A 230686-nucleotide genomic window follows, 5' to 3' on the forward strand; every position below is an offset into this window, starting at 1 on the left:
TGTGGCGACAGCGGCAGACCTGGGCAGGACTGGGTCTGGCTCTGCTCGCCTATGTGGTGGTGCTCTCCCCCCATTTGTACTGGTTATTCAAGAATGACTTCGCGCCGTTTCGCTATATGGACGGCTCCTTGGAGACCCACACCCGCTGGGAAGCCTACAAGGAATTACTCTCCTTCTGCCTGGATCAGCTCGGTCGGCTCAGCCCCATGCTGGTCGCCATGATTGCCCTGGGCATCTGGAATCGCCGTGATCAAAAACAGCGGAGCTCGTCTGATCCTGGCCTGCCAGGCACGCCGTCTTACGCTGTCGATATTTCCCAGCGCGACAAACAGTTTTTGCTGTGGGTAGGTCTGACACCGTTTGTCAGCACGGTTCTGGTTTCGGCCGTCCTGGGGACACGTCTGGTCGCCTCCTGGGCCACGACCTTTTTTGTCTTGTACGGTTTTTTCGCCTTGTGGTTCATGCGCGGCAAGGACAAGGTCCAATTGCGGCGGGTCGCCATTATTGTGATCGTGCTGCAGATTTTGCTGGCATCCGGCTACGCGCTGGCCCGAGGCCCGCTGGCCTGGTACAAAGGCCGGGATTCACGCTCTACCTTTCCGGGTCCTGAAATATCTGCCCAAATGCAGGCCATCTGGAACGAACATATGCCCGGCATCCCTCTGAAAGTCGTGGTTGCCGACACGTGGCTGGGCGGAAATATTGCGGTCCATGCCGGACAGGACGTAATGGTCTTCATTGATGCCGATCCCGCCGCCTCGCCCTGGCTGACCCTGCCTCGGGACATGGTGTGTGGGGCCCTCGTCGTGTACAGCCTGCAAACCCGCGGACAGCCACCGGCAGCCTTGCTCAAGCTATACGAGCAGGCCCCCATCAAAGGGCTGGCGCAACAGCGTTGGTCGTCCGAGCGCAGTCCCATGATCGACCTGAACTGGGCCATTGTGCCTGCCCAACCCAGCTGCCACTTGAGCCCCCCCAAGCGGTAAGTCTGTCAAATCTGGGGATGATGCACCGGCAGTTGCTCACCCAGGTAATCCAGGAAATGCCGTACCGCCGGGGCCATGCCCCGGCGGGAGGCAAATACGGCATGAATAATGCCCGGCAATGGCGCCCACTGGGGCAGAACCTGCACCAAACGCCCGGCCTGCAAGGCCTCGCAACACATATAGTCGGGCAAAATGCCCACGCCTATTCCCTGCTCCACCCCCTCGCGCAAGGTGAGCAAATCGGAAGCCATGTAACGGGGCCGATGCGTTATCGTCAGACTGGCGCCATCAGGACCATACAGCTCCCATTCATTCTGACCTTGCCGGGCCGACATCGCGACTGTGGGCAACTTGAGTAGATCTGTCGGCCCACGCACCGGCTCAAAAAGCGCCAGCAACGCAGGCTGAGCAACCAGAATGGAGCCGGTCTCCCCCAGACGTTTGACGATATAGCTGGCGCTGTCGCTCAAGGTGCTGCGCACCCGCAAAGCCACATCGATACCATCGGCTACCGGGTCCACCACGCGATTGCTGACCTCCACCTCCAGCTCGACCTGGGGGTAGCGAACCAGAAACTGCGCAAACACCGTCGACAGCACCGTATGTGCCAGGGTAACCGGGCAACTGATCCGCAAGAGCCCGCGTGGCTCCTGCTGCACCTGCGCGACGGCCGCATAGGCGGCTTCGGCCTCATCTCGCATGGCCTGACAATGGCGCAAGAACACCTCGCCGGCCGGGGTCAGCGACAGGCTACGAGTCGTGCGTTGCAACAAGCGCACGCCCACCTCGGCCTCCAGACGGCTCAGGCGCCGCGATACACGCGACGGGGGCATGCCCAGGTGCCGGGCAGCCGCGCTAAAGCCGCCCCGTTGCACCACTTCGGTGAACAGCACCATGTCATTTAAGTCATACATACAGGATGGTTTTCCAGGATTACAGACAAAAGTAGAATAATCTTTCTCAGAAAAGCCGGCTTATCAAAGGCAGGGTCATCCAACATAATGACAAGCATTCCTTCATCGCTTTGGATTCCAACATTATGAAACTGCTACACGTAGACTCCAGCATCACCGGCGCCCACTCCGTTTCCCGCGAACTTTCCCAATTTGTGGTGGATCAGTTGCGCCAGCAAAATGAGCAGGTAGAAGTGGAGCATGTGGATCTGGCCCTGAACCCTCCTCCTCACTTCTCGGCTGATTCACTGGGAATGCGCCTGGGCCTGGACCCTGCCACCCTGACCGAACGTCAGCGCGCCGAGAACGCGATCACCGAACAATACCTGAGCCAGTTCCTGGCCTCGGATGTGGTTGTGATTGGCGCCCCCTTCTACAACTTCACCATTCCCAGCCAGCTCAAAGCCTGGATGGATCGCCTGGCCCAGGCAGGTCGCACCTTCCGCTACACCAGCAATGGCCCAGAAGGTCTGGCGGGTAACAAAACGGTTTATCTGGTCTTGAGCCGTGGCGGCATCTACTCCGAGTCGGAGCAGGGTCAGGCCATGGAACACCAGGAAAGCTACCTGCGTGTGATGTTTGGCTTCATGGGTGTGACAGATCTGCGCATCGTGTACGCAGAAGGTCTGGGCAAGGCTCCGGAGCTGCGAGAGCAGATTATAGAAAACGCCAAAGCCAGTGTCAGCGCCTTGCTGGAAAAGAGTACGGCTTAAAAACAAACGCGGTCCAAGCCAATAGGACCGCCACAGGGCATCGACCGGAAACGGGGGCTTGTTTCACCCCCCAAAGTTCAGGCTAACCCGACCCATTGCCAGACGGCGACCCCAGTCCCGTCTGGCTTTGTTTTTATAGCGTCTGGCCTTTTGTCACAGTCCTGCTTTGTGTCTCTAGCGTCCAGCCTATTGATCCGTCTCCGGCGCACCACCCAGGTCATCGTAGGCTGGCGCCCACAAAAAAAGGGCCTGTGAAGGGCCCTTTTTCCAAGCGAGAACGTCCAGGCTGAAGCCAAAGCGCCAGCGCCCAGACTGGCACTGCGCTACTCGTCCGTTTCCAGCCAGTGGCCCAGGCGCAAGCGCTTGGTGTTCAGATAACTGGCATTAAAAGGATTGCCTTCAATTTGATGTGGCACACGCTCGACCACATCAATCCCGATTTCCTGCAGGGTTTTCACCTTGCGGGGATTATTGGTCATCAAACGTAGTTTCTGGATGCCCACATGGGACAGCATATCCTTGCAAATATCGTAGCGACGCATATCGGCCGGAAAGCCCAGTTTTTCATTGGCCTCGACCGTATCCGCCCCCTGATCCTGCAGGTTATAGGCGCGAATCTTGTTAACCAGCCCAATACCGCGCCCTTCCTGGCGCAGATACATCAAGGCGCCACGGCCTGCAGTGGCAATCCGTTCCAAAGCCAACTGCAACTGCGGCCCGCAATCACAGCGCAAGCTGAACAAGGCATCGCCCGTCAGGCATTCGGAGTGGACACGGGCCAGGACGGGTTCGCCATCGGCTACATCGCCCAGGGTTAACAAGACATGTTCTTTTTGGTTACTACGCTCAACAAACACATGAATCTGAAAAACAGCCCAAGGTGTTGGCAAACGGCTGGAACTGACATAGTCCAATAAATCGCCGGGTTTGGCCTGCGGGGCGGCAAGCGTGGAGCCCGATTCTGATACCAGTGCGGCATCCGGGATGGATTGCATAATAAGTCTCTGCTGCAACGAAGAAATGCGGCTGAACCCCATACAGGGCAACTTATCAATCATAGCCCAATTCAGCCTGTTTCTTTATGTCTTTGACTCGATGCTTTTCAGGACTAATCGAGCCTGTTTACCCAGGAGATCACAAAGCAAGACTGACCTTATGTGCCTATCCTTATAGCGAAAAGTTCTGCGATCCGGTATTCTACGCAGCATGTAAATACATAAAATGTTATGAAACTTACAAATACAGATGATCTATGGCGCTTTGTGTTGCTCGCCTAGCCCGGATCATCCTCAACCGTGATCGATCATGCCCGCCTCTACGGTCTTTATTCGCCATGTTGTGATTGGGCTGACCTTAGCCCTGCAACCGTTTGTCGCCCATAGCGCGGCAAGCCAGACCTGGCCGCAACCGCCTTCGCAATTGAGCCTGGACAGCCCCTACGGAACATTGCATGTCAGTCAAAGCGACTATATTTATGAGGCCCAGTTGCAACTGGACGCTCAGATCATCGCCCCTGAACTCAAAGGCCTGATCAATATCCCCTACGCGTTCCGACAGCCAAACGAGCAAACCGCGCTGATCTCAGTCGACAAGGGCCTGGGGGGCTGCTCCATCAACTACCACTGGGTGACCGTCTCACCCAAGGGCTACAACGTCTCGCCTGCCTTTGGTTCCTGCAGTGCGCAAATACGGGTTCGCAATCATGGTCGCACCTTGATCATGGAAACCCCCAATCAAGATACTCCCGGCGTCATCGACGAGTATCGCTACGACGGTCGCAAAATCAGCTTGCGCAAACGTCGTCAGCCCAAACCCTAAAGCAGGCGGCGGGGTCACGCAGATTTCAGAGCAACACTGACTATAATCAGGTGTCTCTGTCTCTGCGGATTTTCCCTATGCACGCTTCCTCGACTCGCCCTTTACTTATCTGGGACTTACCCACCCGTCTGTTCCACTGGCTGTTGGTAATCAGCATTGTGGGCTGCTTTGTGACCATCAAGGCTGGCGGTCTGTGGATGGACTGGCATGTACGCTTTGGTCTGCTGGCGCTGGGGCTGTTGGCCTTTCGCCTGATCTGGGGCCTGGTCGGCGGTTACTACTCCCGCTTCAGCCACTTCCTGCCCAATCCGTCCCGCAGCCTGCGCTACCTGCGTGACAAACCAAACCTCTATCCGGGCCACAATCCTGTCGGCGCCTGGTCTGTCTGGATCATGCTGATCGTCTTTGGTTTCCAGGCGGTTTCTGGATTGTTTGCCAATGACGACATCTTCACCGCCGGCCCGCTGGCTTATCTGAGCAGCGACTGGTCCAAGACACTGACAGGCCTGCACAAAGCCAACGAAGGCATCATGCTCGCCATCATTGGCTTGCATGTCCTGGCCATTTTCCTGTATCGCGTGCTGCGTGGTCAGAAATTAACCAGTGTCATGGTCAAAGGCACTATGCCTGTTCCGGCTCAAGCCCCACTGCCTGCCAGTACCGACACCTGGAAAACCCGTTTGCTCGCTCTGATCATCGCCGCACTGATCGCCGCGGGTGTGTATTGGCTGACTGGTCTGGCCCCCACAGGGGGTGGCATGGATGACTTTATGTAAGCTCGACTTATCCCCAGAAACTGTGAATAAACCTGGGGATAATGCGGGGACTGTTTGGGCTGAGCCGCATTTTTACTGGCCGTCTTTTAAACTGGGCGGTGACTAGCCGCTTGAGCACTCTATGCACAAAAGACCTGAAATCGGCGTCGGTGTTGTTTAACGCCGCTGCCAAAACCCCCATAAAACCAGAACCAGACCCAGCAAGGCGGCCAGCAGGCCTGCCCAACTGAAAATCGTCAGCCCCAGCCAGGCGGGGCCGCGCGTCACCAGCACCGGCCCCAAAATCAAGACAAAAGCAGCCGTTACTATGGCGATTGCCAAACGCGTTGCCGCCTTTTCCAGTGAAGCAGCCAGACGGGGCATCCCCTCAACTTGAATGCGCGCTGAAATCTTTCCTTGCCGAACCCGATGCATCAGCAGGCGCAGCAACTGGGGGGCGTCCATAGCCAATTGACGAGACTCCAGCAGGCTGCGTTGCAAGTCCGCATACACCCGGCCAGGCGAGTACTGTTTGCGCATCAAGGCCGAGATGACCGGTTGCGCGACTTCGACCACATCAAATTGAGGGTCCAGGCGTTTCAGTACGCCATCGGCGGTAATAAAAGCCTTGAACAGCAAGGCCAGGTCCGGCGGCAAAATCAAATGGTTTTCACGCGCCAGAGCCATGAAATCCAGCAAAGCAACCGAGATGGACAGAAGCCCTTTACTTTGTCGGGCTACATAACGCTGAGCACTCTCTTCCAGCCGACTCCAATCAAAATCTTCTGCTCCCGACCAATCCAGCAAGGTGGTGGCCACTCCCTCTGCCTGCCCATCCACAATGGCACGCAGCAAGATCAGCAGTTGTTGACGACGACGCTCTGTTAAATGACCCACCAGGCCAAAGTCAATAAAGGCGACCTTATTGCCCGGCAAAGCCATCATATTGCCGGGGTGTGGGTCGGCATGAAACAGCCCATCCTCCAGGACCATATGCAGAAAAGCCAGTGCACCACGGCGGGCCAACAAAGGACGATCCGTCTCAATGGCCTGCAACTGTGCCTCTTGAATAGGCGAGACCCCTGGCACAAACTCCTGCACCATGACGGTCGCGCTGGTCCACTCCATATAGACACGCGGAACCACAATGTCTTGGAAGGGCTGCATGTTCTCGCGCACCGCCACGGTATTGGCAGCTTCGCGCGTAAAGTCCAGTTCATCGGCAATCGCCTCCGCCAAGGCTCGCACAATATCGTAAGGACGATACTCGGGCAGCAAGCCCTGCTGCTGGACCAGGCGGGCAATCTGTTTCAACAAACGCAGGTCGGCTTGGATCAAGGGCTCCAGACCGGGGCGCTGTACCTTCACCACGACCTGTGCACCATCACGCAGGCAGGCGCGATACACCTGCGCCATGGACGCCGAAGCCAGCACCTGCCTGTCAAAACTCGCAAAGGCCTGCTCCACGGTTTGCCCCAAAGCCCGTTCCAGCTCGGGTTTCATGGTTTCCCAAGGCACGGGCGCGGCATGACCTTGTAGCTTTTCCAGCTCCTGGGTCCATTCCAGCGGCAACAAATCATTACGCGTGGCCAATATCTGACCGAGCTTGATAAAGGTAGGCCCCAGTTCCTCCAACGCACGTCGCAGGCGCTCCGGTGCCGAACGTTCAGGCATCTCCGTCGCCATCGGGGTTTTGCTGCCGGGCAACAGCTCCGATAAGCCCAGCCGATGCATCACATCGCCAATCCCATATCGAGCAATGACTGCTCCAATGGCACGGACTCGTGCATGGTCGCGCAAGGCCAATAAGGTTCCTCCCAACATACTGCGTCTCCCGTAGGTTAGGCCTGAAGAAACTAGCATACCCCAGTGTCCGCCTGAACCACTTGTCCACTTATCCACATTTTCAGTGGGCAAGCACGGGGATAGCCTTTGGACAAGTCCCATTAATCTCGGTAATTCAATAACTTGTCATCAGGGGGTAAGGAACGCCCCGCTGCTCGGAACCGATGACAAGAATCGAAAACGAGTCGGCCACAGCCTCGAAATCAGAGTACATTGACGTTTTCAAATTCAAGGAGAGCGTGATGCGTCTGGATAAGTCTCGCTCCAGCCGTAATGTCGAGGACCGCCGTGCCAATGGGCCACGCCTGAGCGGCGGCAAGATCGGCTTGGGGACCATTGTTCTGGCCCTGGTGGCCATGTACTTCGGGGTCGACCCCAGCGTGGTGCTGAACCTGGCCGAGGGCCCGACTCCTGCCCCACAATCTCAACCGGTTCCCGCCTCGGATGCGCAGGGACAGACTATTGCCAAAATCCTGGGTGAAACCGAGGATGTATGGCGCGATATTTTTGCCAAGCAGACCAATGGCAGCTACCGCGATCCTGTGCTGGTTCTGTATCGTGGATCGACTCCCACGGCTTGTGGTGCAGGCCAATCGGCAATGGGACCGTTTTACTGTCCTGCCGATCAAAAGCTCTATATTGACCTGGGCTTTTTTACCGAGATGGAACACGCGATGGGGGTCAAAGGCAACTTTGCGCCCGCTTACGTTATTGCGCACGAGGTTGGTCACCACGTTCAGAATCAACTGGGCATGATGCGTCGCGTAGATGAAGCCCGTCGCAGCGGCTCGGCCTCACAGGCTCGTCAGGCTTCCGTGCGCCTGGAACTGCAGGCCGACTGCTATGCGGGCATATGGGCCAATCACGCCGATGCCCAACGCCAGATTCTGGAGCCGGGGGACATTCGCTCCGCACTGGATGCTGCTCAAGCAGTAGGCGATGATACGCTGCAGAAGCAATCTCAAGGCTATGTGGTGCCCGATTCCTTTACCCATGGCAGTTCGCAACAGCGCATGGCCTGGTTCATGGAAGGGTATAAAACCGGTCAGTTAAAAATGTGTGACACGTTCAGTCGGCCCGATCCGAAGCTTGGATAAACGTAAAATTATGTAACCATGTCTTGTGGTGAATAATTTCCGTTCTATAATCTTTTTCTTCGCAGGAAACGGGGGTCGTTAGCTCAGTTGGTAGAGCACTGGACTCTTAATCCATTGGTCGACAGTTCGAGTCTGTCACGACCCACCAAGTATCTTGCGACTTACAGAAGATTTCTCTGTAAACGTTTGCTCCGCAAATCACACATTGCTCCGCAAACTCGTAAATTAGCCCGCCATAGAGCGGGCTTTTTTGCGTCCTCACCCTCAAAGGCCAACTTAGACCATCCAGTGTCGAGCTGCTCCAAGGTGCCCCCCCCAATCAGCCAACTCACACGCCATGTGTCAACGCTACACAGCCGGGTTATCGGGACGGAAGCCTGATCGTCTTTCTCGACACGCAGACTTGCCGTGACTTGCAACCGAAAAAAACGGGCAAGACCTTCCAGGTCGTCATAGTTGTTTACGATGTCTGCGCCAGAAATCCGATACGCTGGAAGATCACTTTAGCCAGGAGATGTTCATGCTAAATGCGATTGATCCCACCAAAGCTCCCGACACCACGCCTCCAGGCAAGACGCCCAACCCCGAACCTGATCCCAAAAAGATCCCGGGCAATGAGCCTCCGGCCCGGAAAAAACCGTAAACCTTTGCTCGAGGCCAGCTGCTTCGCCTGCGTTCGAGCCCTGCGCTCATATCCTCAACGGGTCGCATGTCATTACATTGAGATGCGGCCTGAAATGGTTGCTACATTTTCTGCAGTACAGTGAATCGTGGTGACATTTATTACAAGCCATCACTCCACGATGATTGGCCTGCCAAATTGCAAACGCTATTACATCAACCGCAAAATTATTTGAGGAGCATTGTATGGCCCAGCTAGATCGCGGCACCATGTGCATCATGTGCCAAACCCTTCCACTCTCGCAACCTAACGCCCAACGACATCCCTACCTCAAACCCATCCGACGAGTCGACGACGCCGACGAACAAAGCACGGAAAGTCTTTACCACTGCACCGTTTGTCAGACCCACTGGCTCTATCAACGTGACAAATGGGACGCCTGCCTGGGATTCAAATTATGGCAAGGAGGCCTGCAGGCATTTAACCGACGGCATGTACCACTTACCTTCCCCTCAAAGAGCACATCGGGCGCAAACAGCCCCTTGCACCCCGGCCCCGGCCTGCTTTCCTGATTCTTGCGAGTTGTAGAACTGGCCACATCCGTACCCGGGCAGCGCTTAGACGCTGGCTGCCCTGTCAACCGCCCTCTCCTGAGTCCTTGTTGCAGGCTGACCCTGCTCGCCGCGTTCACCAAGATCGTGACGCCGCGAGGCTCTCCCCCCTACAGACCAGACACTTTCGCGATACAAACAGGTTTACCGTGCCTGTTCGCGGGCGGGGCATTTTTTCAAACCGAATGTTGCAAAGTTAAGACTATTCAAAAAAAATCGGTACACAATGCGCACTTGTTGCGCCGCAACATATATTATTTTTCCATAGTCGTTGTTCCTGCGGTGGTGAGATGAGCGGAGACAGGCGTCACAGAGCGCTGCTGTTATCTCGCTGCCCACCGACTAGGCAAGACCGGGGTCACGTGCCTAGCTAGCTTACTCGCCTTGCCGGAATTGTGTTGCTCTTCAACCTACAACACAGGTCCGCTTGCCTACCACTTGCGTTCGCGCTGTCACACACCTTGCTGACAGCCGGAGAGTCGCTCAAACCGGCCATGCCCGGTTGCACTCAAGCCATCCATCAGGATTACCCATCCTGGTCGGCCCCCTCTCAACCGTCTCCTACCCCCCTTCGGTGTTCCTTTGCATTCGTCTGGCTGGCTTGCCTGTGCTTACTTCAGGAACACCTATGAAACTGATTACCGCCATCGTCAAACCCTTCAAGGTTGACGAGATACGCGAGGCCCTTTCCGATCTGGGCATACAGGGGATGACGCTGACCGAGGTTAAAGGGTTCGGTCGCCAGAAAGGCCACACCGAGCTCTACCGCGGTGCGGAATACGCGGTCGACTTTCTGCCCAAGATACGCATTGAGCTGGCCATTCCCGACGAGCAGTTACCCAGCGTGCTGGAAGCCATCCAAAGCAGTGCCCGCACCGGTCGCATCGGTGACGGCAAGATCTTTGTCCAGCCGCTGGACCATGTCATCCGCATCCGCACCGGCGAATGCGATGAGCAAGCCCTGTAACCGGAGAACCCCTCATGAACAACGCTGATCTATCGTGGATGCTGGTCTCCACGCTACTGGTACTGATGATGGCCGCGCCGGGCCTGGCCCTGTTTTACTCAGGCATGGTGCGTCAAAAAAATGCCTTGTCCATGTTGTCCCAGACCTTGCTGGTATTCAGTCTGGGCGTGGTGCTTTGGTTTATCTATGGCTATTCGCTGGCGTTTACGGCAGGCAATCCGTTTATCGGCAGTCTGGACAAGGTCTTTTTCAATGGCCTATTCAATGCCGCTGACCAACAGTTCTCCATGTCGGGTTCTTTGCCTGAGCTGCTGTTTGCGTCCTTTCAAGCCACCTTTGCCGGTTTGACTTGCGCACTGGTCGTAGGCAGTCTGGCCGAACGAGCCCGCTTGTCGGCTATTTTGGTCTTTACCGTGATCTGGTTCACACTGGCCTATCTGCCCATCTGCCATATGGTCTGGTTTGCCGACCCCCAGCACGGCGGCTTGCTCAACTCCCGTGGTGCGCTGGACTTTGCCGGCGGTACGGTCGTGCATATTAATGCCGGGATTGCGGGACTGGTGGGTGCCTGGCTGATTGGTCCGCGCCTGAATTATCGTCGTGAAGCCATGCCGCCTCACAACCTGCCACTGACCTTTATCGGCGCAGCCTTGCTGTGGGTGGGCTGGTTCGGCTTTAACGCAGGCTCGGCACTGGCGGCCAATGAAAACGCCACCCTGGCCTTCTTTAACACCATGTTGGCTGCCGCTATTGGCGTCATCGCCTGGGTACTGGGCGAATGGATCAGCAAAGGCCATCCCTCCTTACTCGGTGCGTGTTCAGGGGCAATTGCCGGTTTGGTGGGCATTACCCCGGCTGCCGGTTTTGTTGCACCTCTTGGCGCACTGGCCATTGGATTGATGACGTCCCTGGCTTGCCTGTGGGGCGTGAACGGCCTGAAACGCTGGCTGCGAGCCGACGATACGCTGGATGTCTTTGGCATTCACGGCTTGGGAGGGATTGTGGGCGCTCTGCTCACCGGCTTGTTCAACGCTCCCGTTCTGGGGGGGCCAGGTACCGCCGCCGGTAACAGTATCTGGATGCAGTTGTGGATTCAGCTCGAAGGCGTACTGCTCACTCTGGTCTGGTCGGGCCTGGCTGCCTGGATTGCCTTTAGCATTGCCAAAGCCGTTTGCGGTGGCCTGCGTGTCGACGCCGACCATGAGCGTGAAGGTCTGGATATCCGTACCCACGGCGAAACAGCTTACTAACACTGAGTACCGATCATGATTTGTGTTTATCTTGCCAGCAGGCAAACTGCCCCCTTCAAACACAGGCACAGGCCTAAAAGAAAAAGCCCTCTTTCGAGGGCTTTTTTACACGCAAACCAGCCGCTTATTTTTCTTTGCGGTAGGCATCATGGCATGTCTTACAGGACTTGCCCACATTGCCGAATGCCACACGGAAGGCATCGAAGTCACCCGAATCGGAGGCCACTTTCAACTTATCGATCGCAGTAGTGAACTCGTCGGTTGCTTGCTTGAAACCTTTAGCATCGCTCCAGGCCTCGGCTTTGGTCTCGCCGCCTTCCGTACCCGGTCCAAAAGCACTCCAAGGCAAAGCAGCCAAAACCGTCAATACTTCCACGTTCTTTGCGATCGCAGCCGCATCATACGGTGCTTCTTTTTTGGCTACAGGAGCCATGCGACCAAAGTGCGAGCCGATCAGGGCCATGCTGGCCTGACGGTAATCAATGGCTTGTTCTGGCTTGGCAAACTGGGCCGTGGCAGGCGCGACAAACGCCGCGCACATGGCGGCAGCGGCGGTCAGAAACGCAAATTTCTTCATGTGAACTCCTGTGTGATGAAACATAAAACACTTCATAAAGCACTAGCTCAAGAAAGCCGAAGGCAGCTGCCCCCCTATTTTTCAGGTACAGCCGCCTGGATTCAGATAGCCTTGGCCAACTGTACCGCCACGCCCAGATAGCTGCGTGGAGTCAGCTCAAGCAAATAGTTCTTGGCATCGGCGGGCAGCTCCAGACCACCAATAAACTCGCGCAATGCTTCCTCAGTAATACCACGGCCACGTGTCAGCGCTTTGAGCTGCTCGTAAGGCTGGGGCAGACCATAGCGGCGCATCACGGTTTGAACTGGTTCGGCCAGGATTTCCCAGCAGGCATCAATATCCGCATCCACTGCAGCGGCATTCAACTCCAGTTTGCCCAGACCACGCAGGCAGGCATCGTAGGCGACCACGCTATACCCCAGGGCCACGCCCAGGTTGCGCAGCACGGTGGAGTCGGTCAGGTCGCGCTGCCAGCGGGAGATGGGCAGTTTTTCGGACAGGTGACGCAACATGGCATTGGCCAGACCCAGATTGCCTTCCGAGTTCTCAAAATCAATCGGGTTGACCTTGTGCGGCATGGTGGACGAACCAATCTCGCCCTCTTTCAAACGCTGCTTGAAGTAGCCCAGGGAAATGTAGCCCCAGACGTCACGGTTGAAGTCCAGCAAAATGGTGTTGGCACGGGCAATGGCATCAAACAGGGCAGCCATCCAATCGTGCGGCTCAATCTGAATGGTGTAGACGTTTTGCGTCAAGCCAAGCCCACCCAGCACGCTCTTGCTAAAGGCAGGCCAGTCAATGTCGGGGTAAGCCGAGAAGTGCGCATTGTAATTGCCCGTCGCACCGTTCAATTTGGCCAGAGGCTCAACGGCGGCAATCGCCGCAATCGCGTTCTGCAAACGGGCAGCCACGTTGGCGAACTCTTTGCCCATGGTGCTGGGGCTGGCAGGCTGGCCATGCGTGCGCGAGAGCAACGGCTGTTCCGCATGCAGACGGGCCTGCGCCTTGATGGCATCGCACACTTCTTGCAACTGAGGCAGGATCACCTGCTCACGGGCACGCGTCAGCATCAAGGCATGCGACGTGTTGTTGATGTCTTCAGAGGTGCAGGAAAAGTGAATGAACTCGGCCGCCGCGGACAATTCGGCGTGATCGGCCACTTTTTCTTTAAGCCAGTATTCCACGGCTTTCACATCGTGGTTGGTAGTGCGCTCGATCGCCTTGATGCGAGCGGCATCCTCTTCCGAGAAGTTCTGCACCAGCGTCTTGAGTACCTCGCGGGCCTGGGCAGAGAAAGGCGGCAATTCGGGCAAACCTGCATCGGACAGGCCGATCAGCCAGGCCACTTCGACCTCCACGCGATGCCACATAAATGCGGCTTCGGACAACAGGCCACGCAAGGGGGCGGTACGGCTGCCATAACGCCCGTCCAATGGCGACAAGGCATTCAGAGTGCTCAGGGTATCGGCTATGTGCATCGTTCTACAGAAAAGAAGGGGGAATAAAGTCAGCCCGCATTCTAACATTGCGCACTGGCAGCCGGATGCCACGTGTTCGGCATAGGGACAGAATCCACCAGCCACCAGGCTATTTGACGAATAAACCACAGTTTTAAGACATTGTTCCACGCTATGGGGTCATGCCTTCTTAGCGAGGCGTTCGCCCGGAGGTTCCTGCTATACTTTTTGAGCCTGCAACTTTTGATAGCTTTTTATGAAACTTCTAGCTTCCCTCACAAGTCCATACGCGCGCAAAGTGCGTGTTGTCATGGCGGAAAAAAAGCTCGATTACGAGCTGATTCTGGAGGATGTGTGGGCCGATGACAGCGATATTCTGAAACACAATCCCCTGGGCAAAATCCCCTGTCTGATCATGGACGATCAGGCTAATTTGTTTGACTCCCGCGTGATCGTCGAGTATCTGGATACCCTCTCGCCCGTCGGCCGCCTGATTCCTCAAGCCGGACGTGATCGCGCTGCAGTCAAATGCTGGGAAGCCATTGCCGATGGCTTGCTGGATGCCGCCGTCGCCATCGTGGTGGAAAACCGCCGCCCCGAAGCACTGCGTCTGCCCTCGTGGATTGATCGTCAGAACAGCAAGATCACCGCCGCTCTGCAATCCATGAACAACACCCTTGGTGACCAGTCCTTTTGCATGGGAACCAGCTTTAGCCTGGCCGATATTGCCGTGGGCTGCGCACTGGGTTATCTGGACCTGCGCTTTCCGGAGCTGGACTGGCGCTCGCAGTATGGCAATTTGCAACGCCTGGATGAGAAACTCCAGACGCGCCCCTCGTTTGCCAGCACCTTGCCGCCTACGCAGTGAGCGTTGCGACAGCAAACCAGGGCCCATTCTTCTGAATGGGTTTTTTTATGTCTGCCGACTTAGCACTCGCCCAGTAAACGGTACATCCAGAAGGCCTCGTCAGTCTGTAGACGCTGGGCAAAACGGGCTGGCGAATAACCCGTAATCCGTTTGACCTCCCTACCAAAATGAGACTGGTCACTGTAGCCGGCTTGGAGCGCAAGCGCTGACCAGTCCGTCTTTTCCTGCTGCTGCAGCAAGTCAAAGGCACGCTCTACGCGCACATACAGTTGCAGTTCACGCTGACTTTGCCCAGCCCACCGCTTGATCTGTCTTTGCAATTGGCGCAAACCCGTTCCGGGGCGCGTCATTGCCGCCCTCATCGCCAAGGTTCGTAACCAATCATGTAAGTTGGCAGACCCCGCTTTGCTGCCCAGGCGCTCAGTAGGCGTGCAGCGGTAAATGGCTGCTTCCAGTTGCTCGAACAGCCTTCCCTGCCCAGGCTGCACCTGCTCCAGAATCCGACAGGCCGCAGCCGGCAAGACCTTATCCATGGGCAAGACCTGATCCATCAAGGCATGGGGCTCAATACCAAACATCTGTCTTACGGCATCGGGGTAAAGCCCAATCGAAATGGCATGCACGGGGCCCGGAGACCAACTCATGGACGGGGTGCGCGAGGGCCCAGCCAGCACCATACTGGACAAAGCCTCTGACAGAACCATCGGACCGCCCTCAGCCAGCATCCGAACCCTATGCAGCTGGCCATGAAAAATCCACGACAACACCACCAGCGGCGAGGCCGGATAACAATTCAAACGCTGCTCAGGCAGCAAATCCAGCCCGCGGGTGTCCCGCTCTACCCCCAGATGGATGCTGGCCGCGGTATGGCGGCGAGGACGATGCAGGCAGGCACGAGACAAAGTGGTCATGAGACGTCGCTTCCGTTCTATCCGGCCCGAGCAAGGCCGGCCACACTGACTGCTCTTCTTGTATCCTACTTCAGCTTCCTCTCCATGCCCAAAATCATTCTGCAAGGTTCCTGGTCCCACCGTTGCCGCAGCGTCCTTACGTTGTGGGCCACCACGGTGGATGTTCTGGCCCGACGGGCCATAGGCAGGCCACAAGTCCACGGCTGGACCATCTCCTTTGAGATCGCCACCCTGTTCTATCGAAAGCAGTTCAATCACGTCTTTCGTCTGGACAACATCGCTCAAAGCCGGGCTTACTTCGACAGTCTGTACACAATTGCAGAACCGGACCTGCCGGTACGGGTACAGGCCAGCACCGCTCAAGAGCCAAGGGGACACTGGTTTATTCCCGAGCATGCTGACAAGACCCACACTCTTTTGTACTTCCATGGCGGCGGCTATGCTTTTTATCCCGCGGTGTCACAGCACTTTATTCGTCTGCTCGCTCATCGCCTGCAAACCACGATTTTTGCCCTGGACTATCGCCTGACCCCGGAGCATCCGCATCCGGCCCAACAGGACGATGCGGTGCAAGCCTACCGTTATTTGCTCGCCCAAGGCTTGCGCCCCCAAGACATAGTCCTGGGTGGCGACTCAGCGGGCGGCCATCTGGCACTGATGACCTTGGTGAGAGTGCGCCAGGCGGGCTTGCCCCAGCCTGCGCTGGCCCTGGCCCTAAGCCCCTGGACTGATACCGGACGACGAGGGGCCAGTCAGTTTGGCCATGATCGCTACGATATGGTGCAGGGCTACCAGACACTGCGGTATGGGCAGTGGCTGAAAGGAGAGGGGCCCTGGAGCGATGCACAGCTCTCTCCCATCGCCCAGGATCTGCGTCATCTGGCCCCTCTCTATATCCAAGCAGGCGGCAAAGAAATCATGGTCGATATGATCCGCGATTTTGCCCGTGAGGCACACCGGCAGGGAGCCCAGGTACGCCTGGATGTGTGGCCGGACATGACGCACGAGTTTCATGCGTACGGCCGTACTTTGCCCCAAAGCGAGCAGGCACTTACCGCCCTACGGTCGGCGATGCGATGGACACAAGGGGAAAGTTTTGAGCCGCTAGAGGAAACCGAGCGGGATGCACTGGACTTTAGCGATGGCAAAGTCCAGTCTGAGCGCCTCATCAAGCCTGTGTAATGGCCTGCGCAATCATGTAGAGCGCCAGCACCGTCAGCATGCCGGCAAAAATGCGCTTGAGCGTCATCTGGTCAATCTTGTGGGCCAGACTGGCACCCAAGGGGGCGGTACAGATGCTGGTGGCCGAGACAATCAGCAAGGCAGGCCAGTAGATAAAACCAATCATGCCTGGATGACTGCCAAAGCTCACCTGACCGGACCAGATATAGCCCACGCTATTGGCAAGGGCGATAAAAAAGCCCAGCGCGGCGGAGGTCGCAACCGCCTGCCGAACCGGCACATTGCCGCGTAGCATAAAAGGAACGGACAGAAATGCCCCGCCAGCACCCAGCAGACCGGACACAAAACCGATCAGCGCCCCCATGGCGGCAATCCAGAAAGGAGCCGGCAAGGATCGGCCTTGCACCGGGGCCGATTTACGGGCCATTTTGGAGGCCGAATACAAGACAAACGCCGCAAACACAATAGCCAGCGCCGTGCTGTCTATCATGGCGAACACCGCACCGCCCGACAGCAGCCCTCCCACTATCAGGCCGGGCACCATCACCTTGACCACATCCCAACGGATGGCGCCGTGCTTATGGTGAGCCCGCACGCTGGACAAGGAAGTAAACAAGATGGTGGCCATCGCCGTGGCGATCGAGGCATGAACGGCCAACTCCTGCGGCACACCAAACAGGGGCAGCAGAAAGGTCAGGAATGGCACCAGAATCATGCCCCCGCCAATCCCCAGCAGACCGGCGGCCAAGCCAATACCGGCACCCAGCACCAGCAAACTGATGACTAAAATGGGTTCCATGCCCGCCTCTTACTGAATAATGCCACCGCCCAGGCAGCGCTCACCGTCATACAAGACCACGGACTGGCCTGGAGTGACGGCCCATTGTGGCTCGTCAAAATGTAAAGACAAGCTATCACCGTCGGCAGCCAGAATCGTGCAGGCCGCATCGGCCTGACGATAGCGCGTTTTGGCGTGAATCGGGCCCAACGCGGGTGGGTGACCTGCAACCCAGCTGGTCTGCTCGGCTTTCAATTCGGACTGTAACAACCAGGGATGATCATGACCCTGCACGACATACAGCGTATTCGTGGCCAGGTCCTTGCGGGCGGCATACCAGGCGTCGGCAGTCCCATCTTCGCGCTGCTTGCCCTTGACGCCACCAATGCCCAAACCCTTGCGTTGGCCATAGGTGTGGAAAGCCAGGCCCACGTGCTGGCCCAGCACCTGCCCTTCCGGTGTCTTGATCGGACCGGGCTGAGTGGGCAAGTAACGATTCAGGAACTCGCGAAAAGGACGCTCGCCGATAAAGCAAATGCCGGTTGAGTCTTTTTTAGCCGCATTGGGCAGCTTCAATTCCTCAGCAATACGGCGCACTTCCTGCTTGTTGATCTCGCCCAACGGGAACAGAGTGCGCGACAGTTGCGCCTGGTTCAGGCGGTGCAGAAAATAGCTTTGATCCTTGGAGGCATCCAGACCTTTGAGCAATTGATAGTCTGTGCCGCCCCCAGCCATGGGCACGCCACGCACACGGGCGTAATGGCCGGTGGCAATCCAGTCGGCACCCAAGGTCATGGCGTGGTCCAGAAAAGCCTTGAACTTGATTTCGGCATTGCACAGCACATCGGGATTCGGGGTACGACCTGCCGAATACTCTCGCAAGAACTCCGCAAACACGCGATCTTTATATTCCGCAGCAAAGTTGACTGCCTCGATTTCGACACCGACCAGATCAGCCACACTGGCCGCGTCCAGCCAGTCCTGGCGCGAGGAGCAAAATTCGGAGTCATCGTCGTCTTCCCAGTTCTTCATGAACAGGCCGACGACCTCATAGCCCTGCTCTTTAAGCAACCAGGCCGAAACGGAGGAGTCCACGCCGCCGGACATTCCGATAACGACGCGACCTTTTTTGGTGGAAATAGTCATTGCAGTGATGATGAGCGGGGCCACAGCCCGCAAACCCACGGACCGGCGCGCACCCGACTAACTAAAAAAAGCATTGTACGCCTGCCCTGACGCAAGTACAGGGACAGGCCGTCCCCGCACGGGGTTTCTGACAAGCTGTGCCGCCCCGGTCACAAAAGCCCAGGCTGGACAGACTGGGCTTGGTCAGGGGCAAGCGCGCGCTCAGGCCTGAGCGCGTGCGGGTAACATCTTCCCGGGATTCATGATGTTATGCGGGTCAAGCGCCCGCTTGATGCTGCCCATCACGTCGAGCGCATCTTGACCGTGTTCGGCCAGCATGAACTCCATCTTGTGCAAACCTACGCCGTGCTCGCCGGTACAGGTACCTTGCATGGCAATCGCCCGTTCCACCAGCCGGCGGTTCAGGCGCTCGGACTCGTCCCATTCCTCCTGACTATCGGCATCGAGCAACATCAGCACGTGAAAGTTGCCATCGCCCACGTGGCCCACGATGGTGTACGGAAACGGAGCCTGATCCATGTCGGCCGCGGTCTGGGCCACGCACTCTGCCAACGCAGAGATAGGGACGCACACGTCCGTGGTGCTGGAGCGGCACCCAGGGCGCAGTTGCAAGCCGGCAAAGTAGGCATTGTGTCGAGCCGTCCACAAACGGGAACGGTCCTCGGCCTTGTCGGCCCACTCAAAATCCATGCCACCATTTTCACGGGTGATTTCCTGAACTACCTGGGCCTGCTCCTGAACCCCGCTGGGGCTGCCATGGAATTCAAAAAGCAACAGGGGCGATTCTTTCAGTGTCAGTTTGCTGTAGGCATTGGTGGCACGTACGGCTGCGGTATCCATGAATTCGACACGCGCAATCGGAATACCCATTTGAATGACCTCGATCACGCTCTGCACGGCAGAGCGCAGATCGGGGAAATTACAGATGGCGGCAGAAATAGCTTCGGGCTGAGGGTACAGACGGACAGTCACTTCGGTGATGATGCCCAGCGTGCCTTCGCTACCGATGAATAGACGGGTCAGGTCGTAACCGGCCGAGGATTTCTTGGCGCGGTTAGCGGTATCGATAATGCGGCCGTCTGCCGTCACGACCTTCAGGGTCAGGACGTTTTCACGCATCGTCCCGTAGCGCACGGCATTGGTACCCGACGCACGGGTTGCCGCCATCCCGCCCAAGCTGGCATCCGCACCGGGATCGATGGGAAAAAACAAGCCCGTATCACGGATATGCTCGTTCAAGGCCATGCGCGTCACGCCAGCTTGCACCGTGGCGGTGAAGTCTTCGGCGTTGATTGCCACGATCTCGTCCATGCCGGACAAATCCAGGCTGACGCCACCTTGAATTGCCAGGAAATGTCCTTCCAGCGAGGAGCCAGCCCCGTAAGGGATCAGCGGCACATGATGCTCGTGACAATGACGGGCCACCCAGGCCACTTCTTCAGTGCTGCGGGCAAACACAACCACATCGGGCAGCATGGGTGGATAAGGCGATTCATCCCGACCATGGTGCTCACGCACGGCGTGAGACAGCGAGCAACGCTCTTGAAACTGAGCCTGCAAGGCTTCTACAAAACCTTCAGGTAAAGGGCGCCGCACGATTTCGGCATGAGCGGGAGCATTCATGAACATTCCAAAAAGGCAAAACCTTATTATGAGTGGCTAAGTGCCCCTTCTTCAAGTGCGACCCGGGCCTGACGGCGCTGACGCACGGCTTGGGCCAGGTTCTCCAGCACCGCCACCGTGTCATCCCAATCAATGCAACCGTCCGTAATGCTTTGCCCGTACGTCAGCGGCTTGCCTTCGACGACGTCCTGACGGCCGCCGACCAGATGACTTTCGATCATCACGCCACAAATGCGCATATCGCCACCCGCAATCTGACCGGCCACATCGGCCAGCACGTCAGGCTGACGACGGTAATCCTTGTTGCTATTGGCATGGCTGGCATCGATCATCACACGCGGCACCATGCCGGCCTTGATCATGGCCTGGCTGGTGGCTTCGACATGCTCAGCGTCATAGTTTGGCGCCTTGCCGCCGCGCAGAATCACATGGCAATCGTTATTGCCCACGGTGGACACAATGGCGGAGTGACCACCCTTGGTGACCGACAGGAAATGGTGAGGTTGGGAGGCCGCCTTGATGGCATCCAGCGCAATGCGGATATTGCCATCCGTGCCGTTCTTGAAACCGACCGGGCAAGACAATCCCGAGGACAGTTCTCGGTGAACCTGACTTTCTGTCGTGCGCGCACCAATCGCGCCCCACGACACCAGATCAGCAATGTACTGGGGTGTAATCATGTCCAGAAACTCGCAGCCCGCTGGCAAATCCAGCTGGTTCACAGCCAGCAGCAATTCACGAGCAGTGCGCAAACCCTGATTGATATTGAAGCTGCCATCCATGTTTGGATCGTTAATCAGGCCCTTCCAGCCCACGGTGGTACGAGGCTTTTCAAAGTACACGCGCATGACAATTTCCAGCTCGGGCGCAAAACGCTTGCGCTGTTCTGTCAGGCGGCGGGCGTAGTCCATGGCCGCTTCGGTATCGTGAATGGAACACGGGCCCACCACGACCACCAGACGATCGTCCTGTTCGTGAAGAATCTTGTGGATGCTGCGGCGCGCCTTGTGAACCGTCGTCGATACAGCAGAGGTACACGGAAACTCGCGCATCACGTGCGATGGGGGAGAGAGCTCCTTAATTTCACGAATCCGTAAATCATCAGTATTGTGCGACACGATTTAACTCCAGTTGGTTTGCCAGGTCCGGGGGCAAACGAAAAAAAAGCCGCCCGGTCTATGCTGGCGGCTTATTTCAGGATTTAGGTCTTACTTCTGTTTGGTGCAACCCGTCCTTTCCTCCACCAGCGGCATCGGAAAAGCATAAAAATAAAAGAAGAAAACGGGGTTTGCGAAAGTCATGGGAAAAATCCTAACACAGTTCCTGAGGCGCCGCCAAACAAAACCAGCAAGATTCATCCAAAAAACCGCATAACAACAAAATATTTATACCAATAACCCATGAAAAAAACCCATGAAACGAAACGTATATTTCGTTTAGTGAATTTTATTGGCCCATTTGTTTCGTGCTGACGCAAAAAAACACGATAAATCGTTTAGAACCTTGGTTTGTCTTATTTTTACATCTGAACACAATTAGGCTTATTGTCATCGGACTGTCATGCAGAAAGGGCCAGAACCCTGGCTCTGACCCTTAGCCGACTCACTTAGCAGCACGCGATACGTCCTTTACCTCCATACCGCGCCTGCTGTCGTTCGCGGAAGAACTCGGCGTATGCCATCGGCTGTTGTTCCGGATGATTTACCCGCATGTGCGTCAGATAGGTCTCGTAATCCGGTACACCGACCATCAGACGCAAGGTGGTGGCCAGGTAGCGTCCCGTCCCCCGCCCTGCCTGGGCTCCGCGCGCTATCGCTCCAGTCAATAATCCTTTCATATCACGCTCCTGCTGTTGCCTGAGCCGGCAAAGGCTCATACAGCGTCTCGGCTGAATGTGGCACGGCACTGCGGCGCGCGTTCAACACGCAACGTATGCCAAAGAACACCATGCTCACAACCACAAAAATGAACAAACCGCATAAGGTCGAGTTCACATAATCGTTGAAAATAACCTGCTGCATCTGCTCCAGCGATTTGGCAGGAGCCATGACCGTTTGTTCGGCCAGACCTTGTTGATACACCTTGGCATGCGCCAGAAAGCCGATCTTGGGATCAGGGTGAAACATCTTCTGAAAGCCGGCAAACAGCGTGCAGATCAACAGCCAGGTAGTAGGAACCACGGTCACCCAGGCGTAGCGATCTTTCTTCATCTTAAAGAGCACCACCGTCCCCAGCACCAATGCCACTGCCGCCAGCATCTGGTTGGCAATACCGAACAAAGGCCACAACGTATTGATGCCACCCAACGGATCAACCACCCCCTGATACAGGAAATAGCCCCACGCCGCCACGCACAAGGACGTGGCAATCAGGTTAGCGACCAAGGACTCGGTACGGCGCAAGCCCGGTACGAAGGTGCCCATCAGATCCTGCAGCATGAAGCGGCCGGCACGGGTGCCGGCATCCACGGCAGTCAGGATGAACAGGGCCTCGAACAGAATCGCAAAGTGATACCAGAAACTCATCATCGCCGGCCCGCCGATGACATTATGCAAGATGAAGGCCATGCCTACCGCCAGGGTAGGAGCACCACCCGCACGCGAAATAATGCTGTTTTCACCCACGTCGCTGGCCATCTGGGTCAGATCGGCCGGCGTAATCAGAAAGCCCCAGCTGGACACCACTTGCGCGGCCTGTTCAGGAGTCGTGCCAATCAGGGCAGCCGGGCTGTTCATGGCGTAGTAAATGCCAGGTTCGATCACGCAAGCAGCGACCAAAGCCATGATGGCCACAAAGGATTCCATCAGCATGCCGCCGTAACCGATATAGCGCGCCTGGGTTTCGTTTTCGATCATCTTGGGTGTGGTGCCCGAGGAAATCAAGGCGTGGAAACCGGACACGGCACCGCAAGCAATGGTGATGAACAGGAAGGGGAACAAGCTGCCGGACCAGACCGGTCCTGTGCCATCAATAAATTTGGTGGTCGCTGGCATTTTCAGATCGGGCGCCACAATTACAATACCGATGGCCAGCCCCACAATCGTGCCGATTTTCAGGAAGGTGGACAGATAGTCACGCGGAGCCAGCAGCAGCCAAACGGGCAGCACAGCGGCAATAAAGCCATAAATAATCAGTGCCCAGGTCAGCTCTTCGCCATTCAACGTGAAGAACGGCCCCCAGGTGGGGTGCGCGGCCACGTCCTGGCCGTACACAATCGCGGCCAGCAGAAAGATCAGCCCGATCACCGAGACCTCGCCAATACGGCCCGGCCGCAGGAAGCGCAGATAAATCCCCATGAAAATGGCTAGCGGAATCGTCGCTGCCACCGTAAAGGTGCCCCACGGTGAGTTGATCAGGGCCTTGACCACAATCAGCGCCAGCACGGCCAGGATGATAACCATGATCATGAAGGCGCCAAACAGCGCAATGACGCCAGGCACCGTGCCCAGTTCGGACTTGATCAGATCCCCCAGCGAGCGCCCGTCGCGGCGCATGGAGATGAACAGAACGGTAAAGTCCTGCACGGCCCCCGCAAATACCACGCCGGCCAGAATCCAGAGCATGCCGGGCAGATAACCCATTTGCGCAGCCAGCACCGGCCCGACCAAGGGGCCCGCGCCAGCAATCGCCGCGAAGTGGTGACCAAAGAGCACATGCTTATTGGTCGGTACATAGTCCAGACCATCGTTATGACGCCAGGCAGGCGTCATGCGGGTGGCGTCCAGCTCAAAGACCTTACGAGCAATGAAACGGCTGTAGTAACGATAGGCAATCAAATAGACGCAGACTGCGGCGACTACGATCCATAGAGCATTGATGCTCTCCCCCCGGCTTAGCGCCACCGTTCCCAGGGCAAAGGCCCCCAGCACCGCAACCAGCACCCAAATCAGATGCTGTTTTATAAAACCGCCCTCTTCTCTGCTCATAGAGCCTCCACGATTTTGCATTAAGTAAGTCTGTCACCAACTTTTTTTCCGGCTGTACTTCTGATCTGAAGAAGTCGCCAGCTGCCGGTACAAGAGGCGCAGCACCGCGTAGGATGAGCACTCTTGCTGGGACCGCACAGTGTTCTTGATACCGTGCATTTCCCGCACCAGCAGGGTTTGAAAGCACCGTAAAGCGCACTTTCCAAAAAGGTGTCGGCGCGCCCGAAGGCGCGCCGAACTCATTCATGAATCAATCTGGGGTAGGCACAAGCCAGGCGCTTTTGAGAGGACAAGCGCTCTTTAATCCTTGGGAGCATAGTAAAAACACGTACTCAAGACACCACGCATTTTCCCTAAGACCAAACTCTTTATTTATATATAAATTCTAATCAGTTCTTTTGGTCGATAGTTTCTATCCATTTAATTTGAGTACGAATGATTTTATGCGCTATGATTTCCCTGCAAATCTTTCGTAAAACAAATCATTCATAACGAAATGGTAAAGGCGAGAAAAGGACTCATGATGAAACTACACTCCAAGCCCCTCTGCGCGCTGGCCTTGGCCCTGCTGGGCACCGTCGCTGCCGCCTCCAGCGCCCACGCGGTCACGCTGGAACAAGTCAAAGAGCGCGGCGTGATTCGCGTCGCCGTTGCAAATGAAATTCCTTACGGTTACATGGACATGTCCGGCAAGGCTCAGGGCGCAGGTCCTGAAGTGGCGCAAGCCATCCTGGAGCGTCTGGGCATCAAGGAAATCAAATGGGAAACCGCCAACTTCGGCTCCCTGATTCCCGGCCTGCAAGCCAAGCGCTTTGATATGGTGGCCGCTGAAATGGCCATCCTGCCGCAACGCTGCAATACCGTGCTGTTCTCCGAGCCCAACAGCTCGTATGGTGAAGGCCTGCTCGTGGCCAAGGGCAATCCCAAAAACATTCACGCCTACGAGGACTTTGCCAAGACCGATCACAAGATCGCCATCATGGCCGGTGCCGATCAATTGGAAATGATGCAGGCCCTGGGCGTACCCGATGATCGCATGATCACGATTTCCAACAACGCGGATGCCATCTCTACCGTCGCCACGGGTCGTGCCGACGCCTATGCTGCCACCGGCCAGACCGTCAGTGACCTGGCATCCAAAGGGAGCGGCAAGGTGGAACTGGCCGCCGAATTCAAGGACCCCGTCATCAACGGCACTCCGGTTCGCAGCTGGGGCGGTTTTGCTTTTGCCAAGGAATCCGAAGATCTGCGCGACGCAGTGAACAAGGAGCTGGCCGAATTCAAGAAAACCGAGGAATGGAAAGCGATCCTCGACAAGCACGGCTTTACCGAGGAAGACGCCAAGCACTCGTTTGAAAAATCCACGGAACAGCTGTGTAAAGCCTGATCCTTCACCTGCGGGTAAGGCGGCCGCACGAGCCTGCGTAGCCCCTCGCAAGGGCCCATTTCGCACCGGGAGTGCCCCGCCTGCCCTTGTCCGGAATCTGATATGGATTGGTTAAGTTACAGCTCGGCCCTGATGGAAGGGGCCTGGGTCACCATACAGCTCACCCTGTACTCAACGGTCGTGGGGGCCATCGCCGCCTTCGCGCTGGGTATAGGCAGGCTATCGCGATCTGTGGTCCTGCGCTCCTTGTCCATCACCGTTATCGAGGTGTTTCGCGGCACCTCTTTGTTGGTACAGCTATTCTGGCTGTACTTTGCCTTGCCGATTCTGGGCGAGTCGCTCGGTCTGGACTGGCGGCTGGACCCGGTCGTGGCTGGAACCCTGGCATTGGGCCTGAACATTGGCGCTTATGGGGCCGAAGTGGTGCGCGGCGCTATCCAGGCCGTACCGCATTCTCAACTGGAAGCCGCCAAGGCCCTGGACTTTACAGAACGCCAAACCCTGTGGCGCATCAGCCTGCCCCAGGCCATTCCAGAGATGATGCCCAGTTTCGGAAATCTGGCCGTGCAGAACCTGAAGGATACGGCCCTGGTCTCCCTGATCAGCTTGGGGGACTTGAGCTTTAGAGCTGAACAAATACGCAACTTCACCCAAGACAGCACCACCATCTACACCCTGCTCTTGCTGATGTACTTTGGCATGGCATTGGTACTGACCGTCCTGATGAAATTGCTGGAGCGCGCAACCGGCCGCTGGCGCGCGCAAAGGAGCTGAACATGCTGTTTGGTATTGAATGGGACACCAGCAGCAATGGAGCATTTGCGCTGTCTATCCTGCCTATCCTGCTCAAAGGTTTATGGGTGACCATCCAGGCCGCCGTGCTGGGTTTTGGTGTTGCCGCCGTGTTAGGACTGATTCTGGCAGGCCTGAAAAGCGTGCGTCTGCGCCTGATCTCCTGGCCCGCCTATGTGTTGACCGAGTTCCTGCGCGACACGCCATTGCTGGTGCAATTGTTTTTCCTGTACTACGTACTGCCGGACTACGGCATCGTGCTGCCCGCCTTCCTGACCGGCGCACTGGCACTGGGTGTGCAGTACAGCGCATATCTGTCGGAAGTTTATCGGGCCGGTCTGGAATCCGTCACCCACGGGCAGACTGAAGCTGCCCGTGCGCTGGATATTTCCCCATTGCGCACCTTTATGGTCATCACCCTGCCCCAGGCCATCCCCCGCATCATTCCAGCCATGGGCAACTACTTGGTATCCATCATGAAAGACGTGCCCGTGCTTTCTGTTGTATCGGTGCTGGAAGTGCTGAATGTGGCCAAGATTATTGGTGACCGTACCTTTAACTACATCATTCCCCTGTCCATGGTGGGCGGCCTGTACCTGCTGCTGACCCTGCTGGCTTCAGCGGGGATACGAGCACTGGACCAACGTTTGCCCAAGCAAGGAATCCCTCTGCGATGATCGACACACTCTCCAAGCCCATCATTGAATTTGAGCATGTCACCAAAAAATTCGGTGACGTCACCGTGCTGGATGCCTTGAACTTTCAAGTCAGGCGGGGTGAAAAAGTCACTATTATCGGCCCCTCAGGATCGGGCAAATCAACGGTGCTACGTATCCTGATGACGCTGGAAACCATAGACGACGGCGTCATTACGGTCGCGGGCAAACCCCTGTGGCATGAACGTGTCAACGACCAGTTGGTCCCCGCCAGCCAAAAGCATTTGCGCGAAATGCGCAAGGAAATGGGAATGGTATTTCAGCAGTTCAATCTGTTCCCTCACATGACCGTAATGCGCAACGTGACCGAAGCCCCCATGCATGTACTGGGCCTGTCCAAGGAGCAAGCGCGCGAACGAGCCACCAAATACCTGGATCTGGTGGGTCTGATCGACCATGCGGACAAATTCCCCAGTCAGCTCTCGGGCGGTCAGCAACAACGTGTGGGCATTGCCCGCGCTCTGGCCATGGAGCCGAACATTTTGCTGTTCGATGAGCCCACCTCGGCACTGGACCCAGAGCTGGTCGGCGAAGTGCTGGGCGTGATTCAGAAGCTGAGCCAGGAACAGGATCTGACCATCTTGCTGGTGACCCACGAAATGCAATTTGCCAAGGAGGTGTCAGACCGCGTCTGTTTCTTTGACAAAGGCGTGATCGTGGAATCCGGTCCGCCAGAGCAAGTGTTCTGTCACCCGCAGGAAGCACGGACTCAGGCCTTTTTGAGCAATTTCATTCAAGCGGCGTAGTCAATCCCCAGTGGTGGGCCACTTCTGCCACTGAGATGCTCCTCATTTAGCGACGCTGGCGGCAAGGTGAGACTTCAAGCCGTTTACACCACGCCCCCGCTGGCACTCAAGGCTGAGGCACTCGTCCATCCCAATACCGTGGTAACCAAGGGCCTGGCGGCCCCGCACCCGTCAGGCCTGCCGTATCGTGGCGCCCTCTCGAGTGTCTGACCTGCGCTTTTCTGAGCGTCAGAACCTGAGTCTGCCACTGAAAACCTGCCCATACAAAAAAACGCCCCCCGGAAATAAATCCAGGGAGCGTTTTATCGAGCCAAGGTCTCAAAAACTACAGACCCTCCGCTTGTTCAAGACTCCAACAGCGGCCCATCCAATGGCTTAAGGACGGGGAAATGTCCACGTGTGGCTACATGTGCAGGCCGAGGGGTCAGACCCTGCTTGGGCTCACCCACACAATTTTCCACGCTATTGTAGACCGTGAACACATTGGCTCGTGGCCAAGGCGAAATATTGCTGGCTGAACCATGCAAGGTATTGCAGTCAAAAAAGATCACGGAACCGGCTTTGGCCGTAATGGCTTCGATTCCACCCTGATCGACCAGCAAACGCAAGCTGATCGGGTCAGGCACGCCATACTCCTGCTTGCGCAAGGACTCCTTGTAGTGATTGTCCGGCGTCTGCCCAGTGCAGGAAATGAACTGACGGTGTGAACCCGGCACCAGCATCAGTGGCCCGTTGCACACATTATTGTCCGTAAGCAGCACCGAACAACTCAAGGCGCGCATTTGGGGCATCCCGTCTTCAATATGCCAGGTCTCGAAGTCCGAATGCCAATAGAACTCCTTGCCGGTAAAGCCCGGCTTCAGGTTGGCACGGGACTGATGCACATAGACTTCCGAGCCCAGAATCTGGCGGGCCACATCCAGCACCCGCGGGTCCCGCACCAGGCGGGCAATCAGGTCGCTCAGCTCATGCACCCGAAAGATCGAACGCACCGCCTGGCTGCCCTTTTCAACCACGGCTTCTTCACGCGACAAAATGGCGGGGTCTGCACTCATGGCCTGGACATTACTCAGCAGCGCCTGCACTTCCTGCGCATTGAACAAGTCAGGCAACAGCAAAAAGCCATTGTCCTCATATTCGCGCAGTTGGGCCCGATTCAAGGGCTGGCTACCTACCGGGTCCGGATACACCACCGGCTCCTGACGGCTGACGATGGCCGCCGTTCGTTCTGTACGGGATGTGTACAGATCGCTCATGGTCACTGTCATCATGCTCTCCTTAAGATGTCAGTCTTCCACAATAGCGGGATAGACCCCTTTCTCATCGTGAACTTCCTGACCGGTCAAGGGCGGATTGAACACGCATATCACCCGCAATGGCTCCTTGCCACCACGCAGATAGTGCTCATCGTGCTGATCCAGGGCGTAGACCACGCCTGGCCCCAACTCGTACTTCTTGCCGTCGGCTACCGTTTCAATTTCACCGTCGCCTTCAATGCACCACACCGCCTCCAAATGATTCTGGTAGTGGATGTGCGTCTCAGTGCCCGGAAAAATAACGGTTTCGTGAAAAGAAAAGCCCATGCCGTCTTTCCTGAGCAAGACACGGCGACTGACCCAGGTGTCCGTGCGCACCTCGTCACGGGTTCCAATCACATCTTTGACGTTTTTGACCAGCATCAGCGTGCTCCTCCAATCTTCAGAATCTTGGCCTGACTGCCGCGTTTGGACAGGCACTGGGCGACACTGCGCTCAATGATGTCCAGACCTTGGCTGAGCTCCTCGTTGCTGATCGTGAGCGCCGGCAGCAGCTTCAACACCTCGTCGTGGGCCCCCGAGGTCTCAATGACCAAACCCTGCTTGAAGGCCTGGGCCGCAATTTCATTAGCCAGACCCGCACCGGGCGGCGTGACCAGACCTTGAATCAGTCCGCGTCCCCGCACACTCAAGCCCCGATCCGGGTAGCTGTGCACCAGATTTTCCAGCCAGTCGCGCACCTGTCGCTCCTTGGCCTGGATTTCCGTCTCGAAGTCCTCATTGGCCCAGTAACTTTCCAGAGCCTGGGCGGCCGTCACAAATGCCAGGTTATTGCCACGGAAGGTGCCGTTATGGGCGCTGGGCTTCCACACATCCAGCTCAGGGCGCAACAGGACCAAGGACATGGGCAAGCCAAAACCGGACAACGATTTGGACAGTGTAATGATGTCAGGGCTGATGCCGGCCTGTTCAAAGCTGAAGAAACGACCAGTACGACCACAACCGACCTGAATGTCATCGACAATCAGCAACATGTCATGTTCGCGGCACAGGCGTTGCAACTCGCGCAACCAGCGCTGTGTGGCCACGTTCACGCCTCCTTCACCTTGCACGGTTTCCACGATGACCGCGGCAGGATGGTCCAGGCCGCTGCTGGGGTCTTCCAGCAAGCGCTCCAGATAGGCCATCGTATTGACGTCCGGCCCCAGGTAACCGTCATACGGCATAAACGAGGTATTGCCCAGGGCCACACCTGCCGCACTGCGGAACTTGGAATTTGCCGTCACTGCCAGGGAACCCGTGCTGACGCCGTGGAAACCGTGCGTAAAGGAAATCACATTCTGGCGCCCCTTGACCTGTCGCGCCAGTTTTAACGCCGCCTCCACGGCATTGGTGCCCGTCGGGCCCGTAAACTGCAGGCGATAATTCCACCCGCGCGGTTTGAGCAGTATCTTGTCCACCGCTTCCAGAAAATACTTCTTGGCGCTGGTGGCCATATCCAAACCATGTACCAAGCCGTCGGTGTTCAGGTACTCAATCAGCTTTTCTTTCAAGTGGGGATTGTTATGCCCGTAATTGAGCGTACCGGCTCCACTGAAAAAATCGATGTATTGCCTGCCTGACTCGTCCTCCAAAACCGAGCCTCGGGCTTTGTTGAAAATGACCGGAAAGGACCGGACGTAGCCCCTTACTTCAGACTCCATCCGGTCGAATATTTTTAAGTCAGTCATATTTCCTCTCCTGGTTATAGAACGGCGTGTCTTGAGCCGACAAACAACAATCAGCGAACCAGACCGGCTCTACCGTTCTTTTGCGTAAAGTCCCCTTATCCTGAGTCCAAGGGGCCGATTCGTAATAGAGGTTCTGCCTCGTGTGCCTGCGCGGCAAACAAAGCAGTATCAAAAAATGCGTGTTCCTGCAGGGGTGCTCCCCAACGGCGCGCCATCGCTGCAAACAAGCCACGCGAGGCCAGGTTGCCGGGGCTGACTGTCGTTTCCAGAAAGCGCCAGTCACGGTCACTCAGACCTTGTCTTAAGTGTTCCAGCATGGCCTGTCCCAGACGCTGCCCACGGGCGCGCTCATGCACCGCCACTTGCCAGACAAAGAGCACATCGGGACGGTCGGGGAGAAAGTAGGCAGAGATGAAACCGTCTATTTGTTCCCCCCGCTGCGCAACAACGCAGGTCCGGGAAAAATGCTCGCTGAGCAGCAAATAGAGATATTCAGAATTCAGATCCAACGGTGGGCAGGCGGCAATCAGCTGATGGATGGCCGCCGCGTCACGCAGCACGGGCGCACGCAATACCAGCGCCGGAACAGCGGGGGCAGGCCCGGCAGCACCCACGCTGCCTGTCGCGCTGCCCGTATCCGGTCGGGCCGTCACACCACCAACCCGGATTCGGGGGGCACATCCCCTTCCGGGACCTCTAGAATAGGGGAAGCCGTCTCATCGGCCTCCAGCACGACATCCGGATCCGCATCAAGCAGGCGAACAATGCGCTCCAAGGACAGCGTCATGGTGGCTTGCTCCAGCTCAGGCAGCTCTTTGAGGGCGTCCGACAACTTCTTTTGCAACGGGGATGGTGTATCACGGGCCAAGGTCTTGCCTTCCGGTGTGGCACTGACAAATACAATGCGGCGGTCTTCCCGACCACGCTCACGCAACACCAGCTTCTTGTCTTCCAGACGATCCAGAATCCCCACTACGGTGCTGGGGCTGACGTGCATTTCGCGACTGATGGCCGTCGCCGTCAAGGGCCCCTTCTCAATAATGGTGCGCAGGCAGATCAACTGGGGCGCGGTGATATTGCTGTACGCCGACAGCTGCCGGGAATGCAGGGCAATCGAGCGCGTGATCTGGCGCAAAGCCCGCAAAATTCGTAAATCGTAATGTTGATCCGTAGTCATTTAATTAGCCAAACAAAATAATTCAGCACTATTAATTCGTGTTGAAATGATATGCGCAGAAAAGATTCAAGTCAAACCGATTTACACTCAAAATCATACGGAGCGTAAACAGAAGGTTCGACTCAAAACTCAAGAAAATGTAAGTATTCCAACTTGTCGCCCTCTCCAGGGGGGCAGACAAAATGGCCTGTTATCCTTGTCCTCCCGTCCTCACAAGGGGTACGAGCGCGCACCGCGCCTGCAGTACACTGCTACAAACGGTCCGCCCACACGGCCTGGATCGCTGTCAGCACCCATCCCTGGCGCTCAAGCTCTGCTTACAGACAGCCAGATCCGGATACAAAGCCGGCCCATTAACCCATAAGTGTCCCCAGCAAGTAAAGCCGCCTGCCGCCCAGGGCACGCTCGGCAGACATTGAAACCCGCATGAAACAATCTGATAAAGCCACCCTGATCGGGCTGATGGCCATCATCTTATGGAGCACGATTGTCGGCCTGATCCGCAGCGTCAGCGACTATCTGGGCCCTACCGGCGGCGCGGCCCTGATTTATACCTTGGCCTCCGTCTTTTTGCTTTTATCAGCTGGATGGGTGAGGCTGCGCGAATTTCCGCGCCTTTATCTGTTCTGGGGCAGCATCCTCTTTGTCTGCTATGAGCTCTGCCTGGCCCTATCGATTGCTTATGCGCATAACAGCCGGCAAGCCATTGAGGTGGGCATGGTCAATTATCTCTGGCCGACCTTCACCATCGTGGCGGCCATTTTATTCAAGCAACAGAAAGCCAATTGGCTGATCGTCCCGGGCCTGTTTTTGTCCATGTTGGGCATCAGCTGGATTCTCGGTGGTGAGCAAGGCTTGAATCCGAACAGCGTCTGGCTCAACGTGCAGGACAACCCCTTGAGCTATGGCCTGGCACTGAGCGGGGCCCTGATCTGGGCTGGCTACAGCACCATGACCGCACGCATCGCGCAGGGTAAAAATGGCATCACCTTATTTTTCATGCTGACCGCGGCCACCTTGTGGATGAACCATCTGTTTCAGGGAGCTCCTAGCCTGACAGTGTCGACACCGGCTCTGGTGTATTTGCTGTTGGCTGCCAGCGCGATGGGTTTTGGCTATGCAGCCTGGAATGTCGGCATTTTGCACGGCAATATCACCCTGCTCGCCGGTGCCTCCTACTTTATCCCGGTATTTTCGGCGGCCTTGTCCAGCCTGCTACTGCGCACGCCATTGGCGACAAGCTTCTGGCAAGGCTCAGCCATGGTGTGCTCGGGCGCCTTGCTATGCTGGCTGGCCATCCGGCTTCGCCAGCCCAAAGTGCTCAAGAACGCGCAACCTGCTGAAAAGTCGCGCTGCATCTCTGCCGACGCAGCGGGGCCCCCGGGGCAACAATAACAAAGTAAAAGCGATTTGTTGCGGCGCAATATAAAAACAAAAAACCGCTCCTGCTTAATTCAAGCAGAAGCGGTGCGAATAACCATTTAATTAGCTGGCAAATTAAATCAGGCGGTACCACCCACGGTCAGATTTTCCATTCGCACGGTAGGAATCCCTACCCCAACAGGGACACTTTGACCTTCTTTACCGCAGGTCCCTACCCCAGGATCGAGCTGCATATCATTGCCGATCATGCTGATTTGATTCATGGCATCCGGGCCACTGCCGATCAAGGTGGCGCCTTTGACGGGATACATCAATTTGCCGTTTTCAATGACCCAGGCCTCCGAAGCGGAAAAAACAAACTTACCGCTCGTAATATCAACCTGCCCACCACCAAAGTCCACAGCATATAAGCCTTTCTTGACCGAAGCGATGATCTCCTGAGGATCTTTATCGCCACCCAACATAAACGTGTTGGTCATGCGCGGCAAAGGCAAGCTGGCATAGGATTCACGGCGGCCATTGCCGGTAATGGCCGCACCCATCAAGCGCGCATTATGGGTATCTTGCAAATACCCTTTCAAAATACCGTCCTCGATCAGAACCGTACGTTGCGTGGCATTGCCTTCATCATCCATATTCAAGGAGCCACGACGGTTTTCCAGGGTGCCGTCGTCAATGACGGTTACCCCTTTGGACGCCACACGCTGGCCAATACGACCCGAGAACAGGCTGCTGCCGCGACGGTTGAAGTCGCCTTCCAGACCGTGGCCCACGGCTTCGTGCAGCATGACACCAGGCCAGCCTGGGCCTAGAACCACCGTCATCTGACCGGCAGGCGCAGGCTTGGCCTCCAGATTGGTCATGGCCGAGCGCACGGCCTTGTCCACATAGGCACGCAGCATGTCGTCGGAGAAGTACGACAGATCCACCCGGCCGCCACCCGCTGCCGAACCACGCTCACGACGGCCATTTTGTTCGACAATCACCGACAGGGACAAATGCACCAGGGGACGGACATCGGCGGCCAGACGACCATCACTGCCCGCAACCAGCACCACATCATATTCCGCCCCCAGGCTGGCCATAACTTGCACCACACGCGAATCGGCTGCCCGAGCCAAGGCGTCCAGACGCCCCAACAAAGCCACTTTTTCTGGCGCAGGCAAGCTGGCAATGGGGTCCGTTCCGGTATAAAGCGTCGCACGCTGCGAATCGGCCGGCACCAAAATCCCGCTTTTTCCCGAGCCCCCCTGACGGGCAATGGAACGCACCACGCGCGCCGAAGACAGCAAGGCCTCAGGACTTAAGGAGTCCGAATAGGCAAACGCGGTTTTCTCGCCGCTCAGCGCGCGCACACCCACGCCCTGCTCAATCGAGAAACTGCCGCTTTTCACAATGCCCTCGTCCAGGCTCCAGCCCTCGCTGCGGGTGTACTGAAAATATAAATCGGCATAGTCAGCCTGATGGGTGAAGATTTCACCCAGCGCACCGGACAGGTGGCTTTCATGCAAGCCCCAAGGCTCGAGCAACAGACCACGGGCGCATTCCAGGGCATTGATTGCCGGATCAACTAGCTTCATCGTTTATTCCTACTGACAGATCCCTGGCAAGCCCACGGCTGCAAGGGACGAAAATGGGTACCGACAGACGCACTGACATCCATTCGGTTTCCGTCCATCTGAGCATTAAAACAGAATGTGCCACCGTATGCGATGCCCACGTACTGAACCGGCTATTTTCGGGCTTTCCGACGCTGAATCGGGCAGCTCCCCTAATCGCGACAAAAAACTCTAATTACGACATTTTCTGATACCTAATTAAAATTATTTTATATTTTTCTTAATTAAAAATTCAGCTATATGGTTTTTGTATAAACCCATTCAAAATCATGATAACCCCTGATTAGTTTAAATAATCACGCCCCATAGAATTGACTAATGACTATAAACAATTACAGAGACTAAACAGTTTTTTTGAATTAACGTTTATTTTTTTTCAAACCACTTATATTTTCAAGGAAATCAAAGTACACTGTTTTCGCATGATAAACATGAGCTCGTGCAGGCAGGGTTTATCAGATAACTACAAACATGAAACAGGAATCCTATATGTCAGTCGAAACTTACAGCTCCGCAAAGCAGAAGATAGAAAAAGAGATTCTGCGTCTTCAAAAGCAGATGAAATCCCTTCGAGTCAAACAGCGTCGTCCTGTCATCGCATCCATCGTCAAATCCATGCAAGATAACGAGATCACGATTGAGGAAGTCGCTGAAGCTCTGGAAAACTCTGCTCGTCGTGGTGCTGGTGCTTCCACCGGCCCCAAAACCAGCCTGCCTCCCAAATACCGTCACCCCGGCACCCAGGACACCTGGACGGGCCGTGGTCGCCCCCCACGCTGGATCATTGACGCAGAAGCCAATGGCCGCAGCCGTGAAGAGTTCCTTATCAAATAAGCTCTGGAACCAAACAAAACAAAGGGACCGTTTTCCAAACGGTCCCTTTTTTATTGTTATAAATTTTTGACTTAATCCCAGACTGCTGACGACTCAATCCCGAGGCAGTGGATAGCGGATATCAATCACCTGTCCATTATTACCAGGGAAGCGATCAAATATGGCCTGGGACAAAAATGGCATCTGCTGGGCCAGGTTGTCGGAATGGCTATAAGACACGGCCGTAGCACGATACACTTCTGTGCCCGAGTTTCGATTATCTGTAATAATTACATTTAGATAATTCTTATACACGGTAACCGGAACGTTCACGACATTCGGCGAATAAAAGAACCCGCCTGCCCAACCATCATTTGGCGCATAATAGCCACGTCCCATTCCCCACCCGGTCGGGCCATAAAAACTATCGGCAAATTGCGGCACCCAGCTTTGTTCCTGAGGATTGCCATAATCCATTTTCACCACAAAGCGCGCTGACTTCAGGTTCGGGGCCTCCACCAGCCCGGTCACGCCAATCGAGGCGCGTACCGAATCGGCAAAAGACTGGTACTCCAGATTATTGCCATCGCCTGGTATAGGCTGAATGTAATAGGTCTCTCCACTGGCGTTCGCGGGCCACTGTTGATAGCGTGTCAATTTGGCAGACCAACTAGGCGCAGCGCACGCCGTGGTCAAGGCGGCAAACGCCAGACTCAGCAGACGCAGGGCGCGCCAGGAAAATACTTCAGAACGTAAGCTCATCATTTCACCCCTGCTTGTTTTCACTTACACGTTCAAGCCATTTGAGCACAGCGCCAAGGCGCCGACGAGCATTTAGTTTACTGCCTGTTTCCCCCCTCCAGTGTGGGCGTTCAAACAACATTACAATAGACCATCTTTTTCGATTGTCGGACCAGGATTACATGCGCACAGACACCTTACCCACGATCTCCCGCCACGATTACCAGCCCTACCCCTATCAGATAGATCAGGTTCGGCTGGAGTTTGACTTGGCGGCCGAGCAAACCCTGGTTCGGCTGGCTTTTCGAGCCCGCAGCCGGGACGGCCAGATTCAACCTCTGGTACTAGATGGCGAGGACATTGAACTGCTGGAAGTCAGTCTTGACGGCAACTTGGTGTCCCCTCAGGATTACCTGCTCAATGATCAGGGCCTGACCCTGTCGCCCCCAGCAGCAGAGTTTGATCTGGTCCTGGTCAGCCGTTGTCGCCCGCAAGAAAACACCATGCTGATGGGCCTGTATGTGTCGGGCAACAGCCTGTTTACCCAATGTGAAGCCCAGGGCTTTCGACGCATCACCTTCTTTCCCGATCGCCCTGATGTGATGTCCCGTTATGAAGTGGTACTGCGCGGCGATGCCACGCTCTACCCCTATTTGCTCTCCAATGGCAATTTGCTTGAAAGCACCACCTTGGACGATGGCCGTAAGCAGGCAGTATGGGAAGACCCCTTTCCCAAGCCCTCTTATTTATTTGCCCTGGTCGCCGGCGACTTTGATGTACGCGAGCGCGAAATCAAAAAAGCCAATGGCCAGCCTGCCCTGTTGCAGGTTTATTGCGATCGTGGAGACGGCGATAAAACAGAATGGGCCATGCAATGCCTGGAGCACTCAGTACGATGGGATGAGCAACGCTTTGGCCTGGCGCTGGATCTGGACCGTTTCATGATCGTGGCCGCCCGCGACTTCAATATGGGCGCCATGGAAAACAAAGGCCTGAACATCTTTAATTCCGCCTATGTGCTGGCCGATGCCGAAAGTACAACTGATGCATCCTTCCACGCCGTGGAGGCCGTCATTGGTCACGAGTATTTTCACAACTGGACCGGCAACCGCGTTACCTGCCGCGACTGGTTCCAGCTCTCCTTGAAAGAAGGCCTGACGGTTTTCCGTGACCAGGAATTTTCCGCCGACATGCTGGCTCAAGGCCTGGACGGCGCCCAAGCGGCCAGCGCCCGCGCTGTCAAACGGATTGATGATGTCAGTGTGCTGCGTGCTGCTCAGTTCCCCGAGGATGCCGGCCCGATGGCCCACCCTATCCGACCCGAGAGCTATCAGGAAATTAGCAACTTCTACACGGCCACGATTTACGAGAAAGGCGCTGAAGTCATTCGTATGCAGCACACGCTGCTGGGCGAGGACAATTTCCAGGCGGGCATTCGGGAGTACTTCAAACGCCATGATGGGCAGGCCGTCACCTGCGATGAGTTCGTGGACTGCATGGACAGCGTCTATCGTCAGGTCAAGCCAGGCCAAAGCCTGGATCAGTTCCGCCGCTGGTATCAGCAGGCAGGCACACCCCGCGTGCAGGTCAGCTTGACTCATGACGCAGCCAAACAGACTGCCACCCTGACTCTGCGCCAAAGCAATGCCCCCGCCGGGATCGAGGACAAGGCCGCGGTCAAACCGCCCTTGCACATCCCTTTTGCCCTGGGAATGCTCGATCAGCACGGCCAGCCGCTCAGCCTGCACCTGGATGGGCAAAAGGGCGAAACGCTGGTCCTGGACTTTACCGAGGCCGAGCAAAGCTGGACCTTTACGCACATCCCTGAAGCACCGGTCCTGTCCTTGCTGCGCAACTTCTCGGCTCCAGTCAAGGTGGACTATTACCGTCCGGACGCCGAACTGGCCTTGCTGGCCCGTCACGACACCGACCCCTTTGCCCGCTGGGAAGCAGCTCAGTTGCTGGCAACCCGCCTGATTCTGTCCTCAGCATCCGGACGCACTCCTTCGGCGGCACAACAGGCCACCGTGGTGCAGACCTGGCACGCTCTGGTGCAAGATCCTGCGCTGAGCCCGGCCTACAAGGCCCGCATTCTGTCCCTGCCCAGCGAGCGCGAACTGCTGGAACAGACCCAGCCCATGACCCCGCGCGCAATCGTTCAGGCCCGCCGTCAACTACAACGCGAACTGGGACTGGCCCTGACGCCCTACTGGCAAGAGCTCTATCAGTTCCTGAGCCTGGAGCAAGCTCCCTACAGCCCCGACGCGCTGCAAGCCGGTCAGCGCTCCTTGCGCAATCTTGCCTTGAATTATTTACTGGTCGCGGGAGTGAGCACTGGCCCGCAACTGGCGCGCAACCAGTACGATCAGGCGACCAACATGACTGATCGTCTGGGCGCGCTCAGCGCCCTGGTGAACTATGGCGACCCAGAAGATCGCCAGGACGGCCTGGACGACTTTTTCCAGCGCTGGCAGGACAATCCTCTGGTGTTGGATCGCTGGTTCAGCCTGCAAGCTACCGCCCCAAGCACTCAGGTCGCCCAGGTACGGGCTCTGATGTTGCATCCAGCTTTCTCGATGCGCAATCCCAACCGCGCACGCTCGCTGATTTTTCAGTTCTGCATGAATAATATGCAGGCCATACATACCCCGGAAGGCTATGCCTTCTGGGCTGAACAAGTGATTGCTCTGGATAAGCTCAACCCGGAAATCTCTGCCCGTCTGGCTCGGGTCTTTGATAACTGGGCCCGCTTTGAACCCCAAGCCCGCGACCCGCTCAAAGCAGCGCTGGAGCGCATTCAGGCTGAGCCCGGCCTGTCGGGCAATGTGGCTGAAATCGTAAATAAAGCATTAACTCTTTGACCTCGGAGTCTGTCTTGAAGAAAAACCTTACTCAGTATCTGGTAGAGCAACAACGCCAGAAAAAAACGGTCACCGCCGATGTGCGCCTGCTGCTCGAGACCGTCGCTCGCGCCTGCAAGGCCATCGGTCATGCCGTCAGCAAAGGAGCGCTGGGCGGCGTTCTGGGCTCTCTGGACTCCGAGAACGTCCAGGGCGAGGTGCAGAAGAAACTGGATGTACTGTCCAATGAAATCCTGCTGGAAGCCAATGAATGGGGCGGCAACCTGGCGGCCATGGCCTCCGAGGAAATGGACACCCTGCACCGCATTCCCGACTACTACCCCAAGGGCGAAAACCTGCTCTTGTTCGATCCGCTGGATGGCTCGTCCAACATCGACGTGAACGTCTCCATTGGCACCATTTTCTCGGTGCTGAGCGTACCGCCCGAAGCACGTGACCGCGTGATCGAAGAGCAAGACTTCCTGCAACCCGGCGTGCGTCAGGTGGCCGCCGGTTATGCTATTTACGGCCCACAAACCATGCTGGTGCTGACGGTAGGTGATGGCGTGGCCGCCTTCACGCTGGACAAGGAAATGGGCTCCTGGGTGCTGACCACCGAGCGCATCACCATCCCTGAGGACACCTCGGAATTTGCCATCAACATGTCCAATATGCGTCACTGGGAAGCCCCGGTAAAACGCTATATCGACGACTGCCTGGCGGGTCCCGAAGGCCCGCTGGGCAAGAACTACAATATGCGCTGGATTGCCTCCATGGTGGCAGACGTCCATCGTATCCTGACCCGCGGTGGCATCTTCATGTACCCACGCGATGCGCGCGCCTCCGGTCGCAAAGGCAAGCTGCGTTTGATGTACGAAGCCAATCCCATGAGCTTCCTGGTCGAGCAGGCCGGTGGCATGTCGATTGACGGCACCCAGCGCATTCTGGACGTACAGCCTACCGAACTGCACCAGCGTATTGGTGTGATTCTGGGTTCACGCAACGAAGTCGAGCGCGTGCGTCAGTATCACGAGCAAGGCTGATTCCAGACCGATGAGTATCGGCAGCCACCTCGCTGCCAGATGACAATGGCCTCCTTAGCGGAGGCCATTTTTTTTTAGCACTTCTTACACGACAAGGCTGTCGGGTTTACAGCAAGACAGGGCGGTCAAGCTGCCTTGTGCCCTCGCGGCAAGCAGAATAAAGCCGATACAAAACGAGGCTGTGCACCTGAAAACCCGGACGGCTTGTCTTAACGCGACCACGCACTACAATCCTGGCCCGCGTCAATCCAGGGTCAAGACCGTGGAACCGGTCGTGCGGCGTCCCGCCAGGGCTTCATGAGCCTGAGCCACCTGATCCAGCGGGAAGCGCTGACCAATCAATGGCTTGATCTTGCCTTGCAGTACCAGCTCGAACATCTCATCGGCAGCAGCCTGCATGGTTTCCTGTGTCGGCACATAAGCACCCAGCACAGGGCGAGTCACATACAGGGAGCCCTTGGATGCCAGCGTCGCCAGATTCACGCCTGTCACCGGGCCGGAGGCATTGCCAAAACTGACCATCAAGCCGCGTGGCTGCAAGCAGTCCAGCGAGCGCTCCCAGGTATCCTTGCCCACGCCGTCATACACAACAGGTACTTTCTGGCCATTGGTCAATTCCAGCACGCGCTGCACCACGTCTTCGTGGGAATAATCAATCACTTCCCAAGCGCCATTTTCTTTCGCCAAAGCGGCTTTCTCGGGACTGGAAACCGTACCAATCAACTTCACGCCCAAGGCACGCGCCCACTGGCAGGCGTACAAACCGACGCCACCGGCCGCCGCATGAAACAGAATCGTCTGGCCTTCGTGCACGCGATAGGTCTGGCGCAGCAAATACCAGCAGGTCAGACCTTTCAGCATCATGGCTGCAGCCTGCTCAAACGTGATTCCATCAGGAATACGCACGACTCGATCGGCAGGCACGTTACGTGCCTCGGCATACGCTCCCAAGGGGCTTTGACCGTAAGCAACACGATCGCCCACTTTCAGGTGCGTCACCCCTTCCCCGACCGCCTCAACAATGCCGGAGGCCTCAAAACCCAAGCCATGTGGCAACGGGCTGCTATAGAGACCATTACGGAAATAAATATCGATAAAATTCAAACCCACCGCCTTTTGGCGTATGGTGACTTCCTTTTCCTGCGGGGCAGGCAAGGCTACCGAAGCCCACTGCAATACTTCAGGGCCGCCATTACGTTCAATCCGTATCGCCTTGACCATCTGGGTCATTGTTTTACTCCTTTGATGAGGGGCCCTTGGCAATGTCTTAGAATAATGCCTTGCACCGATTGCCTGCCCCGCTCGCCCTATCACTGGCTGACATAAAACACCAGAATAGCCTAAATTGACTTCTTTTTTCTGGGATCGCTTTCCATGACGCATGGACGTGCCCTGGCTGCCATACATGTGGCGGCCATTCTGTTCGGACTGACCGGTATTTTTGGTGAACTGATCCAGGTCGGCGCCATGCTGATTACCGCAGGCCGAGCCAGCTTTGCGGTTCTGGCCTTGTTTATCAGCATCCGCTCGCAAGGGCGCGGTTTGGGTCAGGGCATGAAAGCAGCGGACTTTCGTACCTTGCTCCTGGCCTCCATCATGCTGGCCATTCACTGGGCCACTTTTTTTGTGGCTGTCAAAGTGGGCGGTGTGGCCATTGCCACCCTGGGCTTTGCCAGCTTCCCGGCCTTCATTACCTTGTGTGAATGGGCCGTGCTGCGCGAGCGCGTTACCGTATCGGAATGGGTCATTCTGGCCCTGGTCACCTTGGGCTTGTTATTGGTTACCCCATCTTTCGACTTCCAGGACCAATCCACTATTGGCCTGGCCTGGGCGGTTGCCTCGGGCTTTACCTTTGCCATGTTCACCTTGATTAACCGCCGTGCGGCCAAGCACCTGTCGGCACAACAAGTGGCCTGGTGGGAAAACCTGTTTGTCGCCCTGATGTGCTGGCCCTTCGCCCTGCCACTGCTGGGCGACAGTACTTGGATGGACTGGGTATGGATTGCGCTGCTGGGGGTGTTTTGTACGGCTTTGTCGCACTACCTGCTGGTCTCTGCGCTCACCGTGCTGAATGCCCGCAGCGCCGGGATTGTGATCGCCCTGGAGCCTGTCTATGCCATCGCCTTTGCGGCACTGCTTTTTGCTCAATACCCCAGCAGCCGTGCGCTGCTGGGCGGTGCCATCATGATTGGCGCCATCACTTGGGCAGGCTTGCGCCCACCCAAGTCCCGCTAATGGTCTAGGCCATCGCCTCCAGAACCTGGGCAATGGCGGCACCGACTTCTGCGGTGCTGGCCTGCCCACCCAGATCCGGCGTACGTGGGCCATTGGCCAGAACCTGCTCGATGGCTTGCACCACTTCGGCGGCTGCCTGGGGGTAGCCCAGGAAATCCAGCATCAAGGCACCACTCCAGATCTGACCGACCGGGTTGGCAATGCCTTTGCCGTAGATATCCGGTGCCGAGCCGTGTACGGGCTCAAACAAGGATGGGAACACGCGCTCGGGATTCAGGTTGGCCGACGGCGCAATGCCAATGGTGCCGGTACATGCCGGGCCCAGATCGGACAAGATGTCGCCAAACAGGTTGGAAGCCACCACCACATCAAACCAGTCCGGGTGCTGCACAAAGTGCGCACACAGAATATCGATGTGATACTTGTCCCACTTCACGTCAGGGTAGTGCTCGCCCATGGCGGCCACGCGAGAATCCCACCACGGCATGGAGATCGAAATACCGTTGGATTTGGTCGCCGCAGTAACGTGTTTACCGCGTTTTTTTGCCAGTTCAAAAGCGAACTTCAAGACACGGTCTGTACCGGTACGGGTAAACACACTTTCCTGAATCACCACCTCGCGCTGCGTGCCTTCAAACATGATGCCGCCGCTATTGGAGTACTCGCCTTCGGTATTCTCGCGCACGATAAAGAAATCAATATCGCCAGGCTCACGACCTGCCAGCGGCGAACGCACGCCGGGCATCAAGCGCACCGGGCGCAAGTTGATGTACTGGTCAAATTCACGACGGAACTTGAACAGGGACTCCCACAGGGAAACATGATCCGGCACCAGATCGGGCCACCCCATTGCGCCAAAGAAAATGGCCTCGGTATCCATTAGTTGGGCTTTCCAGTCCGAGGGCATCATGACACCATGCTTCTGGTAATAGTCCGAGCTCCAGTCCAGCACCTTCCAATCAAAATTGATGGCGTGACGACGAGCAACCACCTCCAAAATACGCAGCCCTTCTGGCATGACTTCCTTGCCGATCCCATCTCCCGCGATCACGGCAATACGATGAACGTTACTCATTCCTCTTTCCTTGTGGTTTTACATGGCCGCAACGGCCTTATTCTGACAAGATGCTGCCCCGCTCAGGAAACAGCAAGCGGCCTGCCCGCGTCCCCGGTGCTGGCAGGCTGACCGAAACTGAAAATGCTTAATACCCCAGCGTGTGATCGACTTGCCCTGAAGCAGGCTTGCCTTGCTGCAACAGCACGATACGCGAGCCGATCTGCTCCAAGGCCAGGTCACGCACGGTGATGCCCGAGATATGCGGTGTAACCATCACAGAGGCAATACCCCAGTAGGGATGATCGGCCGGCAAGGGCTCCTGGGTAAACGCATCGAGCAAGGCGCCAGACAAATGGCCACTTTGAAGTGCTTCCACCACGTCAGCATCCACCAGATGCCCACCACGAGCCACATTGATCAAAAAGCCGCCCGGCTGCAGATGCGACAGAAGATCGCGATTGATCAGACCTTCGGTTTGCGCAGTCAAAGGCAACGCATTGACCAGAATACGACTGGCCGAGACACAGTCTTTCAGCCCCTGATCACCGGCATAGCAAGGGAAATCCGCTTCATGCAGCCGACGGGACCAACCCTGTACGGGATAACCCAGACTGGCGATCACCTGGGCTATCTTGCTGCCAATCGCCCCCAATCCCAGCACCGCGACCGGCCACTGGCGGCGATCAATCGGGCGATACGCCTTCCACGTACCCTTTCGCGCTTGCTCCTCATAAGGCGTGAAACGACCCACAGCACGCAAAACACCGTACAAGGCATATTCCGCCATTTGCTCGGCCATGCCAGCATCTTCAAGGCGATATAAGGGCATGCCAGCCGGAATAGAACCGGTCACTGCGTCCACGCCCGCGCCCAGATTAAACGTAGCGCGTAAGTCGGGCTCCTGCTGAAACAGGATCGGGTCCGGTTGCCACACCACGGCGTAAGTCGCACCCGTGCTGGGCTGTCCGGGGACGAACTCATCAACCTTCCAATCGGGATAGGCGTTGCGAAACTCCTGCGCCCACCGAACGGTTTCAGTTGACCGCGCCGTAGCGATGATCAAATGAGGCTGTGACACTGGCATTAACGCTTCCCCCCGAACAAAGATCCCAACACCCCACGCAGCACTTTGGTCGCGGCCCGTTTGGTTTCCGTTTTGATCATGCTCTGCACCAAACCATCCTTTTTGCCACCTCGTGGCCCGGTTGATCCAAACAGAAAATCATTGACCACACCCATCAGCCCTGCGTCCTTGACTGCTGGGCCACCGGCTTGTGTTGCTCCAGCCGCCCCATTGGCAGCCGCATCCGCCGCCTTTTTCGCCAGCACCTCGTACGCCGATTCCCGGTCAATGGCCTGGTCATACTTCAAGCCGAGCAAGGAGGCCTGACGCACCATCTGTCGCTCAGCCTCCGTAGCCGGGCCAATCCGACTGCCCGGCGCCACCAGCCAGGCGCGCTCGGTAGGCGTGGGAATACCCTTGGCATCGAGCATGGATACCAGCGCCTCGCCCACACCCAGCTCGGTAATGGCCGCCTCAATGTCCAGGCCGGGATTGGGACGCATGGTTTGCGCCGCCGTTTTGACCGCCTTCTGATCGCGTGGGGTAAAAGCGCGCAAAGCATGTTGAACCCGATTGCCCAGTTGACCCAATACCGTGTCGGGAATATCCAGCGGGTTTTGCGTCACGAAATAAATACCTACCCCTTTGGAGCGGATCAGGCGCACCACCTGCTCGACTTTCTCCAGCAAGGCCTTTGGCGCGCCGGTAAACAATAAGTGGGCTTCATCAAAAAAGAACACCAGACGAGGCTTGTCCAGATCCCCCACCTCCGGCAGGCGCTCGTACAAATCAGCCAGCATCCAGAGCAGAAACACCGCGTACAAGCGCGGCGACTGCATCAGCTTGTCGGCAGCCAGTACATTGATCATGCCGCGCCCGGAGGCATCGGTACGAATCCAGTCCATGACATCCAGAGCAGGTTCGCCAAAGAAACGATCCGCCCCCTGGGTTTCCAGACGCAGCAAGGCGCGCTGGATGGCTCCGACACTGGCGGCGGCAATATTGCCGTACTGGCTGCGCAGTTGGGCCGCTCGATCCGACACATCCTGCAGCAAAGCCCGCAAATCTTTCAAATCCAGAATCAGCTGCCCCTCGTCGTCGGCCACACGAAACACGATATTCAGAATGCCTTCCTGGGTATCGTTCAATTCCAGAATCCGGGAGAGCAGTAACGGCCCCATGTCGGAGATCGTGGCGCGAACCGGATGGCCCTGCTCGCCAAAGATGTCCCAGAAGGTGACCGGGTTTGCCCCCCAGACCGGCTCTGGCAGGCCCAGCCGCTGCAGGCGCTCCTGCAGTTTGGGGTTGGCTTGTGCTGCCTGGGATATGCCGCTCAGGTCGCCTTTGGCATCGGCCAGGAAAACGGGCGTTCCCAGCCGGGAGAAGGCTTCGGCCAACACTTGCAAGGTGACGGTCTTGCCGGTCCCGGTGGCGCCCGTAATGCAACCGTGACGGTTGGCCAGCGCAGGCAGCAGATAGACGGGAGTATGGCTGTTTTGAGCAAGCAAAATCGGATCGGCCATGATTGTTTGTTCTCTTCCAGATAGAATGCCAAGTGCCTAGATTCTAGCGACTTTCACCCAAGCTCGGGCCTTGTCGCCCAGACAGGTTAAAATAGATCTGTTTTTCTTTGAACGTAGTCTACTGAATTGGTAATACTTTATGGCCGGACATAGTAAATGGGCGAATATTCAGCACCGTAAGGGTCGTCAGGACGCAAAACGGGGCAAACTTTGGACCAAGATCATTCGTGAGGTCACCGTGGCCGCACGTACCGGCGGCCCTGACCCCGAGTCCAACCCACGTTTGCGCATGGCCTGGGACAAGGCAACCGCAGCCAATATGCCCAAAGACAATATCCTGCGTGCCATCCAGCGCGGCGCAGGCGGCGCGGATGATGCCAACTACGAAGAAATTCGCTACGAGGGCTATGGCATTAACGGTGCTGCCGTGATCGTGGACTGCATGACCGACAATCGTCAGCGCACCGTCTCGGATGTGCGTCACGCCTTTACCAAAAATGGCGGCAATCTGGGTCTGGACGGCTCGGTGGTGTTTCAATTCCGCCACTGCGGCCAGTTCCTGTTCGCCCCGGGCACCTCGGAGGACACCATCATGGAAATCGGCCTGGAGGCCGGTGCCGACGATATCGTCACGGACGAAGAGGGCCTGATTGAAGTGCTGTGCGCTCCCTCGGACTACCCGGCTGTGCAGGCTGCCTTTCAGGCCGCAGGCCTGACGCCTGAGGTCGAAGGCGTGGTCATGAAGGCGCTGAATGAAACCGAACTGAGCGGCGAGGACGCCGCCAAAATGCAAAAACTTCTGGACGCACTGGAAGGCCTGGACGATGTTCAAGAGGTCTACACCACCGCCGTCATGGACGAAGCCGAATAAGCCATTTCTGTAACCTCCTCTTTGCGGGCCCTGCCCGACTCATCACTATGAAGCTACTTGTTGTCGGCAGCGGCGGCCGTGAACACGCCTTGGCATGGCGCCTGGCCCAATCTGCACGTGTGCAGACTGTCTACGTTGCCCCTGGCAATGGCGGCACTGCGCGTGCCGAACGTATTGAAAACCTGGCCATCACCGATATCCAGGAACTGATTGCCTTTGTGAAGCAAGAGAAAATTGCCTTCACCGTCGTCGGCCCGGAGGCCCCGCTGGCAGCCGGTATCGTGGACGCTTTCCGGGCGGCCGGCCTGAAGATCTTCGGCCCCACCCAGGCAGCAGCCCAGTTGGAAAGTTCCAAAGACTACGCCAAGGCCTTTATGGTGCGTCACAACATTCCAACGGCGGCCTACGCCACCTTTACCGACCCCGAGGCGGCCAAGGATTACATCCGCCAGCAAGGCGCTCCGATTGTGGTCAAGGCCGATGGCCTGGCCGCCGGCAAGGGCGTAATCGTGGCCACCACGCTGGAAGAAGCACTGGGTGCGATTGACGACATCCTCGGTGATGGCCGCTTTGGTGCTGCCGGTGCCCGCGTCGTGGTGGAAGAATGCCTGACCGGCGAGGAAGCCAGCTTCATCGTGATGTGTGACGGCAAAAATGTGCTGCCCATGGCGACCAGCCAGGACCACAAGCGTTTGAAAGATGGCGACCAAGGCCCCAACACCGGCGGGATGGGCGCGTACTCGCCTGCGCCTATCGTCAGCCCCACGCTGCACAACCGCATCATGCGCGAAGTCATTCACCCCACCATGCAGGGAATGGCCAAGGAAGGCCTGCCCTACTCCGGCTTCCTGTATGCCGGCGTCATGATTGGCGATGGCCCGGATGCCACCCGTCCCATCAAGGTACTGGAATTCAACTGCCGCATGGGCGATCCTGAAACCCAGCCCATCATGATGCGCATCAAGAGCGATCTGACCGAAACCTTCGAGCTGGCTCTGGCCGGCAAACTGGACGAAGCCACGATTGAATGGGATCGTCGTACTGCTATTGGTGTGGTTCTGGCCGCGGCCAACTACCCCGAAGAACCCCGCACGGGCGATGTCATCACCCAGTTTGCCAACGATACCGACGAGTGCATCACCTTCCACGCTGGCACCCAGATGAAGGACGGCGTCGTGGTGACCACGGGCGGCCGTGTGCTCTGCGTGACCGCAATGGCCGATTCCATCCGTCGTGCCCAGGAAGCAGCCTACCAGGCCATTTCCCAGACTCATTTTGACGGCAAACAATTTCGCACCGATATTGGCTGGCGCGCCCTGCCCAGCAGCGAAACCTGATTCACGCAGCAAGGTCTTTCCATGTCTTTACCCATTGATACCGTCCAGGCTTATTTCCGTCAGTTGCAAAGCCACATCGTGGACACCCTAGAGCAATTGGACGGCACGCCCTTCGAGTCGGACCAATGGGATCGTCCAGAAGGCGGGGGCGGCTTGTCCCGCCTGCTGGAGAACGGCCCCGTGTTCGAACGGGCAGCCGTTTTGTTCAGCCACGTCAAGGGGCATACCCTGCCCCCCTCGGCCAGTGCTCACCGTCCAGAGCTGGCCGGTCGCCCCTGGGAGGCCATGGGGGTATCGCTGGTGATTCACCCGCGCAACCCCTTTGTGCCCACCACGCACATGAACGTGCGTATGTTTGTGGCTCAGGCCCAGACAGCGGACCAGGCCGATGTGTTCTGGTTTGGCGGCGGTATGGACTTGACGCCCTACTACCTGAACGAGGACGATGCCCGTCATTTCCATCAGGTCTGCCACGACGCCCTGGCCCCACATGGTGAGGATTACTATCCGCGCTACAAGCGCTGGTGCGACGAGTATTTCTATCTGAAGCATCGCAACGAAACCCGCGGTATTGGCGGCATTTTCTACGATGACCTGAACGAGCCCGGCTTTGAGGCCAGCTTCGCACTGACGCGCTCGGTAGGCAATGCCTTTACCGACGCCTACGTACCCATAGTGCGTGCCCGCATGGATCACGCCTATACACCAGCGCACCGGGACTTCCAGGCCATACGCCGTGGGCGCTACGTCGAGTTCAATCTGGTGTTTGACCGGGGCACCCTCTTTGGTCTGCAGTCGGGAGGACGTACTGAATCCATCCTGCTGTCCATGCCTCCTCAAGCAAACTGGCGCTACAACTGGTCGCCCGAACCGGGCACGCCGGAAGCGGCCCTGGCGCAATATCTGGTGCCGCGCGAATGGATTTAAAGCGTGTAGGGCTTCTGGGAGGCAGTTTTGATCCCATCCACAAGGCTCACGTCGCGCTGGCGCTCGCCGCGCTTGAGCAATTGCAGCTGGATCAGGTACAGCTTCTGCCTGCCGCCCAGCCCTGGCAACGCGATGCGCTGGGCGCCAGCGCCCAGGATCGTCTGGCCATGGCGGAACTGGCGGCGCAAGGCCACTCCGGCTTGCGGGTGAACCCGGTAGAGATCGAACGCGGCGGCCCCACCTACACCATAGACACCGTGCGCCAGTTGCCTGCCGGAACACGGTTTTTCTGGATTTTAGGCAGCGATCAGTTGCATAATTTTTGCAGCTGGAACGACTGGCAGGAAATTCTCGAGCACGTCGAACTGGCTGTTGCCCAGCGCCCTGGCAGCCCCTTGGAAACGCCCGCGGCCTTGCAGCAGGAACTGAGCCGGCTTCAACGCCGTTTACATCAGATCGACTTTCTTCCCATGGATGTCTCGGCGACCCAGATTCGGGAGCGAGTGCAGCGTGGTGACAACATCACAGCCCTGGTCCCGGAAAAAGTCGCTCAATACATTGACAAAAAACGGCTCTATCTTTCCCACCCACAGGCGCGCCCTGTATAGTTCTTTTTATGAATATAGAAACACTTCAACGACTCGTCATCGATGCCCTCGAGGACGTCAAAGCTCAAGACATCAAGGTCTTTAGCACAACCCACATGACCGGCCTGTTCGATCGTGTGGTCATCGCCAGTGGTACGTCCAACCGGCAAACTCGCGCTCTGGCCCAGAGCGTTTCTGATAAAGCACGTCAAAACAAAGTCGAAGTCCTGGCGCATGAAGGCGAGGACACCGGTGAATGGGTGCTGCTGGACTTGGGTGACATCGTGGTGCATTGCATGCAGCCCGCCATCCGCCAGTACTACAACCTGGAAGAACTGTGGGGCGAGCGCCCCGTCGAAGTGGAGCTGCTGCCGCAATCGCGTCAGGTCCCACCGGCTGGTTTCTTCGCCAGCGCTGCCGACGACGAAGACTAAGCACCCCCTCCGCCCTTTCCCGGCGGTACTCAGGCCGCAACCAAGCTTGCGGCCTTTTTATTGCCGGGCCGCTCCCAAAGCTCGGCGCCTGCGGTAAAAAATGTCCCCTGGCGAATCCAAGCGGCTTGCTGGCCGCGAGGTGGAGCGCAAACCGAAGGCGCAGCGTGAGGGCTTTTTACCGCCGGGCCGCCCCAAGGTAACAAGCGCCCCGTCGGGAGAAGCAAGCCGAAGGCGTAGCGTGGGGGCCCTTTTTTCCTTCATTTCTTTTTTGTTTCTTCTGACGACGTTTCATGAAACTCATTGTCATCGCGGTAGGTCAGCGTATGCCCGACTGGGTGGAACAGGGCTGGCAGGAATATGCACGCCGCATGCCCCAGGACTGCGCCATAGAACTCCGTGAAATCAAGGCCGAACCCCGTACCAGCGGCAAAACGCCTGCCCAGATGATGCAGGCCGAGGCAAAACGTATTGAAGCGGCCATTCCCGCCCAGGCGATGCGCATTGCCCTGGACGAACGCGGCAAGGATCTGACCACCGTCAAACTGGCCCAGGAGCTGGAGCGTTGGCGCAATAGTGGTCAGGACATTGCGATTCTGGTGGGCGGCCCGGATGGCCTGGATTCGACCTTAAAGCAGAGCTGCCATGGCATGTTGCGTCTGTCCTCGCTAACGCTCCCCCATCCGCTGGTCCGCATCTTTCTGGCCGAACAACTGTATCGCGCCTGGTCCGTGATGACCGGGCACCCTTATCATCGCGCCTAAACCTATTTTTACTTCTGGTTCCTATGCCTTTTCAGCCCATCTACCTGGCTTCAGCCAGTCCTCGCCGCCACGACCTGCTCAACAGCATACAGATCACGCATGAGGTTCTGGCTGTTCCCAGCCCTCCCGGCGAGGACGAACCCCGTCTGGCACAAGAAACCGTACTGGAGTACGTACGTCGCACGGCTCGTGACAAGCTACAGCGGGCCCTGCAGTGGCGCGCGCAAAACAGCCAGCTGGATCAGGAGCGCGCCATTTTGAGCGCCGACACCACCGTGAGCATGGGCGAGGACATTTTTGGCAAACCCGCCGATCCGAGCGATGCGGCGCGTATCCTGCGCGAACTCTCGGGCCGCCGCCACAAAGTGACGACGGCCTTGTCACTGGGCGTAGGTGGAGTGGAATTTGAAAGCATCAGCATCAGTGAAGTCAGTTTCAAAACCTTGAGTGAGCAGGAAATCCAGGAATATTGCGCGGGCGGGGAACCGATGGGCAAGGCGGGTGCCTATGGTATTCAGGGTCTGGGCGGAGCGTTTGTCAGCCACCTGAGTGGCAGCTATACCGGTGTCATGGGACTGCCCGTCCATGAAACCTACCGCCTGCTGGAGCTGGCCAACCTGAAGCTGCGTACTTAAGTCCAGACCACAGCGGAAATACAGCCCGCTCGGAACACGAATGGGGAACTATCCCTGCGCGACCTAGTCCCATTCTTTTATTCCATTTGGCTCTTAGTATATGTTTTCTGGATATATACATTCACCGACTGTTTTGCAGGATTAACACCATGCCGCTTTCCTCTTTTTCGATTCGTCTGGCTCTGGCCAGCCTACTGTACGCCGGCACCGCCGCTTACGCGGCTGAGCTTCCGGCTGCCTTGAAAGCCCTGGAAGAACAGGGGCTGTCTGTTGTGGGTGAATTTGACGCCCCGGGCGGGCTGAAAGCCTGGGGGGCCTACAGTGGTAATCAGGCGCTGGCCATTTACAAGCTGCCCGATGGACAACACATGATGGTGGGCACCATGATCGATGCCAAGGGCGAGGAAGTACGCCCGGCGGGTCTGGACAAGCTGGTGCAGCCGGTCATTGCCAAGGACATGCTGGGCAAGCTGGAAAAATCCCGCTGGATCAAGGATGGCGAAGACACAGCACCTCGCATAGTCTATGTCTTCACCGATCCCAACTGCCCTTACTGCATGCAGTTCTGGCAAATGGCCCGCCCCTGGGTCGAGTCCGGAAAAGTGCAGTTGCGCCATGTGATGGTGGGTATTCTGGCTCCCAGCAGCAGTCTGAAGTCGGCTGCCATTCTCGCCGCCGACAATCCCACCCAGGCCTTGAACGAGCATTCCCTGGCCATGCTGAAAGACCGCAGCGCCGGTATCAAAGGCCTGGACAGCGTGCCCAGCGACATTGAGGCCGACCTGACCCGCAACGAAGATTTGATGATGGGATGGGATCTGCGCGCCACGCCCGCCATGATCTGGCAAGATGAGCAGGGCCGTATCCAAATGCAGACCGGAGCCTCACCCGACATCAGCGAACGGGTTTTCGGCCCTCGCTAATTCACCAGGAAAACCGACTCATGACAAGCCGTGTACTCTTGCATGCCCCCACCCCCGACGCCCTGGAGCGGGCCCGCAGCAATGCGCGTAACCTGCTCAAGGACATGCCCGAGGCCCAGATTCGCATCATTGCCAACGCACAGGCCGTTCAGGCTTGTGTCCAGGGCATGGAACACGATCTGGACACCGTGACCTTCCTGTGCCCGAATACGCTGCGCAATCAGTCGCTCCGCGCACCTGAACGCTTTCAGGTTCTGGCGCAGGGAGCCATCACGACGCTGGTGCAATTACAGGCTGAAAACTGGATTTATATTCGCGCCTGAGGGCATGTAGGGTCAGAACAACAGACCATACAGACCGGTCATGATTTTGTCGCCGCTGCCCCAAACCTTGATACGATAACGAGGCCCGCCACAAGCGGGCCTGTTTTTACCCGTATCACAAGGAAATCTGCCATGCCCACTCTCATTCGTTCTGCACTGCGTCCCTGCCTTTTAGCCATTCTGTGTACCGTAGGAACCAGTCAGGCACTGGCGCAGCAAACCACGGTGGGCGTGGGTGTCGGTTTTGCACCCAAGTATGAAGGGGCTGACAGCTACGGCGGCCGCTTCTATCCCTTGCTGTCACACCGCAATGGGCACTTCTTTCTGGCCCCCAAAGCTGGCATGCCTGCCCTGGGCCTGCAAACCAATCTGACCGACAACTGGACCATCGGCACCTATGCATCTTTGGCCCGTGCCCGTAAATCGGGTGATGCTGACCGCCTGCACGGCACGGACGATATTGACCGTCACGGCAACCTAGGGGTGTTTACGGCCTACCGTCTGGGCAATGCCAAAATCGAGGGCAGTTACTATCAGGCGCTGAAAAGCGGCTACGGTGCCACAGCCGTTCTGGACTTGAGCTACCGCCTGTGGAATGACCAGGACAGCAGTTTCTCGATGGGTGCCGAACTGAAATGGTCCAATGAAAAAGCCATGCGTACCTACTTCGGGGTGAAATCGCATGAGGCCGCCGCCAGCAATGGTCAGTTGCAACGCTACCGCCCCGATGCTGGCCTGCGCTCCTATGCGCTGTACGGCCAGTACACCCACAAGCTCAGCGAAAGCTGGTCCCTGCAAGGACTGGTGGGCGTAAACACCTTGGGGGAAGAGGCCAAAGACAGCCCCTTGGTGGAGAAAAAAAGCAGCGTCTTTGGCGGAGTAGGCCTGGGTTACAGCTTCTAATTGGCTCTCAGGGTCTGCCTACCCGTTTGACCGTCAAGCCCTTTTCTTCCAGGCGCGCCTGCACAAGGGCTCGATGGTCTCCCTGAATTTCCAGACCTGCCTCTTTCAGTGTCCCGCCTGCCCCGCAGGCGTTTTTCAGCTCCTTGACCAAGGCCTTGAGCTGCTCCTCAGGCATCACCAGTCCTGTGACCACGGTCACGCCTTTTCCTTTGCGCCCTTTGGTCTCCAGACTCAAACGCACTGGCCCCTGCTCCTGGGCCAGCTTTTCCTGACGGCGCTTCTCCTCGCAACAGCACTGGTTTTTCGGCTGTTCACAGTCCGGGCATACGCGCCCCTGGTCCGTGCTGTAGACCAATCTGGACAACTGATCCGCTAAGCTGGCCATTAAATCCGCTCCGTTTTAAACACAAGAAACAAAAAAGGCCACATCCACGGTTTGCAGCCCCACACTAAAAAGCCCACCGGACTCCGGTGGGCTTTGCACTGGACCAGGTCCAGACCAATTACATCATGCCCATCAGGACCAGGCCCAACAACTGCTCGGACGTAAAGCGCTGACCGTTGATGTCGAACACACGATCCTGACCGTTGTACTTGATCGTGGTCGAAATGCTGTTCTCATCATTGTTGAGCATCTTGGACTCGGCATAAGGAGCCACGGCGGCATCCAGAACCATATCCAGCATGGCGGCATTGCCCTCCTCGGCGGACAGGCCCTCTGCCTTGTCCATCTCAGCGGCCAGACCACGCAGCATAGGCTTGGAGATCAGGACATCCAGCTGGGCAGCAGGAATTGCCTCAACCCACAGCTCGGGGCTTTCCAGCAATTCTTGTTGCGTCGCATTGGGCTTTTGGAACTCCATGCGCAGATTGGCCTTGGATTCACCAGCCTCTGTGTACCAACGCAGGGGTTCGATACGCAGCACAGGCTTGTGCTCCAGCGCTTGCAGCGCCAGCTCCATCACCTTCTGGGCGGTAGGCCCGTCAACCGCCTCCAGATCGTCTTGCACCTTGGTGTCAGAAATCAGTTTGGAGATGGCGGAGATAGCCGGCGCATACACGCGATCAAAACCCATGACCAGCTCAACTGAGCCCAGCTTGACCTTGTCCTCAAACACCAGGTCGGTCAACAGGTAGCTCACCTTGGTATCGCTGATGGAGTCTTTGGTGACGGCATCCGAATTGACAGCGATCTGCTTGAAGGTAATACCCTCGGTCTCGGCCGACTGCATCTTGACGTCATCTACGCTCAGCTTGCCGACCTGGTTACCATTGACATTGATGTCACCGGTCTGCTTGAAGTCCATGATGAAGTTGGAGGCTTCCAGCTTCAAGGGCTCTTCGCTGATGTCATCGACAAACAGCTTGGGGAAGCTGCCGGTCACAACAATATCCTTGCTCTTGCCACCGGCTTTGGTACGCAACTGGCCGCCGCTGAACTCGACCTTGATCTCATCGCCTTGATGCTTGATGGCTTCAAAGTGAACATTGGAGTCCACCGCGCCGTCAAAGCCCACCAGACTGTCGGCCCACAAGGGAGTCTTGTCGCCCGTCAGCTTGAACCAGCCTTCCGTATCTTTGGTCTTGACCAGGGTGCTGTGCGACAAGGCCGCAACAGGGGTGAAGTTGCCCATTGCCAAGGCGGACATGGGCAGCGGACCGTGGCTGATCTTGTCGTCGAAAGTCAACTCCAAGGGTTGCTCTTGTGCATCGGCTGGCGTGAGTGTGAGGGTGTAACGAGCGGTAGAGGAAAACACGCCACGCTGGTAGTCGACTACATTCATGACGACCGTCTCGTTCATTCCCATTTGCTGCATTTGCTCGGCAGCCAGGGTGTTGAACTGGGCCACTTTCTCGCCCACGAGCGCTTCTGTTTTCTTGCCGGTGTACCAAGTCGAACCGCCATATGCGGCCGCTAGCACGACAACCAGTGTGACCAGCCCTGTACTTTTCTTCATGACTTCCCTTTTGTAGACCTACAGTCCCAACTTCAAATAGCCGACATAATACCGAAACTAAGTTTGACTGATGGTAGTTTATTCCCCGTAATTGTAACTATTCACCTGCGTAATGCGAGCGACATCTTCCTTACCCAGTCCCATCCGGTGGGCGTTACGGTACGTTTGTTGGGCAGCATGGGCCACCGGCATGCTCGTATGACTGACACTGGCCAACTGCGCCACCGTGTTCAAATCCTTCAGCATGGTGTCCACCGATGCCTTGACCTGCGTGTCCGGACGGGTCATGCGGGGCACGAACAATTGCAGCAAAACCGAATCGGCCCAGCCGCCCCCCAGCGCCTCGCTGATTCGGGAAGCGTCCACGCCATTGTCATTGGCCAGGCTCAACGCCTCGGCAATCGCCGTCAAAGTTGTGGCCACAATGGTCTGATTGCATAATTTTGTTACCTGACCAGCGCCCACCGCGCCCATCAGGGTCACGCGCTGTGAATAAGCGGCCAGCACAGGACGAACCCGCTCCAATGCCGCTGCCTGTCCTCCGACCATAATGGCCAGCGTACCTTGTTCGGCGCCACCGACACCGCCTGACACGGGGGCGTCCAGCCAGTGCGCGCCACAACGTTGCTGCAACTGGGCTGCCATGTCACGGCTTGCCTGCGGTGAAATCGAGGAATGGTCCACTACGATGCGCAACGCGCCCTGGACGCTGGCCAGCCCCTGTTCACCCAGAACGGTATCGTATACCGCCTGCGCATCAAAAACGCACAGAAACACGGCCTCACATTGCTCGGCCATCTGTGCCGGCGTATCGCAACAAATGGCACCAGCCTCTACCAAGGGGAGCACCTTGTCCCGGGAACGATTCCAAACCCGAACCTGATAACCCGCCTGTAACAGACGCCTCACCATAGGCTGGCCCATCCGGCCCAGCCCACAAAAACCAATCATCATGTTTCGTCCTTTACGCCCTCCTGCCAGGAAGCTCCCAGCAAGAAGTCAAGAAAAACCCGCCTGACAGGCGGGTAACGTCCGGTCGGCCCCCGACCGGATCACCGTCACACCGCGCGTTCAAGCAGCATCGGGTTGACGGTCGGGAGCTGCTTCCTGAAAGGCAGACAGTTCCAGGCATTTCTCTTCTATGGCCAACAAGCGGGGGAAGGCGGTCAGATCGATGTCAAAGCGACGGGCATTAAACATTTGCGGAATCAGACAAATCTCGGCGATGCTGGGGAGATCACCAAAAATGAAGGCCTGACCCTTTTTGCCATGCCGCAGCACCAGGGCCTCCAGCCCTTCCAGGCCAACGCTGACCCAGTGGCGATACCACTGGTTGCGCGCATCCTCCTGAACATGTAAATCATTTTTCAGGTACTGCAATACGCGCAGATTGTTCAGGGGGTGAATATCGCAGGCTACCGTCTGAGCCATGGATCGCGCCCAGGCCCGATCTGCCGAGGCCTTGGGCAACAAAGGCAGCTCGGGATAACGCTCGTCCAGATACTCCAGAATGGCCAGAGATTGCGTAATGATCAGACCGTCATCATCCAGGGCGGGCAACAGTTGAACAGGGTTGACCTGCACATAATCGGGCTGATGCTGCTGTCCCCCATCTTTGAGCAGATGAACCGGCCTGATCTGGTAATCCAGACCTTTGAGATTCAGACCGATCCGCACCCGGTACGCGGCGGAACTGCGAAAGTAGCTATATAGAATCATCTTGTCTCCTGTCCACCCTGCAAAATTCGTTTTTTTATTTGTTCAGGCTTTCAATCTTGCGCGACAGCTCTCGGGGCAGCGGGAAGGCAATATTTTCTTCCACCCCATCCAGGGCCCGCACTTTGCCTACGCCCAATTCCTGCAAGCGCTGAATCACCTGATTGACCAGAACTTCCGGTGCCGATGCGCCCGCTGTCACGCCCACGCGCTTTTTACCCACCAGCCAGGCCGGATCAATCATCTCCGGCTTATCCAGCAGATAAGCTTCCGCGCCCTTGCGCTCGGCTACCTCACGCAAACGATTGGAGTTCGAGCTATTGGTACTGCCGACCACCAGAACCAGATCACACTGCGGCGCCATGATCTTGACCGCATCCTGGCGGTTCTGGGTGGCGTAACAGATATCGCTTTTCTTGGGCTCGACAATGGTGGGGAAACGTTCGCGCAAGGCTTGGGCCACGACCGCCGCATCATCCACCGACAAGGTGGTTTGCGTCACAAAGGCCAGTTTGTCGGGGTCGGCCACATTCAGCTTGGCTACATCTTCCGGCGTCTCGACCAAGTACATCCCTCCGTCGGCTTGACCCAATGTGCCTTCGACCTCGGGATGGCCCACATGACCAATCATGATGATCTCGCGACCTTCGGCCCGCATACGGGACACTTCAATATGCACCTTGGTCACCAGCGGGCAGGTGGCATCGAACACTTTCAGGCCACGCCGCTCGGCCTCGTCACGCACCTGACGCGACACGCCATGCGCTGAAAAGATGACGATCGCACCGGCCGGGGCCTCGTCCAGCTCTTTAATGAAGATGGCCCCCTTGCTGCGCAGATCTTCCACCACATACCGGTTGTGAACAATTTCGTGGCGCACGTAGATAGGCGCGCCGTGCAACTCCAAAGCACGCTCGACAATATCAATCGCACGGTCAACCCCCGCACAGAATCCGCGGGGTTGGGCCAGAACAACCTCAGCGTTCTGAACAGGAGCAACTTGACTCATTACAGAATCCCCAAAATATGAACATCCAGACGCAAGGCCACACCGGCCAAGGGATGGTTGAAATCGAACAAGGCAGTCTTGTCGTCAATTTCCTTGAGCACGCCCGAGTAGCGGCTGCCATTAGGGGCAGCAAACTCGACCATATCACCGGGCACGAACTCCACGCCTTCAGCGGCGTTGCTGGCCAGCATTTCGCGGGTGATACGCTGCAAAAGGTCAGGATTACGGGCGCCGTACGCCTCCTCAGGGGCGATGTCGAGCTGAAAACGCTCATCTTCACGGTGCCCCAGCAACTTCTCTTCCATACCGGGGGCCCACTGACCGTTGCCCATCTGCAAGGTCGCCGGACGGCCCGTAAAAGTATCCGCAAACACAGAGCCTGCTGCCGGGCCGCTGGCCAGCTCTATACGATAGTGCAAAGTCAGGTAGGAATCCTGACGGACAATTCCAAGCTCGGAACTAGCAGAGTTACTCACGATCGCTCACTATAGAAAATCATTCAATTACCGCATTTTAGCGTTTCTTATGGCCACATCCACTTTACGCCGCCAAGGGCCCCGTGAGCGCATGTTGGCGCACGGCCCCACCTGTCTGACGACCGCTGAACTGCTGGGTATTGTGCTGCGCACCGGGACACGCGAGCGCAACGCTGTCGAGCTGGGCCAGATGTTGCTGGACCATTTTAACGGACTCAAAGGATTATTATCGGCCGATGCTTCAGCCCTGCGCCAACTGGATGGAATCGGCCCAGCCAAATGCACGGAACTATTGGTCATCCGCGAGCTGCAACGCCGCTGCGCCCTGGAATCCCTAAACGGCCTGCCAGTGCTGAACCATGCCGACAAAGTGCGCGAATACTGTCTGGCCCATCTGGGTCATTTGCCAGTGGAACACTGTCTGGCCCTGTTCCTGGACAACCAGCTTCGCTTGATCTGTGCGGAAGAGATCGCCCGGGGGACGATAAATCAAGCATCGGTCTACCCTCGGGAAATTGTGCGCTCAGCCCTGCGCCATCACAGCTGCGCCTTGATTCTGGCCCACAACCATCCCTCGGGCGCTGCGCACCCCAGCGCCTCCGATATCCGTCTGACCCGCCATATTCGTCAGGCCTTGGCCTTGGTGGATATCCGCTTGCTGGACCATATTATTGTCACCCCCAGTCAGACCGTCTCCATGGCCGAACGCGGAGATCTGTAGCCTGCTGCCCGACGGCGCATATCAGTTTTTGCCACCGTTTGACACGCTTGCCCGTAAAATCCAGAACACACCAACGCTGAGTACGGAACCTTATGTCTGATACCGCCGTGAAGTCCTTTGTCGGACGCATACGTGACATTCTTCACGATCTCTCCCCATCTGAACGACGCCTGGCGGAATTTGCCCTGGACTTTCCGGGGGATCTGGCGGGCTACACGGCCTCCGAACTGGCGTCCCTGGCCCATGTATCCAATGCGACTGTCACCCGCTTCATCCGGCGACTGGGTTATCGCAATTATGAAGCGGCCCGCAAACAAGTCCGATCTGAAAAAAAAGCGGGTTCTCCTCTGCTGCTGGCAGCCACCGAAACGGAAGCCGAACGATCACTGACGACGCATTTGCAGCAAAGTCAGAACAATCTGGCCTCCACATACCGACGCCTGCCCGAATCGCTGCTCAAGGAGGTGGCTCAGTCCATTCTGGATGCGCGCAAGGTATGGGTGCTGGGATTTCGCTCCAGCCAGGCCCTGGCCAGCTACTTTCGCTGGCAATTGCTCCAAATCGTCCCCGAGGCTCAACTGATTCCTGGCCCGGGTGAGACCATGGGCGAACATCTGGCAGGCATACATGCCGACGACGTGGTGGTCATTTTTGCCCTGCGCCGTCGGGTGCGCAATATGGACCAGCTTATTGAACAGATGGCGCAGCTGAACCCGAATGTGCTGCACATCACTGACCAGCTCAGCGCAGAGAAAAGCGCCTGTCGCTGGACCCTGCGCTGTGACGTCCAATCGCCCGGTGTGCTGGATAACCATGTGGCCGTGATCGGCCTTTGCCATTTGATCCTGAGCCAGGTCATGGATCAAGCCGGTCCTGCCGGACGTCGTCATTTAGGCCTGGTAGAGGCTTTCCACGACAGCTTTCTGGAGCTGTAGCTTACCGCCCTCGCCTCACAGGCACTTATCCAGCACGCCCACCCAGGCAGGTGTGGCCGCCCCCGGCGATGTCATGGCAGGAATCGTATAAGGATCATACGCAAATTGCGATGATCCTTTTTTTATTAAAAATCCTTTTATATCAACATCCCGCCCTAGACTTACGCAAGATTTGCAAAAACTTTCTCGTTTACCCTAGTTTTGAAAATATTTTTTCATTTTCATAATGAGTGAAAAAATGATGTTGGGCCATACGCGTCCTGAAACGAGGAGAAACCATGTCTAGCAAGCAGCAAACCTTGCCAGCCGACACCGGGCCGGCACCGGCCAGTTCTACGGCCAGCGATCACCCTACGGTTCAGCAGCAACTGGAAAACTCGCTGGAAACCATAGGCGTCACCCATTCGCACCGCAAAGTGCTGGCCCTGATTTTGCTGGGCGTGCTCTTTGATGTGCTGGAGCAAAATGCCGTGGGCCTGGTCGGCCCGCTGCTGCAGGAACACTGGGGGCTGACACCGCGTGACGTCGGCTTTCTGAACACCCTGACCTTCGCCGCTGCTGCCCTAGGGCGCTTGCTCTCGGGCTATATCGCCGACCACTATGGTCGACGCGTCATGCTGACCATCAATCTGGCGCTGTTTACGCTGGGAGCCCTGATCTGCGCCCTGGCCCCCAGCTACTGGGTGTTAGGGCTGGGCCGGGTCATTGTGGGCTTTGGTCTAGGCGGCGAAATCTCGATTGCCGTCACCATGCTGGCCGAGTTCTGCTCCTCGCGCTTTCGCGGAACCGCCGTGGGCACCATCAACGTGGCAGGCGGCGGCCTGGGCAATATGCTCGCCCCCGCTTTCGGCCTGCTGGTCTTCACCCTGTTCCCCGGCCCTGAAAGCTGGCGCTGAGTATTTGGCCTGCTGGTCATGCCCGCTTTTATGGTGCTGTTCTATCGTCGCTACATACCTGAAACGCCGCGTTTTCTGGTGTCGCAAGGCCGGATCGAAGAGGCCAATCAGGTTTTGAACATTCTGGCTTCGGGCAAGCTGGGCCGCCCTGTTGCCCAGCCCTACCCTTATCTGCACAGCGGTCCGCAAGGGCAAAAAGTCGAACGTGTGCGCTTGGGCGAGATTTTCCAAGGCCCTCTGGCCATGCGTACACTGGTCACCGGCATCGCCGTGTGCATGACCTACGGGGCACAACTGACGGTTCTGACGCTGATGCCCACCTTGCTGGTCGAACAAGGCTACTCGCTGGTGAAAAGCTACACCTTTACGATCCTGATGCAATCAGGCAGTCTGCTGGGTGCCTTGACCGCCTCCTGGCTGGGGTCGCGTCTGCCCCGCAAACGTGTCTTTACCACGGGAGCCTTGCTGGCCTGCGCCAGTGGCCTGGCCTTCGGATTTCTAAGTACCAATATTTATCTGGTGCTGCTGTTTGGCGCAGCTTTCCAGTTTTGCGTCCTGCTGCTGAACACCACCATCTGGATTTTCGCCCCCGAGCTTTATCCCACCCGTGTGCGAGCCTTTGGAACCGCATTCATTCTGGCCCTGGGTACCCTGGCGGGCGCTTTCATCCCGACGCTGAGCGGCTGGGTACTGGAAGCTCATGGCGTAGCCGGCATGTTCTCCCTGATGGCGGGGATGTACATCACCTTTGCCGCGGTTCTGCAATTGGCACCCGAAACCTTTGGTCGCCCCCTCGATACCTGATTTCAATTGGATAAGCCGTGTTGCTGCGGCCCTCGTATTTATGTCTCATACCGTACTGCTCATCAATCCCAACACCTCCCGCCCCACGACGGACATGATGGTGGCGCTCGCCCAGGCGTGCTTCCAAAGCCTGCAGCGAAGCGATATCCAGGTCCGGGGGCTAAGCGCTCCCCAAGGCCCAGGCATGCTAACCACCCAGGAGGAGTTGGAGCAGGCTGCCGCCATGGCGGAACACCCGCTGGTACTGGCTCAGGTCAGGAACGCGGACGGTGTCATCATCGGCGCTTTTGGTGACCCTGGCCTGCAGCCCCTGAGCCAGAGCGTGAGCATACCGGTGATCGGTATAGGACAGGCTGCCATGCAGCAAGCCGTGCAGGTAGGCTCCCCTTTTGGCATCGCCACCACCACGCCACAGCTGGAGCAATCGATTCTGAATCAGGTCAGACGCTATGGCTGGATCGAACAATTCTCGGGCCTGCGCCTGACCCCCACCGCTCCGCTGGATCTGGCCCAGGCGCCGCAGCGTCAGTATCAGGAATTGGCCGACAGCGTCGCGGCATGTATTGAGCTAGACGGCGCGCGGGCCGTCATCATCGGCGGCGGGCCCCTGGCACAAAGCGCACAGGCGCTGCAAAACAAGCTGGCCGTCCCCGTCATCAACCCCATCGTTGCTGCCTGCGAGCTGATGGCCCAGCGCCTGCCCCCCACTTAGCCTTAACACGCGGTACCCACCTCAGGAGACTTCAATGACGAGCAGCACCCTCGTGGACGGCGCGCGCGCCTTGTCCGCTGATAAACAAGAACTGGACCAGATCTACAAGAAGGTCATGTGGCGGATCTTGCCCTTTATTTTTCTGCTGTGGATGCTGGCCTGGATAGACAGGCTCAATATTGGTTTTGCCAAACTGCAAATGCAGCCCGAACTCGGGTTCTCCGAAACGGTGTACGGCATAGGCGCGGGGATCTTCTTTCTGGGATATTTCTTTTTTGAAGTACCCAGCAACTGGTTGCTGCTGCGCATTGGTGCGCGCAAGACCTTGGCCCGTATCGCCTTTGGCTGGGGGCTGATCTGTGTGCTGATGATGTTTACCAAAACAGCTGCCTACTTTTATGTGATGCGCTTTTTGCTGGGTGCGTTCGAGGCCGGCTTTCAGCCTGGCGTGCTGCTGTTCCTGACGTTCTGGTTCCCGGCTCATCGGCGAGCCAAAGCCTTCGCGGTCTTCATCTCGGCCTCGGCGGTGGCCTCGGTCGTAGGCGCGCCCCTGGCGGGCCTGATCATGACCCGCCTGGACGGGGTCAACGACTGGTCTGGCTGGCAATGGTTGTTCCTGCTTGAAGGGCTGCCCACAATTTTTGCTGGCATTCTGGCCGTGATGTTCATCGTCGACAGCCCCGAAAAAGCCAGTTGGCTCAGTCAACGGGAAAAAGATCTGATCAAGCAAGAACTGGCTCTGGACGCCAAGGCCGCAGGACCACGCGAACACAGCTTCAAAAAAGCCTTGGGCAACCCCGACCTGTGGACCTTGACCCTGATGTTTTTTGGCATTGTGGCTGCCAACTCCACCTTGGCCTTTTTCGCGCCCACCCTGGTTCGCTCACTGGGCCCCAGCGATCCTTTGCAGGTTGGCCTGCTGGTCGGACTGGTCTATGTCTTTGGAGCGGTCTTTCAACTGGCGCTGGGCTTTAGTGCCGACCGTCATCGCGAAGCCCGTCTGCACACCGGCGTCCCTGTCATCATCGGAGCAATCGGTCTGGCGGGGGTAGGACTGTTCCTGGGCAATAACACTGCCCTGGCCTTTATCAGCCTGATTATTGCCGTGTCCGGCACCATGGGATGCATTCCTGTTTACTGGCAATTGCCCAACGCGGTCCTGGCGGGCTCGGCGGCAGCTATCGGGGTGGCCTTCATTAACTCTGTCGCCAATCTGGCCGGCTTTGGCGCGCCCTTTATGTTGGGCGCCCTCAAAGACTCCAGCGGCAGCTTCCAAAGTGGCTTGTGGATTATCGCGGCTCTGGAGCTGGCCGTGGGCTTATGGATTCTGTCCTTTCGCAAGCGGCAGCATAAAGGCTGAAACAGTGTGCCCGCCTTGAGCGGGACGCAGCCCGAAACGCAACCGTGACACGGATTTCGGGCTGCTTTTTTACAGCGCACAATGGTGGCACCCCGTGCAGTGAGACTGGGTAATGCGCTGATTTCGATGCCCAATACAGGACCTTGTCACGTTGTCGCCCGGATCAGGCTAGAGCCAAGCGCACCGCCACGCCGATGGGCCGGGAATCCTCTACACTGACTCTTACTTCTTTTAGCAGCAGCGAGCACAGCATGCGTACGATCTGGGACATTTCCCCGCCTGTCAGTGATCGATCGCCGGTTTTCCCCGGTGACACCGCCTACCAGCAACGCTGGACAGCCACCCTGGACACCCACTGCCCGGTCAATGTGGCGGAAATCCGCTTGTCTACCCATCTGGGGGCGCATGCCGACGCCCCCCTGCACTACGACCCTCACGGCCCAAGTGCCGGCCACATGGCGCTGGAGCCATTTCTGGGACCCTGCCGCGTCATCCACGCCCGTCATGGCCGCCCACTGATCGAGCCAGCCGATCTGCTGCCTCATTTGAGCAATTGCCCGCCGCGCATCCTGGTCAGTACCACCGCCAAGGCCAAGTACGATGCCTGGAGCGATCATTTCACAGCCTTCGCCCCTTCAAGTTTGCAATTATTAGCCGACCAGGGCATACAACTGGTGGGCATCGACACGCCCAGCGTCGATCCGGCCAGCAGCAAGACACTGGAAAGTCATCAGGTCCTACGTCATCATGCTATGCGCGTGCTCGAAAATCTGGTGTTGGACGAAATTGCTCCGGGCGACTACGAGCTCATCGCTTTGCCTCTGGCCCTGATTCAGGCAGATGCGAGTCCGGTTCGTGCCATTCTCCGCTCTCTGGACTGACAGCAGGACGCGAACTGCCAACCATCCACTGACCTTCTCGACTCGACCTCGTCCGCACGATAGGAAGCACCCGCCACCAGCACTAGGCATCCCGTGTTCGAACACATAGAGCTGCCACTTCTCTGCGGCACGGCCAGGCACGGTTTTGCGTGCTTTCCAGGCAGACACGGGGCGGTTCAATCCACGCCTTGTTGCACTTGTGCCGCGCTTTTGCCGAGTTTTCTTTGAAAAGCGCCTGCTCAATGCTAAAATTTCAGGCTTTATCGGATACGTGGCAAAAAGTCTTTAGGCATTATTCAATCGGGCGCTTTACAAACCCGGTTAAAAAAACAGTCCTCTAGCTTTTTAGTGCCGGTATTTACAGGACGAGGACGTGAGCCCTGCTTTACGCCATTTTTTGTAGATACGTGCCTTGCTGGCGGTCCTAACTTGTCAAAACAGGAATCATCATGAAAGAAGGCATTCACCCAGAATACCGTGACGTGGTGTTTCTGGACCTGCAAACGGGCAACTCCTTTATCACCCGTTCCACCGTCCAGACTCGCGAAACCACCGAAAAAGACGGCAAGACCTACCCGCTGTTCAAGTGTGACGTGACGTCCGAGTCGCACCCCTTCTACACGGGCGCTCAAACCCGTATCGTGGAAACTGGCCGCGTTGAAAAATTCCGCGCCCGTTTTGCCCGTACGGCTGGTACCGTCAAGAAAGGCGAATAAGCTCTCTTTCTCGGCATACCGCGTTCAGCGCAAAAAGGCAGCTTTGGCTGCCTTTTTTTATCCGCCGGGCCGCCCCAAGGTCAATAGCCCCCTCGGGGATGAGTCCGGATACACAACAGCTCATTGCGAACTGCTGTGTGCCTGGCGAATCCAAGCCGCATTCAGGCCGCGAGGTGGAGCGCAAGCCCAAGGCGCTGCGTGGGGGTCCTTTTTTACCGCAAATTTCGCGGCCAAGGCGCCCCCTTTGCATTAAGATAGGGCGAATCAACAGACTGTTTTACCCTAGACGTGTCATCCAGCCTCATACCCACCTCCACCCCTGCCCGCCTGACCGCCACCGCTGCCGTCAAACTCCCCCGCCTGGTTCTTCTTGTTGTTGGGACCATCTATATTCTTGCGGGCCTGTTTTTTCGTGACCCCTGGAAAGCAGACGATGTCATCGGGCTGGCGACCATGTTGACCGCTTTGTCTGACCCCAGCGGTCAGGCCCTGTTGTTGCCCCAGGTAGGAGATCTGGCCCATGCCCAGGACGGCCCACTGAGCACCTGGCTGGGTGCCCTGTTCATCACGCTCTTTGCCCCCCTGCTCAAACTCTTCACCTCCGAGCTGAATGCCAACATCGTGGCATCCCGCCTGCCCAATCTGCTGTGGTTCGGCATGCTGGCGGCCTCGGTCTGGCACAGTGCATACTGGCTGGCCCGCCGCCCAGAGGCTCAACCGCTGCGTCTGCCCTTCGGAGGCGAGCCGTCCTCCACCGCATATGGACGCATGATTGCCGATGCCACCTTGCTGCTGACCGTTGCAACCGTGGGCATCATCTGGCGCATGCACGAAACCTCGGAAGTGCCGGCCATCATCGCTTTGCAGGCACTGGCTTTATACAGCCTGGTGCGCATGTTCGACCGCCCGGCATCGGGGGCGATCATGCTGGGCCTGTCCCTGGGCGCCTGCTTCCTGACCCGTGGCTGGCTGGGAGCCGGCCCCATCATGCTGGCAACCGTTTTGTGCTTTATTCCCCGGGGCCCCTTGCGCCAGCATAGCCAATGGCTGGCCCTCAGTGCCGTCCTGACGCTGGCAATCATCATGGCATGGTGGATACCCGCCAAACGGGTCAGCGTGTATTGGACCGAGCAATGGCGTCTTTGGCATCTGGCCGCCTGGGGGTGGGCCGGCTTCAAGGAGCAGTTGAACAACCTGCGCGATCTGCTGTGGTTCCTCTGGCCGATCTGGCCTTTGGCCTTGCTGGCGCTGTGGCAATGGCGCAGTTGGCTCAAGGCGCCCCACATTTATGTGCCCGCCATCAGCTTTCTGGTCCCCTTGCTCAGCCTGCTCTTCATGCGCGATGCTTTCGAGCCAGAATATGCCTTGCTGGTGGTTCCCTGCGCCATTCTGGCTGCCTTCTCGCTGCCCACCTTGCGTCGGGGGGTCATCAACACCCTGGACTGGTTTGCCATCATGTGTTTCTCACTGACGGCAGCCACGGTCTGGCTGGGCTGGATCGCCCAGCAAACGGGCTGGCCACGGCAGATTTCACACAATATTGCCCGCCAGACCCAGGGATACGACACGTTCATCTCCTGGCCGGTCATGATCATTGCCGTGCTCGGCACGCTTGCCTGGATTGCGCTGGTGCGCTGGCGCCTGTCAAGCAATCCGCCTGGCTTGCTGCGCGGTACCGTCTTGTCGGCGGGTGGCCTGATTACGACCTGGCTCCTGCTGGTCACGCTGTGGATGCCTTCGTTAGACTACGTACGTAGTTACCGCGAAGTGTCTGGCGAATTGTCCGCGGCTTTGCGTGAACACAAGCAGCCCGGCGAATGCCTGCGCTCCTGGGGACTGGGCTCGGGACAACGGGCCTCCTTCCTGGTGTTTGACAACATCAACATCAACTTCGACAATCGCTGCTCCCTGGTACTGGAACAGTTCTCCTTGCGCGATCTGCAGGACGGCAAGGCCCCTATTCCGGACAATGCCGTCCAGCTCTGGCAAGGCAAACGCGGGCCAGATCGTCACGAAGCATTTCGTCTGCTGCGCATACAGGCTCACTAAGTTTTCATCATGTCCTCCGTGTTTCATCACAACTGGAAGGGTCAGGCAGGCCAGATCCTGCGCCAGGCCTGGCCCGTGCTGGTCGGCTCCTGGGCAGGTATCGCTTTTGGCGTTCTGGATACGGTGATGGTTGGCCACAGCAGCGCCATAGACCTGCAGGCCATGGGCCTGGGCGTTTCCATTTACATCACCGTTTTTATCGGTTTAATGGGGGTCATCCACGCCCTGATCCCGATCATTGCCCAGCAATTTGGCGCACGCCGCCTTACAGAAGTGGGCCGCTGGTGGGGGCAAGGAGTATGGCTGGCTCTTTTGCTCACCCTGATCGGCACCTTGGGGCTGGCGTTTCCGGATATATGGCTGCGCTGGTCAGGTGACCTGAGCCCTGAGGTTCATGAGCGGGTCACCTGGTATCTGCGCAGCCTGATACTGGCCTTGCCTGCCGCTCTGGTATTCAGGACAATTTACTGCCTGGGGACGGCAACCTCGCATCCCAAGGCGGTCATGTTGATCAACCTGTTCAGCGTGGCCTTCAAGGCTCTATTCAACTGGGTGCTGATTTTTGGCAAACTGGGTTTGCCGGCAATGGGTGCCGTAGGCTCAGGTCTGGCGACCACGGTCGTGTCCTGGCTGATGCTGGCCGCCGGCCTATGGCTGCTACGTGCCGACCGCTATTACCAACCCTTTAGCCTCAAACTGGGCCTGCCCACCTGGGCAGCACAGAAAGAACTGCTGCGCCTGGGTCTGCCCATGGGCGGCTCTTACCTGATTGAAATCTGCGCCTTCAGCTTCATGGCCTTGCTCGTCGCGCGTGAAGGTGTATTTGCGTCTGGCGCTCACCAGATCATGGCCAATCTGGCCGCCGTCTGCTTTATGGTGCCTATGGCAGTGGGCGTAGCAGCCGCCTCAGTCAGCGCACAGGCGATTGGCGCGGGACAGTTTCATCGTGCCCGCCATGTGGGCATGTTAAGCCTGGCCATCGTACTGGCCGGGGTTGCCCTTACCATTACCTTGCTGGTGCTGCTGCGACCCAGCCTGGCCAATGCCTACACCGACGATCCCGATGTCGCCCTGCTGGCCCTGCTCTTGCTGCAGCTACTGCCTTTCTTCCACTTTTGCGATGCGTTCCAGTGCCTGATCTCCTATCTGCTGCGCGCTTACAAAGTGGCTTTTGTACCCATGCTGCTGCAGTTTTTCGCCTTGAGCGTGCTGGGGCTGGGTGGAGGCTGGTGGTTTGGTTTTGGCCCAGGCGCCGGAGCATTGGACAGTATCATTCAATGGCTGGCACCAGGCGCTCCCCTAGGCGCCGCAAGCCTGTGGACCATGGCCAGTCTGGGATTGGGAGCCTCCGCCTTGCTGCTGCTGTTCTGGTACAGCCACATATTGCGTCTCTACAATCCCGCGCGGCGCAAGACTTGCACCCATCAATAGGCAAGAGGCTGCCGCTTAGCGCCTTGAGCTCGCCGCACTTATAAAAGGGCGGGTAAAGGCGCTCCTGAGTTGGGAGGAACAGGCACCCCTACCAGTGGGGGCCGACAAACCCATCCGGTACTGCCTGCAGCACGAAGAACCCAGCAAGAAAAGGGCCTGTTAGGAAACAGGCCCTTTTCTTGTTTGCTGCGAGCACAACAACACGTTCGTCAACGCACTTGGCTGCCCTCAATGGCCTCCAGAACTGCCGCAGTATCGTCTTTGACGGTGTTGGGTGATGCCTCGACCGCATCAATGAGTGGGCTAACCAGATCCACTACCTTGCTGCGCGAGAGCAAACCCAGAAACTCGTCGTTCTCACCGGTAACCGCCAAGGGCTCGCTGCTACGCAACAATTGACCGAGAATCTCATCCAGTCCCATGGTGGCGGGTACCGAACTCATCTCATCTACGAACGCGGAAATATCCCGCGCACCTTGCTGCACAGCTTCCTGCGCCCGCGAACGCATCAGCACGCCCGCCAAGCGTTTGCCATCGAGCACCGGTGCATAACGCACGCCGCGCTCGCTCAAACGCTCAAGCGCATGAACCGCCCGGGTACGCATGGTAAAGGTCAGGGTCTTGCTGGAATCGCGCACGGCATGGGCGGCATTGAGCACTTTGCTGCGGTTCACGTCCTGCAGGAACGCCTGAACATAATCGCTGGCCGGTGACAGAAGGATGTCCTCGGGAGACCCTTCCTGAATCAGCTCGCCATCTTTCAGAATGGCTATCCGGTTCCCCAATCGCAGGGCCTCGTCAAGATCATGCGTAATGAACACAATGGTCTTGTTCAAACGAGCCTGCAGCTCCAGCAACTGATCCTGCATTTCGCGCCGAATCAAGGGGTCCAAAGCCGAGAAGGCCTCATCCATCAAAAGGATGTCGGCATCGGTTGCCAGGGCACGAGCCAGACCCACACGCTGCTGCATACCGCCAGACAACTGGTGCGGATACTGCCTTTCAAAGCCCTGCAACCCAACCTGCTCAAGCCAATACGTGGCTTTTTCTTCGCGAGCCGCGCGCCCCATGCCTTGTACCTGCAGGCCATAGGCCGCATTTTCCAGCACGGTGCGATGCGGAAACAGGCCAAAGCGCTGAAAGACCATGCTGATCTTTTGCTGACGGAACTGCATCAGTGCCTTGCCGTCCAGACTCATCACATCCACATCGTCCACCAGAATCTGCCCGGCAGTTGGCTCAATCAACCGGTTGAAGTGGCGGATCAAGGTGGACTTGCCCGAACCGGACAAGCCCATAATGACGTAAATGCTGCCGTGCTCAATAGACAGGCTGATGTCACGCAAGCCCAGGGTATGGCCGCTTTTTGCCAGCAGTTCGTCCTTGCGCACACCTTTGCGAGCCTCATCGAGCCAGCGCTCGGGTTGAGAGCCGAAGATCTTGTAAATATTGCGCACTTCAATCTTGCTCATGAGGCCTCCCGAGTCTGAAAGCGACGGCCGAACTCTTGCGTAATCCGGTCAAACAGGATGGCCAGCAGCACAATACCCAGGCCAGCCATCAGGCCACGGCCCACTTGCAGGCGGTTAATGCCTTGCAGCACTTCGTAGCCCAGCCCGCGCACACCAATCATGGAGGCGATCACCACCATGGCCAGGGCCATCATGGTTGTCTGGTTGATGCCGGCCATGATGTTGGGCATGGCTAGAGGCAATTGCACGCCATAGAGCTGCTGCCAACGATTGGAGCCGAAAGAGCGAGAGGCTTCCAGCACTTCGCTGTCGACCAGGCGTATACCCAGATCGGTCAGGCGAATGACGGGAGCAATGGCATAAATAATCGTGGCAATCAGTGCGGCGATCTTGCCCAGATTGAACAACATCACCACGGGGATCAAATACACAAAGCTGGGCATGGTTTGCATCACATCCAGCACCGGCATCATGATACGACGCAGCCAATTGAAGCTGGCCATCAGCAAACCCAGCGGTATGCCTATCAGCACAGACAGAAAAACGGCCACAATCATGAGCGCCAGGGTCTGCATGGCCGCATCCCACAGGCCAATCAGGCCGATCACAAACAACATGGCCCCCATGGCCACGGAGAACAGCACACGGCGGCTGGCCAGCCAACCGAGCAGAACCACCACCAGCACCACGGCCCACCAAGGGCTGCTGCGCAGGACCGACTCCATGAAAACCAGCATATCCAGCAGGGGCTGGGTCATGGCCCGCAGGGTACTGGAATAATTGGCCACCAGATCGCCAACGAACTGATCGATGGGCAAACGTAAGGCGCGCGGATCAATCAACTCAGGAAACATAAAAAACACTCCGTAAAACTCGTGCTTGCAGCGCGGGCTTGTGGCCCGGCCATGATCCTGCCGACCCAGGACGGGCCAGGCAGAAAAGCGAGGTACGGCTCGGTTCCTGCACCCAGACAGGATGCAGCCACCAAGGCCGGCCTCGCCCTACACCATCACGAATACTAAAGAGCGGCTTTTACGCGCTGAGCCACTTCCATAGGCACCCACTTGGACCAGGTGTCCTCGTGTTCTTTCAAGAACCAGTGCGCCACATCTTCGGGTTCACCTTCGGTTTTTTCCATGTGCGCCATGGTTTCGTTCATCAGCTCCAGGGGCATGCTGACATTGGCCAGGAAAGCCGTCAGTTCGGGAGCCTGCTTGGAGAATTCCGTATTCACGGCCGTGAATACCGGGTTTTCGGGGTAGTCACTAGGCTCTGGATTGGCACAATTGGGGTCGGTCAGACACCCATGCTTTTTCTCGTCGTAAGCCGGCAGTTCCAGCTTGACCAGATCCATGGAGCCCACCAGTGGCGTGGGGTACCAGTAGTAGAACACCACGTTTTCCTTGCGCTGATACGCAGAAGTCAGCGCAGCCTTCTGGGTGGCACCGGTACCGGGCGAGAACAAGGTGTAGGTATCCCCCAACTTCAGGGCATTGAACAAATTGCCACTGACCACTTCACATCCCCAGCCTGCCGGGCAGCCATAAAAACGGCCTTTACCAGGCTCTTCCGGGTCCTTGAACTCATCCTTGAATTTGGGCAGGTCGGCTGCCGACTTCAGTTCGGGCAGGCGCTCAGCGGTATAGCGTGGGATGAACCAGGCTTCGCCGCCCATATAGATGTCGCCAATACGTTTTACATTTCCCTTGGCCTCGGCCTGTTTCCAGGGGTCAGCCACACTGTTGAGCCAGATTTCCGAGTTGACATCCAGGTCGCCTCGCTCCAGTGCAGCCAAGGCCGGGAGCGTCTCGACCGAGACGACCTCGGTCTTGCAGCCATAACCTTTGTCAGCGATAAAACGCTCAACTTCAGTCAGGACCAGATTCGATTCCCAATTCATGCCACCAAAGCGGACTGCGCGGTCCAGCTCGCAGGCTGCCGGACTTGCCGCCTGCGCGGCAGAGGACAGCCCCAGCAGAAGGCTGGTCAGCACAGAGGCTTGAATCAGGGGAAAACGGTGCAAGCGCGACTTGGCACCGGCGTGAGGGAAGTATGAAGACATGATGCTCCTCCTTGAGTTACTGTGGACGCGTCCTGCATGATCAGTCGGCGCCAAGGCTAAAGGGGTGTGCGGAAGACGATGCTCTTATCGCCAATACATACCTACGTAAAGAGCGAGTGCCAGGCACTCACGAAAAACCCGGAACGGTCAGGGGGTCAAGCCCCTTTTTCCTACCGCTCCCTGCCTTGACCGAAACAACACGGCTGGGCCGGGGTTACACCGCGCGGGGCGATGATTGCTGCGAACAAAACACGCTGTTCGGGCGGTTCTGAATCGAATTGATGAATCTGATAAGGAGGCCATTCTACGGCCCTTTGCAATCAAAAACAAATTCTTACCGTATAAAAACCTAAAAAACAGCGAATATGTCAATGGTAAAAACACAACAAAACCCTTGTTTGACGTGGTTTTAGCCATTTTATGAATTTTTTTTTGTTACTTATTAATTCAAAATCTCAGGAACGAAGCGCTGCCAGGGTCGTTACGTGCACGAGAAAAACAAATGACAAGGCATCAAACCTTGCCATTTGCCATTTAAAACAAGAGGTTAGCGCTGGTACATATAATCCCGGCGCCATGGGTACATCAAGTTCGGCGCGTAATCCAGCTCCTGCGCCCTGACAGCGCTTTGTGCCTGAGCCAAAACCTGATGAAGCGCAATCCAGCCGTGCTCAAACCCCATCGCGCAGCCGGCCAAGTACACCCGGTAGGCACGCAGGGACTTTTCCCCCTGCTCGGAATTAAGGGTTGCCCTGGCTTTATCCAACTGTTTCTCCAAGGCGTCGCTCCAGGCCCATAAGGTACGGGCATAGTGAGGGCGCAAATTCTCAATATCCAGCCCCTCCAAACCTCCCTCGGCCAAGTGACGCAAGACGTGACTGATATGGGTCAGCTCTCCACCGGGAAAAATATATTTCTCGATAAAGTCGCCCATTCCCGCTCCCAGCTGGCTATTGTCAACCCCACCGGCGGTAATGCCATGATTGAGAATCAGCCCCCCTGGCTTTACCAAACGCCGCAGCTTGTCAAAATAAGCGCTGAGCTGAGCGCGGCCCACATGCTCGAACATCCCCACCGACGCCAGTTTGTCATACGGTTTGAGTTCATCCAGCTCGCGATAATCGAGCAACATCATGCGGGCCCGGCCCGACAGGCCTTTTTGCTCGATCAGCCCGTTCACATAGGCATGCTGGTTACGAGACAGGGTGATGCCTGTTACATCCACATCGTAGTTTTCGGCGGCCCACATCAACAATCCACCCCATCCGGCCCCTACATCCAGAAAGCGCTCGCCGGGCTGCAAACGCAGCTTGCGGCAAATGAGATCCAGCTTTGCTTCCTGAGCCTGCGCCAGTGTCATGTCCGGTTCACGATAATAAGCGCAGGAATAGACCCGGCGAGGGTCCAGCCACAAGGCATAGAAGTCGTCCGACAAATCATAATGAAACTGAATCTGCCTGGCGTCCTTTTCCTGAGTGTGACGCCACACGGAGGTCAAGTGCTTGATGATCGAAGTCAGCCAGCCTGCTTGGGCTGCATCAACAGGCGAACCGGGCAAAATATCGGCGGCCAGTTGCATCAGATCCCGCATGGAGCCTTCAAAATCCATGCGCCCTTCCACATAGGCCTCGCCCAACTGACCCGATTGTCCGGCAGCCAACTGCGCCAGCGTCGCATTGTCCTTGATGCTCAGATGCACTGACGCATTGGCATCGCCCACCTGCTCCCCGCTAGGCAGGGTCAGCCGAACCGGAATGCTGAGCTGATCGAGTTTGGCCTGGACCATTGATGAAATTGAACTCAACTTCGCCTCCTTGTATGTAAACAAACAAAGATGACGATGTGTCATCTGTGTCGACACACCGCCCGTAAGCCGTCAATCCTGTAGCCTAATACATCTTGACCCTAAATCCGTTGCACCAAAGTCACGGACCGTGTACTTCAAACCTAAAGCACTTACGCCGAAATTGATCGTCCCCCATGCTAAACTGCCTGCCTTTGACCCTTTGCATCGGCTTGTATTGATGCGCGGCAGACGGTAGTGGGTTCAGGCTCTCGGCCAGGATCTGCCTCACCTTAATACTTGGCCCGATGACACGCAACCACTCTCCTGCATTTCCTCCCTGGCTCGTTTTGATGGGGCTGCTCACTGCCCTGGGCCCCCTGGCCATTGATATGTACCTGCCCGCCTTCCCGGCGATGGCCCAGGGCCTGAATACCTCGGCGGGCATGGTAGAGCGCACGCTGGCCGGTTTTCTGCTGGGCGTGGGCCTGGCGCAACTGGTCTATGGCCCCATGGCAGACCGCTTCGGGCGTAAGCGGCCGCTGCTGCTTGGCGTCCTGCTCTTTACATTGGCCTCTTTTTTCTGTGCTCGCGCCAGCACGATTGATGAGCTTACTGTCTGGCGCATTATCCAGGCCTTTGGGGGCGCGGCCGGTATGGCGATCCCACGCGCGGTCATCCGCGATCGCTTTGAAACCCGGGAAGCCGCCCGCGCCTTGTCCATGCTAATGCTTATCATGGGAGTGATGCCTATTCTGGCGCCTCTGATCGGCGGCCAGATCCTGCTGTTCAGTGACTGGCGAGGCATTTTCTTCTTCATGACCGGCAGTGGCATCTTGCTCTGGCTGCTGACTTTTTTCACCATGAAAGAGTCGCTCGCTCCCGAGCGTGTGCTGCCATTGCAACCTAAATTGATCGCTCATAATTACAGCGCCTTGCTGCGCGACCGGCCCTTCATGTTTTATTCCCTGGCTGCCGGTTTCAGTTCTGCGGGCATGTTTGCCTATATCGCCGGATCGCCCCGCGTCTTTATTGATTTATTTTCTGTCGAGCCGCGTCATTTCGGTTTTTATTTTGGCGCCAATGCCGCCTGTCTGATTGTTTTCTCTCAAATCAGCGCCCGTTTGCTCAATACGTATAGCCCACCCACTTTGTTGCGCGTGGCACAGGGACTGCAGGTGATCTTTACCCTGCTGGGTGCCATTTTGACCCTGCTAGGCATGCTGGACCTGACCTGGTTGATGGTGACCTTAATGGGCTTTATGGCGTGTCAGGGTTTTGTAAACCCCAACTCCGCCGCCCTGGCCCTGTCCGAACAGGGCCATCGCCTGGGAACCGCCTCCGCCCTGATGGGAGCCTTGCAAATGCTATGTGGCGCCCTGGCCGGTTTTGCAGTCAGCAGTTGGGCATCTCCCGATGCCCTGCCCCTGACCGCGGTCCTGGCCGGCTGTGGTGTCTTATCGTGGCTGTTTGGCCGCAATGCAGCAAGGAAAGCACGGTAAAACTTGATCTAAGTGATTTTTCCATATTAGAATAATCTTCTTTGTACCCCAGCACTGGGGTTAACACGATCCTAATTTTACAATCGCCCGCGGCTTTTTTCGTTTAGCGGAGGCTGATTTAGATCTCAAGGGGTATGACCATGGCACGCGTATGCCAAGTGACCGGAAAAGGCCCAATGTCGGGCAACAATGTTTCGCACGCCAACAATAAGACCAAGCGTCGCTTCCTGCCAAACCTGCAATCCCGTCGTTTCTGGGTTGAAAGTGAAAACCGCTGGGTTCGCCTGCGCGTTTCCGCTAACGCTATCCGCACCATCGACAAGAACGGTATCGACTCCGTTCTGGCCGAAATGCGCTCCCGCGGCGAAAAGTACTAAGCTGCGCTTCTTAAACATTTAACCAGGAGCTCATCATGGCAAAAGGTATACGCGAAAAAATCAAACTCGAATCGTCCGCCGGTACGGGTCACTTCTACACCACCACCAAAAACAAGCGCAACATGCCTGAAAAGATGGTGATCAAGAAATTTGACCCCGTCGTTCGCAAGCACGTCGAGTACAAAGAAACCAAGCTGCGTTAATTCGCGCCCGCTCCTGCAGCGGATTGGTTTTCAAAAAAGCCCCTGCCCTGCAGGGGTTTTTTTTGCCCTTCACAGGCTGCTGTGACAGGCCCGCCTCCTGTCTGCCATTACGCTCATGCACACTGCCCGCCTTGCAGCCGTCCACAGCGAGATTTGCCCCGTATAATGGCGGATACTCCTTTACTTCTGTCTAAAACGGTATTGCCACTCATGCAGGAACGTTACAACCCCAGCGAGGTCGAACAACTCGCTCAGCAAAACTGGACCGATCGGGACGCCTATCGTGCCGTCGAGAACGCCACCGCTCCGGATGGCTCGCTCAAACCCAAGTTTTACGCATGCTCCATGCTGCCCTACCCCAGTGGCAAGCTACACATGGGCCACGTGCGCAACTACACCATCAACGACATGATGGCGCGCCAGCTACGCATGCGCGGTTTTAACGTTCTCATGCCCATGGGCTGGGATGCTTTTGGCATGCCCGCCGAAAACGCCGCCATCAAGTCACAAGTGCCGCCTGCCAAGTGGACTTACGACAATATCGCCTACATGAAAAAGCAAATGCAGGCGATGGGGCTGGCAATCGACTGGTCGCGCGAAATGTGTGCCTGCGATCCCGAATACTACAAATGGAACCAGTGGCTGTTCCTGAAGATGCTGGAAAAAGGCATTGCCTACCGCAAGACCCAGACGGTGAACTGGGACCCAGTGGACCAAACCGTTCTGGCCAACGAACAGGTTATTGAAGGCCGTGGCTGGCGCTCCGGTGCGCTGGTTGAAAAGCGTGAAATCCCCGGCTACTACCTGCGCATTACCGATTACGCCGAAGAACTGCTGGATACCGTGAAAACCGGCCTGCCCGGATGGCCCGAGCGTGTACGCCTGATGCAGGAGAACTGGATCGGCAAGAGCCAGGGCGTACGCTTTGCGTTCCCTCACGACATTCGTGACGAGCAAGGCCAACTGATTCAGGACGGTCGTCTGTACGTGTTCACCACCCGCGTGGACACCATCATGGGCGTTACCTTCTGTGCGGTTGCTCCTGAGCACCCGCTGGCTGCCCTGGCTGCCCGCAACAATCCCGAGCTGACGGCCTTTATTGAAGAATGCAAGAAAGGCGGCACCACGGAAGCCGACATGGCTACCCGCGAAAAAGAAGGTCTGCCGACCGGCCTGAGCGTCAAGCACCCCCTGACGGGCGCGGACGTTCCTGTCTGGGTCGGTAACTATGTCTTGATGAGCTACGGTGACGGTGCCGTGATGGGCGTGCCTGCTCACGACGAGCGCGACTTCGCCTTCGCCCTGAAGTACCAATTGCCTATCAATCAGGTCATTGGGGTAGAAGGCAAGGAATACGACGCCACCCAATGGCAAGACTGGTACGGCGACAAGCAGCAAGGTCAAACCATCAATTCCGGCAAGTACGACGGCCTGACGCACGTCGCGGCCGTGGATGCCATTGCCGCAGACCTGAACGCCAAGGAACTGGGCGAAAAACAAACCACCTATCGTCTGCGCGACTGGGGCATTTCCCGTCAGCGTTACTGGGGCACCCCGATCCCGATCATCCACTGCGACGATTGCGGACCGGTTCCTGTTCCAGAAAAAGATCTGCCCGTGGTCTTGCCCGAAGAGCTGATTCCCGATGGCAGCGGCAACCCGCTGAACAAGCATGACGCCTTCCTGAAGTGCGCTTGCCCTTCTTGTGGCAAACCCGCACGCCGTGAAACAGATACCATGGACACCTTTGTGGACTCGTCCTGGTACTTCCTGCGCTACACCACACCCAATCTGAACGATTCCATGACCGATCCACGCACCGATTACTGGATGCCCATGGATCAGTACATCGGTGGTATCGAACACGCTGTGCTGCACTTGCTGTACGCCCGCTTCTGGACCAAAGTCATGCGCGACATGGGCCTGGTCAAGATTGACGAGCCCTTCACCCGCCTACTGTGCCAGGGCATGGTGCTGAACCACAGCTACACCCGCCGCACCCCACAAGGGGGTATCGAATACTTCTGGCCTGAAACTGTCGAAAACGTTTACGACGAAAAAGGCGCGATTATCGGTGCCCGCTTAAAGAGCGATGGTCAGCCCGTGCAGTACAACGGCATTGGCACCATGTCCAAGTCCAAGAACAACGGCGTGGACCCTCAATCCCTGATCGACACGCTGGGTGCGGACACCGCCCGCCTGTTCATCATGTTCGCCAGCCCGCCAGAACAGACGCTGGAGTGGTCTGATTCGGGTGTGGATGGCGCCAACCGCTTCCTGCGTCGCCTGTGGGCCTTCTGCTACAACCACGCCGATGCGCTGCGCGCCGGCAACGCCCAAGCTACCGATTGGAGTGATCTGGACGCCGCTGCCAAGCGCGCACGCCTGGAAATTCACTCGCTGCTCAAGCAAGCCAATTACGATTACGAGCGCATTCAATACAACACGGTTGTTTCGGCGTGCATGAAAATGCTCAACACGCTGGAACAGACGCAGTGGGAAGACACACCGGCAGCACAACGTGCGCTGGCCGAGACCACCTCCATCCTGTTGCGTGTTCTGTACCCGGTTGTCCCCCACATCACCTGGCAGTTGTGGCGTGAGCTGGGTTGGGCTGATACGCTGGGTGATCTGCTCGATGCAGCCTGGCCCGACGTTGATGAACAGGCCTTGATTGCCGACGAAATTGAACTGATGCTGCAAGTCAACGGCAAGCTGCGCGGCTCACTGGTCGTGCCTCAGGGAGCAGAAAAAGCCGCCATTGAACAAGCCGCTGCCCAACACGCCGCCGTGCTCAAGTATTTGGAAGGCCGCCCTGCCAAACGCATTATCGTCGTGCCCGGCAAACTCGTTAACGTCGTAGGTTAATCATGCACTCAGCCCGCCTGTTTTCTTCCAGCTCCATGTCTGCTCCTGCACCCAGGTTCTGGGGACTGGCGGGCCTGATCGTCCTGCTCAGCCTGGTGTTGACCGCCTGCGGTTTCCATCTGAAAGGCGTGTCTCCGCTGCCGTTTGACACGCTATACACGAACATTACGGACAACAGCGCTTTTGGCGCGAACCTGCGCCGCACTTTATCGGCCAGCTCGCCGCAGACCCGCTTTGTTGAGCGCCCGCAAGAGGCAGAGGCCCTCTTGCAACAGCTCTCGCTCAACCGTAATCAACGTGAGATCTCCATCAACGCCAAAGGTCAGGTGGAAGAGTACGAACTGCAGCTGACCTTCGTGTTTGAACTGCTGGACGCCAAGGGCCGCCCCATCCTGCCTCCCACCACCTTGAACGTGATTCGAGAGGTGCCTTATGACGCTGAAGCGGTTCAGGCCAAAGACAGCGAGATCGAGATGATTTTCCGTGACATGGAACAGTCACTGATCAACCGAATCGTGCGCCGCCTGAGCTCTCCCGATGTCGCCAGCGCCTACCACTTCCTGCGCAGTCAGCCCGAGGCCAGCTCGATGGAAGAGATGGAACTGCTGCCCGCGCGAGAACAGGCGCCGTTGTAAGTATGGGACGCAGGGCCGACCACGACACCTTGCTGCGCGAACTGGCTACGCCATCCGCCGCTTTCCAACCACTTTATGTGGTGTCTGGCGACGAGCCCCTCTTGCTGGTTGAAGCAGCCGACGCGGTACGCGCCCGTGCCCGTCAGGATGGTTTTACAGAACGCAGCAGCTTTACGCTGGATGCACGCGCAGACTGGTCCCAGCTATTTGCGGTGGCCCAGAACATCTCCTTGTTTGGCGATCAAAAGCTGGTGGATATCAACATCCCCAGTGGCAAACCCGGCAAACCGGGGGGCGACGCCCTGCAAAAACTGTGCGAACTGATTAGCGGTGGCCAGATGGACGGCACCAGCTTTCTGATCCAACTGCCCAGATTGGACAAGGCCACGCGCAACAGCAAATGGTGTCAAGCTCTGGAACAAGCGGCCTACTGGGTTGAAATTCAGCCCATCAGTCGCCACTCCCTGGCGGGCTGGATTGCCCAGCGCCTCCAGGCTCAGGACCAAAGCCTGGAGCGCAACAGCCTGGAATGGATGGCTGACAAGGTTGAGGGCAATCTGTTGGCTGCGCATCAGGAAATCCAGAAACTGGCCCTGATTTACCCACCTGGACAGCTCACCCAGCAAGAACTGGAGAGCGCGGTACTGAATGTGGCACGATACAGCGTGTTTGATCTGCGCGACGCCATGCTGGCGGGCCATAGCCAACGGGCGCTCACCATACTGGATGGCTTGCAGGCAGAAGGCGAGGCCTTGCCTCTGGTCTTGTGGGCCGTGGGTGAAGAGGTCCGCACCCTGGCGCGCCTGTCGCAAGCGCGTCAGCAAGGGATGGATTTATCCAACCTGTTTCGTCAATACCGCATTTTCGGTCCGCGTGAAAAACTGGTACGCCAGGCGCTGGATCGCATCCCGCCCCACAGCTGGCCCGCCTCGGTTCTGCACGCCCACGATATAGACCGTTTGATTAAAGGCCTGCACCCCAACGGACGTCAGCAAGACCCGTGGGAAGAAATGCGCCGCCTGACCATGCGTATCGCGGTCGCGACACAAGCGCCCCGTCGCTAAGCGTCCAATACCCCTTAATGTCTTAATTGTTGCGATAATGCTCTCTTGAACCGGAGAGTTACACGGCTATGAACGATATCACCCAGTCCTCTGCCGCCACCCAGGTCGGCGATCTGTCCTCCATGATGCAAGATTTGGGCAAGCGTGCCCAGCTTGCTGCACGCCGCATGCGCGCCGCCACCGGCAAAGCCAAGGCTGACGCCCTGCGCTACATGGCTGACGCCCTGATTGAACAAAAAGCCCAGTTGCAGGCGGCCAACGAGCTGGACCTGCAAGCGGCACGTGAACGTCAGATTGCCCCGGCCATGATCGAGCGTCTGGCCCTGTCCGACCGTGCCCTGGAGATCATGACCACAGGCCTGCGTCAGATTGCCGACATGGACGATCCGGTCGGACAGATCAGCGCCTCGCGTACTCGCCCCAACGGCATGCGCGTCGCCCAGATGCGCGTGCCATTGGGCGTGATCGGCATCATTTACGAATCGCGCCCCAACGTGACCATTGACGCCGCCGCCCTGTGCCTGAAATCGGGCAATGCCACGATTTTGCGCGGTGGCAGCGAAGCATTCCACTCCAACCAGGCTTTGGCGCAGATTATTTCCAACAGTCTGGAGCGCGCCGGATTGCCCAAAGACGCCGTGCAAGTAGTGCCCACGACCGACCGCGATGCCGTCGGCCTGCTGGTGACCATGAATGACTACGTAGACGTCATCGTGCCGCGTGGTGGCAAAAGCCTGATCCAACGCCTGAGCGCCGAAGCAACCGTGCCGCTGATCAAGCATCTGGATGGCAACTGCCACGTATACGTGGACGAGTTCGCCGATCTGGAAAAAGCCAATCGTATTGTCTTTAATGCCAAAACCTACCGCTATGGTATTTGCGGCACGATGGAGACCTTGTTGGTTCACCGCAGCATTGCACCGGCTTTCCTGCCGGAAATGGCCCGCCAACTACAGGAAAAAGGCGTGGAACTACGAGGCTGTGAGCAGACCCGTGCACTGGTCGCCAATGTCGCTCCCGCTACCGAAGAGGATTGGGAGACCGAGTTTGCCGCGGCCATACTGGCCGTACGCATTGTGGACTCCATGGATCAAGCCATGGACCATATCGCTCAGTACAGCTCCGAACACACCGAATCCATTGTGACGGAAAACCTGAGCCAGGCCGAACGTTTCCAACGTGAAGTCGATTCCAGCTCTGTCATGGTAAACCTGCCCACCTGTTTTGCCGACGGCTTCGAGTATGGCCTGGGAGCCGAAATCGGCATTTCCACCAATCGTCTTCATGCCCGTGGTCCAGTCGGCCTGGAAGGGCTGACGACTTATAAATGGGTGTTGCACGGCAACGGCCAGATGCGTGGTTAAATGATGCTTTGGCTAAAGACCTTTCACATCCTGTTTGTGACCTCCTGGTTTGCCGGGCTCTTCTACCTGCCCCGCATTTATGTCAACCTGGCCCAGGAGCACGACCCCAAAACCCATGAAACGCTGCTGGGCATGGCTCGACGCCTGTATCGCTTCATGGCGCCCCTAGCCGTCCTGACCTTGCTGACGGGCCTGGGGCTGTTTTTGTATTACGGCATAGGCAAAGGACAGGGATGGATGCACGCCAAGCTGACCCTGGTTCTGGTTCTGTTTGCCTTTCACGGTGTGTGCGGACGCTATCTGCGGCAGTTCCAGCAAGGACAGCAAAACCGCTCACACGTATTCTTCCGCTGGTTCAATGAAATTCCGGTCATCGTTCTGCTGCTGGTCCTCATCCTGGTGGTTATAAAACCCTTCTAATACCTTATTCATGTCAGACCAATCTGAACGCAAGACACTAAGCCTGAACCCAGGCGCCAAAAAGAAAGCCAGCAACGCGGAACCCCGCGTGCGTTCGGGTGCACGCGCCCGAGCAGCCAGCCTGCAGCAGGACCGCCAGGGCGGTGCCCAACGAGAGGCCCGTCCCTACGTAGAAAAGCGCGATCAGGAGCGCCGTGAACGCCCCGCATTCAACCGCGACCGCGACAGCCGCCCACAATCCGCTGAGCGTCGTGAGTTCTCCGGTGAACGCCGCGAACGCCCCGCATTTAACCGTGACCGCGACAGCCGCCCACAATCGGGTGAACGTCGTGAGTTCTCCGGTGAGCGCCGTGAACGCCCCGCATTCAACCGTGACCGCGACAGCCGCCCACAATCGGGTGAACGTCGTGAGTTCTCCGGCGAGCGCCGTGAACGCCCCGCATTTAACCGCGACCGCGACAGCCGCCCACAATCGGGTGAGCGTCGCGAGTTCTCCGGTGAGCGTCGCGAACGCCCCGCATTTAACCGTGACCGCGACAGCCGCCCACAATCGGGTGAACGTCGTGAGTTCTCCGGTGAGCGCCGTGAACGCCCCGCATTCAACCGTGACCGCGACAGCCGCCCACAATCGGGTGAACGTCGTGAGTTCTCCGGCGAGCGCCGTGAACGCCCCGCATTTAACCGCGACCGCGACAGCCGCCCACAATCGGGTGAGCGTCGCGAGTTCTCCGGTGAGCGTCGCGAACGCCCCGCATTTAACCGCGACCGCGACAGCCGCCCACAATCCGGTGAACGTCGTGAGTTCTCCGGTGAGCGCCGTGAACGCCCCGCATTCAACCGCGACCGCGACAGCCGTCCACAATCGGGTGAACGTCGTGAGTTCTCCGGTGAGCGTCGCGAACGCCCCGCATTTAACCGCGACCGCGACAGCCGCCCACAATCCGGTGAACGTCGTGAGTTCTCAGGTGAGCGCCGTGAACGCCCCGCATTTAACCGCGACCGCGACAGCCGCCCACAATCCGGTGAACGTCGTGAGTTTTCCGGTGAACGCCGTGAACGCCCCGCATTCAACCGTGACCGCGACAGCCGCCCACAATCCGGTGAACGTCGTGAGTTTTCCGGTGAACGCCGTGAACGCCCCGCATTCAACCGTGACCGCGACAGCCGTCCACAATCGGGTGAACGTCGTGAGTTCTCCGGTGAACGCCGTGAACGCCCCGCATTCAACCGCGACCGCGACAGCCGTCCACAATCCGGTGAGCGTCGTGAGTTCTCCGGTGAACGCCGTGAACGCCCCGCATTCAACCGCGACCGCGACAGCCGCCCACAATCGGGTGAACGTCGTGAGTTCTCCGGTGAACGCCGTGAACGCCCCGCATTCAACCGCGACCGCGACAGCCGTCCACAATCCGGTGAGCGTCGTGAGTTCTCCGGTGAACGCCGTGAACGCCCCGCATTCAACCGCGACCGCGACAGCCGTCCACAATCCGGTGAGCGTCGCGAGTTCTCCGGTGAACGGCGTGAACGGCCTACCTTCAAAGACAACTCCGAATCCTCAGAGCGCCCTGCGGCTGGCAATATGCCTAGCGGGCTGTTTAGTCCGGCCAGTGATTCTGACGCTTTCCCCCAGTATGTCTCCCCTATTCAGCGTGTAGACAGCCCCCAGGCCCCTAAACCCGGCCAACGCCTGCCCGATAGCAATATCGAACAAAACGAACGTGTCCAGGTCAAGGCCCTGCAAGGCGAGCGCTACCGGTTGTTTGCACCCTGCCCTCAAGGACTGGAAGAAGCACTGGCTTTGGAGCTGCAGGCTCTGGGCTATGAAAACGTTCTGGCCGGTCGTGCCGGCTGTCATTTTGATGCAGACTGGATTGGCGTCATGCGCGCTAACCTGTCCTCACGACTGGCGACGCGCATTTTGCTGGAAGTCTCGCATGCTCCTGTCACCAACGAGGAAGACATTCTGGCCTTGGCCCGTGTGACGCCGTGGGAGCGCTGGTTTGGCCCCGAACACACACTGCGTGTCGATACCTCGGCCGTACGCAGCCCGATGCAAAGCCTGCAATACTGCAATCTTCGCGCCAAAGACGGAATTTGCGACCGACTCAGGGACCTGGAAGGTGCCCGTCCCTCGATCGACACGGTGCGCCCCGACGCCAAGGTACATTTGTTCCTGGACGAGACCACGGCCACTTTCTATCTGGACACCAGCGGCGAGTCCTTGTTCAAACGCGGCTGGCGTCATGACAAGGGCGACGCCCCCTTGCGTGAAAACCTGGCAGCCGGTCTGCTGGTCCTGTCAGGATGGGACCCAAGCAAACCCTTGATCGACCCCTTCTGCGGTAGCGGCACCATTCTTATCGAAGCCGCCTGGATGGCTCTGGGGGCTCCTCCCGGCATCTGGCGTCCATTCCACTTCGAACGCCTGCGCTGCCATGATCAGCGTCTGTGGCGTGACATCAAGGACGAAGCGCGTTCCATGATCGCCCCTCGTCTGGACACCCCGCTGATTGGCTACGACATCAACCCCACCGTTCTGGATGCCGCCCGTTCCAACCTGGAGCGCTCGCACCTGACCTTGGAGACGATTCGCTTCGAACAGGGCGATGCCCTGAAGATTCGCCCCGAAACAGAAGCTGGCTGGATTGTGACCAATCCTCCTTACGGAGAGCGTCTGGAACATCAGGACGAGGACTTCTGGCCCAGCTGGGCCAGTAACCTCAAGCAGAACTTTGCCAACTGGAGCGTAAACATGATCAGCAGCGACCTGGAGCTGCCACGTCATATGCGCCTCAAACCCAAGCGCCGTTACCCCTTGTATAACGGTGCGCTGGATTGCCGCCTGTTCTGTTTTGACATGGTTCCGGCCAGTTATCGCAATAACGATGCAGCCTCGGACGCCAGCGAAGACTCGGCCAGCGCTGAATAAGCGTCAAGCAGTCTTGTAAAAGGCGACAAGGGCCAGGACCATGCAAATGGCTTGGCCCTTGTTTATGGGGACAAGCCCCCCATATCATGGTTACCGCTCACATTTTTAACGCTTCTCTCGACACCAGGCCGTGTTCCAGACCCCAGCACACCTTGCTGGTCAGCCCTGAACGGGCAGCATTCCGTTAGCAGGCGATATACGCGATAATGGAAGTCTTCCCTGCATCAAGACGCACCATGACACCCTCCTTTACTACCCCAGGCCGCTGGCGACGCTTTGCCTGCATGATGTATGAATCCATTCTGCTGTTTGGCGTCATTTTTACCACTGGCTATCTGTTCGATACCTTGACCCAAAGCCGTAGCGGCCTGGATCTGCGGCATGTGCGTCAGGTCGTTCTGTTCATTGCTCTGGGGGTGTACTTTGTGCTGTGCTGGCGCAAAGTGGGTCAAACCTTGCCCATGAAGACCTGGCATATACGCCTGGTTGACGAGCACGGCCAGATTCCTGCCCTGTGCACCCTGGTGCTGCGTTATATTCTGCTATGGCCCCTGCCCTTGCTCGGGGCATTGCTGGTTCAGCTCCTGTCTGGCTACACAGGTTTTGCCTCCACAGACCTGCTTATCGTCTTTACGCCGTTTCTGAACTTTATCTGGACCTGGTTCGACAAAGACCAGCAGTTCCTGCACGACCGTCTTAGCAAGACTCGTCTGATCAATGCGCGCCCAAGCCGGGTTAGCTCGGCTGCTGCCTGATCGGGCAAGCTGCCTCTTCATTTTTTAGTAGTACAGCAAAGTCATGACTGACATTTTAAAAAAATACCTGTTCGCCGACCAAAGCACACGCGCCCAGATTGTTCATCTTGAGCAAGCCTGGCAAATGGGTCTGGAGCATCAGCACTATCCTGCCTGCATCCGCGACCTGCTGGGTGAACTGGTTGCGGCCTCGGTGCTGCTGGCCGGCAATCTCAAGTTCGATGGCTCCTTGATTCTACAGATTCAAGGCGATGGCCCCATTGCCCTGCTGGTCGTCGAATGCACCTCGGACATGGACATCCGCGCTACCGTGTCCCTGCGCGAAAATCATCCTGTCCCCCAAACGGGCACCTTGCAAACCCTGCTGAATCCACAGGGCCAGGGCCGCTTTACCGTCGTGCTGGCGCCACGCCAAAGCAGCAAGGACTTCCGCCCTTATCAGGGCGTCGTCCCTCTGGAAGGCGAGACTGTTGCCGAGGTATTGCAAACCTATATGCGTACCTCCGAGCAACTGGATACTCACCTGTGGCTGGCTGCAGATGAAAACCGATGCGCGGGCCTTTTGTTGCAACGCATCCCGCCACAAGGTGGCCACAGCCTGGCTCAGAACCTGGACACCTGGGAGCGTGCGCTGGCGCTGGGCTCAACCGTCCAGACGCAGGAACTGCTGCAGCTGGACAGCGATACCCTTATTCACCGTCTGTTCTGGGAAGAAGACCTGCAGGTCTTTGAACCCCAATCCGTGCGTTGGCACTGCCCCTGTTCCCGTCAACGGGTCAGCAATATGCTGCGCATGCTGGGACAGGCAGAAATCGAACAGATGCTGGCAGAGCAAGACACGATCAATGTGTCCTGCAATTTTTGCGGCAAGCCCTATCAATACGACGCAATTGATTGCGCCTCTCTGTTTGTCGATAAAGGGGATACGCAGCCCGGTGATGACACCCTGCACTAAGCCCTGATCCCTACGAAGCACTACGCCGGTACAAGTGCTTCTATCAGGCTCAAGGACAATCAGCCATGATGGCAACATCATGGCTGATTTCTTTCTCTCATCCCATCGCCAATCGGGCCTGGCGGGCTCTCACATTCTGGGAGCCCTCCTAGCCATGATTCTGCTCAGCTGGCTGGTGCTGGACGTCTTGACGCTGTACTCCTTACGCGTGCGTCTGCAGCACGGCCTGCTACAAGCAGCCCGCCAAGCCAGCGTGCATCATGCCCGGCCTGACACCATTGCCGTGGCATTCAGCCAAACACTGGCCGCTGCCAAAGTGCCACTGCACGATCAGTGGCAAATCCAGATTCTGTCTCCCTCAACACAGGCTTTTATATTGCATGGCAGACCTTCCAGGCTGCATGAGGGGCGAACCAGCATTACCCAGGGCTGGCAGGCGCAACAAGCGGAACAAAGCAGCCATAGCGGCCCCAACATTTACCAGGCCAACACACTGCATTTGTATCTACTCTACGCCCATAAGCCCGGGCCCCTTTCCTTGCTTCGTCTGCTACCCAAGCTTGCCCTGAGTATGCCTAACCCCGTGGGGTCGACAGCAGTATGGCTACGCCTGGAAATCAAACACCCCATGCAATCTGATGCCGTACAGTGGAATGACCTGGCTGACGGTCGAGTCATCTATGCCCAGCAGCTTGAGAACACGCGTGTCTTGCCCGTTTCCCAAACAAGCGGGTTAGCAGAACGGGAGCCCGCGAAAACGCCCTCACCGGACGTGAATGCCCGTCTGCCGTCATGGGATGGTGCTGCCCCAGGGCCAGACACGGGTTCGCTTTCTCCAGAGCCTGCCGCCCCCACTCCAGACTCAGGAGGAACTCCAGCCTCGCCCCCACCCCCCGCCTGCTACTAATCGACGCATCAGCCAGTCTCAACAACGAAGGGCGCCAGAAAGCCCGGATCACCGATCCAAACACACAGCAGAAGAATCATCAGAAATGAACTGGCTGATCAGCCGTTCTAGCCGCACATTGCGCGCTGCTTGTTATCGCGGATTGGCATTCGTGGCCGACGAACCACCGGGAGGCACAATCTGCACAAAAATCTCGCCTTCCCGCATCATGCCAAACTCGCTGCGGGCACGCTCTTCGACAGCGTGGGTTCCCGAACGCAAATCCTGAACCTCGGCCAGCAAGGCGTTGTTGCGCGCCGTCAGGGCTTCATTGGTTTCTTTTTGCGCGACCAGCCTGGTCTGCATTTGCCGTACATCCAGCCAGCCGCCCTTGCCCCACCATAATGCGTAATGGGTGATCAGGGTCAGACATAGCAGCAGCAGAACAATAAGGCGCATGGTGATATAAGAACCGGGTCTTGCGACCCGGTTCCTCAAACAGAATTAGCGCAGATTATAGAACGCTTCGCGACCTGGGAAGGTAGCAACTTCTGCCAATTCTTCTTCAATACGCAACAACTGGTTGTACTTGGACATGCGATCGGAACGGGACAAGGAGCCTGTCTTGATCTGCATGGCGTTGGTTGCCACGGCGATGTCAGCAATAGTGGAGTCTTCGGTTTCGCCGGAACGGTGCGAAATAACAGCGGTATAACCGGCTCGCTTGGCCATCTCGATGGCGGCGAAAGTCTCGGTCAAGGTGCCGATCTGATTGATCTTGATAAGGATGGAGTTGCCAATACCCATCTCGATACCCTTTTTCAGGATCTTGGTATTGGTTACAAACAAATCATCACCCACCAACTGGATCTTGTCGCCCAGTTGCTGGCTCAGAATGCGCCAGCCATCCCAGTCGTCCTCGGCCATCCCGTCTTCGATGGAGATGATGGGGTACTTGTCGCACCAGTTAGCCAACAGATTGGCAAAGTCTTGCGAGCTTAGAGACACGCCGCCTTCGCCAGCCAGGTGGTATTTGCCGTCACGGTAAAACTCGGACGCTGCGCAGTCCAGAGCCAGTGCAATTTGCGTACCGGCTTCATAGCCTGCTTGTTCGATAGCACGCAGAATCAACTCGATAGCCGCTTCGTGGTTGGCCACGTTAGGAGCAAAACCACCCTCGTCGCCCACGGCGGTGGACATGCCTTGGTCGTGGATCAGGCCTTTGAGTGTATGGAACACTTCGGCACCCATACGCAAGGATTCGCGAAAGCTCTTGGCGCCCACGGGCATGATCATGAACTCTTGCAGGTCCAGGGTGTTGTTGGCGTGCGCACCACCGTTGATGACGTTCATCATCGGTACAGGCATGGCCATGGCACCACTGCCGCCAAAATAGCGGTACAGGGACAGGCCTGAGTCATCGGCAGCAGCACGAGCCACCGCCATACTGGCAGCCAGCATGGCGTTGGCGCCCAGGCGGCTCTTGTCTTCGGTGCCGTCCAGTTCGATCAGGGTGCGATCGATAAAGGTTTGTTCCTGCGCATCCAGACCCATCAACGCTTCGGAGATTTCTGTGTTCAGATTTTCGACAGCACGCAAGACGCCTTTACCCAGGTAACGGCTCTTGTCACCATCACGCAGCTCCAACGCTTCGCGAGCACCCGTGGATGCGCCAGACGGCACGGAGGCACGCCCCATTGCACCCGACTCGAGCAATACATCACACTCCACCGTTGGATTACCACGGGAGTCCAGAATCTCGCGGCCAATAATATCTACGATTGCACTCATGATTTTGACAGTCCTGCCTGAAGTAGCATTAAGCTAGATAAGTTAAACAATCCTGCTGCCGGGCCTACTGCGCCGGGCCAATCGGAAGATCGACTGGAAAAGGCGCCTAGCCTGGAAGTTGAAAAGATCAGCAAGCGCGACCGCTACCTTGCAATCTGCGCCCCCTGCCCTCCTGCTAAAACAGGATTGTACCTGCCCATGACACAGCCGTGCCATGTCTGGTTTCGAAAGCTGGAAAAAAGCCCGGATTCATACCGTGGCCCTTACGCAGCTGGAACCGGCACGTGTTTATTATCACCAGAAATTCCGAGACTAGGCGGCGTCTCTGTAAATACAAAAAGTACCGATGCGTCTCAAAGTAAATCTTTGTCGCCCGCTTTGAGCAAGGCGCTCTCCCAGTTGCTCAACAAGGTAATCAGCTGGTTCAAATCCTGATCGGAAAAGTCCTGCAGCATGGCTTCAACCAGGCGCCGCCGCCGGGGCAATGTGGCTTCCACCAGCTCACGCCCCGCCTGACTAAGGCGCACATTGGTGAGACGATTGTCCTGCTCATCGGTGAACCGTTCGATCAAACCCAGGGTTTCAATGCTTTTGAGCTGCCGGGTTACCGCGGCCGGATCAATGCGCAACAAGCGTACCAGTTGCTTTTGAGACAGGCAGCCATTTTCTTGATACAAGCCAATCAAAATACGCCAGCGGGGCAAGGGCATGCCCAATTGCTGGTCAAACGCGGCCATCAAACTGCGATACGTGCGCCCCAATTGTTGCGCCGCTTGAAGTTGCGGAAATTCGTTCATCATGCTCAAGACTGTTCTTGACGAGTAAATCGTATCGGTGGCACTTTACGTACCCAATAGAAACACCAGATGATCAGCAGCAAGGTCACCGCCATGCCCATATTGACGGCATGTGCCAGGGCATCGCGGGCCAAACCCAGATACATCTGCCCCTGCTCCCCCGCCTGCTCCAGAAACTGCGTCTGTTCACTCACACTCATCAGTACCTGCGGGTCTTGCAAAGCATGAGCCACCGTTTCGGGCAAGGCGGCCAACTGAGTGCGAATGGCCTCGCCGTACTGGTAATTGATCAGCGTTCCGATCACAGCGGTTCCCAACATGCCGCCCACCATGCGCATGGACTGTAGCATGGCCGTCGTTATCCCCAACATGGAGCGCTCGACAATTTCCTGCGCAAACACCGTCAGATTGGGCATGATGCAGCCCACTCCCGTACCGGCAAGCGTGGCATACAGCACGAAATGCCAATGCGGGTCGGTTTTCCTGTTAAACACCATACCCAGACACGCGATGGTGAGCAGTACCAGCCCCAGATACAACATCATGGCAGGGCGCCGCAAACGAGTAATTGTGCGGCCATTGATAATACTGCCTACCGTAATGAACACGACCAGCGGGGTAATCAAGAGGCCCGCAGTTTGCGGCCGCAACCCGTACCCGCCCTGCAACAATAAGGGGGCATAAAACAAAAGCCCGAACAGGATAAAGCCCAGGCCAGCCGATAACACCAGCAGAGACAATTGGGCGGGGCTACTAAACAACACCAAGGGCAGCAAAGGCTCAGCTACTCGACGCTCCCAGGCGACCAGCAGCGAAAATGCGACCAGACTACATAGTCCCAGCAACACCATCAGGTAACTGCCCCCATAGAGCGGCAGCAATTCCACCAGCAACTGAATGCACGCCAAGCCGATCATCAGCAACACAGCCCCGAGCCAATCCAGACGGACCTTGTCCTGACGAAAATGCCGAATCTGCGGCAGGTAGCGATAAACGAAATACAGACTGAGCAAACCCACCGGTAAATTCACATAGAACACCGAGCGCCATCCATAGTATTGGGTCAGCACCCCGCCCAGAAACGGCCCAATGCCATTGGCAATACCAAACGAGGCGCTTAGCATGACCTGCCAACGCAAGCGCACCCGTGGGTCAGGAAACAGGTCCGGGACACAGGCAAAGGCAGTGCCAACCAACATACCACCGGCCACGCCCTGCAACCCTCGGGCCAGCACCAGTTGCATCATGCTTTGCGCCATGCCACAAAGCACAGAGGCCAGCGTAAACAGCACGATGGACACCAGCACAAACCGGCGGCGTCCATAAAAATCCCCCAGGCGCCCGAAAATCGGCACGGTGATCACGGACGTGAGCAAGTAGGCGGTCGCAACCCAGGCGTACAGCTCAAAGCCATGCAGCTCCGAGACAATGGTAGGCAAAGCCGTGCCCACGACGGTCTGATCAATGGCGACCAACATCACCACAAAGCACAGCCCCATCATCGCCAGAATGGATTCGGTGACCGACAAGACACGACCTGGGTTTTTTTGTTCTGTTTCCGATACCTTTGCCATTTTATTGACCAAACAATAATTGCCTAGTCAATGATTTTACGGGACAGTTAAAAACCTGACAAGCGAGCGCTGAATCTCAGTCGACCCAATCCAACTGGTTCACAATAACGATCTGGAAGAAAACCGACTCACCGCAGAATCTGCTTACAGGAAAAGTGCATGGACATCATGATTGTGGGCGCCAGTATGGGCCTGGGGCGCGCCTTGATGGATGGTCTGGCGCAAGACGGACATACGATGCACGGCGTAGCCAGACGAGCTCCTGCTGCGGCAAGCAGCGCTTTACCCCCGGACGCCTTTTCCAAGCAGCATTGGATCAGCGCCGATCTCTCCCACGCCGACGCCGCGCCAGCGCTGGCCGCCGCCTGCCCCGATGCACTGGACGTACTGATCTATAACCTGGGTATCTGGGAAGACACGGCGTTCACCGAGCAATATGATTTCCTGTCGCAATCCGACCAGGCACTGCGTCGCCTGGTCGATGTCAACCTGACGGGTGCCTTATTGACCCTGCGCCACTTGCTGCCCTATCTGCTGCGCAGTAGCCAGCCTCGTTTGATTCTGACGGGCTCAACGTCGGGGCTGCGCCAAAGTGGTCGTCCCGAAGTAGCGTTCGGGGCCACAAAATTTGCCTTGAATGGCTTGGCAGACAGCCTGCGCGAAGGCTACCGCGATCAAGGGTTGGCGGTCACCTGCCTGCAACTGGGATACCTGAACACCACGGATGGACTGGACGTCCCCCTCCAGGCGGCAGCTCAACGAGACTTGGGTGAGACTATTCCCGTGCATGACGTGCTCACAATCGTGCGCAGCCTGCTACAATTGTCCCCCGCCAGCTTTGTACGCGAACTGACGCTGCCCGCCCTGCGTGATTCCCGCTTTTAAGCTCCCGGCTTGATCTGTCTACGCTTCATAAGCCGCCCCCCATCGCCTCAGGGCAAGTTCAAGGCTCTCTCCCCGATCACAAAGATCTGTCCTTTGCTGGCTCCTACCCTGCCCCGCCCCCCTTTACACCCCAGAGCCAGGCAGCACCAACAGCCTCGCTCAGGCCTGGCAGGCGCTAAGTGCTCATCCAAAAAAAAAGAGAGTGTTTCCACACTCTCTTTTTCACGCGTTCCAGCAGAACATAAGCTGCTTTTTACAGCCCTTGCACCACGTACATGGTCATTTTGGCAGCACCTTCACGGGCTTTGCGGGCGCGTCGGTATTCCTCGGAATCATGGAACGCCTGGGCCTGTTCCAGAGTATCAAACTCCATCACCACAGTACGCACAGGCGCATTCCCTTCCAGGGCAATCGTTTCACCACCCCGCACCAGAACTTTCACGTTGTGGGTTTTCATGGCAATGCTGGAAAATTCCTGGTATTGCTTGTACTGCTCGGGGTTGCTGACTTCAACATTAGCAATCAAATATGCGGACATAGTGTCTCCCAACTACCTTTAATAGCCGTGCTGCAAGGCACCGCTGTTTTTAACAATCGAATCAATCTGTTGCAGTGTCCGCAACAAGTCTGCCATCTGTGATAACGGAACAGCATTCGGGCCATCGGACAGGGCCTTGTCGGGATTAGGGTGGGTTTCCATGAAAACGCCCGACACCCCGGCAGCCACCGCAGCACGTGCCAATACCGGAACAAATTCGCGCTGACCACCCGACGAGGTCCCCTGCCCGCCCGGCAATTGCACCGAGTGAGTGGCATCAAATACGACAGGGCACTCGGTGGCACGCATAATCGCCAAGGAGCGCATGTCCGATACCAGATTGTTATAGCCAAACGAGGCGCCACGTTCACAGACCATGATGGTGGAGCCATCTCCGCCCATTTCCAGTGCAGCCGCACGCGCCTTTTCCACTACCTGCACCATATCCTGAGGGGCCAGGAACTGGCCTTTCTTGATGTTGACGGGTTTCAGCGTCGCGGCGCAGGCTTGGATAAAGTCCGTCTGACGACACAAAAATGCCGGTGTTTGCAGCACATCCACCACGGCGGCCACATCGTCGACCTGATCTTTATCGTGCACATCCGTCAGGACAGGCACCTTGTAGTGGGAACGCACATCGGCCAGAATCTGCAAGCCTTCCGCCATGCCGGGGCCGCGATAGGACTTGCCTGAACTGCGGTTGGCTTTGTCAAACGAGCTCTTGTAGATAAAGGGAATACCCAGAGCCGCGGTGATCTCAACCAATTGCCCCGCTGTGTCGAACGCCATCTGGCGCGACTCAATAACACAAGGGCCAGCGATCAGGAAAAAGGGCCGATCCAGGCCGACGTCGTAACCGCATAAATCCATAATAGACCTCGTTTCAGTATTGCTGCATTCTCCCACATTCCTGAAAGCCTGGACACCGCAGCGCAGCAGGACTGTCAGCCCAATCGTTTGGAGATTTCGATCAGTTTCTAATCCGGGTCGCACCCGTGGACGGCGCAAAGCCGCCCTGTTGCGCCGGCATGCTGAGCCGGCCCGGCCTACCAACCGCCCGTTTCGTCCTCTCATACGGAATGAAAAAGCCCGCATAACGCGGGCCTTTTCAATCATAACAAACGATCAAGCCGACTTTTTCTGGTGTTCCAGGGCCGCTTTGATATAGCTGGTAAACAGCGGGTGTCCATCACGCGGAGTCGACGTGAACTCCGGATGGAATTGCACCCCCATAAACCAGGGGTGGTTAGGCAATTCCATGATTTCCGGCAGGTTCTCGGTAGGCGTACGCGCCGAGATCACCATACCCACCTCTTCCAGACGCGGTACGTACAAGGTGTTGACCTCGTAACGGTGACGGTGACGCTCGTTTACCTCAGGCCCATAAATGGCTTCAGCACGCGAACCGGGTTTGACCGGGCAACGTTGTGCACCCTTGCGCATGGTACCGCCCAGATCGGAAGAGCCATCACGATGCTCGATCTTGCCATCGCGATCTGCCCACTCGGTAATCAAGGCCACCACAGGATGCACCGCCGAGGGATCAAACTCGGTGGAGTTCGCGCCCACCAGATTGCCCACATTGCGCGCAAACTCGACCACAGCCAATTGCATGCCCAGGCAGATACCCAGGAAAGGCACGCCGTTTTCGCGAGCGTATTGAATCGCGCGGATCTTGCCTTCGGTACCGCGTTTGCCAAAACCGCCTGGCACGAGAATGGCGTCCAGACCTTTCAGGCAATCGGTGCCTTCGTTCTCGATGACTTCCGAATCCAGATACTCGATCTGGATGCGGGTGCGGGTATGAATACCGGCATGAACCAGGGCTTCACTGAGCGACTTGTAGGACTCGGTCAGGTCCACGTACTTGCCGACCATACCGATGCGCACTTCATGCTCGGGATTTTCCAGGGCCTGCACCAAACGGTCCCACATCGACAGATCTGCCGGTGGTGGCGACAAGGCCAGTGCATCACACACCAGGCTGTCCAGACCTTGCTTGTGCAGCATGGCCGGAATCTTGTAGATGGAATCCGCATCCCACACCGAGATCACGGCATCCATGGGTACGTTGGAAAACAGCGAAATCTTGGCCAGCTCATCATCAGGAATGACACGGTCGGCACGGCACAGCAAGGCGTGTGGGTGAATGCCGATTTCGCGCAGTTTTTGCACGGAGTGCTGGGTTGGCTTGGTTTTCAGTTCACCGGCCGAGGCAATGAACGGCACCAGTGTCAGATGAACAAACGCGGTGTTGTTGCGGCCCAGACGCAGATTCATCTGGCGGGCTGCTTCCAGGAAAGGCTGGGATTCAATATCACCCACTGTGCCGCCAATCTCGACGATGGCAACATCGGCCTCGCCATTGTAGGCAGCCTTGGCGCCACGAATGATGAAGTCCTGGATTTCGTTGGTGATGTGCGGGATAACCTGCACGGTCTTGCCCAGATAGTCCCCGCGACGCTCTTTGCGCAGCACGGATTCATAAATCTGGCCCGTGGTGAAGTTGTTGACCTTGCGCATGCGAGCGGAAATGAAGCGCTCGTAGTGGCCCAGGTCCAGGTCGGTTTCCGCACCATCCTCAGTAACAAACACTTCACCGTGCTGGAAGGGGCTCATGGTGCCCGGGTCTACGTTGATGTAGGGGTCCAGCTTGAGCATGGTCACGCGCAGACCGCGAGACTCCAGGATGGCAGCCAGGGATGCGGCCGCAATACCTTTGCCCAGGGAGGACACAACGCCTCCCGTTACGAATACATATTTGGTGGTCATTATAAAAGGCGCCTGAGGTCAAATCAGGCGATAGCGGGAAATTTGGATTATAACGGCAAGCGCCCATGCTTGGCGACCAGGCGAGTGGCTTTTCACAGCGGAAATACCACTAGCCTGTGCAACTATTGACAAGCGCAGACGATGACGATCAGATCGCCTGCGTTCTTTGTTCGAGCCACTGGCGTGCCTCACCCTGCACACGCGGCAAGAGACGTTCACGCACCTGCTGATGATATTCATTGAGCCAGTTACGCTCGGCAGCCGTCAGGAGTGCAGCATCTATACAACGCGTATCAATGGGGCACAAGGTCAGGGTTTCAAAACGCAGAAACTGGCCATACTCCGTGCGCATGGCAGGCACTGCCGCCACCAGGTTCTCAATACGAATGCCCCACTGGCCGGGGCGGTACAGGCCCGGCTCGTTAGAGGTAATCATGCCAGCGCGCATGGCCGAATGCGGCCCGATGCGACCACGCCAGGAAATGGACTGCGGGCCTTCATGCACATTCATGAAGTATCCCACGCCGTGACCGGTGCCATGACCAAAGTCCAGGCCCTGCTCCCACAAAGGCTGACGGGCCAGCACATCAATTTGCTGACCGGCAATGCCTTCGGGAAACACCAGCATGGATAAAGACACCATGCCTTTTAGAACCAGCGTGAAGTCCCGAATCTGCTCCGCTGAGACAGTCCCTACCGGCACAACACGAGTAATGTCGGTGGTACCACCCAGATACTGCCCACCCGAGTCGATCAACAACAAGCCATTTCCATCAATGCGGGCATGGGACTGCTGGGTAGCCTGATAGTGCGGCATGGCACCGTTGGCGTTAAAAGCCGCAATCGTGCCAAAACTGGGGCTGACAAACCCTTCCTGGCGGGCTCGGGCGGCACAGAGATGCGCATCCACATCCAGCTCGTTCACCTCACTTTGTTGCTCAAACCAAGCAAAGAACTCACACAGGGCAGCCCCATCTTTTTCCATGGTCTGGCGCACCTGAGCCAGTTCAGCATCGGTCTTGCAGGACTTGAGCAATTGAGCCGGGTTGATATATTCGATCACGTGCAAATGCGCCGCCAATTGGGCGGCCCAGGCCGTGGTTCGAGCCATATCCAGCAATAGGGGCATGGATGCCGGCAAGGCGCGCATGAAGGAGGACAGCTCGGTGTAGTTTTGAACCTGCACACCATCTGCCGCCAACGCTTCCTGTAGGCCTGCCGTCAGCTTGTTGCTATCCACAAAAAGAAAAGCCTGGTCCGGGCCGATCAGCAAGTACGACAGGAATACCGGGTTATAGGACACATCGCTGCCGCGCAAATTCAAAGTCCAGGCAATATCGTCCAGCGCACTGAGCAAGTGCCAATGGGCGCCCTGCTCCTGCATGGCAGCCCGGGTGCGAGTCAGATTTTCCTGGCGAGTGCGACACGCAAAAGGCGGCTGATGCTCTACCACCTGCCCACACGGCGCGGCGGGCCGGTCAGTCCAGATCGGGCTGAGCAGATCGGCTTGCAGCACCCACTCGAACTCCTGCGCTTGAGTGGTTTTCTGCCAGGCAAGAAGGCTTTGAGCCGATACCGACTGACTGTCCAGGGCTACTCGCGAACGGGCAGGCAAATGATCGGCCAGCCAGTTGGCTGGCTCAGGCACGCCCGCTTCCCCTGCACGCTGCAGCTCGATGCCACTGCCGTGCAGCTCCTTGGCGGCCTGCTCCCAGTAACGGCTGTCGGTCCATAAACCGGCCCAGTCGGCTGTCACGACCAGCAAGCCGGCCGAACCAACAAAACCACTGAGCCACTGACGGCTTTTCCACCGATCGGGCAGGTATTCAGACAAATGGGGATCAGATGTCGGCCAGATGCTTGCCTGTACGGACTGAAATTGCATTTGTTCGCGCAGCGCCTGCAGGCGTGCGACAACGGAGGTAAGGGCCATACCAACTTCCTTTACATAAACAGCGTTCACGCACCGAACGAGCATAAAAAAAGCTTCGACTCGCGCCGAAGCTTTTCTAGCCAGAGTGAGCGCTCAGGCCAAAGCGCTGACGTCCAGCGGGACGCCTGTCTTGGACTGAATGTACTCAAGGCTGACTTCTGGTGCCAACTCAAGCAACTTTAAACCATTTTCCGTCACTTCCATCACTCCCAGATCAGTAATGATGAGGTCGACCACCCCAACACCGGTCAGGGGCAAGGTGCAGGCGGGCAAAATCTTCAGATCTTCGGTGCCATCTTTTTTAGTGGCCACGTGTTCCATCAGAACCACCACACGGCCCACTCCGGCTACCAGGTCCATGGCGCCGCCCATACCCTTGATCATTTTCCCAGGGATCATCCAGTTAGCCAGATCGCCTTTTTCCGACACCTGCATCGCGCCCAGAATCGCAATATTGATCTTGCCGCCACGAATCATCGCAAACGAATCTGCCGAGGAAAAAATGGACGAACCGGGCAGGGTTGTAATGGTTTGTTTGCCAGCGTTGATTAGGTCAGCGTCAATCTTGTCTTCGGTCGGGAATGGGCCAATGCCCAGCAAACCGTTTTCCGACTGCAACCAGACCTCAATACCTTCAGGCACATGATTGGCAACCAGCGTGGGCAAGCCAATGCCCAGGTTGACGTAAAAGCCGTCCTGAAGCTCCAGGGCAGCACGGGCCGCCATTTGATCTCTATTCCAAGCCATTATTATCTTGCCTCACTCATCAGGAAGAACGAACGGTACGCTGTTCAATGCGCTTTTCAGGATGGGCATTGAGCACGATGCGGTGTACATAAATGCCGGGCAAATGCACATCATCCGGGTCCAGGCTGCCGGTCTCGACGATTTCCTCGACCTCGACAATGGTGATTTTTCCCGCCATTGCCACGTTCGGGTTGAAGTTGCGCGCGGTCTTGCGAAACACCAGGTTGCCGCTGCGGTCCGCCTTGTAGGCTTTGACCAGCGACACATCAGGTACCAGCGCCTCTTCCATCACGTATTGCTGACCATTGAACTCGCGGATTTCCTTACCCTCTGCCACCACGGTACCCACCCCGGTCGCCGTGAAAAAAGCGGGAATCCCCGCCCCGCCGGCACGCAGCTTCTCAGCCAGGGTGCCCTGAGGGGTGAACTCCAGCTCGAGCTCACCGGCCAAGTATTGGCGCTCGAACTCTTTGTTCTCGCCCACATAGGAGGAAATCATCTTGCGGATCTGACGCGTTTCCAGCAACTGCCCCAGACCAAAGCCATCCACCCCGGCATTATTGCTAATGCAGGTCAGATCTTTGACTCCACTATCGCGCAGCGCAGCAATCAGCGCTTCGGGAATTCCGCACAGGCCGAACCCACCTACCGCAACTGTCTGTCCGTCGGCAACGACTCCCTGCAACGCCTCCTTGGCGCTTGGATAGACTTTATTCAATTGACTCTCCAATAACTCTTTAATTGGCCTAAACAGCAAACTTTGTCCAATAATGCCGCGGTGCACCCTACCGGGCTATCAGGCATTCTACGACTTGACTATGCTTTCCGTATACGTAAAGCTTAACCCTGAAAAACTGAATGTATCTGTTCGCGCTCTTTTTCGGTCCACGGTTGTGAACCGCCCTGGGGGTTGATGGACACCAGCACACATCGTCCGCGGGCGTACATGACATCGGCTTGATCTGCATCCCCGACAATGACTTCCAACTCAATGCTGCTACCACCGACCTTGATCAGTTTATGCACGATGCGCACCGTGGCCGGATACAGGACCGAGCGCAGGAAGTCCAGACTGGCATGCGCCAGCACCCCGGTACGTGGCGACGGTGGCACCATGCCCAGCTTCATCATCAACTGAACACGGGCTTCCTCAATGTAGCGAAAATAGACCGTATTATTAACATGATTCATGGCATCCAGATCCCCCCAGCGCACGGCAATATCAAAGGTGGCTCCTGCACCAGAATCAACGACGTGTGTCATTACATGCTCTCCTTGCTGATAGTTACTGATGAACCCAACGCTGCCAATGACCGTTCCTGGCCGCTGAACTCAAAACGGAATTGCTCAGACTACAATACAATCGACCGTACGCACAGTACACGACCTTCACCCGCCAACAATCAAGAACAAAGCGCTAAGCCGTAATAGGAGATCAGCAGCAATGTCTGAACGTGAATCGATGGAATACGACGTCATTATCGTCGGTGCTGGCCCTGCAGGCCTGGCCACCGCGATACGTCTGAAACAGCTCGCCCAAGAAAAAGAACAAGAGATCAGCGTCTGTGTGCTGGAAAAAGGCGCGGAAGTGGGAGCCCATATTTTGTCAGGCGCCGTCATGGATACGCGTGCCCTGGACGAGCTGCTGCCCGACTGGAAAGCGCAAGGCGCCCCCATTTCGGTAGAAGTCACCGAGGACAAGTTTCTTTTCCTGACCGAGAAAGGCGCTCGTTCCACTCCCATGTGGTTGCTGCCTGACTGCTTTAAAAATCACGGTAACTACATCGTTCGCCTGGGCAATGTCGTTCAATGGATGGGAGAACAGGCTGAGGCCCTGGGTGTGGATATTTTCCCTGGATTCGCTGCCGCCCATATCCTGTACGACGACAAAGGCGCGGTACGGGGAGTGCTGACAGGTGATATGGGGGTGGCCCGCGATGGGACACATACTCCCCACTATCAACCCGGCATGGAACTACTGGCCTCCTACACCATTTTTGCAGAAGGCTCACGCGGTCATCTTGGCCGTGAACTGACGGAACGATTCAAACTGAACGAATCCCGCAATGCTCAGAGCTACGGCATCGGCATTAAAGAATTGTGGGAAGTGGACCCATCCCAGTCCCAGCCTGGTCTGGTTATTCATACGGCTGGCTGGCCTCTGGATTCGGACACCTACGGCGGCTCCTTCCTCTATCACCTGGATAACAATCTGGTGATGGTCGGCATGGTCGTGGGCCTGGACTACGCCAACCCCTGGCTGTCGCCCTTTGAGGAATTTCAGCGCTACAAGACGCACCCTGCGCTGCGCGCCACCTTTGAAGGCGGCAAGCGGATTGCGTATGGTGCTCGTTCTCTGACCGCTGGCGGCTTGCTGGCGCTTCCCAAGCTCAGTTTCCCCGGTGGTGTACTGGTCGGTTGCGATGCAGGCTTTCTCAATGCTTCGCGCATCAAGGGTAGTCATGCCGCGATCAAGTCCGGCTCCCTGGCCGCTGAGGCCGCTTTCGACGCCTTGCAGGCTGGCCGCAAGCAAGACGAACTGTCGCAATACGCCGAGAGGTTCAAGCAGTCCTGGTTGCATGAAGAGCTGAACAAGGCTCGCAATTTCAAGCAATGGTTCAAGAAGGGTCGGTCAATCGCCTCCGTGATGACCTTTGTGGAACAGGGCCTGCTCAAGGGAAAAATGCCCTGGACGCTGCGCAACAACAAGCCTGACCACGCCTGTTTACAGCCTGCGGCCGAATGCGCCCGCATTGACTACCCCAAGCCCGATGGCAAGATTACCTTCGATCGCCTCAGCTCCGTGTTTATCTCCAACACTAACCACGAGGAAGATGAACCGGTCCACCTGACGCTGAAAGACCCGAGCGTCCCCGTTGCGATCAATCTGGCGCGCTATGGCGGTCCCGAAGCACGCTTTTGTCCAGCGGGCGTTTACGAATTCATCAAGACTGAAACCGGCGACGACAAGTTGCAAATCAACGCACAGAACTGTGTCCATTGCAAAACCTGTGACATCAAAGATCCGACCCAGAATATTGTGTGGGTGCCACCGCAAGGGGGCGAAGGTCCGGTCTACAACGGCATGTAAAAACAATCCTGGCCTTGGCGGGAACTCCAAGGCCAGCCGTGTTGATGCTGAAAAAAGCCACCCCAACGGGTGGTTTTTTTATGTTCTTTTGGACCTGCGCGAGCGGCTGGGCCAGTTCACCACAAACAGCCCCAATAGAATCAGACCTGTCCCCATCAATTCCAACAGTGTGGGCAATTCGTCCAGCAACAGCCAGGCCAGCAAGACAGTCAGTGCAGGCACCCCCAGACTGGACATTCCGGCCACAGTCGCGCTGACGCGACTGACTACCGCCATCCACAGCAGCCACCCTACCCCGGTTGCGATCACGCCCAGATACAGTACGCCGCTGAACATCTGCCACTCCATCACTACGGAACGCTGGGGAATCAGGAAGCTCAAGGGCAGAACAATCACAATCCCCAGCAGGCACTGCCAGACGGTGGCATTGAGCAGTTCGACTCGATGGCGCTCAAAGAGCTGCTTGGAAAAAACCGCCCCCAAGGCCCAGCTCACGCCACTCAAGGTTGCAAGAACAGAACCGAGTAGGCCGCCCATTCCTTCCCAAGGTGCGATCAGGAGCATCAAGCCCAGAGTCGCGGGCACCATACCCATTACATGACGCATCTGGGGACGCTGTCCCAGCATGGGCCAGGACAACAACAGAATCCAGATTGGCATGGTGTAGGCCAGAGCCACCATCTTGCCCGCCCCACCCGCCTGCAAGGAAAACTGGCTTAGCAACTGAAAGCCGGTAGTCTGAAAAACAGCCACGCCCAGACTCAGTTTCCATGGCGTAGGCCGTAAATGCCCCCCTTTAAGACGCAGTACCAGCCATAAAAAGACAAATGCCACGGCATAGCGTGCCGCAATCAGATCCACTGGCCCAATGTAGGCGGTCATCGCCTTCATCACAACCCAGCTCATGCCCCAGGTCAGTACCACCAAACCCATCAGCGCCAAAGCGCCTCTGTCTGTCTGCTGTTCCCCGCTCAAGCCTTACCCCTTTTTTGCATTCTTGGACCAATATTTTTGGCCCAAGCATAATGCTAGGCCAATTCCGGACCATTCAGTCTTTCAAGCGCCACATTGTCCAGAGGAATAAAAAAACCCTGGTTCTGCGAGAAAACCAGGGTCAAACAGGAACGGGGAAAAATTAATGCGCTTCGGACAACTGATCCAAGATGGCAGGATTTTCCAGGGTGGACACATCCTGGGTAATCGGCTCGTTATTAGCGACGAAACGCAGCAAACGACGCATGATCTTGCCCGAGCGTGTCTTGGGCAGGTTTTCACCAAAACGGATTTCCCGCGGCTTGGCAATAGGACCGATTTCCTTGCCTACCCAATTGCGCAACTCGGCAGCAATCTTGTCTGCCTCCGCCCCCGCTGGCAGATCGCCATTGAGCACCACAAACGCCACAATCGCTTCACCCGTTGTCGGGTCAGGCTTGCCAACAACCGCTGCTTCTGCCACAAGAGGGTGGGCAACCAACGCCGACTCCACTTCCATCGTGCCCAAACGGTGCCCGGAGACGTTCAGCACGTCGTCGATTCGACCCATGACCCAGAAGTAGCCATCGGTGTCACGCTGCGCACCATCACCGGCCAGGTAATAGCCTTTCAACTCAGGGGGGAAGTAACTTTTCACGAAACGGTCCGGATCACCCCAGATCGTGCGAATCATGTTGGGCCACGGTTTGCGAATGACCAGAAAACCGCCATTGCCACGCTCGGCTTCTTCGCCCACCTCGTCCACAATCGCCACGTCCATGCCGGGAAACGGCAGGCCGCACGAGCCGGGTTTCAACGGTGTAGCACCAGGGAGCGGCGTGATTACATGGCCACCGGTTTCTGTCTGCCACCAGGTATCCACAATCGGACAACGTTCACGACCCACATTCTTGAAATACCACATCCAGGCTTCGGGATTGATGGGCTCCCCTACCGAACCAATGATGCGCAAGGTATCCAGATTGTATTGTTTGGGATGAATGGCCTCGTCTGCTTCCGCGGCCTTGGTCAAGGAACGAATGGCTGTCGGCGCCGTGTAGAACACGGTCACACCGTGGCGCTCAATCATATTCCAGAAGCGGCCTGCATCCGGATAAGTTGGCACGCCTTCAAACACAACCTGAGTAAGCCCGGCGGCCAAGGGGCCATAGGTAATAAAGGTGTGACCGGTCACCCAGCCAATATCGGCCGTACACCAGAACACATCACTGTCCTTGGCGTCGAATGTCCACTGCACACTGAGGATGGCCCCCAACAAATAACCTGCGGAAGAATGCTGCACCCCCTTGGGTTTACCGGTAGAGCCAGAGGTATAGAGAACGAACAAAGGGTGCTCGGCATTGACGGAGACCGCCGGGCAGTCCGCGCTTTGTCCCTTGACGACCTCTTCCCACCACAGGTCACGACCTTCATGCCAGGCAACCGGGCCACCTGTGCGCTTGTAGACGATCACATGACGCACCGCCTGGCAATCACCTGCACTGAGGGCTTCATCTACCGCGTTTTTCAAGGGAATGGCACGACCGCCACGGCGCTGCTCGTCCGCCGTGATAACCAGCGTAGCGCCCACGTCCACGGCACGCTCGTGCAGACTTTTGGCGGAAAATCCGCCAAACACCACCGAGTGCGTAATCCCCAAACGAGCACATGCCTGCATGGCCACAATGGCTTGTACCGACATGGGCATATAAATCAGGGCGCGTTCGCCCGTTTTGTAACCCAGAGCCTTCAAACCATTGGCAAACTGACAAACCTGTTCATAAAGCTCGCGAAACGTGACCTTGGTAACTTCGCCGCCATCGGCTTCAAAGATAAGCGCAGTCTTGTGCTCGGTAGGGGTACCCAGATGCTTGTCCAGACAGTTGGCCGAGACATTCAGTTCACCATCGTGGAACCACTTATAGAACGGAGGCTTGCTATCGTCCAGAACCTGTGTGAAAGGTTTGGTCCAGACCAGGCGATCACGGGCCAGATCCGCCCAGTAGCCGGGATAATCCTGCTCGGCCTTCTGGCAAAGCTCCTCGTAGGCCGCCATGCCAGCGATGCGAGCATCGCGTTCCAGATTCGGGAACACAGGAAACACCCGGCTTTCCGACAGGACGGATTCAATAGACGTGGGACCGCTCATAGTTTGGCTCCTTTATTTTCCAGATTTGGTGTTTTTCTTGGGCCGCGCATGGCTAGCCCAGCTTAATTTTATATAAACGTAACGCGCCTTACTTACTCAATCCTGACAAGCCAGATCGGCCTGATTCTTGGCCAAAATGCCTCGTTGAAAGTTCAAACGCGACAAGATAAACAGTCCGCTTAAAAAGAACAGACCGGTGCAGGCCAGCGCAAGTCGATGGTTGCCGCCGCTCAGCCAGGTCACCAGACCGTAGGACAGCGGCCCGCATACCGCTGCCAGCTGGATGGCAAAGGTCCACAAGGCAAAAAATTCGGCCAGACGGCTCTTGGGCGCCAACAAACCCACCATTGCCCTGCCCGCACTCTGACTGCTGCCAATGCACAGCCCCGCCACGGCCGCGGCCGCCCAGAAACCGGCCAGGGAACTCGTGCTAACGGCAATGGCCACCATAATCAGCCAGGCGCACAGCGTCAGCGCCAGGGCGCGTCGATGACCTACCCGGTCCTGAATATGTCCAAACAGCAAGGCGCCCACTGCCGCCGCAATATTGACCGTGAAAATCAGGGTCATGGTTTGAGCCATGGTAAAACCCATGGCTTCCGTAGCGTAAACAGCCGAGAGCGTGATGATGACGGCGATGCCGGCCTGATACGCAGCCCCACAAAGCAACAAGGTGCGAAAATCGGGAAAATGATGATGTATGTCCCGAGCCGGTTCCGCCAGACGGGACAGCATGCCCTGCGGTCTGGCTCCGCTGGGCGCAGTACGTTCATGCAGAAACAGAAAAGATGGCAGGGCGGACAGGGCAAACAAGCCGGCCGTAATCAAGGCGATCCCCGGCACATACTCCTGAGCGGTCCAACCCTGTGAGGTGGCCCACGTCAGAAAAGCCAAAGAAAGCCCCAGGGCCAACATGCCGCCAAAGTAGCCGAATCCCCAGCCCCAGCCCGACACGCGACCCAGCGCTTCAGGCCTGGCGATTTCGGGCAGGAAGGCCCCAATGACCGACTCGCCAATACAATAGCAATAGTTGGACAGTGCAATGAAAACCAGAGCCCAGACGATGTCACCGGGCCCTGCCCAATACAACATCAGCGTAGCCAGAACACACCCTATCGTGCTGCTGAACAAAAGCCGTCGCTTGCCCTGACGTGCGTCGGCTTTGGCTCCCAGGCCAGGCATGGTGAACATGATGCTCAGATACGAGATGGACAAGGCCGCTGTCCAGGCCAGCGTGGCCCAACTGCGTCCTTGGGCCACGACACCCACAAAGTAGGCGCTATAGACACTGGTCAGGATGACGGTGGTGTAGCCAGAGTTTGCAAAGTCGTACATGGCCCACGCCCACAACTCGCGCAATCGCACACCATCATTCAGGGCTTTCCCTAGGGTCTGTCCCATAACTCGCATCATTCAATCCTATAAATACAAAAACGTCGCCCTACTTCCCGCAACTTGCAGCCAACTTCAAAAAAGAGCACTGGACTCATGCACAGCACCTGAAAATCCCGCTAAGACGCAGTTTGCAACAGTATGATTCAATCGCAAAATACCCTCCTACAACGCTTTACGGTGTAATTTTCCTCCGGTACACTGCCTGACAACCTAACGTACAGCACCCTCGGCAAGGTATGTGCTTTTAGCCATACTTACAGCCCTGATACCCATCAATTGCTGCTAATTTCAGCAAAAATAGGCATCAAGGTTGTGCTGCTGCCCACCAAGTCCTTAAAAAAGCCCTGGTCATGCCGCCACATTACCTGAATCCACACGCACTTTTGCATATTACTTATCGCAGCGCCAAATATCTTTTGCTCGCCGGTGCCCTGGCTCTGACAGGATGCGCCACCACGGGTACCCAGCAGTCCAGTCAAAACAGTGATCGTGCAGAACTGGATCACGGTTATTACGCCGATTACGAATTCCAGACCGAGTCCGATCCGCTGGGCACTTATCTGGCCAATCGAGCCCGTAACGACATCAATATTGCTTACAGCAGCGATCGCCGCCAAGGGCGCGCCGAAAGCCGCAACCAGCAGAATTCCTCTTCCACGCATGGTCTCGCCAACGCCGCACTCGATTTTCTGGGTGTGAAGTACAGCTTTGGCGGCGATGCTCCCAACACCGGTTTTGATTGCAGCGGACTGGTCTCCTATGTAGCCGAAAAGTCCCTGGGCCTGAAACTGCCCCGTCAGTCTAAAGACATTGCCAAGGAAGGGATTTCAGTCAATCGCAACGAGCTGCGTAAAGGCGACCTGGTCTTTTTCAATACCCGAGGCGCTCGCTTCTCTCACGTTGGAATTTACCTGGGTGACGACAAGTTTGTTCATGCTCCACGCACCGGAGCGGTCGTGCGGGTTGAAAACATGCAGGTGAGTTACTGGAAAAAACGCTACAACGGTGCACGCCGCCTGGCTGCTGCCGATACACAGCAATCCGAGACGCGGCTGCGCAGCGTTCGATAAAACGGCCCTGTCAATCGGCCCTCAGCACAAAAAAAGCCACTGTTATCAAACAGTGGCTTTTTAGTCTTTACCGATTCCTTCTTTGCCCCAGTCAGTCATGCGGCCACTCTAGTGCCTTTTGGACTTGCCCAGCGGACAAGCCTCACAATAGCCGCACTGAGTCAGCGCCTGCTTCATACTGCATACCGAGCGTCGGCAGGCGACGACCCGGATACCTGATTTCAAGGCCGCTGCGCGGAACGTTTTCATGACGTTATGCCCCAGAAAATCAGTCAGAAGAATCAATAGATCGGTTCCCGAGGGCAACTGCAAGGTCTTTTTCTGATGAGCCGGATCACGCCCGCTAATATGGTGTTTGATGGAAATATTGTGGATCTTGAGCAGATCGGGAATATTGCCCAGACGGTCCGCTCCAACCACGACTGCGCTGACGTATTGAGACACAGAAAACTCCATTGGCTAAGAAAGTTAGATAATGATAATCATTCTTATTATCATAGTCAATCGAGTCGATAGCTTGTTTCAATTTTTACTTATAGCCTTTAGCCATACATACTGGCGGAGGCCAACACCGCCCTGACGGCCGAGACAAAAGGGCCACCGTGCATTGACGGTGGCCCTGACCTGAACCCATGCAGCCAGCGCATGAGACTTACTGGCCGCTGGCCTGCTTCTCGTCCAACGCGCTCAACACCACATCGCGAGTCAATTCCGGGGCCAGCATCTCCAGCAACTCAAAAATATAATCGCGCAAAAATGCCCCCGCCTTTACCGCCACCTTGGTATGGTGAGCGCCAAACAAGTGCCCGGCAGGCAAACCCACCAGCCCTTTGTCGCGCCGTGGATCAAACGCAATACCGGCAATAATGCCAATGCCCAAACCGACATCCACGTAGGTCTTGATCACGTCCGCGTCGATCGCCTCAAGCACAATGTCGGGCGTAATGCCATGCTTGGCAAACGCCTCATCAATCGAGCCCCGGCCAGAAAAAGCATGGTCATAAGTGACGATGGGATATTGAGCCAGCGTCTCGATGGACAGTTGCTTGTTGGCGGGCAGGTCTGCCAGAGGGTGATCCGGTGTGACCACAACCGTGTGTTCCCAGGTATAGACGGGCAAAGCGACCAGGCCCGGCGTCAGCGCCAGAGTCTCGGTAGCGATGGCCACATCGGCCTGCTCATGAATGACCATCTGAGCCAATACAGGCGGGCTGCCCTCGGCAAGGGACATATGCACCTTGGGAAAGCGGCGACGGAACTCGGGTATGACCTTGGGCAGCAAATAACGTGCCTGGGCGTGGGTACATGCGATCACCAATGTCCCTTCGTCCCGGCGGGCGAAGTCATCGCTGACTCGCTTGAGGTTATCGATCTCGCGCATGATGCGGTCAATCACCTCGGCGACGGCCTCTCCCGGTCGGGTCAGGCCCTTGATGCGTTTTCCATGACGTTCAAAAATCTTGATGCCCAGCTCATCTTCAAACTCGATGATCGCCTTGGACACGCCTGGTTGGGAGGTATACAGCGAACGAGCGGCTTCAGTCAGATTGAAGTTACGTCGGATGGTCTCTCGGACAAAGCGGAATTGTTGAATATTCATATAATAATAGCCCTAGGTACAGGGCTATTATATGTAATAAGAAACAGCTCGCTTATTGCATTAAGTTATATATTTAGATTCAACCATTACGTCATGCTGATGGTTGTGTTCATGGTATTGGCATGAGCCTGCCAACGGGCAGTCACTGTTTTAGTCTGTGTCCAGAACTGAACGGCCTGTTTGCCATTGGGGCCCAAGTCGCCCAGCTTGGACGCGCGCGAACCGGTAAAGCTGAACCAGGCCACGGGCACTGGGATGGGGATATTGATCCCGATTTGCCCCACATCGATACGGTTTTGAAAGTAACGCGCATGGCCGCCGTCCTGAGTAAAGATGGACACACCATTCCCATTGGGGTTGCGGTTGACGAACTGCACCGCCTCTTCCAAGGTGTTGACGCGCACGATACACAGGACAGGACCGAAAATCTCTTCCTGGTAAATACGCATATCGGTCTTGACATCGTTAAAGATGGTTGGCCCCACAAAGTTGCCATTCTCGTATCCCGGCACCTTCACACCCCGGCCATCAAGCAGAAGCGAGGCCCCCTCCTGTACGCCGGATTCAATCAAGGACTCAACTCGCTGACGGGCACGAGGCGACACCAGCGGTCCCAGATCGGCTTGGCGGTCTGTGCCCACATTCACCTTCATGGTTGCCGCGCGCTTGACCAGTTCATCAACCCACTCACCGGTTTCTCCCACCATCACGGCAACGGAAATTGCCATGCAACGTTGACCAGCCGCGCCGAAAGCAGCACCCAGGAGCTGGTTAATGGCGACATCACGATCTGCGTCAGGCATCACGATGCAATGGTTCTTCGCTCCCATCATCGCCTGCGAACGTTTGCCGGCTTCTGTCGCACGACGGTGAATTTCAGTGCCAACCGCAGTAGACCCAATAAAGGACACGGCCTTGACCTCGGGATGCGTCACCAAGGCATTGGCAATCTCGGCTCCGCCATGAACCACATTGAGCACGCCGGGGGGCAAGCCCGCTTCCAGCGCCAGTTCGGCCAGCATCAGACTGGCGCTAGGGTCCTGCTCGGAGGGTTTGAGCACAAAGGTATTGCCGCAGGCCACCGCCAGCGGGAACATGAAACAAGGCAGCATGACGGGAAAGTTGAACGCGGTGACACCGGCACACACGCCCAAGGGCTGGATTAGGGTGTACACATCAATACCACCGGCCGCGTTTTCCGCATATTCACCCAACTGCATTGAGGCAATCGAGCAGGCGTACTCAATCACTTCCAGCCCCCGGCCTACTTCACCTTCCGCATCGGGCAAGGTCTTGCCGTGTTCACGGGAGATGGCTTCGGCCAGCCTGGCACTGTTTTCACGCACTAGTCGCTGCAAATTAAGCATGACGCGCATGCGGGCGCCCTGACTGGAATGACGCCAGCTTTCATAGGCTTTGGCCGAACTGGCGATGATTGTTTCCAGTTCGTCCATCGTGGCGTAAGGAACCTGGGCCACCACTTCCTGGGTGGCAGGATTGAGCACATCGTCCCAGCGGGTGCTCTTGGACTGCACATGTTGTCCATCAATCAGCAAAGGAACACGAACCACTTCCGTCATAACCTGTCTCCAATGAATTGCTCAGGCGGCTAAGCCTTATTTTGTTATCCCCCTTGTATGAGGGTTCTCATTGAGTGTAGAGGCCTCAGAACCTGTTTACCATGTTGAAAATTGCACAGGAGCTGGGCATTTATGCACAAGTCTTTTTCAGGGCGGGCTACTCACCATGGACTGGGATAATCTGCGGTATTTTCTGGAGGTGGCCCGCTGTCAACGAATCAGCGTGGCGGCACAGCGCCTTGGGGTGCAACACAGCACCGTGGCACGCCGCATCCAGGCTCTGGAACAGGAGCTGGGCTTGCGCCTGTTTCATAAGTCCACGGTCAGCGGCTATAGCCTGACCAGCGAGGGACAAAACCTCCAGCAGAAAATGGAACCGGTGGAAAGCCGTTTACTGGCCGCGCGCGATGCGATCACGGGCAAGGCAAGGCCGCTGACGGGCAAGCTGCGCCTGGGCTGTACCGAGGCCTTTGGCAGCTACGTACTGACCCCGCTCTTAAGTGTGTTCCAGGCCCAGTATCCTGAACTGACGCTGGAACTGCTACCTGTCCCCCGCCCAATCAGCTTGTCGCGTCGGGACGCTGACCTGGCCATTGCGCTGGAACGCCCCCAACGCGGGCCTTATTGGTGTACCCGTCTGGCAGACTACAGTTTGCGGCTCTACGCCCATCAAGACTATCTGACCGCGCACGCGCCCATCGAGACGGTGCAGGATCTGTCTCAACACCGTTTTATCGCCTACGTGGATGATCTGGTATTCAGCGACAGTCTGCGCTATCTGGAGGAGATAGTCCGATCGGCTGCCGTGCGTTTTCGCAGCACCAGCGTCATTGCGCAATATCAGGCCACCTTGCAAGGCCAAGGCATTGCAGTGCTGCCCTGTTTTCTGGCGAAAACCGATCCGCGACTGCGCTGTGTCTTGCCCGATCAGGTCGAACTACGCCGTCGCTTCTGGATGTTCTGCCACGAAGAGCAACGCCAGAATCCCAGCCTGACGCGATTGTGGCATTTTCTCAAGCAATCCGTGGCGGAGCGGCAAGACCTGCTGGACGGCGCCTGAGCCGGCCACTTTATCCAGCGTAATGGGGAAAGCCCCAAAAAAGGGGCAGGACGACGCCGGTATGCTCTCTATCAGCTCGCTGCAGGCGGTTTGGGGGCCTTGATGCGTAACTTACGCCACATCATAAAGACCATAATCAACAAGAAGATCGCATGGACCAGCCATAGACCCAGCTCAAAACCCAACTGACCGTTTCGGATCCAGCCTCGCGACAGGTTGATCAGATTCATGTACAGCAGCCCCACCAGTCCCGCCATCAGAATATTGCCGGAGCGGCCCAGACGCGGATTCACCGCTCCCAGGGGGATGGCCAGCAAGGCCAGATTTAAGGCAGCCAGGGGCAAGGCCACGCGCCACATGATCTGGGAGCGCGCTTCGTTGTTATCATCCGTCAGCAACATACCCGTCTGGCGGGCCTTGATCTGCTGCTCTGCACGAGCGCGGATGGTTTCAGCGGTATTGCCCGCATCCCGACTTTCCAGACGCATGCCATAGCTTTCAAAATCCACCATGCGAAACTCTGCCTGCCCCGGCTTCAAGTCATAACGGTGACCTTCGCTCAAAACCAGAAAACGGTCGCCATTGGGCTGCTCCTCCATCCGAGCGCTTTGCGCCGTCACAATGCTCAACCATTGCGGATCGATCACGCGAGCGATGACATTACCCAGTTCGTCCCCTTCTTGCTCCGGCGAATCCGCATAAAACACGCGCGCGCCGTCATCAGACTCGATAAATTGTCCGGCGGTCACCTTGCTCAAGTCCGAGCGTTGCTCAAAGCGCTGCCGGTACTCGGCGATCTGACGATACGCCCAGGGCGAGGCCTGCAAGGTCAACACAGCGATCAGGATCGCTACGGGTACGGCGCACTGAAGCACAGGCGTGATCCAGTTTTTCAGGGACAAACCGCTGGCGAACCAGACCACCATTTCAGACTCGCGATAACTGCGCGTCACGGTAGTGAGAACGGCAATAAACAGGGAAACGGCCAAAATGATCGGCAAGGCGGTAATACTGGAAAAGGCGGCCAGACCCAGCACCACATCAGGGCCAATGGCACCATTGGCGGCTTCGCCCAGCAAACGTACCAGAAGTACACTAAGCCACACAATCAGCAAAGTGGACAGCACCACGCCACTGTGACTTAAGATTTCGGATACCGCAGAGCGTTTAAATAGAGACATATGAGAATTTGCGAGATAATCGCAGGTACGATTTGCGACACACTGAGGATAGTTGAATGGAATTTAGCACACAGACATCCGCTTCTTTGCACCAAATTAAGACAGCCGCGCTCGGCGTGGGCGTCTTTACCGAGGGCATTCTAAGCCCCGCAGCGGAACTTATCGACCGCGCCAGCAACGGAGCGGTGAGCGCTGCCGTGAAAGCCGAGTTTAAAGGCAAGCCCAACACCCATCTGGTGCTGCGCAATCTGCCCGGTGTGAAGGCCGAACGCGTTATTTTAGTCGGCTTAGGCGCCCAAGAGGAATACAAAGCAGAAACGCATACACAGGCACAGGCTTGTCTGGCCTCTTACTGCCTGAAAGCGGACCTGAAAGAAGCTGTGTCGGCCTTGGCCAGCATCGACTGCAAAGGCACGACCTTGCGCAGCCGGGCCCAAGATGCCGCCGTGGCGGTGTGCCGAGCCAGCTACCGCTATACGGCCACACTCAGCAAGCCCGAACCCGCTCCCCAACTGAGCCAGTTCCTGCTGTGGACAGCCCGCACCCAGGCCAGCGAAGCCAAAGCCGGTCTGGAGCAAGGCCAGGCCATTGGTAACGGTGTCAACCTGACGCGTCTGCTGGCAGATCTACCCGGCAATATCTGCACGCCCACCTATCTGGGCAAGACAGCCAAGCAACTGGCCAAGGAATTCAAGACACTCAAAGCCGAAGTGCTAGAGCGCAAGCAGATTGAAGCCTTGAAAATGGGCTCGTTTCTGTCGGTGGCCAAAGGCTCGGATGAACCCCCAGCGTTCATCGTGCTGCGTCACACTCCCACCACCAAGACCAAGCACGAGGACGGCCCTATCGTTCTGGTGGGTAAAGGTCTGACATTTGACTCGGGCGGTATCTCCATCAAGCCAGCCGGCAATATGGACGAGATGAAGTACGACATGGGCGGTGCTGCCAGCGTTCTGGGCACCATGCGTGCCATTGCCGAACTCAATATTGATCGCGAAGTAATCGCTGTCGTGGCCTCTTGCGAAAACATGCCCAGCGGTCGCGCCAACAAGCCGGGCGATGTAGTGACCAGCATGTCGGGCCAGACCATTGAAATCCTGAATACGGATGCCGAAGGTCGCCTGGTCCTGTGCGATGCCCTGACCTACGTCGAGCGCTTCAAACCGGCCGCCGTGATCGACATGGCTACACTGACCGGTGCCTGCGTGGTGGCTCTGGGCCACATCAATACAGGTCTGTTCTCGCCGGACGACGAACTGGCCGAGGAACTGCTGCAAGCGGGCAAGCAAACGGGCGACACCGCCTGGCGCATGCCGCTGGATGATGCCTACCAGGAGCAATTGCGCTCGAACTTTGCAGACATGGCCAATATTGGTGGGCCACCTGCCGGTTCCGTCACCGCCGCCTGCTTCCTGGCGCGCTTTACCAAAGCCTACCGCTGGGCTCACCTGGACATCGCCGGTACCGCCTGGCGCGGTGGCAAGGACAAGGGCGCCACGGGCCGTCCCGTGCCTTTGCTGGTTCAGTACCTGCTTAATCAGTGTCGCTAAGCATGACTCGCGTCGATTTTGCTTTCGGCGCGCCAGATCGCTTGCGCATGGCCTGCGAGGTCGTGCGCAAGCACTACGAGGCGGGTCGTCAGGTGGTGGTCTATCTCTCCGACCCCCGTCAACTGGCTCGCTTCGATCGATTGCTGTGGGGTTTTGAATCCACGGCCTTTGTGCCACATGTAGGCGTCGAAGACCCCCTGGCCGCCCAGACCCCTGTACTGCTGACCAGCACCGCCCCCATAGCCCGCGATGAGCAAAGCTGGCTGTTAAATCTGGATGTGCAGTGCCCACCCGGTTTTGAGCAGTTTTCACGCGTTCTGGAAATTGTCTCTGAACGGGAAACCGACCGTACCCAGGCCCGCGAACGCTGGCGTGTGTACCAGACACAGGGTTGCCAAGTGCATGCCCATAAGCTGGGTACTTGAACAATCAAGAAGCTTCTTGATTATTCAGGTAAATGTCAGTTATTCTTGATTCATGATCTCTCTGCATTCTAAGGACTCATCATGAGCGAATTTCGTCAATCAAGCTTGCCCGAGCATAACGGCACCCTGGGCGCCCAGTCGCTGATTGCTCGCAATCGCGTCCTGCGCAACACCTATTGGCTACTGGCCCTGTCCATGATTCCCACCGTCTTGGGAGCCTTGCTGGGCCTGTCTTCGGGCATTAACCGGGTCATGGGCGCCAGCCCTGGTCTGAGTGCCATTGTTTTTCTGGTCGGTGCCTTTGGCCTGATGTTCCTGGTCGAAAAGAACAAGAACAGCTCGCTGGGCGTCGCCCTGCTGATGGCCTTTACCTTCTTTATGGGCATCATGTTGTCGCGCCTGCTCGGCTTTGTGCTGGGCATGGGTAATGGCGCTCAACTAATCATGCTGGCTTTTGGCGGAACCGCTGCGGTCTTTGCCACCATGGCAACCGTCGCCAGCACCACCAAGCGTGACTTCAGCGGCATGCAGAAGTTTCTGTTTGTCGGTGCCGTTATCTTGCTGGTAGCCGCCCTGGCCAACATTTTTCTGCAACTGCCTGCATTGATGCTGACCATCTCCGTAATGGCGATTGGCATTTTTTCAGCCTTTTTGCTGGTGGACTTGCAACGCGTCATCAATGGCGGCGAGACCAACTATGTGTCAGCCACCTTGGCCATCTATCTGGATGTCTACAACATCTTCAGCAACCTGCTGATGCTGTTGGGCATATTGGGTGGTAACCGCGAATAAGATCGCAAACCCGAACACCCCTGCCCCCTTTGCGAAGGGGGCTTTTTTTTATCCTATCCACCGCACTCGACGCTGAAAGCCCCTTTTCAGGCCTTGCTCATCCAGCCTGAGCACCCCCCCCTTCCATCGGCTTGGGGTGTGCCTGCGCGGACTTTTCAAGCGGCCTGGCGCGGCCCTGAATCACCCTGATGAATCATCCTGTTTTTCGTGTCCTTGCCCAGACGCGCAGGTATAGTAAACCTTATAGAAAAATTTCCCCTTTGGAGAACACTGGTGGCAGTCTTTGAAACTCAACATATTGTCGATAATCTGCGTGCGGCTCGCGAAGAATGGCGACAGGCGCATCAACGCCTGAACGAGCTTGAGGGACAGGAGTTTCCGTCGGTACAAGCTCTGATTCAAGTGATCGAGCAGCTCAAAGGAATTTTGTTTCCGATGCGTCTGGGCAGCCCTGAACTACGTCGCGAGTATGAAGACCACTTTGTAGGACACCACCTGGGACAGGCACTGAACACACTGCTGCAACAAGCCCGTATCGAGCTGCAACGCGCAGCGCTGCTGCGTGGTGATCAATACGATCGTGAAACGATTGAAAACCAGGCTCATCAGGCCATCCAGGCCTTTGCCAATAAACTGCCCGACTTGCGCCGCACCCTGGATCTGGACGTGGTGGCAGCCTACCAGGGAGATCCAGCCGCCCGCAACGTCGACGAAGTGCTTTTGTGCTATCCCGGTCTGCTGGCCATGATCCATCACCGCATCGCCCACGCCCTGACCAATCTGGGCCTGCCCCTGACGGCGCGCATCATTGCTGAACTGGCTCACAGCCAGACGGGCATTGATATTCATCCAGGTGCGCAAATTGACCATTCGTGCTTCATTGACCACGGCACCGGCGTTGTCATTGGCGAGACGGCGATTATCGGCAAGCGGGTGCGTATCTACCAGGCAGTCACACTCGGTGCCAAGCGCTTTAGCAAGGATGAAAAAGGTTTGCTGCTCAAAGGCCAGCCTCGTCACCCGATTGTGGAGGACGACGTCGTCATTTACGCCGGCGCCACGATTCTGGGCCGTGTCACATTGGGGGCAGGCTCGACCATTGGCGGAAATGTCTGGATTACCGAAGACGTACCAGCTGGTTGTTCGGTGACCCAGGCCAACCTGTTGCGCAATCAGCCCGACTGTCCAGAAAAACTGCTCTAAACCATCTGAGGCGGTGACACGGAACTGAGGCGGGCTTGCTGCCTCCGGTCTTTATGAAAAGATCACCCTCATAAAAAAACGACTCCATATCGCTGGAGTCGTTTTTTTTTACTGAGGATTCATTTCCGGCGCAACCCTCACGCCAGCGAGTTGCCCACTATCAGGCTTGGCAGGCGCAGCATGCCCAAGCCTCATACCTTGGGGGGCGGCACGGGGGGACCTGGACGCCACATGTTGATCAAGCCTTCCAGCGCCATTAAAGAAATCGCAATCCAGATCGGAATGTAGGTCCACCATTGACTGGCACTCATAGGCTCATTCAGCAGCAAATAGGCCACCCAGAACAACAGGACAGGCTCCACATAGCCCAGTATTCCGAAAAGGGCCAGGGGCAACTGCCGACTGGCAGACAAGTAGCTGACCAGAGCCACTGAACTGATCAGGCCCAGGACCGGCACCTGCCAGAACAAACGAGGCTCGTCCGCAAATACGCCCCACATCTGTGTATCTTGCACAAAGAGCAGCCAGCATGCGGGTAGAAACAAAAAGCTCAGATCAAACCACAGCGATGCCAACGAACCCAGCCGCAGGTGACGGCGCAACATAAAATACGGTGGGTAGCCTATCACCACCACAGCGGTCGCCCATGAGACGCTTCCCACGCGCAACAGCTCATGCAGCACCCCCAGGCCGGCCAGAGCAACAGCAATCCACTGCATGCGGCTTAGCCTGTCCTTGTAAATCACCCGCCCCACCAGCACCATCATCAGCGGCAACAGAAAGTAGCCCAGTGATACGTCCAGTGCCATTTGATGCAAGGGCGCCCATACGAAAATCCAGAGCTGCACGCCCACCAAGGCGGCGGCCAGCAGCAACAGGGCAAAATAGCGCCAGTTGCCGGGCCAGTGACGCAGTACCCAACGCACCTCTCGCCAACGTCGCGCGCGGGTGATCACCAATGCCAAAGCGGGCAAACCCAAGACAATACGCCAGGCAAAAATCTGCTCGCCACTGAGCGGATGCAAGACCGTGGCATAGTAATACAGACAAGCGAACAAGGCTGAGGCCAGAACCGACAGCAATACTCCCTGCTTCATGAATGTGCCTCGTCCATTTTCTGTCGCCGTGCATAAGCCTGGCCTACGCTAAACAAGCGATCACGCTTTAATAAGGTATGGGTATCCAACGCCTGGGCTTCGGGTGTCAACATCAAGGCTGGCAAGGCATCGAGCAAACGCTGCATCAGCTCGGGATAAGCGCTCATATACAAACCCAAGAGTTGGTCCGGCTCCCACAAGCTGATCCCCAGGCGACGCAATTCAGAACGATTGAAGTCTTTTAGATTACGCGTCAGGATACCGACTGCCTGATCGGGGTAGCGCTGCTGTGCTAGACGAGCACTGGCAATCACATGCCAGTCCTTGGCATCAGAGTAGCGCAGGTTTTTCTTGAACTCGCTGCTGTCGCCCAAATCCGCCTCGGGATAGCGTTGCTGTAACTGCTCCCATTGCTCTTCGATGGACAATGGCATGACCTTCCAGAGGCGGCCCGCATTGCGACGCCATTCATCCCCGATGACCGGGCTCCAGACAGGTTTGAACAACTGTTCGTCGGCCAGAGCCAAAAGCAGACGGCGCAACACATTGGAAATCAGTACGCAGGTATCGAGAACCAGCACGGCAGGAAGAGAGGCGGCCATATCAATAGCGTTGCAGCTGCATAAGAACAGAGCGGGTATGCAAGGGGCGGCCCAACAGGCTGTTGAGCCGTTCACGCAAGCGTATGCGCAGTTCAGGCTCCCCAACAGGATCGTCAAAATCAGGCGTGGCCTCATCAAAGCCATAGCCTGTCTCGGTCAGCAGCACCCACTCAAAGCGCCGCAAGGCTCCCGCCACAGGAGGACGAGGTACCTGGGCCAGATGTACCAGGGCTTCCTCATAGGCATCGTATAAAACAGGATGGGGATCTTCGCGTGGCAACAAACGAATCAATAATTCATTCATATACCAGGCCGACATCAGGGCACGTCCCTTTAAAGGCCGAATTCCGGCACAGTCCGCTCGCGTCAATGTCTTGACTTCGTTTTTGCCCGACCAGGCCAACAACAAAGGCTGAAATACAGACAAAGCAGGCCGCAAAATGGAATGCGGCCTTTTCGCGCCTTTCGCGACCATCGGCACCAGTCCGTGGTTGCGTGTAAAGGCATGGCAAATCAGAGACGTTTCACGCCAGGCACTGGTGTGCAGTATGTAGCCCGCTTCGTCCTGAAAGCGATGACGGGGATTACTCATACCCCAGGTCACGCAGGACCGCTTCACGATCAGACCAGCCTTTACGCACCTTGATATACACATCCAGGAACACCGGCTTGTCGATCAACTTGGCAATATCCTGGCGAGCTTCAGTTGCAATGCGCTTCATGTGCATGCCACCGGCTCCCAACAGAATCGGACGATGGCTCTCGCGCTCGACGACGACGCAAGCCGCAATGCGCGCGCCCTGCTCGTTCTCATCCCATTGTTCAATGACAACGGTGCAACCATAGGGCAATTCATCGCCCACCAGACGGAAGATCTTTTCGCGCAGCAGCTCTGAGGTAATGAAACGAACCGAGCGATCGGTGATGGTATCCGCATCGAACATGGCTTCGCCCTCGGGCAGACGCGAGGCGATCTCATCGAGCAAAGGCTCCAGTTGCAGGCGTTTTGCTGCACTGACCGGAATCACGGCACCGTACTCAAACTCCTGGGACAGGCGAGCAATGTAAGGCAACAAGTCATTCTTGCTCTTGAGTGCGTCAACCTTATTGATCACCAAAATGGTCTTGCCGCCTTTGGGCAGCATGGGCAACAGCTCAGCGTCTGCCGCGGACCACTTACCGGCTTCAACCACATGCACCACCACATCCACATCGGCCAGAGCCTGAGTCACCACGCGGTTCATCATGCGGTTCATGGCGCCGCCGTGCTTGGTTTGAAAGCCGGGGGTATCCACAAACACCATCTGATCATGCTCACGCGTCAACACGCTGTTGATGCGATGCCGGGTCGTCTGCGCCTTGCGCGATACGATCGAGATCTTGCTGCCGATCAGGGCATTGGCCAGTGTGGACTTGCCCACATTGGGCCGTCCTACGATAGCCACGAACCCGCAGCGAAAAGGGGTATCTGTCATTGTGTTTCCTGCGACACCGCCACGGGCAGAGTCAATTGTGAGGGGCGACGATGGCGGCTGGCGCGCGTCGTCTTGGCTGGAAATTCAGCTTCTAAAATAGCGATTGCCTGTGTGGCGGCGGCTTGTTCCGCAGCACGCCGGCTGCTGCCACTGGCTTGCACATGGATATTGAGCTTGGCGATCGTGCATTCAATATCGAAGAGCTGATCGTGAGCAGCGCCATGCGTGGCCACCACGGTATACACCGGCAAATCCAGCTTTCGGCCTTGCAACAACTCTTGCAGCAAGGTTTTGGGGTCTTTCCCCAAGGTCTTGGGGTCCACATCGACCAGCATGGGTTCATACAGCTGGGTGATGACGGTTTGGGCTTGCGTAAAGCCGGCATCCAGAAAAACAGCGCCAAATATTGCTTCCAGGGCGTCGGCCAGAATGGAGGGGCGACGAAAACCGCCGCTCTTGAGCTCCCCTTCCCCCAAGCGCAGATAATCCGACAAACCCAGGCGCGTTGCAATTTCAGCCAGGGCAGCCTGCTTGACCAGATTAGCGCGCAGACGCGACAGATCGCCTTCGTCAATACGTTGAAAGCGCTCAAACAACAAGGCCGCAACCGTGAAGTTCAAAACCGAATCGCCCAGGAACTCCAGACGCTCGTTATGACGAGCGCTGTGGCTGCGATGGGTCAAGGCCTGCTCCAGCAGGCCTATGTCTTTAAAGGAGTAGCCGATAGCGGCTTCAAGCAAAGCAAGACGTTTCATTAATGGAAGCGACCTATACGACTAAGTTCGCGGAAATTCATCCAGATAAAAAAGGCGCGTCCCACAATATTCTCATCGGGTACAAAGCCCCAATAACGACTGTCCAGACTATTGTCGCGATTATCTCCCATAACGAAGTAATTACCCTCTGGCACGACACACGAGATGCCATTGGAGAAATACTCACAGGAGTCGCGATGGGGGAACGCCACGATGGGCATCAGTCCCTGCGGCTGGGTCTTGTTCAACAGGATGTTGTGCTGCACCTTGCCCAGCTCTTCCAGATAGCGCCCGATATAGGCAGAACGATCCGGCTCATAATAATCACCACTGCGCACCTGGGTAATAACCTGTCCATTGACGGACAGCACTTTGTCACGGTACTCGATCCGGTCACCGGGCACGCCAACTACGCGCTTGATGTAATCCACGCTGGTGTCCACAGGGTAGCGAAACACAATCACATCGCCCCGCTCGGGCTGACCCAAGGGCACCACCTTGGTGCCACTGACGGGCAGACGAATGCCATATTCGTACTTGTTCACCAAAATGAGATCGCCATTTTTCAGTGTAGGCAGCATGGAGCCGGAGGGAATGCGAAATGGCTCAATAATGAAAGAGCGCAGTACAAACACGAACAAAATGACCGGGAAGAAACTGACACCATACTCAATCCACCACGGCATGCGATTGGCCTGGTCATAGGCTTCCTGGCGCAACTGCTGCAAATGCTCGGGGTCTTGAGCTGCCGTTTCCGGTACCGCCTGCATCGCAGCCTGCGCGCGCGCCAGACGACGTGCCCGCAAGGAGAAACGATCCAAAAACCAGATTGCGCCGGTCAATATCAGCAGTACAAACAAAATCAGAGCGAAATCCCAGCTCATCGGTTTCCTTTAAAGAAATTAAAGCAGTCCTGGCTGTGGCCGGCTTGAACCGCCGGCCCCCAGCATTACTTATCCTCGACCTGCAAAATTGCCAAAAAGGCTTCCTGCGGAATTTCCACGTTTCCAACCTGCTTCATCCGCTTCTTACCGGCTTTTTGCTTCTCAAGCAGCTTCTTCTTGCGAGAGATGTCACCGCCATAACACTTGGCCAGCACGTTCTTGCGCAGTGCCTTGACGTTCTCGCGAGAAATCACTTCGGCACCAATGGCGGCCTGAATCGCAATATCAAACATCTGGCGCGGGATCAGGGATCGCATCTTGGCAACCACTTCACGGCCGCGGTAACGGGCGTTGCTGCGGTGCACGATCATGGACAGCGCATCGACCCGGTCACCGTTGATGAGGATATCGACCTTGACCACATCCGCCGAACGGTATTCCTTGAACTCATAATCCATCGAGGCATAGCCGCGCGAGACGGATTTGAGCCGATCAAAGAAGTCCAGCACGATCTCGGCCAAAGGCATTTCATAGACCAGGTTCACCTGACGGCCATGATAGGTCATATTTAACTGCAAACCGCGCTTGGCTGTACACAGGGTCATGACCGGGCCCACGTATTCCTGCGGCATTAGCAGCGAAACCACAACAATGGGTTCGCGTACGTCTTCAATATGCGCGACTTCCGGCATGCGCGAGGGGCTTTCAATCATCAGCACTTCGCCATCGCGTCGCTCGACTTCGTACACCACCGACGGCGCGGTGGTGATGATATCCATGTCGAACTCACGCTCCAGACGCTCCTGGACGATTTCCATATGCAGCAGGCCCAAAAAGCCACAGCGGAAACCAAAACCCAGCGCCTGGGACACTTCAGGTTCGAACATCAGGGAGGAGTCGTTCAGCTTCAGCTTCTCCAGCGAGTCACGCAGTTGATCGTATTCACTGCTTTCCACCGGATACAGACCCGCGAACACCTGGGGCTTCACTTCTTTAAAGCCGGGCAGCGCGCTTTCAGCTGGTTTGCCCGCCAGGGTGATGGTATCGCCCACCTTGGCGTGCTCCAGTTCCTTGATGCCTGCAATGATAAAGCCCACCTCACCGGCAGACAGATGCGGACGGTTTTCAGACTTGGGCGTAAAGACCCCGATGTGCTCGACCAGGTGCGTCGCACGCGTGGCCATCAGCAGAATCTTTTCCTTGGGCTTGAGTACCCCATTGACAATGCGGACCAGCATGACCACGCCCACGTAGTTGTCAAACCAGGAGTCAATGATCAGAGCTTGCAGTGGAGCAGACGGATCACCCACTGGCGGGGGAACACGCGCCACAATGGTTTCCAGGATATCGTCAATACCCAGACCGGTCTTGGCGCTGGCCGCAATCGCATCGCTGGCATCAATGCCGATAACGTCCTCTACTTCCTGGCGTGCTGCGTCAGGATCAGCCGAAGGCAAGTCCATTTTGTTGAGCACGGGAATCACTTCCACGCCCTGGTCCAAGGCGGTATAGCAGTTGGCCACGGTCTGTGCTTCCACCCCTTGCGAAGCGTCCACCACCAGCAAAGCACCCTCACAGGCCGACAGGGAGCGGCTGACTTCGTAGGAGAAGTCGACGTGGCCGGGGGTGTCGATCAGGTTCAGGTTGTATACCTTGCCATCCCGAGCCTTGTAGTGCAAAGCCGCGGTCTGGGCCTTAATCGTAATGCCACGCTCTTTCTCGATGTCCATCGAATCCAGAACCTGGGTCGACATCTCGCGGTCGGCCAGGCCACCACAGCGTTGGATCAGGCGGTCAGCCAAGGTCGATTTGCCATGATCGATGTGGGCAATAATAGAGAAATTGCGGATGTGATCCATAAACCCGTTACTAAACAAAGAAATGTTGAGGCGCAATGCCAGAAGGGACGGCACAAGAAAGGGGCGCCCATGACGCCCCTTTTCAGTCCACGCGCCGAAAACGCAAGACCCGTCCTGTCAGACGGGCGCACGTGGAGCCATTATCTACTCGAAGCTGACTACACCCTCGAGTAGTGGCGGAGAAACTCCGGCCAGGGGCCGGAGTCCATCAATCACTACCATTTTAGCCGTTTTAGAAAAATTTTATTTCGATGGCGTAATCAAAATCCATTGCGACTGGCCTGCACGCAAAACCAGCAGGGCTGCTGCTTTGGATTTATCCAAGGAAGCCACCATTTTAGCGTATTGCTCTGGCGTCCCTACGTCTTTATCGTTGACACGCAAAATAAGATCACCTGGTTGCAGACCGGCCTGGTTGGCAGGAGGGCCCACGTCGACGACCTGAACCGCACTTTCTACCCCCAGGCGCTTCAAATCGGCCTCCGGCACTGCCGTCACTTTCAGACCAAACGCATCGGTGCTGCTGGCAGCCGGCGCGTCTTTCTGATCTTTTCCGGCAGCAACCGGGTTGCCGGAAGGCATTTCCTCGACATTAATCTTGACGGTCTGCAGTTTGCCCTTGCGCCAGATTTCCAGCGTGGAGCTCTGGCCTGGCTTGGTGCTGCCCACAATACGTGGCAGATCCGTCATTTGGTCAATGCTGCGGCCATTGAATTTCAGGATGACGTCACCGGACTGGATGCCAGCCTTGGCGGCCGGACCACCCTCTTCCACGCTGCTGACCAAGGCGCCCTTGCTGTCTTTCAGGCCCAGCGCAGTGGCCACATCATCAGCCACCGGCGTGATCTGTACACCGATGCGACCGCGCGTTACCTTGCCGTCCGTCTTGAGCTGCTCGACCACGTTCATGGCTTCGTCGATCGGGATGGCCAGGGAAATACCCATAAAGCCGCCACTGCGCGAGATGATCTGCGAGTTCACACCCACAACCTCACCGTTCAGATTGATCAGCGGCCCACCCGAGTTACCGGGGTTGACGGCTACGTCGGTCTGAATGAAAGGCAGGTAGTCCCCTGTCTCACGATTGATGGCGCTGACAATTCCGGCAGTGACCGTGGACTCCAGGCCAAAAGGCGACCCAATGGCCAGAACCCATTGCCCTTTCTTGAGTTGCTTGGAATCGCCAATCACCATGGGTTTCAGATCTTTGGCCTCAATCTTGATCAAAGCCACATCCGTACGTTCGTCCGTACCGATGATCTTGGCCGGGTATTCCTTGCCATTGCTCAGGGTGACAAAAATGCCGTTGGAATCTGCCACCACATGATTATTGGTCAGGATGTAGCCGTCAGCTGAAATGATAAAACCCGAGCCGACGCCACGCGGTACGGTGCGCTCTTGAGCTTGTGGAGCGTTATTGCCGCCATGAGGACGCTGGGGCGTCATGCCAGGAGGCATGAAGTCAGGTCCGAAGAACCAACGGAACATATCGTACGGGTCTGAGCCGGGGCCCATGGCCGGTGACCGTACCTGCACTGCCTCTGTAGTGCGGATGTTGACTACCCCATCCTCGGTTTTGGCAACGATTCCCGTGAAATCAGGCAGACCGAGCGTTGTGCTCTGGACCTGCTCACTTGTCGTGACAGCTTGGGCCTGCGCGTAAGCCATGGGCGCACCCGCTGCCAGTATCACGGCAGCTGTCAAAGCCGAGAGAACAGGAATACGCATTTTTTTACTCGATTTTTCCATTCAAATACTCCTGGTGGACGATAGTCAATGTGTCCGGGATAGTGGGGTGAACTGTGTGCCTTCAAGCAAAGCGCGCAGTGTCTGTACGGGAACTGCTCCCGTACTGGTCAAAACATAATCGTTGATACGACTGCGGTACATATTCATGGAACCACGATGGAAAGCTCCCAGACTGTTTTCCTCGGCCTCGGGGGTTCCAACCCGCTCCAGAAATACAGAAATGGCAGCCAGGCCATCAGACATCATCAAGTGCGTTACCTGGCGCCCAGCGCGCATAGGCCGGAGCATTTCGGAACGCAGGGTGAAACCGGCAGGCAAAGCGAACTGCCAACCCTGCTCACCTATATCAATCTTGCGCACCTCGGGTTCGACCACCTCCCACTTGCTGGGGTTCCAGCTGGTGCGCAACTCCTGCAAATCCACCTGTTCGCCAAAAGCGACCGAGGCAAAGGCAATCTGGTCTACTACCTCTTGTTGTGGGTCCAGAGTCTGCATTTTCAACAGCAAATGATGATCGACATCCGCACACACCCGATAACCATAGCGTTTGTCATCCTTGGGCACCAGCTCGATCAGCTCACAAGGACGGCCCGCAACACGTTCGCGCGATGGCAAACGACGCATATCGTAAAAATTGGGCAGCTGACTGACGTCGCCGACCAGAAAACTAGGAAAACGCTCGTTTTCACGGCGCTCGATCACCACCATCTTCTTTTCGGGAATCAGGCATTGCGTGACTTCGTTCTGGCGTAAAAACTCGCGCGGTTCGCCGTCCAGAATTTCCAGGCGCTCACGTTCACCTGTACCGTCAATGATATGCACCAGTTTCATGGACTGGCTGGACTGACCCTGGGTATACATAATGACACCCGAATAATCCAGATCGCGCGCCGCCTTATGCACCTTCTGCAGCCAGGGCAAATCAAGGGGCTCGAGCCCCTTGGCCTCTTGAGCCAGCACGGGGGTACACAGCATCGCCAGAGAAAAGGCCAGCAAACCCTTGTAGAAGCGCGCCCGGCTCACCGGTGACGGCATGCGTACAGACCTCATTGACCCAGGGCTCCACTTTCAAAGGAAACATGGCGTACCGGACCGGTACCAACAAAATCGCGGTGCAAATCCGCGTAATCATTCCAGAGCTGATCGTCCTGAGCGCTGGCTACCAGAGTAGCCGGACCAGACGTGCCCCCCATATAAGGCAAGCCCACCCACAAGGCAGCCGCCACAGCAGCCACCACCGCCAGGCCGCTGACGCCGTAGCGTTGCACCAAGGGCCGCTTCATGGCGTTGGGCGCGAGCACTGTGGGCTCTTCATCAATCGCTTTGGACAGACGTGCGTAAAAGCGATCCGACGTACGGATCGCCAGCGCCTCCGTGCGCATGACATCACCGATCAAATGATAGGTATCCCAGACTTGACGCCCGTACGGGGAGTCCAGTTCCTCGGGGCGTATTTCAGCCTCACCATCCACCCAGGAAGACACGGCGGCCTCCCAGGCATTGAGTTGATCGTCATCGGAATGGGATTTCAGGGCTTGCATCATCAATCCTTACCACCGTCGTTCACTATCTTCACCATCGAGTATGGGACGCAACTGCGCGGCAATGGCGTCTCGGGCTCGAAAGATGCGTGAACGTACAGTTCCTATAGGGCAGTCCATGGTCTGAGCAATATCTTCATAGCTCATCCCTTCTATTTCACGTAGCACAATCGCGGTCCGTAACTCTTCGGGCAGTGCCTGAATTGCTGTATTTACCGTTTCAGCAATCTGGCGGCTGACCATCATGGATTCCGGTGTGCTTATATCGCTTAGGTTGTCAATTCGGTCAAAAGTTTCACCTTCTTCGGTTTCGACGTTCTGTAACGTGTTGGGACGTCGCGCGGCCGAGGCCTGCCAATTACGAGCCGTGTTGATCGCAATGCGATAGAGCCAGGTGTAAAAAGCGCTCTCGCCCCGAAACTGGGGGAGAGCCCGATAGGCTTTGATGAAAGTTTCCTGAGCCACGTCCTCGATTTCAGACGGGTCACGGACCATGCGACTGAGCAGACGCATGATCTTGCGCTGATACTTGAGTACCAGCAGGTCAAAGGCTCGCTTGTCCCCACGCTGAACACGTGCAACCAGTTCGGCATCGGTATCGCGTTCACTCATTAAGAATCCTTATTCTGAGCACGGACCTGATGGGACAGCCGCTTGGCACAAAGACACAATGCCCACCAGGCCTGTGGGGGCTGAGCACTGCGCCATACGGTAACGGTGCGACAGCCCTTGCCAGGTGGAACACTGCGCAAACGCAAAGTCATAAACCAGGCAGAGCACCAGAGTTGCTCGACTTGGACACGCTGTTCCACAGCCTTAGCGTCTTGCAAGGAGTATAGCCCTGCATGATGCGCTAGTGTAGCGCGCTGACTCCATACCGGACGATAGCAAGCATACAGAAAATAAGCCCACAAAGCACTTGCCAGCAGGGCCACAATCCAGGGCACTTGCCAGCTATGCATCGTCCAGGCCAGAGCGGATGCAAGGACCGCATAGACAAAAGCGCCCAGTCGGCGCACCAGAGCCGGAGCTCCGATCGACCAGGACTGGGCGTGACGAGTGGGGCAGTCTGACTTAACGAAGACGACGAACCACCATCGAACCGTTCGTGCCACCAAATCCAAAGGAGTTGGACAAGGCCACATCAATCTTCATATCACGAGCCTGATTGGCGCAGTAATCCAGATCGCATGCCGGATCCTGATTGAAGATATTGATGGTTGGAGGCGAGATCTGGTTGTACACCGCCAACGTAGTGAATACCGCTTCAATGCCACCAGCTGCACCCAGCAGGTGACCCGTCATGGATTTGGTGGAGTTGACCACCAGCTTGTAGGCGTGATCGCCAAAAGCCAGCTTCAATGCCTCGGACTCGTTCACGTCACCCAGCGGCGTAGAAGTGCCATGAGCATTGACGTACTGAACCTCATCCGGGTTGATGCCACCGTTGCGCAAGGCATTCATCACGCCACGACGTGGACCGTCACGGTCCGGCGAGGTGATGTGGTGAGCATCCGAGCTCATGCCGTAGCCGGCGAACTCACCATAAATGCGGGCGCCACGCTTTTTGGCATGTTCGTACTCTTCCAGCACCAGAACACCCGCGCCTTCACCCAGCACGAAGCCATCACGGTCCATATCCCAGGGGCGCGATGCCGTCTGCGGATCGTCATTGCGGGTAGACAAGGCACGCATGGCCGCAAAACCGCCGATGCCCAGTGGCGAAACGGTAGATTCCGCGCCGCCGGCAATCATCACGTCGGCATCGCCATACTCGATCAGACGAGCGGCGTCACCAATGGAGTGCAGGCCGGTTGTACATGCCGACACCACTGCATAGCTGGGACCTTTCAGACCCAGGCCAATCGACAACTGACCAGACACCAGGTTGACCAGGGAGCCGGGTACAAAGAACGGGGAAATCCGACGCGGCCCCCGTTCCAGATAATCTTTTTGGGTTTCTTCGATACGGGGCAAACCACCAATCCCCGACCCTACAATGACGCCCACACGCTCAGCATCGATGCTGTTGATATCCAGGCCGCAATCTTTCCAGGCTTGCATCCCTGCTACCACGCCGTAATGGATAAAGGTATCCATCTGCTTGGCTTCTTTGGACGAAATATAAGGTGTTAAATCAAAATCCTTGACCTCACCCGCTATCTGGGCGCTAAGGGCCGAAGGATCGAAACGGGTAATACGCCCGATGCCCGAACGCCCATTGACGATGTTATCCCACGCGGTAGGAATATCGTTGCCGACCGGGGAAACAATACCCAGCCCGGTAATGACGACACGTCGCTTCACGGATGACTCCTAAACACAAAAAAAGCGGTTTAAAGGGAATAACTGCGTCTTGCAAGCTAAAGCCGCCGGGCACAAGCTATTCTCTGGAAACCGCTCTGGAGCGAGGGCGTGCACGATGCCGCCCACCCTCTTAATTGAACTTACTGCTTGCTGTGAGAATTGATGTAGTCCACAGCTTGCTGGACCGTCGTGATTTTCTCAGCTTCTTCGTCTGGTATTTCGGTTTCGAATTCGTCTTCGAGCGCCATCACGAGCTCGACCATGTCGAGCGAGTCGGCACCGAGGTCGTCGAGAAAAGAAGATTCGTTTTTGATCTCGGCTTCGTTAACGCCAAGTTGTTCAGCGACGATCTTCTTGACGCGCTGTTCGATGCTTTCCATGCAGATTCTCCAAGTTGGGAAAAATTCCCGCAAATTATAGCCAATCCATACTATTAAGAGGGATAAGCTATGACAAAAAACGGCGTTCTTGTATGAGGCCCAACGTTATTCTTACAACGCCGGCTCAAGCAATAGGCCCCAAATAATCCCGCAATTTTACCTCAGCCGGGCACGATGCCAAGCCTTACATATGCATACCACCATTGACGTGGATGGTACTGCCCGTAATATATTGCGCTTGCGACCCGGCCAGGAAGGCGACTGCGTTAGCAATATCTTCCGCAGCGCCCAGTCGTCCCAGAGGGATTTGCGACAAAATGGCCGCCGACTGCTCAGGGGTCAAAGAGCGTGTCATGTCCGTATCGATAAAGCCCGGAGCGACGCAATTAACTGTAATGTTACGGCTACCAAGCTCGCGCGCCAAGGCGCGGCTCATGCCGGCCACGCCCGCTTTGGCGGCGGCGTAGTTGGCCTGCCCGGGATTGCCGCTCTCGCCCACCACCGACGTGATGCTGATAATGCGGCCCCAACGGGCTTTCATCATGGGGCGAATAACCGCCCGCGACAGGCGAAACACGGCACTCAGATTGGTCTGAATAACAGCGTCCCAGTCTTCATCTTTCAGACGCATGGCCAGATTGTCACGCGTAATGCCCGCATTATTAACCAGAATGTGCGGACCGCCGTCTTCTTTGCTCAAGGCCGAGACCAGCGCTTCGCAGGCCGCTGCATCATCAACGTTCAAGACATGGCCGTAGCTGCCATTCTGGTCGAGCACCGCGGAAATCGCCTGTGCGCCCGCCTCAGACGTGGCCGTACCCACGACCTTGGCGCCGCGTGCCATTAATGCTTTGGCAATCGCCTGACCAATACCACGCGATGCGCCGGTTACCAGGGCGGTCTTGCCGCTAAGATCCATTTCTTGCATTTATGCTCCCTCCAGGGCTTCCAAAGTGGCCTGCAAGGACGCAGGGTCGCTGATCGACAAGGCAACAAGATCACGATCAATGCGTTTGACCAGACCTGTCAGCACTTTGCCCGGACCACACTCGACCACATGGGTGACACCCTGGGCCTTCATGGCCTGAATCGTCTCCACCCAGCGCACGGGGTGCCAGGCCTGACGGACCAGTGCATCCTTGATCTGTTCCGGGTCGGTGGGCGCGGCTACGTCCACATTGTTGATCACGGAAATGGCAGGTGTATTCACCTGCACGGAAGCCAGGGCCTGGGCCAGCACCACTGCAGCCGGCTCCAGCAGGCTGGAGTGGAAAGGCGCCGATACGGGCAGCACCAAAGCACGCTTGGCACCGGCTTCTTTAGCCAGGGCACATGCACGATCTACCGCTTCCACATTCCCGGCTATCACAACCTGGGCAGGTGCATTGTAGTTAACAGCCTGAACAATCTGCTGTCCCTCAGAGGCACGAGCACACACATCGCGCACTTGATCGTCATCCAGACCCAGCACGGCAGCCATGGTACCGACACCCACAGGTACGGCAGCTTGCATGGCATCGGCACGGATGCGAACCAGCGGAACAGCTTGTTCCAGGCTCAGAGCACCGGCCGCAGTCAGGGCCGAGTATTCACCCAGGCTATGACCGGCCATCACGGCAGGAGCGGGGCCACCAGCCTGAATCCAGGCTTGGTACATGGCCACGGCGCTAGCCAGCATGACAGGTTGAGTATTGGTAGTCAGGTTCAGAGCCTCGGCAGGCCCTTGTGCCATCAGCTGAGCCAGGTCCTGGCCCAGCGCCTGGCTGGCTTGTGCAATGGCTTGCTGTACGACAGCCGACTCGGACCAGGCATCGAGCATGCCAACGGACTGCGAGCCTTGTCCTGGAAAGACAAACGCAATTTTCATGGAAGAAAAACCCAAAGAGATGAGGCGGTAATCCGGATCGCGCTACTTAGCAGCGGACCAGCACCGAACCCCAGGTAAAGCCGCCACCCACGCCTTGCAACAAGGCCAGATCACCGGCACGGATACGACCATCCCGGCGAGCGGCATTCAGGGCCAAAGGCACACTGGCTGCCGAGGTGTTGGCATGTTGATCAACCGTGATAACCACCTTCTCGGAGGGGATACCCAGCTTGCGACCCAGAAAATTGATGATGCGAACGTTGGCCTGATGCGGAACCAGCCAATCGATATCAGCCAGGGAAACACCTGCCTGTTCGCAAACTTGATTGGCCGAGGCGGCCAGAGAGGTGACAGCCAGCTTGAACACAGCCTGACCATCCATGCGCAGGAAGGGATCGCCCACCACCTGGCCATGCGAGACATTGCCTGCCGCGCACAAAATACCCATTTGGCTGCCATCAGCATTGAGTTGGGCGGCCAAAATACCGGGCTCATCACTGGCTTGCAGAACCACCGCCCCCGCCCCGTCACCAAACAGGACACAGGTGGCGCGGTCGTCCCAATCCAGAATGCTGGAGAACACTTCGGCGCCGATAACCAGCGCATTGCGTGCACGGCCAGCCTTAATCATGGCATCCGCCGTGGTCAAGGCATACACAAAGCCGCTGCACACTGCCTGTACGTCGTACGCGGCAGCGCCTTTATTGCCCAGTTCGGCCTGCACAAGGCAGGCGGTGCTGGGAAAAACATAATCGGGGGTGGAGGTTGCCACCACGATCAGGTCCAGATCCTGGGCAGCCAGACCGGCATCTTCCAGCGCCTGACGTGCAGCCTGAGTCGCCAACTGACTGGTGCGAACACCGGGATCGGCAAGATGACGCTGGTGAATACCGGTACGCTCAACAATCCACTGATCGGAGGTTTCGATACCTTTTTGAGCCAGCTCAGCAGCCAGATCATCGTTAGACACAATCCGAGGAGGCAGGTAGCCGCCTGTACCGATAATCTTGGCAAATATCGTCATAATTAGGTTCCCGATCAAGCCCGTTCTTATGAGGACGAGGGCTCTGAAGTATGGCGTGTATCTGGTTCGCCGCTTTGCTCTTCATGCAGGCTGACGCTTTGCATGATGCGCTCGACTGCCTGGCTGGTGCCGCTGAGCAGACCATTGAGCACCGCACCGCGGGCTCGCTGCAAAGCATAACCGAAAGCGTAGGCATCGGCAGAACCATGACTCTTGATAACAATACCGCGTAAACCCAAAAGGGCCGCACCGTTATGTCGGCGATTATCCACCCTGTCGCGGAAACGATTCAAGACCGGACGAGCCAGCAAGGCGGATAATTTGCTCAAGGGGTCACGGGTAAATTCGTCGCGCAGCATACTGCCGACCATCTTGGCCAGCCCCTCAATGGACTTGAGGACCACATTGCCCACGAAACCGTCGCACACGACCACGTTGACGGTACCTTTGCAGATATCGTCACCTTCCACGTTGCCGTAAAAATTCAGTCCGCTGGAGCGCAACAACTCCGCCGCCTTCTTGACGACTTCGTTGCCTTTGATGACTTCTTCCCCAATATTGAGCAAGCCCACGGTGGGACGCTCATGGCGATCCACGATGCTGGCCAGGGCAGAGCCCATGATGGCGAACTGCAGCAGGTGTTGTGCGGAACAATCCACATTGGCACCCAGATCCAGCATGATCGTGGCCCCGCCCTTCTGGTTCGGAATGGACGTGGCAATGGCTGGGCGATCAATCCCATCCAGAGTTTTGAGTACGTAGCGCGAAATTGCCATCCATGCGCCGGTGTTGCCCGCGGAAATGCAGGCATCAGCTATCCCGTCCTTGACGGACTGGGCAGCCACACGCATGGAGGAGTCTTTTTTGCGGCGCAAGGCCACCTCAACCGAATCGGCCATGGTGACAACTTCGGATGCGGGAAGAATGTCGTACCAGGAGGTATCGACATTACCTTGCGCACGCAATGTTTGCTCGATGGCCTGAGGCTCGCCAACCAATAAGCAGTGCACATCCGGATAACGCTTGGCAAAAAGAAGCGCTGCAGGGACAGTGACGGATAAACCGATATCGCCGCCCATGCAATCGATGGCAATACGTATTTTTTTGTTAGACATCAAGCATGCAACCTATGTTGCTTGCAACGACAAAGAGACTATTACTCGTCGTTCTTTGTTTTCAGCACTTTACGGCCACGATAGATGCCGTTGGGGCTGATGTGGTGACGCAGGTGCAATTCACCGGTCGTAGGCTCGATAGCCGTCGAAGGACCAGTAAGCGCGTCGTGCGAACGACGCATGTTACGCCGGGACGGGCTCTTTTTATTCTGCTGAACAGCCATGATGACTCCTGTAGATGGACAACCCCGAATAAATGGGTGCAGCCCGAAAAAATTAATGAATTAGTAACAACAATCAAGACTTCTTGAGCGAACCCAATACGGCAAACGGTGACGGCCGCTCAAAGGCGGACTCGTCCAGGTCGTCCGATTTAGCTTCCATGGACAGGGACTGAGCCTCGGGACAAACCTCATGGCGCGGCACATAGGGCACGCTGAGAATCAGTTCATCCTCGACCAAGCCCAAGACATCCAGGTGGCCTTCGCACAAGATGCGATCAGGACCTTCGGCATCGTCATCATCCAGCTCAAGCTCGGCCTCGCTTGCCACAACCTGTACTTCGTTAGAAATATCGATGGGCCACTCGAAGGGCTTTACACAGCGCTGGCATTCCAGAATGACACTGCCTTTGGCCTGCACATGCACAAAACGGCGCCGGACAGAATCTTCCCGACCCGACACGCTCCAGTCAATGCGCAAATCGCCTTGATCGGGCAAATCGGACACCAGACGAGACAAATCTTCCACCCGCACCTGGCCCGCCATTTCCTGGGGAGCGCGAGCAAGGTTCAAAGTGTCGATATACAGTGTCGTCATAAGTATGCTCAGGGCATCAAACCGCGGCTTAACCAAGATTTGGATACCGCGTATTTGCTTTGCTTGTTTGCTGCTTGTTTACGGCTTATGTGCATTACGTGCATTTACTGCTTTGGTATCGCCTAAAGCTCTACCATTTTTTCTTGCACTGCTTTTTCCTGCCCTTCGTTATTCAAGCCTGTAAAACATGACCCGCTTATCGCCAAGCCCGCCCACAGCCATTTCAATAACGAAGAAAACATTAGATAATACCGTGCTAAACACAAGGCAGTCAAACCAAAGCACAGCTAAAACACACCATGCGTCTCATCCTTGCATCAAGCTCAGTCTATCGCCGCGCTATGTTAGCGCGTTTGGGCCTGCCTTTCACCTGTCAGTCCCCGGACATTGATGAAACCCCCTTGCCCGGAGAAGATCCGGCTGCGCTCAGCCTGCGGCTGGCACGGGAAAAAGCCGCTCGGGTCAGCCAGCTCAACCCGGGTGCGCTGGTTATTGGCTCCGATCAGGTCGCTACGTCCGGCAAAGATGCCATTGGCAAGCCCGGCGACCATGCTGGCGCGCAAAAGCAGCTACGACGGTTGAGTGGCCAGAACATCGATTTCCATAGTGCCTTGTGCGTCACAGACGGGAAGGAATTTCTCTGCCGCGATATTGTTACCAATTGTCGCTTTCGCGCCTTGAACGATGAGGAGATCGAGTATTACCTGCAACAAGAAAAACCCTATGACACTGCCGGCAGCGCCAAAGCGGAAGGGCTGGGAATTGGCCTGATGGAATCGATGCGTTCCGATGACCCCACCGCTATTATTGGCCTGCCCCTGATCGAGCTGTGTACCTTGCTGCGCCACTTTGGTCTGAACCCCTTGCTCCCCCACCCTTTCCCCCTTTCCGTTTAGGACCGCCCCCTCATGCCCCAAGTCGCCCCTCTGCATCTGATCCCCGTCGGCTTAAGCGAGAGCCCGATCAGTGGCTGGCTGCCTGCCGATGTCAAGGCGCTGACGCGCGAGCTGACCGTCTTTATTGCTGAGAACGCCAAAACTGCCCGCGCTTTCTTGAAGCTGGTCGAGCCCGCCGTGCCCCTGCAGGAAATCACGATCCACACCCTGGACAAGCGGGGCAACAAGCCAGGCGAAATGCGCGAATGGCTGAAACCAGCCCTGCAGGGCCAGGCCATCGGTCTGGTTTCGGAAGCCGGATGCCCCGCGGTGGCCGACCCCGGCGCGCTGGTGGTGGCCATGGCCCACGAGATGAAAATCCCTGTGCGTCCGCATGTCGGCCCCTCCTCCATTCTGCTCAGCCTGATGGCCAGCGGCCTGGACGGCCAGCAGTTTGTCTTTCACGGGTACGCGCCCGTCGATAGCAGCGCACGGGCCAAGCAGCTCAAGCAATGGGAAAGCCAGTCCCAAAGCCTGAAACAAACGCAGATCCTGATCGAAACACCCTATCGCAACCAGGCCATGTACAGCACCTTGCTGCAGTCCTTGAAACCCACAACGCGTTTATGCCTGGCTCGTGACTTGACCGGCTCGCGTGAGCTGATCCAGACCGCCACGATAGAGCAGTGGCGTGAGCGTCAGCCGCCTGCTCTGGACAAAACCCCCTGCATCTTCCTGTTCCTGGCGGGCCGTTGACATGAGAGCCCTCTCTCGCGCCCTGCGCATCGGCGTAATCAGTCTGACTGCGTTGCTGGCTGCCTGTGGCAGCAGCGGCCCTTTTAAATTCGACGACAGCTACAGCGCTCAGGGTCAGAACAGTCGTGTTCGCTATCTGGTCCTGCATTACACGGCAGGCGATCACGCCACCTCCCTGAAGGTCCTGACGCAGCGGGATGTCAGTGCCCATTATCTAGTGAGCGACGAACGCCGTCCTACCGTCTACCGTCTGGTTCCCGAAGAGCGGCGCGCCTGGCATGCGGGCGTGGGTTCCTGGTACGGCTTCACAGACCTGAACACCGGCTCGATAGGCATCGAAATCGTCAATATGGGCCGTCTGCCCGACGGCCGTTGGGCGCCCTACACGCGCTCCCAAATCGAGGCTTTGAAGGTACTGATTAAAGATCTGACCCAACGCCATGGCGTCACCCCACGCAATATCATCGGTCACAGTGACGCCGCCCCTCAGCGCAAACTAGACCCGGGCCCTCATTTCCCTTGGAAGGAACTGGCCCAGGCAGGTATAGGCCGCTGGTACAACGAAGCCCAGGCCCGCGCACTGCAAGCACAGTACGCCACCCGCCCCTTGCCGTCTGCTGCCCAGACCCAGGCCCTGCTGCGCAAGGCAGGTTATGACACCCCGGACAGCGGCGTTTTTGACAAAGCCACGCAGAATGTCATTGCCGCCTTCCAGATGCACTATCGTCCCGCACGCTATGACGGTTTGCTGGACGCAGAGACCGCCGCCATTTTGCAAAGCCTGAACTGATAAAAAAAACAGGTAATGAGCACAAAGCCCATTACCTGTTTTTCTGTTGATCTACTTCTTTTACTTCGCAGGCTGATTCAATACAGGCCAACGACGCAAGATCAGCAGCCCCACCAGTATCAGACCGTAGACATACACTTCCACCACGTCATTTTTACCGATCCGAATCAGGTAGAAATGCAAAACGGATAGTGCCGCTGCCAAAAACACCGTCTGATGCAAACGGCCCCAGCCACGACCCAAACGCTTTTGCCAGCCATGCGTGGACGTCAAAGTCAGCAGCAAAAGAATGACGGTAGCGATCAGGCCAATCGCAATCAAGGGCCGCTGCACAATATCCTGCCACATGGACAGCCAGTTGCCTGATCGATCCCACCAGGCCCAGGCCAGCGTATGCAAGGCTACATAAAAGAAACTGAACAAGCCCAGCATACGCCGCCAACGCACCAGAGCCGGTTGCGCCAGCAAACGTCGTACCGGGCTTAAGGCAAGCGTCACCAACAGCAGCACCAAGGCCCAGGTTCCACTGGATCGGGTCAGAAACTCGGCTGGATTGGCACTCAGCCCGTTGTTAAAACCAAGCCATACCCAGCGCCCCAACGGAAACAAACCCACTAGGAACACCAACGGCTTGAGCCTTTCCAACTGCGCGGCTTTCCAGGTCTTCATCAGTAATAACGCCTCAAATCCATATTGGCATACAAACTGGCCACATCCTCGGCATAACCGTTAAAGGGCAACGTCGCTTTCTTGGTGGCAAAAAAACCGGAACCAATCACCCGCTCTGTTGCCTGACTCCATCGCGGATGAGGAACATCCGGGTTCACATTGGCGTAAAAGCCGTATTCATGCGGCGCTACTTTCATCCAGCTGGACTCGGGCATGGTGTCGGTCAGGGTAATTCGCACCAAGGACTTGGCCGACTTGAAACCATATTTCCACGGCACAATCAGCCGCACCGGCGCCCCGTTCTGTACCGGCAGGCTTTTGCCATACAAGCCGGTCGCCAATAAGGTCAGGGGGTGCATGGCTTCGTCCAATCGCAACGCTTCCACATAGGGCCAGTCCAGAATCCGGGAACTCAGGCCCGGCATGGTTTCCGGCTCCGCTGCCGTTTCAAACCGCACAAAGCGAGCCGACCCCATGGGCGAAGCCTGCTTTAACAGGGCCGACAGGGAATACCCCACCCAGGGCACCACCATGGACCAGGCTTCGACACAGCGCAGGCGATAAATACGCTCTTCCAAAGGAGCCAGCTTCAAGATCTGGTCCATATCCAAAGTCAGCGGTTTGTGCACCAACCCATCAACCTGCACGGTCCAGGGCTCGGTCTTGAACTGACCGGACTGGCGGGAGGGGTCTTCCTTGCCCGTGCCAAATTCATAGAAATTATTGTACGTGGTGACATCGGCCTCGCTGGTGGGCGTTTCATCCAACTTCCAGCGTTGGGAAGGGTTAAACGACAAGGCCTGCCCCACAGGGACAGCCTGGGCCAGCCCGGGCAGACCGGCAGCCAGGGCCAAAGCACCCGGCGCCTGCAAAAACAAGCGACGTCGAGCCCGCCACACCGATTCATCTGTAATTTCAGAGGGCTGTATGGGCTGCGAGCGTGATTTGAACATTTCCATCTCCTGAAACTATCGGGCAAGATGGCTTTCACACCCGCTTGCCGCCTTTTAAGTACGTTCCAACACCCAGTCGCGCATTTGCGCCACATTATCAACCATGACCGTAGGTTCGGCTTTGGCCAGAGTCTGTGGGTCGTGAGCGCCATAGGTCACCGCCACGCTATCCATGCCGGCATTGGCCGCCATGTGAATATCGTGCACGGTATCGCCCACCATCAAGACCTGTTCGGGCTCCAGCATCAATTCCGCCAGCAATTGATGCAGCATTTCCGGATCAGGCTTGCTGCGGGTTTCATCCGCACAACGGGTAGCGTCAAAAAAAGTGCTGAGATTGACCTGCTGCAGCACTCTGTCCAGACCTTGACGACTTTTTCCCGTTGCTACCCCTAAGGCAATCTGACGGCCACGAAGTTCACCCATGAAAGGCAAAATTCCATCAAAAAGTTTGATATGCGGGTCGCGCTGCATAAAGTGATGACGGTAACGCTCCAGAAACAGCGGCATTTGCTCGGCCGTCAGGTCCGGCACGGCGCGGTACAGAGCGCTTTCCAGGGACAAACCAATCACCCAGCTGGCTTGCTGGATCGAGGGCACGGGCAACTCCAGATCCGCACTGGCCAACTGAATGGAGCTGGCTATGGAGTACGTGGAATCCATAACAGTGCCATCCCAATCAAACAGAACGGCGGCATAACGCGTCATAACGACTTCTCCAAACGCTCAAGAACCGCCTGACAGGCGGCAGGTAAAGGAGCCTCCAGAACCAGAGGCTGTCCGGTGACAGGGTGATTGAACTCCAGGCGCCCCGAATGCAGGAACATGCGTTTGAAGCCCTGTCGGGCGAACTGGTCGCGAATGGCATCGTCGCCATACTTATCGTCGCCCACTATCGGAAAGCCCGAATGGGCCAGATGCACCCGAATCTGGTGAGTGCGCCCGGTCTTCAGCTCCGCCTGCACCAAGGAAAAGCGGCCAAAGCGGCGCTGCATGGTGATGATGGTGTGAGCCGGCTTGCCTGTTGGGTCCACCCTGACACGCCGCTCTCCGCTGTCCGTCAGCCAACGCAACAAGGGGAGACGAATATGCTGACGATCATTCACCCAATCGCCTTGCACCAGAGCCCAATAAAACTTGCGGGCCCGGATTTCGCGAAACATGTCGTGCAATCCCACCAATGCTGCCCGACGTTTGGCAATAATCAGCAAACCCGACGTCTCCCGGTCCAGCCGATGGGCCAGCTCCAGAAAAGGCTCCTGGGGTCGTGCGGCGCGCAGTTGCTCAATCACGCCAAAGGACACACCGCTGCCGCCGTGCACGGCCACTCCGGCAGGCTTGTCGATCACCATCAGGTGTTCGTCTTCAAAAACGACCGGAAAGACTGCCGCAGGGACATGGCGTGGCTGCTCGGGCTCGGGCAGCCGCAAGGGCGGAATCCGCACCATATCGCCCTCTTGCAAGCGATAGTCGCTGCTGATGCGGCCTTTATTCACCCGCACCTGACCGCCGCGGATCGCTTTATAAATGTGGCTTTTTGGCACCCCTTTACATTCGCGTATCAAAAAATTGTCTATACGCTGACCCGCCCGCGTTTCATCAATGCGTAACATTCGCACTTGGGGGACAGATCTTTGTGATTCATGAGGTTTGCACATAACAAAAAGGGGCATATAATCGCTTCAGCCTATGGAAGCTGAGACTGGGTCCAGCGTAGAGATGCAAAGGGTGCGTCTCCGTTGGATGACCAAGGACTGATAATTGTATCCTTGAGTTCCAGCTTCCGGGTCATAAGGTCGCCGGGGTGAGTCCGAAATAGCGAAAGTCGTGTGGCAAGAAGGCCCGCTTTCCAAGAGATGTTTTCCTCCCGCGTGCGGCGCTGAATTCCTGCACAGATTGTCCCGCTCTTTTGCACCAGCCGCGTGATTCATGCGGCTGCCGTTCCCCCAGCAATTTTATATTCGTCAAACACATACCGTGACTCTGACCCCTCTGCTGATTGAACTTCGCGCTCTGGCGCGACTCGTGCCTCCCAGACTATAAGCCGGTAGGCCGATTTTGCCTGCCTGCACCAAACTGATGCAGCTATAGCGCTACACACCTGTGACCCGCGGTCGTGCGCCGATATTTCGGTGCTCCATGACAACGGAGATCCACACTCATGAAACGCATGTTGTTCAATGCGACGCATCAAGAAGAACTACGCGTCGCCATTGTCGACGGTCAAAAACTCATTGACCTCGACATCGAAACAGCCGGGCGCGAACAGCGCAAAGGCAATATTTACAAAGGGGTCATCACCCGCATCGAACCTGGCCTGGAGGCCTGCTTCGTCAGTTACGGCGAAGAGCGTCACGGCTTTCTGCCTTTCAAGGAAGTTGCTCGCAGCTACTTCAAGGAAGGGGTTGATGTACGCAGCGCACGCATCCAGGATGCACTGGTCGAAGGCCAGGAATTAATCATCCAGGTTGAGAAAGAAGAACGCGGCAACAAAGGCGCAGCCCTGACCACGTTCATTTCGCTGGCAGGTCGTTATCTGGTCCTGATGCCCAACAACCCTCGCGGGGGTGGCGTATCGCGTCGCGTAGAAGGCGAAGACCGCCAGGAACTGCGCGAAGCCATGGACCAGCTGGACATCCCGCAGGGCATGAGCATCATTGCCCGCACCGCAGGTATCGGCCGCAGCGTCGAAGAGCTGCAGTGGGACCTGAACTACCTGATGCAGTTGTGGACCGCCATTGACGGCGCGGCCCGCGACAATGCTGCCCCCATCCTGATCTATCTGGAATCCAGCCTGGTCATCCGGGCGATCCGCGATTACTTCTCGCCCGACATTGGCGAAATCCTGATCGATACGGACGAAATTCACGAGCAGGCCGCCGCTTTCATGAGCGTGGTCATGCCCGACAATCTGCATCGCGTGAAGATGTACCGCGATGACATCCCTCTGTTCTCGCGCTTTCAGATTGAGCACCAGATCGAGACCGCCTACTCGCGTACTGTGCAGTTGCCCTCGGGCGGTGCCGTCGTTATCGATCATACGGAAGCGCTGGTAGCCATTGACGTGAACTCGGCGCGCTCCACACGTGGCGCCGATATTGAAGAAACCGCCCTGCGCACCAACCAGGAAGCCGCGGACGAAGTGGCCCGCCAGTTGCGTCTGCGTGACCTGGGCGGCCTGATTGTCATCGACTTCATCGACATGGAAGACAGCAAGAACCAACGTGCTGTCGAGCAACGCCTGCGCGATGCGCTGCACCTGGACCGCGCTCGTGTCCAGATGGGCAAGATCTCACGTTTTGGCCTCATGGAACTGTCGCGTCAGCGCCTGCGCCCAGCACTGAATGAAGGCTCCCACATCACTTGCCCGCGTTGCACCGGCACCGGCGTGATTCGTGATGCCGAATCCAGCGCCCTGCACGTGCTGCGTCTGCTGCAGGAAGAGGCCATGAAAGAAGGCACCGCCGCCCTGCACGCTCAAGTGCCGGTGGATGTCGCGACTTTCCTGCTTAACGAAAAGCGCGCTGACATCACCAAGATCGAGTCGCGTCTGAACATTGCCCTGATCCTGATTCCGAACAAGAATCTGGAAACGCCGCACCACATCATTGAGCGCCTGCGCCATGATGACCCGCGCCTGGACGAACTGCGCAGCAGCTATGAGCTGGTACAGCAGCCAGAACAGCAGGACAGCCTGGTGCCCCACCGCAGCCACGAAATCAAGCCTCGTCCGGAAGCCCTGGTCAAGAGCACAACACATGCCCAGCCTGCTCCCATGAGCAAGCCTGCTGCTGCGGCAGCCGCTGCAACCGCCGCGACTTCCGTTGCCAGCGACGACAAGCCCGGCTTGCTCAAACGCCTGCTCAACTGGCTATCCGGCAAACCCGCCGAGCCTGTGACCGAAACCACCAAAACCGAAAGTGACAAGTCCCCCTCGGGTCGTCGCCAGGGTCGCTCCGGCCAAGCCAATGCCGGCCGAGGTCAAGGTGGACGTGGTCGTCGCCAGGCGAATCGTCCAGAGGCAGCTCAGGAAGAAAAAGTCAGCACGGAAAGCGCCAGCAGCACGACACGCGGTCGCCGCCGTCAGGCATCGGCTGGCACCGAGTCCGCTCTGGAAACGCCTCAAAACACCAACGTCAGCACACCCCCCGCCACTGCCGAAGAAGGCAGCAGCAACAGCCGCAACCCGCGTAACCGACGTGGCCGTGGTCGTCAGCGCCGAGAAGAAGGCAATGCGGAAAACATCGAGCTGAACAAAGATGACAACACCACGGACGCTCAGCCAGAGCAAGCGCTTGCCGCCGCGGCTGTTGCCAGCGTTGCCGCCGTGGCCGCCAGCAAGCAAGAAGCACCAGCCCGCGCTGAACAGCAGATTGAGGTCGACACAAGTGATACGGGCGACAACCCGGATGCTGAAACAGACGAAAGCAGCGAAAACAGCGCCCTGGACCCAGAGCGCAAACGTCGTCGTCGTCGCAGCCGCCGTGGACGTCGCAACACAGACGCGAACGCCGTAGCTGAAAACGAAGAGAACAACGAAGAAGGCAGCACCAGCGCCTACGTTGCTCACGAAACGCCCAGCTTCAATCCCGCAGCTCTGGATGCCCAGGAACAAGCCGCTGCTCAGACTGCAACGGCTGAGCCTGAACAGCCCCAAACAGCGAAAGAAGCACCTGCCGTCCAAGAAGCCGCCCCTGTCGCCGTGGAAGCCGCACAGGAAGCTCCTGTCGCTGCCCAGGCTGCCCAACAAGCTGAAGAGGTCGTCACGACCCAAGCTGTCACTGTTGAAACCGCTCCCGCTCAGGAAGAGCTTGCTGCCGCTCAGGCCGAAGTAGCCCCAGAAGTTCCTGCCGCAGCCGAAACCGTTGCTCCTGTGCAAGCAGAAGCCGCTGCCGAAGCTGCTACAGCAGAAGTCGCCCAAGCTCCAGCTGAAGTCGTAGAAACAGCCGCCGCTCCTGCTCAAACCCAAGCCGTGACAGACGCTCCCGCCGTTGACGCTGCTCCGGTAGACACTGCCGCCGCAGAAACTGCTACTGCCCAGGAAGAAACGACTGCTCCAGCCGCCGAAGCAGCTCCAGAAGCTCCTGCAGCTGAAGAGGTCACCGCTCCTGTACAAACAGAAGCTGCTGCCGAACCAGCCAAAGCAGAAGTTACTGAAGCTCCAGCTGAAGCCATGGAAACAGCAGCTATCCCTGCACAGGTTCAGCCCACAGCTGAAACGCCAGTCGTCGAAACCACTCCAGTGGAATCTGCAGCCGTAGAGACTCGCGTAGAGACTCAAGCTGCTGCAGAAAAAGCCCCTGCTGCTGAGCAGGCGCCGAAACCCGCTGCCGCTCCCCTGGAGGCCGTGCTGAACGCAGCAGGCATCGAACTGGTAGAAACTACTGCTCGCTCGGCAACACAGGACGACTACCAGCCCGCGCCCGTGCGCCTGGGTCGCCCACGCAAGCAACGTGCTGCAGAAACCGAGAACAGCGAACCGCTGCAACAGGTCGAAACGCAGTAAACAGCAAGACTAAAAACGCCGCCCTCTAGGGCGGCGTTTTTTTATGTCTGTTTGATCTGAAGACGGCAGGCACTCGGCATCCTTCTCCTTCTCCTTCTCCTTCTCCTTCTCCTTCTCCTTCTCCTTCTCCTTCTTCTTCTTCCTGCTACTCCGAGCCGCTCCCGCAACAGCCACTACTCTCTCTCACTCAGGTTCCAGCCCAGGCCCATCTGCCTCAGTCTTGTACTCGACATTCAATCCGCCTTGGCCTTGGCCTCAAGCCCATAACGCTTTCAACTCCAGCGACAAACAACGCCGAAAATAGACGTAAAGAGAGAAAACAAAGCTAAAGCCAACAGCGCAGAAAAACGTACGCAGTTACACAGACGAACGAGGTATAGGCCCAAACACGGGGACAGAACAAGACAGGGCAGTTGCAGTTGCAGTTGCAGATAGCTTACACAGCCCTCTACCTGAGCCCTCCGCGATACTTCTTTTTTCCTGGGATGGGGGAACACGGCCCTGGTGCGAGTCAGGGCTTTAGCCGCGGTCTATTGAGCGATTCAGGATGCAAGCCCAGTGCTGTTTGGGCCAGGCGCTTGTACTGGGTACGGGGGACCCAGTACCTGGCGAGTTCAGTGGACGCCTGGACTGTTCCATCGCCAAGGGTACCCGTGCGCAGCGCGGGCCAAAGCCCCGCTCCAGGATCGTGCTCCCCCACCCTAAGAAAACCAAACCAATCTCGCCCCGAAGTCTTAACCAAGAAGCCCAAATCCAAAAAAGACAAACTTTTCTACAAAAAATACCAAATCACAGCAGGCAATAAAAAACGCCACCTGACTCCAGATGGCGTTTCCCCCTAAGCTCAAAGCCGTAGCAGTCAAGGATGGCGCGACACAGCCTCCGCCGGCTGACGAGTCAGCAAAGCCAACAACTCCGCCAACTCACGCTGCAATTCGCGTCGATCCACCACCATATCGATAGCGCCCTTTTCCAGCAGGAACTCGGCACGCTGGAAACCCTCTGGCAGCTTCTCACGCACTGTCTGCTCAATCACACGCGGACCCGCGAAACCGATTAAGGCGTTAGGCTCGGCAATCACCACATCGCCCATAAAGGCGAAACTGGCCGACACGCCACCCATGGTAGGATCAGTCAGAATGCTGATGAACGGCAAACCCGCCTCAGACAGTTCCGCCAAAATCGCCGTGGTCTTGGCCATCTGCATTAGCGAGAACAAACTCTCCTGCATTCGCGCACCACCCGAAGCGGCCACACAAATAAAGGGGCTGCGATTGGCTATGGCAGCCTGCACCCCACGCGTGAAGCGCTCGCCAACCACCGAACCCATGGAACCGCCCATGTATTCAAACTCGAAGCAGGCGACCACCGCGGGCACAGACAAGATCGTGCCGCTCATGACTACCATGGCTTCAGTTTCACCCGTTTGCTTGGTCGCCTCGGAAACACGCTCCGTATACTTGCGTGAATCACGGAACTTTAAGGGGTCCATAGGACGGGTATTGGAACCAATCTCGGTCTGGCCTTCGGGGTCCAGCAAGGATTTGATCCGGGCCCGAGCACCAATACGCATGTGATGGCTGCACTTGGGGCAGACATTCAACGTGGCCTGGAGATCTTCCTTATAGAGCACAGACTCGCACGACGGACATTTCACCCACAGCCCTTCGGGCACGCGACGGCTGCTTTCAGGGTTACGGTTAATTCGCGGCGGGAGTATTTTCTCGATCCAGCTCATTGTTAGATCCTGTTTTCGCTTGGCCGGCGCGAGGCCCACCAAGCTCTTTATTCTGAAAAAAAGCGCCTGTTCATCAAGAACAGGCAGATGATTCTATACGCGGAATAGGTATTTGGGCTAATTATCCAGCGCCTGGCGTATCTGCGCGAGCCATTGACCAGCTGCCGCTACTGCTGCCGCATCAATGTCCTTTTGCGCTTTGCCAGCATTTTCCTGCACCGCCTGCTCCATGGTCTGGATCAGCTTGGAACCGATGACCACCGCGTCCGCCGTGCGGGCAATCGCCCGGGCGCTTTCGGCGTCACGAATCCCAAAACCCACCCCGACCGGAATTTTGACGTGCTGACGTATCCGCTGCAAGTGCATTTCCACATCAGCCACATCAATCTGGGCTGAACCGGTCACCCCTTTGAGGGATACATAATACACATAGCCTTGGGCCAACTCCGCCACCTTGGCGATGCGTTCGTCCGTGGAAGTGGGCGAGAGCAGGAAAATGGTATCAACGCCCTGCTCGGTCAGCAAACGGGTGAAATCCTCGGACTCTTCGGGGGGATAATCCACCGTCAGCACCCCGTCCACCCCGGCCTCGCCCGCCATGACGGCAAACTCGGCCTGACCAATGCGCTCAATCGGGTTGGCGTATCCCATCAGCACCACCGGAGTGTCCTGGTCGATCAGACGAAACTGCTGCACGATCTCCAGCACTTTGCGCAGACCCACGCCGCGGCTGATCGCCCGTTCGGCCGCCTGCTGAATCACCGGGCCATCGGCTGTGGGATCAGAAAAGGGCACGCCCAGTTCAATGACGTCCGCCCCTGCCTGACGCAAGGCATGCATCAACGCCACCGTCGCAGGCACCGAGGGATCACCGGCCGTAATATAAGGGACCAGGGCGCAGCGCCCGTTCAACCCGTCAAACGTCTTTTTCAGACGCACATTACTCGACATATCAGTTCCCGATTGCTTACAGTGTCAAGCCGCCGTACTCGGCGACCGTGTGCATGTCTTTATCGCCACGACCGGACAAGCTCACCAGGATAATCTTGTCTTTAGGCAGGGTCGGGGCGATACGAGCCGCATGAGCCAAGGCGTGCGAAGACTCGAGCGCCGGCATGATGCCTTCGATGCGGCAGCAATCGTGAAACGCTTTCAGGGCATCTTCATCGGTGCAGGTGGCATATTGGGCACGGCCGCAGTCCTTCAACCACGCGTGCTCAGGCCCGACGCCGGGGTAATCCAGGCCCGCCGACACCGAGTGCGTGGGCATGACGTTACCGTCATCATCCTGCAGTACATAGGTGCGGTTACCGTGCAACACTCCCACCATGCCCTTGTTCAGGGAGGCCGAATGTTCCAGCGTGTCCAGACCACGCCCAGCCGCTTCCACCCCGATCAGCTCGACATTCTTGTGCTCGATATAAGGGTAGAAAATGCCCATGGCATTGGAGCCACCGCCTACCGAAGCCAGCACATAATCGGGCTGGCGACCGGCATCCTGAGGCATCTGCTCCACACACTCGTTACCAATCACGCACTGGAAGTCGCGCACCATCATCGGATAAGGATGAGGCCCGGCAACCGTGCCAATAATGTAGAAAGTATTGCTGATGTTGGTAACCCAGTCGCGCATGGCTTCGTTCAGCGCATCTTTCAGGGTGCGCGAACCCGATTCCACGGGGACCACGGTCGCACCGAGCAGTTTCATGCGGTACACGTTGGACGCTTGACGACGCACGTCCTCGCTTCCCATATAAACCACGCATTCCAGCCCATAGCGGGCAGCGACCGTCGCCGTTGCCACGCCATGCTGGCCTGCTCCGGTTTCCGCAATAATGCGTGGCTTGCCCATACGGCGGGCCAGCAGAATCTGTCCAATACAGTTGTTGATCTTGTGTGCGCCAGTGTGATTGAGATCTTCGCGCTTGAACCAGATCTGAGCTCCACCTAGTTGCTCCGACCATCGACGGGCATGGTACACGGGGCTGGGACGACCAACAAAGTGCTTGAGCTCATAGTGAAACTCATGCAAAAACTCAGGATCGTTCCGATACTGTTCGTAGGCTGCTTTCAACTCGTCCAGGGCGTGGACCAGCGTTTCAGCGACAAACGAACCACCAAACTGACCAAAATGTCCATCCGGGTCGGGCAAGGTATAGGTTTTCAAAGCTCGCTCTCTTGATTGACAAGAACAATCGCGGGCACAACGCCCGCGAGGTGTAGGTTGACTGATTTTAGCAGTTCAGGACGAGTAGCGGCGGGCGCTGACCCCCGATAACTCGTTCAAGGCCGCCAACGCCTTTTGAATTTGCTCGCCATCACGCACTTCAATCGTAAATATCATGCGCGTCAACGAGCGACGACTCAAGGTATTAATACCGGTCACGTTCAAACGCAAGCGGGCAAACACTTCCGACAGATCACGCAACAGGCTGGGGTGTTCCTGCGCCTCAATGGCCAGATCCACCGGATATTGCGTATCTCCCGTGTCGCCCCAATCCACACTGATCGCCCGTTCAGGCTGTCGCTCGGCCAGTTCCTGATAGGACTTGCAGTCAGCACGGTGTATGGACACTCCGCGCCCCCGGGTCACAAAGCCAGCAATCAGGTCCGGAGGAGCAGGACGACAGCAACGGGCCAGTTGCGTCATCAGCGAATCGACTCCCACCACCAATACACCGCTTTTTCCGGTTTTCGAGACACTTTCCCGGGCCGCGTCAAACACACGCTGAACAGGTTCCTCTTCCTGCACATCCTCACGGAACAAGGCGTCCACCTGCCGCAGACTGAACTCATCCTTGGCCACCGCAACATACAAGTCATCTGCCTTGGCAAAGCCCAGCTGTTGCGCCATCTGCTCCAGGTTCACGGCAGTGCGGCCCAACCTTTGCAGCTCTTTTTCGACCATGCTCTGGCCTTGGGAGATGCGCTGCTGCAACTCAATCGCATTAAACCAGGCCCGCACTTTGGAGCGCGAGCGTGGGCTGGCCAAAAAGCCCAGTTGCACATTTAGCCAATCACGCGATGGCCCTCCCGACTTGGCGGCCACAATCTCTACGGTTTGCCCTGTCGACAAACGGGTGGATAAAGGCACCATCTGCCCATCAACCCGCGCCCCCCGACAACGGTGACCCAAGTCGGTATGCAAGTAATAGGCAAAATCGACCGGGGTTGCACCCACAGGCAACTCAATGACACGGGCCTGTGGCGTCAACACATAAATATGTTCGTCCTCCTGCGCCTTCAAGGGGCGAGCCAGCGCCTCCTTTTTGCTGACAGGCGCATTGTCTGCCGCAGAGCCAGCTGACTCCGTGCGACTGTCAGGCAGAGACTCCGAGGCACTCGCGTTGGAGGTAGCCGCTTCCCTGTCCCAGGCCAGCAGTTGGCGCATCCAGGCAATCTTGCGGTCATCCTCGCCATCGGCCGTCTGCTGCCCGCCTTGCGCCCCCGCCTCCTTGTAACGCCAGTGAGCCGCCATCCCGTACTCTGCAAACTGATGCATGTCACGCGTGCGGATCTGAATCTCAAAGCAACGGCCCTGCGCGTCCGCAATCACGGTATGCAAGGAGCGGTAACCATTGGGCTTAGGCCGGGAGATGTAGTCGTCAAACTCCTCGGGCACGGGGGTCCACAGGGAATGCACCACCGCCAGGGTGTGATAGCAACTGCGTTCATCCTCGACAATGACGCGCAAGGCACGCAGATCAAACAGCTGCTCGAAATCCAGATGCTTGTTACGCATCTTGTTCCAGATACTGAAGATATGCTTGGGCCGGCCAGACACCTCGGCCACAATATGCTCGCGCTTTAGGGCTGCCAACAATTGGTCTCGCACCTGAGCAATCAAAGTCTCACGCTCTACGCGCTTGTCTTCCAGACGGCCTGCAATGTCCTTGTAGACCTCGGGGTTCAGGAAACGAAAGGCCAGGTCCTCCATTTCCCATTTGATCTGCCAGATACCCAGACGATTGGCCAGCGGCGTATACAGCTCCAGCGTTTCACGGGCAAACCCGACCGGACAAACCGTTTTGGACTGCCGATACCAGCGCAAGGACTGCAGTCGCGAGGCCAGACGCATCAACACAATACGCAAGTCGGCCGCCATCGCCAGCAACATCTTGCGCTTCATTTCTTTCTGATCGCCGCCGCCCGTCTGTTCCTTGGCCTGGCCGGTAATCGAGCCCAGTCGATACAGAGCACGCGAGCCTCGCACCAATGTCATGACTTCGGTGCCAAAGGCTTTTTGAACCGGGTCCTGCTTGACCTCCGGCCCCGGGGCCGGGGTCACGGCCAGCAAGGCACTGGCACGGGTTTGAGCGTCCACGCCCAGACCCGCCAAAATAAGCGCCACCTGAGCGCAATGACTGTCCAAGGGCTCGCCGGTGCTGCCAGTCAGATCCAGCAATACAGGCCCCGCCCAGTCGGCTGCCGCCTGCAAGAGCATGCGCCCTGCCTCATCCAGTCCGTGGCTGGCTTGCGCGAACCATAGCGGGGTAAAGGCCGACTCGGCCGTAGGGGGAGAAGCGGTGTGATTCATGTGGGTTACGTCGATGTGGCCACTCAGCGCGAAGAGGGCTCTCTATACTGTAGCCGCTAGTCTATCACCGCGAGTAAGAGCTTATGAGTCTGAACACATGCCGTCAGCTTCTGATGATCTGGCATTCCCGTACTGGCGCCGCCCGCCAGTTGGCCGAACAGGCCGAAGAAGGCGCGCTGGAGGTGCTCAGGGAGCTGAACATGACCGATCACCTCCGTATCAAACGTGTGCATTGCGATCGCGTGCAGGCACAGGATTTACGCGATTCCCAGGCCTACCTGTTCTGCGCCCCCGAGAATCTGGCCAGCCTGAGTGGGGCCATGAAAGAGTGTCTGGACCGGAACTACTACGAGGTGCTGGATCAGCTGAATGGGCGCCCCTATTCCGCCTTCATCAGCGCAGGTAGCGATGGGCAAGGTGCGCAACGACAACTGGAACGGATTTGCACAGGCTGGCGGCTGGAGCTGGTCGCCCCCATCCGTATCTTCAATTTCCACGCCCAGACGCCAGAAAGCATTCTGGCCCCCAAATCTTTGAGTAATGAACAAATTGCCCAAGCCCGTGAAGCCGGCGGGCATCTGGCGGCTTTGCTGTGTCTATGAAAAAAGCCCTCTGCCTGGGCAGAGGGCTTTGATTCGACGGATTCGCTTGGCAGCCTTACCGTCTTGTCGTTCAAGCACCTTATCGCGTGGTAAGACGCTCGCTACAGGAACCACTCTTTGTACCGCCTTGCCTGCGTTACCGGAGGCACCGTATCTACAGAACCCGCGGCAATCAGCACGCGCTCAAGCCGGTGGCAGCTGGAAAACCTGTCGCAAGTAAGCCAGATAGGCCGGATCATCACACATGGTCTTTTCAGGAGCATCGGACACTTTCGCCACAGGCTGACCATTGCAACGCACCATCTTCATGACGATCTGCAAAGGCTCATGCCCCAGATCATTGGTCAGATTGGTCCCGATCCCGAACGACACTTTGCACCGACCGGCAAAACGCAGGGCCAGTTCAATCGCCTTGGGGATAGTCAAACCATCGGAAAACACCAAGGTCTTGGTGCGCGGATCGGTACGGTTGGCTTGATAGTGCGCCAGCAAACGCTCGCCCCAGATGAAGGGGTCGCCCGAGTCGTGACGGGCACCATCAAACAGTTTGCAGAAATACATATCAAAATCGCGCAGGAAAGCATCCATGCCGTACACGTCCGACAAAGCGATACCCAGGTCACCACGGTACTCTTTCGCCCATACCTCCAGGGCGAACGTCTGCGAGTCCCGCAAGCGCGGACCCAGGGCCTGACAGGCCTGCAAGTACTCGTGACCCATGGTGCCCAGGGGCGTCACCCCGTACTTCATGGCCAGCCAGACATTGCTGGTACCGGCAAAATGCGGCTTCATCTGCTCGATCATGGTGGTGACCACTTCTTCGTGCCACTGCTTGGAAAAGCGGCGGCGCGTGCCATAGTCAGCCACACGAAAATCGCTTAACGCCGGATCATCCACCACCAGACGCATCTTGGATTGCAGGCGCTCGCGCCCTTCTGTCCAAGGCGGTTGCGGACATTCGTTGCGAAAGTAGACCTCGTTCACAATGGCCAGCACGGGGATCTCAAACAGGATTGTGTGCAACCAGGGGCCCTGCACCGAGATCTCGATCTCGCCGGGCACTTCGCCTGCCTGCACCTGAATGCAGCGTTCAGGCAAATGAAACAGACCCAGGAAATCCACAAAATCGCTTTTGATAAAGCGCAGGCTCCGTAAATAGTCCAGCTCAGCGTCTGAAAAACGCAACTGACACAGCGCATGAATTTCCGCCCGGATCTGGTCCAGATACTGGCTCAAATTAATATTGGGAGTACGGCATTTGTAGCGGTACTCCACGTGCGCAGCCGGGAAATGATGCAAAACAACCTGCATCATGGAAAACTTGTACAGGTCCGTATCAAGTAAAGAGGTAATGATCATCACAAACCTACCGATTTTGATTGCGCAACCATAGCACGGGCGCCCGTTCTTGCGTACCGCTATCTAGCGGAACAGCTATTGCGCCATCTCAATAAGCAAGACGCCGAATATTCGTTAAAATCGAAAGATTCGATTTAAATCCCATTTTTATCGTTCAGGCCCTGTGCGTTGTGGCGCACCCAGACACGGACCTTTCCGTGATTAACCGCCTTAGCGATACCGCAGGAGTGTTACTGAAATGACCCACGTCGTCACCGAAAACTGTATCAAGTGCAAATTCACCGACTGTGTGGATGTGTGCCCCGTCGACTGTTTTCGTGAAGGCCCGAACTTTCTGGTGATTGACCCGGACGAGTGCATCGACTGCGCCGTCTGTATTCCCGAATGCCCGGCCAATGCTATTTTTGCCGAAGAAGATGTGCCGCAGGACCAGGTTCCCTTCATTGCGCTGAACGCCGAACTCAGCCCCATTTTTGGCAGCATCAACCGCTCCAAAAAACCACTGGAGGATGCTGACGACTGGAACGGTGTGGAGAACAAACTACAGTATCTGGAGCGTTAAGCCCATCACGCTCCCTCTACCAGCCTGAGCAGGTGGCTGAGTTCATGTCCAGCCACGCTTGCGCCTAATCCCGCCTTTTGATAAAAATCTTGCTGCATTGCAGCAAGGGGAAAATCCCAAGTCCAGAGGAACGGTAAACATCGTATTGTTTCCCACAGGAAATAAGCATATACATTCCTCTGTATCAAACCTGGCAACACCAAGGCGCACTCTATGCTTTACGATCTGCACGAACTCCAGCGGGCTTTTCTGGCTCCGCTGGCCGCCTTTACCGGCACCAGCTCCCAATGGTTCTCCAATCCCTACAGTCCACTGGCCTATACCCCCCTGTCGCGCCAACTGGCGGCGGCCTCTGAACTGGTACACCGTATCGGCAAGGATTACGAAAAGCCCGCCTGGGGCCTGAGCGAAACCCAGATTGACGGCCACGCCGTCGCCGTGCGCGAAACCGTGCGTCTGGACAAACCTTTTTGCAGACTGATCCATTTCGAGCGCGATCATCCCAAGGCCGATCAGGACCCCATCGTCTTGCTGGTAGCGCCACTCTCCGGCCACCACGCCACCTTGCTGCGTGAGACTGTACGGGCGCTGCTGCCCGACCATCGCGTGTATGTCACCGACTGGATTGACGCACGCATGGTGCCCCGCTCCGCAGGCCCCTTTCATCTGGACGACTACGTCCTGTATGTGCAGGAGTTCATCCAGACACTGGGGCCGACTGTCCATGTCATGTCCGTCTGTCAGCCCACTGTGCCGGTACTGGCCGCGGTGTCACTGATGGCCAGCCGTCGCTCGGCGGTCATGCCCCGCAGCATGATCATGATGGGCGGTCCCATCGACACCCGTCAGTCCCCCACGGAGGTCAATCGTCTGGCCACCACCAAGTCCTACTCTTGGTTCGAGAACAATCTGATTCATCGCGTGCCGGCTAAATACCCCGGCGCGCATCGTCGTGTGTATCCCGGTTTTCTGCAGCATGCCGGTTTTGTAGCCATGAATCCGGATCGCCATGTCAGTTCCCACTACGACTTCTATCAGCATCTGATCAAGGGCGACGACGATGACGCCCAGGCGCACCGCCGTTTCTACGACGAGTACAATGCGGTGCTGGATATGCCTGCCGAGTTCTATCTGGACACCATACGCATCGTGTTCCAGGAGCACCGCCTGCCTAAAGGTCAATGGCATGTCCATGGCGAACAAGTTCGTCCTCAGGATATTGAAGGCGTGGCTCTGTTCACCATCGAAGGCGAGCTGGACGACATTTCGGGGCAGGGTCAAACCCATTCTGCCCAAGGACTGTGCTCGAAAATCGCGCCTGCCCTCAAGCAACAATTTACTGCGCCCAACTGTGGCCATTACGGGATTTTCTCCGGAAGCCGCTGGCGCACGCTGATCTGTCCTAAAATCAGGGACTTCATCCGTCAGCACAACTGATTATCTGGCTTAAGCCGTTTCCAACGGGGCCGGAAGGCCCCGTTTTTGTATTCATGTCCGACACTTTGATACGGCGCATTGACGCCCTGCTTCCCCAGACCCAGTGCACCCGCTGTGGTTACGACGCCTGTCTGCCCTATGCCCAAGCCATTGCGCTTGAGGGTGAGGCCATCAATCGCTGCCCGCCTGGCGGGCAGGAAGGCGTACAGGCCCTGGCCGAGCTGCTGGGTCGTGCCCCCCTGCCTCTGGACCCGGACTGTGGGGAATTCACCGGGCCCAGCCGGGCGGTGATTATCGAAGAACACTGTATTGGTTGCACGCTTTGCATTCAGGCCTGCCCGGTAGATGCCATTATCGGCGCCAACAAACTGATGCATACCGTACTGGCCGACCGCTGCACCGGTTGTGAGCTGTGCGTCCCTCCCTGCCCGGTAGACTGCATCAGCATGGTGCCTACCGACGAATGGAGCAAGGAGCAGGCTGCCCAGGCCCGCCAGGACACGGAGCAACGTCGCGAACGCCTGCTGGCCCGCCACAAAGAAAGCTCGGACCTGGCCGCCCGTACGCTGGCCAACAAGCCGGTACTGGCCAACCATGCCGACCAGGCCGACAAACGGGAGGCCTCCATCGCCTCTGCGCTAGCCCGTGCCCGTGCCCGGCGCGCCAGCAAAACCGCCGGTGAGACCACTCCATGAATGCCGCCAAGCGCTACGAGATTTTCAGCCGTTTTCAGGCAGCCAACCCCAAACCCACCACCGAACTGGAATACGCTGACACGTTTCAACTGTTGATCGCGGTTATTTTGTCCGCGCAAGCCACAGACCGTTCGGTCAATTTGGCAACCGCCCGCTTTTTTCCGGAACATGGCACACCCGAGGGTATTCTCGCGATGGGCGAGGAAGGGCTACGCGAAGCCATCAAGACGATCGGCCTGTACAAAACCAAGGCTGCCAACGTCATCAAAACCTGCAAGATTTTGCTGGAACAACATCAAGGCCAGGTGCCCTGCGACCGCGCCGCTCTGGAAGCCCTTCCTGGCGTGGGCCGCAAAACCGCGAATGTTGTTCTGAACACTGCTTTTGGCTTGCCCACCATTGCTGTGGATACCCATATTTTCCGCGTCGCGAACCGCACAGGGATTGCACCGGGAAAAAATGTGGTGGAAGTGGAAAAAAAGCTGGAACGACTGATTCCCAAACCTTTTTTGCTGGATGCTCATCACTGGCTGATTCTGCACGGCCGTTATATCTGTGTTGCTCGCAAGCCCAAGTGTCCCCAGTGCGGGATAGCGGATCTGTGCGACTTCAAGCCCAAAACCGTTAACACTTAAGTAACAGATCAGTGGTTTGCCAACATTTGTTTACCAATCTGTGAAATAAAGCAAACCATCCTATGACAAACCCGCATGGTTTTGCGGGGCCAGGGCTCTCATACTGAAACGCATAAAGGACTCTGCCTAGCGTTTGCGAGAAATAACATCACCGCAGTCAAAGGCAAAGGACGCGTAACGGGTTCCTGCGCTGATCAGCCAACGTACAGGCCCATTTTGACGACTCACGACAAGGAGCGTTCTCATGATGCAGGCTGCCCTGGATATTGAGAATCTGTACGCTTGGCACCGAGAGTTTCCGCTCTTGCGCGGATTGAATCTACAGGTTGCCTCCGGCGAGATATGCACCGTCTTGAGCCGCAACCGGGCTGGCCGCAGCGCCATGTTACGTGCCATCGTGGGCTTGACGGACAGCCGTCGAGGCTCCATCCGCATTCAAGGCACCGAATCCATTCATCTGAGCCAACATCAGCTGGTGGATCTGGGGGTGGGCTACAGCCCTTATGAGCAAAGCATTTTTACGGGGCTAAGTTGTGAGGAAAACCTCCTGCTGCCTCCGGCTATCGGCACGACCTTGGGCGGCGGGATGTCGTTGATGCAAATTTATGAGCTGCTGCCCAGCCTGGAGCAGCGTCGGCATCATATGGCCACTCAGCTATCGACGGGCGAACAAAAAATATTGGCGATTGCCCGACTGCTACGCACAGGGGTCAACCTGCTGCTACTGGACAAAGTCTCGGAAGGTCTGGCGCCGGTGCAGGCCCAGACCTTGATCAAACTCATCTGTACCCTGCGCGACGAAGGCTACACCGTCGTACTGGCCGAGCAATGCCCCCAATTCTCTGCTGCCTTCAGCGACCGCTTCTATGTATTGGAGCATGGGCAGATCGTAGAACGATTTACACGTAGCGAGCTGAGCCACAAATACGAAACCTTGCATGCCCTCCTGGGAGACTGAGAAATTGGGCCAGTGTCTTGCCCCATATTGGGCCACCACCGCCGCTTGCCGGCCCTGCTCGCAAGTTGGCCGCCCTGCCCCAGCCATGCCCTCAGGCAAAAGCTGAAAAAAAGCACATAAGCCACGGGGTTTTTTATATCCAGCGGTTTACCAAGTGATGCAAAAAAAACACACGAGGCTTGAATTGGCCTCAGATGATTTCCGCTTCCTTGATCTACAACAAGGTCAGGCAGTCAACTACTTCTGAAGCTTGCTTTGGATCAAGTCCGGGCCCTCTGGCCTCATGCACTCTGTAGGCTTTACACACACCTACGGAGCTCCTATGAAATCCCGCTACTTGTTTCCCGGTCTGCACCTGTCCTTGCTGGCTGCTGGGCTGGCCGCTGTTCTGTATGCCCCTCAAGGCCAAACACATGAAGCGGGTGATTTCTTGCTCAAGGGCGGCGTGACCTGGGTGTCCCCAAAATCCAACAATGGCACGGTTGCAGATGGCACCGTCAAGCTGGACGTGGGCAACAACGCCCGCCCCAGCTTCTCGCTGACCTACATGGCTACCCGCAATATTGGTGTTGAGCTGCTGGGCGCATTCCCCTTCCAGCACAATATCGACAGCAATCTGGGACGTATTGGCAAAACCAAGCACTTGCCCCCTACCCTGAGCCTGCAATATCACTTTCTGCCTGACAGCGACTTCCAACCCTATGTCGGCGTGGGCGTGAACTACACCATGTTCTTTGACACCGAATCGCGCGGTGCGCTGGCCGGTTCCGACCTGAAACTGAAAAACAGCTGGGGGTTTGCAGCCCAGGTCGGCGTGGATTACAAGCTGGACAAGAACTGGTTCCTGAATGCCGATGTGCGTTACATCAGCATCCGTCCCGACGTGCAACTGAACGGCCAGTCCATTGGCAAAGCCAAGCTGGACCCCGTGGTTGCCACCATCGGGGTCGGCTACCGCTTCTAAGCGTTCGCCTCTTCCTGCTCGCGTTTGCCCTGCCCCAAGCCCAGATAGCTTTCTATCACTCGGGGATTATGAGCCAGGTCAGACGCGGGCCCTTGCAGCACCACATCGCCCGTCTCCAGAACATAACCGTAGTCAGCCACTTGCAAAGCGGCACGCGCATTTTGCTCGACCAGCAAGATGGCCACACCGGTACTACGCAGTCGGGCGATGATCATGAAGATTTCCCGCACCACACGCGGCGCCAAGCCCAGGCTGGGCTCATCGAGCATCAGGACTTTGGGTTGTGCCATCAAGGCACGTCCCACCGCCAGCATTTGTCGCTCACCGCCTGACAAGGTCCCGGCCAGCTGCGTACGACGCTCTTTCAGGCGTGGGAACAAGGTATAGACCTTATCCATGGTGTCACGCCAGCCCGCTTGACGAGCCCGATACAGACGAAAGCCGCCCAGCAGAAGATTGTCCTCGACCGTCATGCTGCCAAACAATTCGCGGCGCTCGGGCACCAGGGAAATACCGGCCGCCACGCGACGCTCCACTTCCCAATGACTGATCTCCTGGCCCTCGTACTGTACCGAACCGGTGCTGCGTCCCACGCTGGGCAAAGAGCCCATCATGGAATTGAGCAAGGTGGACTTGCCCGCGCCATTGGCGCCGATCACCGTCACAATGCTACCTGCCCGCACGTCCAGGCTGGCCCCCGTCACCGCGGTGACCTTGCCGTATTGAGCGGCCAGATTGTCTACTTTCAGGATAATGTCTTTCGATTGTGCCGAACTCATAGCGCTGCTCCTGCCGAGGCGGGCTCATTGACCTGGTCCAGATCCAGGTCGTCATCAATACCACCCAGGTAGGCTTCCAGCACGGCTGGATTTTCCTGAATTTCCTTGGGCAACCCTTCGGCCAGCTTGGTGCCAAAATCCATGACAACCAGCTTGTCCGTCAAATTCATGACAAAGTCCATGTCATGCTCAACCAGCAAGATACTCATGCCTTCACTGCGTAACTGACTCAGCACTTTGGCCAGCTCCTGCTTTTCTTTGTAGCGCAGGCCGGCGGCAGGCTCGTCCAGCAGCAAAAGCAGCGGATCAGAGGCCAGGGCACGCGCAATTTCCAAAATACGCTGTTGACCCAGGGCCAGATTACCCGCCTCTTCGTACAGGTAGTCGCCCAGGCCCACCCGCTGCAGTTGCACCGCCGCTTCATGCAAAAGTTCCGCTTCACTACGACGCTCGGTATGCAGGACAGCGGACACCACGCCCACATTCCGACGCAAGTGAGCGCCCAATGCCACGTTCTCCAGAACCGTCATGGTAGGCAGCAATTGCACATGCTGGAACGTACGGCCCACACCGAGGCGGGAAATCTCGCGTGCAGGCTTGCCATCAATGCGTTGCCCCAGGAAGCTGACCTGTCCACTGGTGGCCGACAGCACGCCGGTAATCAGGTTAAAGGTCGTACTCTTGCCCGCACCGTTAGGACCGATCAGGCCCATGATCTGACCAGCATTCAAGGTGAAGCTGATGTCGTTCACGGCGACCAGACCACCGAACTCCTTGCGGATCTTGTTCACTTCTAGAACCAGCGAACCGGCCTGAGGACGCTCACGCTGAGGCAAAGCTTCGGCTTGTGGAGGAGCTGCCTGATTGCGCTTCTGTGCACCGAAGACCTGTTCCCAGACCTTGTGCAGGATGGGCCACAAACCGTCACGGGCGTACTGCAGAATAAGAACCATCAGGATACCGAAGACGATCAGCTCGAAGTTGATGTCGGTATTGAGCAGTTTAGGCAGCCAGTTCTGCAATTGATCTTTCAGGCTCAGCACCAGGGCCGAACCCAGAACAGCTCCCCAGACACTGCCTGCGCCCCCCAAGACGGCCATGAACAGGTACTCAATGCCGTAGTTCAGGCCAAAGGGGCTGGGCGATACCGCGCGCTGGTAGTGGGCATAGAGCCAACCGGATACGCAAGCCAGCAAGGCGGCATAAACGAACACAATGACCTTGTAGTTGGCCATGTTCACGCCAAAGGACTCGGCCATGCCGCTGCCATGCTTCAAAGCCCGAATGGCACGTCCAGGACGGGAATTGAGCAAGTTGCGTGTGCCCCACATGGCCAGCAAGGCAAAAGCCCAGATCAGGTAGTAAATATCCCGCCCCGAAGACAGGGAAATACCGAAGAACTCCAAAGGAGCAATACCGGAAATACCGTCGTACTGACCCAGAAACTCCAGGTTACCAAACAGGTAGTACAAGGCCAGACCCCACGCCAAGGTACACAGGGGCAGGAAGTGGCCGGACAAGCGCAGGGTGATCGCGCCCAGAATGTAGGCCACCATCATGGTAATGGCCATGCCAATCAACAGGTTGAACCAGGGCGACCAGCCCAGGCGAGCGGTCAGATAAGCCGTGGTGTACGCGCCCAGACCCACAAACGCAGCCTGACCAAACGAAGTCAGGCCACCCACGCCCGTCAACAGTACCAGACCCAGCACGACCAAGCTGGTCAAGCCAATGTAGTTAAGCTGGGTAATCCAGAATTCGGGCGTTGCGCCCAACTGCGGCAAAATCAACAGAACCGCGATAAACAATAGCGTCAGCAAGTGTCTCATGTGATTTACTCCTCATCATCCACGTGCTTGCTACCGAAGGAGCGCCACAACAACACCGGTATCACCATGGTAAATACAATGACTTCTTTATAGGCACTGGCCCAGAAAGAGGAAAACGCTTCCAGAACCCCCAAGAACAAGGCGCCCAACAGGGTAACGGGATAACTGATCAGACCACCGAAGATCGCGGCCACAAAGCCCTTGAGACCGATCAAAAAGCCGGTGTCGTAGTAAATGGTCGTTACCGGAGCGATCAACATGCCCGAGAACGCACCGATGGCCGCCGCCAGGGTGAAGGTCAGCGAGCCGGACATGTTGGTACTGATCCCCACCAGACGGGCACCGCGACGATTGACGGCCGTGGCACGCAAAGCGCGACCATAAAGGGTCTTGCCAAAAAAACCCCACAAGGCCAGGATCAGCAACACGCAGGCCCCCATCACGAAGAAGGTCTGCGCCGACCAGCTCACCGCCCCCAGGGACACTTCACCTTCCATGAAGGGAGGCGTACGCCAGCCTTCGGGGCCAAAGAACACCAGACCCAGGCCCGTCAAGGCAAAGTGAACGGCTACCGAGGTAATCAGCAGCACCAGCACGCTGGCCTCGGCAATCGGCTGATAAACCAGTCGATACACCATCGGTCCCAGCGGGATCACAACGGCCAACGAGAACAGCACGGCCACCCACAGGGGCAACTGCGCGCTGACAATGGCAGGAGCGGCAAAATAAACCGCTACGGGAATGACGATATTGACCAGGAATTTGCGCGGCATACCGCTCAGGCTGCGGCTGCGCAAGGCAGAGAGCAGCTCCAGCAAAAACACCAGAGCACCGGCGATCAACAGCAAAATAACGGTTCCCGGCATGCGGCCATTGACCACAAAGGCCAGGGTCAAGGCGCCAAAGGTGACGAATTCACCTTGCGGGATGAAAATGACGCGGGTAACCAGGAAAACCAGAACCAGGGCAAGCCCGAGCAAGGCATAGATGGCACCATTCAATATGCCATCCTGCAACAAAATTAAAGCGATGGTGGTATCCATGTCGGACAACATCCTGTACAACAAAAAGGGCGGAGGGCTTACGCAAACGCAGGCCTGTAGCGGGAACGGGTGCCAGAACCTTCCAGCACCCGCCTCGGAAAAAACCGGCTATTGAGCCGGTTTTTGCCTGTCAGATATTACAGATCAGGCTGATAGGTCCATTTACCGTCGACCACTTTCACAATGACGTGGGCCCGTTTATCCAGACCGGCGTGGTCGGTGGCCGACATATTGAACACACCTTGGGAAGCCGCCAGTTCCTTGGTCTGCTCCAGTGCGTCACGCAGGGCGGCGCGGAACTCGGGGGTGCCGGGCTTGGCACCCGACTGCAAGGCTTGCGGAATGGCTTCGGTCACCAGCAAACCGGCATCCCACAGGTGGCCACCAAACGTGTTGATCGAGCCTGCGCCATACTTGGCCTCATATTTTTCCTTGTATTCCATGGCGGTCTTTTTAACCGGGCTGCTGTCAGGCAACTGTTCGGCAACCAGCAAGGGACCGGCGGGCAAGATCATGTCGTTACAGTCTTTGCCGCAGACGCGCAGCACATCACTGTTGGCTGCCCCGTGGGTCTGGTAAATGATGCCGGCATAGCCACGGCCCTTGAGCTCGCGCTGGGGCAAGGCAACCGGCGTGCCCGAGCCGGCAATCAAAATGGCATCGGGCTTGGTGCCCAGCAGCTTGAGCACTTGTCCGGTCACGCTGGTGTCATTGCGACCATAGCGCTCGGCACCCAGCACCTTGATGCCTTTGGCCTGGGCGGCCTCGGTGATCACATTCAGCCAACCATCACCATAGGCGTCGTTGTAGCCGATAAACCCGAGAGTCTTGACGTCCTGCTTGACCATGGCCTCGGCCAGGGCGCCCGCCATCAACTGGTCGTTCTGAGGCGTCTTGAACACCCAGGTGCGAGCGCCTTCAACCGGCTCAACAATCTTGGCGTTGGCAGCCACACTAATCATGGGAGTCTTGGTTTCGCCGGCCACATCCACCATGGCCAAGGAACCCGGTGTCACGGATGTACCGATCACCACGTCCACTTTGTCATCGGTGATGAGCTTGCGCATATTGCGTACAGCCACCGTAGTGTCTGTGGCATCATCCAGCACAATGTATTCGACTTTCTGTCCGGCCACTTCGGTAGGCAGCAGGCTGACCGTATTGCGCTCAGGAATCCCCAGCGAGGCCGCCGGTCCTGTTGCAGCCACCGTCACCCCCACTTTGATCTGCGCGGACACCGCCACGGGCAGACTCAAAGCCAGGGCTGCAGCCAATGTCGTGAGGCGCCCAGTAGTAATGCAGTTCATCCTTTTCTCCCAATATTTGTTCATTGTTGTGGACCGGATTAACGGTCAAAAAATCGTAATACAGATAATCAACAGCACATACCAGAAACGTATCAAGTCACACGGATTTCAGATATTGGTGTTTACCTTAAATATTAAAAGTTTAAATAGTGCACTAACTAAACGGATTGCTGACAGTTCAGGTGGTGCCAACAGGGGTTTTCCTGGTCAGGCAAGCGCAAGACCTTGCACTTTGGAACCCTCTGTTCCAAACACGCTCTAATTGTCGATTACTATGTAGGAATGCGCCTCCTGTAGGCATTGATCTGTTTTTCATAAGGCAGCACACGTGAAAAAAGTACATAAAACCGAGGCTGAGTGGCGCGCCCAGCTCAGCCCTGAAGAATTCTATGTCACCCGTCAGAAAGGCACCGAACGCCCTTTTACAGGCCGCTACTGGGACACCACGACGGCCGGCATCTATCGCTGCGTCGGTTGTGGCACCCCCCTGTTTGCTTCGGACACCAAGTTTGATGCCGGTTGCGGCTGGCCCAGCTACTTTACGCCCCTGAACCCGGACAATGTGCGCGAAGAACTCGACACCAGTCACGGCATGCGTCGTACCGAAGTGCTATGCAATGTCTGCGACGCGCATTTGGGCCACGTCTTTGAAGACGGCCCCCCGCCCACTGGGCTACGATACTGCATCAATTCCCTGTCCCTGACCTTTGAACCTGACGCATGAAGAAGCTTTTATTCGATCTGTTCCCGCTGGTTCTGTTCTTTCTGGCCTTTCGCTTCTCCGATATCTATGTGGCAACGGGTGTGGCCATGGCCGCCTCGATTTTGCAAATCGTATGGCTCAAGCTCACCAGCAAGGCCATCGAGACCTCGCACTGGATCAATCTGGCCGTGATTGTGGTCTTTGGAGGTGCCACCCTGTTTTTCCATAACGATGTCTTCATTCGCTGGAAACCCACGGTGCTGTACTGGATTTTCGCGCTGGTGCTGCTGGGCGGGCGCTACCTGATGCATCGCAACCTGATGCAAAAATTCATGGGCACCCATCTGGTACTGCCAGGCCATGTCTGGGACAAATTAAACCTGGTCTGGGCGAGCTTTTTCGTCGCTATGGGACTGGTCAATCTGTTCGTTGCCTTTTCGGGCCACTTTACCGAGTCCCAGTGGGTCAACTTCAAGGCTTTCGGCCTGCTTGGCTTGATGCTGGTGTTTGTCGTTGCCCAATCCTTGTGGCTGGGTCGCTACCTGCAAGACTCCTCGGACAACTCCACTCCCCCAAAATCCTGATTTCGCCATGACAGACGCACTTGCCTCCCTCATTCACGAACGGCTCCAGGCCCTGGAGCCTTCGGAGCTGGACATCATCAACGAATCCCATCTGCATGCGGGCCACGCTGGCGCACAAGGTGGTGCCAGCCACTTTCGGGTCATCATCGCCTCGAAACAATTTGATGGAATTTCAACACTGGCACGACACAGACTTGTGTATGATCGCGTCCACGATCTAATGCCTTTCCCTATTCACGCATTGGCTATTCAAGCCAAACCCACCGCTTAAGGATGCTCATGAAACGTATTGCCGCATTTGCCTTGACCTGCGCCCTGGCTGCTCCCGTCTATGCACAGACGATTGCCACCGTAAACGGCAAAAACATCACGCAAAAAGACCTGGATCAGTTCGTCGCCGTTCTGGTCGAGCAAGGCGCCAAAGACTCGCCCGAGCTGCGTGAGCAGGTCAAACAGGAAATGGTCAACCGCCTGGCCGTGGTGCAAGCCGCTGAGAAGGCCGGTATCGACAAGACCAACCAAGTCCAGCAAGAGCTGGAACTGGCCCGCCAGAGCATTCTGGTCCGTGCCCTGATGGCGGATTACCTGAAGAAGAACCCCGTCACCGAAGCTGACCTGACCAAGGAATACAACACCATCAAGGCGATGGAAGAGGGTCAGCAGGAATACAAAGTACGCCACATTCTGGTCAAGGACGAAGCCGCTGCCAAGGACTTGCTGGCCAAGATCAAGTCCAAGAAAATCAGCTTTGCGGACGCTGCTAAAAAAGACTCCATTGATACCGGTAGCGGCCAGCAAGGCGGTGATCTGGGCTGGGCACCAAGCTCCACCTACGTGCCCGAGTTTGCCCAGGCTGTAGAAAAAATGAAGAAAGGCGAACTGAGCGCAGCCCCCGTGCAGTCTCAGTTTGGCTGGCATATCATTCAGGTGGACGATGCCCGTCCCGTGACCTTCCCGGCGATGGCGGAAGTCAAGCCTCAGCTGGAAGAGATGATGCGTCAGCGCAAGCTGGCCGAATACCAGCAAAAAATCCTTAAAGAAGCCAACATCAAGTAATGGCCTCAACCACCGCTTTGTCTGCTCGATAAAGCGGCTGTCAGGAAAAACAACGATGGCGCCTCCAGGGCGCCATCGTTGTTATTGATCACAGCAAGGCTCACGCGCTTTTTCAGACTTGTAGTCCAGGCTCGCTTGCCCTGGGCTGATCACCGCCAGCTTGAAACAAGGAGTAAGGCATCACGAGGCCTACCTGCGTTTGCCCCGACCCTAGTCCCCAGCCAGTAAAGCCAGGAACTGAGCCTCGTCCAGAATGGTCACGCCCAATTCCTGTGCCTTGGTGAGCTTGGAGCCAGCCTCGGCACCGGCCAGGACAAAGGCGGTCTTTTTGGAGACCGATCCACTGGCCTTGCCGCCGGCCTCCAAGACGCGGCGTGTCGCCTCATCACGGCTCATGCTGGGCAATGTGCCCGTGATGACAACCGTTTTGCCCGCCAAGGGCAAATTGGCACTATTTGCGCGAGCCTGCGCCTGTTGGGGGCTCACTCCCGCTGCCAGCAAGGCGTCCAGCGCCTCACGATTATGCGGCTCCTGAAAAAAATGCCGTACAGAAGCAGCTACGACAGGGCCAACTTCATTGACCTGCAACAGCGCCTCTTCATCGGCCTGCTCCAAGGCCTGCAAGGTGCCAAAATGCTGGGCCAGGTCTCGGGCCGTCGTCTCCCCAACATGGCGGATACCCAAGGCGTAAATCAGACGATTCAAGGCTGGCTCCCGCACCTTGTTGATCGCTTCAATCAGATTCTCAGCAGACTTGCGTCCCATACGCTCGAGCAGGACAAGCTTCTCGACCTTCAATTTGAAAATATCGGCCAAGGTATGGACCAGTCCGGTTTCCACCAACTGATCCACCAGTTTTTCCCCCAGGCCTTCAATATCCAGAGCTTTGCGACTGGCCGCGTGAATCAGGGTCTGCTTGCGTTGAGCGGGGCAAATCAGGCCGCCTGTGCAACGCCAGGCAGACTCACCCTCCAGCCGCTCCAGGGCGGAATGGCATGCCGGACACTCCTTGACCATTTCAAACGGCACACTGTCTTGCGGACGCTGTTCCAGCACCACAGCGACGACCTCCGGAATCACGTCACCGGCTCGGCGTACCACGACCGTATCGCCAGCGCGCACATCTTTGCGACGCACCTCATCTTCGTTATGCAAGGTGGCATTGGTCACCGTAACCCCGCCCACGAAAACCGGTTTCAAACGCGCCACAGGAGTCACCACCCCGGTGCGGCCGACCTGAAACTCAATATTTTCCACGCGCGTCATTTCTTCTTGCGCAGGGAACTTATGAGCGACGGCAAAGCGCGGGGCGCGCGCCACATAACCCAGTACGCGCTGCGCGGCCAGGGAATTGACTTTATAAACCACACCATCAATTTCAAAGGGCAGGCCGGAGCGACGCTCCTGAGTCTGGGTATAAAAATCCAGCAGGCCCTGTACCCCCTTCACAAGCTTACGATCGCGACTCAGGGGCAAGCCCAGACTCTCGAGCCAGTCCATCATGCCTGACTGGGTATCACGAGGCAGCCCGTCTCCCGTCACGTCCGCAAACAAGGTATTTTGCGGCTGATTCGTAAGTGGCAGGGGGCTGATTTCACCCCATCCATAGGCAAAAAAACGCAAAGGCCTTTTCGCCGTGACTTTGGGGTCCAATTGGCGCAGGCTGCCTGCCGCGGCATTGCGCGGGTTGACAAAGACTTTCTCGCCACGCTTGAGCTGACTCTCGTTCAGACGTTCAAAGTCCGCCCGGTTCATCAGGACTTCACCACGCACTTCCAGCACGGCCGGCAATTGCGCAGCATCGCCACGCAAACGCAAGGGAATGGATTTGACGGTGCGAATATTGCTGGTGACGTCCTCGCCTGTGGTGCCATCACCCCGCGTCGATGCCTGCACCAACAAGCCTTGCTCATAGCGCAGACTGATCGCCAGGCCATCAAATTTGTATTCCGCCAGATAATCAACCCGACGATCCAGGCCCACCATACCAGCCTCGACAAGCGTGTCGGCAACCCGTTTGTCAAATGCCTGGACTTCCTCATCCTCAAAGGCGTTGCCTAAAGAGAGCATGGGAACGGCATGCTGGACCGTCGCAAAGCCATCCAAGGGAGCCGCGCCCACGCGCTGCGTGGGAGAATCCGGGGTAATCCACTCCGGGTGCGCGGCCTCCAGCGCCAGCAGCTCGTTCATCAGTGCGTCATATTGCGCATCCGAAATGCTGGGCGCATCCTGAATGTAATAGGCCCAGTTATGCTGGGCCAGTTCTTCACGTAACTGCTGTACTCGCTTCAAACTCACGAAAAAATCCTGCCTGTACGTTCCTGACCTGCTGTGAAGCCTGCTTGCTCCAGACGCTCGTACAAGGTACGTAGTTGTTCATCAATATTCTGATCCGTGCTCTCGGGCAAGGGGCGGCCCTGGTCATCGAGCACCACACCATCCAAACGGCTGGCCAGATCGCGGGCCACGGTTGCCATTCTGCTGAAGGCGTGATCGTCCGCCGGGCTGTTGGGCAAGTCCAGCAGCAGGTCGATGCGCTCGATGCTGGCGGACTGAATATCCTTGGGCTGGACGCCGTCAAACATGGCCGTGAACCGGGGCTGGCCGGAATCGGCCAGCCAGGCCAGCTGCTGGCCAAACGGCAAGAAGCCCGCGTCCTTGACCATTTGAATGACGGACGAGGCCGGCAGGGGCCCAGGCAAACGCACCGACACGCCGACCAGCGCGTCCAGATCGGCGCAGGTATTGTCCAGGGCGGCCGCACGACGCAGCACCTCATCCTGCTCAGGACCCTCTACCGAGCCGTCAAACTGTTGCGCCAGACCCTGCGCAGCCATCCAGACCTGCGACCACTCAATGGCCGACAGGGGGCCGCTGCGATTGGCCAGCAAAACGGCAATCTGCATGCTGGCGTAGGATTCGCCCGCACGCAAACGGGCACGGTGCCCTCCCCCTTCGCATTCGGCAAAATAACGCACTGGTTTGGCGCCAGTACGCGACACAGCCTGTAGGGCCTGGGCCAAATCCTGGGCATCCACGGGCTGACTGAAACTGATGTCAATCACGGCCTCAGTGGTGCAGTCCACTTCGGACGGATCATGGTCCCCCTCGGTAGAGGCAGGATCACTGCCACGTCCCATGCTGGGCTCGCGCCGCTCCAATTCGCTGAGCTGGCTCATCAGAGGATCGGTGTCCCCGTCCGGGAATTGGCTTTGCATCTGCTGGCGCACCCGGCGGTCTTGCCACCAGTTAAAGACCACCACGAGCAAGATGAGCAAAATGCCCAATAAAATCAGTGCGATTTGCAAATCACTCATTGTCAGTTCCGTCGAATCAACACTACCGGATTAAAAAAAACAGGCTTACACATTGCTCATTTGCATGGCCGCGTCCACATCCACCGCCACGATACGGGACACACCTTGTTCTTGCATGGTGACACCAATCAGTTGCTTTGCCATCTGCATGGCAATTTTATTGTGAGAAATAAACAAAAACTGAGTTTGGTCACTCATACTGGCCACCAGATTGGCATAGCGTTCCGTATTGGCATCGTCCAGCGGCGCATCCACTTCGTCCAGCAAGCAAAATGGCGCGGGATTCAGTTTAAAGAAGGCAAAAACCAAGGCCGTCGCGGTCAATGCCTTTTCACCGCCAGAGAGCAAATGAATCGTGCTATTGCGTTTGCCCGGTGGCTGCGCCATCACTTGGACCCCCGCTTCCAGCACTTCGTCGCCCACCATCGTCAGTTTAGCCTCTCCACCACCAAATAGCCGTGGGAAAAGCTCGCCAAAGTGCTGATTAACGATGTTGAATGTTTCCATGAGCAACTGGCGCGTCTCGCGATCGATCTTGCGTATGGCGTCCTCCAGCGTCTCGATGGCATCACTCAGATCCTTGTGCTGCGCATCCAGGTAGGTCTTGCGTTCCTGGGCAGTGGTCAGCTCTTCAAGGGCGGCCAGGTTGACCGGCCCCAGGCTTTCAATCTGGCGTGAAATACGTTGCACTTCCGACTGCAGCCAGCCCACGCGTTGCCATTCTGGTGTTTTTTCCTGTAACAAGCTCCATAGCTCGGAACGGTTTACCTTTCGGCTGTCCAGTTGTTCTGCAAACTGCTCGACCGCCAGGCGCGAGGCTTGTTCCTGCAACTGCAATTCGGTGACCTGCTCACGCAAGGGGCCCAGATTCTTTTCGTGCTCGGCACGGGCCTGCTCATGTTCTCGTAATTGAGCAGCCAGCGTATCGAGCTGGATTTTTGCCAGTCGAACCGCCTCTTCACGCTCGGCGCGCAATTCCAGCGCGTCCTGCAACCCGGCTTGTGCGGCAGAAGCATCCAGATCCAGCAGCTCGCCTTGCAAGCCCTCCAACTGACCGACAGTGCGCTGTGCCTGCTCCTGCGCCAGGGCCAGATTGCGCTCCAACTCGGCCATACGCTGCACCAAGGCGCGCTCGGCAAACTGGGCGTCCTGTACCGCGCGTTCACGCTCATGCACCGTACGCCGGGCCTGCTCGGCCAGCTCCGCGCCCTGCTCGCCATCCATCTGCGCCTGGGCAAACGCCCCCTGATGCTCGGCCAGTTCTTCGTCCAAGGCTTCAAAACGGGCCTCGAATTCCTCACGGTTCGCCTGCAGCTCTTCACGCTGTACCGCCAACTCCTCCAGCTCCTCGTTGATTCGAGAACCTCGCTCCTGCGATTGCTGAGCTTGTTGCGCCAGCTTGGAATACTCCAGTTGCACATCGTGCATGCGGGCCGTCAGCTCACCGACACGGGCCCGGGCGGGAACCAAACCATTGCGAACCTGCTGCAAAACCATTTCGGCCTGGGTGCTGGCATGCCCAAGCTCATCCACAATCAGTTGGGCACCACGCAGCTCACGCTCCAGATGAGCAATCTCCTGCTGGCGCGCCAACATACCCGCCTGCTCAGAGTCGGGGGCATAAAAGCGAATGCTGTAGCGATCCACCACATGACCATCCCGCACCACGATGGCCATTTGATCCGTCAATTGCTCACGCAAGCTCAAGGCCTGCTTCAAATCTGGGCAGACATAAATCTGCTGTAACCAGTTGTCCAGCAAACTGCGTAAACCGCCGTCCTGCTGCCGCAAAACCGAGCTCAACAAGGGCAGGTCCAAGCCCGCCTTGCCTGACACCCCCGCCTCAGGCAACTGATAAAAACTTAAACGGGCCGGAGGGGCATCACTGGCAAACGCTGCGGCCATATCCAGCCGACGCAGCTCCAACGCCGTCATGCGCTCGCGCAGGACCGATTCCAGCGCCGTTTCCCAACCTTTTTCCACGTCCAGGCTTTGCCAGAGCCGCTTCATGCTCTCCAGCCCATGCTTGGCCAGCCAGGGCTCCAACGTTCCCTTGCGAGCCACATCCTCCTGCAGACGGCTCAGGGCCAGATGGCGTGCCTCCAGACGAGCCATATCCTGCCCGCCTTGCAAGGCCTGTTGCTGGGCTTGCTTGCGCTCCTCTTCGAGCCGGGGCAACTGAGCCTCCAGATGCTGCATGTGTTCCTGGGCCTGCTGCAGCTGGCTCTGCAGCATGTTCAGATCACCTTGCAAACGCTCCAGATTGTCCGGGTCCGGGGCATTGAGTTCGCGCAGCTCTTGCCTGAGGCGTTCCTGACGCTGCTCCAGCCCCTGAATCTGCCGGTCGGCATCGCGTTGGGATTGTGCCGCCAGCGCCAGGTTTTGTTCCAGACGAGCCAGGACCATACGCATTTCGTCACGACGCTGAGCCTGCTCGCGTACATGCTGCTCCAGTTCGGGCAAGGCGGCTTGAGCCTCTTCCAGCAGAATCTGCAGCTCTTCCAGCTTTACCGCTGCTTCTTCGCGCTGCTGCTCGCTGTTTTCCAACTCCTGCTGACAGTGCTCCTGCTGCTCGATCCAGTCATGCTGCTGTTGCTCCAGCTGTTCACGACGTTGAGCCATGCGGCTGCGCGAATCGAGCACATGACGGATTTCTGCCTCCAGGCTGGACACTTGGGAACCCGCTTCGTAAAGCTGGCTTTGCGCCAGATGCAAGGCGTCGCCCGCCTGCAAATGAGCCTGTCGTTGCGACTCCAGGGTCGCTTCGGCATGGCGCAAACCGGCAATGGATTGTTCCAACTTGGTCTGAGCCTGCTCAATGGCCAGAAATCGGGCTTTCTGATCGCTCTGCGCGTTGGACTCTTTCAAGAGCCACAATACATTTTGCTTGAGTTCACCGTCTTGCTGCAGATCGCGATATTGACGGGCCACTTCCGCCTGGGCCTGCAGTTTTTCCAACTGCGCATCCAGCTCCCGCTGAATATCCTCAACACGCAGCAGATTTTCACGAGTGTCGCGCAAACGGCTTTCCGTTTCGCGACGGCGCTCCTTGTAGCGCGACACGCCCGCCGCTTCTTCCAGAAATACACGCAGTTCTTCGGGCTTGGCTTCAATCAGGCGGTTAATCATCCCCTGCCCAATGATCGCGTAACCCCGCGCGCCCAGCCCAGTACCCAAAAAGATGTCATGAATGTCACGCCGGCGAACGGCTTGATTATTCAAAAAATAGCTGCTGGTGCCGTCCCGGCTCAGAACACGCCGTACCGAGATTTCGGCATAGGTGCTCCACTGGCCCGAGGCGCGCCCTTCGGAATTATCGAAAACCAGCTCAACCGAAGCTCGCCCAGCCGGTTTGCGTTGCGAGGAGCCATTGAAAATCACGTCCTGCATGGACTCGCCACGCAGTTCTGACGCTTTGCTCTCGCCCAGCACCCAACGCACCGCGTCGATGATATTGGATTTTCCACAGCCGTTGGGCCCGACCACCCCGACCAACTGACTGGGAGTTGGAATGGAAGTCGGGTCCACAAAGGATTTGAAACCGGCTAGTTTGATCTGGGTTAAACGCACAGGGTAGAAATCAGCTCAGAAAAGACCACTTTTGAACAAGCGCACAGGCGCATTTCGATCTGCCTGGCATTGCGAGTCGTATGATACCGCAGCACCTGCCGCCCACAGCAAAGACACGGAAAAAACAAATGAAAACCACCGCAGGATCAGCGAGGTGATAAGGCAGTAAACTAATTGCTGCCGTCAAGACCGGTTTACCCTGCCCGCTCAAGCAGCCAGACGCTGCAGGCCGAGCTCTTACAATGGCGCTTTGCCCGTATCGGCCCGGTCTGAAAATTCGAGCATAGAGACAGGCGCAATGAATTTTCTAATACCACTGCCCCCGCAGTCCCTGTTATTCTTGCTCCCCATCTCTGTTCGTAAATTTCGCACCGGCTCAGGCTTTGTCAAGAAACTCAGGGCGAGCAGCCCACGGCAAGCTTGTTCTGTCTGATAGCTGGCTTTGATTCGTGCCCGTGGTCCGGCGACCGCAGTTTGGCGCACACGCATTCGGGATGTATTTTGAATAAAGGATTTTATCTGGTCATGGCCGCGCAGGCATTGTCGTCAGTTGCCGACAATGCCTTGTTGATTGCCGCCATCGCCCTGATCGCAGACCTTCACGGGCCAATCTGGATGGTCCCCATGATGAAATGGTGGTTTGCGCTGTCCTATGTGCTATTGGCCGCGTTTGTGGGAGCCTTTGCCGACTCGTATCCCAAAGGCCGGGTCATGTTCGCCACCAACGCCATCAAGCTGATAGGGTGCATGCTGATGTTCTGCCATCAGTACTTTGGAATGAGCGACTCCCAGCAACTGGTGCTGGTCTTTGTGTCCTACACCCTGGTTGGCGTGGGAGCGGCCGCCTACTCACCAGCCAAGTATGGCATCGTGACCGAAATGCTCAAGCCTGAACAACTGGTCAAAGGCAACAGCTGGATCGAAGGCCTGACAGTCCTATCCATTATCGCAGGCACCGTACTAGGCGGCATCCTGATCAATCCTTCCATTGCAGGCGCCCTGGCCGAACACTCGTTGATTGCCTCCCTGGCGCAGACTCGTGCCGAAGTTGCCATCCTGCTTATTTCCCTGATTTACCTGGCGGCAGCCCTGTGCAATTTGCTCATTCCCCGCACCAATATCCACTATCCACCACAACAGAAAAATCCCGTCCTGCTGCTCAAGGAATTTCGTACCTATGTACAAATTCTGTGGCGTGACAAGCTGGGCCAGATTTCGCTGGCGGTCACCACCTTGTTCTGGGGCGCTGGCGCAACCTTGCAATTCATTGTGATCGAGTGGGGGGCACAGCATCTGGGCTACCGCCTGGATCAGGCTTCGGTTCTGATGGGGGTGGCGGCATTGGGAACCGTCTTTGGCGCGATTTTTGCCGCTCGGGTTCCCTTGAAAAAATCGCTGGCAGTCCTGCCCGTGGGCGTGGCGATGGGCTTTGTCGTGTTGCTCATGCCGCTGGTCCACGAAAAATGGGCTGTCTATACCCTGCTGATGGCTATTGGCGGTCTATCGGGCTTTTTCGTGGTACCCATGAATGCGCTGTTGCAACATCGTGGTCACGTCATGCTCTCGGCAGGCCACTCGATTGCGGTCCAGAATTTCAACGAACAGCTCAATATTCTGTTCATGCTGGCGCTATACAGCCTGCTGCTATGGCTGCGCTTGCCGATCAATTACATCATTGTGTTTTTTGGCCTGCTGGTGGCATCCCTGATGACCGTCTTTATCATGTGGAAAAACGCTAATCTGCGTGAACATCCTGAGCTGGAAGCCTGCATTGGACAGGAAGGTCATGGCCAAGCCCTGACGGCAAAATAAAGAGGTACAGGCAGAGCGGCCCTGGGCCTGCCTCTGCGTGGCGGCGACCCGCTCAGGGCTGAGCCTGCAACTGCCGTAACAAGGACAGATCCCGCCAGGCGTTGGCCTTGTGCTGCGGGCGCAGCAAGAGCGAAGCAGGATGGTAAGTCACCACCAAAGGCACGCTACGGCCCAGCGTGTCGGTGTAACTCAGGATCTGACCGCGCAAAGTTTCCAGATCCTGCTCGCAACCACTAAGCGCCATTGCGGCCACATGACCGACCGCCAGCAAACGTCGCGGCTGCACCAGACGAATCTGCGCATCCAGAAAGGCCCGACATGCAGCCAGCTCCTCCGGGGCGGGAGGACGATTTCCCAGTGGGCGGCACTTGACCAAATGCGCTTTATAAATCGAGGCGTTAGGAATGGCGCTGTTGAGCATGGCCTGCAACAACAGCCCTGCCTTGCCATCAAAAGGCTGTGCGCTACGATCATCGCTGGTCCCTGGTGCTTCGCCCACAATCATCCAGTCGGGTTCGGCCACCAGCTCTGACCCAAAGACGACCTGCGCACGACCAGTATGCAGGCCACACTCCTGGCATGCCTGTGCCTGCTCCAACAAGCTGGCCATATCCCGCGCCTTCTCGGGCTGAATCAGCACGGCAGGGCGCTGAACCACCTCTTCGACTGGCACGGGAGCCGCCGGTCGCGCCCCCGATTTACGCAATACCGCCAAAGCCTGATCACGCGCTGACAGCGCATCGCTGGCTGCGCCGGAAACAGCGGCCACCGGCACAGGGCGGTCAGCAGGTGGAACCGCCCGCTCAAGTGCGGGGGCCGCAGCCGACGTCCCGACTGGCGGCGCAGGTGCTAGCGCTTGAACGGCAGGCTGGGCCTGGGGCAAACGGGCCAGAAAGGCGCGCTCCAGCCCCAGCTCCAACAGCCAGCTACGCTGTAAGGGGGAGATAGGCTGAAAGTCGATCATGCCTCTGCCTTATCGGCCAGGCTCAAGCTCATCAAGACCGCGTCTTCCCGCACGCCTTCTTTGAAAGGGTAATAGTTTTTACGCACGCCATCGGGCTTGAAACCATACTTCTCATACAAACCGATTGCTGCTGCATTTGAGGCCCGCACTTCCAGAACGAGCCGCTCCACTGCGCGCTGTCGTGCCCATTGGAGACCGTCATCGAGCAACTGGCGCGCCAGACCTTGCCGCTGCTGCTCAGGAGCGACCCCGATCAGCAACAGCTCGATCATGTCCGGGGTCTGCAGCCAAATGGCATAGCCCTGTACCTGCCCCTGCTTATGGATGATCCGGCAGCAATACGCTGTGTTACCCAAGGCATCCGTCACGTTGCCCGCCGTCCAGGGGTGGCTTTCCACGCGCCGTTCTATATCCAGCACGGCCGACACATGCCCGGGCTGCATGGCTTCAATTTGCCAGGGCTGATCCAAAGCGGCCGGGTTGCCGCCCAAGCCCTGCTCGCGCTCCGAAATGGTGTAGGCGACTTTTTCGCGCACATACAACGGCATGGCCAGATCAGGAGCAATACCCTTCCCCTGGTCCAGATCATGCAGGGCCAGGCGTGCAACACTGGCGCTTGTCGCGCGCCATGCCGGCCCGACCTGCCAATCGTGCGCCCGTACAGCCGATGTCAGATCGGGGAACTGCTGCAAGGCATCTCCCACCACCAGAATCTGCTGGTGTCTCGCAATCACGCCCTCGGCCTGCAAACGGGCAATCCAATCAGTAAGCTGGGCGGCATCCAGCAACACCGGGCTTTGCTGCACAGTCCAGGCCGTCTGAGCCGACCAACTGTAGACGGCTGCATACACCTCCTGCATGCGCGCATCCTGCGCCACCACATAGGCTGTATTTTCGACCGGTGAACCACTGGCGGCCGCCGCCAGGAGAGAAGACACGGGCAAGACGGGCAGACCCAGCGCAAAGGCCATGCCCTGAGCGACGCCGCAAGCCACGCGCAGACCGGTAAAACCGCCCGGACCCTGCCCGAACGCAATGGCACTTAAGGCCTGCCGGTCAAGGCCGGCCTGCTCCAGCAACTGCTCGGCCATCGGCAAAAGCCGTTCAGCATGATCACCACTGCCCTCGTGGCTCAGCCCCACAAGCGAGATACCCGCAGGTGTGCGAGACAACAAGGTCAGTTCACAGAGATTGGAGGAAGTCTCCAGGGCAAGAATATGTGCATCCATCACGCTATTTTAGTTTAAGCGGACTGAAAATAGGCGGCTCTGAATACACGGGCAAGGACAAAGCCCGGTTCGAAGCAGTCCGGGACAACTTGTTTGGCGGACGGGCGTTTTATAGACCAGAGCCAAAACGACCAATGAGACTATTTGCTGCCGTACAATCTCGCCGAAGAATGTGCCAAACCTGCCACAAGGCGCATAAATAGTACAAAACACTTAATGTGTAATATTTTTCTACACCCCCCTATACGCGCTTTCTGATGCCTGTTACATTTTCGCTATGAATACGCCGACCCCCCCCCTCACCCGCAAAATCCTTGTCGTTGACGACGATCCACGCTTGCGCGATTTGTTGCGCCGCTATCTGTCTGAACAAGGGTTCAACGTCTTCGTTGCCGAAGACGGTAAAGAAATGGCCAAACTCTGGCAACGCGAGCATTTCGATCTGCTGGTATTGGATCTGATGCTGCCCGGCGAAGATGGCCTGTCCATCTGTCGTCGGCTGCGCGGCGGACACGACAATACTCCAATCATCATGCTCACGGCCAAGGCCGAGGAAATCGACCGCATCGTGGGCCTGGAGATGGGTGCTGATGACTACCTCATCAAACCGTTCAACCCCCGCGAATTGCTGGCCCGTGTCAACGCTATCTTGCGACGCCGTGGTACCGAGGAACACCCCGGCGCACCTAGTCAGGAAAATGAATCGATCGAGTTCGGCCCGTATGTGCTGAACCTGTCCACACGCACACTGACCCGCAACAACGAAGTTGTCCCGATCACCACGGGCGAGTTCTCGGTGCTGAAGGTGTTTGCCCGCCATCCCAAGATCCCCCTGTCACGCGACAAACTGATGGAGCTGGCTCGTGGTCGCGAATATGAAGCCTTTGACCGCAGCCTTGACGTGCAGATTTCGCGTCTGCGCAAGCTGATCGAACCCAATGCCTCCAAACCCGTGTTTATCCAAACGGTGTGGGGCCTGGGCTACGTGTTCGTTCCAGACGGCGGTAACTGACCTTGTCTTCCGGTCAGCAAGAGGGGCGGCCCACCACGGCCGCCCAACGCCGAGCAAGAAAAAACTCGAGTATCCGGCTAGGTTTATTCAGCCGGTCTTTTTTATTGCTTGCCGCGTTAATGCTCGTCAGCCTGGGTGCCTGGCTGCAAGTATTCTTCAGTATGGAAGAAGGACCGCGTGCTGCCCAAATGGCGCAGCGCGTGGCATCCATTGTCAGCATCACCCGCTCGGCTCTGGTGTACGCGCCCCCGGCGGTACGCCCTGCCCTGCTGCTGGATCTGGCCACCAAGGAAAGTCTGCGCGTGCAGCCACGCGAGAACACCGACGAACTTGAACCCTTGCCACGCTCCAATTACTGGCAGCACGTCTCTACCGAAGTGCGTGGCGCACTGGGCAGCCAGACCCTGATCATGTGGTCGGTCAACAGCGTGCCAGGCATCTGGGTTTCCTTTGATATCAATGAAGACCAGTATTGGCTGGTTTTTGACCGCGAACAGTTAAGCCTGACTGCCGGCGTGGAGTGGCTAGGCTGGGGTGCCACCGCCCTGTTGCTGGCCTTGATCGGTGCCGCGGTCAGTGTGCGTTTCGTGAACCGGCCTTTGGCCCAGTTGGCCAAGGTGGCCCAGCAACTGGCCCGTGGCGAGACTCCCAGCACGCTTCCTGAAAAAGGCCCAGTTGAAATCCGCGACATGAATATCGCGTTTAACCGCATGGCTCGGGACATCCGCCAGACAGAGGCGGATAGGGAAATCATGCTGGCCGGTATTTCGCACGACTTGCGCACACCGCTGGCGCGCATGCGTCTGGAAATTGAATTAAGCCAGGTATCGGACGAAACCCGCGCCGCCATTGACGAGGACCTGGCCCAGATCGACCACAGTATTGGTCAATTGATGGAATATGCCCGTCCCGCTACGGCTGTCCCTGAACATGGCATTGATGTTTCGGCCGTGCTCAACGACGTCTACGAACGCGAACGCACGCATACCGAATCGCTGGGTGGGATTTTGACGGCCTCCGTCGAACCCAATCTGTATGCCCGCATCAGCGCCCACGACCTGAAACGTATCGTCTCCAACCTGATCGAAAACGCCCGTCGTTACGGACGCAGTCCCGAAGATGACCGGGCACGCATTGAGCTGTCTGCCCATCAGCACGGCAATATTCTGGTCATTGCCGTCAAGGATCAGGGCGCCGGTATTGCCAAAGGCGACATCCAGCGCCTGCTACGGCCCTTCTCCCGGGGTGTATCCGCGCGTACGGGGGTCAGTGGTGCCGGTTTGGGATTGGCGATTGTGGAACGTCTCTTGGGCCAGGTAGGTGGGCACTTTGAGCTTATCAGCGCCCCCTCTGAAGGCCTGACAGCCCGCATTCAATTGCCCCGCATCCGCGCCAGTCGTAATGCACCAGGAACACAAGGCGATAAAGACACCAAAAACGCCTGAACCCACCGGGCCTTGGGTTGAAGGCCGCCTGCTTTTTGCCCAAGGCTTTCTTCAACCCTAGGTCCGATCAGGCTCGATACAGCAAGGCGACTGAAGTCACCGCGATCCCTTCCTGGCGCCCCACAAAGCCAATGGCCTCGTTTGTTTTACCCTTGATATTCACACTGCCGGGTTCCAGTTGCAGATCGGCCTCGATATTGGCCACCATCGCCGCAGCATGGGGAGCGATCTTGGGTTTTTGCGCATGAATCGTGGCATCCACATTCCCTACCAACCAGCCCGCAGCACGTACCTGTTCATAAGCATGACGCAGCAGCACGCGGCTATCGGCACCCTTGTATTTCAGATCGGTGTCGGGGAAATGGCGGCCAATATCCCCCAGGCCCGCAGCACCCAGGATGGCATCGGTAATGGCATGCAGCAAGGCATCGGCATCCGAATGCCCCATCAAGCCATGCGTATGCGGGATGGTGACACCGCCCAGAATCAAGGGTCGGCCTTCGCACAGCACATGCACATCAAAACCTTGTCCTACGCGAATCGGCATGCTCATAACCATTTCTCCATCAGTTCAAAATCTTCAGGCCAGGTGACTTTAAAATTCCGCGCCGAACCCAAGATTAATAAGGGTCGGCTACCCGCCAATTCCATGGCGCTGGCTTCATCCGTCACCGCAAAACCCTGTTCTTTAGCCACCTGCAAGGCCTCACGCAAGGCGTGGGCGGGAAACAGCTGGGGAGTCTGCGCTAGCCACAGCCCGTCCCTGTCCACCGTTTCCTGTACCGCGACCGGCTCGGTGGGGGTTGCGCGCTTGACCGTATCAGCAACGGGTAAAGCCAGCAAACCACCGCGTCGCGCTTGCAAGCAGGTATCAATCAGGCGCGCCAGGACTTGCTTGGGCAAACCGGGGCGCGCAGCATCATGAACCAGAACCCAGGCTTGCTCGTCCTTATCCAGGCTCTGCAAGGTATTGAGCACCGTTTCAGCCCGCGTTTGCCCACCACAAGGCAGACAGACCGTGCGCGGCAAATCTTGCAGTGCGTCGGCGGCCCAGATGTCACCGGGGGCCACAGCCACCCGCACCTGGCTGATACGTTCATCGGCCAGCAAAGCCTGTACCGAGCGGCGCAACATGGGCTGCCCGCCCAGCAAACGGTATTGCTTGGGCAAGCCTTGTGCCTTCGTGGCAGAATCCAGGGCGCGCGAGCCGATGCCGGCAGCTGGAACAATTGCAATCAAGGTAGTCTTCATAGGTGGGTGATTTTATAATGACAATCCTGATGGAAACCGAAAAACAGCACTCCCTGTCCCTGCCCAGCACCCAAGATGTGCTGGCTGCCCTACGTCCTGGTCAACGCTACACGCAACCCATGCCTCCGGGCTCCGGGGATGCCTGCCTGATTGCCGACCTGGCCCGCCAGCATAAAGCGCCTATTCTGGTGCTTTGCGCCGACCCCTTGACTGCCCAAAGGCTGGCCGAGGAAATCCTGTTGTTTGGCCCCGCCCTGCGCGTGCGCCAGTTGCCGGACTGGGAAACGCTGCCCTACGATAGCTTCTCCCCTCATCAGGACCTGATCTCAGAGCGCCTGCGCACCTTGCATGCCTTGACCATGCACGAAGTCGATGTACTGACCGTCCCGGTCACAACCGCCCTGTATCGGCTGGCGCCACCTTCTTTTCTGGCGGCCTATACCTTTTCCTTCCGTCAGGGTGATGAACTGGATGAAGCGCAGCTACGCGCCCAGTTGATGCTGGCCAATTACACGCACATGACCCAAGTCAGTGCCCCGGGCGAATTCAGCATCCGCGGCGGTCTGATTGACCTGTTTCCAATGGGTTCCGTGCTGCCCTACCGTCTGGACCTGTTCGACAACGAGATCGAAAGCATACGCAGCTTTGATATCGATACCCAGCGCAGCCTCTATCCGGTCAAGGAAATTCAGCTATTACCCGGTCGCGAGTTCCCCATGGACGAAGAAGCGCGCACCCAGTTTCGGGCCCGTTTCCGCGAGTTCTTTGAGGGTGATCCGTCGCGCGCCCTGCCCTATAAGGACGTAGGCAACGGCATTGCCTTTGCGGGCATTGAATACTACCTGCCGCTGTTCTTTGAAGAAACGGCGACCTTGATGGACTACGTGCCAGAAGGCAGCCTGGTGATCACGCACGGGGACGCGCAAAACGCCATCGCCCGATTCCAAAGTGATACGCACAGCCGCTTCTCGTTCCTGAAGAACGACCGTGAACGCCCGATCCTGCCACCTGAAAGCCTGTTTCTGTCCGATGAGCAGTTTTTCAATGGCATCAAGCCTTTCTGCCGTCTGAGCCTGAGTGCTCAGGCCGACAATCAGCCGATTGCTCACCCGGACTTTGAAGCCTTGCCCGTCGTGGCGGTCAACCGACGGGATAAAGACCCGCTGGCCCAACTGCGGCAAGAAGTCCTGGACCCGAGAAATCGCACCGTCTTGTGCGCCGACTCGGCTGGCCGGCGGGAAACACTGCTGCAAATGCTGCGCGAGCACAATCTGACGCCCGCGTCAGACTGCCAGAACCTGACGGATTTTCTACAGTCAGACGCGGCTTTTGCCTTGGTCGTTGCGCCCTTGTCTCGCGGCTTTGCCCTGATTCATGACAATCTGAGCCTGCTCACCGAAAATGATCTCTACCCTACCCAGACACGCACGCAAAGCAGCCGCCGCCGCAACGAACGCAGCAGCGATGTCGAGGCCATGGTGCGGGACTTGTCCGAGCTGCGTGAAGGTGACCCGGTAGTCCATGCCGAGCATGGCATTGGCCGCTATTGCGGCCTGAAAGAAATGGATTTGGGTGAAGGCCCGGTCGAATTTCTGCATCTGGAGTACGCCAAAGGCAGCACACTTTATGTTCCCGTTGCTCAGTTGCATGTGATCGCCCGCTACAGCGGCGCCGATCCCGAGCATGCCCCGCTGCATCAACTGGGCTCGGGTCAATGGGACAAGGCCCGCCGTCGTGCCGCCAAGCAAGCACGCGACAGTGCGGCTGAACTGCTGGCCCTGTACGCCCAGCGAGCCGCCCGTGAAGGTTTCAAATTCAAGCTGCCCCTCAATGACTACCAGGCCTTCTCCGAAGGTTTTGGTTTTGAAGAAACCCCGGATCAGGCCGCCGCTATCGAAGCGGTCATCAACGATATGACGTCCGGCCAGCCCATGGATCGTCTGGTCTGCGGGGATGTGGGTTTTGGCAAGACCGAGGTTGCGCTTCGCGCTGCCTTCCTGGCGGTAGCCAATGGCAAACAGGTAGCCTTGCTCTGCCCGACCACCTTGTTGGCCGAGCAGCATGCCCAAACCTTCTCGGATCGCTTTGCCGACTGGCCCATCCGGGTTGCCGAGCTGTCCCGCTTTCGTTCCACTAAACAAACCCAGGCCGCCATCGCAGGACTTCAGGACGGCAGTGTGGATATTGTCATCGGAACGCACAAGATCCTGTCGCCCGATGTGCGCTTCAAGCATCTGGGCCTGGTCATCATCGACGAAGAACACCGTTTCGGCGTGCGCCAGAAAGAGGCCTTGAAGCAGCTACGTGCCGAAGTCGATATCCTGACCCTGACCGCAACCCCTATTCCACGCACCCTTGGAATGTCCCTGGAAGGCATACGGGACTTTTCCGTGATTGCCACAGCGCCACAAAAACGTCTGGCAATCAAAACCTTTGTCCGTCGTGAAGATGGCAGCACCATACGCGAAGCGCTGCTGCGCGAACTGAAACGCGGGGGTCAGGTCTACTTCCTGCACAACGAAGTCGAGACCATCCATAACCGTCGTGCCCGGTTGGAGGAATTGGTCCCGGAAGCCAGCATTGCCGTGGCCCATGGTCAAATGCCTGAGCGCGAGCTGGAAGCCGTCATGAAAGGCTTCTATCAAAAGCGCTACAACGTACTGCTATGTACCACCATTATTGAAACCGGCATTGATGTACCCACGGCCAATACCATCGTCATTCACCGTGCCGATCGTCTGGGTCTGGCACAGCTGCACCAGTTGCGTGGCCGCGTTGGCCGCTCCCACCACCAGGCCTATGCCTATTTGCTCACCCCAGGTGAGGACGCCATCACCAGCAATGCGAAAAAACGGCTGGAAGCGATTCAAGCCATGGAAGAGCTGGGTGCAGGCTTTTTCCTGGCCATGCACGATCTGGAAATTCGAGGTGCGGGGGAAGTGTTGGGCGAATCCCAGTCCGGCGACATTCAGGAAGTAGGCTATTCCATGTATGCGGATATGCTCAATACGGCCGTCAAAGCCCTGAAAGCGGGGGAGGAACCTGACCTGGATTCGCCCTTCGCCTTGCAATGCGAGGTCAATCTGCATACCTCCGCCCTGCTGCCCGCCAACTACTGCCCCGATGTCAATGCCCGTCTGGGGCACTACAAGACGCTCTCGCACGCCCGCACTGAGGACGACCTGATCCACATTCATGAAGAGCTGATCGACCGCTACGGCCTGCTGCCGGAGGCCGGCGAGAACCTGCTGGCCGTGCATCGTTTGCGCATCAAGGCCGAGCCCTTAGGTATTGTGAAGATTGATGCCAGTGAATCACAGGCGACGATTCAGTTTTCCTCCAAACCCAATGTAGATGCCGTCAGCATTATTGAACTGGTGCAGAAGAACAAACAGGTTCGACTGGCCGGCCCGGACAAACTGAAGATTGATATCACCAAAGGTGAAGAAATCAAGAATCGCATTCAGGCCGTACGCAATGTCTTGAACAGCTTGCGCCAAGAGAAGTAAGCCTTAATCGTCACGCTGGATGCAAAAAGAGCGCTGGACAAAGACAGCGCTCTTTTATGTTTGACCGTAACGCCCCTGACTGATGCATTTAGGCCTGCGAACCGAAACTTCTCAATACAGCCCCACTCCGGGTGCGGATGGACTGAAGCTAACATCCACCCTCCGATTTTGTAGCGCCAAACCACGCTGACGGTTCGTGTCCCTCACACGTCCAAACGGAACCAGTTCAATACGGCATCCAAGGGAGAATGATTCAAGGCAAAGCGGGCCTGCTCCTGCACGACAGGTTTGGCACGGTAAGCGACCGAGTACTTGGCCTTGGACATCATGGGCAGATCATTGGCCCCATCACCGATTGCAATACACTGCTCGGGGCTTGCCCCCAGATCGGCAGCCAACTCCTGCAAGAAGCGCGCCTTGGCCTGCCCATCCACAATGGCACCCAAGACTTTGCCAGTCAATTTACCGTCCACCACTTCCAAGGTATTGGAGTGGGCAAAACTCAGGCTGAAGCGATCTTTCATGCGCTCCGTAAAGAAAGTGAAGCCGCCCGACACCAGCAAGGTCTTCACGCCGTGCGCATGCGCGGTTGCGATCAGGCGCTCAGCCCCGGGATTGGGCTGCAAACGCTCTTCATAAACACGGCTCAGATCGCTGACCGGCACCCCTTCCAGAAACGCCACTCGACGAACCAGGCTTTCAGAAAAATCCTTGATCTCGCCCCGCATCGCCGCTTCAGTAATCGTGGCAACCTGCTCTTTGCGGCCCGCCATATCGGCAATCTCGTCAATGCATTCGATATTGATCAGCGTGGAATCCATGTCCATAGCCAACACGCGCATATCCTTGAGGCGATCGATCTGCTCCAGAAAGGCAAAGTCCATCGCGCCGCTCTTGCACAGGGTCTGCACGTCAGCACACTGCGAGGCATCCGCACCCAGAACGCGGACTGCAGTGGGGCCCAGTTCCTGCACGCCATCGGCTTGCACCACTGCCGCAATTTTTTCGATGATGGCGCTGTCAAGGCGCGGCCCTTGAAGAATGAGATGAGACATCAGATCGTCCACAAAGCAAAAATACAGCACAGGCACTGTGCCAAGAAACCAGTATTGTAGCCTGCCAACGGTCCGTCACAGCCTGGCCTTCACGCATCCCTGTCAGTTTTCAGTCTGAACTCATCCTGCTACGATAAACGCTATTGCGAAATGACCGAGGACGCCCTCCATGTACATCTGGCCCAACCATAGCTTGCTCGATCTGCTCCACATCGAACACCCCATTGTCCAATCTCCCATGGCCGGTGCCCAAGACAGCGAGTTGGCCATCGCAGTCGCTCGTGCCGGTGGCCTTGGCTCCCTGGCTTGCGCCATGCTCAGCCCGGACCAGATTCGTGAACAAGTGGCGCTATTTCGGCAAGCCGTCTCAGCGCCCATCAATCTGAACTTTTTTTGCCATGAAGATCTGCGTTTGGAGCCAGAGGCCCTGCAGGAATGGCGCTTGCGACTGATGCCCTACTACCAGGAATATGGGCTGGACCCGAACCAGGAGCTGCCCAAGGCGGCACGCGCGCCTTTCTCGCCGGTTCATGCTAAACTGGTGGAAGCGATCCGGCCCGAGGTGGTCAGCTTCCATTTTGGCCTGCCCACCGCTGACCTGGTTGAGCGCGTCAAAAAATCCGGCGCTTTGGTCATGTCCAGTGCCACTACCACCGCCGAAGCTGTCTGGCTGCAAGAACACGGTGCCGATATCATCATCGCCCAAGGCGTCGAAGCAGGCGGCCACCGCGGCATGTTTCTTGATAATAAAGTTCATACTCAAGTGGGCACCCTGTCTTTGGTTCCTCAGATTGCCGACGCCGTAAGCATTCCTGTCATCGCGGCTGGCGGCATTGCCGACGGACGGGGCATTGCGGCAGCGCTGGCCTTAGGAGCCTGTGCCGCCCAGATTGGGACCGCCTACCTGTTCTGCCCTGAGTCCAAGATCAGCCCACTACACCGTGAGGCCTTGGGACAGAGCCGCTCGGATGGAACAGCGCTGACCAATCTGTTCTCCGGCCGCCCCGCCCGCAGTATCCGCACTCGTCTGATGGACGAAATCGGCCCATTAAGTGACAGCGCTCCTGTGTTTCCTCATGCTGGTTCCGCGCTGAGCCCCTTGCGTATCGAAGCGGAGAAACAAGGCCGCAGCGAGTTCACCTCTCTATGGAGCGGTCAAAGCGCAGCATTGGGCCGCGCACTGCCTGCTGAGCAATTAACCTTGGTACTGGCTCAAGAAGCTCAGGGCGTATGTAAACGTCTGGGTTTGGCCGGCGCGACTCATGCCCCCCTGGATCAGCCCTGATTAAGGCCAGACCTTGCGACCTGAAGGGCCAGGCCCCCGTCCACACTGGCCGACAGACGGACTAAGTCACACATCCGAGACCTCCTAAAAAAAACCTCGCAAATAGTTTTGCGAGGTTTTTTTACACGGGCCAGTCTTAGTCAAATTTACCCTTGGGATGACGCATCAAGTAGCGATACACAAAGCCGGGGTAGGCCATGACCAAAAACAAAGCGAAAGTAATGGTGTAAAACACCCAGGTCTGCTTGAACGGATTACCAATGCTGGCTTCAAAGGCAAAACCAAATGCCCCCACGATACCGTACAAGGCGCACACCTCCAGAAGGCGGGACAGAAAGCCCTTGGAGATCTTTTGATGACGAGCACGCCACGCGGGAAAGAAAAACAAAGCAGCCGCTAACGCTAAGCCTAGAAGCAGCTTGCCTACCATGAGCGGCAAGGAATTCAGACCCGAGCTGGACGCAATCAAGGTGTAAATGCCCAGTCCCAAAGCCGCCAGGACAAGCAGATACACCAGACCGACTATCAGTTGCAGCCAGGGCGAAAGACCAGACCGTTCGCCCGGCAAGGACCAAGGCAATACCAGCAAGGGCTTTTCCACGAGAAACGGCAGATTAGCCGTTATCACGGAAAGAACAATCAAGACCCAGATGGAAAGGCTTTGGTCCATGGGGCTACCTATTTAAAACTGCAAGGAAGACTGGATCACGCGGATGCAGGTATCCATCAGACCGCCGGGCAACAAACCCAGCCCGATAATCAGCACACCATTTACCAGCATGACCAGCTTGGTCAACAAACCGGTTGCCACCGGATGCTCTTCCCCTTCGGGCTCGTCGAAGTAAACCACCTTCACAACGCGCAAATAGTAGAAGGCGCCGATCAAGGACATGATCACGGCAAACACGGCCAGCCAGATATAACCTGCGCCCACCACCGCCTGCAGCACACTGAGCTTGGCGGCAAAACCGGCCAGCGGAGGAATGCCAGCCAGGGAGAACATGGACAACAGCCAGACCAATGCCAGGCCGGGATTGCGACGGTTCAGACCTTTGAGATCGCTGATGTTTTCACATTCAAAACCGCGACGGCTCAGGATCAGAATCAGACCGAAGGTGCTCAGCGTGGTCAGCACGTAGATCACCACGTAGAACAGCGAGGCACCATAGGCTTGAGAGTGAGTCTCGCCGTCAAACACGCCTGCCAGCAAGCCCAGGAAAATGAAACCCATGTGCGAGATGGTCGAATACGCAAGCATACGCTTGAGATTCTTTTGCATGATCGCAGTCAGGTTACCCAAGGCCAGCGACAGCACAGCCATGATCAGCAACATAGGCTGCCAATCCACGGCAATACCGTGCAGGGCTTCAACCAGGAAACGCATGGTTACCGCAAACGCAGCCAGTTTGGGAGCAGCACCGATAATCAGGGTGACCGTGGTCGGAGCGCCTTGATAGACGTCCGGTGTCCACATGTGGAAAGGAGCGGCCGTCAATTTGAAAGCCAGACCTGCCACCACAAACACCACACCGAAGACCAGCGCCAGACGCTCGGCCTGACCATTGGCAATCACTTCAGCAATGCGTGGGAACTCCAGATGACCGGTAGCGCCAAAAATCATGGACATACCGTACAGCAAGATACCCGATGCCAACGCACCCAGAACGAAGTACTTGAGCGCTGCTTCGATGGACTGACGATGTTCGCGACGCAAGGCAACCAGTGCGTACAGCGCGAAGGACATCAACTCCACACCCAGATAGGCGGTCAACATGCTGTTGGCCGAAATCATGATCATCTGGCCCAGCAGAGCCATCAGAGTCAGGGTATAGAGCTCACCGCCACGCTCCATCATGTCACGCTGTTCAGCGTACTCACGACCGTAAATCAGGGTAGCGGCCACAGCGGCACACGAGAGCAGCTTCAGGAAGTGCGCCATTTCGTCAACGACGAACAGACCACCGAACGAGACGCCGTTCACACCCTTGGACCATTGCCAGGCCACACTGGCCGCAACCACGGCAAGCGTCAGCAGGCTAAGAACAAAGGTCGAGTGGCGCTGTTTGTGTGTGCTGAACGCATCAAAAATCAGCACACACGAAGCCAGAACCAGGAGCAGGATCTCGGGCAAAGCCAGAGAAAAGTTAAAGGTAGTATCCATAGTGATTCGGCCTACAGTTTCGAGATGGAGACGTGTTGCAGCAACGCTTCAACCGAAACGTGCATGACCTCGGTGAATGGCTTGGGATACACACCCATGCCCAACACCGCAATCGCCATTACGCCAAGAACGAAGAACTCACGGCCGCTCAGATCGCTCATGCCAGCCACCTTGTCATTACCCACGGGGCCAAAAGCCACGCGCTTGAGCATCCACAACGAGTAGGATGCACCGGTAATCAAAGCAGTGGCTGTCAACAAACCGATCCAGAAGTTGTATTCGACCGCACCCATGATGACGGTGAACTCACCGATAAACCCGCTGGTGCCAGGCAAACCACTATTGGCCATGGAGAACAGCACGAAGAAGGTGACAAAGCGCGGCATAACCTTGACCACACCACCGTAATCGGCAATCTGGCGGCTATGCAGGCGGTCGTACAAGACACCAATACACAGGAACATGGCGCCAGAGACAAAACCGTGCGAGATCATTTGCATGATCGCACCTTCCATCCCCGTGGTGTTGAACACGAAAAAGCCCAGCGTGACAAAACCCATGTGAGCCACAGAGGAATACGCCACCAGCTTTTTCATGTCGTCCTGAACAATGGCAACCAGACCGATATAGATCACCGCGACCAGGGACAGAGCAATGATGATGCCGGCCAGACCTTGGGAGGCATCAGGCGCAATCGGCAGGGAAAAGCGCAGGAAGCCGTAAGCACCCAGTTTCAGCATGATGGCAGCCAGAACCACGGAACCGCCCGTGGGCGCCTCCACGTGAGCATCGGGCAACCAGGTGTGAACGGGCCACATAGGCACTTTCACGGCAAACGCCATGAACAGCGCAGCAAAGATCATCACCTGCGTGGTGTAATCCAGCGGCACTTTGTGCCAGGTCAGGATATCGAAGGTACCGCCAGACACATTCCACAAATAGATGAATGCAATCAGCGTCAGCAAGGAACCCAGCAGGGTGTACAGGAAGAACTTGACCGAGGCATAAACGCGGTTGGGGCCACCCCAGATACCGATGATCAGATACATCGGGATCAGCGTGGCTTCAAAGAACACGTAAAACAGCAAGCCATCCAGAGCCGCGAACACACCTACCATCAGACCCGACAGGATCAGGAAGGCGCCCATGTACTGGGCCACACGGCTGGTGATCACCTGCCAGCCCGCCAGCACCACAATCACAGTGATGAAGGCGGTCAGCAGAACAAACCACATGGAAATCCCGTCCACGCCAAGGTGGTAATTCACCTTGAAGGCGTCAATCCAGGGAGCCAGTTCGACAAACTGCATGTCAGCCGTGGCGGGATTAAAGCCCGTGTACAGAGGAATCGTGACAATCAGACCGGCAATCGAACCCAGCAGCGCCAGCCAGCGGGTGAAGGTGGGACGATCATCACGCCCCAGAGCCAGCACCAACAGGCCAGCGACGATAGGTACGAAAATCGCCAGCGTTAACCAAGGAAGAGTAGAAGACGCCATATCGCTAGCCATTTACCGAACTCGCCAGTACAAAAAAGGTTAAGAGCGCCAGAATCCCGAGGATCATGGCAAAGGCATAGTGGTAGACATAGCCGGACTGGATATGACGGCTGATTGCAGCCACCCAGCCCACCACGCGCGCACTACCATTGACCACCAGGCCGTCGATCAGGCCACGGTCAGCACCTTTCCAAAGGCCCGTACCCAGGCAGCGAACGCCGCGAGACAGCACCTGCTCGTTGAACCAGTCAACGTAGTACTTGTTCTCCAGGATACGGTAGATAAAAGAGCAGTTCTTCTTGATGGCTGCAGGCAAGGCAGGATTGACCAGGTACATGTACCAGGCTACCACCGCACCAGCCACAACCAGCCAGAATGGCAAGGTCACAAAGCCGTGCAGAGCGTAAGCCATCCAGTCAGTCCAATGGCTGGCCAGGGTCGCCATGGCAGGATGATCCGGCAGAACCGTCACAATACCGTCAAAGTAGCCACCGAACAGCAAGGGTTCAACGAACCAGATACCGGCGAAAATGGATGGAATGGCCAGCAGAACCAAAGGCAGTGTCACCACCCAAGGCGACTCGTGCGGATCACCACCATGGGCGTGATGATCGTCATGACCATGATGCTCATCGTGCTTGACGTCACGGAAGCGCTCTTTGCCGTGGAACACCAGGAAGTACAGACGGAAGGAGTACAGCGAAGTGACGAACACACCGATCAGTGTGGCGTAGTAAGCGTAGGTCGAACCCCAGATACCGGCGTCGCCTGCCGCTTCGATGATGTGCTCTTTCGAGTAGAAGCCCGAGAAGAACGGCGTGCCCACCAGAGCCAGCGTACCGATCAGGAACGTCAGCCAGGTGATTGGCATGTACTTGCGCAGACCACCCATGTTGCGGATGTCCTGATCGTGATGCATGCCAATGATGACCGAACCAGCACCCAGGAACAGCAAGGCTTTGAAGAACGCGTGCGTCATCAGGTGGAACACCGCCGCCGAGTAGGCCGACGCACCCAGAGCCACGGTCATGTAACCCAGCTGGGACAAGGTGGAGTAAGCCACAACACGCTTGACGTCGTTCTGGATAATACCCAGCAGGCCCAGGAACAAGGCACCCGTAGCACCGATCACGATAATGAAGGACAAGGCGGTCGTCGACTGCTCAAAGACAGGCGAGAAACGGGCCACCATGAAGATACCGGCCGTCACCATGGTCGCGGCGTGAATCAGCGCCGAGATAGGAGTGGGACCTTCCATGGAATCTGGCAACCAGCTGTGCAAAGGCACCTGAGCCGACTTACCCATGGCACCCACAAACAGGGCCAGGGCGGCCACCGTCAGCAATTGCCAGTCAGTACCGGGGAATGTCAGGGTACTCAGTTCCTGAACCTTGGCGAACACGTCGCTGTAGTTCATCGAACCGGTGTAGGCATAGAGCAGACCGATACCCAGGGCAAAGCCGAAGTCACCCACACGGTTGACCAGAAAGGCCTTCATGTTGGCAAAAATAGCGGTCTTGCGCTCGTACCAGAAACCGATCAGCAGGTAGGACACCAGACCCACTGCTTCCCAACCGAAGAACAGCTGCAGCATGTTGTTGGACATGACCAGCATCAGCATCGAGAAGGTAAACAGCGAGATGTAGGAGAAAAAGCGCTGATAGCCCGGATCGTCCTTCATGTAGCCAATGGTGTAGATGTGAACCATCAGCGACACGGACGTCACCACGACCATCATCAGGGCGGTGAGCTTGTCGATCAGAAAACCGATATCCCACTGGATGCTGCCAATGGTGATCCAGGTGTAGACCGGACCATTGAACGTCTGGCCTTCCAGGACCTGCAGCAAGACCATGACCGAGCCGATAAAGGAAATCAGCACGCCCGCGATCGTGATCAGGTGAGCGCCTGTCTTGCCGACAAATCGACCCAGAAAGCCGGTACCGAACAAACCGGCTAGCGCCGAGCCCACCAGGGGAGCAAGCGCAATCGTTAAGTAAAGATTTATGGAGTTCATTAGTGTGCTATCCCATCAACCCTTGAGCTGGTCGAGATCCTGGACATTGATCGAATTAAGGTTACGGAACAACAGAACCAGAATTGCAAGACCAATGGCCGCCTCGGCCGCAGCGACCGTCAGGACGAAAAAGACAAACACCTGACCTGCCTCATTGCCCATCCACGTGGAGAAGGCCACGAAATTCATGTTGGCCGACAAAAGAATCAGCTCAACAGACATGAGCAAAACAATCAGGTTGCGACGGTTCAGGAAAAAGCCAAACAGGCCAATCGTGAACAGCACAGCGCCCAGGACCAAATAGTGCGCAAGCGTCAGCGTCATCATCATTTGTCTCCTGGCACGACAGCGTCAGCCGAACTGGACACCGACGGCTTTTCGGTTTGAGAAGGAATGGAAACCATGCGCAGACGGTCTTTCGAGCGAACCTTGACCTGTTCGCTGGAAACGGTGCGTTTGACGCCTTCACGTTTACGCATCGTCAGTGCAATGGCCGAGATCATGCCAACCAGCAGCACAATACCGCCCAGCAAAACAGCCAGGACGTACTGGGAATACATCAGCTCGCCAATAACGCGCGTGTTGTTGTAATCCGCAGCCACGGCTGCAGCAGGGGCAGTGGTGAACCACAGCTTGGTCAGCACAAAGCCCATTTCCAGAACCATGATGGCGCCGATCAACAGCCCCATAGGCACGTAAGCCTTGAATTTCTGGGCAGCGGACTCCTGACGCACATCCAGCATCATGATGACGAACAGGAACATCACCATCACGGCACCCACGTAGACCACAACCAGCAGCAGGCCCAGGAACTCGGCCCCCATCGTGATCCACATCATGGCAGCGGTGAAGAACACCAGAATCAAATGCAATACGGCTGTAACCGGGTTCTTGGCGGCGATCACGCGATACGCGGCCACCACCATCACCAGCGCCAGCACATAAAACAGAACAGTAGTAAATAACATGAGTGTAGAGCTCCGGCCTTAGCGATAAGGTGCATCTGCGGCACGACGACGAGCGATCTCGTCTTCGTAGCGGTCACCGATAGCCAGCAGCATGTCCTTGGTGTAGTACAAATCGCCGCGTTTTTCACCGTGGTATTCGTGAATATGCGTTTCCACGATCGAATCGACCGGGCAGCTTTCCTCACAGAAACCACAGAAAATACACTTGGCCAGATCGATGTCATAACGTGTGGTGCGGCGGGTGCCGTCCTCGCGCTCTGCCGATTCGATGGAGATGGCCATGGCGGGACAGACGGCCTCGCACAGTTTGCAGGCGATGCAGCGCTCCTCGCCGTTCTCGTAGCGACGCAAAGCGTGCAGACCGCGAAAACGTGGCGAAGCGGGCGTGGTTTCAACGGGGTAACGCAGCGTCACTTTACGCTTGAAAAAATACTTCCCCGTCAGGCGCATGCCTTTGAGCATCTCGGACAGCATCAGGCTGCCGAAGAAATCTTTGATTGCTTCCATAATCTTGCCCCTTAGCCTTAATGCCAGATGTTCCAGGGCGTCTGCATCCAGATCGCCACAATAACCAGCCAAACACCGGTCAGCGGGATAAATACTTTCCAGCCCAAACGCATGATCTGGTCATAGCGGTAACGTGGGAACGTCGCACGGAACCAGATGAACATGGAGACGACGACAAAAGTCTTCAGCCCCAGCCACAACCACCCCGGAATCCAGGTGAAGGGAGCGAACTCGACAATCGGAGTCCAGCCACCCAAGAACATGATGGACGCCAGCGCCGACAGGAAAATCATGTTGGCGTACTCACCCAGGAAGAACAGAGCGAAACCCGTACCGGAGTACTCCACCATGGGACCGGCCACAATTTCCGATTCGCCTTCCACCACGTCAAAGGGGTGACGGTTGGTTTCAGCAACAGCGGAAATCACGTAGATCACAAACAGTGGCAGCAAGGGCAGCCAGTTCCAGGACAGGAAGTTCAAGCCCTTGTCCGCAAAATAACCCTGGGTCTGACCGACCACGATGCCCGACAGATTCAAGGTGCCGGAAACCAGCAACACCGTGATCAAGACAAAACCGATGGCCAATTCGTAGGACAGCACCTGAGCAGCTGCACGCAGACCGCCCAGCAAGGCGTACTTGGAGTTGGATGCCCAACCCGCCACGATCACACCATACACACCCAGCGAGGTGATCGCCAGAATGTAGAGCAGACCGGCGTTCACGTCAGACAGCACCACATCGGGGCTGAAAGGAATCACAGCCCAGGCGGCCAGAGCGGGCATCAGCGTCACGACGGGTGCCAGCAGGTACAGGACCTTGTTGGACTTCGCAGGAACGATCAGCTCTTTGGTCAAAAGTTTGAAAACGTCAGCAAAAGGCTGCAGCAGGCCGCGGTAACCGACACGAGTCGGTCCCAGACGAACGTGCATGAAGCCAATCATCTTGCGTTCCCAGTAGGTCAGGTAGGCAACACACAGAATGACGGGCACCGCAATAGCGACAACCTTCAGCAGCGTCCACACCACATACCATGCGTCCGGACCCAGCAGGTCCGTACCGTAGCTATTGATGGCAGAGAGAAAATCCATGTTATGCACGCTCCACTGTCAATTGACCGAATGCACTACCCAAAGCGGCAGTTTCAGAAAAAGCGGTGGCAACACGCACCGAGTTCAATGCCACGGTGTCATCCAGTTGAGCAGGCAAGCTGACTTCGCCTTGCGACGAACGAACCTTCACCAGATCACCGTCAACCAGACCCAACTGAGCCAGGGTGGCAGCAGCCATACGAGCTGTGGGCGGTGCCGAAGCCGGTGTTTGCTGAAGCGGAGCCGAACGACGTACCAGTGCATCGCTACGGTAAATAGGCACATCAGCCACACGCTCCAGGCCACTGCCTTCAGGCAGAACGCTGGCAGCCAGATTGATCTGATTGGACAGACGCGATTCCACACCGGCAGCCATGACAGAGTCACGCACCGACTCGGAGGTTTCGTCATCGAAACCGTCCAGCTGGAACAGATTGCCCAACACACGCAAAACTTTCCAGGCAGGACGTGTATCACCCACGGGAGCGGCTGCCCCCTTGAAGCTTTGTACACGGCCTTCGGCGTTGACAAAGGTGCCAGAGGTTTCAGTGAAGGGAGACACGGGCAACATTACATCGGCCCACTGCTCGGCAGCGGAACGATACGATGTCAGCGCCACCGAGAACGTAGCGGACTTCAATGTCTCGACAGCACGTTCGCCCAGATCGCTGTCCAGAGCAGGCTCAACGTTCAGAACCAGATAAGCACGCAAGGTTTGAGCCAGCATTTGCTCGGCGGTCAAGCCACCCTTGCCCGGTACGGCGTTAGCCAGATAACCACCCACGGTGTTACCACCCGCAGTCAGGAAACCCAGCTTGGCACCGCTAGCCTGTGCAATCGCATGAGCGTTGGCCGCAATCACGCTGGCCTGATCCGAGTTGACCGCCATATTGCCCAGCAGGACAGCGACACGCTCGCCAGACACCAGGCTGTCAGCGATCTGCTGAGCCTCAGCAGACACCTGCACGCTTTCCAGACCAGCAGGAACCGCAGTCTCCTTGGCCTTGGCAACCGCAACCAGCACTTGAGCCAGAGAATTGGCCAACTGGCTTGGAGTCACGGTCATACGGCCAGCAATCGCATTGAACAATGGATTATCGGCAGCCGAATCGATAAAAGAAACCTGTGCCCCCCGTTTGACAGCCTGGCGCAGACGCTGAGCCATCAAGGGATGATCTTTACGCAGGAAGGAGCCCACAACCAGAACGCGATCCAGCTCGTTCAAGGCAGTCAGAGGCATACCCAACCAAGGTACACCGGCCAAGGCGCCATCCAGACGGGCATCGGTCTGACGCAGACGGAAGTCTACGTTTTCAGTACCCAGAGCACGGCCCAGACGAGCCAGCAAAGCCAGTTCTTCAGTGGTGGAAGTCGCCGAACCAATACAGCCCAACTGATCCGCACCAAACTTCTCGCGCACAGCGTTCATGCCAGCCACAATGGTCTGCATGGCGTCGTTCCACGAGGCCTCGCGCCACTGGCCGTCATCACCACGCACCATGGGACGGGTCAGACGATCTTCGGTATACAGGCCTTCGTACGAGAAACGGTCACGGTCGCTGATCCAGCATTCGTTGACTTCCTCGTTCTCGAAAGGAACGACACGCAGCACTTTGTCCATCTTGGCCTGCAGCACCAGGTTGGCACCCACGCTGTCGTGCGGGCTAACGCTGCGACGACGGGCCAATTCCCAGGTACGGGCATTGAAGCGGAACGGCTTGGACAGCAAGGCGCCAACGGGGCAAACGTCAATCATGTTGCCCGACAGCTCGGACTCCACTGCGCGACCCACAAAGGTCGTGATCTCGGCGTGTTCGCCTCGGTTGAGCATGCCAACCTCTTGCACACCGGCGATTTCTTCGCCTGTACGAACACAACGCGTGCAATGAATGCAACGCTGCATGGCATCCGTGGAGATCAGCGGGCCCATGGACTTGGCAGCCACAACGCGCTTCTCTTCCTTGTAGCGCGACTCGGAGCCACCGTAACCCACGGCCAGATCCTGCAGTTGACACTCTCCCCCCTGGTCGCAGACAGGGCAATCCAGAGGGTGATTGATCAACAGAAACTCCATGACGCTCTTTTGAGCGGCAATGGCTTTTTCCGAACGAGTACGCACAACCATGCCGTTGGTGACGGGAGTGGCACAAGCAGGCAAAGGCTTGGGCGCTTTTTCCACATCCACCAAACACATGCGGCAGTTGGCGGCAATACTCAGTTTTTTGTGATAACAGAAGTGCGGCACGTAGACCCCGGCGTCATGGGCAGCCTGAATGACCATGCTGCCTTCCGGGGCGTCAACTTTAATGCCATCGATGGTGAGTTCTACCATTACGTTGTCCTGGCCTACAAATATTGAGGCACCACACAGCCTTTATGCTCGATGTGGTGTGCGAACTCGTCGCGGAAATGCTTAACGAAACTGCGCACCGGCATGGCAGCAGCATCACCCAGGGCGCAAATGGTGCGACCCATGATGTTATGTGCGATGTCGTCGAGCATGTCCAGATCTTCCGGACGACCTTGACCGTTCTCGATACGATGCACCATACGCCACAACCAGCCTGTGCCTTCCCGGCACGGCGTACACTGGCCGCAACTTTCGTGATAGTAAAAATAGGACAGACGCAGCAGGGACTTGACCATGCAACGTGTCTCGTCCATCACAATGACGGCACCCGATCCCAACATGGAACCCGCCTTGGCAATCGAGTCGTAGTCCAGATTGGTGGCCATCATGATGTCAGCCGGCAAAACAGGCGAACTGGACCCACCCGGGATCACCGCCTTCAGTTTGCGACCATCACGCATGCCGCCAGCCAATTCCAGCAAGGTGGCAAACGGTGTACCCAGAGGCACTTCGTAGTTACCGGGACGCTCTACGTCACCGGTAATGGAGAAGATCTTGGTACCGCCAGCGTTGGGGATACCTACTTCCAGGTATTCCTGACCACTGTTGCGCAAAATCCAGGGAACGGCCGCAAAGGTTTCGGTGTTATTGATGGTCGTTGGCTTGCCATACAGACCAAAGCTGGCGGGAAAGGGAGGTTTGAAACGGGGCTGACCCTTCTTGCCTTCCAGAGACTCCAGCAAAGCGGTTTCTTCACCGCAAATGTAGGCGCCATAACCGTGGAACGCATGCAGCTGAAAGCTGAAGTCCGAACCCAGGATCTTGTCACCCAGGAAACCGGCCGCACGGGCCTGCTCCAGCGCTTCTTCAAAACGCTGATAAATTTCGAAGACCTCACCGTGGATGTAGTTATAGCCAACGGTAATGCCCATGGCATAAGCCGCAATAGCCATGCCTTCGATCACGATATGCGGGTTGAAACGCAAAATGTCGCGGTCTTTGAAAGTACCTGGCTCGCCCTCGTCCGAGTTGCAGACCAAGTACTTCTGGCCTGGCAGGCTGCGGGGCATGAAGCTCCACTTCAGACCCGACGGGAAACCTGCGCCACCACGACCGCGCAAGGCCGAGGTCTTGACCTCTGCGATCACGTCTTCAGGCTTCATGCCGGTGGTCAGCACCTTGCGCAAGGCTTCGTAGCCACCGCGCTTGACGTAATCTTCCAGGCCCCAGTTATCGCCATTCAAGCCAGCCAGAATCTGCGGCTGGATGTGACGATCATGAAAAATCATGCTGCGCGACAGGTCGCCACCAGGGTTGGGTTCCAGTCCCTGTGCGAACTTGCGCAGAATGTCCGGTGCAATCATGCCGATTCTCCGTATGTCTTCAATTCTTCGAGCATGGCATCAATGCGCTCGGCTTCCATGCGCACGCACATGTGCTGATTGTTCAGCAACATGACGGGCGAATCACCACATGAACCCATGCACTCCCCCATGATCAGGGAGAACTGGCCATCTGCCGTGGTTTCACCGTAATCGATACCCAACTTCTCTTTCAGGTACTCGCCGGCCTTGACGCCATCACGCAGCGCACAGGGCAAGTTGGTGCAAACGGAAATGGTGACGCGGCCAACGGGTTTGGTGTGGAACATGTTGTAGAAGGTCGCAACCTCCTGCACGGCAATAGGCTCCACGCCAATGTATTGGGCAACATCCTCGATAATTTCTGGCGATACCCAGCCTTTTTCCTGCTGGGCGATTGCCAGAGAGGCCATGATGGCAGAGCGACGTTGATCTGCCGGGAACTTGCTCAGTTCCTTATCTATCTGTTGGTAGGCTTTTTCGGAAAGCAACATAATTCGGTTCCGTTTTTCCAGGCGCGACCTTAACGGTCGATCTCGCCAAACACAATGTCCTGCGTGCCGATGATCGTGACCGCGTCGGCAATCATGTGACCGCGGCTCATTTCATCGAGGGCCTGCAAGTGGACGAAGCCCGGAGCACGGATCTTCATGCGGTAAGGCTTGTTACCACCGTCAGATACCAGATAAATGCCAAACTCGCCCTTGGGATGCTCCACACCGGCATACACTTCGCCAGTAGGCACGTGCATACCTTCGGAGAACAGTTTGAAATGGTGGATCAAATCCTCCATCCCGGTTTTCATGCGTTCGCGCGAGGGTGGCGCCACTTTGTGGTTATCCGTGATGACAGGGCCGGGATTGTTGCGCAGCCACTGGACACACTGACGGATGATGCGATTGCTCTCGCGCATTTCAGCGATACGAACCAGATAGCGGTCGTAAGAGTCACCGTTGCGACCCACGGGAATATCAAATTCGACGCGATCGTACACTTCATAGGGCTGCATCTTGCGCAGATCCCACTCCACGCCCGAACCACGCAGCATGGGGCCGGTAAAGCCCAGCGCCTTGGCACGATCGGGATCGACCACGCCCACACCCACCAGCCGCTGCTTCCAGATACGGTTATCCGTCAGCAGGGTCTCGTACTCGTCCACACAGGCTGGGAAGCGATTGGTGAAGTCCTCAATGAAGTCCAGCAGCGAACCCGAACGGGCTTCGTTCATGGCCTTCAATTCTTTGTCGGAACGGTACTTATTGGCCTTGTACTGAGGCATCGTGCCGGGCAAGTCGCGGTACACACCACCTGGACGGTAGTAAGCGGCGTGCAACCGAGCGCCAGAGACTGCTTCATAGCAGTCCATCAGATCTTCGCGTTCGCGGAAAGCGTACAGGAACACCGCCATCGCACCCACGTCCAGCGCATGCGAACCGACCGACATCAGGTGGTTCAGAATGCGGGTGATTTCGTCAAACATGACGCGGATGTACTGAGCGCGCAAAGGAACCTCTACGCCCACCAGACGTTCCACGGCCATGCAGTAGGCGTGTTCGTTAACCATCATGGACACGTAGTCCAGACGATCCATGTAAGGCAGGGTTTGCAGGAAAGTGCGGTGCTCGGCCAGCTTTTCGGTGGCGCGGTGCAGCAGACCAATATGGGGGTCGGCACGCTGAATAACTTCGCCGTCCAACTCGAGCACCAAGCGCAACACGCCGTGCGCAGCCGGGTGCTGAGGACCAAAGTTCAGGGTGTAGTTTTGAATTTCTGCCATGATGCTTATCGCCCAATTCCGTAATCATCCTCGCGCACCACTCGCGGCGTAATCTCACGCGGCTCAATGGTGACGGGCTGGTAAATGACCCGCTTCTGCTCGGTGTCATAGCGCATTTCGACGTAACCGGAGATGGGGAAGTCTTTGCGGAACGGGTGACCGATAAAACCATAGTCGGTCAGAATGCGACGCAGATCAGGGTGGTTCTCGAAAATAATGCCGTACAGGTCGAACGCCTCGCGCTCGAACCAGTTCACCGAAGGCCAGACCTCGAACAGGGTCGGCAATGTTGGAAAATCATCGTTGGGCACAAAGCAGCGCACACGCAGGCGCCAATTGTGCTTCAAGGACATCAGGTGCAGCACAACGGCAAAGCGATGAGGGAACTGACCCGCGGCCGCCTGAAAGGTAGGCGCTTTCCAGGCGGAGTAATCAATCCCGCACAGGTCAATACAGGTTTCAAAGCGCAAATCAGCATGGTCGCGCAGCAAGGTGCAGGTATCAACCCACGCATCAGCTGGCACTTCCAAAGTGAGCTCATTGCGCGCTTGCGTCAACGCAGCCTGCTCGCCCAGGATGGAGAGCAGGTTGGTTTTTAAAGTTTCTAGCCGTGTCATAGTCTTGTTTAGCCTGTTCTAACCGTTCAGCGTGCGATGGTATTGGTCAAGCGGATCTTGTTCTGCATTTGCAGCAAGCCGTAAACCAAGGCTTCAGCGGTCGGAGGACAGCCCGGCACATACACGTCCACCGGAACGATGCGATCACAACCGCGCACAACCGAATAGGAGTAGTGGTAGTAGCCGCCACCATTGGCACAGGAGCCCATGGATACGACCCAGCGTGGCTCGGCCATCTGGTCGTACACCTTGCGCAAGGCAGGCGCCATCTTGTTGCACAGGGTACCCGCCACAATCATCAAGTCAGACTGACGTGGGCTGGGACGGAAAATAATGCCAAATTGGTCCAGGTCATAACGAGCCGCACCAGCGTGCATCATTTCCACTGCACAACAGGCCAGACCAAATGTCATGGGCCACATAGACCCTGTTTTTGCCCAGTTCAGAAACTTGTCTGCACTGGTCGTCACAAAACCTTCTTTGAGAATGCCGTCGATAGCCATAGTAGTTGCCTTTTGCCGGATCAGAGCCAGGGAAGACCCGGCCTGTCCTGTTGCTGACCAAACCCGCTGTCATCAAGACGCATCCTCGTGCCCCTTATGCCCAGCAGCAGACGCGAAAACCCTCAGGCGGGTTCTCTGTGGATGGGTTACTCCCAGTCCAGAGCGCCTTTTTTCCATTCGTAGATAAAACCGACCGTCAAAACGGCCAGAAACGCCATAACGGTCCAGAAACCAACCAGGCCTACTGTTCCATTGGCCATGGCCCAGGGAAACAGAAAAGCGATTTCCAGATCGAACATGATGAACAGAATCGCGATCAGGTAGTAACGGATATCCACCTTCATGCGCGAATCGCCGAATGCTTCAAAACCGCATTCGTAAGGAGAGAGCTTTTCAGCATCGGGCCGGTTGGGACCGAGCACTCGACCGACCAAAAGTAGCGCCAGGCCAATCCCAGTGGCAACGATGATAAATAGCAAAACGGGAAAGTACTCTTGCAGGTTCATGCAAAGCATCCAATCGCAGTAAATAAACTCTTGGATTGTAGCATTTTGAGAGCACAGTTTTGGGGGATAACCCCAAAGCATTACATCTATGCGCGGGTGTTGCACCCACGCCGCAAAAACTGTCAGCTACCTGACCAAAAACCCTTCAACTATTGATTATTTATTCTATTAAGGGTTGCGATTTAAGATCATGATTACCCATCTTACTCCGTTTTGTAAGGAAAATGTCAGCAATTAGGCATTAGAAAACAAATTTTCCTTATTAATTTGTAAGCAAGAAGAACACAGCAGATGCCTGTCGGCCCCAAAAGCCCCACCCCAACACCCAGCACAAAATACACTCAAGTCCGATATAGCCCGACATGCACACCTGAAGCTTTCGGCCAGCCCAAAACCTGCCGTCTACGCATCTCCTTCCACACATTCAAGCTCGCAGCCGCAGCTCAAACCCACCGCAGCCGGCAACCGACTTCACCTGCGCGCACCCTCCTACAAACCAGCAATAAAAAAGCCATCCCGAAGGATGGCTTTTTTTACTTCTGCAGTTCAGGCAAGTCCTAAGACCTGCCCTTCGCAACGCGTAGACATGCTACGCGAAACGATTAGAACTGGTGACGCAGACCAACGCCGATCAGAGTCGACTTAGCATCAGGCATGAAGTACACGTTCTTGGCGTAGGAACCAATTGCGTACACGTTGGTGCGCTTGCTCAGTGGGTGGCTGTAACCCAGGCTGAAAGTGTGCTGTTTCTTCATTTCCCACGAAGCACCGCTGTTAGTGAAGGTATCTGGGGCCGTACGAGGATCAGCCATTGTCCAGGAACCCATCACAGTACCAGCACCCACTGGAGCGGACAAGCCGACCAGGTAGGAGTTAACTTTCAGACCTTTACCCAAGAAAGCTTGCTGATTCAGATCACCGAAAGTTTGACCTTCGAACAAGCCGTTACGTGTTTGACCGAAAGCCAAGTAAGCCTTGACCACTTCGAAGTCGTAGCTACCGCCGATGTTCCAGGACTTAACGGTCGTGTCTTCACCACCGCTGTAAGTGGCACCAACAACTTGACCGCCAACGGTAACTGGGTTCAGACCACGGTTACGAATTTGGTCGTAAGTCAGAGCAACACCGACTGGGCCGTTAGCGTAACGCAGACCGGTGGTGATAGCTTGCTTGTTGAAGTCCTTGGAGTTAGCAGTACCGCCACCAACCAATGGCAGATCCTTGTCCCACGACTGTTTGCCGTTACCGTTGAAGGAGTAGCCAACGCCGAACTGGAAGCCGGAGAAGTTAGGGGTTTGGTACATGACCATGTTGTCGTAACGAACGGTGTTAGCCGATGTGAAAGCAGCACCGATGTTAGCTTGGTCGAAACCACCGCCGAATGGATCGGCTACGCCTGGCAGGTATTTGGAGGCGATGTTAGTTTGACGACCGAAGTCCAGTTGACCCCAGCTGTCACCAGCCAGACCCAAAGTAGCCTGACGACCGAACAGACGGCCACCTTGAGCAGAGTTACCAGTACCCAGATCAAAGCCACTTTCCAGAACAAACACAGCGCGCAGGCCATCACCCAGATCTTCGGAACCCTTCAGACCCCAGCGGTTGCCGGACTGAATACCATTGATCAGACCAGTGCGCTTGGAGTTGATTTCTGCGCCTTGGCCGTTGCTTGCGTAGCCTTCAGTGCCTTTAACTTTTTGGTAACCGATACCAGCGTCCAGAATACCGTACAGGGTGACAGACGTTTCTGCGTGTGCGACGCCAGCGAAGCCGGCCATCAGAGCAGCAGCGAGCAGAGTCTTTTTCATGTAAGAAATCTCCGTAGATTTGAGTAAATCAGAGCAGCCCAACTACAACAGTGCTGCTGCTCTTTCTAACTCCGCGATGGGAAGTTAACGTTATTGCATCAAAATTCCCGTCGCTTGACTACGAAAGCCTTCGGAAACGTGAATCTTTGTGCACAGGCTGTTGGCTATACACAACAAAAACCTGTTTAAAGAGGCTTTCCTGGCTGCTTTGAGTGAAGGCGACAATTAGCAGGCTAAGCCGGAAATCATCTTAAGAACTTGCTTTAAGTCCTTACAGCAATGCATCGCCAATACTGGATTCTGACAAAATAGAGCCGACCCCGCCAGAAAGCGCAACCACCCACCCACGCCCCCATCACCTCCCCAGCAAAGCCTCCATCCAAGACATCGGGTTTTCAGCTTTTCCATAATGCGGGAATTTTTACGAGGGGCAGCCTGACCGCTATCAAGTGAGCCGGAAAAGCGGTCAGACGAGCCCCCATCACTCCACATTCCACACCCTCACCCGCACCGCACCGCACCGACAGCCTGGTGTCAAAAAAAGCAAAAAAAAACCTGTCCTTTTCAGGATCAGGTTTTATTTCAAAGCCGCACAAGCGCACAGCTTTTTGTTTGGTGCCGACGACGAGACTCGAACTCGTACAGCTTTCGCCACTACCCCCTCAAGATAGCGTGTCTACCAATTCCACCACGTCGGCAAGCAATCAAGACAGCGATATTAGCACGATAAAAGTGAGACTGTCAGCACAAAACAGCCTAAAACACTTAAAAAAGCCGGTACTGGGGCATATTTCACACAATCAGCCATAAACAACAAAGCCCGCCTTGAGGGCGGGCTTTGTCTGCTTACTTTTCAAACTGCCTTGTGATCTTTCAAGCCTCTTATATAGAGAGACCAAATGCTCACAAGCCAGTCGCATTTACTTGGCGGCAGGAGTCGCGGGTACTTCCTGACTTTCCGAAGCTGCTGGAGGCACAGCTGCCGGTACGGACGCTGCAGGCGCGGGCGCTGGAACTGACGCTGCCCCCGTTGGAGCCGCACCCGGCACAGAGGATTCGTAACCTTGCATCACACCTGCGTCTGCCTTTTGCGCAGGATGGTGAGCCACCCACGCCAAACCGCCAGTAGAAGCAAAAAAGACGATAGCCGCCCATTTAGTCATACGCGACAGGAAGTTGGCCGCACCCGCAGCGCCAAAAACGCTACCTGCGGAACCACCACCAAAAGCAGATCCCATATCTGCGCCCTTACCCTGCTGCAACAGAACCAGACCAATAATCAACAGCGAGGAGATAACCTGCACCGCCATCAGAACGGAAGACATCCAATCTTGCATTTAAAGACTCCAGACCCTTTAAGCGGCCACAATACGTAAAAATTCTTGCGCATCCAAAGATGCACCACCCACCAAGGCACCGTCAATATCCGGCATGGCAAATAGCTCAGCGGCGTTATCCGCCTTCACACTGCCACCATACAAAATGCGCACCTGATCCGATTCCATATAGGCACGAATCTGTTGGTGCATTTGCTGCGCTTGCTGTGGCGAAGCCGTCAGACCCGTGCCAATAGCCCACACGGGCTCATAAGCCAACACCAGACGAGACACGATCTGCGCGCCCAGCGCTTTAATCGGTTCGAGCTGGTCCTGTACCACGCAGACCTCCTGCCCCGCCTGGCGATCCGCTAACTGCTCACCAACACAGACTATCGGCGTCACGCCCGCATTCAAGGCAGCCAACACCTTGGCCGCAACCTGAGCACTACTTTCCTGATGATACTGCCGACGCTCAGAATGCCCGACAATGACCCAGCGGCAACCGATATCGGCCAGCATCGCTGCCGAAACTTCCCCGGTGTAAGCTCCCTTGGCATGAACACTCACATCCTGAGCACCGACAGCAATAGCCGATCCTTTCAGGATACTCACCGCCTGAGGCAAATACACGTAAGGAACGCATACAAGCACATCACACTCTGCCTGCATCTCAGGCCGAACAAGCAGTTCTTGCAGCAGACGGCTGTTGCCATCAAGCGAGCCATTTAATTTCCAATTGCCCGCAACCAGTCGTTTACGCGAAGAATGTACGCTCATTGCTCCCTTGATGCCAGTCAGAAAGTTACACCAACGCCTACAAATCAAGGCGCAGCTAACCGGCTATTGTAGCGCGAGCCAATCCTTTACGCGCATCTTTAGCTGAAAATTCCTTTGTTCAGCGCTAGAAAACGGGTGGCCGTGCCACCCTTTGCTGCTTTTAGGGAACAAGAATGATCTTGCCAACCTGCTCACCCGCCTCCATCATGGCGTGCGCCTCACTGGCTTTCTCCAGGGGGAAAGTAGCGTGAATCAACGGTCGTACCCGCCCGGCCTCGAGCAAAGGCCAGACATGCGTCCTCAGGGCCCGCGCCAACTGGGCCTTGAACGTAACGGGCCGAGAACGCAGGGTAGAGCCGGTAATCGTCAGGCGTCGGCGCAAAATCTCACCACAATTAATGGTCGCCTTCACGCCACCCAACATCGCAATAATGACGATGCGGCCATCGTCCGCCAAGCAAGCCAGATCGCGATTGATATAGTCACCGGCGACCATATCCAAAATCACATCCACGCCACGGCCTTCTGTTTTGCCTTTAATGACTTCTTCGTAAACCTGTGTTTTGTAGTTGATACCAATTCCGCCGAGACGATTGATGGCTTGCACACGCTCATCGCTGCCCGCCGTGGCATAAACCGTATGCCCTAGCGCCACAGCAAGCTGAATGGCGGTGGTTCCAATACCACTTGCTCCACCGTGAACCAGCAAGGTTTCGCCTGCGCTTAACTGCCCACGCTCAAATACATTGCTCCAGACTGTAAAAAAGGTCTCGGGCAAACCGGCCGCCTCCAGCACACTGAAGCCGGCGGGCACCGGCAAACACTGCTCTACCGGGACCACGCAGTACTCGGCATAGCCGCCACCGCTTACCAGCGCACACACCCGATCACCTATCTTGAACTCACTACCCTGCAGATCGCCGGCCACGATTTCGCCCGCTACTTCAAGCCCTGGAATATCAGAGGCTCCAGCAGGTGGCGGATAGGCGCCGGCACGTTGCAACACATCAGGCCGATTGACACCCGCCGCCAACACCTTGACCAATACCTCCCCGGCACCCGCCTGCGGCATCGGTCGCTCGCCAATTCGCAATACATCTGGTTTTCCAAACTCGGTAATTTCCACTGCTCGCATGCCTGCTCCCTGTGATATCTCTACTATTTGCTTATAGCGGCCCGGATAGAAAACACCATGCGGCCACCATACCTGCTGCAATCTATCATATGCGCCGCTACAGGTGCCCGGCTTCGTAGAGGAAAACCGATTATTTCCATGACGTTGGCGAATTTATACGTTACACTTTAAGGCTTTCCTGGCCGCGGTGCTTAAAGGCACTAGTATGCGTCCAGTAAAAGTGCGATTGATAGGAAGCGTGCCAGAGCGGTTGAATGGACCGGTCTTGAAAACCGGCGATGGGGTAACCCATCCGTGAGTTCGAATCTCACCGCTTCCGCCATCAACTCCCGCTGCATCCATGGCGGAATTGGTAGACGCAAGGGACTTAAAATCCCTCGATCCTTGATCGTGCCGGTTCGATTCCGGCTGGATGCACCATATATTCTCGATAGTGGCGGATATCTTCGCCCGCGATAAAAGCATCCGTTTTTATTCGCTCATGGTCTCTGTCCAGTCATAAAAACCCCGCCCTAAAGCGGGTTTTTTTATGTCGACTCCCGGCCGAAAGCCAAGCCTGCGATGCAGGCACTTAGCAGGCACTACTTCAAGCAGCAGCCGCTCACCCCCAATGTCCTCCCCTGCCCGCATCGTACACACCAAGGCTGGCCCTTGCTAAGCCCCATGCAACACAGGCACAACAAAAAGCAGGGATGCCACCAGCCCCCCCCCCACTAACTGCTACTGCTACTGCATCAATAGTGTAGTCACCCAGACTTCCGGCACTGCACAGCACGTACTGCCTTTATTCTGTCTTACAGATTGGCTGGGCACAAAAAACCCGCCTTTAAGCGGGTTTTTCTTTCATCAAACAGCAGACGCTATCAAGAAGCAGCAGGAGCAGCCGGGCCGCCTTGAGCTTCAATGCCACCAATAGCCTTGATCGACAGACGCAGACGACCTTTCTCATCAGCCTCAATGATCTTGACCTTCACAATCTGGCCGACTTTCAGTACGTCATTGATATTGGCAATACGGTAGTTGGCAATCTCAGAGATATGCAGCAAACCGTCACGACCTGGCAGAACCTGAACGATCGCACCAAAATCCAGCAAGCGCATCACTGGGCCTTCGTATTCCTGACCCACTTCAACTTCAGCCGTCAGTTCTTTGATACGACGCTCCGCTTCGCGAGCCTTGTCCAGATCAGCGCTGGCGATGGTAATCGTACCGTCGTCCGAAATATCAATCTGCGTGCCCGTCTCTTCGGTCAGAGCGCGGATGGTGGCACCACCCTTACCAATCACGTCACGAATCTTCTCGGGGTTGATCTTCACGGTCAACATGCGAGGAGCAAATTCAGACATCTCGGTACGGGAACCGTCGATGGACTCTTTCATCTTGCCCAGGATGTGCATACGGCCTTCATGGGCCTGAGCCAATGCAACCTGCATGATTTCCTTGGTAATGCCCTGGATCTTGATGTCCATCTGCAAAGCAGTAATACCTTTCTCGGTACCGGCTACCTTGAAGTCCATATCACCCAGGTGATCCTCGTCGCCCAGAATGTCGGTCAGTACGGCAAACTTGTTGCCTTCCTTGATCAGACCCATGGCCACACCCGCCACGTGATCTTGCACCGGAACACCCGCATCCATCATGGACAGAGAGCCACCGCACACGGACGCCATAGAAGACGAACCGTTGGATTCGGTGATCTCGGACACCACGCGGATGGAGTACTGGAAATCCTCAGCTGCTGGCAGCAAAGGGGTCAGAGCACGTTTGGCCAGACGACCGTGACCAATCTCACGACGCTTGGGGGCACCGAAACGGCCGGCTTCGCCGGTAGCGAAAGGAGGCATGTTGTAGTGCATCATGAAGCGATCGCGGTACTCACCCATGATCGAGTCAATAATTTGCTCATCTTGCTTGGTGCCCAGCGTCGTCACCACCAAAGCCTGGGTTTCGCCACGCGTAAACAAGGCGCTACCGTGAGCACGAGGCAATACGCCCAAACGGATGCTGATAGGACGAACAGTGCGGGTATCGCGACCGTCAATACGGGACTCGCCACTCAAGATGCGCGAGCGCACAATCTTGCTTTCCAGATCAAACAGCATGTTTTCAACAGCCACCATGTCAGGCTGTTCCTGACCGTTAGCCTCTGCTTGAGCCAGAACGGTTTCTTTGGCGTGGGCGTATACCGCGCGAAGCTGCTCCGTGCGAGCCTGTTTTTCACGCGTTTGATACGCTTGCTTCAAACCTTCCTCGGCAGCGGCGCTAACCGAAGCCAATAGGCTTTCGTTGACAGCAGCCGGCTGCCAATCCCACTCGGGCTTACCTGCTTCCTCAACCAACTCATGAATGCAGTTGATGGCAGCTTGCATTTGCTCATGAGCAAACACCACACCGCCCAGCATGACTTCCTCAGACAATTGCTTGGCTTCGGACTCAACCATCAAGACAGCTTGTTCGGTACCGGCAACCACCAGATCCAGATCCGAAGACTTCAGCTGAGTGGCCGATGGATTCAGCACATACTGACCATCGATGTAACCAACGCGCGCCGCGCCCACCGGACCATTGAAAGGAATACCCGAGATGGCCAGAGCAGCGGACGCGCCAATCATGGCAGCGATGTCTGGGTCAATTTCAGGGTTGACCGATACGGTGTGAATGATGACCTGAACTTCGTTGTAGAAGCCCTCGGGGAAAAGAGGACGCAAGGGGCGATCGATCAGGCGGGAGATCAGGATCTCGCGCTCGGACTGACGACCTTCACGCTTGAAAAAACCACCGGGAATTTTGCCGGCAGAGTAGGTTTTTTCAACGTAATCCACGGTCAAAGGAAAAAAGTCCTGACCGGCTTTCGCTTTGCTGGCGCCCACAACGGTGGCCAGCACAACAGTATCTTCGATGGAAACCAGCACGGCACCTGACGCCTGACGTGCGATTTCTCCGGTTTCCAGCACAACGGTGTGCTCACCGTACTGGAAAGACTTGGTGACTTTATTGAACATTAGGAGAATCCTTACAATAAAAAAACCGTGCACACAGCGAAACCAGTTCGCCGAATGCACGGTTGTTTAGCGGGGAGCCAGCCCCGGTATCACTTACGCAGACCGAGTTTTTCGATCAAAGCACGGTAAGCGTCTGGATTACGACCTTTCAGGTAATCCAGCAATTTGCGACGACGGCTAACCATGCGCAACAGACCACGACGGGAGTGGTGATCTTTGTTGTGAGCCTTGAAGTGGCCGGTCAATTCGTTGATGCGAGCGGTCAGCAAAGCCACTTGCACTTCTGGGGAGCCTGTATCGCCTTGTTTACGCTGAAACTCGGAAACGATATCGACTTTTTTGATATCTGCAACTGCCATTTTATATAGCCTCTAAGACTTGCGTTAGGACCGAGGTGCCCTAACGTGTTGAAAATGAAATTGAGTACACCGGCCCAACGAGCCCGTGCAAGCAAACGATTATAACGAAAAACCAGGATCAGCGTTAAGCATTTCGCCTTGCGCCTCCACTGAAGCCAACAACTTTAGTTGTTTCCACGCCGAAGTCGCGCCAAGGCACGGGCACGACGCCAACGCCAGGCCATCACAAACCATCCCGACAGCCCGTACAGGCAGAACAGACCAAACAGAAAGACGGGCGGATCGGTCGACACAAATACAAAGACCAGCACAAACAGCAACATGCCCCAAAATGGAACGCTGCGGCTGATGGCAAAGGACTTGCCGCTATAAAACGGCGCATTGGATACCATGGCCAGGCCGGCGTAAATAGTCAGACCAAAGGCTACCCAGGGGATCACATTGACTTGCAGCGACAATTTATTGTCCACGGCCAGCCAGACAAAACCGGCTACCAGCGCGGCGGCGGCCGGACTGGGTAAACCTTGAAAGAAACGCTTGTCGACCACTTCAATATTGGTGTTGAAACGAGCCAGACGCAAGGCGCCACCCGCCACATAGATAAAGGCGGCCAACCATCCCCAGCGTCCCAAGCCCTGCATGGCCCAAACATACATGACCAGCGCAGGAGCCGCACCAAAAGAGATCATGTCTGCCATGGAGTCATACTGCTCGCCAAAAGCAGACTGCGTATTGGTCAGCCGAGCAACCCGCCCATCCATCCCATCGAACACCAAGGCCAGGAAAATGGCGATGGCCGCCGCTTCAAAGCGACCGTTCATCGCTTGCACAACGGCATAAAAGCCCGCAAACAAATTGGCGGTGGTAAAGGCGTTGGGCAAAAGATAGATGCTACGCCGACGACGGGTTTCATCATTGAGCAAATTGGGCATAATTTATGCTTTAAGAGTTGTTGCTAAAGACTGAACACTCGAATGTAGCATTGTCCACAAGGCTACAGAGCGCAAATAGTTCAAGCAAATATAAGCCAGGACAAGCAAAAAAGACCGAGAGGCCTGCGACCAGGGCGTTCGCGAAGAACGAGTAGATTTTATCGAACTCGCTTGCGCAGCATGCTGACAAGGACGCGATGCTCACAGCAAGAGCACTGCATTTTATCGCGCAGTCATCAATACAGCCACAAGACAAGGACACAACGCGGGTATGCCTCCTTTGGCCTGGGCAGCCGCGCTGCGCGCCCAACGCGTCCTGCAATAAAAAAACCGGCTGACGCCGCGAGACATCAGCCGGTTCAGGTTCAAGACCAGAGCAGACTAGGCGCCTGCCCCGATATCAAACTTAGTTCTTGGACTTATCGACCAATTTGTTGGCCGCAATCCAAGGCATCATGGAGCGCAGCTTGCTACCCACTTGCTCAATCTGCGATTCGGCATTGATACGACGACGCGAGATCAAGGTAGGAGCGCCAGCGGCGTTTTCCAGGATGAAGTTCTTGGCATAAACGCCGGTCTGGATGTCTTCCAGGCACTTGCGCATAGCCTTGCGGGTTTCTTCGGTAACAATCTTCGGACCGGTCTCGTACTCGCCGTATTCAGCGTTGTTGGAGATCGAGTAGTTCATGTTGGCGATACCGCCTTCGTAGATCAGGTCCACGATCAGCTTGAGCTCGTGCAAGCACTCGAAGTAAGCCATTTCAGGCGCGTAACCCGCTTCTACCAGCGTATCGAAGCCTGCTTTGATCAGCTCAACCGCACCGCCGCACAGAACAGCCTGTTCACCGAACAAGTCGGTTTCGGTTTCTTCGCGGAAGTTGGTTTCGATGATACCGGCACGACCACCGCCGTTAGCCGATGCGTAGGACAGAGCCACGTCGCGAGCAGCGCCGGTCTTGTCCTGGTAAACAGCGATCAGGTGAGGAACGCCGCCGCCTTGGCTGTAGGTGCCACGAACCGTGTGACCAGGAGCCTTGGGAGCAATCATGATGACGTCGATATCGTCACGGGGCACAACCTGGCCGTAGTGAACGTTAAAGCCGTGAGCAAATGCCAGAGCGGCGCCAGGCTTGATGTTCTCGGCAACCTGGTTGCGGTAAACCTCAGCAATGTTTTCGTCGGGCAACAAAATCATGACGACGTCAGCGCTCTTGACGGCTTCGGCCACTTCCTGAACTTTCAGGCCAGCGTTCTCGGCTTTGCTCCAGGAAGCGCCGCCTTTGCGCAGACCCACAACCACATTCACGCCGGACTCGTGCAGGTTCAGGGCGTGGGCGTGGCCTTGCGAACCGTAGCCGATGATGGCAACGGTCTTGCCTTTGATCAGGGAAAGATCACAATCCTTGTCATAGAAAACTTTCATTTCAGGTGCTCCAAATTTAATAATTTCGCTTAAACAGCAATTCGAGAATGGCCGCTCATGCAGCAGCGGCACAAAAAGGACCTTGACTCATTACTTCCAGGACGGGGACACCGGCGTCTACACAGCACCAGACTGTGCATACCCTTTATAAGGCGCTGCCGTGAACGGCAGCCCCTTGAATAAAAGCGGTCATTCTGTCCTGAAAGAGCCTTGGCTTACAGCTTTAAGACACGCTCGCCACGGCTGACACCAGAGACTCCGGTGCGCACTGTTTCAAGAATGGCCGTGCGATCCAGCGCATTAATGAAAGCAGCAATTTTGTCTTGAACACCGGTCAGTTCGATGGTGTATGTCTTGTCCGTCACATCGATGATGCGGCCACGGAAAATATCCGCCATGCGCTTCATCTCTTCACGTTCCTTGCCGACAGCCCGCACCTTGATGAGCATCAGTTCACGCTCGATGTGAGGGCCTTCGGACAGATCCACCACCTTGACCACGTCAACCAGACGGTTCAAGTGCTTGGTGATCTGCTCGATGACGTCGTCCGCCCCTCGCGTCACGATGGTCATGCGAGACAGGGTGTCGTCCTCGGTAGGAGCAACCGTCAAGGTCTCGATGTTATAGCCACGAGCCGAAAACAGGCCAACCACACGGGACAGTGCGCCGGGCTCGTTTTCCAGAAGGATAGAAATGACGTGTTTCATGATTCTCTCCTTACAGATCGTCAGGGCCCAAGAGCATTTCTGTCAGGCCACGGCCTGCTTTCACCATCGGGAACACGTTTTCGGTTTGGTCCGTGATGAAGTTCAGAAATACCAGGCGGTCTTTGTGCGTGGTGAAGGCTTCGCGAATAGCGGGGACCACATCGGCTGGCTTGTCGATTTCCAGACCCACGTGACCGTAGCTTTCCACCAGTTTGACAAAGTCAGGCAATGCATCCACGTAGGACTCGGAATAGCGCGAGCCGTAATCGATCTGTTGCCACTGGCGCACCATGCCCAGATAACGATTGTTCAGACAAAGAATCTTGGGACTCAAGCGGTACTGTTTACACGTAGACAGTTCCTGGATATTCATCTGGATGGAGCCTTCACCGGTGATGACGGCAACATCCTGGCCTGGATTGGCCATCTGCACACCCATTGCGTAAGGCAAGCCCACGCCCATCGTGCCCAGGCCACCGGAATTGATCCAGCGACGAGGCTTATTGAATTTGTAGTACTGCGCCGCCCACATCTGGTGCTGACCCACATCGGAAGTCACGAATGCGTTGCCGCCCGTCACTTCCCACAGGGATTCCACCACAAATTGCGGCTTGATCAGTTCGTCCGACTTGGCGTAGGCCAGCGAGTTCTTGCCCCGCCAGACATTGATCTGCTTCCACCAGTCGTTCAGGGAAGGCTGGTGCTGCGATTCCTGACGGCTTTGCGCATACAGCTCATTGAACTCGGTCAGCACGTCTTTGACACAGCCCACAATCGGCACATCCACTTTCACGCGCTTGGAGATCACGGAAGGATCAATATCGATATGAATGATCTTGCGCGGATTCTGACCGAAATGACGGGTATTGCCGATCACGCGGTCATCAAACCGCGCACCGACAGCGACCAGCACGTCGCAATGCTGCATGGTCATGTTGGCTTCATAGGTACCGTGCATGCCGGGCATGCCGATGTACTGGTCGGCCGTGCCGGGATAGGCACCCAGACCCATCAAGGTGGTGGTGCAGGGTGCGCCACTGAGCTTGACCAGGTCATTGAGTTCGCTTTCTGCATTACCCAGCACCACGCCACCACCCACGTAGATCAGCGGGCGCTCGGCGCTGTTGAGAATCTGGACAGCCTTTTTGATTTGCCCCTGATGGCCCTTGATCACCGGCGCATAGGAGCGCATCTTGACCTCGCCACGCTTGGGCGTGTATTTGCACGTTGCGGTCGTAATATCTTTGGGGATATCAATCAGCACGGGGCCTGGACGGCCGGTAGTGGCAATAAAGAATGCCTTGCGAATGGTATCGGCCAGATCACGGACATCGCGCACCAGAAAGTTGTGCTTGACACAGGGACGGGTAATGCCAATGGCATCACATTCCTGGAAAGCATCTTCGCCAATGGCCTGCGTGCTGACCTGACCACTGATGATGACCATCGGAATGGAATCCAGGTACGCGGTCGCAATACCGGTCACGGCGTTGGTGACGCCCGGGCCACTGGTTACCAGTGCCACGCCAACTTTCTGGGACGAACGGGAATAGGCATCCGCAGCATGAACAGCGGCCTGCTCATGACGCACAAGAATGTGCTGGAAGCGGTCCTGCTTGAAGATTGCGTCGTAAATATAGAGAACGGCACCACCCGGGTATCCGAAAACGTGTTCTACGCCTTCGTCCGCGAGCGTGCGCACAACAATATCTGCGCCATTTAATTCAGACATGAGTTTTCCTTTCAGTCTTGCTCTGCAATATCGATCGACCACGACGGTCCGAGCTTGAACCGATGTCAGCAACATGATCTGGCGCTTCATGGTCCACAGGACCACACCACCCAGACACATTACCGTCCGGCCTGCACTCTTCGACACCCAGTGCGTGCACACAAAAACGTATGCGTTAGCTTGAAACGGAAGTCCTGGCATCCCACGCTTGTGACGCGGCCAGCAACAAAGTTTTTAGGCGCAAAAAACCGGGCGGATGGCCCGGTTAACAGTGCCTCGCTACAATTTGCTCGGATACGGAGCAAAAACACCTGGTTACTTTACCTTGCCTGCACAAAGCGAGCAACTGTGATTGTTGGTAAAGTGCAAAAAAACAGGCTTAAAGCGGGCATACGTAAAACGATATACTGTCTACCTATGACGAGCTGTCCGGGTATTTTATGGCATCGCCCATTCCACAATTAAAACAATTCCTGTATAGCCACTACTTTTTCGGTGGACTGCGCCAGTCCATCGGGGTACTGCTGCCGGTCATTATTTTGGGCCGGTTTTTTGGTCACTATGACATCGGGGTCATTGCGTCCATGGGCGCGACCTGCGTTGCCATCATTGACCAGCCCGGCGGCCCGCGCCGCTACCGCAACAATGAAATGCTCGGCGGTATTGCCTTGGGCACGGTCACCGTGGGCCTGACCGGCTTAGCCTCCAGTTCCCCTTTGCTGCTGGTGCTGTGCGTCCCCTTGCTCTGCTTTCTGTACAGCATGTTTTCTGTCTTTGGTCGCCGCGGCGGGCTGATCGGTTTTGCTGCCCTGCTGCTGATGACCTTGACGATGCGCTTTCCCATGCAGCCTCATGAAGTGCTGGCGCACACCCTTTACTCGTTTGCCGGCGGCCTGTCCTATTATCTGTTCAGCACGCTGTTTCGACGCTTGTTCTGGTATCGGGAAGAACGTCAGACTCTGGCTGTTGCACTGTTTGCCACCGCTGAGTACATGGAAGCCCGATCACAGTTCTATGACTCCAGCTCGGATCTGGACGCTTGCTATCGGCGGCTGATCAACCTTCAATCCAATATGACCGAAAAGCATCAGGCGGCCCGCGATGTGGTACTGCGCGAACTGCCACGCGGTCATGGGCGGGGAGATCATCACCGCAAGGCGTTGCTGACCATCTTTCTGAACATGGTCAGCATTCTGGACTCGCTGGTTGCCACTTACACCGACTACACCGTCCTGCGCCGCCAGCTTTCCGACAGCGATTTTATGGTTTTTGCGCGTGACGGCTTGCACAAGCTGTCGCTGGATATTGGCCGCATCGCCATGAATGTTTCACGCAGCGCTCGCACAACCCGTCGCTCCAGCGTCAAAGCGGAAATCCGCGCCATGGAATACGAGCTGGAGAAATACAAACGTCAGGGCATGTCTCAATCCGACCCCGAAACGTATGCCCTGTTAGTCCAGGTGCTGCGCCGCATGCGCAACCTGAACCGGATCGTCGACAGCATGGCCAGCCTGTCACACAGAGCCAGCCAGAATCTTCCGGTCGACCAGTACCTGAACAAATCACTCAGCCGCATGCTGTCGCGCGAAGAACTGCGTCTGGGCATGCTGACCAGTAATCTCAAGCTGAAGTCCTCGCACTTCCGCTATGCAGCACGCGTCAGCATCGCCTCCATCGTGGCCCTGGGAATTGGTGCACTTAGCGCTCACTTCCAAAGCGAACTGGGCCTGGTCAGTGCCCTGACCGCTCACAGTTACTGGATCATCCTGACAATTCTGGTGATCATGAAACCGGGCTTTGCCATCACCCGTCAACGTAATGGCTGGCGGCTGTTTGGCACGATACTGGGCTGTGCGGCGGCCTTTCTGCTGCTCAAGCTCACCGATAACCGTGAGCTGTATCTGATTGCCATGTTGCTGGCCTATCTGCTTGGCAACAGTCTGGTTCAATTGAACTTCTTGTTATCCGCCCTGTTCAATACCATTTTTGTCATTCTGTCCTTCCAGTTCCTGTCTACAGGCGGCTCTTTCATTATTGGAGAGCGCCTGGTCGATACGCTGATCGGTTGCGGCATTGCCATGGCGGCCAGTTATTTGCTCCCGAACTGGGAATCCACGGCTATGACGGGCCTGGCACGCGCAGCCTTGGCCGCCAATAAAGAGTTCTGGCGGGCCAGTCTGGAGTTCGCTCGCCTGAGTCGTCTGCACAACCAGAACCTCAGAAATGATAAAGCGGGCGAACCCACGATGACAGAGGCTCAGAAAGCTCAGGTGGATCTGGATTTGATGGAAGCCGACACCGCCTGGCAGGTGGCGAACAAGAACGTGCACATTGCCTTTAGCAACTTTGCCTCGGCCTTCTATCGCATGATGGACGAACCTGTCAGCCGACAAGCCAATGTGTCCCTGCTGAACAATCTGCTGATTCAGAACCATGTGCTGGCCTCGCAGATCAGTGCCGCAGCCCCGCTTCTGGCTAATTTGAGCCAGATTCCGCCAGGCATCCAAAACGCTCTGGATGCGATTGGTGCACTCATCAACGATCAGGATGCAGACCCGCCCGCCTCCATCGAAACGGAAGGCGAACTGGCCATGCTAGCCTACCCAATCCGTCAAATGAGCAAGGCAGCCCAGTTGATTCGCCAGGATATGAGAGGGCTGGAATACAGTGCTGGCCCACAGCTGCCACCCGAGCGCAAGCAGGAGCTGAACCAGCAAGGAGCTTGATGACCATGCCCCGCTTACCTAAGGAACTCACTGTCAGAGCCGAATAAACAAAAGCATAGGGCGCGAAGCCCTCATCTGGTCGCAGCACTAAAAAGAAAAAGGCAAGGCGCAATACATGGCCTTGCCTTTCCTTTTCATCTCTGCAACACCGCTGATCCGCTAACGTGCTGCCCCTAGGGCGCAAGCCATAAATCTACCTGCGCATCAAGCCTTGGCGTCCTGCTCGGAGCGACGAAACACCAGCTTGTCCTCGCTGGAGAGCTCAGGCTGGAACACATAGCCTTCACGATCAAAGGCCTTCAAAGCCTCTACCGTTTGAACACGATTATCAATCACAAAGCGGGCCATCAAACCACGCGCTTTCTTGGCATAAAAACTGATGATCTTCCAGACGCCATTCTTCTCGTCCTGGAAAACACACTGCACCACGCGAGCTCGCAGGGATTTTTGATCCACCGCCTTGAAATACTCTTCCGACGCAAGGTTCAAGACAACAGGATCAGCATCACCTTCCTGACGCTCGTTCAGATAATTGGCAATACGGCTTCCCCAATAAGCGTACAAATTCGCACCACCGGGATTCTTCAAACGAGTGCCCATTTCCAAACGATAGGGCCGCATCAAGTCCAAAGGACGCAAGGCTCCATAAAGCCCACTCAAGATCACGATGTGATCCTGAGCCCACTTGAGTTCCTTGTCCGACAAATCCGTGGCAGCCAAGCCCTCATACACATCGCCGTTAAACGCCAAAATAGCCTGTCGTGCGTTGGAGCGGTCAAACTTGGGCTCCCACTCCTGATAGCGCTGAACGTTCAGGCGTGCCAGATCGTCACTCAGCTTCATCAGGCCCGCTATATCCTCTTCGGACTGAGTGCGCAAAATATCAATCAAGCCTTGCGCCTGCTCCACAAACAAGGGTTGGGTTTCCAGCTGTGTACGTACAGGAGAATCGTAATCCAGCTTCTTGGCTGGCGAGAGCAATAACAACATGCGCCTATATCCTTTCTAACCAAACAGATAAAGGGAGCCCCCTTTATCTGCCATGAACAAAAAACGCGCTGACCGCGATTAGCGCGCCGTCCAGCCACCATCCAGGCTGAGCGTCGTCCCCGTCATCTGATCTGCAGCAGCCGAACACAGGAACACCGCCGCCCCACCCAATTGCTCGGGCGTCACAAACTGCAGGGAAGGCTGTTTCTCTGCTAGCAACTCGCGAGCAGCGGCTTCAATATCCAAGCCTTTTTGCTGACTGATGGCCTCAATCTGCTTTTCCACCAGCGGTGTGCGGACCCACCCGGGACAAATCGCATTGCACGTAATGCCCTTGCCGGCATTTTCCAGCGCCGTCACTTTGGTCAGCCCAACAACGCCATGCTTGGCCGCCACATACGCCGACTTATTCACCGAGGCCACCAAACCATGGGCCGAAGCGATATTGATGATACGTCCCCACCCCTGCTTTTGCATGATGGGCAAGGCAGCGGCCGTACCATGAAAGACAGCAGACAGGTTCAGCGCAATAATGGCGTTCCATTTGTCGACAGGAAAGTCCTCAATGGTTGCTGTGTACTGGATGCCAGCGTTATTGACCAGAATATCCAGGCCACCCAGGGCTTGCGCGGCCTTGGCAACAAAGTCACGTGTCGCCTGGGCGTCACTCAGGTCCGCATTCAGATAATAGGCGTGGATGCCGAATCTGGACTCCAGAGAACTGCGCTCGCGCTCGATATCTTCAGGCTGACCAAAACCGTTGATCACCACATCCGCACCTGCTTTTGCCAATTCGGTGGCCATGGCCAGACCAATACCACTGGTCGATCCCGTTACGATCGCTTTTTTACCTTTCAGCATAGATACCTCGTGAGTATGGACAACAGAGAACTGAAACCTCAAGTGTACTCGCCGCTCTGCATGGCCGGACAAGACGTCAGGAGAGTTTTGTCCGAGCTGAGCGCCCACCCCGCGGGGCGACAGATAGCCCCGTAACACCGGAGTAATCTGTGCTCACGTGGGCATCGACACAGGTCATGTCTGCCCAATCGGAACTGAGAACCCGCGTTTCGGCAGGCAATTGCCCGTCAGACAGCCATACGTTTCCCACTTTAACGCCGCAACATGACAGGCAACTGGCCAACAAAACCGACAAGGCAAATAGAAAACAAAAAAGCCCTTGAATAATCAAGGGCTTTTAAAATTCTAAGTGGCGGACAGGGTGGGATTCGAACCCACGGTACGCTTGCACGTACGCCTGATTTCGAGTCTTGCCATACATCACCCCAAGTAAACAAACCCCTTATTTATCAACACCATCCGGTGCTATCTATTTCTACCTTGATATGATTTACCTTGTTTTTGTGCCTCATATAGTCACAAAAAAGTCACAGCCACGATAAATAGAGTTCATTAGAGCGAGCTACACCCCATCATTACATAACACGCTAAAATACTGTAATTAAATACAGCAACTCAAGAGTCGTCAGATAGAAAAATCAGTATGCTTATCACTTCATTCCTTGACTAATAGATTGAGACCATACACTCAATCCTTCATCACCTAGCAACATCGGTAATCGCACCTTATGTATTACCGGTTGCACCTCTTTGCTCTGTAGTTAGAATACAGGGCTATGTTATGTGCTCCCGTCTAAGGTTCCTACAACAACAAAGGCAATTAACGATTAATGAAACAGAGTCTCCCCGTCGCCTGCGTCGATTTGTTCTGCGGAGCTGGCGGCCTTACGCATGGCCTACAGCAAAAGGGTATCCAAGTCAAAGCTGGTGTAGATGTCGACGATGCCTGTCGCTTCGCTTACGAAGCCAATAACAACGGTGCGATCTTTCTTAATCGCGACGTGGAATCCCTCACGGCAGAAGAGCTGGCCAGCTATCTTGATCAAGAGGACTACAGCCTCCTTGCCGGCTGCGCTCCTTGTCAACCTTTTTCCACGTATGCCAAGGGTAAAGACACCACACAAGATGCAAAGTGGAAATTACTCCGCTCATTTGGCAACTTAGTACGTAGGGTACAACCCGATTTAGTCACCATGGAGAATGTGCCTCAATTACCAAAGCATGCAATTTTCGATGAGTTTCTACAAGCCTTTGACGGATATCACACTTGGTTCGAAGTGGTAGAGTGCAAGGACTACGGTGTTCCACAGCGCCGCCGGCGCTTAGTATTCCTGGCATCGAAGCTAGGACCAATCTCACTCATCCCCCCGACACATGAGAATCATATTTCCGTTGCTGACACGATAGGAGACTTACCAAAAATCCAGGCAGGCGAGACGTCCAAGAGTGACCCACTGCATGCAGCGGCAGGACTAACGGAAATTAACTTGAAACGGATTCGTCAATCAAAGCCCGGCGGCTCATGGGAAGATTGGGAGGAGCCCCTGGTAGCACAATGCCATCGCCGTGACTCAGGCAAAAGCTTTCGCTCCGTCTACGGACGTATGCGATGGGAGGATCCGGCTCCAACGATGACTACAATGTGCTACGGCTTCGGTAATGGTCGCTTCGGGCACCCCGCGCAAGATCGAGCCATCAGCTTGCGAGAGGCAGCTCTATTACAGACCTTCCCGAAGACGTATCAGTTCATGCCAAAGAACGAAAGTGCGAACTTCAGCGTGATCGGTCGTCTAATCGGAAATGCAGTGCCCGTACGGTTGGGTGAAGTAATTGCAATCAGTATCGCTAACCATCTTGAGAGAAGACAAAGTCAAGAGGTATACAAACAAGGAAAATAGCGAAATGGGTATTCGCCTTCCTTCCCCAACCGGATTACCTGTCCCAGCGCCGGGAATGAAGTGAGTGTTCAGGCCGTAAACATCACACATATAAATAGCCTAAAAATAGTTCGATATGCAGCCCTACAACGAGCCTTTATCCTTATGGGTCATATAACGAACCACCACTCCAAACACTGTATGCTTTTAACCTGCAGAAAGAGGCCAAACGTTCTGCAGGTTAATATGCACGACATAGGGGATTATGTAATATGCCGGATGATATCCTCAATGCTGGAGACATCTGGTGATTTATCAATGTACTCCTGATACGCCTTCCTTGCATTCATGATCATCCCCTTATAAGTGAAGGCTTGCATATCGTAATGACGCAGGTCCTCCAGAGCATCCCCGTCTGGGGTTTTAGGCAGCTCTTCGGTCACGAAATAGACGTCAATTGGGGGAAGTCTTCCGTTGTATCCAGCAAGATCGGGATGCTTCCTCAAGTACTCAGTAATACCCGCCTTATACTTCTTTCCTTGCCTGATAAGATCATGTACGTCAACGGCCTTCAAACCCGGACGTTTAAGTTCGACGATGACGTGCCTGCCACTTGACGTACGGTAAGCAATATCAAGCCGAGCACCCGTTTCCGTGTCTGGTGAGACTGCCTTAAGCTCCTTGGTCAGAGTCTGCTCCATGACCTTACTCTCACCAACCGGCCCCCAAGTTGGATCCAGCAGCCAGAGGTGCTCAAACAAATAGCTCTGAGCAATCTTTTCCAATACACCAGGTTCCACAATCTCTCTTTCAAATTTCTCAATAACTTGCAGACGAGAGCGTGTAATTTCGTGATAGTGGCTAGCCTCGATATCTCCAATGGTATGGAATATCTTCTGAAATTCGATGGACATAACATCATGGACATGCTCAAGGCGATCAAGTTGTTTCCGAATCCGCAATTTCTCGAACCCAACAATCGCACTTCGCACGAGATCACGCTTAATAGCGTTGTTCTTTACATCATCATTAGAATGTTCAGTAGTCAAGATTGGTGTGATCAACTTCTTAGCCAATCTCACATCGCGGGGATCGCCAAGTGACTCATACCATGTTTCCAATGCGAGCTTGGTTTGCGCATCGTCACTTTCGACATTCTGTTGACGACGCCACTCATCCCATTGGTCAGCAACTTGAGCAAGCACCTCCTTTAGCCAGTTCCTGACTGCAGACACAAGAGGGTCTCCAGTCTTAACCGCCTCACGGTTTGCTGTCGCCCTATCAACTCCATCAGAGTCAAGGAAATCGGCATGAATTTCTCCAACAAGGTAGCTATTGAAGATCTTCGCATTACCGATATCCTTTAACATGTCCTCTTGAAAAACGCGACCATTAGCGAAGAGAGAAATCTGATTAATATTGTCATCCGTTTTCTTCAATTGCTTAGGCTTCGCTACTGTAGCTATAAAACCGCGAAGCCTATAAACCTGGCTCTCATGAACCACTACGTCACTAAGCCGAGCAATACACTTTTCACCATTCTCATCACTTGCTAAAGATGTCGCTAAAAGCTGTTGTTCTTTGCGTGTCTCGTCGTCAAGATCCCACCAAAACTGAAGGTCGCTATGATATCCACGATCCCGCGTCGTAACTTCTGAGCCATTAATACAAACCTTAAACTTATACCGATCGCCCACAACGCTAAATCGGCGTGCAATGCGCGGACGCAAAAATGCCTCTGTCTTGTCTGTACCGGCGTTAAGGTCAGATAATACAATTCGAGTACCGCTGTTGGCACCCCATTGATACCCTTCAATGACGGGCTCTAATGTATACCCAACGTTTTGGCTAATCTTTTCTTTAAGCTTACTCACCAATACTGCGCCCGCTACCTCTTGGCTACTCTTCATCTTCGACCAAATGTCGATCCTGTTAGCAAGCGAAAACATAGCCAGCTTGCCAATCCCCTTACGCCCCATCACCGGACGACCGTGCTTAGGACTCCGGGCCCCTCCCGGCTGCTCCCGGCGGGCATAACCAACTTTTAAGAAACGCCCCTGCAACTCTGTAGCCCCCATGCCATGACCATCATCATGAACAATAATTTTCCCATCTTCTATCGTGATATTAACCAACTCAGCATCGGCATCCCAAGCATTAGCTACGATTTCAGTTACAACCGCAGGGGTACTACTATAGAGACCAATTCCCAAATGATTAAGGACGTTTAGATCGACCTCAAGTTGAAACTCAATATTATTTCCCCCTTCAACTACGGCATTCATTCAGTCCCCTCCCATGTCAATTCAGCTGTACAACTAAAAAATAAATTATCATTAATTAAGAGTCGCAGCATAGCTGATATCCAGGTTTTCGGGCTACCCATATAAATAGCCCAAGCAGTAGTTCCGGCAAGCGATCTAGGAGCGCTGGGCACTATTTTGCCAAGTTGATCAGCCCCTGGGCTTCGAGCTCGAACGCTCCTACTTTGAAAGAGTTATGTTGGCGTTACGTATCTTGAACGCAACGTAAAGGTAATATTTATGACTGTTGAACTAAGTACCTTCCTGGGCCCCCTCCAGAGCTTACTGGATTGGCACATAAAAAACAGACAGTACCGCAATGCGCAAACAGACGATGCTTTGGGCGCAATAAATGAAGCTCTTATCGCAAGCATAAGATATTCAGAAGAGCAGAGTGTGTCTCAAACTCCGGATCGAGAACGAGAATTTGAGCTTTCTGCGCTTTGGGCAAATGCTGCTACCAAAGCGCGTCACGCAAGCAGAGATTTATCAATGCGTTTGCAAGATAAGTCCCTCTATTGGAGTGGGACTATTAAGTGGCCTCGCGAGGAGATTCTTCTGAAGCGCATTGACTTTGAAGCGGTTCATCATGAAATCAAGCTTCTTCTTCGCTCCTGACCCATCGTTGAGACGGATCGCCTCCGTTCTTTTTCCGACACAGCCGTGCCCACGTCTCAGCCTCAGTTTCCACATAACGCAGCACTCTGATCGGCGTGGCGTTGATCTCGGCGTCTGAGCGCCACTGGAACGGACGCTGAGCGGCAGCGCAGTAGCTACCGCCCCCGAGTGTCCCGCATCCGCTTACGAGCGCGATCACGCACAGCATCATCGCCCAGGCGCTCAATCGTTTCAGCTGCATCACGTCCCACCTCCCCAGCGGAGAGATCCGCCTCATATTGTTTCTGTTCTGCCTGTGCCCTGCCCTGACGCCGCCCGACCTGCAGCAGCGCCAGCGCGGCCAGGGCCAGGCCACCTAGCAGCCCCAGCCAGCCTGCCAGCTTAGAAAATAGCGCCTTAAACAATGGCCGCTCCTATCTTGATTGCCTCAGCCCCAGATGCGCCCAAGAAACGAGCGCGGTCTGCAGCACGACGGCGACGCAGGCCCAGCAGCACCTTGCCGCCTGATTTGTTCCAGCGCGGGAACTGCTCAGCAGCACCGGCCTGGTCGCCGGCATTGAACAAGCGGACGAGCGTGGAACCTTGAAATGCTTCCACGCCGATGTTGTAGGCCAGATCCACCATGGCATCGAGCTGGGCCTGGGTCGCAGGACGAGTCAGTGCGTTCAGAACACCAGGCACGAACTCATGGGCCAGCCGGCGTTGCAGACGTTGGTCGGCCTCAGCCTGAGTGATGCGCAGGCCCTGAACGACGTCCGGCCCGGTGTCGCCCCAGCCGATGGTCCAGACCTTGCCGTCGGCATCCCAGTAGGCTTCCAGCCGGCAGCTCTCGAAATACCGCAGGATGGCCAGGCCATCGGCGGACATGCCCGTCGGTGAAGCCTTCTGTGGCTCTGGTGTGGCCTGCTCTGCTTTCTGTGGCCGAAAAAAAAGGGCCAACAGGCCCGTGATCAAATTCAACAACGACTTCATTCTGTTTTCCCTCCAATCGCACCTTCGCGCAGTTCTGTCATAACTTCGAGCAGATCGGCCTTGCGCCGCTTGTCGAAAAAGTTGAATGCCCAGCGCACAACAGCCCAGCCAGGCAGCCCACATGCGAACGCTAATCCAAGCATGGCCACCAGACCTACCGGGTTGTTCGCCCAGTGGTGCAGCTCGTAGTGCTGAATCACCGCGGCCCCGCCTGAGATCGAGGCCACCACCGTGCTGATCACCCCCACAACCCATTCGGACTGCGTGCGCGGCCGCAGAATACACATCACCACCAGCGTGGCCAGGCCTGCCCCGATGGCGCCCATGCCTGCTATTCCTCCCATCGCCTTCCAGACGGCCAAACCAGCCGCCGATGTTCCCGTGCTTGTCGGTTCCAAGTCCTTCCCCTTGTGTAATACGGTCGGCATGGCTGTCTCCCGTGAAGCGCCGCCGAAGCGGCAGACGTAAAAAAACCACCCGAGGTGGTTTCTGTAGAAATACATTAACGTTCAATTACACTTGCGATATGCGCGAACACTACCTTGATGGCCTGCGTGGCTGGGCCGCTCTATTTGTCATCGGCAGCCACCTTGGGCCTATGTTTCTCACCCACGGCTTGCTGAACAATGTCCTCCCGTTCTTTACTGACGGGCAGTTAGCCGTGTACGTGTTTTTCGTACTTTCGGGCTATGTCTTATCAATTGGCTTTTTCCGCACAGAGCAGCGGAAAACCGTGACGACGCTTGCAGTTCGTCGCTATCCAAGACTCACAATTCCTATCCTTGCCACTTCATTAATAGCCCTGTTATTCATGAAGCTCGGATGGTTCTCGAACATTCCAGCTGGTCAAGCGGCATCAAGCGCCTGGCTCGAGTCTTTCTACCAATTTGAGGGTTCCCTGTCAGGCGCGCTACAGTTTGGACTGTGGGATGTCTACATGAACTATAACGGGCGGACGTCCTATAACTCTGCGCTTTGGACCATGTGGATTGAGATGCTGGGATCCATGATTATATTTGGCCTGCTCCTGCTCTGTGGCCGCAACCGACTAATGCAGGTAATTATCATCGCCGCATTCGCGTATTGGGCAGCCGAACACAATCAGCATTTGGTGGCTTTTGCGCTGGGTATGTTGCTGGCTCGCTGCAGCGCGCTAGACTGGATTCCCAGCAGCAATGTTGCGGGGATAGGACTGCTGACCATCACGCTCCCAGTCGCAATGGTCCGCTATTTGGGAGACAGTTTGACCGCAGTGTCTATGTATGCGGCTGCCATTGTCGCAGCGGTATTGCTCTCCCCTGCTCTGCAGGCATTGCTATCCACTCGTCTCTCCCAATGGCTGGGACGAGTTTCATTTCCACTTTATCTAACGCACATGCTGATAATCTGCAGCATTAGCTCAACGATGTATCTGTATTTTGGAAACGGTGGCCCAACTACACCCATGCAAACCGTTCTGATCGGCATAGTGAGCCTGGCAGCTTGCTTGGCCGCCGCCAGGCTTTTCCTTCCGGTTGAAGAAGGCTCAATTAAAGCCGCCCGCGCGTTTTCAAGTAGATTCTTCCACTTCAGTCGCATCGGGGTCGCCCGGTGGTTGAGGCCAGACAATACCTGAAACGGACAGATCAATACGGCCCACCGCTACCCGGTACTGCCGCCATTGGATCAGCAAAGCAGCCTCCGCCTCTGTAGCTATGCCAAGGTCTACGGCGTCGCTAAGAGGCGCCATGTTGATGGCAGCACTGGCGAGACACTGATCACGTATCTGAAGGTTGTTCTGCAGCGTCTCTTCTTGCGACGGCCCCGGCAGCGGCGCAGTTTCAGGTTGGCCATTAGTGCCGGCGACGACATACTCGCCCCTTAATGGGGCATTCATGCAGTTTGCATACAAGCTCTGGCTTATTTCAGATAGATCGTCTGGGCGCGCGTCGGGATCAATCATCGCCAGAATGTCCTCTGGGAAGAAGGTATTTCGAGCCGCCGAGTAAAAAATTTTCATGATTACTCCTTAATGACCAAAAGCTAGCCAAGTCACAGCGCGCGGGCCCTGGCCCCATTGCCCGCCGCCAGAAGCCGGCGGGGTATATGTAAATATCTTGAATTGACTCCCAATAACCTTAGACGTCTCTGCGAATGCCGCAGCCCCAACTGCAGCCACATCAGATCCAACTCCACAAGCGACCGGCTGGCCAAGAACGCCATTTGGAAACGCTGCGGGCAATGTAATGGTGTATCCGCTGTAACCTTGCGTATACCCGCCCTGGACAATCAGGCCACCCGGGAATACGTAATACCAATTCGGCGTGGACGCTACTAGCCTGCCTGCAGCATGTATTTTTATGGCCTGCAGTAATTGAGTATTGCTGGCTTCAGACGGAGCCAGGCCGGCTCCCTCGATGACTCCGAGCAATTCATCCATCAGGCTATTCGCCCAGGCTGCAGAAATCCATGATCCCGGTGCGCCGGTTGTCGGATTCGCATCAGCGAACTTGCCGCCCACCAGTCCAATGCCCGGCAAACTCTTTGGGTAATCCATCTGTACTCTCCACTAAAATTTATTACCAAATCGGCCATTGCCGAATGTTGTTGAATAGGCCCGCTCGCCCTGCAGCCGGATCCACACCGACCCGTTCCAATATTCCAGCCCGCCCCAGGTCGTGTTGAATCCGAATCGGACCGCGCCAGAGTTCGGTCGACCCTCGGATGTCCAGGCAGGAACGCCCCCCCCACCGCAAGCCCATCCAGTTTTTCTTTGTCCACCGCCGATAGCAGGCCTGCCGCCGTCGGCGTGGCTTCCACCCCTCCCACCAGCCGCAACAAACCCAGGTCGGGAGCCAGCGCGGCCGCAGAAAAAATCAACGTATGGGCAGGCGTTTCAAGCGTGAAGCCTGGGGAGAAATAGACCGTGCCGCCGAGCGTCTCGCTGTACTCCAGATCCGTCAGGCCGTAATGACCTGAGACCAAATAAATAAACACCTCGTTTGTGGCAGATTTGTAGACCTGCAGGTCCTGCAGGCCCAGGTTGCCCCCCACAAAACCCATGATCGGGATATTTCCTGCTCGGGAGTGGATCGACAGGTCTACCGCGCCGCCTTGGGAGTGGATGTCGTGGCCACCGATCAAGCCTTTCACACGAAACGAACCGTTGTTATTGGTGATCCGGCCGATCAGGTAATAGCGGCGCTCGTTCGCATTGCCCTGGTTCACGTACAGTCCACGCCGGGGCATTTTCTGATTCACCGCGCCCCAGAGCTGCTTTATGTCTGCACCGACCGCAGCGCAGAAGGCCTTGATCTGGTTCACCAATATAATCAGGCCTTGGCGGTGGTGTACGAGGCGACAAAATCCGTAGCGGGATCACCCACGCCAATGTTGGCGCAGGCCTGCGCCTGCTGCGCCGCGGTCAGCGTCTGCGCGGCGTCAAACCGCACGCGGTTATTGATGGCTGTGGTCAGTGCGCTGGTGGCCGTCTGGTCTGAGGCGATGTAGTCGGCGATTTCTTTCAGCGTGTCGAACGCTGCAGGGGCGCCGCCGATCAGGTCCGCGATCTTGGCCGAAACGTACGCCTCGATCTTGTTGCTGGAATAGGTAGTGGCCGCACCCTTGGTTGTATCGTTGATGCGTGCCGCGCCGTTCGCAGACGTTTCAACGCTCAGCAGCTTGGCGCGCACTTCATTGAGTGCGCCGACCAGATTGGTTTTTTCAGTCGTTGTCAGGGTGGACAGCGTGCCGATGCGGGCGTTGATGCTGCCGATGTCGACGCCGATGGCCTGAGCCAGCGCCACCAGATTTACAGATAAAGTGGACATGCGATATTCCTTTGTCAGGTTTGATTTTTCAGCCTTTGGCCAGGGCGTAATACATGAGGTAGTCAATGTCCTCGTCGGGCAGGCCTGGCGGGCCGATCGGCCCCTGTGCTTTGATCGTGATCACCGTCGGCCGCGCCGGCTCTCGGATCGTGATCACAGGACGCTTTGCGTTCTTCACCAGCACCACCTCGCGGACAACCTGCTTAAGCGTTGCCGTCATAGGTCACATCCGGGATCAAGCGAAACAGACCTCCGAGGATCGTTTGCACCCGCCCATCGGAATAGGAAATCTGCAGGTCAAACGCACCGTCAGGCGCAGTCAACTCGCGCATCGCCGCCGCATCCACGTCGATCACGATGGAGCCGTCAGACAACGTGATGCGGCCATTCTCCGTGGACATATCGAGCAGTACCGGCTCGCCGGGCAGCCGGCGCAATTGCATCCGTGCTGTGCAGCCAGCCATGGCCACAGGCACGCCCTCGGAGTCTGTCCACAAAATTTCAAGGTGGAACGTGTCGCCCTGCTTGATCTCCAGGGGAGTCGTCAATCGTCCTTCCAGCATGTCAGCTCCTAGGAATAATCAAAAAACACGACGGTGTGCGCCGGCGCGTAGCGTCGAATCACGCACTCAACAATGTCGGTCTCGTTGGCGCCGAATCGGTCGCCAAACTGGGCGTTACCGAAAATCGGCTCTTTGGCGCGCAGCGCGCCCAACTGGACCACCCACACGAACTGGCAATCCCAGTTGCCAAACTGGCTACTGCCGAATCGCGCCAGGCCAAAACGCGGCGTGCGCCATTCAATCACTCGCGCCTCGGGGTAGCCCAGGCGCTGCGCCATCTCCTGAAAATAGAGAGGATCCTGTCGCCCGACATCCGAGAAACGCCGCAGCACCTCGCGCAGCCGCCCGCTCGGAGAGGCCGTGTTTCCTTGGCACTCGTCAGGCAACCCCATGACGCGCTCCCAATCGGACAACAGCTCGCGCAGCGTCCCAGGGAACATTTCAGACAGCAGATCAGCCGCCCGTGCATCGACCCGCGCCAGCTCGGCAGCAATGGCATCAGCCACAATCGCCGGCATCGGATACAGCTCAGGATCCCAGGCTGGCCCAGGGGGCAGTAGCTGCTGCAGCTGCATCCGATAGTCCTGCGCCGTTCTCACACCCATGTCAGCCCCCCGAATACCGGCAGCTCCTGCGGCTGGGGCACAACGTCGGCGGCCGGAGAGAGCAGTTTGTGATCCGTTTCGCCTGGAACGTTGCTGATGGTGGCCGCCACATGTGTGCGGTACAGACGCGTTCCCAGATCAGCCTCCGCCATATGCAGCTCGCGCAGAGCGTCTTCGACTTTGCCCCGCAGCGCATCACCATCGGGAAACAGTTGGATCTGGTAATTCACGGGCAACAGCGTGGGCGCCAACACATGAATCTCTGCTGTCACCGGTCGCTTACTTTGAATGTGGGCCAGCACTGCCGCCAGCTCGGCCGCATCCGGGAGAATGTTGTCGTCATCATCACGAACAACAAACACGCCGACCGTCCCCGGACCGAGCCAGGCCCGCCGCACCCATGCCCGCGTGATCCCAGGAACCTCCAGCGCCCAGGTGACGTAATCGTCCGGATCACCGCCGTGAGGCTGAATCCGAAATGCTCGCACCACTCGCCGGCGCCATCGCTCCAGCGGCTCCAGATCTGTCCCGCCGACCAGGCCAGGCGCCGCGACTGTCGACCGATCAATGACGCCTGGCGCCGGGGATATGGCCACCAGT

The 230686-nt window shown here is 56.7% G+C and carries 211 protein-coding genes, 5 tRNA genes and 1 pseudogene (2 of these 217 only partly in view); 85 read left to right on the forward strand and 132 right to left on the reverse strand.

Annotated elements, in window-relative coordinates:
- On the forward strand, positions 1 to 986 hold the 3' portion of the coding sequence (locus ACOZ42_RS10880; RefSeq protein ID WP_426345126.1) for a glycosyltransferase family 39 protein. Its footprint begins 577 nt before the window's first position; only the last 986 of its 1563 coding nucleotides appear in the window; the start codon falls outside the window, past its left edge; it ends in the stop codon at positions 984 to 986.
- 5 nt (positions 987 to 991) lie between these two features.
- Here the strand turns inward: ACOZ42_RS10880 and ACOZ42_RS10885 are convergent, their stop codons facing one another.
- Positions 992 to 1900, reverse strand: coding sequence for a LysR family transcriptional regulator (locus ACOZ42_RS10885; protein WP_003802924.1), 909 nt, complete (start codon positions 1898 to 1900; stop codon positions 992 to 994).
- A 125-nt stretch (positions 1901 to 2025) separates the two neighbouring features.
- Here ACOZ42_RS10885 and ACOZ42_RS10890 point away from each other — a divergent pair, with 125 nt between their 5' ends.
- Positions 2026 to 2652 carry an FMN-dependent NADH-azoreductase gene (locus tag ACOZ42_RS10890; protein WP_003802922.1) on the forward strand — a complete coding sequence of 209 codons (627 nt, stop codon included), beginning with the start codon at positions 2026 to 2028 and terminating at the stop codon, positions 2650 to 2652.
- A 323-nt stretch (positions 2653 to 2975) separates the two neighbouring features.
- Here ACOZ42_RS10890 and ribA read toward each other — a convergent pair whose 3' ends face one another.
- Positions 2976 to 3647, reverse strand: coding sequence for a GTP cyclohydrolase II (gene ribA, locus ACOZ42_RS10895; protein ID WP_003802920.1), 672 nt, complete (start codon positions 3645 to 3647; stop codon positions 2976 to 2978).
- A 310-nt stretch (positions 3648 to 3957) separates the two neighbouring features.
- Between ribA and ACOZ42_RS10900 the strand changes: the two genes are divergently transcribed.
- Both ACOZ42_RS10900 and ACOZ42_RS10905 read left to right on the forward strand, forming a co-directional pair.
- The gene (locus ACOZ42_RS10900) at positions 3958 to 4470 is read left to right on the forward strand and encodes a hypothetical protein (RefSeq protein ID WP_003802918.1); all 513 of its coding nucleotides are present in this window, start codon (positions 3958 to 3960) and stop codon (positions 4468 to 4470) included.
- Positions 4471 to 4547: 77 nt separating this feature from the next.
- Positions 4548 to 5246, forward strand: coding sequence for a cytochrome b/b6 domain-containing protein (locus ACOZ42_RS10905; protein WP_131070709.1), 699 nt, complete (start codon positions 4548 to 4550; stop codon positions 5244 to 5246).
- Between the two features lie 156 nt (positions 5247 to 5402).
- Here the strand turns inward: ACOZ42_RS10905 and ACOZ42_RS10910 are convergent, their stop codons facing one another.
- The gene (locus tag ACOZ42_RS10910; protein WP_426345127.1) at positions 5403 to 7049 is read right to left on the reverse strand and encodes an ABC1 kinase family protein; all 1647 of its coding nucleotides are present in this window, start codon (positions 7047 to 7049) and stop codon (positions 5403 to 5405) included.
- A gap of 263 nt (positions 7050 to 7312) precedes the next feature.
- Between ACOZ42_RS10910 and ypfJ the strand changes: the two genes are divergently transcribed.
- From ypfJ to ACOZ42_RS10935, 5 genes are all read left to right on the forward strand, one after another.
- A complete protein-coding gene (ypfJ, locus tag ACOZ42_RS10915) occupies positions 7313 to 8167 on the forward strand; it encodes a KPN_02809 family neutral zinc metallopeptidase (RefSeq protein WP_003802913.1) in 855 nt (284 codons plus the stop codon).
- 72 nt (positions 8168 to 8239) lie between these two features.
- Positions 8240 to 8315, forward strand: a tRNA-Lys gene (locus ACOZ42_RS10920).
- Between the two features lie 372 nt (positions 8316 to 8687).
- A complete protein-coding gene (locus tag ACOZ42_RS10925) occupies positions 8688 to 8810 on the forward strand; it encodes a hypothetical protein (RefSeq protein ID WP_003802911.1) in 123 nt (40 codons plus the stop codon).
- A 1218-nt stretch (positions 8811 to 10028) separates the two neighbouring features.
- Positions 10029 to 10367, forward strand: coding sequence for a P-II family nitrogen regulator (locus tag ACOZ42_RS10930; protein ID WP_003802910.1), 339 nt, complete (start codon positions 10029 to 10031; stop codon positions 10365 to 10367).
- A 14-nt stretch (positions 10368 to 10381) separates the two neighbouring features.
- Positions 10382 to 11617: an ammonium transporter gene (locus tag ACOZ42_RS10935; RefSeq protein WP_003802908.1), complete on the forward strand. Its 1236-nt coding sequence runs from the start codon at positions 10382 to 10384 to the stop codon at positions 11615 to 11617.
- Between the two features lie 124 nt (positions 11618 to 11741).
- Here the strand turns inward: ACOZ42_RS10935 and ACOZ42_RS10940 are convergent, their stop codons facing one another.
- Together ACOZ42_RS10940 and purB are read right to left on the reverse strand one after the other, a co-directional pair.
- Positions 11742 to 12194 carry a c-type cytochrome gene (locus tag ACOZ42_RS10940; RefSeq protein ID WP_003802907.1) on the reverse strand — a complete coding sequence of 151 codons (453 nt, stop codon included), beginning with the start codon at positions 12192 to 12194 and terminating at the stop codon, positions 11742 to 11744.
- Between the two features lie 101 nt (positions 12195 to 12295).
- Complete coding sequence (gene purB, locus ACOZ42_RS10945) at positions 12296 to 13672, reverse strand: adenylosuccinate lyase (protein ID WP_059317963.1); 1377 nt, start codon at positions 13670 to 13672, stop codon at positions 12296 to 12298.
- 235 nt (positions 13673 to 13907) lie between these two features.
- On the opposite strand from purB, the gene ACOZ42_RS10950 reads away from it, so the two are divergent.
- Positions 13908 to 14519, forward strand: coding sequence for a glutathione S-transferase family protein (locus ACOZ42_RS10950; protein ID WP_003802903.1), 612 nt, complete (start codon positions 13908 to 13910; stop codon positions 14517 to 14519).
- Between the two features lie 59 nt (positions 14520 to 14578).
- On the opposite strand, the gene ACOZ42_RS10955 is transcribed toward ACOZ42_RS10950, so the two are convergent.
- On the reverse strand, positions 14579 to 15430 hold the full coding sequence (locus tag ACOZ42_RS10955) for a helix-turn-helix domain-containing protein (protein ID WP_426345128.1): 852 nt from the start codon (positions 15428 to 15430) through the stop codon (positions 14579 to 14581).
- A gap of 84 nt (positions 15431 to 15514) precedes the next feature.
- Between ACOZ42_RS10955 and ACOZ42_RS10960 the strand changes: the two genes are divergently transcribed.
- A complete protein-coding gene (locus ACOZ42_RS10960) occupies positions 15515 to 16612 on the forward strand; it encodes an alpha/beta hydrolase (protein WP_426345129.1) in 1098 nt (365 codons plus the stop codon).
- On the opposite strand, the gene ACOZ42_RS10965 is transcribed toward ACOZ42_RS10960, so the two are convergent.
- From ACOZ42_RS10965 to ACOZ42_RS10990, 6 genes are all read right to left on the reverse strand, one after another.
- A complete protein-coding gene (locus ACOZ42_RS10965) occupies positions 16599 to 17411 on the reverse strand; it encodes a sulfite exporter TauE/SafE family protein (protein ID WP_003802898.1) in 813 nt (270 codons plus the stop codon). The two genes, ACOZ42_RS10960 and ACOZ42_RS10965, sit on opposite strands and share 14 nt — an antisense overlap.
- A gap of 9 nt (positions 17412 to 17420) precedes the next feature.
- Positions 17421 to 18536 carry a tRNA 2-thiouridine(34) synthase MnmA gene (mnmA, locus tag ACOZ42_RS10970; RefSeq protein ID WP_039943632.1) on the reverse strand — a complete coding sequence of 372 codons (1116 nt, stop codon included), beginning with the start codon at positions 18534 to 18536 and terminating at the stop codon, positions 17421 to 17423.
- Positions 18537 to 18737: 201 nt separating this feature from the next.
- Positions 18738 to 20159, reverse strand: coding sequence for an FAD-binding oxidoreductase (locus ACOZ42_RS10975; RefSeq protein WP_003802895.1), 1422 nt, complete (start codon positions 20157 to 20159; stop codon positions 18738 to 18740).
- A gap of 26 nt (positions 20160 to 20185) precedes the next feature.
- The gene (gene aroG / locus ACOZ42_RS10980; protein WP_329956489.1) at positions 20186 to 21280 is read right to left on the reverse strand and encodes a 3-deoxy-7-phosphoheptulonate synthase AroG; all 1095 of its coding nucleotides are present in this window, start codon (positions 21278 to 21280) and stop codon (positions 20186 to 20188) included.
- Between the two features lie 485 nt (positions 21281 to 21765).
- Positions 21766 to 21996, reverse strand: coding sequence for a YbdD/YjiX family protein (locus ACOZ42_RS10985; protein ID WP_003802891.1), 231 nt, complete (start codon positions 21994 to 21996; stop codon positions 21766 to 21768).
- A 1-nt stretch (position 21997) separates the two neighbouring features.
- Positions 21998 to 24085 (reverse strand): carbon starvation CstA family protein, encoded by a 2088-nt coding sequence (locus ACOZ42_RS10990; protein ID WP_336579283.1) that lies wholly within the window; start codon positions 24083 to 24085, stop codon positions 21998 to 22000.
- A gap of 520 nt (positions 24086 to 24605) precedes the next feature.
- On the opposite strand from ACOZ42_RS10990, the gene ehuB reads away from it, so the two are divergent.
- The 4 genes from ehuB (at position 24606) to ehuA (ending at position 27726) form a co-directional block, all read left to right on the forward strand.
- Positions 24606 to 25472 (forward strand): ectoine/hydroxyectoine ABC transporter substrate-binding protein EhuB, encoded by an 867-nt coding sequence (ehuB, locus tag ACOZ42_RS10995; protein ID WP_240208533.1) that lies wholly within the window; start codon positions 24606 to 24608, stop codon positions 25470 to 25472.
- Positions 25473 to 25574: 102 nt separating this feature from the next.
- On the forward strand, positions 25575 to 26246 hold the full coding sequence (gene ehuC / locus ACOZ42_RS11000) for an ectoine/hydroxyectoine ABC transporter permease subunit EhuC (protein WP_003802885.1): 672 nt from the start codon (positions 25575 to 25577) through the stop codon (positions 26244 to 26246).
- Between the two features lie 2 nt (positions 26247 to 26248).
- Entirely contained in the window at positions 26249 to 26941 is a 693-nt protein-coding gene (gene ehuD, locus ACOZ42_RS11005; RefSeq protein ID WP_003802883.1) for an ectoine/hydroxyectoine ABC transporter permease subunit EhuD, read from the forward strand.
- Positions 26938 to 27726 carry an ectoine/hydroxyectoine ABC transporter ATP-binding protein EhuA gene (ehuA, locus tag ACOZ42_RS11010; RefSeq protein ID WP_003802881.1) on the forward strand — a complete coding sequence of 263 codons (789 nt, stop codon included), beginning with the start codon at positions 26938 to 26940 and terminating at the stop codon, positions 27724 to 27726. The genes ehuD and ehuA overlap by 4 nt, the downstream gene beginning before the upstream one ends.
- Positions 27727 to 28070: 344 nt before the next feature.
- Here the strand turns inward: ehuA and thpD are convergent, their stop codons facing one another.
- The 5 genes from thpD to ACOZ42_RS11035 all read right to left on the reverse strand — a co-directional run bounded on the left by thpD (position 28071) and on the right by ACOZ42_RS11035 (position 31889).
- Complete coding sequence (thpD, locus tag ACOZ42_RS11015; protein ID WP_003802877.1) at positions 28071 to 28994, reverse strand: ectoine hydroxylase; 924 nt, start codon at positions 28992 to 28994, stop codon at positions 28071 to 28073.
- 18 nt (positions 28995 to 29012) lie between these two features.
- The gene (locus ACOZ42_RS11020) at positions 29013 to 29405 is read right to left on the reverse strand and encodes an ectoine synthase (protein ID WP_426345130.1); all 393 of its coding nucleotides are present in this window, start codon (positions 29403 to 29405) and stop codon (positions 29013 to 29015) included.
- The gene (gene ectB / locus ACOZ42_RS11025; protein ID WP_003802871.1) at positions 29405 to 30712 is read right to left on the reverse strand and encodes a diaminobutyrate--2-oxoglutarate transaminase; all 1308 of its coding nucleotides are present in this window, start codon (positions 30710 to 30712) and stop codon (positions 29405 to 29407) included. Before ectB ends, ACOZ42_RS11020 begins: the two co-directional genes overlap by 1 nt.
- Positions 30713 to 30807: 95 nt before the next feature.
- Entirely contained in the window at positions 30808 to 31365 is a 558-nt protein-coding gene (ectA, locus tag ACOZ42_RS11030; protein ID WP_003802869.1) for a diaminobutyrate acetyltransferase, read from the reverse strand.
- Entirely contained in the window at positions 31362 to 31889 is a 528-nt protein-coding gene (locus tag ACOZ42_RS11035) for a MarR family winged helix-turn-helix transcriptional regulator (RefSeq protein ID WP_003802867.1), read from the reverse strand. Before ACOZ42_RS11035 ends, ectA begins: the two co-directional genes overlap by 4 nt.
- 426 nt (positions 31890 to 32315) lie before the next feature.
- Between ACOZ42_RS11035 and yddG the strand changes: the two genes are divergently transcribed.
- Positions 32316 to 33284: an aromatic amino acid DMT transporter YddG gene (yddG, locus tag ACOZ42_RS11040; protein WP_240208530.1), complete on the forward strand. Its 969-nt coding sequence runs from the start codon at positions 32316 to 32318 to the stop codon at positions 33282 to 33284.
- Positions 33285 to 33391: 107 nt separating this feature from the next.
- On the opposite strand, the gene tldD is transcribed toward yddG, so the two are convergent.
- Complete coding sequence (gene tldD, locus ACOZ42_RS11045) at positions 33392 to 34852, reverse strand: metalloprotease TldD (RefSeq protein ID WP_059317970.1); 1461 nt, start codon at positions 34850 to 34852, stop codon at positions 33392 to 33394.
- 528 nt (positions 34853 to 35380) lie between these two features.
- Between tldD and ACOZ42_RS11050 the strand changes: the two genes are divergently transcribed.
- A complete protein-coding gene (locus ACOZ42_RS11050) occupies positions 35381 to 35725 on the forward strand; it encodes an H-NS family nucleoid-associated regulatory protein (RefSeq protein ID WP_003802861.1) in 345 nt (114 codons plus the stop codon).
- 93 nt (positions 35726 to 35818) lie between these two features.
- On the opposite strand, the gene ACOZ42_RS11055 is transcribed toward ACOZ42_RS11050, so the two are convergent.
- The gene (locus ACOZ42_RS11055; protein ID WP_003802860.1) at positions 35819 to 36469 is read right to left on the reverse strand and encodes a DUF4136 domain-containing protein; all 651 of its coding nucleotides are present in this window, start codon (positions 36467 to 36469) and stop codon (positions 35819 to 35821) included.
- Between the two features lie 158 nt (positions 36470 to 36627).
- On the opposite strand from ACOZ42_RS11055, the gene pepN reads away from it, so the two are divergent.
- Both pepN and ACOZ42_RS11065 read left to right on the forward strand, forming a co-directional pair.
- Positions 36628 to 39306, forward strand: a complete 2679-nt coding sequence (pepN, locus tag ACOZ42_RS11060) for an aminopeptidase N (RefSeq protein WP_003802858.1) — start codon at positions 36628 to 36630, stop codon at positions 39304 to 39306.
- Positions 39303 to 40328: a class 1 fructose-bisphosphatase gene (locus ACOZ42_RS11065; protein ID WP_003802856.1), complete on the forward strand. Its 1026-nt coding sequence runs from the start codon at positions 39303 to 39305 to the stop codon at positions 40326 to 40328. Before pepN ends, ACOZ42_RS11065 begins: the two co-directional genes overlap by 4 nt.
- Before the next feature lie 243 nt (positions 40329 to 40571).
- Here the strand turns inward: ACOZ42_RS11065 and ACOZ42_RS11070 are convergent, their stop codons facing one another.
- Positions 40572 to 41558 (reverse strand): quinone oxidoreductase family protein, encoded by a 987-nt coding sequence (locus ACOZ42_RS11070; RefSeq protein WP_039943629.1) that lies wholly within the window; start codon positions 41556 to 41558, stop codon positions 40572 to 40574.
- Positions 41559 to 41702: 144 nt separating this feature from the next.
- On the opposite strand from ACOZ42_RS11070, the gene ACOZ42_RS11075 reads away from it, so the two are divergent.
- Entirely contained in the window at positions 41703 to 42563 is an 861-nt protein-coding gene (locus ACOZ42_RS11075) for a DMT family transporter (protein ID WP_426345131.1), read from the forward strand.
- A 4-nt stretch (positions 42564 to 42567) separates the two neighbouring features.
- Here the strand turns inward: ACOZ42_RS11075 and ACOZ42_RS11080 are convergent, their stop codons facing one another.
- From ACOZ42_RS11080 to ACOZ42_RS11090, 3 genes are all read right to left on the reverse strand, one after another.
- Positions 42568 to 43638, reverse strand: a complete 1071-nt coding sequence (locus ACOZ42_RS11080; RefSeq protein WP_059317973.1) for a tartrate dehydrogenase — start codon at positions 43636 to 43638, stop codon at positions 42568 to 42570.
- 127 nt (positions 43639 to 43765) lie between these two features.
- On the reverse strand, positions 43766 to 44704 hold the full coding sequence (locus ACOZ42_RS11085; protein ID WP_003802848.1) for a 2-hydroxyacid dehydrogenase: 939 nt from the start codon (positions 44702 to 44704) through the stop codon (positions 43766 to 43768).
- Positions 44704 to 46206 (reverse strand): helicase HerA-like domain-containing protein, encoded by a 1503-nt coding sequence (locus ACOZ42_RS11090; RefSeq protein ID WP_426345132.1) that lies wholly within the window; start codon positions 46204 to 46206, stop codon positions 44704 to 44706. The genes ACOZ42_RS11085 and ACOZ42_RS11090 overlap by 1 nt, the downstream gene beginning before the upstream one ends.
- 139 nt (positions 46207 to 46345) lie before the next feature.
- Between ACOZ42_RS11090 and ACOZ42_RS11095 the strand changes: the two genes are divergently transcribed.
- From ACOZ42_RS11095 to ACOZ42_RS11140, 10 genes are all read left to right on the forward strand, one after another.
- Positions 46346 to 47077 (forward strand): YebC/PmpR family DNA-binding transcriptional regulator, encoded by a 732-nt coding sequence (locus ACOZ42_RS11095; protein ID WP_003802844.1) that lies wholly within the window; start codon positions 46346 to 46348, stop codon positions 47075 to 47077.
- A gap of 47 nt (positions 47078 to 47124) precedes the next feature.
- Entirely contained in the window at positions 47125 to 48414 is a 1290-nt protein-coding gene (purD, locus tag ACOZ42_RS11100; RefSeq protein ID WP_003802842.1) for a phosphoribosylamine--glycine ligase, read from the forward strand.
- 21 nt (positions 48415 to 48435) lie between these two features.
- Positions 48436 to 49341: an oxygen-dependent coproporphyrinogen oxidase gene (hemF, locus tag ACOZ42_RS11105; RefSeq protein WP_003802840.1), complete on the forward strand. Its 906-nt coding sequence runs from the start codon at positions 48436 to 48438 to the stop codon at positions 49339 to 49341.
- Positions 49332 to 49949 (forward strand): nicotinate (nicotinamide) nucleotide adenylyltransferase, encoded by a 618-nt coding sequence (gene nadD, locus ACOZ42_RS11110; RefSeq protein ID WP_003802838.1) that lies wholly within the window; start codon positions 49332 to 49334, stop codon positions 49947 to 49949. The genes hemF and nadD overlap by 10 nt, the downstream gene beginning before the upstream one ends.
- A gap of 8 nt (positions 49950 to 49957) precedes the next feature.
- Positions 49958 to 50362, forward strand: a complete 405-nt coding sequence (gene rsfS, locus ACOZ42_RS11115; RefSeq protein ID WP_039943627.1) for a ribosome silencing factor — start codon at positions 49958 to 49960, stop codon at positions 50360 to 50362.
- Positions 50363 to 50652: 290 nt separating this feature from the next.
- Positions 50653 to 51123 carry a 23S rRNA (pseudouridine(1915)-N(3))-methyltransferase RlmH gene (rlmH, locus tag ACOZ42_RS11120; protein WP_003802834.1) on the forward strand — a complete coding sequence of 157 codons (471 nt, stop codon included), beginning with the start codon at positions 50653 to 50655 and terminating at the stop codon, positions 51121 to 51123.
- A gap of 23 nt (positions 51124 to 51146) precedes the next feature.
- Positions 51147 to 51758 carry a Maf family protein gene (locus ACOZ42_RS11125; protein WP_003802832.1) on the forward strand — a complete coding sequence of 204 codons (612 nt, stop codon included), beginning with the start codon at positions 51147 to 51149 and terminating at the stop codon, positions 51756 to 51758.
- 149 nt (positions 51759 to 51907) lie between these two features.
- Positions 51908 to 52681, forward strand: coding sequence for a thiol:disulfide interchange protein DsbG (dsbG, locus tag ACOZ42_RS11130; RefSeq protein ID WP_003802829.1), 774 nt, complete (start codon positions 51908 to 51910; stop codon positions 52679 to 52681).
- Positions 52682 to 52701: 20 nt separating this feature from the next.
- Positions 52702 to 53004 carry a hypothetical protein gene (locus ACOZ42_RS11135; RefSeq protein ID WP_003802825.1) on the forward strand — a complete coding sequence of 101 codons (303 nt, stop codon included), beginning with the start codon at positions 52702 to 52704 and terminating at the stop codon, positions 53002 to 53004.
- Between the two features lie 132 nt (positions 53005 to 53136).
- Entirely contained in the window at positions 53137 to 53907 is a 771-nt protein-coding gene (locus ACOZ42_RS11140) for a MipA/OmpV family protein (protein ID WP_059317974.1), read from the forward strand.
- A 7-nt stretch (positions 53908 to 53914) separates the two neighbouring features.
- On the opposite strand, the gene ACOZ42_RS11145 is transcribed toward ACOZ42_RS11140, so the two are convergent.
- From ACOZ42_RS11145 to ACOZ42_RS11170, 6 genes are all read right to left on the reverse strand, one after another.
- Positions 53915 to 54292 (reverse strand): translation initiation factor, encoded by a 378-nt coding sequence (locus ACOZ42_RS11145; RefSeq protein WP_059317975.1) that lies wholly within the window; start codon positions 54290 to 54292, stop codon positions 53915 to 53917.
- A 118-nt stretch (positions 54293 to 54410) separates the two neighbouring features.
- Positions 54411 to 55865 (reverse strand): YdgA family protein, encoded by a 1455-nt coding sequence (locus ACOZ42_RS11150; protein WP_003802816.1) that lies wholly within the window; start codon positions 55863 to 55865, stop codon positions 54411 to 54413.
- 78 nt (positions 55866 to 55943) lie between these two features.
- Complete coding sequence (locus tag ACOZ42_RS11155; RefSeq protein WP_059317977.1) at positions 55944 to 56819, reverse strand: NAD(P)-dependent oxidoreductase; 876 nt, start codon at positions 56817 to 56819, stop codon at positions 55944 to 55946.
- Between the two features lie 117 nt (positions 56820 to 56936).
- The gene (gene maiA, locus ACOZ42_RS11160; protein ID WP_003802813.1) at positions 56937 to 57584 is read right to left on the reverse strand and encodes a maleylacetoacetate isomerase; all 648 of its coding nucleotides are present in this window, start codon (positions 57582 to 57584) and stop codon (positions 56937 to 56939) included.
- 34 nt (positions 57585 to 57618) lie between these two features.
- Positions 57619 to 58590 (reverse strand): 4-hydroxy-3-methylbut-2-enyl diphosphate reductase, encoded by a 972-nt coding sequence (gene ispH, locus ACOZ42_RS11165; protein ID WP_003802811.1) that lies wholly within the window; start codon positions 58588 to 58590, stop codon positions 57619 to 57621.
- Positions 58590 to 59066 (reverse strand): FKBP-type peptidyl-prolyl cis-trans isomerase, encoded by a 477-nt coding sequence (locus ACOZ42_RS11170; RefSeq protein ID WP_230406177.1) that lies wholly within the window; start codon positions 59064 to 59066, stop codon positions 58590 to 58592. Before ACOZ42_RS11170 ends, ispH begins: the two co-directional genes overlap by 1 nt.
- 49 nt (positions 59067 to 59115) lie before the next feature.
- On the opposite strand from ACOZ42_RS11170, the gene radC reads away from it, so the two are divergent.
- The 9 genes and pseudogenes from radC (at position 59116) to ACOZ42_RS11215 (ending at position 69571) form a co-directional block, all read left to right on the forward strand.
- Positions 59116 to 59787: a RadC family protein gene (radC, locus tag ACOZ42_RS11175; RefSeq protein ID WP_003802807.1), complete on the forward strand. Its 672-nt coding sequence runs from the start codon at positions 59116 to 59118 to the stop codon at positions 59785 to 59787.
- A 92-nt stretch (positions 59788 to 59879) separates the two neighbouring features.
- Positions 59880 to 60722, forward strand: coding sequence for a MurR/RpiR family transcriptional regulator (locus ACOZ42_RS11180; RefSeq protein WP_003802806.1), 843 nt, complete (start codon positions 59880 to 59882; stop codon positions 60720 to 60722).
- Positions 60723 to 61000: 278 nt separating this feature from the next.
- A pseudogene (locus tag ACOZ42_RS11185) lies at positions 61001 to 62422 on the forward strand (MFS transporter).
- Between the two features lie 40 nt (positions 62423 to 62462).
- Positions 62463 to 63134: an aspartate/glutamate racemase family protein gene (locus ACOZ42_RS11190; protein ID WP_003802802.1), complete on the forward strand. Its 672-nt coding sequence runs from the start codon at positions 62463 to 62465 to the stop codon at positions 63132 to 63134.
- 34 nt (positions 63135 to 63168) lie between these two features.
- A complete protein-coding gene (locus ACOZ42_RS11195; RefSeq protein ID WP_003802800.1) occupies positions 63169 to 64494 on the forward strand; it encodes an MFS transporter in 1326 nt (441 codons plus the stop codon).
- 251 nt (positions 64495 to 64745) lie between these two features.
- Positions 64746 to 65375 carry an arylformamidase gene (gene kynB / locus ACOZ42_RS11200; RefSeq protein WP_003802798.1) on the forward strand — a complete coding sequence of 210 codons (630 nt, stop codon included), beginning with the start codon at positions 64746 to 64748 and terminating at the stop codon, positions 65373 to 65375.
- 449 nt (positions 65376 to 65824) lie between these two features.
- Positions 65825 to 66091: a type B 50S ribosomal protein L31 gene (locus ACOZ42_RS11205; protein ID WP_003802796.1), complete on the forward strand. Its 267-nt coding sequence runs from the start codon at positions 65825 to 65827 to the stop codon at positions 66089 to 66091.
- A 288-nt stretch (positions 66092 to 66379) separates the two neighbouring features.
- Positions 66380 to 68140, forward strand: coding sequence for an ArnT family glycosyltransferase (locus ACOZ42_RS11210; protein ID WP_003802795.1), 1761 nt, complete (start codon positions 66380 to 66382; stop codon positions 68138 to 68140).
- Between the two features lie 9 nt (positions 68141 to 68149).
- The gene (locus ACOZ42_RS11215; protein WP_003802793.1) at positions 68150 to 69571 is read left to right on the forward strand and encodes an MATE family efflux transporter; all 1422 of its coding nucleotides are present in this window, start codon (positions 68150 to 68152) and stop codon (positions 69569 to 69571) included.
- A gap of 209 nt (positions 69572 to 69780) precedes the next feature.
- Here the strand turns inward: ACOZ42_RS11215 and ACOZ42_RS11220 are convergent, their stop codons facing one another.
- From ACOZ42_RS11220 to ACOZ42_RS11235, 4 genes are all read right to left on the reverse strand, one after another.
- On the reverse strand, positions 69781 to 71043 hold the full coding sequence (locus ACOZ42_RS11220) for a quaternary amine ABC transporter ATP-binding protein (protein ID WP_426345133.1): 1263 nt from the start codon (positions 71041 to 71043) through the stop codon (positions 69781 to 69783).
- Complete coding sequence (locus ACOZ42_RS11225; RefSeq protein ID WP_003802789.1) at positions 71040 to 71897, reverse strand: ABC transporter permease; 858 nt, start codon at positions 71895 to 71897, stop codon at positions 71040 to 71042. Before ACOZ42_RS11225 ends, ACOZ42_RS11220 begins: the two co-directional genes overlap by 4 nt.
- 164 nt (positions 71898 to 72061) lie before the next feature.
- A complete protein-coding gene (locus ACOZ42_RS11230) occupies positions 72062 to 73105 on the reverse strand; it encodes an ABC transporter substrate-binding protein (RefSeq protein WP_003802787.1) in 1044 nt (347 codons plus the stop codon).
- Positions 73106 to 73652: 547 nt separating this feature from the next.
- Positions 73653 to 74891: a class I SAM-dependent methyltransferase gene (locus ACOZ42_RS11235; protein WP_003802786.1), complete on the reverse strand. Its 1239-nt coding sequence runs from the start codon at positions 74889 to 74891 to the stop codon at positions 73653 to 73655.
- Positions 74892 to 75241: 350 nt separating this feature from the next.
- Here ACOZ42_RS11235 and ACOZ42_RS11240 point away from each other — a divergent pair, with 350 nt between their 5' ends.
- The 12 genes from ACOZ42_RS11240 to ACOZ42_RS11295 all read left to right on the forward strand — a co-directional run bounded on the left by ACOZ42_RS11240 (position 75242) and on the right by ACOZ42_RS11295 (position 88867).
- Positions 75242 to 76390 carry a Bcr/CflA family multidrug efflux MFS transporter gene (locus ACOZ42_RS11240; protein WP_336579275.1) on the forward strand — a complete coding sequence of 383 codons (1149 nt, stop codon included), beginning with the start codon at positions 75242 to 75244 and terminating at the stop codon, positions 76388 to 76390.
- Positions 76391 to 76530: 140 nt separating this feature from the next.
- The gene (gene rpmB / locus ACOZ42_RS11245) at positions 76531 to 76767 is read left to right on the forward strand and encodes a 50S ribosomal protein L28 (RefSeq protein ID WP_003802782.1); all 237 of its coding nucleotides are present in this window, start codon (positions 76531 to 76533) and stop codon (positions 76765 to 76767) included.
- Positions 76768 to 76802: 35 nt separating this feature from the next.
- Positions 76803 to 76970 carry a 50S ribosomal protein L33 gene (gene rpmG / locus ACOZ42_RS11250; RefSeq protein WP_003802781.1) on the forward strand — a complete coding sequence of 56 codons (168 nt, stop codon included), beginning with the start codon at positions 76803 to 76805 and terminating at the stop codon, positions 76968 to 76970.
- 210 nt (positions 76971 to 77180) lie between these two features.
- Entirely contained in the window at positions 77181 to 79838 is a 2658-nt protein-coding gene (leuS, locus tag ACOZ42_RS11255) for a leucine--tRNA ligase (protein WP_059317982.1), read from the forward strand.
- Between the two features lie 2 nt (positions 79839 to 79840).
- On the forward strand, positions 79841 to 80473 hold the full coding sequence (gene lptE, locus ACOZ42_RS11260) for an LPS assembly lipoprotein LptE (RefSeq protein ID WP_003802779.1): 633 nt from the start codon (positions 79841 to 79843) through the stop codon (positions 80471 to 80473).
- A gap of 2 nt (positions 80474 to 80475) precedes the next feature.
- Positions 80476 to 81537 carry a DNA polymerase III subunit delta gene (gene holA, locus ACOZ42_RS11265; RefSeq protein ID WP_003802778.1) on the forward strand — a complete coding sequence of 354 codons (1062 nt, stop codon included), beginning with the start codon at positions 80476 to 80478 and terminating at the stop codon, positions 81535 to 81537.
- 68 nt (positions 81538 to 81605) lie between these two features.
- On the forward strand, positions 81606 to 82901 hold the full coding sequence (locus ACOZ42_RS11270) for a glutamate-5-semialdehyde dehydrogenase (RefSeq protein WP_131070721.1): 1296 nt from the start codon (positions 81606 to 81608) through the stop codon (positions 82899 to 82901).
- A gap of 3 nt (positions 82902 to 82904) precedes the next feature.
- Positions 82905 to 83321: a CopD family protein gene (locus ACOZ42_RS11275; protein WP_003802776.1), complete on the forward strand. Its 417-nt coding sequence runs from the start codon at positions 82905 to 82907 to the stop codon at positions 83319 to 83321.
- A gap of 10 nt (positions 83322 to 83331) precedes the next feature.
- Positions 83332 to 86250 carry a THUMP domain-containing protein gene (locus ACOZ42_RS11280; protein WP_426345134.1) on the forward strand — a complete coding sequence of 973 codons (2919 nt, stop codon included), beginning with the start codon at positions 83332 to 83334 and terminating at the stop codon, positions 86248 to 86250.
- A gap of 236 nt (positions 86251 to 86486) precedes the next feature.
- Positions 86487 to 87005: an RDD family protein gene (locus tag ACOZ42_RS11285; RefSeq protein WP_426345135.1), complete on the forward strand. Its 519-nt coding sequence runs from the start codon at positions 86487 to 86489 to the stop codon at positions 87003 to 87005.
- Between the two features lie 43 nt (positions 87006 to 87048).
- Positions 87049 to 87960 carry an Hsp33 family molecular chaperone HslO gene (gene hslO / locus ACOZ42_RS11290; protein WP_003800884.1) on the forward strand — a complete coding sequence of 304 codons (912 nt, stop codon included), beginning with the start codon at positions 87049 to 87051 and terminating at the stop codon, positions 87958 to 87960.
- Positions 87961 to 88039: 79 nt separating this feature from the next.
- Entirely contained in the window at positions 88040 to 88867 is an 828-nt protein-coding gene (locus ACOZ42_RS11295) for a hypothetical protein (RefSeq protein WP_426345136.1), read from the forward strand.
- Between the two features lie 132 nt (positions 88868 to 88999).
- Here the strand turns inward: ACOZ42_RS11295 and ftsB are convergent, their stop codons facing one another.
- The 4 genes from ftsB to ACOZ42_RS11315 all read right to left on the reverse strand — a co-directional run bounded on the left by ftsB (position 89000) and on the right by ACOZ42_RS11315 (position 93008).
- Complete coding sequence (gene ftsB / locus ACOZ42_RS11300) at positions 89000 to 89305, reverse strand: cell division protein FtsB (RefSeq protein WP_003800886.1); 306 nt, start codon at positions 89303 to 89305, stop codon at positions 89000 to 89002.
- A gap of 45 nt (positions 89306 to 89350) precedes the next feature.
- The gene (gene eno, locus ACOZ42_RS11305) at positions 89351 to 90637 is read right to left on the reverse strand and encodes a phosphopyruvate hydratase (protein WP_003800888.1); all 1287 of its coding nucleotides are present in this window, start codon (positions 90635 to 90637) and stop codon (positions 89351 to 89353) included.
- Positions 90638 to 90990: 353 nt separating this feature from the next.
- Complete coding sequence (locus ACOZ42_RS11310) at positions 90991 to 91437, reverse strand: MarR family winged helix-turn-helix transcriptional regulator (protein ID WP_003800890.1); 447 nt, start codon at positions 91435 to 91437, stop codon at positions 90991 to 90993.
- Between the two features lie 2 nt (positions 91438 to 91439).
- On the reverse strand, positions 91440 to 93008 hold the full coding sequence (locus ACOZ42_RS11315) for an MFS transporter (protein WP_415301817.1): 1569 nt from the start codon (positions 93006 to 93008) through the stop codon (positions 91440 to 91442).
- Between the two features lie 159 nt (positions 93009 to 93167).
- Here ACOZ42_RS11315 and ACOZ42_RS11320 point away from each other — a divergent pair, with 159 nt between their 5' ends.
- Positions 93168 to 93893 carry an SDR family NAD(P)-dependent oxidoreductase gene (locus tag ACOZ42_RS11320; protein WP_301605887.1) on the forward strand — a complete coding sequence of 242 codons (726 nt, stop codon included), beginning with the start codon at positions 93168 to 93170 and terminating at the stop codon, positions 93891 to 93893.
- Between the two features lie 253 nt (positions 93894 to 94146).
- Here ACOZ42_RS11320 and ACOZ42_RS11325 read toward each other — a convergent pair whose 3' ends face one another.
- From ACOZ42_RS11325 to ACOZ42_RS11355, 7 genes are all read right to left on the reverse strand, one after another.
- The gene (locus ACOZ42_RS11325; RefSeq protein WP_059317988.1) at positions 94147 to 94431 is read right to left on the reverse strand and encodes a DUF1330 domain-containing protein; all 285 of its coding nucleotides are present in this window, start codon (positions 94429 to 94431) and stop codon (positions 94147 to 94149) included.
- Positions 94432 to 94449: 18 nt separating this feature from the next.
- Positions 94450 to 95301 (reverse strand): 3-deoxy-8-phosphooctulonate synthase, encoded by an 852-nt coding sequence (kdsA, locus tag ACOZ42_RS11330; protein ID WP_003800897.1) that lies wholly within the window; start codon positions 95299 to 95301, stop codon positions 94450 to 94452.
- Between the two features lie 255 nt (positions 95302 to 95556).
- The gene (locus ACOZ42_RS11335) at positions 95557 to 97203 is read right to left on the reverse strand and encodes a CTP synthase (RefSeq protein ID WP_003800899.1); all 1647 of its coding nucleotides are present in this window, start codon (positions 97201 to 97203) and stop codon (positions 95557 to 95559) included.
- A gap of 148 nt (positions 97204 to 97351) precedes the next feature.
- Positions 97352 to 99136 carry an aminopeptidase P family protein gene (locus ACOZ42_RS11340; RefSeq protein WP_003800901.1) on the reverse strand — a complete coding sequence of 595 codons (1785 nt, stop codon included), beginning with the start codon at positions 99134 to 99136 and terminating at the stop codon, positions 97352 to 97354.
- A gap of 93 nt (positions 99137 to 99229) precedes the next feature.
- On the reverse strand, positions 99230 to 99883 hold the full coding sequence (locus ACOZ42_RS11345; RefSeq protein WP_059317990.1) for a CoA transferase subunit B: 654 nt from the start codon (positions 99881 to 99883) through the stop codon (positions 99230 to 99232).
- 19 nt (positions 99884 to 99902) lie between these two features.
- On the reverse strand, positions 99903 to 100601 hold the full coding sequence (locus ACOZ42_RS11350; RefSeq protein ID WP_059317991.1) for a CoA transferase subunit A: 699 nt from the start codon (positions 100599 to 100601) through the stop codon (positions 99903 to 99905).
- A 122-nt stretch (positions 100602 to 100723) separates the two neighbouring features.
- Entirely contained in the window at positions 100724 to 101146 is a 423-nt protein-coding gene (locus ACOZ42_RS11355; protein WP_003800907.1) for an acyl-CoA thioesterase, read from the reverse strand.
- Between the two features lie 181 nt (positions 101147 to 101327).
- Here ACOZ42_RS11355 and ACOZ42_RS11360 point away from each other — a divergent pair, with 181 nt between their 5' ends.
- The gene (locus tag ACOZ42_RS11360) at positions 101328 to 102974 is read left to right on the forward strand and encodes an electron transfer flavoprotein-ubiquinone oxidoreductase (protein WP_426345137.1); all 1647 of its coding nucleotides are present in this window, start codon (positions 101328 to 101330) and stop codon (positions 102972 to 102974) included.
- A gap of 78 nt (positions 102975 to 103052) precedes the next feature.
- On the opposite strand, the gene ACOZ42_RS11365 is transcribed toward ACOZ42_RS11360, so the two are convergent.
- From ACOZ42_RS11365 to ACOZ42_RS11375, 3 genes are all read right to left on the reverse strand, one after another.
- Positions 103053 to 103949, reverse strand: coding sequence for a DMT family transporter (locus ACOZ42_RS11365; protein ID WP_336579271.1), 897 nt, complete (start codon positions 103947 to 103949; stop codon positions 103053 to 103055).
- Between the two features lie 160 nt (positions 103950 to 104109).
- Positions 104110 to 106095 (reverse strand): acetate--CoA ligase, encoded by a 1986-nt coding sequence (gene acs, locus ACOZ42_RS11370; protein ID WP_003800913.1) that lies wholly within the window; start codon positions 106093 to 106095, stop codon positions 104110 to 104112.
- Between the two features lie 96 nt (positions 106096 to 106191).
- Positions 106192 to 107496, reverse strand: coding sequence for an MFS transporter (locus tag ACOZ42_RS11375; RefSeq protein WP_426345138.1), 1305 nt, complete (start codon positions 107494 to 107496; stop codon positions 106192 to 106194).
- Positions 107497 to 107840: 344 nt separating this feature from the next.
- Between ACOZ42_RS11375 and ACOZ42_RS11380 the strand changes: the two genes are divergently transcribed.
- The gene (locus ACOZ42_RS11380) at positions 107841 to 108560 is read left to right on the forward strand and encodes a C40 family peptidase (RefSeq protein ID WP_193353487.1); all 720 of its coding nucleotides are present in this window, start codon (positions 107841 to 107843) and stop codon (positions 108558 to 108560) included.
- 108 nt (positions 108561 to 108668) lie between these two features.
- Here the strand turns inward: ACOZ42_RS11380 and ACOZ42_RS11385 are convergent, their stop codons facing one another.
- The 3 genes from ACOZ42_RS11385 to ACOZ42_RS11395 form a co-directional block, all read right to left on the reverse strand.
- On the reverse strand, positions 108669 to 109004 hold the full coding sequence (locus ACOZ42_RS11385) for a DUF2325 domain-containing protein (RefSeq protein ID WP_131070728.1): 336 nt from the start codon (positions 109002 to 109004) through the stop codon (positions 108669 to 108671).
- A 208-nt stretch (positions 109005 to 109212) separates the two neighbouring features.
- Positions 109213 to 110160: a CysB family HTH-type transcriptional regulator gene (locus ACOZ42_RS11390; RefSeq protein ID WP_003800920.1), complete on the reverse strand. Its 948-nt coding sequence runs from the start codon at positions 110158 to 110160 to the stop codon at positions 109213 to 109215.
- A gap of 86 nt (positions 110161 to 110246) precedes the next feature.
- Positions 110247 to 111740 (reverse strand): CoA-acylating methylmalonate-semialdehyde dehydrogenase, encoded by a 1494-nt coding sequence (locus ACOZ42_RS11395; protein WP_059317996.1) that lies wholly within the window; start codon positions 111738 to 111740, stop codon positions 110247 to 110249.
- Positions 111741 to 111906: 166 nt separating this feature from the next.
- Between ACOZ42_RS11395 and ACOZ42_RS11400 the strand changes: the two genes are divergently transcribed.
- Positions 111907 to 112800: a LysR family transcriptional regulator gene (locus tag ACOZ42_RS11400; protein WP_003800925.1), complete on the forward strand. Its 894-nt coding sequence runs from the start codon at positions 111907 to 111909 to the stop codon at positions 112798 to 112800.
- 71 nt (positions 112801 to 112871) lie between these two features.
- On the opposite strand, the gene lptF is transcribed toward ACOZ42_RS11400, so the two are convergent.
- Complete coding sequence (gene lptF / locus ACOZ42_RS11405) at positions 112872 to 113981, reverse strand: LPS export ABC transporter permease LptF (RefSeq protein WP_003800927.1); 1110 nt, start codon at positions 113979 to 113981, stop codon at positions 112872 to 112874.
- Between the two features lie 56 nt (positions 113982 to 114037).
- Here lptF and ACOZ42_RS11410 point away from each other — a divergent pair, with 56 nt between their 5' ends.
- The 4 genes from ACOZ42_RS11410 to epsC all read left to right on the forward strand — a co-directional run bounded on the left by ACOZ42_RS11410 (position 114038) and on the right by epsC (position 117951).
- Positions 114038 to 115531 (forward strand): leucyl aminopeptidase, encoded by a 1494-nt coding sequence (locus ACOZ42_RS11410; RefSeq protein WP_003800929.1) that lies wholly within the window; start codon positions 114038 to 114040, stop codon positions 115529 to 115531.
- 2 nt (positions 115532 to 115533) lie between these two features.
- Positions 115534 to 115956 carry a DNA polymerase III subunit chi gene (locus ACOZ42_RS11415; RefSeq protein ID WP_003800931.1) on the forward strand — a complete coding sequence of 141 codons (423 nt, stop codon included), beginning with the start codon at positions 115534 to 115536 and terminating at the stop codon, positions 115954 to 115956.
- A gap of 81 nt (positions 115957 to 116037) precedes the next feature.
- Complete coding sequence (locus ACOZ42_RS11420) at positions 116038 to 116748, forward strand: Bax inhibitor-1/YccA family protein (RefSeq protein ID WP_003800932.1); 711 nt, start codon at positions 116038 to 116040, stop codon at positions 116746 to 116748.
- A gap of 273 nt (positions 116749 to 117021) precedes the next feature.
- Entirely contained in the window at positions 117022 to 117951 is a 930-nt protein-coding gene (gene epsC / locus ACOZ42_RS11425) for a serine O-acetyltransferase EpsC (protein ID WP_003800935.1), read from the forward strand.
- A 191-nt stretch (positions 117952 to 118142) separates the two neighbouring features.
- Here the strand turns inward: epsC and rarD are convergent, their stop codons facing one another.
- From rarD to ACOZ42_RS11520, 19 genes are all read right to left on the reverse strand, one after another.
- A complete protein-coding gene (gene rarD / locus ACOZ42_RS11430; RefSeq protein ID WP_003800936.1) occupies positions 118143 to 119048 on the reverse strand; it encodes an EamA family transporter RarD in 906 nt (301 codons plus the stop codon).
- Positions 119045 to 119650, reverse strand: coding sequence for a PIN domain-containing protein (locus ACOZ42_RS11435; RefSeq protein WP_003800938.1), 606 nt, complete (start codon positions 119648 to 119650; stop codon positions 119045 to 119047). The genes rarD and ACOZ42_RS11435 overlap by 4 nt, the downstream gene beginning before the upstream one ends.
- A gap of 1 nt (position 119651) precedes the next feature.
- Positions 119652 to 120242, reverse strand: coding sequence for a DNA repair protein RecO (gene recO, locus ACOZ42_RS11440; protein ID WP_003800939.1), 591 nt, complete (start codon positions 120240 to 120242; stop codon positions 119652 to 119654).
- On the reverse strand, positions 120235 to 121125 hold the full coding sequence (era, locus tag ACOZ42_RS11445; RefSeq protein WP_003800941.1) for a GTPase Era: 891 nt from the start codon (positions 121123 to 121125) through the stop codon (positions 120235 to 120237). The genes recO and era overlap by 8 nt, the downstream gene beginning before the upstream one ends.
- Positions 121122 to 121880, reverse strand: coding sequence for a ribonuclease III (gene rnc, locus ACOZ42_RS11450; RefSeq protein WP_003800943.1), 759 nt, complete (start codon positions 121878 to 121880; stop codon positions 121122 to 121124). The genes era and rnc overlap by 4 nt, the downstream gene beginning before the upstream one ends.
- Positions 121880 to 122764 (reverse strand): signal peptidase I, encoded by an 885-nt coding sequence (gene lepB, locus ACOZ42_RS11455; protein ID WP_003800944.1) that lies wholly within the window; start codon positions 122762 to 122764, stop codon positions 121880 to 121882. Before lepB ends, rnc begins: the two co-directional genes overlap by 1 nt.
- Positions 122765 to 122829: 65 nt before the next feature.
- Positions 122830 to 124623, reverse strand: coding sequence for a translation elongation factor 4 (gene lepA / locus ACOZ42_RS11460; protein WP_219234958.1), 1794 nt, complete (start codon positions 124621 to 124623; stop codon positions 122830 to 122832).
- Positions 124624 to 124866: 243 nt separating this feature from the next.
- On the reverse strand, positions 124867 to 126372 hold the full coding sequence (locus ACOZ42_RS11465) for a DegQ family serine endoprotease (RefSeq protein ID WP_003800949.1): 1506 nt from the start codon (positions 126370 to 126372) through the stop codon (positions 124867 to 124869).
- A 24-nt stretch (positions 126373 to 126396) separates the two neighbouring features.
- Entirely contained in the window at positions 126397 to 127422 is a 1026-nt protein-coding gene (locus tag ACOZ42_RS11470) for a MucB/RseB C-terminal domain-containing protein (protein ID WP_230406180.1), read from the reverse strand.
- Positions 127419 to 127913 (reverse strand): sigma-E factor negative regulatory protein, encoded by a 495-nt coding sequence (locus tag ACOZ42_RS11475; RefSeq protein ID WP_235587650.1) that lies wholly within the window; start codon positions 127911 to 127913, stop codon positions 127419 to 127421. The genes ACOZ42_RS11470 and ACOZ42_RS11475 overlap by 4 nt, the downstream gene beginning before the upstream one ends.
- A gap of 9 nt (positions 127914 to 127922) precedes the next feature.
- Positions 127923 to 128525, reverse strand: a complete 603-nt coding sequence (gene rpoE / locus ACOZ42_RS11480; RefSeq protein ID WP_003800955.1) for an RNA polymerase sigma factor RpoE — start codon at positions 128523 to 128525, stop codon at positions 127923 to 127925.
- A gap of 462 nt (positions 128526 to 128987) precedes the next feature.
- Positions 128988 to 130220 (reverse strand): beta-ketoacyl-ACP synthase II, encoded by a 1233-nt coding sequence (gene fabF, locus ACOZ42_RS11485; protein ID WP_003800959.1) that lies wholly within the window; start codon positions 130218 to 130220, stop codon positions 128988 to 128990.
- Positions 130221 to 130360: 140 nt separating this feature from the next.
- Positions 130361 to 130600, reverse strand: coding sequence for an acyl carrier protein (gene acpP / locus ACOZ42_RS11490; RefSeq protein WP_003800961.1), 240 nt, complete (start codon positions 130598 to 130600; stop codon positions 130361 to 130363).
- A gap of 184 nt (positions 130601 to 130784) precedes the next feature.
- Positions 130785 to 131519, reverse strand: a complete 735-nt coding sequence (gene fabG / locus ACOZ42_RS11495; RefSeq protein WP_003800963.1) for a 3-oxoacyl-ACP reductase FabG — start codon at positions 131517 to 131519, stop codon at positions 130785 to 130787.
- Between the two features lie 9 nt (positions 131520 to 131528).
- Positions 131529 to 132467 (reverse strand): ACP S-malonyltransferase, encoded by a 939-nt coding sequence (fabD, locus tag ACOZ42_RS11500; RefSeq protein ID WP_003800964.1) that lies wholly within the window; start codon positions 132465 to 132467, stop codon positions 131529 to 131531.
- A gap of 46 nt (positions 132468 to 132513) precedes the next feature.
- Positions 132514 to 133491, reverse strand: coding sequence for a beta-ketoacyl-ACP synthase III (locus tag ACOZ42_RS11505; protein WP_059318003.1), 978 nt, complete (start codon positions 133489 to 133491; stop codon positions 132514 to 132516).
- A gap of 26 nt (positions 133492 to 133517) precedes the next feature.
- The gene (gene plsX / locus ACOZ42_RS11510; protein WP_003800967.1) at positions 133518 to 134606 is read right to left on the reverse strand and encodes a phosphate acyltransferase PlsX; all 1089 of its coding nucleotides are present in this window, start codon (positions 134604 to 134606) and stop codon (positions 133518 to 133520) included.
- A gap of 41 nt (positions 134607 to 134647) precedes the next feature.
- Positions 134648 to 134830 (reverse strand): 50S ribosomal protein L32, encoded by a 183-nt coding sequence (rpmF, locus tag ACOZ42_RS11515; RefSeq protein WP_003800968.1) that lies wholly within the window; start codon positions 134828 to 134830, stop codon positions 134648 to 134650.
- Positions 134831 to 134903: 73 nt separating this feature from the next.
- Entirely contained in the window at positions 134904 to 135425 is a 522-nt protein-coding gene (locus ACOZ42_RS11520) for a YceD family protein (RefSeq protein ID WP_240209427.1), read from the reverse strand.
- A 341-nt stretch (positions 135426 to 135766) separates the two neighbouring features.
- Here ACOZ42_RS11520 and ACOZ42_RS11525 point away from each other — a divergent pair, with 341 nt between their 5' ends.
- From ACOZ42_RS11525 to ACOZ42_RS11535, 3 genes are read left to right on the forward strand one after another with little or no spacing between them, the layout of a single operon-like run.
- Complete coding sequence (locus ACOZ42_RS11525; protein WP_003800970.1) at positions 135767 to 136321, forward strand: Maf family protein; 555 nt, start codon at positions 135767 to 135769, stop codon at positions 136319 to 136321.
- A gap of 12 nt (positions 136322 to 136333) precedes the next feature.
- Positions 136334 to 137056, forward strand: a complete 723-nt coding sequence (locus tag ACOZ42_RS11530) for an SAM-dependent methyltransferase (protein WP_059318004.1) — start codon at positions 136334 to 136336, stop codon at positions 137054 to 137056.
- Between the two features lies 1 nt (position 137057).
- Positions 137058 to 137846: an N-acetylmuramoyl-L-alanine amidase gene (locus ACOZ42_RS11535; RefSeq protein WP_426345139.1), complete on the forward strand. Its 789-nt coding sequence runs from the start codon at positions 137058 to 137060 to the stop codon at positions 137844 to 137846.
- 60 nt (positions 137847 to 137906) lie between these two features.
- On the opposite strand, the gene ACOZ42_RS11540 is transcribed toward ACOZ42_RS11535, so the two are convergent.
- From ACOZ42_RS11540 to ACOZ42_RS11555, 4 genes are read right to left on the reverse strand one after another with little or no spacing between them, the layout of a single operon-like run.
- On the reverse strand, positions 137907 to 138515 hold the full coding sequence (locus ACOZ42_RS11540; RefSeq protein ID WP_426345140.1) for a sulfite oxidase heme-binding subunit YedZ: 609 nt from the start codon (positions 138513 to 138515) through the stop codon (positions 137907 to 137909).
- Entirely contained in the window at positions 138515 to 139468 is a 954-nt protein-coding gene (msrP, locus tag ACOZ42_RS11545) for a protein-methionine-sulfoxide reductase catalytic subunit MsrP (RefSeq protein WP_240209430.1), read from the reverse strand. The genes ACOZ42_RS11540 and msrP overlap by 1 nt, the downstream gene beginning before the upstream one ends.
- 54 nt (positions 139469 to 139522) lie before the next feature.
- Positions 139523 to 140176 (reverse strand): HAD family hydrolase, encoded by a 654-nt coding sequence (locus ACOZ42_RS11550; protein ID WP_003800976.1) that lies wholly within the window; start codon positions 140174 to 140176, stop codon positions 139523 to 139525.
- Positions 140173 to 141141: an RluA family pseudouridine synthase gene (locus ACOZ42_RS11555; RefSeq protein ID WP_407927700.1), complete on the reverse strand. Its 969-nt coding sequence runs from the start codon at positions 141139 to 141141 to the stop codon at positions 140173 to 140175. Before ACOZ42_RS11555 ends, ACOZ42_RS11550 begins: the two co-directional genes overlap by 4 nt.
- A gap of 488 nt (positions 141142 to 141629) precedes the next feature.
- Between ACOZ42_RS11555 and ACOZ42_RS11560 the strand changes: the two genes are divergently transcribed.
- The gene (locus ACOZ42_RS11560; protein WP_426345141.1) at positions 141630 to 144974 is read left to right on the forward strand and encodes an Rne/Rng family ribonuclease; all 3345 of its coding nucleotides are present in this window, start codon (positions 141630 to 141632) and stop codon (positions 144972 to 144974) included.
- An 859-nt stretch (positions 144975 to 145833) separates the two neighbouring features.
- Here ACOZ42_RS11560 and accD read toward each other — a convergent pair.
- The 4 genes from accD to ACOZ42_RS11580 form a co-directional block, all read right to left on the reverse strand.
- Positions 145834 to 146712, reverse strand: coding sequence for an acetyl-CoA carboxylase, carboxyltransferase subunit beta (gene accD, locus ACOZ42_RS11565; RefSeq protein WP_039943198.1), 879 nt, complete (start codon positions 146710 to 146712; stop codon positions 145834 to 145836).
- Positions 146713 to 146829: 117 nt separating this feature from the next.
- Positions 146830 to 147663, reverse strand: coding sequence for a tryptophan synthase subunit alpha (gene trpA, locus ACOZ42_RS11570; RefSeq protein ID WP_003800981.1), 834 nt, complete (start codon positions 147661 to 147663; stop codon positions 146830 to 146832).
- 16 nt (positions 147664 to 147679) lie between these two features.
- Positions 147680 to 148879, reverse strand: coding sequence for a tryptophan synthase subunit beta (gene trpB / locus ACOZ42_RS11575; protein WP_003800983.1), 1200 nt, complete (start codon positions 148877 to 148879; stop codon positions 147680 to 147682).
- Between the two features lie 75 nt (positions 148880 to 148954).
- The gene (locus ACOZ42_RS11580; protein WP_003800985.1) at positions 148955 to 151249 is read right to left on the reverse strand and encodes a RelA/SpoT family protein; all 2295 of its coding nucleotides are present in this window, start codon (positions 151247 to 151249) and stop codon (positions 148955 to 148957) included.
- 83 nt (positions 151250 to 151332) lie between these two features.
- Between ACOZ42_RS11580 and ACOZ42_RS11585 the strand changes: the two genes are divergently transcribed.
- Positions 151333 to 151851, forward strand: coding sequence for a flavodoxin family protein (locus tag ACOZ42_RS11585; protein ID WP_301605901.1), 519 nt, complete (start codon positions 151333 to 151335; stop codon positions 151849 to 151851).
- Between the two features lie 183 nt (positions 151852 to 152034).
- On the opposite strand, the gene pncB is transcribed toward ACOZ42_RS11585, so the two are convergent.
- Positions 152035 to 153210, reverse strand: coding sequence for a nicotinate phosphoribosyltransferase (gene pncB / locus ACOZ42_RS11590; protein WP_003800989.1), 1176 nt, complete (start codon positions 153208 to 153210; stop codon positions 152035 to 152037).
- Between the two features lie 238 nt (positions 153211 to 153448).
- On the opposite strand from pncB, the gene fdxA reads away from it, so the two are divergent.
- From fdxA to ACOZ42_RS11620, 6 genes are all read left to right on the forward strand, one after another.
- The gene (fdxA, locus tag ACOZ42_RS11595) at positions 153449 to 153772 is read left to right on the forward strand and encodes a ferredoxin FdxA (protein WP_003800991.1); all 324 of its coding nucleotides are present in this window, start codon (positions 153449 to 153451) and stop codon (positions 153770 to 153772) included.
- A gap of 213 nt (positions 153773 to 153985) precedes the next feature.
- Complete coding sequence (locus ACOZ42_RS11600) at positions 153986 to 155209, forward strand: polyhydroxyalkanoate depolymerase (protein WP_059318011.1); 1224 nt, start codon at positions 153986 to 153988, stop codon at positions 155207 to 155209.
- Positions 155210 to 155262: 53 nt separating this feature from the next.
- Complete coding sequence (locus tag ACOZ42_RS11605; protein WP_059318012.1) at positions 155263 to 155904, forward strand: RnfABCDGE type electron transport complex subunit B; 642 nt, start codon at positions 155263 to 155265, stop codon at positions 155902 to 155904.
- Positions 155901 to 156539, forward strand: coding sequence for an endonuclease III (nth, locus tag ACOZ42_RS11610; protein WP_003800998.1), 639 nt, complete (start codon positions 155901 to 155903; stop codon positions 156537 to 156539). Before ACOZ42_RS11605 ends, nth begins: the two co-directional genes overlap by 4 nt.
- A gap of 244 nt (positions 156540 to 156783) precedes the next feature.
- A complete protein-coding gene (locus ACOZ42_RS11615; protein ID WP_081050043.1) occupies positions 156784 to 157497 on the forward strand; it encodes an ABC transporter ATP-binding protein in 714 nt (237 codons plus the stop codon).
- A gap of 322 nt (positions 157498 to 157819) precedes the next feature.
- Positions 157820 to 158461, forward strand: coding sequence for an OmpW/AlkL family protein (locus ACOZ42_RS11620; RefSeq protein ID WP_003801001.1), 642 nt, complete (start codon positions 157820 to 157822; stop codon positions 158459 to 158461).
- Here the strand turns inward: ACOZ42_RS11620 and ACOZ42_RS11625 are convergent.
- The 4 genes from ACOZ42_RS11625 to ACOZ42_RS11640 form a co-directional block, all read right to left on the reverse strand.
- Entirely contained in the window at positions 158458 to 159240 is a 783-nt protein-coding gene (locus ACOZ42_RS11625) for an ABC transporter ATP-binding protein (RefSeq protein ID WP_003801003.1), read from the reverse strand. The two genes, ACOZ42_RS11620 and ACOZ42_RS11625, sit on opposite strands and share 4 nt — an antisense overlap.
- Entirely contained in the window at positions 159237 to 161069 is a 1833-nt protein-coding gene (locus ACOZ42_RS11630) for an ABC transporter permease subunit (RefSeq protein ID WP_003801006.1), read from the reverse strand. Before ACOZ42_RS11630 ends, ACOZ42_RS11625 begins: the two co-directional genes overlap by 4 nt.
- A gap of 5 nt (positions 161070 to 161074) precedes the next feature.
- Entirely contained in the window at positions 161075 to 162112 is a 1038-nt protein-coding gene (locus ACOZ42_RS11635; protein WP_003801008.1) for a branched-chain amino acid ABC transporter permease, read from the reverse strand.
- Positions 162113 to 162249: 137 nt separating this feature from the next.
- Complete coding sequence (locus ACOZ42_RS11640) at positions 162250 to 163419, reverse strand: ABC transporter substrate-binding protein (RefSeq protein WP_426345142.1); 1170 nt, start codon at positions 163417 to 163419, stop codon at positions 162250 to 162252.
- 328 nt (positions 163420 to 163747) lie between these two features.
- On the opposite strand from ACOZ42_RS11640, the gene msrB reads away from it, so the two are divergent.
- Genes msrB through ACOZ42_RS11660 form a run of 4 tightly spaced genes read left to right on the forward strand, consistent with a single transcriptional unit; the run spans position 163748 to position 165762 of the window.
- Positions 163748 to 164143: a peptide-methionine (R)-S-oxide reductase MsrB gene (gene msrB / locus ACOZ42_RS11645; RefSeq protein WP_003801011.1), complete on the forward strand. Its 396-nt coding sequence runs from the start codon at positions 163748 to 163750 to the stop codon at positions 164141 to 164143.
- The gene (locus tag ACOZ42_RS11650) at positions 164140 to 164706 is read left to right on the forward strand and encodes a septation protein A (RefSeq protein ID WP_003801013.1); all 567 of its coding nucleotides are present in this window, start codon (positions 164140 to 164142) and stop codon (positions 164704 to 164706) included. The genes msrB and ACOZ42_RS11650 overlap by 4 nt, the downstream gene beginning before the upstream one ends.
- Before the next feature lie 7 nt (positions 164707 to 164713).
- Positions 164714 to 164977 carry a BolA family protein gene (locus ACOZ42_RS11655; RefSeq protein ID WP_131070738.1) on the forward strand — a complete coding sequence of 88 codons (264 nt, stop codon included), beginning with the start codon at positions 164714 to 164716 and terminating at the stop codon, positions 164975 to 164977.
- 8 nt (positions 164978 to 164985) lie between these two features.
- Positions 164986 to 165762 carry a peptidylprolyl isomerase gene (locus ACOZ42_RS11660; RefSeq protein ID WP_003801016.1) on the forward strand — a complete coding sequence of 259 codons (777 nt, stop codon included), beginning with the start codon at positions 164986 to 164988 and terminating at the stop codon, positions 165760 to 165762.
- A gap of 210 nt (positions 165763 to 165972) precedes the next feature.
- Here ACOZ42_RS11660 and ligA read toward each other — a convergent pair whose 3' ends face one another.
- Genes ligA through smc form a run of 3 tightly spaced genes read right to left on the reverse strand, consistent with a single transcriptional unit; the run spans position 165973 to position 172649 of the window.
- Entirely contained in the window at positions 165973 to 168060 is a 2088-nt protein-coding gene (gene ligA, locus ACOZ42_RS11665; protein WP_003801017.1) for an NAD-dependent DNA ligase LigA, read from the reverse strand.
- On the reverse strand, positions 168057 to 169079 hold the full coding sequence (locus tag ACOZ42_RS11670; protein ID WP_059318013.1) for a cell division protein ZipA C-terminal FtsZ-binding domain-containing protein: 1023 nt from the start codon (positions 169077 to 169079) through the stop codon (positions 168057 to 168059). Before ACOZ42_RS11670 ends, ligA begins: the two co-directional genes overlap by 4 nt.
- 45 nt (positions 169080 to 169124) lie before the next feature.
- Positions 169125 to 172649, reverse strand: coding sequence for a chromosome segregation protein SMC (gene smc / locus ACOZ42_RS11675; RefSeq protein ID WP_426345143.1), 3525 nt, complete (start codon positions 172647 to 172649; stop codon positions 169125 to 169127).
- A gap of 501 nt (positions 172650 to 173150) precedes the next feature.
- On the opposite strand from smc, the gene lplT reads away from it, so the two are divergent.
- Positions 173151 to 174461 (forward strand): lysophospholipid transporter LplT, encoded by a 1311-nt coding sequence (gene lplT / locus ACOZ42_RS11680; protein WP_426345144.1) that lies wholly within the window; start codon positions 173151 to 173153, stop codon positions 174459 to 174461.
- A gap of 52 nt (positions 174462 to 174513) precedes the next feature.
- On the opposite strand, the gene ACOZ42_RS11685 is transcribed toward lplT, so the two are convergent.
- Both ACOZ42_RS11685 and tsaB read right to left on the reverse strand, forming a co-directional pair.
- Positions 174514 to 175425, reverse strand: coding sequence for a uracil-DNA glycosylase (locus tag ACOZ42_RS11685; protein WP_059318014.1), 912 nt, complete (start codon positions 175423 to 175425; stop codon positions 174514 to 174516).
- Positions 175422 to 176654 carry a tRNA (adenosine(37)-N6)-threonylcarbamoyltransferase complex dimerization subunit type 1 TsaB gene (tsaB, locus tag ACOZ42_RS11690; RefSeq protein ID WP_426345145.1) on the reverse strand — a complete coding sequence of 411 codons (1233 nt, stop codon included), beginning with the start codon at positions 176652 to 176654 and terminating at the stop codon, positions 175422 to 175424. Before tsaB ends, ACOZ42_RS11685 begins: the two co-directional genes overlap by 4 nt.
- A gap of 277 nt (positions 176655 to 176931) precedes the next feature.
- Here tsaB and ompR point away from each other — a divergent pair, with 277 nt between their 5' ends.
- Positions 176932 to 177666, forward strand: a complete 735-nt coding sequence (ompR, locus tag ACOZ42_RS11695; protein ID WP_003801024.1) for a two-component system response regulator OmpR — start codon at positions 176932 to 176934, stop codon at positions 177664 to 177666.
- 2 nt (positions 177667 to 177668) lie between these two features.
- A complete protein-coding gene (locus ACOZ42_RS11700) occupies positions 177669 to 179111 on the forward strand; it encodes an ATP-binding protein (protein ID WP_407927701.1) in 1443 nt (480 codons plus the stop codon).
- A 67-nt stretch (positions 179112 to 179178) separates the two neighbouring features.
- Here ACOZ42_RS11700 and ispF read toward each other — a convergent pair whose 3' ends face one another.
- On the reverse strand, positions 179179 to 179664 hold the full coding sequence (gene ispF / locus ACOZ42_RS11705) for a 2-C-methyl-D-erythritol 2,4-cyclodiphosphate synthase (RefSeq protein WP_131070743.1): 486 nt from the start codon (positions 179662 to 179664) through the stop codon (positions 179179 to 179181).
- Positions 179661 to 180362 carry a 2-C-methyl-D-erythritol 4-phosphate cytidylyltransferase gene (gene ispD / locus ACOZ42_RS11710; protein ID WP_003801028.1) on the reverse strand — a complete coding sequence of 234 codons (702 nt, stop codon included), beginning with the start codon at positions 180360 to 180362 and terminating at the stop codon, positions 179661 to 179663. The genes ispF and ispD overlap by 4 nt, the downstream gene beginning before the upstream one ends.
- Positions 180363 to 180391: 29 nt before the next feature.
- Between ispD and mfd the strand changes: the two genes are divergently transcribed.
- Positions 180392 to 183871: a transcription-repair coupling factor gene (gene mfd / locus ACOZ42_RS11715; RefSeq protein ID WP_039943202.1), complete on the forward strand. Its 3480-nt coding sequence runs from the start codon at positions 180392 to 180394 to the stop codon at positions 183869 to 183871.
- A 203-nt stretch (positions 183872 to 184074) separates the two neighbouring features.
- On the opposite strand, the gene serB is transcribed toward mfd, so the two are convergent.
- Positions 184075 to 184926 (reverse strand): phosphoserine phosphatase SerB, encoded by an 852-nt coding sequence (gene serB / locus ACOZ42_RS11720; protein WP_039943217.1) that lies wholly within the window; start codon positions 184924 to 184926, stop codon positions 184075 to 184077.
- 169 nt (positions 184927 to 185095) lie between these two features.
- Here serB and ACOZ42_RS11725 point away from each other — a divergent pair, with 169 nt between their 5' ends.
- Positions 185096 to 186211 carry an NAD(P)H-dependent flavin oxidoreductase gene (locus tag ACOZ42_RS11725; RefSeq protein WP_426345146.1) on the forward strand — a complete coding sequence of 372 codons (1116 nt, stop codon included), beginning with the start codon at positions 185096 to 185098 and terminating at the stop codon, positions 186209 to 186211.
- Between the two features lie 136 nt (positions 186212 to 186347).
- On the opposite strand, the gene ACOZ42_RS11730 is transcribed toward ACOZ42_RS11725, so the two are convergent.
- The 20 genes from ACOZ42_RS11730 to ACOZ42_RS11825 form a co-directional block, all read right to left on the reverse strand.
- Complete coding sequence (locus ACOZ42_RS11730) at positions 186348 to 186881, reverse strand: DUF2818 family protein (RefSeq protein WP_240209444.1); 534 nt, start codon at positions 186879 to 186881, stop codon at positions 186348 to 186350.
- Between the two features lie 12 nt (positions 186882 to 186893).
- Positions 186894 to 188372, reverse strand: a complete 1479-nt coding sequence (nuoN, locus tag ACOZ42_RS11735) for an NADH-quinone oxidoreductase subunit NuoN (protein ID WP_003801040.1) — start codon at positions 188370 to 188372, stop codon at positions 186894 to 186896.
- 11 nt (positions 188373 to 188383) lie between these two features.
- Positions 188384 to 189871, reverse strand: coding sequence for an NADH-quinone oxidoreductase subunit M (locus ACOZ42_RS11740; RefSeq protein WP_003801041.1), 1488 nt, complete (start codon positions 189869 to 189871; stop codon positions 188384 to 188386).
- A 4-nt stretch (positions 189872 to 189875) separates the two neighbouring features.
- Positions 189876 to 191888, reverse strand: coding sequence for an NADH-quinone oxidoreductase subunit L (gene nuoL / locus ACOZ42_RS11745; protein WP_003801044.1), 2013 nt, complete (start codon positions 191886 to 191888; stop codon positions 189876 to 189878).
- Between the two features lie 15 nt (positions 191889 to 191903).
- Positions 191904 to 192212 (reverse strand): NADH-quinone oxidoreductase subunit NuoK, encoded by a 309-nt coding sequence (nuoK, locus tag ACOZ42_RS11750; protein WP_003801046.1) that lies wholly within the window; start codon positions 192210 to 192212, stop codon positions 191904 to 191906.
- Between the two features lie 2 nt (positions 192213 to 192214).
- Positions 192215 to 192856 (reverse strand): NADH-quinone oxidoreductase subunit J, encoded by a 642-nt coding sequence (locus ACOZ42_RS11755; RefSeq protein ID WP_003801048.1) that lies wholly within the window; start codon positions 192854 to 192856, stop codon positions 192215 to 192217.
- 18 nt (positions 192857 to 192874) lie between these two features.
- A complete protein-coding gene (nuoI, locus tag ACOZ42_RS11760) occupies positions 192875 to 193363 on the reverse strand; it encodes an NADH-quinone oxidoreductase subunit NuoI (RefSeq protein ID WP_003801051.1) in 489 nt (162 codons plus the stop codon).
- 17 nt (positions 193364 to 193380) lie between these two features.
- Positions 193381 to 194454, reverse strand: coding sequence for an NADH-quinone oxidoreductase subunit NuoH (nuoH, locus tag ACOZ42_RS11765; RefSeq protein WP_003801052.1), 1074 nt, complete (start codon positions 194452 to 194454; stop codon positions 193381 to 193383).
- Position 194455: 1 nt separating this feature from the next.
- Entirely contained in the window at positions 194456 to 196786 is a 2331-nt protein-coding gene (gene nuoG / locus ACOZ42_RS11770; protein WP_426345147.1) for an NADH-quinone oxidoreductase subunit NuoG, read from the reverse strand.
- Positions 196787 to 196800: 14 nt separating this feature from the next.
- Positions 196801 to 198168 carry an NADH-quinone oxidoreductase subunit NuoF gene (gene nuoF, locus ACOZ42_RS11775; protein ID WP_003801054.1) on the reverse strand — a complete coding sequence of 456 codons (1368 nt, stop codon included), beginning with the start codon at positions 198166 to 198168 and terminating at the stop codon, positions 196801 to 196803.
- Entirely contained in the window at positions 198165 to 198659 is a 495-nt protein-coding gene (gene nuoE / locus ACOZ42_RS11780; RefSeq protein WP_003801055.1) for an NADH-quinone oxidoreductase subunit NuoE, read from the reverse strand. Before nuoE ends, nuoF begins: the two co-directional genes overlap by 4 nt.
- 29 nt (positions 198660 to 198688) lie before the next feature.
- Positions 198689 to 199942, reverse strand: a complete 1254-nt coding sequence (locus ACOZ42_RS11785) for an NADH-quinone oxidoreductase subunit D (RefSeq protein WP_003801056.1) — start codon at positions 199940 to 199942, stop codon at positions 198689 to 198691.
- A gap of 5 nt (positions 199943 to 199947) precedes the next feature.
- Positions 199948 to 200559 carry an NADH-quinone oxidoreductase subunit C gene (locus ACOZ42_RS11790; RefSeq protein ID WP_426345148.1) on the reverse strand — a complete coding sequence of 204 codons (612 nt, stop codon included), beginning with the start codon at positions 200557 to 200559 and terminating at the stop codon, positions 199948 to 199950.
- Positions 200560 to 200585: 26 nt separating this feature from the next.
- The gene (locus ACOZ42_RS11795) at positions 200586 to 201062 is read right to left on the reverse strand and encodes a NuoB/complex I 20 kDa subunit family protein (protein WP_003801059.1); all 477 of its coding nucleotides are present in this window, start codon (positions 201060 to 201062) and stop codon (positions 200586 to 200588) included.
- A gap of 146 nt (positions 201063 to 201208) precedes the next feature.
- Positions 201209 to 201568 (reverse strand): NADH-quinone oxidoreductase subunit A, encoded by a 360-nt coding sequence (locus tag ACOZ42_RS11800; protein ID WP_003801061.1) that lies wholly within the window; start codon positions 201566 to 201568, stop codon positions 201209 to 201211.
- Between the two features lie 602 nt (positions 201569 to 202170).
- On the reverse strand, positions 202171 to 203376 hold the full coding sequence (locus ACOZ42_RS11805) for a porin (RefSeq protein ID WP_426345149.1): 1206 nt from the start codon (positions 203374 to 203376) through the stop codon (positions 202171 to 202173).
- Between the two features lie 613 nt (positions 203377 to 203989).
- Positions 203990 to 204074, reverse strand: a tRNA-Leu gene (locus ACOZ42_RS11810).
- Positions 204075 to 204296: 222 nt separating this feature from the next.
- Positions 204297 to 204713, reverse strand: coding sequence for a preprotein translocase subunit SecG (gene secG, locus ACOZ42_RS11815; protein WP_003801063.1), 417 nt, complete (start codon positions 204711 to 204713; stop codon positions 204297 to 204299).
- Positions 204714 to 204731: 18 nt separating this feature from the next.
- On the reverse strand, positions 204732 to 205472 hold the full coding sequence (gene tpiA / locus ACOZ42_RS11820) for a triose-phosphate isomerase (RefSeq protein WP_426345150.1): 741 nt from the start codon (positions 205470 to 205472) through the stop codon (positions 204732 to 204734).
- Positions 205473 to 205632: 160 nt separating this feature from the next.
- Positions 205633 to 206607 carry an NAD(P)H-quinone oxidoreductase gene (locus tag ACOZ42_RS11825; protein ID WP_426345151.1) on the reverse strand — a complete coding sequence of 325 codons (975 nt, stop codon included), beginning with the start codon at positions 206605 to 206607 and terminating at the stop codon, positions 205633 to 205635.
- A 232-nt stretch (positions 206608 to 206839) separates the two neighbouring features.
- Here ACOZ42_RS11825 and ACOZ42_RS11830 point away from each other — a divergent pair.
- Together ACOZ42_RS11830 and ACOZ42_RS11835 are read left to right on the forward strand one after the other, a co-directional pair.
- Positions 206840 to 206929: transfer RNA gene (locus ACOZ42_RS11830), tRNA-Ser, on the forward strand.
- Positions 206930 to 206941: 12 nt separating this feature from the next.
- Positions 206942 to 207027: transfer RNA gene (locus ACOZ42_RS11835), tRNA-Leu, on the forward strand.
- Between the two features lie 443 nt (positions 207028 to 207470).
- On the opposite strand, the gene pnp is transcribed toward ACOZ42_RS11835, so the two are convergent.
- From pnp to ilvB, 6 genes are all read right to left on the reverse strand, one after another.
- The gene (gene pnp, locus ACOZ42_RS11840; protein ID WP_003801066.1) at positions 207471 to 209609 is read right to left on the reverse strand and encodes a polyribonucleotide nucleotidyltransferase; all 2139 of its coding nucleotides are present in this window, start codon (positions 209607 to 209609) and stop codon (positions 207471 to 207473) included.
- An 89-nt stretch (positions 209610 to 209698) separates the two neighbouring features.
- Positions 209699 to 209968, reverse strand: a complete 270-nt coding sequence (rpsO, locus tag ACOZ42_RS11845; RefSeq protein WP_003801068.1) for a 30S ribosomal protein S15 — start codon at positions 209966 to 209968, stop codon at positions 209699 to 209701.
- Between the two features lie 164 nt (positions 209969 to 210132).
- Positions 210133 to 210900, reverse strand: a complete 768-nt coding sequence (gene pssA / locus ACOZ42_RS11850) for a CDP-diacylglycerol--serine O-phosphatidyltransferase (RefSeq protein ID WP_003801070.1) — start codon at positions 210898 to 210900, stop codon at positions 210133 to 210135.
- A 406-nt stretch (positions 210901 to 211306) separates the two neighbouring features.
- Complete coding sequence (gene ilvC / locus ACOZ42_RS11855; protein ID WP_003801073.1) at positions 211307 to 212323, reverse strand: ketol-acid reductoisomerase; 1017 nt, start codon at positions 212321 to 212323, stop codon at positions 211307 to 211309.
- Between the two features lie 215 nt (positions 212324 to 212538).
- Positions 212539 to 213030, reverse strand: a complete 492-nt coding sequence (ilvN, locus tag ACOZ42_RS11860) for an acetolactate synthase small subunit (RefSeq protein WP_003801075.1) — start codon at positions 213028 to 213030, stop codon at positions 212539 to 212541.
- A 10-nt stretch (positions 213031 to 213040) separates the two neighbouring features.
- On the reverse strand, positions 213041 to 214762 hold the full coding sequence (gene ilvB, locus ACOZ42_RS11865; RefSeq protein ID WP_426345152.1) for a biosynthetic-type acetolactate synthase large subunit: 1722 nt from the start codon (positions 214760 to 214762) through the stop codon (positions 213041 to 213043).
- 440 nt (positions 214763 to 215202) lie between these two features.
- Here ilvB and ACOZ42_RS11870 point away from each other — a divergent pair, with 440 nt between their 5' ends.
- Positions 215203 to 217488 (forward strand): FUSC family membrane protein, encoded by a 2286-nt coding sequence (locus tag ACOZ42_RS11870; protein ID WP_426345153.1) that lies wholly within the window; start codon positions 215203 to 215205, stop codon positions 217486 to 217488.
- A 204-nt stretch (positions 217489 to 217692) separates the two neighbouring features.
- On the opposite strand, the gene yaaA is transcribed toward ACOZ42_RS11870, so the two are convergent.
- The 3 genes from yaaA to ACOZ42_RS11885 form a co-directional block, all read right to left on the reverse strand.
- Positions 217693 to 218478: a peroxide stress protein YaaA gene (yaaA, locus tag ACOZ42_RS11875; protein ID WP_003801081.1), complete on the reverse strand. Its 786-nt coding sequence runs from the start codon at positions 218476 to 218478 to the stop codon at positions 217693 to 217695.
- Positions 218479 to 218556: 78 nt separating this feature from the next.
- The gene (locus tag ACOZ42_RS11880) at positions 218557 to 219339 is read right to left on the reverse strand and encodes a 3-hydroxybutyrate dehydrogenase (RefSeq protein WP_426345154.1); all 783 of its coding nucleotides are present in this window, start codon (positions 219337 to 219339) and stop codon (positions 218557 to 218559) included.
- Positions 219340 to 219689: 350 nt separating this feature from the next.
- Positions 219690 to 219766, reverse strand: a tRNA-OTHER gene (locus ACOZ42_RS11885).
- A gap of 403 nt (positions 219767 to 220169) precedes the next feature.
- Between ACOZ42_RS11885 and ACOZ42_RS11890 the strand changes: the two genes are divergently transcribed.
- Positions 220170 to 221237: a DNA cytosine methyltransferase gene (locus tag ACOZ42_RS11890; RefSeq protein ID WP_426345155.1), complete on the forward strand. Its 1068-nt coding sequence runs from the start codon at positions 220170 to 220172 to the stop codon at positions 221235 to 221237.
- Between the two features lie 242 nt (positions 221238 to 221479).
- Here ACOZ42_RS11890 and ACOZ42_RS11895 read toward each other — a convergent pair whose 3' ends face one another.
- On the reverse strand, positions 221480 to 223501 hold the full coding sequence (locus tag ACOZ42_RS11895; protein ID WP_426345156.1) for a BbrUII/HgiDII family restriction enzyme: 2022 nt from the start codon (positions 223499 to 223501) through the stop codon (positions 221480 to 221482).
- A 258-nt stretch (positions 223502 to 223759) separates the two neighbouring features.
- Between ACOZ42_RS11895 and ACOZ42_RS11900 the strand changes: the two genes are divergently transcribed.
- Positions 223760 to 224137: a hypothetical protein gene (locus ACOZ42_RS11900; protein ID WP_426345157.1), complete on the forward strand. Its 378-nt coding sequence runs from the start codon at positions 223760 to 223762 to the stop codon at positions 224135 to 224137.
- Positions 224138 to 224292: 155 nt separating this feature from the next.
- Here the strand turns inward: ACOZ42_RS11900 and ACOZ42_RS11905 are convergent, their stop codons facing one another.
- The 3 genes from ACOZ42_RS11905 to ACOZ42_RS11915 are packed head-to-tail and all read right to left on the reverse strand — an operon-like array spanning position 224293 to position 225537.
- On the reverse strand, positions 224293 to 224541 hold the full coding sequence (locus ACOZ42_RS11905) for a hypothetical protein (protein ID WP_426345158.1): 249 nt from the start codon (positions 224539 to 224541) through the stop codon (positions 224293 to 224295).
- Positions 224534 to 225109, reverse strand: a complete 576-nt coding sequence (locus ACOZ42_RS11910) for a lysozyme (RefSeq protein ID WP_426345159.1) — start codon at positions 225107 to 225109, stop codon at positions 224534 to 224536. Before ACOZ42_RS11910 ends, ACOZ42_RS11905 begins: the two co-directional genes overlap by 8 nt.
- Positions 225106 to 225537 carry a hypothetical protein gene (locus ACOZ42_RS11915; protein ID WP_426345160.1) on the reverse strand — a complete coding sequence of 144 codons (432 nt, stop codon included), beginning with the start codon at positions 225535 to 225537 and terminating at the stop codon, positions 225106 to 225108. Before ACOZ42_RS11915 ends, ACOZ42_RS11910 begins: the two co-directional genes overlap by 4 nt.
- A gap of 98 nt (positions 225538 to 225635) precedes the next feature.
- Between ACOZ42_RS11915 and ACOZ42_RS11920 the strand changes: the two genes are divergently transcribed.
- Positions 225636 to 226724, forward strand: a complete 1089-nt coding sequence (locus tag ACOZ42_RS11920) for an acyltransferase family protein (RefSeq protein WP_426345161.1) — start codon at positions 225636 to 225638, stop codon at positions 226722 to 226724.
- On the opposite strand, the gene ACOZ42_RS11925 is transcribed toward ACOZ42_RS11920, so the two are convergent.
- The 8 genes in view from ACOZ42_RS11925 to ACOZ42_RS11960 are tightly spaced (at most 28 nt apart) and all read right to left on the reverse strand, a layout consistent with a single transcriptional unit that may run on beyond the window.
- Positions 226659 to 227108, reverse strand: coding sequence for a tail fiber assembly protein (locus ACOZ42_RS11925; RefSeq protein WP_426345162.1), 450 nt, complete (start codon positions 227106 to 227108; stop codon positions 226659 to 226661). The two genes, ACOZ42_RS11920 and ACOZ42_RS11925, sit on opposite strands and share 66 nt — an antisense overlap.
- A gap of 9 nt (positions 227109 to 227117) precedes the next feature.
- Positions 227118 to 227645, reverse strand: a complete 528-nt coding sequence (locus ACOZ42_RS11930; protein ID WP_426345163.1) for a gp53-like domain-containing protein — start codon at positions 227643 to 227645, stop codon at positions 227118 to 227120.
- Positions 227528 to 228412, reverse strand: coding sequence for a hypothetical protein (locus ACOZ42_RS11935; protein WP_426345164.1), 885 nt, complete (start codon positions 228410 to 228412; stop codon positions 227528 to 227530). Before ACOZ42_RS11935 ends, ACOZ42_RS11930 begins: the two co-directional genes overlap by 118 nt.
- Positions 228413 to 228420: 8 nt before the next feature.
- Positions 228421 to 228918, reverse strand: coding sequence for a hypothetical protein (locus tag ACOZ42_RS11940; RefSeq protein WP_426345165.1), 498 nt, complete (start codon positions 228916 to 228918; stop codon positions 228421 to 228423).
- 28 nt (positions 228919 to 228946) lie between these two features.
- Entirely contained in the window at positions 228947 to 229138 is a 192-nt protein-coding gene (locus ACOZ42_RS11945; protein WP_426345166.1) for a hypothetical protein, read from the reverse strand.
- Positions 229122 to 229481 (reverse strand): hypothetical protein, encoded by a 360-nt coding sequence (locus tag ACOZ42_RS11950; protein WP_426345167.1) that lies wholly within the window; start codon positions 229479 to 229481, stop codon positions 229122 to 229124. Before ACOZ42_RS11950 ends, ACOZ42_RS11945 begins: the two co-directional genes overlap by 17 nt.
- An 8-nt stretch (positions 229482 to 229489) precedes the next feature.
- Positions 229490 to 230086, reverse strand: coding sequence for a YmfQ family protein (locus ACOZ42_RS11955; protein ID WP_426345168.1), 597 nt, complete (start codon positions 230084 to 230086; stop codon positions 229490 to 229492).
- Positions 230077 to 230686 carry the 3' portion of a baseplate J/gp47 family protein gene (locus ACOZ42_RS11960; protein ID WP_426345169.1) on the reverse strand. 434 nt of this gene lie beyond the right edge of the window, so 610 of the gene's 1044 nt are visible here — the last part of the coding sequence; its start codon lies off the right edge, out of view; it ends in the stop codon at positions 230077 to 230079. The genes ACOZ42_RS11955 and ACOZ42_RS11960 overlap by 10 nt, the downstream gene beginning before the upstream one ends.

The sequence above is a fragment of the Alcaligenes sp. HNGD-HTN06 genome (assembly GCF_049932565.1).
GTDB classification, from domain to species: Bacteria; Pseudomonadota; Gammaproteobacteria; order Burkholderiales; family Burkholderiaceae_B; genus Alcaligenes; species Alcaligenes ammonioxydans.

Coding starts and splice junctions, on each gene's coding strand:
- ACOZ42_RS10885 (WP_003802924.1), bottom strand. CDS start 1,900: ATGTATGACTTAAATGACATGGTGCTGTTCACCGAAGTGGTGCAACGG.
- ACOZ42_RS10890 (WP_003802922.1), top strand. CDS start 2,026: ATGAAACTGCTACACGTAGACTCCAGCATCACCGGCGCCCACTCCGTT.
- ribA (WP_003802920.1), bottom strand. CDS start 3,647: ATGCAATCCATCCCGGATGCCGCACTGGTATCAGAATCGGGCTCCACG.
- ACOZ42_RS10900 (WP_003802918.1), top strand. CDS start 3,958: ATGCCCGCCTCTACGGTCTTTATTCGCCATGTTGTGATTGGGCTGACC.
- ACOZ42_RS10905 (WP_131070709.1), top strand. CDS start 4,548: ATGCACGCTTCCTCGACTCGCCCTTTACTTATCTGGGACTTACCCACC.
- ACOZ42_RS10910 (WP_426345127.1), bottom strand. CDS start 7,049: ATGTTGGGAGGAACCTTATTGGCCTTGCGCGACCATGCACGAGTCCGT.
- ypfJ (WP_003802913.1), top strand. CDS start 7,313: ATGCGTCTGGATAAGTCTCGCTCCAGCCGTAATGTCGAGGACCGCCGT.
- ACOZ42_RS10925 (WP_003802911.1), top strand. CDS start 8,688: ATGCTAAATGCGATTGATCCCACCAAAGCTCCCGACACCACGCCTCCA.
- ACOZ42_RS10930 (WP_003802910.1), top strand. CDS start 10,029: ATGAAACTGATTACCGCCATCGTCAAACCCTTCAAGGTTGACGAGATA.
- ACOZ42_RS10935 (WP_003802908.1), top strand. CDS start 10,382: ATGAACAACGCTGATCTATCGTGGATGCTGGTCTCCACGCTACTGGTA.
- ACOZ42_RS10940 (WP_003802907.1), bottom strand. CDS start 12,194: ATGAAGAAATTTGCGTTTCTGACCGCCGCTGCCGCCATGTGCGCGGCG.
- purB (WP_059317963.1), bottom strand. CDS start 13,672: ATGCACATAGCCGATACCCTGAGCACTCTGAATGCCTTGTCGCCATTG.
- ACOZ42_RS10950 (WP_003802903.1), top strand. CDS start 13,908: ATGAAACTTCTAGCTTCCCTCACAAGTCCATACGCGCGCAAAGTGCGT.
- ACOZ42_RS10955 (WP_426345128.1), bottom strand. CDS start 15,430: ATGACCACTTTGTCTCGTGCCTGCCTGCATCGTCCTCGCCGCCATACC.
- ACOZ42_RS10960 (WP_426345129.1), top strand. CDS start 15,515: ATGCCCAAAATCATTCTGCAAGGTTCCTGGTCCCACCGTTGCCGCAGC.
- ACOZ42_RS10965 (WP_003802898.1), bottom strand. CDS start 17,411: ATGGAACCCATTTTAGTCATCAGTTTGCTGGTGCTGGGTGCCGGTATT.
- mnmA (WP_039943632.1), bottom strand. CDS start 18,536: ATGACTATTTCCACCAAAAAAGGTCGCGTCGTTATCGGAATGTCCGGC.
- ACOZ42_RS10975 (WP_003802895.1), bottom strand. CDS start 20,159: ATGAATGCTCCCGCTCATGCCGAAATCGTGCGGCGCCCTTTACCTGAA.
- ACOZ42_RS10985 (WP_003802891.1), bottom strand. CDS start 21,996: ATGAAAGGATTATTGACTGGAGCGATAGCGCGCGGAGCCCAGGCAGGG.
- ACOZ42_RS10990 (WP_336579283.1), bottom strand. CDS start 24,085: ATGAGCAGAGAAGAGGGCGGTTTTATAAAACAGCATCTGATTTGGGTG.
- ehuB (WP_240208533.1), top strand. CDS start 24,606: ATGATGAAACTACACTCCAAGCCCCTCTGCGCGCTGGCCTTGGCCCTG.
- ehuC (WP_003802885.1), top strand. CDS start 25,575: ATGGATTGGTTAAGTTACAGCTCGGCCCTGATGGAAGGGGCCTGGGTC.
- ehuD (WP_003802883.1), top strand. CDS start 26,249: ATGCTGTTTGGTATTGAATGGGACACCAGCAGCAATGGAGCATTTGCG.
- ehuA (WP_003802881.1), top strand. CDS start 26,938: ATGATCGACACACTCTCCAAGCCCATCATTGAATTTGAGCATGTCACC.
- thpD (WP_003802877.1), bottom strand. CDS start 28,994: ATGACAGTGACCATGAGCGATCTGTACACATCCCGTACAGAACGAACG.
- ACOZ42_RS11020 (WP_426345130.1), bottom strand. CDS start 29,405: ATGCTGGTCAAAAACGTCAAAGATGTGATTGGAACCCGTGACGAGGTG.
- ectB (WP_003802871.1), bottom strand. CDS start 30,712: ATGACTGACTTAAAAATATTCGACCGGATGGAGTCTGAAGTAAGGGGC.
- ACOZ42_RS11035 (WP_003802867.1), bottom strand. CDS start 31,889: ATGACTACGGATCAACATTACGATTTACGAATTTTGCGGGCTTTGCGC.
- yddG (WP_240208530.1), top strand. CDS start 32,316: ATGAAACAATCTGATAAAGCCACCCTGATCGGGCTGATGGCCATCATC.
- tldD (WP_059317970.1), bottom strand. CDS start 34,852: ATGAAGCTAGTTGATCCGGCAATCAATGCCCTGGAATGCGCCCGTGGT.
- ACOZ42_RS11050 (WP_003802861.1), top strand. CDS start 35,381: ATGTCAGTCGAAACTTACAGCTCCGCAAAGCAGAAGATAGAAAAAGAG.
- ACOZ42_RS11055 (WP_003802860.1), bottom strand. CDS start 36,469: ATGATGAGCTTACGTTCTGAAGTATTTTCCTGGCGCGCCCTGCGTCTG.
- pepN (WP_003802858.1), top strand. CDS start 36,628: ATGCGCACAGACACCTTACCCACGATCTCCCGCCACGATTACCAGCCC.
- ACOZ42_RS11070 (WP_039943629.1), bottom strand. CDS start 41,558: ATGACCCAGATGGTCAAGGCGATACGGATTGAACGTAATGGCGGCCCT.
- ACOZ42_RS11075 (WP_426345131.1), top strand. CDS start 41,703: ATGACGCATGGACGTGCCCTGGCTGCCATACATGTGGCGGCCATTCTG.
- ACOZ42_RS11080 (WP_059317973.1), bottom strand. CDS start 43,638: ATGAGTAACGTTCATCGTATTGCCGTGATCGCGGGAGATGGGATCGGC.
- ACOZ42_RS11085 (WP_003802848.1), bottom strand. CDS start 44,704: ATGCCAGTGTCACAGCCTCATTTGATCATCGCTACGGCGCGGTCAACT.
- ACOZ42_RS11090 (WP_426345132.1), bottom strand. CDS start 46,206: ATGGCCGATCCGATTTTGCTTGCTCAAAACAGCCATACTCCCGTCTAT.
- ACOZ42_RS11095 (WP_003802844.1), top strand. CDS start 46,346: ATGGCCGGACATAGTAAATGGGCGAATATTCAGCACCGTAAGGGTCGT.
- purD (WP_003802842.1), top strand. CDS start 47,125: ATGAAGCTACTTGTTGTCGGCAGCGGCGGCCGTGAACACGCCTTGGCA.
- hemF (WP_003802840.1), top strand. CDS start 48,436: ATGTCTTTACCCATTGATACCGTCCAGGCTTATTTCCGTCAGTTGCAA.
- nadD (WP_003802838.1), top strand. CDS start 49,332: ATGGATTTAAAGCGTGTAGGGCTTCTGGGAGGCAGTTTTGATCCCATC.
- rsfS (WP_039943627.1), top strand. CDS start 49,958: ATGAATATAGAAACACTTCAACGACTCGTCATCGATGCCCTCGAGGAC.
- rlmH (WP_003802834.1), top strand. CDS start 50,653: ATGAAACTCATTGTCATCGCGGTAGGTCAGCGTATGCCCGACTGGGTG.
- ACOZ42_RS11125 (WP_003802832.1), top strand. CDS start 51,147: ATGCCTTTTCAGCCCATCTACCTGGCTTCAGCCAGTCCTCGCCGCCAC.
- dsbG (WP_003802829.1), top strand. CDS start 51,908: ATGCCGCTTTCCTCTTTTTCGATTCGTCTGGCTCTGGCCAGCCTACTG.
- ACOZ42_RS11135 (WP_003802825.1), top strand. CDS start 52,702: ATGACAAGCCGTGTACTCTTGCATGCCCCCACCCCCGACGCCCTGGAG.
- ACOZ42_RS11140 (WP_059317974.1), top strand. CDS start 53,137: ATGCCCACTCTCATTCGTTCTGCACTGCGTCCCTGCCTTTTAGCCATT.
- ACOZ42_RS11145 (WP_059317975.1), bottom strand. CDS start 54,292: ATGGCCAGCTTAGCGGATCAGTTGTCCAGATTGGTCTACAGCACGGAC.
- ACOZ42_RS11150 (WP_003802816.1), bottom strand. CDS start 55,865: ATGAAGAAAAGTACAGGGCTGGTCACACTGGTTGTCGTGCTAGCGGCC.
- ACOZ42_RS11155 (WP_059317977.1), bottom strand. CDS start 56,819: ATGATGATTGGTTTTTGTGGGCTGGGCCGGATGGGCCAGCCTATGGTG.
- maiA (WP_003802813.1), bottom strand. CDS start 57,584: ATGATTCTATATAGCTACTTTCGCAGTTCCGCCGCGTACCGGGTGCGG.
- ispH (WP_003802811.1), bottom strand. CDS start 58,590: ATGAGTCAAGTTGCTCCTGTTCAGAACGCTGAGGTTGTTCTGGCCCAA.
- radC (WP_003802807.1), top strand. CDS start 59,116: ATGGCCACATCCACTTTACGCCGCCAAGGGCCCCGTGAGCGCATGTTG.
- ACOZ42_RS11180 (WP_003802806.1), top strand. CDS start 59,880: ATGTCTGATACCGCCGTGAAGTCCTTTGTCGGACGCATACGTGACATT.
- ACOZ42_RS11190 (WP_003802802.1), top strand. CDS start 62,463: ATGTCTCATACCGTACTGCTCATCAATCCCAACACCTCCCGCCCCACG.
- ACOZ42_RS11195 (WP_003802800.1), top strand. CDS start 63,169: ATGACGAGCAGCACCCTCGTGGACGGCGCGCGCGCCTTGTCCGCTGAT.
- kynB (WP_003802798.1), top strand. CDS start 64,746: ATGCGTACGATCTGGGACATTTCCCCGCCTGTCAGTGATCGATCGCCG.
- ACOZ42_RS11205 (WP_003802796.1), top strand. CDS start 65,825: ATGAAAGAAGGCATTCACCCAGAATACCGTGACGTGGTGTTTCTGGAC.
- ACOZ42_RS11215 (WP_003802793.1), top strand. CDS start 68,150: ATGTCCTCCGTGTTTCATCACAACTGGAAGGGTCAGGCAGGCCAGATC.
- ACOZ42_RS11220 (WP_426345133.1), bottom strand. CDS start 71,043: ATGAGCAAGATTGAAGTGCGCAATATTTACAAGATCTTCGGCTCTCAA.
- ACOZ42_RS11225 (WP_003802789.1), bottom strand. CDS start 71,897: ATGTTTCCTGAGTTGATTGATCCGCGCGCCTTACGTTTGCCCATCGAT.
- ACOZ42_RS11230 (WP_003802787.1), bottom strand. CDS start 73,105: ATGTCTTCATACTTCCCTCACGCCGGTGCCAAGTCGCGCTTGCACCGT.
- ACOZ42_RS11235 (WP_003802786.1), bottom strand. CDS start 74,891: ATGGTCCAGGCCAAACTCGATCAGCTCAGCATTCCGGTTCGGCTGACC.
- ACOZ42_RS11240 (WP_336579275.1), top strand. CDS start 75,242: ATGGGGCTGCTCACTGCCCTGGGCCCCCTGGCCATTGATATGTACCTG.
- rpmB (WP_003802782.1), top strand. CDS start 76,531: ATGGCACGCGTATGCCAAGTGACCGGAAAAGGCCCAATGTCGGGCAAC.
- rpmG (WP_003802781.1), top strand. CDS start 76,803: ATGGCAAAAGGTATACGCGAAAAAATCAAACTCGAATCGTCCGCCGGT.
- leuS (WP_059317982.1), top strand. CDS start 77,181: ATGCAGGAACGTTACAACCCCAGCGAGGTCGAACAACTCGCTCAGCAA.
- lptE (WP_003802779.1), top strand. CDS start 79,841: ATGCACTCAGCCCGCCTGTTTTCTTCCAGCTCCATGTCTGCTCCTGCA.
- holA (WP_003802778.1), top strand. CDS start 80,476: ATGGGACGCAGGGCCGACCACGACACCTTGCTGCGCGAACTGGCTACG.
- ACOZ42_RS11270 (WP_131070721.1), top strand. CDS start 81,606: ATGAACGATATCACCCAGTCCTCTGCCGCCACCCAGGTCGGCGATCTG.
- ACOZ42_RS11275 (WP_003802776.1), top strand. CDS start 82,905: ATGCTTTGGCTAAAGACCTTTCACATCCTGTTTGTGACCTCCTGGTTT.
- ACOZ42_RS11280 (WP_426345134.1), top strand. CDS start 83,332: ATGTCAGACCAATCTGAACGCAAGACACTAAGCCTGAACCCAGGCGCC.
- ACOZ42_RS11285 (WP_426345135.1), top strand. CDS start 86,487: ATGACACCCTCCTTTACTACCCCAGGCCGCTGGCGACGCTTTGCCTGC.
- hslO (WP_003800884.1), top strand. CDS start 87,049: ATGACTGACATTTTAAAAAAATACCTGTTCGCCGACCAAAGCACACGC.
- ACOZ42_RS11295 (WP_426345136.1), top strand. CDS start 88,040: ATGGCTGATTTCTTTCTCTCATCCCATCGCCAATCGGGCCTGGCGGGC.
- ftsB (WP_003800886.1), bottom strand. CDS start 89,305: ATGCGCCTTATTGTTCTGCTGCTGCTATGTCTGACCCTGATCACCCAT.
- eno (WP_003800888.1), bottom strand. CDS start 90,637: ATGAGTGCAATCGTAGATATTATTGGCCGCGAGATTCTGGACTCCCGT.
- ACOZ42_RS11310 (WP_003800890.1), bottom strand. CDS start 91,437: ATGATGAACGAATTTCCGCAACTTCAAGCGGCGCAACAATTGGGGCGC.
- ACOZ42_RS11315 (WP_415301817.1), bottom strand. CDS start 93,008: ATGGCAAAGGTATCGGAAACAGAACAAAAAAACCCAGGTCGTGTCTTG.
- ACOZ42_RS11320 (WP_301605887.1), top strand. CDS start 93,168: ATGGACATCATGATTGTGGGCGCCAGTATGGGCCTGGGGCGCGCCTTG.
- ACOZ42_RS11325 (WP_059317988.1), bottom strand. CDS start 94,431: ATGTCCGCATATTTGATTGCTAATGTTGAAGTCAGCAACCCCGAGCAG.
- kdsA (WP_003800897.1), bottom strand. CDS start 95,301: ATGGATTTATGCGGTTACGACGTCGGCCTGGATCGGCCCTTTTTCCTG.
- ACOZ42_RS11335 (WP_003800899.1), bottom strand. CDS start 97,203: ATGACCACCAAATATGTATTCGTAACGGGAGGCGTTGTGTCCTCCCTG.
- ACOZ42_RS11340 (WP_003800901.1), bottom strand. CDS start 99,136: ATGGCCCTTACCTCCGTTGTCGCACGCCTGCAGGCGCTGCGCGAACAA.
- ACOZ42_RS11345 (WP_059317990.1), bottom strand. CDS start 99,883: ATGGCTTGGAATAGAGATCAAATGGCGGCCCGTGCTGCCCTGGAGCTT.
- ACOZ42_RS11355 (WP_003800907.1), bottom strand. CDS start 101,146: ATGACACACGTCGTTGATTCTGGTGCAGGAGCCACCTTTGATATTGCC.
- ACOZ42_RS11360 (WP_426345137.1), top strand. CDS start 101,328: ATGTCTGAACGTGAATCGATGGAATACGACGTCATTATCGTCGGTGCT.
- acs (WP_003800913.1), bottom strand. CDS start 106,095: ATGAGCGGTCCCACGTCTATTGAATCCGTCCTGTCGGAAAGCCGGGTG.
- ACOZ42_RS11375 (WP_426345138.1), bottom strand. CDS start 107,496: ATGGGACAGACCCTAGGGAAAGCCCTGAATGATGGTGTGCGATTGCGC.
- ACOZ42_RS11380 (WP_193353487.1), top strand. CDS start 107,841: ATGCCGCCACATTACCTGAATCCACACGCACTTTTGCATATTACTTAT.
- ACOZ42_RS11390 (WP_003800920.1), bottom strand. CDS start 110,160: ATGAATATTCAACAATTCCGCTTTGTCCGAGAGACCATCCGACGTAAC.
- ACOZ42_RS11395 (WP_059317996.1), bottom strand. CDS start 111,740: ATGACGGAAGTGGTTCGTGTTCCTTTGCTGATTGATGGACAACATGTG.
- ACOZ42_RS11400 (WP_003800925.1), top strand. CDS start 111,907: ATGGACTGGGATAATCTGCGGTATTTTCTGGAGGTGGCCCGCTGTCAA.
- lptF (WP_003800927.1), bottom strand. CDS start 113,981: ATGTCTCTATTTAAACGCTCTGCGGTATCCGAAATCTTAAGTCACAGT.
- ACOZ42_RS11410 (WP_003800929.1), top strand. CDS start 114,038: ATGGAATTTAGCACACAGACATCCGCTTCTTTGCACCAAATTAAGACA.
- ACOZ42_RS11415 (WP_003800931.1), top strand. CDS start 115,534: ATGACTCGCGTCGATTTTGCTTTCGGCGCGCCAGATCGCTTGCGCATG.
- ACOZ42_RS11420 (WP_003800932.1), top strand. CDS start 116,038: ATGAGCGAATTTCGTCAATCAAGCTTGCCCGAGCATAACGGCACCCTG.
- rarD (WP_003800936.1), bottom strand. CDS start 119,048: ATGAAGCAGGGAGTATTGCTGTCGGTTCTGGCCTCAGCCTTGTTCGCT.
- ACOZ42_RS11435 (WP_003800938.1), bottom strand. CDS start 119,650: ATGGCCGCCTCTCTTCCTGCCGTGCTGGTTCTCGATACCTGCGTACTG.
- recO (WP_003800939.1), bottom strand. CDS start 120,242: ATGAGTAATCCCCGTCATCGCTTTCAGGACGAAGCGGGCTACATACTG.
- era (WP_003800941.1), bottom strand. CDS start 121,125: ATGACAGATACCCCTTTTCGCTGCGGGTTCGTGGCTATCGTAGGACGG.
- rnc (WP_003800943.1), bottom strand. CDS start 121,880: ATGAAACGTCTTGCTTTGCTTGAAGCCGCTATCGGCTACTCCTTTAAA.
- lepB (WP_003800944.1), bottom strand. CDS start 122,764: ATGAGCTGGGATTTCGCTCTGATTTTGTTTGTACTGCTGATATTGACC.
- lepA (WP_219234958.1), bottom strand. CDS start 124,623: ATGGATCACATCCGCAATTTCTCTATTATTGCCCACATCGATCATGGC.
- ACOZ42_RS11465 (WP_003800949.1), bottom strand. CDS start 126,372: ATGGAAAAATCGAGTAAAAAAATGCGTATTCCTGTTCTCTCGGCTTTG.
- ACOZ42_RS11470 (WP_230406180.1), bottom strand. CDS start 127,422: ATGAGGTCTGTACGCATGCCGTCACCGGTGAGCCGGGCGCGCTTCTAC.
- ACOZ42_RS11475 (WP_235587650.1), bottom strand. CDS start 127,913: ATGCAAGCCCTGAAATCCCATTCCGATGACGATCAACTCAATGCCTGG.
- rpoE (WP_003800955.1), bottom strand. CDS start 128,525: ATGAGTGAACGCGATACCGATGCCGAACTGGTTGCACGTGTTCAGCGT.
- acpP (WP_003800961.1), bottom strand. CDS start 130,600: ATGGAAAGCATCGAACAGCGCGTCAAGAAGATCGTCGCTGAACAACTT.
- fabG (WP_003800963.1), bottom strand. CDS start 131,519: ATGGATCTTAGCGGCAAGACCGCCCTGGTAACCGGCGCATCGCGTGGT.
- fabD (WP_003800964.1), bottom strand. CDS start 132,467: ATGAAAATTGCGTTTGTCTTTCCAGGACAAGGCTCGCAGTCCGTTGGC.
- ACOZ42_RS11505 (WP_059318003.1), bottom strand. CDS start 133,491: ATGACGATATTTGCCAAGATTATCGGTACAGGCGGCTACCTGCCTCCT.
- plsX (WP_003800967.1), bottom strand. CDS start 134,606: ATGTCTAACAAAAAAATACGTATTGCCATCGATTGCATGGGCGGCGAT.
- rpmF (WP_003800968.1), bottom strand. CDS start 134,830: ATGGCTGTTCAGCAGAATAAAAAGAGCCCGTCCCGGCGTAACATGCGT.
- ACOZ42_RS11520 (WP_240209427.1), bottom strand. CDS start 135,425: ATGACGACACTGTATATCGACACTTTGAACCTTGCTCGCGCTCCCCAG.
- ACOZ42_RS11525 (WP_003800970.1), top strand. CDS start 135,767: ATGTTAGCGCGTTTGGGCCTGCCTTTCACCTGTCAGTCCCCGGACATT.
- ACOZ42_RS11530 (WP_059318004.1), top strand. CDS start 136,334: ATGCCCCAAGTCGCCCCTCTGCATCTGATCCCCGTCGGCTTAAGCGAG.
- ACOZ42_RS11535 (WP_426345139.1), top strand. CDS start 137,058: ATGAGAGCCCTCTCTCGCGCCCTGCGCATCGGCGTAATCAGTCTGACT.
- ACOZ42_RS11540 (WP_426345140.1), bottom strand. CDS start 138,515: ATGAAGACCTGGAAAGCCGCGCAGTTGGAAAGGCTCAAGCCGTTGGTG.
- msrP (WP_240209430.1), bottom strand. CDS start 139,468: ATGTTCAAATCACGCTCGCAGCCCATACAGCCCTCTGAAATTACAGAT.
- ACOZ42_RS11550 (WP_003800976.1), bottom strand. CDS start 140,176: ATGACGCGTTATGCCGCCGTTCTGTTTGATTGGGATGGCACTGTTATG.
- ACOZ42_RS11555 (WP_407927700.1), bottom strand. CDS start 141,141: ATGCCCCTTTTTGTTATGTGCAAACCTCATGAATCACAAAGATCTGTC.
- ACOZ42_RS11560 (WP_426345141.1), top strand. CDS start 141,630: ATGAAACGCATGTTGTTCAATGCGACGCATCAAGAAGAACTACGCGTC.
- accD (WP_039943198.1), bottom strand. CDS start 146,712: ATGAGCTGGATCGAGAAAATACTCCCGCCGCGAATTAACCGTAACCCT.
- trpA (WP_003800981.1), bottom strand. CDS start 147,663: ATGTCGAGTAATGTGCGTCTGAAAAAGACGTTTGACGGGTTGAACGGG.
- ACOZ42_RS11580 (WP_003800985.1), bottom strand. CDS start 151,249: ATGAATCACACCGCTTCTCCCCCTACGGCCGAGTCGGCCTTTACCCCG.
- ACOZ42_RS11585 (WP_301605901.1), top strand. CDS start 151,333: ATGAGTCTGAACACATGCCGTCAGCTTCTGATGATCTGGCATTCCCGT.
- pncB (WP_003800989.1), bottom strand. CDS start 153,210: ATGATCATTACCTCTTTACTTGATACGGACCTGTACAAGTTTTCCATG.
- fdxA (WP_003800991.1), top strand. CDS start 153,449: ATGACCCACGTCGTCACCGAAAACTGTATCAAGTGCAAATTCACCGAC.
- ACOZ42_RS11600 (WP_059318011.1), top strand. CDS start 153,986: ATGCTTTACGATCTGCACGAACTCCAGCGGGCTTTTCTGGCTCCGCTG.
- ACOZ42_RS11605 (WP_059318012.1), top strand. CDS start 155,263: ATGTCCGACACTTTGATACGGCGCATTGACGCCCTGCTTCCCCAGACC.
- nth (WP_003800998.1), top strand. CDS start 155,901: ATGAATGCCGCCAAGCGCTACGAGATTTTCAGCCGTTTTCAGGCAGCC.
- ACOZ42_RS11615 (WP_081050043.1), top strand. CDS start 156,784: ATGATGCAGGCTGCCCTGGATATTGAGAATCTGTACGCTTGGCACCGA.
- ACOZ42_RS11620 (WP_003801001.1), top strand. CDS start 157,820: ATGAAATCCCGCTACTTGTTTCCCGGTCTGCACCTGTCCTTGCTGGCT.
- ACOZ42_RS11625 (WP_003801003.1), bottom strand. CDS start 159,240: ATGAGTTCGGCACAATCGAAAGACATTATCCTGAAAGTAGACAATCTG.
- ACOZ42_RS11630 (WP_003801006.1), bottom strand. CDS start 161,069: ATGAGACACTTGCTGACGCTATTGTTTATCGCGGTTCTGTTGATTTTG.
- ACOZ42_RS11635 (WP_003801008.1), bottom strand. CDS start 162,112: ATGGATACCACCATCGCTTTAATTTTGTTGCAGGATGGCATATTGAAT.
- ACOZ42_RS11640 (WP_426345142.1), bottom strand. CDS start 163,419: ATGAACTGCATTACTACTGGGCGCCTCACGACATTGGCTGCAGCCCTG.
- ACOZ42_RS11650 (WP_003801013.1), top strand. CDS start 164,140: ATGAAGAAGCTTTTATTCGATCTGTTCCCGCTGGTTCTGTTCTTTCTG.
- ACOZ42_RS11655 (WP_131070738.1), top strand. CDS start 164,714: ATGACAGACGCACTTGCCTCCCTCATTCACGAACGGCTCCAGGCCCTG.
- ACOZ42_RS11660 (WP_003801016.1), top strand. CDS start 164,986: ATGAAACGTATTGCCGCATTTGCCTTGACCTGCGCCCTGGCTGCTCCC.
- ACOZ42_RS11670 (WP_059318013.1), bottom strand. CDS start 169,079: ATGAGTGATTTGCAAATCGCACTGATTTTATTGGGCATTTTGCTCATC.
- ACOZ42_RS11685 (WP_059318014.1), bottom strand. CDS start 175,425: ATGATCGACTTTCAGCCTATCTCCCCCTTACAGCGTAGCTGGCTGTTG.
- tsaB (WP_426345145.1), bottom strand. CDS start 176,654: ATGGATGCACATATTCTTGCCCTGGAGACTTCCTCCAATCTCTGTGAA.
- ompR (WP_003801024.1), top strand. CDS start 176,932: ATGAATACGCCGACCCCCCCCCTCACCCGCAAAATCCTTGTCGTTGAC.
- ispF (WP_131070743.1), bottom strand. CDS start 179,664: ATGAGCATGCCGATTCGCGTAGGACAAGGTTTTGATGTGCATGTGCTG.
- ispD (WP_003801028.1), bottom strand. CDS start 180,362: ATGAAGACTACCTTGATTGCAATTGTTCCAGCTGCCGGCATCGGCTCG.
- mfd (WP_039943202.1), top strand. CDS start 180,392: ATGGAAACCGAAAAACAGCACTCCCTGTCCCTGCCCAGCACCCAAGAT.
- serB (WP_039943217.1), bottom strand. CDS start 184,926: ATGTCTCATCTCATTCTTCAAGGGCCGCGCCTTGACAGCGCCATCATC.
- ACOZ42_RS11725 (WP_426345146.1), top strand. CDS start 185,096: ATGTACATCTGGCCCAACCATAGCTTGCTCGATCTGCTCCACATCGAA.
- ACOZ42_RS11730 (WP_240209444.1), bottom strand. CDS start 186,881: ATGGACCAAAGCCTTTCCATCTGGGTCTTGATTGTTCTTTCCGTGATA.
- nuoN (WP_003801040.1), bottom strand. CDS start 188,372: ATGGATACTACCTTTAACTTTTCTCTGGCTTTGCCCGAGATCCTGCTC.
- ACOZ42_RS11740 (WP_003801041.1), bottom strand. CDS start 189,871: ATGGCGTCTTCTACTCTTCCTTGGTTAACGCTGGCGATTTTCGTACCT.
- nuoL (WP_003801044.1), bottom strand. CDS start 191,888: ATGAACTCCATAAATCTTTACTTAACGATTGCGCTTGCTCCCCTGGTG.
- nuoK (WP_003801046.1), bottom strand. CDS start 192,212: ATGACGCTGACGCTTGCGCACTATTTGGTCCTGGGCGCTGTGCTGTTC.
- ACOZ42_RS11755 (WP_003801048.1), bottom strand. CDS start 192,856: ATGTTATTTACTACTGTTCTGTTTTATGTGCTGGCGCTGGTGATGGTG.
- nuoI (WP_003801051.1), bottom strand. CDS start 193,363: ATGGAAGCAATCAAAGATTTCTTCGGCAGCCTGATGCTGTCCGAGATG.
- nuoH (WP_003801052.1), bottom strand. CDS start 194,454: ATGGATTTTCTCTCTGCCATCAATAGCTACGGTACGGACCTGCTGGGT.
- nuoG (WP_426345147.1), bottom strand. CDS start 196,786: ATGGTAGAACTCACCATCGATGGCATTAAAGTTGACGCCCCGGAAGGC.
- nuoF (WP_003801054.1), bottom strand. CDS start 198,168: ATGATTGCACCGGACATTCTGCGCAAGTTCGCACAGGGACTGGAACCC.
- nuoE (WP_003801055.1), bottom strand. CDS start 198,659: ATGTTGCTTTCCGAAAAAGCCTACCAACAGATAGATAAGGAACTGAGC.
- ACOZ42_RS11785 (WP_003801056.1), bottom strand. CDS start 199,942: ATGGCAGAAATTCAAAACTACACCCTGAACTTTGGTCCTCAGCACCCG.
- ACOZ42_RS11790 (WP_426345148.1), bottom strand. CDS start 200,559: ATGACACGGCTAGAAACTTTAAAAACCAACCTGCTCTCCATCCTGGGC.
- ACOZ42_RS11795 (WP_003801059.1), bottom strand. CDS start 201,062: ATGGCTATCGACGGCATTCTCAAAGAAGGTTTTGTGACGACCAGTGCA.
- ACOZ42_RS11800 (WP_003801061.1), bottom strand. CDS start 201,568: ATGAACCTGCAAGAGTACTTTCCCGTTTTGCTATTTATCATCGTTGCC.
- ACOZ42_RS11805 (WP_426345149.1), bottom strand. CDS start 203,376: ATGAAAAAGACTCTGCTCGCTGCTGCTCTGATGGCCGGCTTCGCTGGC.
- secG (WP_003801063.1), bottom strand. CDS start 204,713: ATGCAAGATTGGATGTCTTCCGTTCTGATGGCGGTGCAGGTTATCTCC.
- tpiA (WP_426345150.1), bottom strand. CDS start 205,472: ATGAGCGTACATTCTTCGCGTAAACGACTGGTTGCGGGCAATTGGAAA.
- ACOZ42_RS11825 (WP_426345151.1), bottom strand. CDS start 206,607: ATGCGAGCAGTGGAAATTACCGAGTTTGGAAAACCAGATGTATTGCGA.
- pnp (WP_003801066.1), bottom strand. CDS start 209,609: ATGTTCAATAAAGTCACCAAGTCTTTCCAGTACGGTGAGCACACCGTT.
- rpsO (WP_003801068.1), bottom strand. CDS start 209,968: ATGGCAGTTGCAGATATCAAAAAAGTCGATATCGTTTCCGAGTTTCAG.
- pssA (WP_003801070.1), bottom strand. CDS start 210,900: ATGCCCAATTTGCTCAATGATGAAACCCGTCGTCGGCGTAGCATCTAT.
- ilvC (WP_003801073.1), bottom strand. CDS start 212,323: ATGAAAGTTTTCTATGACAAGGATTGTGATCTTTCCCTGATCAAAGGC.
- ilvN (WP_003801075.1), bottom strand. CDS start 213,030: ATGAAACACGTCATTTCTATCCTTCTGGAAAACGAGCCCGGCGCACTG.
- ilvB (WP_426345152.1), bottom strand. CDS start 214,762: ATGTCTGAATTAAATGGCGCAGATATTGTTGTGCGCACGCTCGCGGAC.
- ACOZ42_RS11870 (WP_426345153.1), top strand. CDS start 215,203: ATGGCATCGCCCATTCCACAATTAAAACAATTCCTGTATAGCCACTAC.
- yaaA (WP_003801081.1), bottom strand. CDS start 218,478: ATGTTGTTATTGCTCTCGCCAGCCAAGAAGCTGGATTACGATTCTCCT.
- ACOZ42_RS11880 (WP_426345154.1), bottom strand. CDS start 219,339: ATGCTGAAAGGTAAAAAAGCGATCGTAACGGGATCGACCAGTGGTATT.
- ACOZ42_RS11890 (WP_426345155.1), top strand. CDS start 220,170: ATGAAACAGAGTCTCCCCGTCGCCTGCGTCGATTTGTTCTGCGGAGCT.
- ACOZ42_RS11895 (WP_426345156.1), bottom strand. CDS start 223,501: ATGAATGCCGTAGTTGAAGGGGGAAATAATATTGAGTTTCAACTTGAG.
- ACOZ42_RS11900 (WP_426345157.1), top strand. CDS start 223,760: ATGACTGTTGAACTAAGTACCTTCCTGGGCCCCCTCCAGAGCTTACTG.
- ACOZ42_RS11910 (WP_426345159.1), bottom strand. CDS start 225,109: ATGAAGTCGTTGTTGAATTTGATCACGGGCCTGTTGGCCCTTTTTTTT.
- ACOZ42_RS11915 (WP_426345160.1), bottom strand. CDS start 225,537: ATGCCGACCGTATTACACAAGGGGAAGGACTTGGAACCGACAAGCACG.
- ACOZ42_RS11920 (WP_426345161.1), top strand. CDS start 225,636: ATGCGCGAACACTACCTTGATGGCCTGCGTGGCTGGGCCGCTCTATTT.
- ACOZ42_RS11925 (WP_426345162.1), bottom strand. CDS start 227,108: ATGAAAATTTTTTACTCGGCGGCTCGAAATACCTTCTTCCCAGAGGAC.
- ACOZ42_RS11930 (WP_426345163.1), bottom strand. CDS start 227,645: ATGGATTACCCAAAGAGTTTGCCGGGCATTGGACTGGTGGGCGGCAAG.
- ACOZ42_RS11940 (WP_426345165.1), bottom strand. CDS start 228,918: ATGTCCACTTTATCTGTAAATCTGGTGGCGCTGGCTCAGGCCATCGGC.
- ACOZ42_RS11945 (WP_426345166.1), bottom strand. CDS start 229,138: ATGACGGCAACGCTTAAGCAGGTTGTCCGCGAGGTGGTGCTGGTGAAG.
- ACOZ42_RS11950 (WP_426345167.1), bottom strand. CDS start 229,481: ATGCTGGAAGGACGATTGACGACTCCCCTGGAGATCAAGCAGGGCGAC.
- ACOZ42_RS11955 (WP_426345168.1), bottom strand. CDS start 230,086: ATGGGTGTGAGAACGGCGCAGGACTATCGGATGCAGCTGCAGCAGCTA.